Annotated in this window: 205 protein-coding genes and 2 pseudogenes (2 of these 207 only partly in view); 106 read left to right on the forward strand and 101 right to left on the reverse strand. The window is 70.6% G+C overall.

Going from position 1 to position 227424, the window contains the following annotated elements:
• Nucleotides 1-352: the 5' portion of a hypothetical protein gene (locus tag Ate02nite_RS25625; protein WP_203809876.1), read on the reverse strand. It extends 182 nt beyond the left edge of the window; only the first 352 of its 534 coding nucleotides appear in the window; it begins with the start codon at nt 350-352; its stop codon lies beyond the left edge, outside the window.
• Between the two features lie 69 nt (nt 353-421).
• The gene (locus tag Ate02nite_RS25630; protein WP_203809878.1) at nt 422-1159 is read right to left on the reverse strand and encodes an SDR family NAD(P)-dependent oxidoreductase; all 738 of its coding nucleotides are present in this window, start codon (nt 1157-1159) and stop codon (nt 422-424) included.
• Nucleotides 1160-1327: 168 nt separating this feature from the next.
• On the opposite strand from Ate02nite_RS25630, the gene Ate02nite_RS25635 reads away from it, so the two are divergent.
• Together Ate02nite_RS25635 and Ate02nite_RS25640 are read left to right on the forward strand one after the other, a co-directional pair.
• Nucleotides 1328-2857 (forward strand): alkaline phosphatase D family protein, encoded by a 1530-nt coding sequence (locus Ate02nite_RS25635; protein WP_203809880.1) that lies wholly within the window; start codon nt 1328-1330, stop codon nt 2855-2857.
• A gap of 12 nt (nt 2858-2869) precedes the next feature.
• Nucleotides 2870-4051 (forward strand): hypothetical protein, encoded by a 1182-nt coding sequence (locus Ate02nite_RS25640; RefSeq protein WP_203809882.1) that lies wholly within the window; start codon nt 2870-2872, stop codon nt 4049-4051.
• Between the two features lie 19 nt (nt 4052-4070).
• Here Ate02nite_RS25640 and Ate02nite_RS25645 read toward each other — a convergent pair whose 3' ends face one another.
• Nucleotides 4071-4673: a VOC family protein gene (locus Ate02nite_RS25645; RefSeq protein WP_203809884.1), complete on the reverse strand. Its 603-nt coding sequence runs from the start codon at nt 4671-4673 to the stop codon at nt 4071-4073.
• 72 nt (nt 4674-4745) lie between these two features.
• Entirely contained in the window at nt 4746-6110 is a 1365-nt protein-coding gene (locus tag Ate02nite_RS25650; RefSeq protein ID WP_203809886.1) for a dihydrolipoyl dehydrogenase family protein, read from the reverse strand.
• 50 nt (nt 6111-6160) lie between these two features.
• Here Ate02nite_RS25650 and Ate02nite_RS25655 point away from each other — a divergent pair, with 50 nt between their 5' ends.
• Together Ate02nite_RS25655 and Ate02nite_RS25660 are read left to right on the forward strand one after the other, a co-directional pair.
• Nucleotides 6161-7273 carry an AI-2E family transporter gene (locus Ate02nite_RS25655; protein WP_203809888.1) on the forward strand — a complete coding sequence of 371 codons (1113 nt, stop codon included), beginning with the start codon at nt 6161-6163 and terminating at the stop codon, nt 7271-7273.
• 59 nt (nt 7274-7332) lie between these two features.
• Nucleotides 7333-7812: a hypothetical protein gene (locus Ate02nite_RS25660; RefSeq protein ID WP_203809890.1), complete on the forward strand. Its 480-nt coding sequence runs from the start codon at nt 7333-7335 to the stop codon at nt 7810-7812.
• A gap of 174 nt (nt 7813-7986) precedes the next feature.
• Here the strand turns inward: Ate02nite_RS25660 and Ate02nite_RS25665 are convergent, their stop codons facing one another.
• Complete coding sequence (locus Ate02nite_RS25665; RefSeq protein ID WP_203809892.1) at nt 7987-9024, reverse strand: hypothetical protein; 1038 nt, start codon at nt 9022-9024, stop codon at nt 7987-7989.
• A 169-nt stretch (nt 9025-9193) separates the two neighbouring features.
• Here Ate02nite_RS25665 and Ate02nite_RS25670 point away from each other — a divergent pair, with 169 nt between their 5' ends.
• Complete coding sequence (locus Ate02nite_RS25670; RefSeq protein WP_203809895.1) at nt 9194-9505, forward strand: hypothetical protein; 312 nt, start codon at nt 9194-9196, stop codon at nt 9503-9505.
• Between the two features lie 348 nt (nt 9506-9853).
• Here Ate02nite_RS25670 and Ate02nite_RS25675 read toward each other — a convergent pair whose 3' ends face one another.
• The 3 genes from Ate02nite_RS25675 to Ate02nite_RS25685 all read right to left on the reverse strand — a co-directional run bounded on the left by Ate02nite_RS25675 (nt 9854) and on the right by Ate02nite_RS25685 (nt 14466).
• Nucleotides 9854-11500: a methyl-accepting chemotaxis protein gene (locus Ate02nite_RS25675; RefSeq protein WP_203809897.1), complete on the reverse strand. Its 1647-nt coding sequence runs from the start codon at nt 11498-11500 to the stop codon at nt 9854-9856.
• Between the two features lie 75 nt (nt 11501-11575).
• Nucleotides 11576-13567 (reverse strand): MDR family MFS transporter, encoded by a 1992-nt coding sequence (locus Ate02nite_RS25680; RefSeq protein WP_239147679.1) that lies wholly within the window; start codon nt 13565-13567, stop codon nt 11576-11578.
• Nucleotides 13564-14466, reverse strand: a complete 903-nt coding sequence (locus tag Ate02nite_RS25685; RefSeq protein WP_203809899.1) for a DMT family transporter — start codon at nt 14464-14466, stop codon at nt 13564-13566. The genes Ate02nite_RS25680 and Ate02nite_RS25685 overlap by 4 nt, the downstream gene beginning before the upstream one ends.
• Before the next feature lie 71 nt (nt 14467-14537).
• On the opposite strand from Ate02nite_RS25685, the gene Ate02nite_RS25690 reads away from it, so the two are divergent.
• The 3 genes from Ate02nite_RS25690 (at nt 14538) to Ate02nite_RS25700 (ending at nt 19466) form a co-directional block, all read left to right on the forward strand.
• Nucleotides 14538-15452 (forward strand): LysR family transcriptional regulator, encoded by a 915-nt coding sequence (locus tag Ate02nite_RS25690; RefSeq protein ID WP_203809901.1) that lies wholly within the window; start codon nt 14538-14540, stop codon nt 15450-15452.
• A gap of 94 nt (nt 15453-15546) precedes the next feature.
• Nucleotides 15547-17169 (forward strand): methyl-accepting chemotaxis protein, encoded by a 1623-nt coding sequence (locus tag Ate02nite_RS25695; protein ID WP_239147680.1) that lies wholly within the window; start codon nt 15547-15549, stop codon nt 17167-17169.
• A 41-nt stretch (nt 17170-17210) separates the two neighbouring features.
• Nucleotides 17211-19466: a putative bifunctional diguanylate cyclase/phosphodiesterase gene (locus Ate02nite_RS25700; RefSeq protein WP_239147681.1), complete on the forward strand. Its 2256-nt coding sequence runs from the start codon at nt 17211-17213 to the stop codon at nt 19464-19466.
• A 79-nt stretch (nt 19467-19545) separates the two neighbouring features.
• Here the strand turns inward: Ate02nite_RS25700 and Ate02nite_RS25705 are convergent, their stop codons facing one another.
• On the reverse strand, nt 19546-20055 hold the full coding sequence (locus Ate02nite_RS25705) for a hypothetical protein (RefSeq protein ID WP_203809903.1): 510 nt from the start codon (nt 20053-20055) through the stop codon (nt 19546-19548).
• A gap of 2 nt (nt 20056-20057) precedes the next feature.
• A complete protein-coding gene (locus Ate02nite_RS25710) occupies nt 20058-20714 on the reverse strand; it encodes a hypothetical protein (RefSeq protein ID WP_203809905.1) in 657 nt (218 codons plus the stop codon).
• A 141-nt stretch (nt 20715-20855) separates the two neighbouring features.
• Here Ate02nite_RS25710 and Ate02nite_RS25715 point away from each other — a divergent pair, with 141 nt between their 5' ends.
• The 5 genes from Ate02nite_RS25715 to Ate02nite_RS25735 all read left to right on the forward strand — a co-directional run bounded on the left by Ate02nite_RS25715 (nt 20856) and on the right by Ate02nite_RS25735 (nt 25146).
• Entirely contained in the window at nt 20856-21605 is a 750-nt protein-coding gene (locus tag Ate02nite_RS25715; RefSeq protein ID WP_203809907.1) for an SDR family NAD(P)-dependent oxidoreductase, read from the forward strand.
• Nucleotides 21606-21611: 6 nt separating this feature from the next.
• The gene (locus Ate02nite_RS25720; RefSeq protein ID WP_203809909.1) at nt 21612-22262 is read left to right on the forward strand and encodes a ThuA domain-containing protein; all 651 of its coding nucleotides are present in this window, start codon (nt 21612-21614) and stop codon (nt 22260-22262) included.
• A gap of 24 nt (nt 22263-22286) precedes the next feature.
• On the forward strand, nt 22287-23102 hold the full coding sequence (locus Ate02nite_RS25725; RefSeq protein WP_239147682.1) for a helix-turn-helix domain-containing protein: 816 nt from the start codon (nt 22287-22289) through the stop codon (nt 23100-23102).
• A gap of 43 nt (nt 23103-23145) precedes the next feature.
• Entirely contained in the window at nt 23146-23727 is a 582-nt protein-coding gene (locus tag Ate02nite_RS25730) for a dihydrofolate reductase family protein (RefSeq protein ID WP_203809913.1), read from the forward strand.
• An 87-nt stretch (nt 23728-23814) separates the two neighbouring features.
• Complete coding sequence (locus Ate02nite_RS25735) at nt 23815-25146, forward strand: PP2C family protein-serine/threonine phosphatase (RefSeq protein WP_203809915.1); 1332 nt, start codon at nt 23815-23817, stop codon at nt 25144-25146.
• An 8-nt stretch (nt 25147-25154) separates the two neighbouring features.
• On the opposite strand, the gene Ate02nite_RS25740 is transcribed toward Ate02nite_RS25735, so the two are convergent.
• On the reverse strand, nt 25155-25622 hold the full coding sequence (locus Ate02nite_RS25740) for a response regulator transcription factor (RefSeq protein ID WP_203809917.1): 468 nt from the start codon (nt 25620-25622) through the stop codon (nt 25155-25157).
• Nucleotides 25623-25719: 97 nt separating this feature from the next.
• On the opposite strand from Ate02nite_RS25740, the gene Ate02nite_RS25745 reads away from it, so the two are divergent.
• Nucleotides 25720-27897 (forward strand): ATP-binding protein, encoded by a 2178-nt coding sequence (locus Ate02nite_RS25745; protein ID WP_203809919.1) that lies wholly within the window; start codon nt 25720-25722, stop codon nt 27895-27897.
• Nucleotides 27898-29024: 1127 nt separating this feature from the next.
• Here the strand turns inward: Ate02nite_RS25745 and Ate02nite_RS25750 are convergent.
• On the reverse strand, nt 29025-29291 hold the full coding sequence (locus Ate02nite_RS25750; RefSeq protein WP_203809921.1) for a nuclear transport factor 2 family protein: 267 nt from the start codon (nt 29289-29291) through the stop codon (nt 29025-29027).
• A gap of 63 nt (nt 29292-29354) precedes the next feature.
• Complete coding sequence (locus Ate02nite_RS25755) at nt 29355-29777, reverse strand: hypothetical protein (protein WP_203809923.1); 423 nt, start codon at nt 29775-29777, stop codon at nt 29355-29357.
• A gap of 179 nt (nt 29778-29956) precedes the next feature.
• On the opposite strand from Ate02nite_RS25755, the gene Ate02nite_RS25760 reads away from it, so the two are divergent.
• Nucleotides 29957-30280, forward strand: coding sequence for a hypothetical protein (locus Ate02nite_RS25760; protein ID WP_203809925.1), 324 nt, complete (start codon nt 29957-29959; stop codon nt 30278-30280).
• On the opposite strand, the gene Ate02nite_RS25765 is transcribed toward Ate02nite_RS25760, so the two are convergent.
• Nucleotides 30191-30805: a DUF998 domain-containing protein gene (locus Ate02nite_RS25765; RefSeq protein ID WP_203809927.1), complete on the reverse strand. Its 615-nt coding sequence runs from the start codon at nt 30803-30805 to the stop codon at nt 30191-30193. The genes Ate02nite_RS25760 and Ate02nite_RS25765 overlap by 90 nt on opposite strands.
• A gap of 17 nt (nt 30806-30822) precedes the next feature.
• Between Ate02nite_RS25765 and Ate02nite_RS25770 the strand changes: the two genes are divergently transcribed.
• Entirely contained in the window at nt 30823-31659 is an 837-nt protein-coding gene (locus Ate02nite_RS25770; protein WP_239147683.1) for an SDR family NAD(P)-dependent oxidoreductase, read from the forward strand.
• Here the strand turns inward: Ate02nite_RS25770 and Ate02nite_RS25775 are convergent.
• Nucleotides 31656-32228: a TetR/AcrR family transcriptional regulator gene (locus tag Ate02nite_RS25775; protein ID WP_203809929.1), complete on the reverse strand. Its 573-nt coding sequence runs from the start codon at nt 32226-32228 to the stop codon at nt 31656-31658. The genes Ate02nite_RS25770 and Ate02nite_RS25775 overlap by 4 nt on opposite strands.
• A gap of 77 nt (nt 32229-32305) precedes the next feature.
• On the opposite strand from Ate02nite_RS25775, the gene Ate02nite_RS25780 reads away from it, so the two are divergent.
• Entirely contained in the window at nt 32306-32668 is a 363-nt protein-coding gene (locus Ate02nite_RS25780; RefSeq protein WP_203809931.1) for a DUF4267 domain-containing protein, read from the forward strand.
• Here Ate02nite_RS25780 and Ate02nite_RS25785 read toward each other — a convergent pair whose 3' ends face one another.
• The gene (locus tag Ate02nite_RS25785) at nt 32669-34405 is read right to left on the reverse strand and encodes a serine/threonine-protein kinase (RefSeq protein WP_203809933.1); all 1737 of its coding nucleotides are present in this window, start codon (nt 34403-34405) and stop codon (nt 32669-32671) included. It lies immediately after the preceding gene.
• A 96-nt stretch (nt 34406-34501) separates the two neighbouring features.
• A complete protein-coding gene (locus Ate02nite_RS25790; RefSeq protein WP_203809935.1) occupies nt 34502-34939 on the reverse strand; it encodes an SRPBCC family protein in 438 nt (145 codons plus the stop codon).
• A gap of 86 nt (nt 34940-35025) precedes the next feature.
• Here Ate02nite_RS25790 and mraY point away from each other — a divergent pair, with 86 nt between their 5' ends.
• From mraY to Ate02nite_RS25805, 3 genes are all read left to right on the forward strand, one after another.
• On the forward strand, nt 35026-36129 hold the full coding sequence (mraY, locus tag Ate02nite_RS25795; RefSeq protein WP_203809937.1) for a phospho-N-acetylmuramoyl-pentapeptide-transferase: 1104 nt from the start codon (nt 35026-35028) through the stop codon (nt 36127-36129).
• 154 nt (nt 36130-36283) lie between these two features.
• Nucleotides 36284-37279, forward strand: a complete 996-nt coding sequence (locus tag Ate02nite_RS25800; RefSeq protein ID WP_203809939.1) for a cellulase family glycosylhydrolase — start codon at nt 36284-36286, stop codon at nt 37277-37279.
• The gene (locus Ate02nite_RS25805; RefSeq protein ID WP_203809941.1) at nt 37276-38130 is read left to right on the forward strand and encodes a glycoside hydrolase family protein; all 855 of its coding nucleotides are present in this window, start codon (nt 37276-37278) and stop codon (nt 38128-38130) included. Before Ate02nite_RS25800 ends, Ate02nite_RS25805 begins: the two co-directional genes overlap by 4 nt.
• Here Ate02nite_RS25805 and Ate02nite_RS25810 read toward each other — a convergent pair whose 3' ends face one another.
• Nucleotides 38131-38718: a methyltransferase family protein gene (locus Ate02nite_RS25810; RefSeq protein WP_203809943.1), complete on the reverse strand. Its 588-nt coding sequence runs from the start codon at nt 38716-38718 to the stop codon at nt 38131-38133.
• A gap of 45 nt (nt 38719-38763) precedes the next feature.
• On the opposite strand from Ate02nite_RS25810, the gene Ate02nite_RS25815 reads away from it, so the two are divergent.
• The gene (locus Ate02nite_RS25815) at nt 38764-39372 is read left to right on the forward strand and encodes a hypothetical protein (RefSeq protein WP_203809945.1); all 609 of its coding nucleotides are present in this window, start codon (nt 38764-38766) and stop codon (nt 39370-39372) included.
• Here Ate02nite_RS25815 and Ate02nite_RS25820 read toward each other — a convergent pair.
• The gene (locus Ate02nite_RS25820; protein WP_203809947.1) at nt 39361-40236 is read right to left on the reverse strand and encodes an AraC family transcriptional regulator; all 876 of its coding nucleotides are present in this window, start codon (nt 40234-40236) and stop codon (nt 39361-39363) included. The genes Ate02nite_RS25815 and Ate02nite_RS25820 overlap by 12 nt on opposite strands.
• Before the next feature lie 373 nt (nt 40237-40609).
• Here Ate02nite_RS25820 and Ate02nite_RS25825 point away from each other — a divergent pair, with 373 nt between their 5' ends.
• Nucleotides 40610-43666 carry an NACHT domain-containing protein gene (locus Ate02nite_RS25825; protein ID WP_203809949.1) on the forward strand — a complete coding sequence of 1019 codons (3057 nt, stop codon included), beginning with the start codon at nt 40610-40612 and terminating at the stop codon, nt 43664-43666.
• A 118-nt stretch (nt 43667-43784) separates the two neighbouring features.
• Here the strand turns inward: Ate02nite_RS25825 and Ate02nite_RS25830 are convergent, their stop codons facing one another.
• On the reverse strand, nt 43785-44786 hold the full coding sequence (locus Ate02nite_RS25830) for an IS630 family transposase (protein WP_239147684.1): 1002 nt from the start codon (nt 44784-44786) through the stop codon (nt 43785-43787).
• A gap of 355 nt (nt 44787-45141) precedes the next feature.
• Between Ate02nite_RS25830 and Ate02nite_RS25835 the strand changes: the two genes are divergently transcribed.
• Nucleotides 45142-46110: an AraC-like ligand-binding domain-containing protein gene (locus tag Ate02nite_RS25835; RefSeq protein WP_203809951.1), complete on the forward strand. Its 969-nt coding sequence runs from the start codon at nt 45142-45144 to the stop codon at nt 46108-46110.
• Nucleotides 46079-46546, forward strand: coding sequence for a cupin domain-containing protein (locus tag Ate02nite_RS25840; RefSeq protein WP_203809953.1), 468 nt, complete (start codon nt 46079-46081; stop codon nt 46544-46546). The genes Ate02nite_RS25835 and Ate02nite_RS25840 overlap by 32 nt, the downstream gene beginning before the upstream one ends.
• On the opposite strand, the gene Ate02nite_RS25845 is transcribed toward Ate02nite_RS25840, so the two are convergent.
• The gene (locus tag Ate02nite_RS25845; protein ID WP_203809955.1) at nt 46543-47544 is read right to left on the reverse strand and encodes a hypothetical protein; all 1002 of its coding nucleotides are present in this window, start codon (nt 47542-47544) and stop codon (nt 46543-46545) included. The two genes, Ate02nite_RS25840 and Ate02nite_RS25845, sit on opposite strands and share 4 nt — an antisense overlap.
• Nucleotides 47545-47589: 45 nt before the next feature.
• Nucleotides 47590-48228 (reverse strand): DUF305 domain-containing protein, encoded by a 639-nt coding sequence (locus Ate02nite_RS25850; RefSeq protein WP_239147685.1) that lies wholly within the window; start codon nt 48226-48228, stop codon nt 47590-47592.
• A gap of 76 nt (nt 48229-48304) precedes the next feature.
• On the opposite strand from Ate02nite_RS25850, the gene Ate02nite_RS25855 reads away from it, so the two are divergent.
• Nucleotides 48305-49699 carry an LVIVD repeat-containing protein gene (locus Ate02nite_RS25855; RefSeq protein ID WP_438871250.1) on the forward strand — a complete coding sequence of 465 codons (1395 nt, stop codon included), beginning with the start codon at nt 48305-48307 and terminating at the stop codon, nt 49697-49699.
• A 49-nt stretch (nt 49700-49748) separates the two neighbouring features.
• Here Ate02nite_RS25855 and Ate02nite_RS25860 read toward each other — a convergent pair whose 3' ends face one another.
• On the reverse strand, nt 49749-50399 hold the full coding sequence (locus Ate02nite_RS25860) for a TetR/AcrR family transcriptional regulator (RefSeq protein WP_203809960.1): 651 nt from the start codon (nt 50397-50399) through the stop codon (nt 49749-49751).
• A gap of 72 nt (nt 50400-50471) precedes the next feature.
• On the opposite strand from Ate02nite_RS25860, the gene Ate02nite_RS25865 reads away from it, so the two are divergent.
• Nucleotides 50472-50930 (forward strand): SRPBCC family protein, encoded by a 459-nt coding sequence (locus tag Ate02nite_RS25865; protein WP_239147686.1) that lies wholly within the window; start codon nt 50472-50474, stop codon nt 50928-50930.
• Nucleotides 50931-51155: 225 nt separating this feature from the next.
• Complete coding sequence (locus Ate02nite_RS25870; protein ID WP_203809964.1) at nt 51156-52043, forward strand: phosphotransferase family protein; 888 nt, start codon at nt 51156-51158, stop codon at nt 52041-52043.
• Nucleotides 52044-52268: 225 nt separating this feature from the next.
• Here Ate02nite_RS25870 and Ate02nite_RS25880 read toward each other — a convergent pair whose 3' ends face one another.
• Together Ate02nite_RS25880 and Ate02nite_RS25885 are read right to left on the reverse strand one after the other, a co-directional pair.
• Complete coding sequence (locus tag Ate02nite_RS25880; protein ID WP_203809966.1) at nt 52269-52913, reverse strand: response regulator; 645 nt, start codon at nt 52911-52913, stop codon at nt 52269-52271.
• Nucleotides 52910-54226, reverse strand: coding sequence for a sensor histidine kinase (locus Ate02nite_RS25885; protein WP_203809968.1), 1317 nt, complete (start codon nt 54224-54226; stop codon nt 52910-52912). The genes Ate02nite_RS25880 and Ate02nite_RS25885 overlap by 4 nt, the downstream gene beginning before the upstream one ends.
• Before the next feature lie 143 nt (nt 54227-54369).
• Between Ate02nite_RS25885 and Ate02nite_RS25890 the strand changes: the two genes are divergently transcribed.
• The gene (locus Ate02nite_RS25890) at nt 54370-54957 is read left to right on the forward strand and encodes a hypothetical protein (RefSeq protein WP_203809970.1); all 588 of its coding nucleotides are present in this window, start codon (nt 54370-54372) and stop codon (nt 54955-54957) included.
• On the opposite strand, the gene ligA is transcribed toward Ate02nite_RS25890, so the two are convergent.
• On the reverse strand, nt 54948-56924 hold the full coding sequence (gene ligA / locus Ate02nite_RS25895) for an NAD-dependent DNA ligase LigA (protein WP_203809972.1): 1977 nt from the start codon (nt 56922-56924) through the stop codon (nt 54948-54950). The two genes, Ate02nite_RS25890 and ligA, sit on opposite strands and share 10 nt — an antisense overlap.
• A 67-nt stretch (nt 56925-56991) precedes the next feature.
• Here ligA and Ate02nite_RS25900 point away from each other — a divergent pair, with 67 nt between their 5' ends.
• The 5 genes from Ate02nite_RS25900 (at nt 56992) to Ate02nite_RS25920 (ending at nt 61861) form a co-directional block, all read left to right on the forward strand.
• Entirely contained in the window at nt 56992-57738 is a 747-nt protein-coding gene (locus tag Ate02nite_RS25900; RefSeq protein WP_239147687.1) for a DUF3152 domain-containing protein, read from the forward strand.
• Nucleotides 57739-57821: 83 nt separating this feature from the next.
• On the forward strand, nt 57822-59336 hold the full coding sequence (locus Ate02nite_RS25905) for a phenylacetate--CoA ligase family protein (protein ID WP_203809973.1): 1515 nt from the start codon (nt 57822-57824) through the stop codon (nt 59334-59336).
• Nucleotides 59333-59788, forward strand: a complete 456-nt coding sequence (locus Ate02nite_RS25910) for a DUF4188 domain-containing protein (protein ID WP_203809975.1) — start codon at nt 59333-59335, stop codon at nt 59786-59788. The genes Ate02nite_RS25905 and Ate02nite_RS25910 overlap by 4 nt, the downstream gene beginning before the upstream one ends.
• Nucleotides 59785-60888, forward strand: a complete 1104-nt coding sequence (locus Ate02nite_RS25915) for a GNAT family N-acetyltransferase (RefSeq protein ID WP_203809977.1) — start codon at nt 59785-59787, stop codon at nt 60886-60888. Before Ate02nite_RS25910 ends, Ate02nite_RS25915 begins: the two co-directional genes overlap by 4 nt.
• Entirely contained in the window at nt 60872-61861 is a 990-nt protein-coding gene (locus Ate02nite_RS25920; protein WP_239147688.1) for a nitroreductase family protein, read from the forward strand. Before Ate02nite_RS25915 ends, Ate02nite_RS25920 begins: the two co-directional genes overlap by 17 nt.
• On the opposite strand, the gene Ate02nite_RS25925 is transcribed toward Ate02nite_RS25920, so the two are convergent.
• A complete protein-coding gene (locus tag Ate02nite_RS25925) occupies nt 61771-62703 on the reverse strand; it encodes an SDR family NAD(P)-dependent oxidoreductase (protein ID WP_203809979.1) in 933 nt (310 codons plus the stop codon). The genes Ate02nite_RS25920 and Ate02nite_RS25925 overlap by 91 nt on opposite strands.
• Nucleotides 62704-62804: 101 nt before the next feature.
• Between Ate02nite_RS25925 and Ate02nite_RS25930 the strand changes: the two genes are divergently transcribed.
• The 3 genes from Ate02nite_RS25930 to Ate02nite_RS25940 all read left to right on the forward strand — a co-directional run bounded on the left by Ate02nite_RS25930 (nt 62805) and on the right by Ate02nite_RS25940 (nt 67690).
• The gene (locus Ate02nite_RS25930; protein WP_203809981.1) at nt 62805-63470 is read left to right on the forward strand and encodes a TetR/AcrR family transcriptional regulator; all 666 of its coding nucleotides are present in this window, start codon (nt 62805-62807) and stop codon (nt 63468-63470) included.
• A 64-nt stretch (nt 63471-63534) separates the two neighbouring features.
• Nucleotides 63535-65781: a putative bifunctional diguanylate cyclase/phosphodiesterase gene (locus tag Ate02nite_RS25935; RefSeq protein ID WP_203809983.1), complete on the forward strand. Its 2247-nt coding sequence runs from the start codon at nt 63535-63537 to the stop codon at nt 65779-65781.
• 52 nt (nt 65782-65833) lie between these two features.
• A complete protein-coding gene (locus Ate02nite_RS25940; protein WP_239147689.1) occupies nt 65834-67690 on the forward strand; it encodes a stealth family protein in 1857 nt (618 codons plus the stop codon).
• Here the strand turns inward: Ate02nite_RS25940 and Ate02nite_RS48945 are convergent.
• Nucleotides 67646-74416 (reverse strand): annotated as a pseudogene (locus Ate02nite_RS48945) (SDR family NAD(P)-dependent oxidoreductase); the annotation flags it as partial. The gene Ate02nite_RS25940 and the pseudogene Ate02nite_RS48945 sit on opposite strands and share 45 nt — an antisense overlap.
• A gap of 131 nt (nt 74417-74547) precedes the next feature.
• Between Ate02nite_RS48945 and Ate02nite_RS25975 the strand changes: the two are divergent.
• Entirely contained in the window at nt 74548-75453 is a 906-nt protein-coding gene (locus Ate02nite_RS25975) for a hypothetical protein (RefSeq protein ID WP_203809985.1), read from the forward strand.
• Between the two features lie 3 nt (nt 75454-75456).
• Here the strand turns inward: Ate02nite_RS25975 and Ate02nite_RS25980 are convergent, their stop codons facing one another.
• Entirely contained in the window at nt 75457-75714 is a 258-nt protein-coding gene (locus tag Ate02nite_RS25980; RefSeq protein ID WP_203809987.1) for a hypothetical protein, read from the reverse strand.
• 111 nt (nt 75715-75825) lie between these two features.
• Between Ate02nite_RS25980 and Ate02nite_RS25985 the strand changes: the two genes are divergently transcribed.
• A complete protein-coding gene (locus Ate02nite_RS25985) occupies nt 75826-76425 on the forward strand; it encodes a GNAT family N-acetyltransferase (RefSeq protein ID WP_203809989.1) in 600 nt (199 codons plus the stop codon).
• Here the strand turns inward: Ate02nite_RS25985 and Ate02nite_RS25990 are convergent.
• Nucleotides 76407-77237: a DUF1028 domain-containing protein gene (locus tag Ate02nite_RS25990; RefSeq protein ID WP_203809990.1), complete on the reverse strand. Its 831-nt coding sequence runs from the start codon at nt 77235-77237 to the stop codon at nt 76407-76409. The two genes, Ate02nite_RS25985 and Ate02nite_RS25990, sit on opposite strands and share 19 nt — an antisense overlap.
• A 37-nt stretch (nt 77238-77274) precedes the next feature.
• On the opposite strand from Ate02nite_RS25990, the gene Ate02nite_RS25995 reads away from it, so the two are divergent.
• Nucleotides 77275-78465 (forward strand): Rieske 2Fe-2S domain-containing protein, encoded by a 1191-nt coding sequence (locus Ate02nite_RS25995; protein WP_203809992.1) that lies wholly within the window; start codon nt 77275-77277, stop codon nt 78463-78465.
• Nucleotides 78466-78549: 84 nt separating this feature from the next.
• On the opposite strand, the gene Ate02nite_RS26000 is transcribed toward Ate02nite_RS25995, so the two are convergent.
• Complete coding sequence (locus tag Ate02nite_RS26000) at nt 78550-80343, reverse strand: nucleoside-diphosphate sugar epimerase/dehydratase (RefSeq protein ID WP_239147690.1); 1794 nt, start codon at nt 80341-80343, stop codon at nt 78550-78552.
• A gap of 149 nt (nt 80344-80492) precedes the next feature.
• Here Ate02nite_RS26000 and Ate02nite_RS26005 point away from each other — a divergent pair, with 149 nt between their 5' ends.
• From Ate02nite_RS26005 to Ate02nite_RS26025, 5 genes are read left to right on the forward strand one after another with little or no spacing between them, the layout of a single operon-like run.
• Nucleotides 80493-81902, forward strand: coding sequence for a tyrosine-protein kinase domain-containing protein (locus tag Ate02nite_RS26005; RefSeq protein ID WP_239147691.1), 1410 nt, complete (start codon nt 80493-80495; stop codon nt 81900-81902).
• Entirely contained in the window at nt 81899-82897 is a 999-nt protein-coding gene (locus Ate02nite_RS26010) for a glycosyltransferase family 2 protein (protein WP_203809994.1), read from the forward strand. The genes Ate02nite_RS26005 and Ate02nite_RS26010 overlap by 4 nt, the downstream gene beginning before the upstream one ends.
• Nucleotides 82894-83556, forward strand: coding sequence for a sugar transferase (locus tag Ate02nite_RS26015; RefSeq protein WP_203809995.1), 663 nt, complete (start codon nt 82894-82896; stop codon nt 83554-83556). The genes Ate02nite_RS26010 and Ate02nite_RS26015 overlap by 4 nt, the downstream gene beginning before the upstream one ends.
• 4 nt (nt 83557-83560) lie before the next feature.
• A complete protein-coding gene (locus Ate02nite_RS26020) occupies nt 83561-84865 on the forward strand; it encodes a polysaccharide biosynthesis protein (RefSeq protein WP_203809997.1) in 1305 nt (434 codons plus the stop codon).
• Nucleotides 84862-86106: an O-antigen ligase family protein gene (locus Ate02nite_RS26025; protein ID WP_203809999.1), complete on the forward strand. Its 1245-nt coding sequence runs from the start codon at nt 84862-84864 to the stop codon at nt 86104-86106. Before Ate02nite_RS26020 ends, Ate02nite_RS26025 begins: the two co-directional genes overlap by 4 nt.
• Here Ate02nite_RS26025 and Ate02nite_RS26030 read toward each other — a convergent pair.
• Nucleotides 86064-86705, reverse strand: coding sequence for a response regulator transcription factor (locus Ate02nite_RS26030; protein ID WP_203810001.1), 642 nt, complete (start codon nt 86703-86705; stop codon nt 86064-86066). The two genes, Ate02nite_RS26025 and Ate02nite_RS26030, sit on opposite strands and share 43 nt — an antisense overlap.
• A 147-nt stretch (nt 86706-86852) precedes the next feature.
• Here Ate02nite_RS26030 and Ate02nite_RS26035 point away from each other — a divergent pair, with 147 nt between their 5' ends.
• The 3 genes from Ate02nite_RS26035 to Ate02nite_RS26045 all read left to right on the forward strand — a co-directional run bounded on the left by Ate02nite_RS26035 (nt 86853) and on the right by Ate02nite_RS26045 (nt 88643).
• Complete coding sequence (locus tag Ate02nite_RS26035; protein ID WP_203810003.1) at nt 86853-87254, forward strand: PPOX class F420-dependent oxidoreductase; 402 nt, start codon at nt 86853-86855, stop codon at nt 87252-87254.
• Nucleotides 87255-87408: 154 nt separating this feature from the next.
• Nucleotides 87409-88263: an aldo/keto reductase gene (locus Ate02nite_RS26040; protein ID WP_203810005.1), complete on the forward strand. Its 855-nt coding sequence runs from the start codon at nt 87409-87411 to the stop codon at nt 88261-88263.
• A 23-nt stretch (nt 88264-88286) separates the two neighbouring features.
• Nucleotides 88287-88643 (forward strand): hypothetical protein, encoded by a 357-nt coding sequence (locus Ate02nite_RS26045; RefSeq protein ID WP_203810007.1) that lies wholly within the window; start codon nt 88287-88289, stop codon nt 88641-88643.
• A 162-nt stretch (nt 88644-88805) separates the two neighbouring features.
• Here the strand turns inward: Ate02nite_RS26045 and Ate02nite_RS26050 are convergent, their stop codons facing one another.
• The 4 genes from Ate02nite_RS26050 to Ate02nite_RS26065 form a co-directional block, all read right to left on the reverse strand.
• Nucleotides 88806-89324, reverse strand: a complete 519-nt coding sequence (locus Ate02nite_RS26050; protein ID WP_203810009.1) for a pyridoxamine 5'-phosphate oxidase family protein — start codon at nt 89322-89324, stop codon at nt 88806-88808.
• A 222-nt stretch (nt 89325-89546) separates the two neighbouring features.
• Nucleotides 89547-90431: an arginase family protein gene (locus Ate02nite_RS26055; RefSeq protein WP_203810011.1), complete on the reverse strand. Its 885-nt coding sequence runs from the start codon at nt 90429-90431 to the stop codon at nt 89547-89549.
• A 4-nt stretch (nt 90432-90435) separates the two neighbouring features.
• Nucleotides 90436-90663, reverse strand: coding sequence for a zinc-ribbon domain-containing protein (locus Ate02nite_RS26060; protein WP_203810013.1), 228 nt, complete (start codon nt 90661-90663; stop codon nt 90436-90438).
• Between the two features lie 221 nt (nt 90664-90884).
• Nucleotides 90885-93167 carry a catalase gene (locus tag Ate02nite_RS26065; protein WP_203810015.1) on the reverse strand — a complete coding sequence of 761 codons (2283 nt, stop codon included), beginning with the start codon at nt 93165-93167 and terminating at the stop codon, nt 90885-90887.
• Between the two features lie 210 nt (nt 93168-93377).
• On the opposite strand from Ate02nite_RS26065, the gene Ate02nite_RS26070 reads away from it, so the two are divergent.
• A complete protein-coding gene (locus Ate02nite_RS26070; protein WP_203810017.1) occupies nt 93378-93791 on the forward strand; it encodes a CBS domain-containing protein in 414 nt (137 codons plus the stop codon).
• 55 nt (nt 93792-93846) lie between these two features.
• Here Ate02nite_RS26070 and Ate02nite_RS26075 read toward each other — a convergent pair whose 3' ends face one another.
• Nucleotides 93847-95085, reverse strand: a complete 1239-nt coding sequence (locus Ate02nite_RS26075) for a sensor histidine kinase (RefSeq protein WP_203810018.1) — start codon at nt 95083-95085, stop codon at nt 93847-93849.
• A 10-nt stretch (nt 95086-95095) separates the two neighbouring features.
• Nucleotides 95096-95800: a DUF998 domain-containing protein gene (locus Ate02nite_RS26080; RefSeq protein WP_203810020.1), complete on the reverse strand. Its 705-nt coding sequence runs from the start codon at nt 95798-95800 to the stop codon at nt 95096-95098.
• A gap of 125 nt (nt 95801-95925) precedes the next feature.
• Between Ate02nite_RS26080 and Ate02nite_RS26085 the strand changes: the two genes are divergently transcribed.
• From Ate02nite_RS26085 to Ate02nite_RS26100, 4 genes are all read left to right on the forward strand, one after another.
• A complete protein-coding gene (locus tag Ate02nite_RS26085; protein WP_203810022.1) occupies nt 95926-99162 on the forward strand; it encodes an ATP-binding protein in 3237 nt (1078 codons plus the stop codon).
• 97 nt (nt 99163-99259) lie between these two features.
• On the forward strand, nt 99260-100012 hold the full coding sequence (locus Ate02nite_RS26090; RefSeq protein ID WP_203810024.1) for an ABC transporter ATP-binding protein: 753 nt from the start codon (nt 99260-99262) through the stop codon (nt 100010-100012).
• Complete coding sequence (locus Ate02nite_RS26095; protein WP_203810026.1) at nt 100009-102339, forward strand: ABC transporter permease; 2331 nt, start codon at nt 100009-100011, stop codon at nt 102337-102339. Before Ate02nite_RS26090 ends, Ate02nite_RS26095 begins: the two co-directional genes overlap by 4 nt.
• A gap of 101 nt (nt 102340-102440) precedes the next feature.
• A complete protein-coding gene (locus tag Ate02nite_RS26100; RefSeq protein WP_203810028.1) occupies nt 102441-102782 on the forward strand; it encodes a hypothetical protein in 342 nt (113 codons plus the stop codon).
• 42 nt (nt 102783-102824) lie between these two features.
• Here Ate02nite_RS26100 and Ate02nite_RS26105 read toward each other — a convergent pair whose 3' ends face one another.
• The 3 genes from Ate02nite_RS26105 to Ate02nite_RS26115 are packed head-to-tail and all read right to left on the reverse strand — an operon-like array spanning nt 102825 to nt 105771.
• Complete coding sequence (locus Ate02nite_RS26105) at nt 102825-104102, reverse strand: ABC transporter permease (RefSeq protein ID WP_203810030.1); 1278 nt, start codon at nt 104100-104102, stop codon at nt 102825-102827.
• Nucleotides 104099-104791, reverse strand: a complete 693-nt coding sequence (locus Ate02nite_RS26110) for an ABC transporter ATP-binding protein (RefSeq protein ID WP_203810032.1) — start codon at nt 104789-104791, stop codon at nt 104099-104101. The genes Ate02nite_RS26105 and Ate02nite_RS26110 overlap by 4 nt, the downstream gene beginning before the upstream one ends.
• The gene (locus Ate02nite_RS26115) at nt 104788-105771 is read right to left on the reverse strand and encodes an efflux RND transporter periplasmic adaptor subunit (protein WP_239147692.1); all 984 of its coding nucleotides are present in this window, start codon (nt 105769-105771) and stop codon (nt 104788-104790) included. The genes Ate02nite_RS26110 and Ate02nite_RS26115 overlap by 4 nt, the downstream gene beginning before the upstream one ends.
• Before the next feature lie 229 nt (nt 105772-106000).
• Between Ate02nite_RS26115 and Ate02nite_RS26120 the strand changes: the two genes are divergently transcribed.
• The 7 genes from Ate02nite_RS26120 (at nt 106001) to Ate02nite_RS26150 (ending at nt 115458) form a co-directional block, all read left to right on the forward strand.
• Entirely contained in the window at nt 106001-107548 is a 1548-nt protein-coding gene (locus Ate02nite_RS26120) for a long-chain-fatty-acid--CoA ligase (protein ID WP_203810425.1), read from the forward strand.
• Nucleotides 107549-107644: 96 nt separating this feature from the next.
• Nucleotides 107645-108934 (forward strand): GlnX family signal transduction membrane protein, encoded by a 1290-nt coding sequence (locus Ate02nite_RS26125; RefSeq protein ID WP_239147694.1) that lies wholly within the window; start codon nt 107645-107647, stop codon nt 108932-108934.
• Nucleotides 108934-109884 carry a glutamate ABC transporter substrate-binding protein gene (locus Ate02nite_RS26130; RefSeq protein WP_203810034.1) on the forward strand — a complete coding sequence of 317 codons (951 nt, stop codon included), beginning with the start codon at nt 108934-108936 and terminating at the stop codon, nt 109882-109884. Before Ate02nite_RS26125 ends, Ate02nite_RS26130 begins: the two co-directional genes overlap by 1 nt.
• Entirely contained in the window at nt 109881-111065 is a 1185-nt protein-coding gene (locus Ate02nite_RS26135; protein ID WP_203810036.1) for a hypothetical protein, read from the forward strand. The genes Ate02nite_RS26130 and Ate02nite_RS26135 overlap by 4 nt, the downstream gene beginning before the upstream one ends.
• Entirely contained in the window at nt 111062-113221 is a 2160-nt protein-coding gene (locus tag Ate02nite_RS26140; protein ID WP_239147695.1) for a serine/threonine-protein kinase, read from the forward strand. Before Ate02nite_RS26135 ends, Ate02nite_RS26140 begins: the two co-directional genes overlap by 4 nt.
• 15 nt (nt 113222-113236) lie before the next feature.
• A complete protein-coding gene (locus tag Ate02nite_RS26145) occupies nt 113237-114190 on the forward strand; it encodes a PP2C family protein-serine/threonine phosphatase (protein WP_203810038.1) in 954 nt (317 codons plus the stop codon).
• Between the two features lie 2 nt (nt 114191-114192).
• Complete coding sequence (locus tag Ate02nite_RS26150; protein ID WP_203810040.1) at nt 114193-115458, forward strand: vWA domain-containing protein; 1266 nt, start codon at nt 114193-114195, stop codon at nt 115456-115458.
• 4 nt (nt 115459-115462) lie between these two features.
• Here Ate02nite_RS26150 and Ate02nite_RS48950 read toward each other — a convergent pair whose 3' ends face one another.
• Nucleotides 115463-115678 (reverse strand): hypothetical protein, encoded by a 216-nt coding sequence (locus Ate02nite_RS48950; RefSeq protein ID WP_239147696.1) that lies wholly within the window; start codon nt 115676-115678, stop codon nt 115463-115465.
• 1 nt (nt 115679) lies between these two features.
• Between Ate02nite_RS48950 and Ate02nite_RS26155 the strand changes: the two genes are divergently transcribed.
• From Ate02nite_RS26155 to Ate02nite_RS26165, 3 genes are read left to right on the forward strand one after another with little or no spacing between them, the layout of a single operon-like run.
• Nucleotides 115680-116105 carry an FHA domain-containing protein gene (locus Ate02nite_RS26155; RefSeq protein WP_239147697.1) on the forward strand — a complete coding sequence of 142 codons (426 nt, stop codon included), beginning with the start codon at nt 115680-115682 and terminating at the stop codon, nt 116103-116105.
• A 58-nt stretch (nt 116106-116163) separates the two neighbouring features.
• On the forward strand, nt 116164-116451 hold the full coding sequence (locus tag Ate02nite_RS26160) for a hypothetical protein (protein ID WP_203810044.1): 288 nt from the start codon (nt 116164-116166) through the stop codon (nt 116449-116451).
• A 52-nt stretch (nt 116452-116503) separates the two neighbouring features.
• A complete protein-coding gene (locus Ate02nite_RS26165; RefSeq protein WP_203810046.1) occupies nt 116504-117355 on the forward strand; it encodes a TIR domain-containing protein in 852 nt (283 codons plus the stop codon).
• Between the two features lie 169 nt (nt 117356-117524).
• Here the strand turns inward: Ate02nite_RS26165 and Ate02nite_RS26170 are convergent, their stop codons facing one another.
• The 3 genes from Ate02nite_RS26170 to Ate02nite_RS26180 all read right to left on the reverse strand — a co-directional run bounded on the left by Ate02nite_RS26170 (nt 117525) and on the right by Ate02nite_RS26180 (nt 119493).
• Nucleotides 117525-118328 carry an inositol monophosphatase family protein gene (locus tag Ate02nite_RS26170; RefSeq protein ID WP_239147698.1) on the reverse strand — a complete coding sequence of 268 codons (804 nt, stop codon included), beginning with the start codon at nt 118326-118328 and terminating at the stop codon, nt 117525-117527.
• Nucleotides 118329-118403: 75 nt separating this feature from the next.
• A complete protein-coding gene (locus Ate02nite_RS26175; protein ID WP_239147699.1) occupies nt 118404-118673 on the reverse strand; it encodes a hypothetical protein in 270 nt (89 codons plus the stop codon).
• 88 nt (nt 118674-118761) lie between these two features.
• Nucleotides 118762-119493 carry an alpha/beta hydrolase family protein gene (locus Ate02nite_RS26180; protein WP_203810048.1) on the reverse strand — a complete coding sequence of 244 codons (732 nt, stop codon included), beginning with the start codon at nt 119491-119493 and terminating at the stop codon, nt 118762-118764.
• A gap of 52 nt (nt 119494-119545) precedes the next feature.
• Here Ate02nite_RS26180 and Ate02nite_RS26185 point away from each other — a divergent pair, with 52 nt between their 5' ends.
• Nucleotides 119546-120319, forward strand: coding sequence for an alpha/beta hydrolase (locus Ate02nite_RS26185; protein WP_203810049.1), 774 nt, complete (start codon nt 119546-119548; stop codon nt 120317-120319).
• Nucleotides 120320-120376: 57 nt separating this feature from the next.
• Nucleotides 120377-120742, forward strand: coding sequence for a hypothetical protein (locus Ate02nite_RS26190; RefSeq protein ID WP_203810051.1), 366 nt, complete (start codon nt 120377-120379; stop codon nt 120740-120742).
• Here the strand turns inward: Ate02nite_RS26190 and Ate02nite_RS26195 are convergent.
• Entirely contained in the window at nt 120672-121022 is a 351-nt protein-coding gene (locus Ate02nite_RS26195; protein ID WP_203810053.1) for a hypothetical protein, read from the reverse strand. The genes Ate02nite_RS26190 and Ate02nite_RS26195 overlap by 71 nt on opposite strands.
• A 134-nt stretch (nt 121023-121156) precedes the next feature.
• Between Ate02nite_RS26195 and Ate02nite_RS26200 the strand changes: the two genes are divergently transcribed.
• Complete coding sequence (locus Ate02nite_RS26200; protein ID WP_239147700.1) at nt 121157-122026, forward strand: alpha/beta fold hydrolase; 870 nt, start codon at nt 121157-121159, stop codon at nt 122024-122026.
• Here the strand turns inward: Ate02nite_RS26200 and Ate02nite_RS26205 are convergent.
• Entirely contained in the window at nt 122023-122640 is a 618-nt protein-coding gene (locus Ate02nite_RS26205) for an HAAS signaling domain-containing protein (RefSeq protein WP_203810057.1), read from the reverse strand. The two genes, Ate02nite_RS26200 and Ate02nite_RS26205, sit on opposite strands and share 4 nt — an antisense overlap.
• Nucleotides 122641-122852: 212 nt before the next feature.
• Between Ate02nite_RS26205 and Ate02nite_RS26210 the strand changes: the two genes are divergently transcribed.
• Entirely contained in the window at nt 122853-123737 is an 885-nt protein-coding gene (locus tag Ate02nite_RS26210) for an ABC transporter substrate-binding protein (protein ID WP_203810059.1), read from the forward strand.
• 744 nt (nt 123738-124481) lie between these two features.
• On the opposite strand, the gene Ate02nite_RS26215 is transcribed toward Ate02nite_RS26210, so the two are convergent.
• On the reverse strand, nt 124482-125249 hold the full coding sequence (locus tag Ate02nite_RS26215) for a CDP-alcohol phosphatidyltransferase family protein (protein WP_239147701.1): 768 nt from the start codon (nt 125247-125249) through the stop codon (nt 124482-124484).
• 111 nt (nt 125250-125360) lie between these two features.
• Between Ate02nite_RS26215 and Ate02nite_RS26220 the strand changes: the two genes are divergently transcribed.
• From Ate02nite_RS26220 to Ate02nite_RS26245, 5 genes are all read left to right on the forward strand, one after another.
• Nucleotides 125361-126335: a zinc-dependent alcohol dehydrogenase gene (locus tag Ate02nite_RS26220; RefSeq protein ID WP_203810061.1), complete on the forward strand. Its 975-nt coding sequence runs from the start codon at nt 125361-125363 to the stop codon at nt 126333-126335.
• A gap of 3 nt (nt 126336-126338) precedes the next feature.
• Nucleotides 126339-126737, forward strand: a complete 399-nt coding sequence (locus Ate02nite_RS26225) for a 6-pyruvoyl trahydropterin synthase family protein (RefSeq protein ID WP_203810063.1) — start codon at nt 126339-126341, stop codon at nt 126735-126737.
• Entirely contained in the window at nt 126734-128056 is a 1323-nt protein-coding gene (locus tag Ate02nite_RS26235) for a glycosyltransferase family 4 protein (RefSeq protein ID WP_239147702.1), read from the forward strand. Before Ate02nite_RS26225 ends, Ate02nite_RS26235 begins: the two co-directional genes overlap by 4 nt.
• 599 nt (nt 128057-128655) lie before the next feature.
• Nucleotides 128656-129423 carry a class I SAM-dependent methyltransferase gene (locus Ate02nite_RS26240; protein ID WP_203810065.1) on the forward strand — a complete coding sequence of 256 codons (768 nt, stop codon included), beginning with the start codon at nt 128656-128658 and terminating at the stop codon, nt 129421-129423.
• A 60-nt stretch (nt 129424-129483) separates the two neighbouring features.
• Nucleotides 129484-130518, forward strand: coding sequence for a lysylphosphatidylglycerol synthase transmembrane domain-containing protein (locus Ate02nite_RS26245; RefSeq protein WP_203810067.1), 1035 nt, complete (start codon nt 129484-129486; stop codon nt 130516-130518).
• 24 nt (nt 130519-130542) lie between these two features.
• Here the strand turns inward: Ate02nite_RS26245 and Ate02nite_RS26250 are convergent, their stop codons facing one another.
• Nucleotides 130543-131235: a RibD family protein gene (locus tag Ate02nite_RS26250; RefSeq protein ID WP_203810069.1), complete on the reverse strand. Its 693-nt coding sequence runs from the start codon at nt 131233-131235 to the stop codon at nt 130543-130545.
• Nucleotides 131236-131399: 164 nt separating this feature from the next.
• On the opposite strand from Ate02nite_RS26250, the gene Ate02nite_RS26255 reads away from it, so the two are divergent.
• Both Ate02nite_RS26255 and recQ read left to right on the forward strand, forming a co-directional pair.
• Complete coding sequence (locus Ate02nite_RS26255; protein ID WP_203810071.1) at nt 131400-132041, forward strand: GTP cyclohydrolase II; 642 nt, start codon at nt 131400-131402, stop codon at nt 132039-132041.
• Between the two features lie 146 nt (nt 132042-132187).
• A pseudogene (gene recQ / locus Ate02nite_RS26260) lies at nt 132188-133981 on the forward strand (DNA helicase RecQ); the annotation flags it as partial.
• A 668-nt stretch (nt 133982-134649) separates the two neighbouring features.
• Here the strand turns inward: recQ and Ate02nite_RS26265 are convergent.
• From Ate02nite_RS26265 to Ate02nite_RS26285, 5 genes are all read right to left on the reverse strand, one after another.
• Nucleotides 134650-134823, reverse strand: a complete 174-nt coding sequence (locus tag Ate02nite_RS26265) for a hypothetical protein (protein WP_203810073.1) — start codon at nt 134821-134823, stop codon at nt 134650-134652.
• A 116-nt stretch (nt 134824-134939) separates the two neighbouring features.
• On the reverse strand, nt 134940-135875 hold the full coding sequence (locus Ate02nite_RS26270) for a phosphotransferase (RefSeq protein ID WP_203810075.1): 936 nt from the start codon (nt 135873-135875) through the stop codon (nt 134940-134942).
• Nucleotides 135876-136340: 465 nt separating this feature from the next.
• Nucleotides 136341-138158, reverse strand: coding sequence for a HoxN/HupN/NixA family nickel/cobalt transporter (locus Ate02nite_RS26275; RefSeq protein ID WP_203810077.1), 1818 nt, complete (start codon nt 138156-138158; stop codon nt 136341-136343).
• Entirely contained in the window at nt 138155-139204 is a 1050-nt protein-coding gene (locus tag Ate02nite_RS26280; RefSeq protein ID WP_203810079.1) for a DUF3500 domain-containing protein, read from the reverse strand. The genes Ate02nite_RS26275 and Ate02nite_RS26280 overlap by 4 nt, the downstream gene beginning before the upstream one ends.
• A 382-nt stretch (nt 139205-139586) precedes the next feature.
• A complete protein-coding gene (locus tag Ate02nite_RS26285) occupies nt 139587-142451 on the reverse strand; it encodes an ATP-binding protein (protein WP_203810081.1) in 2865 nt (954 codons plus the stop codon).
• An 81-nt stretch (nt 142452-142532) separates the two neighbouring features.
• Between Ate02nite_RS26285 and Ate02nite_RS26290 the strand changes: the two genes are divergently transcribed.
• The 8 genes from Ate02nite_RS26290 to Ate02nite_RS26325 all read left to right on the forward strand — a co-directional run bounded on the left by Ate02nite_RS26290 (nt 142533) and on the right by Ate02nite_RS26325 (nt 150498).
• Nucleotides 142533-142775, forward strand: coding sequence for a hypothetical protein (locus Ate02nite_RS26290; RefSeq protein WP_203810083.1), 243 nt, complete (start codon nt 142533-142535; stop codon nt 142773-142775).
• On the forward strand, nt 142772-143950 hold the full coding sequence (locus Ate02nite_RS26295) for a Rossmann-fold NAD(P)-binding domain-containing protein (RefSeq protein WP_203810085.1): 1179 nt from the start codon (nt 142772-142774) through the stop codon (nt 143948-143950). The genes Ate02nite_RS26290 and Ate02nite_RS26295 overlap by 4 nt, the downstream gene beginning before the upstream one ends.
• A 39-nt stretch (nt 143951-143989) precedes the next feature.
• The gene (locus Ate02nite_RS26300) at nt 143990-145390 is read left to right on the forward strand and encodes an alkaline phosphatase PhoX (RefSeq protein WP_203810087.1); all 1401 of its coding nucleotides are present in this window, start codon (nt 143990-143992) and stop codon (nt 145388-145390) included.
• 181 nt (nt 145391-145571) lie between these two features.
• Nucleotides 145572-146351 carry an LLM class F420-dependent oxidoreductase gene (locus Ate02nite_RS26305; protein ID WP_203810089.1) on the forward strand — a complete coding sequence of 260 codons (780 nt, stop codon included), beginning with the start codon at nt 145572-145574 and terminating at the stop codon, nt 146349-146351.
• 52 nt (nt 146352-146403) lie between these two features.
• The gene (locus Ate02nite_RS26310) at nt 146404-147198 is read left to right on the forward strand and encodes an SAM-dependent methyltransferase (protein WP_239147703.1); all 795 of its coding nucleotides are present in this window, start codon (nt 146404-146406) and stop codon (nt 147196-147198) included.
• A gap of 116 nt (nt 147199-147314) precedes the next feature.
• Complete coding sequence (locus Ate02nite_RS26315; RefSeq protein WP_239147704.1) at nt 147315-148487, forward strand: S8 family peptidase; 1173 nt, start codon at nt 147315-147317, stop codon at nt 148485-148487.
• Between the two features lie 178 nt (nt 148488-148665).
• Nucleotides 148666-149262 carry a DUF6368 family protein gene (locus Ate02nite_RS26320; RefSeq protein ID WP_203810095.1) on the forward strand — a complete coding sequence of 199 codons (597 nt, stop codon included), beginning with the start codon at nt 148666-148668 and terminating at the stop codon, nt 149260-149262.
• Nucleotides 149263-149787: 525 nt separating this feature from the next.
• A complete protein-coding gene (locus Ate02nite_RS26325; RefSeq protein ID WP_203810097.1) occupies nt 149788-150498 on the forward strand; it encodes a hypothetical protein in 711 nt (236 codons plus the stop codon).
• Nucleotides 150499-150566: 68 nt separating this feature from the next.
• Here Ate02nite_RS26325 and Ate02nite_RS26330 read toward each other — a convergent pair whose 3' ends face one another.
• From Ate02nite_RS26330 to Ate02nite_RS26370, 9 genes are all read right to left on the reverse strand, one after another.
• Nucleotides 150567-151046: a hypothetical protein gene (locus tag Ate02nite_RS26330; RefSeq protein WP_203810099.1), complete on the reverse strand. Its 480-nt coding sequence runs from the start codon at nt 151044-151046 to the stop codon at nt 150567-150569.
• 203 nt (nt 151047-151249) lie between these two features.
• On the reverse strand, nt 151250-152065 hold the full coding sequence (locus Ate02nite_RS26335; RefSeq protein WP_203810101.1) for an SHOCT domain-containing protein: 816 nt from the start codon (nt 152063-152065) through the stop codon (nt 151250-151252).
• Nucleotides 152066-152619: 554 nt separating this feature from the next.
• Complete coding sequence (locus Ate02nite_RS26340) at nt 152620-153297, reverse strand: hypothetical protein (RefSeq protein ID WP_203810103.1); 678 nt, start codon at nt 153295-153297, stop codon at nt 152620-152622.
• A gap of 586 nt (nt 153298-153883) precedes the next feature.
• Nucleotides 153884-155149, reverse strand: a complete 1266-nt coding sequence (locus tag Ate02nite_RS26345; protein WP_203810105.1) for an NtaA/DmoA family FMN-dependent monooxygenase — start codon at nt 155147-155149, stop codon at nt 153884-153886.
• Entirely contained in the window at nt 155146-156381 is a 1236-nt protein-coding gene (locus tag Ate02nite_RS26350; protein WP_203810107.1) for an LLM class flavin-dependent oxidoreductase, read from the reverse strand. Before Ate02nite_RS26350 ends, Ate02nite_RS26345 begins: the two co-directional genes overlap by 4 nt.
• 10 nt (nt 156382-156391) lie before the next feature.
• The gene (locus tag Ate02nite_RS26355; protein WP_203810109.1) at nt 156392-157222 is read right to left on the reverse strand and encodes an LLM class flavin-dependent oxidoreductase; all 831 of its coding nucleotides are present in this window, start codon (nt 157220-157222) and stop codon (nt 156392-156394) included.
• Complete coding sequence (locus Ate02nite_RS26360; RefSeq protein ID WP_203810440.1) at nt 157219-158076, reverse strand: LLM class F420-dependent oxidoreductase; 858 nt, start codon at nt 158074-158076, stop codon at nt 157219-157221. The genes Ate02nite_RS26355 and Ate02nite_RS26360 overlap by 4 nt, the downstream gene beginning before the upstream one ends.
• Before the next feature lie 26 nt (nt 158077-158102).
• Entirely contained in the window at nt 158103-159080 is a 978-nt protein-coding gene (locus tag Ate02nite_RS26365; protein WP_203810110.1) for a Gfo/Idh/MocA family protein, read from the reverse strand.
• A 761-nt stretch (nt 159081-159841) separates the two neighbouring features.
• Nucleotides 159842-161317 carry an arabinofuranosidase catalytic domain-containing protein gene (locus tag Ate02nite_RS26370; protein WP_203810112.1) on the reverse strand — a complete coding sequence of 492 codons (1476 nt, stop codon included), beginning with the start codon at nt 161315-161317 and terminating at the stop codon, nt 159842-159844.
• 244 nt (nt 161318-161561) lie between these two features.
• Between Ate02nite_RS26370 and Ate02nite_RS26375 the strand changes: the two genes are divergently transcribed.
• Nucleotides 161562-162422, forward strand: a complete 861-nt coding sequence (locus Ate02nite_RS26375; protein ID WP_203810114.1) for a nitroreductase family protein — start codon at nt 161562-161564, stop codon at nt 162420-162422.
• A 92-nt stretch (nt 162423-162514) separates the two neighbouring features.
• Nucleotides 162515-163777, forward strand: a complete 1263-nt coding sequence (locus Ate02nite_RS26380) for an alkaline phosphatase (protein WP_203810116.1) — start codon at nt 162515-162517, stop codon at nt 163775-163777.
• Here the strand turns inward: Ate02nite_RS26380 and Ate02nite_RS26385 are convergent.
• From Ate02nite_RS26385 to Ate02nite_RS26395, 3 genes are all read right to left on the reverse strand, one after another.
• Complete coding sequence (locus tag Ate02nite_RS26385; RefSeq protein WP_203810118.1) at nt 163738-164664, reverse strand: universal stress protein; 927 nt, start codon at nt 164662-164664, stop codon at nt 163738-163740. The two genes, Ate02nite_RS26380 and Ate02nite_RS26385, sit on opposite strands and share 40 nt — an antisense overlap.
• 78 nt (nt 164665-164742) lie before the next feature.
• Entirely contained in the window at nt 164743-165033 is a 291-nt protein-coding gene (locus Ate02nite_RS26390; RefSeq protein ID WP_203810120.1) for a hypothetical protein, read from the reverse strand.
• Nucleotides 165034-165152: 119 nt separating this feature from the next.
• On the reverse strand, nt 165153-165749 hold the full coding sequence (locus Ate02nite_RS26395; RefSeq protein WP_203810122.1) for a CBS domain-containing protein: 597 nt from the start codon (nt 165747-165749) through the stop codon (nt 165153-165155).
• 133 nt (nt 165750-165882) lie between these two features.
• Between Ate02nite_RS26395 and Ate02nite_RS26400 the strand changes: the two genes are divergently transcribed.
• A complete protein-coding gene (locus Ate02nite_RS26400; protein ID WP_203810124.1) occupies nt 165883-166440 on the forward strand; it encodes a DoxX family membrane protein in 558 nt (185 codons plus the stop codon).
• 52 nt (nt 166441-166492) lie between these two features.
• Here the strand turns inward: Ate02nite_RS26400 and Ate02nite_RS26405 are convergent, their stop codons facing one another.
• The 6 genes from Ate02nite_RS26405 to Ate02nite_RS26430 all read right to left on the reverse strand — a co-directional run bounded on the left by Ate02nite_RS26405 (nt 166493) and on the right by Ate02nite_RS26430 (nt 172387).
• Nucleotides 166493-167461, reverse strand: a complete 969-nt coding sequence (locus Ate02nite_RS26405) for an Acg family FMN-binding oxidoreductase (RefSeq protein WP_203810126.1) — start codon at nt 167459-167461, stop codon at nt 166493-166495.
• Nucleotides 167462-167477: 16 nt separating this feature from the next.
• Nucleotides 167478-168083 (reverse strand): SRPBCC family protein, encoded by a 606-nt coding sequence (locus tag Ate02nite_RS26410; protein WP_203810129.1) that lies wholly within the window; start codon nt 168081-168083, stop codon nt 167478-167480.
• Nucleotides 168080-168565 carry a pyridoxamine 5'-phosphate oxidase family protein gene (locus Ate02nite_RS26415; protein WP_203810131.1) on the reverse strand — a complete coding sequence of 162 codons (486 nt, stop codon included), beginning with the start codon at nt 168563-168565 and terminating at the stop codon, nt 168080-168082. The genes Ate02nite_RS26410 and Ate02nite_RS26415 overlap by 4 nt, the downstream gene beginning before the upstream one ends.
• A 25-nt stretch (nt 168566-168590) precedes the next feature.
• A complete protein-coding gene (locus tag Ate02nite_RS26420) occupies nt 168591-169463 on the reverse strand; it encodes a universal stress protein (RefSeq protein WP_203810133.1) in 873 nt (290 codons plus the stop codon).
• A gap of 89 nt (nt 169464-169552) precedes the next feature.
• On the reverse strand, nt 169553-170935 hold the full coding sequence (locus Ate02nite_RS26425) for a polysaccharide deacetylase family protein (protein WP_203810135.1): 1383 nt from the start codon (nt 170933-170935) through the stop codon (nt 169553-169555).
• 39 nt (nt 170936-170974) lie between these two features.
• The gene (locus Ate02nite_RS26430; protein ID WP_203810137.1) at nt 170975-172387 is read right to left on the reverse strand and encodes a wax ester/triacylglycerol synthase domain-containing protein; all 1413 of its coding nucleotides are present in this window, start codon (nt 172385-172387) and stop codon (nt 170975-170977) included.
• Nucleotides 172388-172495: 108 nt separating this feature from the next.
• Between Ate02nite_RS26430 and Ate02nite_RS26435 the strand changes: the two genes are divergently transcribed.
• On the forward strand, nt 172496-172885 hold the full coding sequence (locus tag Ate02nite_RS26435; protein WP_203810139.1) for a YybH family protein: 390 nt from the start codon (nt 172496-172498) through the stop codon (nt 172883-172885).
• A 5-nt stretch (nt 172886-172890) separates the two neighbouring features.
• On the opposite strand, the gene Ate02nite_RS26440 is transcribed toward Ate02nite_RS26435, so the two are convergent.
• Both Ate02nite_RS26440 and ppdK read right to left on the reverse strand, forming a co-directional pair.
• Complete coding sequence (locus tag Ate02nite_RS26440; protein WP_203810141.1) at nt 172891-173298, reverse strand: VOC family protein; 408 nt, start codon at nt 173296-173298, stop codon at nt 172891-172893.
• Nucleotides 173299-173407: 109 nt separating this feature from the next.
• Nucleotides 173408-176089, reverse strand: coding sequence for a pyruvate, phosphate dikinase (gene ppdK, locus Ate02nite_RS26445; RefSeq protein ID WP_203810143.1), 2682 nt, complete (start codon nt 176087-176089; stop codon nt 173408-173410).
• Between the two features lie 189 nt (nt 176090-176278).
• Here ppdK and Ate02nite_RS26450 point away from each other — a divergent pair, with 189 nt between their 5' ends.
• Together Ate02nite_RS26450 and Ate02nite_RS26455 are read left to right on the forward strand one after the other, a co-directional pair.
• Entirely contained in the window at nt 176279-176755 is a 477-nt protein-coding gene (locus Ate02nite_RS26450) for a hypothetical protein (protein WP_239147706.1), read from the forward strand.
• Nucleotides 176752-177795 carry an MAB_1171c family putative transporter gene (locus tag Ate02nite_RS26455; protein ID WP_203810145.1) on the forward strand — a complete coding sequence of 348 codons (1044 nt, stop codon included), beginning with the start codon at nt 176752-176754 and terminating at the stop codon, nt 177793-177795. The genes Ate02nite_RS26450 and Ate02nite_RS26455 overlap by 4 nt, the downstream gene beginning before the upstream one ends.
• Here Ate02nite_RS26455 and Ate02nite_RS26460 read toward each other — a convergent pair.
• Nucleotides 177749-178150 (reverse strand): helix-turn-helix domain-containing protein, encoded by a 402-nt coding sequence (locus Ate02nite_RS26460; RefSeq protein WP_203810147.1) that lies wholly within the window; start codon nt 178148-178150, stop codon nt 177749-177751. The genes Ate02nite_RS26455 and Ate02nite_RS26460 overlap by 47 nt on opposite strands.
• Nucleotides 178151-178329: 179 nt before the next feature.
• On the opposite strand from Ate02nite_RS26460, the gene Ate02nite_RS26465 reads away from it, so the two are divergent.
• A complete protein-coding gene (locus Ate02nite_RS26465; RefSeq protein ID WP_203810149.1) occupies nt 178330-179517 on the forward strand; it encodes a cytochrome P450 in 1188 nt (395 codons plus the stop codon).
• Between the two features lie 214 nt (nt 179518-179731).
• On the opposite strand, the gene Ate02nite_RS26470 is transcribed toward Ate02nite_RS26465, so the two are convergent.
• Complete coding sequence (locus Ate02nite_RS26470) at nt 179732-180415, reverse strand: hypothetical protein (protein ID WP_203810151.1); 684 nt, start codon at nt 180413-180415, stop codon at nt 179732-179734.
• Nucleotides 180416-180534: 119 nt separating this feature from the next.
• Between Ate02nite_RS26470 and Ate02nite_RS26475 the strand changes: the two genes are divergently transcribed.
• From Ate02nite_RS26475 to Ate02nite_RS26485, 3 genes are read left to right on the forward strand one after another with little or no spacing between them, the layout of a single operon-like run.
• Nucleotides 180535-181986 (forward strand): FAD-linked oxidase C-terminal domain-containing protein, encoded by a 1452-nt coding sequence (locus Ate02nite_RS26475; protein WP_203810153.1) that lies wholly within the window; start codon nt 180535-180537, stop codon nt 181984-181986.
• Nucleotides 181986-183104 (forward strand): FAD-binding oxidoreductase, encoded by a 1119-nt coding sequence (locus tag Ate02nite_RS26480; RefSeq protein WP_203810155.1) that lies wholly within the window; start codon nt 181986-181988, stop codon nt 183102-183104. Before Ate02nite_RS26475 ends, Ate02nite_RS26480 begins: the two co-directional genes overlap by 1 nt.
• Entirely contained in the window at nt 183104-184462 is a 1359-nt protein-coding gene (locus Ate02nite_RS26485; protein ID WP_203810156.1) for a (Fe-S)-binding protein, read from the forward strand. Before Ate02nite_RS26480 ends, Ate02nite_RS26485 begins: the two co-directional genes overlap by 1 nt.
• Here the strand turns inward: Ate02nite_RS26485 and Ate02nite_RS26490 are convergent.
• A complete protein-coding gene (locus Ate02nite_RS26490) occupies nt 184456-186636 on the reverse strand; it encodes a rhamnogalacturonan lyase family protein (protein WP_203810158.1) in 2181 nt (726 codons plus the stop codon). The two genes, Ate02nite_RS26485 and Ate02nite_RS26490, sit on opposite strands and share 7 nt — an antisense overlap.
• 124 nt (nt 186637-186760) lie before the next feature.
• Here Ate02nite_RS26490 and Ate02nite_RS26495 point away from each other — a divergent pair, with 124 nt between their 5' ends.
• Nucleotides 186761-187864 carry a cellulose binding domain-containing protein gene (locus Ate02nite_RS26495; protein WP_203810161.1) on the forward strand — a complete coding sequence of 368 codons (1104 nt, stop codon included), beginning with the start codon at nt 186761-186763 and terminating at the stop codon, nt 187862-187864.
• Nucleotides 187865-187967: 103 nt separating this feature from the next.
• Nucleotides 187968-190241, forward strand: a complete 2274-nt coding sequence (locus tag Ate02nite_RS26500; protein WP_203810162.1) for a putative bifunctional diguanylate cyclase/phosphodiesterase — start codon at nt 187968-187970, stop codon at nt 190239-190241.
• Nucleotides 190242-190244: 3 nt separating this feature from the next.
• Here Ate02nite_RS26500 and lepB read toward each other — a convergent pair whose 3' ends face one another.
• The 3 genes from lepB to Ate02nite_RS26515 are packed head-to-tail and all read right to left on the reverse strand — an operon-like array spanning nt 190245 to nt 191890.
• Nucleotides 190245-190955 carry a signal peptidase I gene (lepB, locus tag Ate02nite_RS26505; RefSeq protein ID WP_203810164.1) on the reverse strand — a complete coding sequence of 237 codons (711 nt, stop codon included), beginning with the start codon at nt 190953-190955 and terminating at the stop codon, nt 190245-190247.
• Entirely contained in the window at nt 190952-191272 is a 321-nt protein-coding gene (locus Ate02nite_RS26510) for a PadR family transcriptional regulator (RefSeq protein ID WP_203810166.1), read from the reverse strand. The genes lepB and Ate02nite_RS26510 overlap by 4 nt, the downstream gene beginning before the upstream one ends.
• 45 nt (nt 191273-191317) lie before the next feature.
• Nucleotides 191318-191890 carry a TetR/AcrR family transcriptional regulator gene (locus tag Ate02nite_RS26515; RefSeq protein WP_203810168.1) on the reverse strand — a complete coding sequence of 191 codons (573 nt, stop codon included), beginning with the start codon at nt 191888-191890 and terminating at the stop codon, nt 191318-191320.
• 81 nt (nt 191891-191971) lie between these two features.
• On the opposite strand from Ate02nite_RS26515, the gene Ate02nite_RS26520 reads away from it, so the two are divergent.
• Nucleotides 191972-192904, forward strand: a complete 933-nt coding sequence (locus Ate02nite_RS26520; RefSeq protein ID WP_203810170.1) for a CE1 family esterase — start codon at nt 191972-191974, stop codon at nt 192902-192904.
• Here the strand turns inward: Ate02nite_RS26520 and Ate02nite_RS26525 are convergent.
• Nucleotides 192821-194482 carry an alpha/beta fold hydrolase gene (locus Ate02nite_RS26525; RefSeq protein ID WP_203810172.1) on the reverse strand — a complete coding sequence of 554 codons (1662 nt, stop codon included), beginning with the start codon at nt 194480-194482 and terminating at the stop codon, nt 192821-192823. The genes Ate02nite_RS26520 and Ate02nite_RS26525 overlap by 84 nt on opposite strands.
• 48 nt (nt 194483-194530) lie before the next feature.
• Complete coding sequence (locus Ate02nite_RS26530; RefSeq protein ID WP_203810173.1) at nt 194531-195331, reverse strand: IclR family transcriptional regulator; 801 nt, start codon at nt 195329-195331, stop codon at nt 194531-194533.
• A 69-nt stretch (nt 195332-195400) separates the two neighbouring features.
• Between Ate02nite_RS26530 and Ate02nite_RS26535 the strand changes: the two genes are divergently transcribed.
• On the forward strand, nt 195401-195730 hold the full coding sequence (locus Ate02nite_RS26535) for a putative quinol monooxygenase (protein ID WP_203810175.1): 330 nt from the start codon (nt 195401-195403) through the stop codon (nt 195728-195730).
• Here the strand turns inward: Ate02nite_RS26535 and Ate02nite_RS26540 are convergent.
• The 3 genes from Ate02nite_RS26540 to Ate02nite_RS26550 are packed head-to-tail and all read right to left on the reverse strand — an operon-like array spanning nt 195717 to nt 199865.
• Complete coding sequence (locus tag Ate02nite_RS26540; RefSeq protein WP_203810177.1) at nt 195717-196685, reverse strand: amidohydrolase family protein; 969 nt, start codon at nt 196683-196685, stop codon at nt 195717-195719. The genes Ate02nite_RS26535 and Ate02nite_RS26540 overlap by 14 nt on opposite strands.
• Nucleotides 196685-197692: an NAD(P)-dependent alcohol dehydrogenase gene (locus Ate02nite_RS26545; protein ID WP_203810179.1), complete on the reverse strand. Its 1008-nt coding sequence runs from the start codon at nt 197690-197692 to the stop codon at nt 196685-196687. Before Ate02nite_RS26545 ends, Ate02nite_RS26540 begins: the two co-directional genes overlap by 1 nt.
• A 55-nt stretch (nt 197693-197747) precedes the next feature.
• Nucleotides 197748-199865, reverse strand: a complete 2118-nt coding sequence (locus Ate02nite_RS26550; RefSeq protein ID WP_203810181.1) for an MMPL family transporter — start codon at nt 199863-199865, stop codon at nt 197748-197750.
• 163 nt (nt 199866-200028) lie between these two features.
• Between Ate02nite_RS26550 and Ate02nite_RS26555 the strand changes: the two genes are divergently transcribed.
• Genes Ate02nite_RS26555 through Ate02nite_RS26565 form a run of 3 tightly spaced genes read left to right on the forward strand, consistent with a single transcriptional unit; the run spans nt 200029 to nt 201820 of the window.
• On the forward strand, nt 200029-200292 hold the full coding sequence (locus Ate02nite_RS26555; RefSeq protein ID WP_203810183.1) for a hypothetical protein: 264 nt from the start codon (nt 200029-200031) through the stop codon (nt 200290-200292).
• A 10-nt stretch (nt 200293-200302) separates the two neighbouring features.
• The gene (gene smpB / locus Ate02nite_RS26560) at nt 200303-200782 is read left to right on the forward strand and encodes an SsrA-binding protein SmpB (protein WP_203810185.1); all 480 of its coding nucleotides are present in this window, start codon (nt 200303-200305) and stop codon (nt 200780-200782) included.
• A 9-nt stretch (nt 200783-200791) separates the two neighbouring features.
• Nucleotides 200792-201820, forward strand: a complete 1029-nt coding sequence (locus tag Ate02nite_RS26565; protein ID WP_203810187.1) for an LLM class flavin-dependent oxidoreductase — start codon at nt 200792-200794, stop codon at nt 201818-201820.
• Here Ate02nite_RS26565 and Ate02nite_RS26570 read toward each other — a convergent pair.
• A complete protein-coding gene (locus Ate02nite_RS26570) occupies nt 201803-203878 on the reverse strand; it encodes a glycoside hydrolase family 3 C-terminal domain-containing protein (RefSeq protein ID WP_203810190.1) in 2076 nt (691 codons plus the stop codon). The two genes, Ate02nite_RS26565 and Ate02nite_RS26570, sit on opposite strands and share 18 nt — an antisense overlap.
• A gap of 54 nt (nt 203879-203932) precedes the next feature.
• Between Ate02nite_RS26570 and Ate02nite_RS26575 the strand changes: the two genes are divergently transcribed.
• Nucleotides 203933-204475 (forward strand): TetR/AcrR family transcriptional regulator, encoded by a 543-nt coding sequence (locus Ate02nite_RS26575; protein ID WP_203810192.1) that lies wholly within the window; start codon nt 203933-203935, stop codon nt 204473-204475.
• On the forward strand, nt 204472-205194 hold the full coding sequence (locus Ate02nite_RS26580; RefSeq protein ID WP_203810194.1) for an alanyl-tRNA editing protein: 723 nt from the start codon (nt 204472-204474) through the stop codon (nt 205192-205194). Before Ate02nite_RS26575 ends, Ate02nite_RS26580 begins: the two co-directional genes overlap by 4 nt.
• 3 nt (nt 205195-205197) lie before the next feature.
• On the opposite strand, the gene Ate02nite_RS26585 is transcribed toward Ate02nite_RS26580, so the two are convergent.
• A complete protein-coding gene (locus tag Ate02nite_RS26585; protein WP_203810196.1) occupies nt 205198-205791 on the reverse strand; it encodes an LUD domain-containing protein in 594 nt (197 codons plus the stop codon).
• Between the two features lie 83 nt (nt 205792-205874).
• Here Ate02nite_RS26585 and sigJ point away from each other — a divergent pair, with 83 nt between their 5' ends.
• Nucleotides 205875-206726 carry an RNA polymerase sigma factor SigJ gene (gene sigJ, locus Ate02nite_RS26590; RefSeq protein WP_203810198.1) on the forward strand — a complete coding sequence of 284 codons (852 nt, stop codon included), beginning with the start codon at nt 205875-205877 and terminating at the stop codon, nt 206724-206726.
• A gap of 123 nt (nt 206727-206849) precedes the next feature.
• Here the strand turns inward: sigJ and Ate02nite_RS26595 are convergent, their stop codons facing one another.
• Nucleotides 206850-207746, reverse strand: coding sequence for a LacI family DNA-binding transcriptional regulator (locus Ate02nite_RS26595; RefSeq protein ID WP_239147707.1), 897 nt, complete (start codon nt 207744-207746; stop codon nt 206850-206852).
• 47 nt (nt 207747-207793) lie between these two features.
• Here Ate02nite_RS26595 and Ate02nite_RS26600 point away from each other — a divergent pair, with 47 nt between their 5' ends.
• Nucleotides 207794-208801: a zinc-dependent alcohol dehydrogenase gene (locus Ate02nite_RS26600; protein WP_203810200.1), complete on the forward strand. Its 1008-nt coding sequence runs from the start codon at nt 207794-207796 to the stop codon at nt 208799-208801.
• A gap of 48 nt (nt 208802-208849) precedes the next feature.
• Here the strand turns inward: Ate02nite_RS26600 and Ate02nite_RS26605 are convergent, their stop codons facing one another.
• The 5 genes from Ate02nite_RS26605 to Ate02nite_RS26625 form a co-directional block, all read right to left on the reverse strand.
• Nucleotides 208850-209998 (reverse strand): sugar ABC transporter substrate-binding protein, encoded by a 1149-nt coding sequence (locus tag Ate02nite_RS26605; protein ID WP_203810202.1) that lies wholly within the window; start codon nt 209996-209998, stop codon nt 208850-208852.
• Between the two features lie 167 nt (nt 209999-210165).
• Nucleotides 210166-211188: an ABC-2 membrane transporter-related protein gene (locus Ate02nite_RS26610; RefSeq protein WP_203810204.1), complete on the reverse strand. Its 1023-nt coding sequence runs from the start codon at nt 211186-211188 to the stop codon at nt 210166-210168.
• Nucleotides 211185-212063: an ABC transporter ATP-binding protein gene (locus Ate02nite_RS26615; RefSeq protein WP_203810446.1), complete on the reverse strand. Its 879-nt coding sequence runs from the start codon at nt 212061-212063 to the stop codon at nt 211185-211187. Before Ate02nite_RS26615 ends, Ate02nite_RS26610 begins: the two co-directional genes overlap by 4 nt.
• A 2-nt stretch (nt 212064-212065) precedes the next feature.
• The gene (locus Ate02nite_RS26620) at nt 212066-212470 is read right to left on the reverse strand and encodes a GntR family transcriptional regulator (protein ID WP_203810206.1); all 405 of its coding nucleotides are present in this window, start codon (nt 212468-212470) and stop codon (nt 212066-212068) included.
• Between the two features lie 86 nt (nt 212471-212556).
• Nucleotides 212557-213984 carry an NAD-dependent succinate-semialdehyde dehydrogenase gene (locus tag Ate02nite_RS26625; protein ID WP_203810208.1) on the reverse strand — a complete coding sequence of 476 codons (1428 nt, stop codon included), beginning with the start codon at nt 213982-213984 and terminating at the stop codon, nt 212557-212559.
• Between the two features lie 68 nt (nt 213985-214052).
• Here Ate02nite_RS26625 and Ate02nite_RS26630 point away from each other — a divergent pair, with 68 nt between their 5' ends.
• Entirely contained in the window at nt 214053-217058 is a 3006-nt protein-coding gene (locus tag Ate02nite_RS26630) for an NACHT domain-containing protein (RefSeq protein WP_203810210.1), read from the forward strand.
• Here Ate02nite_RS26630 and Ate02nite_RS26635 read toward each other — a convergent pair.
• Nucleotides 217036-217806, reverse strand: coding sequence for a thioesterase family protein (locus Ate02nite_RS26635; protein ID WP_203810212.1), 771 nt, complete (start codon nt 217804-217806; stop codon nt 217036-217038). The two genes, Ate02nite_RS26630 and Ate02nite_RS26635, sit on opposite strands and share 23 nt — an antisense overlap.
• A 106-nt stretch (nt 217807-217912) precedes the next feature.
• Between Ate02nite_RS26635 and Ate02nite_RS26640 the strand changes: the two genes are divergently transcribed.
• On the forward strand, nt 217913-218176 hold the full coding sequence (locus Ate02nite_RS26640; protein ID WP_203810214.1) for a GlsB/YeaQ/YmgE family stress response membrane protein: 264 nt from the start codon (nt 217913-217915) through the stop codon (nt 218174-218176).
• Here the strand turns inward: Ate02nite_RS26640 and Ate02nite_RS26645 are convergent.
• Nucleotides 218142-218744, reverse strand: a complete 603-nt coding sequence (locus Ate02nite_RS26645) for a DUF6518 family protein (protein WP_203810216.1) — start codon at nt 218742-218744, stop codon at nt 218142-218144. The two genes, Ate02nite_RS26640 and Ate02nite_RS26645, sit on opposite strands and share 35 nt — an antisense overlap.
• Before the next feature lie 114 nt (nt 218745-218858).
• On the opposite strand from Ate02nite_RS26645, the gene Ate02nite_RS26650 reads away from it, so the two are divergent.
• Complete coding sequence (locus Ate02nite_RS26650) at nt 218859-219758, forward strand: NAD(P)-dependent oxidoreductase (protein ID WP_203810218.1); 900 nt, start codon at nt 218859-218861, stop codon at nt 219756-219758.
• Here Ate02nite_RS26650 and Ate02nite_RS26655 read toward each other — a convergent pair.
• The gene (locus Ate02nite_RS26655; protein WP_203810220.1) at nt 219661-220554 is read right to left on the reverse strand and encodes a GlxA family transcriptional regulator; all 894 of its coding nucleotides are present in this window, start codon (nt 220552-220554) and stop codon (nt 219661-219663) included. The two genes, Ate02nite_RS26650 and Ate02nite_RS26655, sit on opposite strands and share 98 nt — an antisense overlap.
• 99 nt (nt 220555-220653) lie before the next feature.
• Here Ate02nite_RS26655 and Ate02nite_RS26660 point away from each other — a divergent pair, with 99 nt between their 5' ends.
• Nucleotides 220654-221274 (forward strand): L-threonylcarbamoyladenylate synthase, encoded by a 621-nt coding sequence (locus Ate02nite_RS26660; protein ID WP_203810222.1) that lies wholly within the window; start codon nt 220654-220656, stop codon nt 221272-221274.
• A gap of 29 nt (nt 221275-221303) precedes the next feature.
• Here Ate02nite_RS26660 and Ate02nite_RS26665 read toward each other — a convergent pair whose 3' ends face one another.
• The 5 genes in view from Ate02nite_RS26665 to Ate02nite_RS26685 are tightly spaced (at most 20 nt apart) and all read right to left on the reverse strand, a layout consistent with a single transcriptional unit that may run on beyond the window.
• Nucleotides 221304-222323: a hypothetical protein gene (locus Ate02nite_RS26665; RefSeq protein WP_203810224.1), complete on the reverse strand. Its 1020-nt coding sequence runs from the start codon at nt 222321-222323 to the stop codon at nt 221304-221306.
• Nucleotides 222324-222333: 10 nt separating this feature from the next.
• The gene (locus Ate02nite_RS26670) at nt 222334-223443 is read right to left on the reverse strand and encodes a trypsin-like peptidase domain-containing protein (RefSeq protein WP_203810226.1); all 1110 of its coding nucleotides are present in this window, start codon (nt 223441-223443) and stop codon (nt 222334-222336) included.
• Nucleotides 223443-226214 (reverse strand): ATP-binding protein, encoded by a 2772-nt coding sequence (locus Ate02nite_RS26675; RefSeq protein ID WP_203810228.1) that lies wholly within the window; start codon nt 226212-226214, stop codon nt 223443-223445. The genes Ate02nite_RS26670 and Ate02nite_RS26675 overlap by 1 nt, the downstream gene beginning before the upstream one ends.
• Complete coding sequence (locus Ate02nite_RS26680; protein ID WP_203810230.1) at nt 226211-227275, reverse strand: hypothetical protein; 1065 nt, start codon at nt 227273-227275, stop codon at nt 226211-226213. Before Ate02nite_RS26680 ends, Ate02nite_RS26675 begins: the two co-directional genes overlap by 4 nt.
• Before the next feature lie 20 nt (nt 227276-227295).
• Nucleotides 227296-227424, reverse strand: the 3' end of a protein-coding gene (locus Ate02nite_RS26685; RefSeq protein ID WP_203810232.1) for a trypsin-like serine peptidase. It continues 792 nt past the right edge of the window; only the last 129 of its 921 coding nucleotides appear in the window; the start codon falls outside the window, past its right edge; the stop codon is at nt 227296-227298.

The raw sequence follows: 227424 nt of genomic DNA on the forward strand, positions 1-227424 counted from the left end.
AGTCGTCGTCGCCGACCTGGTCGGGACCGGTGCCGTCGATCGCGGTCAGGCTCTTCTGCACGTACTCGTAGCGTCGCCTGGCCTTGGCCGACATCAGCATGCCGCCGTCGCCGTAGTACCAGGTTCGCAGCGTCGTCTGCAGGGTGCGGATGTTGTCGAGAGTCGGCTCCTGGCGGGGCCAGCGGGAGAACAGCGCCGACGCCTCCCAGACGCCCCGGTAGTGCTCGAGGCGCCGGCTCCACAGGTCCTCGTAGGCCTTCGCCCGCCGGTCCAGGGCGTATTTGAGCGCCGACCCGAGCACGCCGGCCGCCAGGCCGATCAGCGCGGCCCACACCTGCGGTGACCATCCCATCGCCGCAGTGTCGGGCAGCGGCCGGAAGTTGTCAGGCAGATCTTGGTCAGCCGAAGGTCAACGGAAAGGTCAGCGGAAGACCAGGCCGCCGCCGACCTCGATCACCTGGCCGGTCAGGGCACCGGCCCCGTCCGAGACGAGCAGCCGGACGGTGGCCACCAGGTCCTCGGGGACCAGCGACCGCGGGATGGCCTGGGTGGCGACCAGCGGGGCGTGCGCCTCGACATCGTGGCCGGCCGCCAGCTCGGCCTCGCCCTCGGTGCGGATCGCGCCCGGTGACAGGGCGTTGACCGTGATGCCGAGCGGGCCGAGGCTGCGGGCCAGCGACCGGGTCAGCCCGATCAGCGCGGCCTTGCTGGCCACGTAGGACGGGCCGGACGGGCCACCCATCCGCACCGTCGGCGAGACGACGTTGACGATCCGCCCCCAGCCGCGCGCGGCCATACCCGCACTCAGGTCCTGGGCCAGCAGCATCGGCGCGGTGACGTTGACCGCGAACGTCTCCGCCCACTCCCCCAGCGGCAGCGAGCCGAACGGCACGTTCGACGCCCGGGCCGCGTTGTTGATCAGCACGTCGACCTCGCCGGCCTGCGCGGCGAGATCGCTGACCGAGTTGGCGTCGGCCAGGTTGGCGTCCAGCAACTCGGCCTGGGCGCCCAGGTCACGGCACAGACCGGCGACCGTCTCGGCCTCGGCGGCGGCGTCCAGGTGGTGCAGCAGCAGCGTGTTGCCGGGGCGGGCCAGCCCGACGGCGATGGCCGCGCCGATTCCGCGCCGGGCACCGGTGATCAAGATCCGCTGGCTCATGGATTCACACTATGCCGGTCACCAGGCCGGGCAAGGTTCCGGCCACCCGGGTGTCGCCGCGCATCCCGACGGTCTTCATTCGTAGTCATCGATTGCTTGAGAATCCGGCCATCCCGACGTACCCCGCGAATCGCCCGGCCTTAACGCGGCGCCCGCAGCGTCATCGCCATGCCCATGCTGCATCGACGCACGTTTCTCCTCGGCGGCGCAGCCGCCGCCGGAGCCCTCGTCCTGCCCACCCGCATGGCCTCCGCCGCCGCTCCCTACCCGTTCCAGCTCGGCCTCGCGTCCGGCGAGCCGGACGCGAACAGCGTGGTCCTCTGGACCCGCCTCGCGCCGGCCCCGCTGAACGCCGACGGGCAGGGCGGCATGCCGTCAACCGACATCGCCGTCGACTGGCAGATCTCCGCCTCCGAGACGTTCAGTTCGGTGGTCACCGGCGGCACGGTGACCGCACGCTACGCCGACAGCCACGCCGTGCACGTGGTCGCCGGTGGCCTGAATCCGGACGCCGACTACTACTACCGGTTCCGGGCGCAGGGGCATCTCTCCCCGGTCGGCCGCACCCGCACCGCCCCGGCGACCGGCACCTTCGGCCGGGACCTGACCATGGCGTTCGCGTCCTGCGCGCACTACGAGTCGGGGTATTTCACCGCCTATCGGCGGATGGCCGAGGACCGGCCCGATCTGATCCTCCATCTCGGCGATTACATCTACGAGTACGGGGCGACGGCCGGCGCCGTGCGGCAGCACGCGGGAGCGTCCGAGATCGTGTCGCTGGCCGATTACCGCCGCCGGTACGCGCAGTACAAGGCTGACCCGGACCTGCAGGCCGCGCACGCGATCGCGCCCTGGCTGGTGGTGCCGGACGACCACGAGGTGGAGAACAACTACGCCACCGACACCCGGGCCGACAGCGTCCCGGCGCTGACCGCGGCGCAGTGGACGGCCCGGCGCAACGCCGCCTACCGGGCCTACTACGAGAACATGCCGTTGCGGCCCGAGCAGGCCCCGGCCGGGAACGGCATCCCGCTGTACCGGCGGGTCCGCTGGGGGAAGCTGGCCACCTTCCACATGCTCGACACCCGGCAGTTCCGCGACGACCAGGCCTGCGGCGACGGCATGCAGGTCTGCGCGGCGGCCGACACCGCGTCCCGCACGATCACCGGCGCGGCCCAGGAGGCGTGGCTGCTCGACGGGCTCGGCCAGCAGCTCGGCACCTGGGACATCCTCGGCCAGCAGGTGTTCTTCGCCAAGAACTACGACGCGAGCGGGCGGGCCAACATGGACGCCTGGGACGGTTACCGCGCCTCCCGGTCGCGCATCCAGCAGGGCTGGACCGACCGCGGCGTACGCAACCCGGTGGTGCTGACCGGCGACGTGCACACGGCCTGGGCCTGCGACCTCAAGGCCGACTACACGAGCTCGTCGTCGGCAACGATCGGCACCGAGCTGGTGTGCACGTCGATCGCGTCCGGCGGGGACGGCTCGGCGACCACCACGCTGCCCAACCCGGCCACCAACCCGCACATCAAGCTCTACTCCGAGCGCCGCGGCTACACCCGCACGGTGATCAGCCAGCAGCAGATGCGGGCCGATTTCCGGATCGTTCCGAAGATCACCGAGCACGGCGCCGCGGTCAGCACCCAGAAGTCCTTCGTCATCGCCGAGGGCCGCCCCGGCCTGCAGGCCCTCTAGGAGGTCGTCGTCATGCAGGCACTCGCACTTCTGCTGGCCGCCTCCTCGGTCACCTGGACCACCGCCAACAGCAACGCCACCGGCGACCAGTCCGGCTCGGCGGTGGCCGCGAACCGCTCGGGCGGTGTCGCCGTCGTCTGGGAGGACGCCCCCGCCGGGGACGGGCACTCCGACATCTGGCTTCGCTTTTATCAGAACAGCACTTCGGCGTACGAGGTGAAGCTGTCACCGGGCGGCTGGAAACACGTCACTCCCGATGTCGGCCTGGACGACCGGGGCAACGCGGTCGTGGTGTGGGCCGACGACCCGGACGGCAACGGGTCCTACAACGTGGCCTACCGGGTGGTGTCGCCGACCGGCACGGTAACCGCCTCCGGCTGGGCCAACGCGAGCGCCGACGGCAACCAGATCCGGCCCAAGGTGGCGGTCGACCCGGACGGCATCCCGAACACCGGGGCGGTCGGGTTCACCACGGTCTGGGAGGACATCCAGCCGACGACGGTGACCGTGCGGGCGGCGGGTTTCAACGGCGCCAAGGCGTACGAGAAGCAGGCGAGCCAGACCGCCGGCACCCACCATCACCCGGATGTGGCGGTCGGCGCGGCCGGCGACGCCACGATCGTCTGGGAGGAGGATGCCGACGCCAACGCGTACTACAACATCGGCCTCACCCGGCTGGCCCGCACCACCGGATCGGTGCTGCTCAGCCTGCGGATCGCCAACCTGAACGGCGGCGGGCAGCAGACCCGGCCGGCGATCGCGCCGAATGCCAACGGCGACTTCGCGGTGGCCTGGGAGTCCGACCACACCGGGACCAAGGGGGTGTGGGAGCGGTCGTTCGCGGCCGACGGCACCGCCCGGCACACCGAGGTCGAGGCGTCCACCGGCACCGGCGCCACGGTCCCCGGAATCGGCCTCGACGACCAGGGCCGGGTCACCGCCGGGTGGACCGTCTCGGCGGCGGACGTGCGGGTCCGGGGCTTCAACCCGGACGGTACGACCACCGGGCGGCTGCCCGACTCGCCGCTGGCCTGGACCGCGACCGGGAAGCAGGACCAGCTCGCGGTGGCGGTGTCGCCGTGGAACGAGGTCGCCGTCGCCTACACCGACGACAGTGACGGCAACGGCTCCGATCAGGTGCTGCTCGGGACCGGTGCGACGAACGACGACGGAGGGTGGGAGCCCCTGGGCTGAGCCCGGGACTCCCCCGCCGTCAGGCCTGGCGTTCCTTGGCCATGTAGTCGGCGTACCAGACCGGCCACTCCGCATCGGGCTGGCCGGTCTCCTCCTCGTGCTTGCCGTGCGCGGCGGCCGCGTCCCGCAGGGCGCTCTCCAGGTCGCGGGCGTTGCGGTAGACGACCTCCTCGACCCGGCCGGGCAGCCGGGTGGTGACCTCCTGCAGCACGTACTCGTTGCCGTCCGGGTCGGCGAAGGTCAGGAACGAGCCGTAGGACGGGCGGCCCGGGGCGAGGCCCGGCACCCGGTTCTTGGTGCCGGCGTGGTGGAAGACGCCACCGGCGTCGTGGAAGATCTCGCTCGGCTCGACCCCCTTGGCGATCAGCTCGGCCCGGGCCGCCTCGATGTCGTCGACCACGAACTGCAGGCCGCGCACCGAGCCCGGGGCCGCGTCGGTGACCTCGGAGTTACCGAGCAGGATCGACGCGGTCGAACCGGGCGGGGTGAAGTGCACGAGCCGGAAACCGTCCGCGCCGCTGTAGTCGATGTCCTCCCGGAATCCCAGGTTGAGGTAGAAGGCCTTGGCCCGGTCGAGGTCGCTGACCGGCACCACAATGACCTCGAGCTTGAAGTCCACCATCGTTCCTCCAGTTGTCTGCTGGAGAAACCTTCGCGCACCGGCCCCCGGCGTCGCCCCAGGGACAGTCCCTAGTCAGATCCCTAGCGAGTTGAACAGGTAGAGCCAGATCTCGCTGCGCGTCGGGAACGACGGGATGGCGTGCCTGAGCCTGCGCAGCGGCACCTCACCGACGATGGCGATCGTCGCGGCCTGCAGGAAGTCGGCCACCTCCGAACCGGTGAAGGTGGCGCCGACCAGCACACCCCGGGCCTCGTCGACCACGAACCGGCAGGTCCCGGCGCCGCCACCGGTGAACGAGCCACCCGCGTTGGCCTCGGTGCCGATGTCGACAATGCGTACCTTCAGACCGGCCTTCTCGGCGCCGGCGGCGGTGTAGCCGACCGCGGCGACCTGCGGCTCGGTGAAGATCACCCGTGGCGAGCCGGGTCCGTCGGCCAGGTGCTGCTCGACCATGTCCTGACCGAGGAGGTCGGCGGCGGCGATGGCGGCCTGGTACTTCGCCATGTGGGTGAACAGGGCGCGCCCGTTGAGGTCGCCGATCACGTACAGCCAGTCCTGGCCGGGCACCCGCATCCGGTCGTCCACCCGTACATAACCGTCGGTGTTGATTTTCAAAGATTCCAAACCCAGACCCGACGACTGCGGCGTACGCCCCGCGGCGACAAGCACCTGGTCGGCCGTGACCGTGGAACCGTCGGCCAGGACGACGCTGACCTGGTCGCCGTCGCGGCGCACCGACTTCGCGGTCTGGCCGGTGCGGATGTCCACGCCCTGCGCGGCCAGCGACTCGGTGACCTGCACGCAGGCGAACTCCTCCTCCCGGGACAGCAGCCGGTGCTCGCCCTCGACCAGGGTCACCCGGGTGCCGAACGAGGCGTACGCCTGGGTCATCTCGGCCCCCACCACACCGCCGCCGATCACGATCAGCGACGCCGGGATCTCCTTGGCCGTAGTGGCCTCCCGGTTGGTCCACGGATTGGCCGCGGCCAGCCCGTCGATGTCCGGGATCGTCGGCCGGGTGCCGCCGGCCAGGATCACGCCCTTGGTGGCCACCAGCACCTCGTCGCCGACCACCACCCGCTTCTCGCCGTCGAGCCGGCCCCAGCCGCGGAACAGCTTCACCCCACGCTCGATCAGCCACGGCACCTGGCCGCTGTCGTCCAGGTTGTTGATGATCTCGTCCCGGTGCCGCAGCACGGCCGCCACGTCGAGCGGGCCGGTGACCGCCTCGCGGACCCCCGGCACCCGGCGCGCCTCGGTGAGCAGGGCCCCCGGGCGCAGCAGCGACTTCGACGGCATGCACGCGTAGTAGGAGCACTCGCCGCCGACCAGGTCGGCCTCGACGATCGCCACCGACAGTCCCGCCTCGGCGAGCCGGCCCGCCGCGACCTCCCCGCCCGGGCCCGCCCCGACGACCACCACATCAAAAGTCTGCATCCCACGATGATCGCCGGTTCTGCCGCCCGGCGGGAACTTAGGGTGAGTTCATGCCCGTTTTGAGCACCGTGAGAACGCGCACCGCGGTGCGGACGGCGGCCCGCCTGTCGGCCGAGACGCTGCTGATCCTGCTGATGACCGCGGTGACGCTGTGGATCCTGGGCGAGATGTGGTCGGTGGTGTGGCCGCTCACGGTCGCCCTGCTGATCACCACCCTGACCTGGCCGCCGGTCCGCTTCCTGCGCCGGCACGGCTGGCCGCCCGCACTGGCCGCGGCCACCGTGATGGTGGCGTTCCTGCTGCTGGCCGGCGGCATCCTGGTCGGCATCGCGGTGCCGGTGGCGGCCCAGTCCGACGAACTCGCCGACGGCGTGGTGGACGGCATCCAGCAGCTGCGCGACTGGGCGGCCGGCCCGCCGCTGAACATCGGCGACGACCAGATCACCTCGGCCATCGACACCGCCGTCGCGAAACTGCAGAGCTCGATCGGCGACATCGCGAACGCCGCCGTCACCGGGGTCGGCACGATCGTGAACGCGGTGGTCGTGATCGTGCTGGCGCTGTTCCTGATGTTCTTCTTCCTCAAGGACGGCCCGAAGTTCCTGCCCTGGCTGACCGGCCAGGTGCCCGGCCGGCTGTCCCAGGACCTGCCCGAGCTGGCCGGGCGGGCCTGGAACACGCTCGGCGCGTTCGTCCGCTCGCAGGCGTTCGTCGGCCTGCTGGACGCGGTGTTCATCGGCCTGGGGCTGTGGATCGTCGGGGTGCCGCTGGTGCTGCCGCTGGCCGTGCTCACCTTCGTGACCGCGTTCGTCCCGATCGTCGGCGCCCTGTTCGCGGGCTTTGTAGCCGTACTCATCGCCCTGGTCTTCAAGGGTTTGACCTCGGCCTTGATCGTGCTGGGCATCATCGTGCTGGTCCAGCAGCTGGAGGGCAACGTCTTCCAGCCGATGGTGCAGAGCCGCGGCCTGGGCCTGCACGCGGCCGTGGTGCTGCTGGCCGTGACCCTGGGCGGCAGCCTGGCCGGCATCGTCGGCAGCCTGCTTGCCGTGCCGGTGGCCGCGGTGCTGGCCGCCTGCTGGAACTACATCCGCGAGCAGCTGAGCGACCCTGACCCTGCGCCCGAACCTGTGGAATCGCTGGCAAAGCCGAAACCCGCCACCTGACCCACCGATTCTCACCGTTGCGCGGGGCGATCGACGCCCCGCGGAACGGAGCAGAAGCGATGGCCACGATCAGCGCGGTGAACACCGCCGCGAGCACCTACCCCACCCGCCTCACCAAACCGGACCGCCAGGACCCGATCGCCAAGGTGGCGGCGGTGCTGGGCCTGGACGCCGACGAGCTGAAGGACCGCCTGAAGGACGGCGCCACCCTGAACGACGTGGCCGAGGACCAGGGCGTCACCAAGGACGAGTTGATCGCCGCGATCAAACGGGGCCTGCCCGCCGACGACGCCGAGAAGCCGGCCGGCGCGCCGCCACCGTCTCCCCCGCCCGGCGGCCCGAAGGGCGAGAACGCCGCCCTCCAGGACCCGGCCAAGCTGGGCCAGCTGTCCCAGCTGCTGCAGATGGACTCGTCCGAGGTGACCGGCCAGGCCACCAGCGCAGCCGGCCTGGTCTCCCTGCTGAAGAGCAAGGGCGTCGACCTGACCCAGCTGCGCTCCGTACTGAAGAGCGGCGACCTGTTCGACATAGCCGCCTGAAGCCCGCCCGATCCGGCAGCAGCCGGATCGGGCGCAGGAAGTATGTGGTCATGTTCAACCACGAGCCGGACGGCTACCGATGTCCCTTCTGCCGGCTTGTCGCCGGCGGCGAAGACGAACGACGAGTCAACACGCAGCACGACATCGTGCGGCGCGACGAGCTGGCTACCGCGTTCATCGCCCCGCTGACCAGACCCGGCGGACGACTAGCCCCAGCCCCACCAGGAGCAGCGCGGCCTCGAGGGCGGCCGACCCATTGGCCCGCGACACGGTTTCCGCGGGCAGGTACGAGGTGACTTTGAGGTCGAAGACCAAGGCGGAGTCCGAGTCGGCGAGCCACCTGTCCACGGCGAAGCGATCCGCGGTACTGAGCGCAATGGGCTCATCCACCATCCACCTGCTCACCGTCGGGACACGGTGGTCGCGGCATACCATGTCCATTTCGCCGAGAATCGCCAGTGCGCGGATTCTGATCAACGTGATCCCCGATTCGAGAAACCCGGTAACAGCCGCCCGCAGACGGTCGCAGCCCGCTCGCTGGGCAAACGAACGCATGTCGTCGAACAGTTTCACGCGGTTGGCCGTGGCCACGAACTGCCGCAAGCTGCCGTCCATCTCGGGCTCCGGATGTGCCGCAGTGGTGACGAGCAATGCTCCGGCGGGCACGGCGCACTGCGTACGCGTATGCGTCGAGACGCACACCAGGACGGGTGCGTCCGCGGTTCGCATCGGTACGCCGGCAGCCGCGCCGAGCAGACCGGCCGAGAGCGCGAACCCGGGCAGCAGAGCGACCCCGACCTGGCGCCGTCGTTGGCGGGACGTCAATGACGTACCGCTGGTGACCTTGATCGTGCCGATGACCGCGATCGGCAGCAGCACGGCCGCCAGCACCGCCGGCAGGATCGCCGCCGGGCCGGAGGCCGGGCCGAAGGCGGCCGGCCAGCCGTAGCCACCGTTACGCTGGTCAACCACAGCGGCAGCTGTCATGAGGGAGGCCAGGCCGCCCAGCCCGGCCAGCTGCGGCTCGGCCAAGCCCGGAAGCGGGCTCAGGGGCCGCCCGCCCCACGAAACGACGTGGCCGACCAACGCGGCGATGGCCAGCGTGCCGATGTACGGCACGACCTCACGGCGCTGCAGGAGTTGTGCGAACTGAACCAGCGTGGCCGCCAGGAACAGCCACAACCATCGAGAGACCGGCACCCACGCGGTCATCCCGGAAGTACGTCCACCGCCCGGCCAAGGCGCGAGCCGCCGTAGCCTTGCACCGTCATCGCCCAATTATCACCCGATCTGCCGTCGTATGGCCATTTTCGACCGAAGGCAGTGGTCCGCCGGCAAATGAGGGCGACGAGGGGTTCCGCGCCGACTACCGTCACCGGCGATGACGCATGAGGAACCAGCACTGGTAAGCGACCGATGGCCGCGACTGGCAGCGGAACTCGCCGACGCACTCCGCGAGGAAGGCGAGGACGACCTGGCGGAGCAGGCCGCGGGACTCCGGGTCCTCCAGCAATGCGACTGCGGCGACGACTTCTGCCAGAGTTTCTACACCCAGCCCCCACCGGACGGCGCCTACGGCCCCGGCCACCGAAACATCGGCCTGAGCCCGGAAAAGCCAGGCATGCTCGTCCTAGACGTGGTGGACACCCAGATCATGTACGTCGAGGTCATCGACCGACCACCCCTCCGCTGACAACCCCACTCACCGAGATTCGACCTTGCCGAGTTGCTGTCAGCTCCTGACAGCAACTCTCCTAGATCTGCGCGGATGGGCGGCGAACCGCCACGTCGTTGCGGCCAGCGCGCATTTTCAAGGATGTCGGGGCCTCCCCGCGATTTGAGTGCCCCACATCCTGGAAAGCGAGTTGATCAACGCGCAGCCGCGCACTCACGTCGGCCAATGCGGAGGGCATCGCCACGAAGGCGCGGCGGCGCCGCGCCGGGTACCCGGGTGGGTAACCGGCCGCGTCGGTCTGGGGCGTCAGCTGCCTCGAGTAACGGCCCGACCGGAGAATCCGGTCGGGCCGTCATAAATGGATGCTCAGAGGCGGAAGCGCCCGATGACCTGCTGCAGTTCCGAGCTGATCCCGGCCAGTTCCTTGACCGCCCCGTTGGCCTCGGCCAGGGTGGCCGTGGTGGTCTGGGTGGCGTTGGCGACCCCGGCGATGGTGCCGGCGATCTCGGTGCTGCCGGCGGCCGCGTCGCTGACGCTGCGGCTCATCTCCCCGGTGGTGGCGGTCTGCTCCTCCACCGCCGAGGCGATGGTGAGCTGGTAGTCGTTGATCCGGGCGATGATCCCGGAGATCTCGCCGATCGCGACCACCGCGTTGGCGGTGTCGGCCTGGATGGCCTCCACCCGGCGGGAGATGTCCTCGGTGGCCTTGGCCGTCTCCTGGGCGAGGTCCTTGACCTCGCTGGCGACCACCGCGAAGCCCTTGCCGGACTCGCCCGCCCGGGCCGCCTCGATGGTGGCGTTCAGGGCGAGCAGGTTGGTCTGCTCGGCGATCGCGGTGATCGCCTTGACCACGTTGCCGATCTCGGCGCTGGACGCGCCCAGCTTGGTGACCGTGGCGTTGGTGTGCTCGGCCACGCCGACCGCCTCGGAGGCGACCCGGGCCGCCTCGTTCGCGCTCTCGGCGATCTCCCGGATGGACAGGCCCATCTCGTCGCTGCCGGCCGCGACCGTGCTGACGTTGGTGGACACCGTGCCGGCCGCGACGGCGACCGCGTCGGCCTGGGTGGCGGCCTCCTGGGCGGAGATCCCGATCCGGTCGGTGGTGCCGGTGAGCCGCTCGGTGCTGCGGCCCAGGGCCTGCGAGCTGTCGGTGAGGTGGGTGACGACGTCGCGGAGGCCGTCGCGGGCCTCGTTGACGGCGACCGCCATCGCACCGAGCTCGTCGCGGGACTGCACCTCGGCGGCGACCGACAGGTCACCCTTGGCGACCGCGGCGAGCGACTCGGAGACGCTGGCCAGCTGGCGCAGGATGAGCCGGCAGACGAACACGGCCAGTCCCAGCGCCACCAGCAGGGCCACCACCATGATGATGATCAGCTGGTTGCGGGCGTCCTGGTAGGACTGCTCGGCGTCCGCGGTCATCGCGGCCGCCTCGGACTCCTCGGTCTGCTGCAGCGTGACGATCGCGGCTTTCAGATCGGTCTGCGTCTGGTTCCACACCGTGGCGATCTTGTCGCCGGTCGGGGTGTCGAAGCCGGTCGGTGCGGCCTCGTGGAAGACCAGCACGTTGCGCAGGTTCTCGTAGTAGTCGAACGTCTCGGCCAGCGAGGTCGCGGCGGCGGAGCTCTTCGCCGAACCGGCGGCCAGCGAACGGTACGCGGTCAGGGCCGCCTCGAACGCCTTGTCGGCGGTCTTGGTCCGGGTGACGTAGGTGTCCTTGCCGGTCGGGATCAGGGCGTAGAGCCACATGCCCTGGAAGCTGTCGGCGGACGCGCCACGCATCGTGCTGAGCTGCACCAGCGCGTCGACGTGCCGCGCCTTCATGCTCTTGATGTCGTCGTTGAGGCTGTTCATCCGGCTGATCCCGAACACCCCGATGCCGAGCGCCGCCACCGCGACGATCAGCACCGACACGTAGATCTTGGTGCCGACGCGGAAGTCGGCGAGCTTTCCGGCCAGCGGGTTCCGCTTGGCGGTTACCTGCACTGTCGGCGGTATTGCTTTCGCGCCCATCTAGAACCCTTCACTGACCACTCGGCTTGGTGCCGTAGTGATCGGCGATGGAAGGGCTCGGTTGAGATTTCAGGCTCAGTTGGTGGCGGCCGGGTTGCGGCCCAGATCCTCCTCGACGATTTTGCCGGCCGCCCGGGCCAGCGCCCGGTCGAGCAGCACCCGGTCGTCCGGCCCGGCCATCGCGATGCTGTCCAGGTTGGCGTCGAGCCACTCCCGGAACGCGTGCCGGACCCGGTCCACCTGCTCGTCGCCGGCCGGGGTGAGCGCCACCCGGGACCCGTCCCGGGTGGCGTAGCCATCGCGGACCAGGTCGTCGAAGACCGGCTCGAGCACCTCCGGGGGCACCCGATGTCGTTTGGCGATGGCGGTGAGCTCGGCGTGGCCGGTGACCGACGTGTGCAGGTGGGTCTGGCCGGCCGCCCACGCCTGGGCCGGGGCCAGGTCGGTGTGCGCGGCGGCCAGCAGCTCCGACCGGAACCCCGGGCCCTGCCGGCGCATGGTGTCGCTGATCTGCCGTTCCAGCTGGGCGACCCGGTCGTCGGCGGCGGGTGGTGAGAACCCCTCGCCGACCTCGGCGGCGGCCGTGCGGGCACTGCCCCGCAGCGGGACCTCCTTGAGGAACAACGCGACGAGGAAACCCAGCGCGGCGACCGGGACGACCCAGCGGAAGACGTAATCGATGCTCGTCCCGTACGCGTCAATGATCGGGATGGCCACCGCGGCCGGCAGTTGCTGGAGCAACTCGGGGTTTTCGGCCGCGGCGGCGGTCGACGCCGACGCGCCGGAGAGCGCGGCGGCCAGCTCGGGGGCGAGATGGTTGCCGTAGAGCGTGCCGAAGATGGCCGTGCCGAACGAGCTGCCCAGGGTGCGGAAGAAGGTGACGCCGCTGGTGGCGGTGCCCAGGTCGGCGTACGGAACGGTGTTCTGCACGGCGATCGTGAGCACCTGCATGGACAGGCCGATGCCGAGACCGAGGACGAACATGTAGAGCGACTCGAGCCAGGCGCTGGTGCCGCGGTGCATGGTCGACATCAGGAACAACCCGACCGCCATCACCGCGGCACCGACGATCGGGAAGATCCGGTAGCGGCCGGTCCGGCTGATGAACGTGCCGGAGGCGATCGAGGTCAGGAACAGCCCGGCCACCATCGGCAGGGTGCGCACGCCGGACGCGGTCGCCGACACGCCCTTGACGTACTGCAGGTAGGTCGGCAGGAAGGTCATCGCGCCGAGCATCGCGAAACCGACGATGAAGCTGAGCGTGGAGCAGACCGTGAAGACCGAGTTGCGGAACAGCCGCATCGGCAACATGGGTTCCGGGGACCGCATCTCCACCAGCACGAACGCGGTCAGCAGCACGACCGCGGCGGCGAACAGACCCAGGATCATCGGTGAGGACCAGTCGTACTGGTTGCCGCCCCAGGACAGCGCCAGGATCATGCTGGACGCGCCGGCCGCGATCAGCGCGATGCCCGGGTAGTCGACGACCGGCTTGCCGTCCGCCCGCACCGACGGCAGATTCCGGGCCGACATGATCAGCACCACCACGGCCACCGGCACGTTCACGTAGAACGCCCACCGCCAGCTCAGATGGTCGGTGAACAGCCCGCCCAGGGTCGGCCCGACCACGGTGGTGACGCCGAAGACCGCGCCGAGCGCGCCCTGGTAGCGGCCCCGGTCGCGCAGCGGGATCACGTCGGCGATCAGCGCCATCGCCGTCACCATCAGGCCGCCCGCGCCGATCCCCTGCAGGATCCGGGCCGCGATCAGGAACAGCATGTCGTTGGCCAGCCCGCACAGCGCCGACCCGCCGATGAACACCACCGTGCTCACCTGGAACACCAGTTTGCGCCCGAACAGGTCGCCGAACTTGCCGGCCAGCACGGTCGCCACCGTCTCGGCCAGCAGGTAGGCGGTGACGACCCAGGACATGTGCCCGGCGCCGCCCAGGTCGGCCACGATCGTCGGCAGCGCGGTCGACACGATCGTCTGGTCCAGGGCGGCCAGTAGCATGCCGAGCAGGATCGCGACGAAGACGGCGTTCATCTGCCGCCGGGTCAGGGTCACCCCGCCAGTCTTGCGGCCTCCCTCTCGCTCGGGGCGTCGTTTTGATAAGTCGCGGCCGGCCGGGTGGACAGCCAGCAACCCGCGACGACCAGGGCGAAACCGGCCACCGTGCTCCAGCGCAGCGGCTCGTTCAGGAACAGCACGCCGAGGAACACCGCCACCACCGGGTTGAGGTAGGTGACCAGGCCGGCCCGGTTGGAGCCGGCCAGCGCGATCAGCCGGTAGAACGCCAGCAGGGCCACCGCCGTGCACAACACGCCGAGCAGGGCGAGAGCGGTCCAGGCCGAGGCGTGCACCGGCTCAGACGGCCAGGTCAGGATCGCGAACGGGGCCAGCACGATCGCGGTGATCGCGGTGGTGCCACCGGCCAGGGCCTCCGGCGGCACGTCGGCCGCGCGCCGCTGGACCAGCATGGTCGCCACCGCGTAACTGATCGCGGCCAGCAGCACCATCCCGGCGCCCAGCAGCCCCAGCCGATCCCCCGACACATCCAGGCCGACCAGAACGGCAACCCCGGCAAAACCAAGGACCAGGCCGAGGGTACGCCCGCGGGTCAGCGGTTCGGTCCCGGACATCAGCAGCGCGATCACCACCGGCTCGACCGCGATCAGCAGCCCGGTCAGCGAGCTGGTGATGTGCACCTCGCCGTACGTGATCAGCAGGAACGGCCCGATGATGTGCACCGCCGCAAGCACCGACACCACTCCGATGCGCGCGCGCAGCGCGCCGAGCGTGCCCCGCACCGCCGCCACCGGCAGCAGCACCAGCGCCGCGATAAGGCCGCGCCCGGCCACCACGAACACCGGCGAGAGGTCCTCGATGGCCAGCTTGATCAGGAAGTACGGGATGCCCCAGAGCACGGCGACCAGCAGGAACAGAAACCAGGCACGTCGATTCACGGTTCCGAGCCTGCCGCCCTATGGTGGTAAGCGGTAGTGGTGACTTACTCACCCCGTGTTAAGGAGAGCTGATGATCGACGTGCGGCGGCTGGCCGTGCTGCGCGAGGTGGCCCGGCACGGCAGCTTCAACCGGGCCGCGGCCGCACTGCGGATCACCCCCTCGGCGGTGTCCCAGCAGATCAGCGCGCTCGAACGGGCCCTCGGCACGACCGTCGTGCGGCGCAGCACTCGCGGCGTCGAGCTCACCGAGGCAGGCCGGGTGCTGGCGTCGGCGAGTGACGCGATCACCGCCGAGCTGGCCAGCGCCGAGGAGGAGATCGCCCGGCTGGCCACCGCCCGCACCGAGCGGCTGACCGTGGCCACCTTCACCAGCGGCGGCCAGCGCCTGCTCCCGGCCGCCCTGCTGCGGTTCACCGCCGAGCATCCCGGCGTCGAGCTGACCGTCCTGGAGAACGAACCGGAGGACAGCCTGCCGCTGGTCCGCTCGGGCGCCGCCGACCTGGCCCTGGCCTACCACTTCGACGGCCCGCCCCCGGTCCGCCTGGGCGACCGGTCCGGCCTGACCTGGACCGTGCTGCTCGACGACCCGATGTGGATCGTGCTGCCGGCCGATCATCCGCAGGCCGGTCGCGAGTCGCTGGCCCTGGCTGACCTGGCCACCGAGCGCTGGGTGCACGGCTGCCTGGGCGTCGACACCCTGATGAACCACTACGCGGCCATGTCCGGCTTCGAGGTCCGCACCGCCTGCCGCGGCACCGACTACGTCTTCGCCCAGTCACTGGTGCGGGCGGGCGTCGGGATCAGCCTGATCCCCCAGGTGGCGCTGACCGCCGACCGGGGCGGCCTGGCCACCGTCCCGCTGCGCCCGCCCGGCCCGTCCCGGTTCATCGGCATCGTCACCGCCGCCCGCCGCCCGCGCCCGCTGGCCACCGCCCTGATGGCGGCCCTGCAGGACACCGTTACCGGCCTGCCCCAACCAGCCTGATTGCCACCCAGCGGCAACCCGGAGACCTCTGACCGATCGGGGCGCCGGCGCCGATCTCCCGTCCGCAGCGACGACGCGGTTCGAGGAGACACTGGTGAGCACTGAGACGGGTACGGCCGGGCGTGGCTTGCGGCGGCTGGTCGCCGATCGTCGGGTCGGGACGAAGATCGTGGCCGCGGTCGGGGTGGTGGCGTTGTTCGGCGTCGGCAACGGGCTGTTCGCCATCGCACGCCTGTCCGCCACGAACGAGCAGGTCAAGACCGGCTTCGTGATGAACCAGGAACTCAACACCGTCGGCAACCTGCGCGCCGCGGTCAACCGGACCTGGCTGGCCATGGACGACTACATGCTGGCCGCCACCGCCGCCGAGCGCACCACCGCGCAGACCGCGATCACCACCGCCGAGGGCCAGGTCACCGAGTACGCGAAGGCCTACCTGGCGTTCCCGATCGGAGCCGCCGGAACGGCCACCGTCACCTCGTTCCAGACCAGCTGGAAGCAGTACGAGACCCTGCTGGACAGCTCGCTGCTGCCGCTGGCCGCGAAGGGCGACCAGACCGCGCTGAAGGCGGTGCGCGCCGGCGACCTGGCGACCGTGATGAAGGCGGTCCGGGCCAACCTGACCAGCCTGGCCGACCAGACCGTGGCGGCCGGTGCCGCCGAGGCGGCCACCGCCGAGGCCCGCTACCAGACCACCCGGTGGTGGGTGATCGGCCTGCTGATCGCGGCCACCGTGATCGGCCTGGCCCTGGCCCTGGGCGTGGCCCGGCTGATCGTCCGGCCGCTCAGCCGCTGTGTGGCCGCCCTCGACCGGATCGCCGGCGGCGACCTGACCGCGCGGGTCGAGGTCGACAGCAACGACGAGGTCGGCCGGATGTCCGCGACCCTCAACGACACCGCCGCCGCGATGGCCGGGATGGTCGGCCGGATCAACACCAGCTCGACGATGCTGGCCTCGGCGTCCGAGGAGCTCTCCGCGGTGTCGCTGCAGCTGTCGGCCTCCGCCGAGGAGACCGCGGTCCAGGTCGGCGCCGTCTCGGAGGCCGCCGGGCAGGTTTCCCGCAGCGTCAGCACAGTCTCGGCCGGGGCCGACGAGATGGGCATCTCGATCCGGGAGATCTCCAACAACGCCAACGAGGCGGCCGGCGTGGCCGGCGACGCGGCCCGGGCCGCGGAGTCGACGAACGCCAGCGTGGCCCGGCTCGGTGAGGCCTCGGCCCAGATCGGCTCGGTGGTCGCGATGATCACCTCGATCGCCGAGCAGACCAACCTGCTCGCCCTGAACGCCACCATCGAGGCGGCCCGGGCCGGTGACGCCGGCAAGGGCTTCGCGGTGGTCGCGTCCGAGGTCAAGGACCTGGCCCAGGAGACCGCCCGGGCCACCCAGCAGATCACCGAGCAGGTCGCCGCGATCCAGGCCGAGAGCAGCACCGCGGTGATCGCCATCCAGCAGATCGGCGAGGTCATCGCGACGATCAACGACTACACCACGACGATCGCCGCCGCCGTCGAGGAGCAGACCGCCACCACCGGGGAGATCTCCCGCAGCGTCGCGCACGCGGCCGAGGGCTCGGTCAGCATCGCCGAGACGATCGCCGGGGTCGCCGAGGCGGCCAAGCACGTGACCGAGGGTGCCACCGAGACCCAGCAGACCGCCGCCGAACTGGCCGGCACCGCCGCCGAACTGCAGGCCACGGTGGCCACGTACCGCGTCTGACCCTCGCTCATCCGGATCGGCGGCATGCCGATCAGGATGGCGTGGGACAAATTCGGCTGGGTGCCCGGGTGCTGGTGGGCCTGGTGGTGCTGCTGCAGGTCATCGGGGTGGTCGTTCCCCACCTGCGGCCGGCACTGACGACGCTCTGCCTGCTGACCCTGCATCTGACCGGTGCGGTCTTCGCCCTCCGTGCGTCCCGGGGCGGAGACCGCATCGCGTGGCGGCTCGTCGCCGCGGGTGAGCTGCTGACCACCGCGGCCAACGCCGGCCTGGGCACGGCCCACGCGACCGGCCGGCCGGCGCTGTTCTGGGTCGGGTCGGCCTGCGGCATCGCGATGTACGTCTCGTTCGCGCTGGCCGCGTTCGCGTTCCCGGCCCAGCGGCTGCGCGGCTGGCAGCTCGCGGCGCTGGCCGGGGAGACCCTGGCGGTGCTGGGCTGCGGCTTCATGTACGTGTGGTTCCTCGTTCTGCAACCGCTGCTGAGCCGGGACACCGACTGGTCCCGGTGGCCGCTGCTTGTCGGTTTCCCGCTCGGTGACCTGCTGATGCTCACCGGGGTGGCGGCGGTGGTGCTGCGCGGCGGGCTGCACGCCCGTACCCTGCCGGTGGCCATGCTGGTCGCCGGCCTGGTCGCCTTCCTGCTCGGCGACGCGGCGTTCAACGCCGTCGGTTACGACGGCAACCACGCGGCCGGACCGCTGCCCGCCACCCTGTCGATGCTGGTGGCCTCGGCCTGCGTCACCCTGGCCGCGATGTGGCAGTGCGCCGTCGCCGGCCCGGCCGACGACTCCGGGCCGCAGCGCCCGTGGACCGCCACCTGGTTCTCCTACCTGCCGTACGGCGCGGTCGGGCTCAGCCTGGCCCTGATGGTCTTCGTGACCGTCCGGGACGGTCAGATCCGCACCTGGGGCGGCCTGGTCCTCGGCCTGACCGTGGTCACCGGCGGCGTCGCCATCCGGCAGGTCGTCTCGGTGCGGGACAGCCGCCAGCACGAGACGATGGACCCGCTGACCGGGCTGTCCAACCGGGTCGGCCTGGCCCGCCAGGCCACCCGCGCGCTGCGCCGGGCCGAACCGGTGGCCCTGCTGCTGATCGACCTCGACGGGTTCAAGGCGGTCAACGACACCCACGGTCACGGCGTCGGCGACCTGCTGCTGCTGGAGTTCGCCGCCACCCTGCGCCGCGACATCCGGGCCGGCGACGTAGCCTGCCGGATCGGCGGCGACGAGTTCGTGGTGCTGCAACGCGACGTCACCGGGGAGGCCGACGTGGTGGCGCTGGCCCGCCGCGTCCTGGCCACCGCCGCGAAGAGCCCGATCCACGTCGACGGCCGGGCCATCACCGCCCGGGCGAGCATCGGCGCCGCGCTGGCCGCCGACGGCGACACCGCCGACGACCTGCGCCACCGCGCCGACATCGCGATGTACCAGGCCAAGCGGGCCGGCACCCATGACGTGGTGGTCTACCAGCCCGGCATGCTCGACCGCCGGGCCGACGACGCCGCGCTCGGCGAGGACCTGGAGGAGGCGGTCAGCAGCGGCCAGCTGCGCGTCCTCTACCAGCCGATGGTCGACCTGAGCTCCGGCCGGCCGGTCGGCGCCGAGGCCCTGGTCCGCTGGCACCATCCGCTGCGCGGCATCGTCTCCCCGCTGGACTTCATCCCGATCGCCGAACGCACCGGCGCGATCACCGGCGTCGGCCTGTACGTACTCGAACAAGCCTGCCGGATGGTGCAGACCTGGGCCGGCCACCCGTACGTGAGCGTCAACCTCTCGGCCCGCCAGCTGCAGGACCCGACCTTGGTCGGCTCGGTCCGCACCGTCCTGGATCGAACAGCCCTGCCCCCGGACCGCCTGGTCCTGGAGATCACCGAGTCGGCGATCGTCGACGACCGGGTGGCCCTGCCCGCCCTGGAGGCGCTGCGCGCGCACGGCATCCGCATCGCCATCGACGACTTCGGCACCGGCTACTCGTCCCTGCAGTACCTGAGCCGCCTGCCGGTCGACATCCTCAAGATCGACCGCAGCTTCGTCGCCGAACTGGACAACACCGGCCGCGGCTCGGCCATCACCGAGGCGGTGATCAGCCTGGCCCGCATCCTGGACATGACGACGGTCGCCGAAGGCATCGAAACCCCCGCCCAGGCCGCCGAACTACAGCGCCTGGGCTGCCGCACCGGCCAGGGCTACCTGTACGCGAAACCCCTGGCCGCCGACGACGCCGAGCAGTACTTCACCCACCCTCAGCGGGTGCTCCTCCCACCCCCGATGACCAGCCCGTCGTCAAAGGCAAGATAGAAGCAAACCCTTTGCCGGTACGGGCAACACCGCCGACAACCGCAATTCCCCCCAGTCGCCGTCGGTCACGAGCGCGAGCCTAGTTGTGCTGCTCAGGGAGTTCTGCGATGCCGAGGGCCTCGGCAAAGGCGAAGATCCCGTCGCCGAACGGACCGGGGCACTCCTCGAGCGCGGCCGCAAGTTGCCCAGAGCCGGCGAAGAGGCCGGCCTTCCCGGCCCACACCAGCAGCCCGGCGAGGGCCTGACCGTTGAGCGGCTCGAAGCTGTCGCCGCCGTCGGTGACGAGGAGCCGGATCGTCTCCTCGCTGAGGTGGAAATCGACGGTGTCACCGGCGGGATCGGCCGCCGTGGCCCAGGCACAGTCGCTGTCGAAGACCAACAGCGCGATGGCGGGTGCCACCGTCTCCAGCGCGAGGTCGTTGGCCAGGTCTTCCGGCGAGGTGTCGTCGACCGGGCCGAGGAAGCCGATCCGCCAGCCGCCGGCCCGCACGTTGTCGGTCACGGCCACGAACAGGTCGTCGACACACGCCAGCTCGTCGAGCCGGGTGTCGCCGGTGCGCGCGATGATGACAAGACCGGAGTAGCCCACGATCACCCCTTCCGTTCGGCGGCACGCCGCTTGGCGAGTGCCACGATGTCGGCGTCCACGCTGTCGGGATCCACGCCGTCGGGATCGGAGTCGACAAAGTCCATGACTGCGTCCACGTCGCCGCGCTCGGCGTCCCGATAGGCGCGGATGAGGTCTGCGCTCCAATGCCCGTCCGGCCAGGCACCGGGCTGGTACCGCCCGGAGGCGAGCTGCTCGGCGCCGGCCCGGAGGGCGCGTTCGCGGTCCGCCTCGGCGGTGGCGAGCATCGTGTCGGTGTCACCCAGCCAGGTCTTCATGCGAGGCAGGTATTCCGCCAGCCAGGTCCGCACGATGGTGGCGGCGTGTTCCACGTCGGCCTCCGTGGACAGCGAGAACGTATGGTCGGAAAACCCCACCAGGCGATGGTTCCAAACGCCGTGGTGTGGCATGGCGTCCCGGAGTGGATCGTCGCAGCAGTACCGAACGTACGGGGCGAGCAGTACCCCGGCGTTGATGAAGAACTCGACCTCTCCACGCAGCGCGGTGGTGCGCTGAATGTAGAGGGCGATGCCGTTGCCTTCGGGGTCGAAATACCGGAAGACCGGCCCGCGGCGGACAAATCCCGCGACTGCCAGTTCGGCTTCGAGGGGCCCGACGAACTGCCGCAGCAAGGGATTCACGAGGCGGCATGGTACCGCCCCCCGGGCGAGGGCCTCATCTCCGGCGAGGGCCCACCGTCGTAGGAATGTATGGTCCGGGGCGTGCCGACACTTCTCATCTCCGGCGAGGGCCCACCGTCGTAGGAATGTATGGTCCGGGGCGTGCCGACACTTCTCATCTCCGGCGCCTCGTCCGGCATCGGCCGGGAGGTGGCGTTGCAGGCCGCCCGCCAGGGCACGACCGTGCTCGTGCTCGGCCGCCGGGCCGCCCTGCTCGACGAACTGGCCGCCGAGACCGGCGGCCGCTGCATCCCCATCCCGGTCGACGTGTCCGACACCGCTGCCGCGCAACGGGCGGTCGACCGGGCCGTCGAGGCCACCGGCCGGATCGACGCGGCGCTGCTCAACGTCGGCGCCGGCCCGTCGTTCAACCTGGCCGGCGGCACCGCCGCCGAGATCCTGCACACGATGGACGCCAATTACCGGGTGACGGTCAACATGCTCGTCCCGCTGATCGCGGTCATGAAACGGCAGCGGTCCGGCCTGATCGTGCACACCAATTCGCTGGCCGGCGTCAACGGCACGCCGATGCAGGGCCCGTACAGCGCGGCCAAGGCCGCTTGCCGCCTGCTGATCGACACGGCCAGAATCGAACTCAAGCCGTACGGCGTACGCCTGATGTCGGTTTATCCGGGTTTTGTGGCCACCGACCGGGTGAGCGACGACGGCCTGCCGAAGCCGTTCGAGATCAGCGCGGCAGATGCCGCCGCCCGGATCCTGCGCGCGATGCGCGGCCGCCGCCCCGATGTGCTGTTCCCCGCGCCGACCGCGACGCTGGTGCGTGCCCTGCGCATGCTGCCCAAGTCGGTGGCCGGCCGGATCATGCTGCGCTTCACCCCGCCGGAATACTGACCGTCCATGAAGGCACTCATCGTCCGCGGCGGCTGGGACGGCCACCAGCCGGTCGCCTGCACCGAGTTGTTCCGCGATTTCCTGAAAAACCACGGCTTCGCCGTCCAAACAGCCGAAACCCTAGATGTGTACGCCGATCAGAGCGTGCTCGCCGACACGGACCTGATTGTCCAGTGCTGGACCCGGGGCCGCCTGACTCCCGAGCAGGAGACCGGCCTGGTCGACCGGGTCCGAGCCGGTGCCGGTTTCGCCGGCTGGCACGGCGGCGTTCTGGCCGTCGGCTACGAGGCCGCGGACTACCAGTACATGGTGGGCGGCCGCTTCCTGAACCATCCCGGCGGCCTGATCGACTACCGGGTGGACATCACCGGCGACGACCCGATCACCGCCGGGCTGACCAGCTTCGACGTCCACACCGAGCAGTACTGGTGCCACCTCGACCCCACCCTGAACGTCCTGGCCACCACCACGTTCACCGGCGCGCACGGCGCCCCGGAGACGGCCGGCGCGGTGATGCCGGTCGCCTGGACCCGCCAGTTCGGCGCGGGCCGCGTCTTCGTCTCGACGCTGGGCCACTCCCCCGCCGACCTGGAACTGCCGCCGACCCGCACGCTGACCGAACGAGGCCTGCTCTGGGCGGCAACGGGCCGGTCATAATCGGGCATGGAGTACGTATCCAGAGTGCCGCGACCGCCGCTGGACGGGCTGATCGACGACCTTTACTACCTGGAAGGCACGCCGCCGTACGCCCGGCTGACGCTGCCGGCCAGCCCGGCCGCGTTGCTCATCGTCAACCTCGGGGCGCCGTTCCGCATCCGCACCGGCCTCGAGATGGCCGACTACGCCGACGGCTGCGTGATCACCACGCCCACCCGCGCGTGGGAGTTCAGCTATCCGGCCCGGACCCGGTCGGTCGGCGTGCACTTCAAGCCGTGGGGGCCGGCGCCGTTCCTGCCGATGCCCGCGGCCGAGCTGTGCGACCGCCCGGTGACGATCGAGCAGGTCTGGGGCCGGCCCGCCGTCGCCGAGCTGCGCGACCGGCTGGCCACGGCGCACCGCCCGCACGAGATGCTGACCCTGCTCGAGGAGGAGCTGATGCGACGGCTGGGCGAGACTCCCGGCCTGGGGCTGGTCCGGCACACGGGCGGCGTCATCGCGGCGACCGGCGGGGCGATGGCGATCGGCGACCTGCGGACGGCCGCCGGCGTCAGCAGCACGCATCTGGCCCAGCGGTTCCAACAGCTCATCGGCGTCACGCCGAAGCAGCTGGCCCGCAGCTACCGCTTCACCACCACCATGCTCGCGCTCGACCCCGCCGAACCGATCGACTGGGCCGCCCTCGCCAGTCGATCGGGCTACTACGACCAGGCCCATTTCGGCCACGAGTTCCGGGCGTTCACCGGCCTCACCCCGACCCGGTACGTCGAGGTCCGGCGGCAGTTCCTGCGCGAACACCCCGGCCACGTGATCGACGGCTGGCCGCTGCCGGCCGATTGATTTTCTACAAGAGCAGCAGCGCACGACACGCTAATTTGAGCCCATGAGCAAAGTGGTCTTGTACAGCTCGGTGTCGGTGGACGGCTTCATCGCGGATCCCAACGACCAGCCCGGCCCGCTGTTCGACTGGTTGACCAGTGGCGACGTCCCGCTGGACGACAGCGGCGTGCTGAAGGTCTCGCAGACGTCCTACGACTACGTCCGGCCGTACTGGGACGAGATCGGGGTGACGATCTGCGGCCGCCACGTCTTCGACCTGACCGACGGCTGGGAGGGAAAGCCCCCGAGCGGCATCGACCACGTGGTCGTCGTGACACACCGCCCGGCCCCCGACGGTTGGGACCCCGAGGCGCCGTTCCACTTCGTAGACGGCGTAGAGGCCGCCGTGGCCAGGGCCCAGGAGCTGGCGGGCGACCGCGTGGTCGAGGTAGCGGCCGGCGACGTCGGCGGCCAGGTGCTGGCCGCGGGCCTGGTGGACGAGGTGCGCATGGACGTCGTACCGGTGGTGTTCGGCGCCGGCAAGCGCTTCTTCGGCCCGGTCCACGCACAGCACCTGCTGGCCGACCCGGACGTGGCGATCCAGGGCAGTCGGGTCCTCCACCTGCGCTACCCGGTACGCCACTGACCGTCCGGCCGACCGGTCTGGTGTGCCGTTCAACAATCAGCCGGCCGGTGATTCCCGCAGAACCCGGGCTGTGGTCACATTGACCTCATGGCCGGAGGCGATCATGAGGGCGCGCTCGCGCGGATCCTCGATCCCGGCCGGCTGGCCGCGGTGCACCGGACGCGCCTGCTCGACACCGGCCCGGAAGAGGCCTTCGACCGGCTGACCCGGCTCGCCGCGACCCTGTTGGGCACGCCGTTCGCCTTCGTGACGATCGTCGACGACACCCGCTCGTTCTGGAAGAGCTCCGTCGGCATCGACAGCACCGACCCCGCCGACCGGCAGAACACCGTGCAGCAGTCGTTCTGCCAGTACGTCATCGGCTCCGGGGCCGAACTGATCGTGACCGACGCCCGGACCGATCCGCGTACGGCGGCCAACCCGTCGATCGATCTGATGGGCGTGGCCGCCTGGGCCGGTTTCCCCGTCCGTTCTCCCGAAGGTCACATCCTCGGGACATTCTGTGCCGTCGACACCAGCACCCGGCAGTGGACCGCGCACGACGTCGAGGTTCTGCACACTCTGTCGCAGGCCGCCGCCGGTGAGATCGCCCTGCGTGAGGCCGTGGACAACGCCGAAGCCGCCACCGCCAGAGCCGAAGCCGCCACCGCCGTCGCGGAGACCGCGACCGTCCGCGCCGAACAACTTGCCGACACGCTGCAGGAAAGCCTGCTCCCACCGCATCTGCCCGCGGTTCCCGGGGTCGACATAGCGGTGCGATACCGGCGGGCCGCAGGTGGCAAGGCTGACGTCTACGGCGACTTCTACGACGTGTTCCCGTCCGTCCGGGACGCCTGGGCCGTGGTCGTCGGCGATGTCGCGGGCAAGGGCCCGCAAGCAGCCAAGGTCACCGCCCTGGCTCGATACACCCTGCGAGCAGCCGCTGCCCGAGGCGCGAATCCCAGCGCCAACCTCGCCACCCTCAACGACGCGCTACTGGGCTGGTACACCGACGACCGGCGGTTCCTCACCGCCGTCTACGCCACCCTGCGACCCCACCGCGACGGCATCAGCGTGCGGGTCAGCTGCGGTGGCCACGACCCCGCGATCATCCGGCGCGCCGACGGCCGCATCCAGATGCTCGGCCGCCACGGCCTCATCCTCGGCTGGCGGCCCGCTCCGCACCTGTCCAACCAGCGGACGATCCTGCACCCCGGCGACAGCATGGTCCTGTTCACCGACGGCGTCACCGAAGGCCACCCCATCGGCCACCGGGAGCTGTTCGGGCCGGAGCGGCTGCAGAAAGTCGTCGCGGACGCCCCGGCCCACTCCGCGGATCAACTCGCCGCCGCCGTCGACGATGCCCTCGTCGCCTACACCGGCGGCCACGCCGCGGACGACACCGCCATCCTGACCCTGCACGTTCCCGCCCGTCCTTGAGCGGGGAGTCAGGTTTCGCAGGGGACGGGGCCTCCGCCGAGCACCAGGACGGGCTCGGGCGCCGCCTGCGCTGCCGGGAGGCTGTGCTCCCGGTGCCAGCGCTGTTGCCGTACCGGGCTCAGCAAGGCCTGGACCCGGCGGCTGAGGTCCTGCGGGTCGAAGGGTTTGACGACGTAGTCGTCGGCTCCGCAGTCGAAGCCGGAAGCCCGGTCGCCGAGCTGGCCACGAGCCGTCAGGATGACCACCGGAATGCCGGCGGTGCGGCGGTCGGCGCGCCAGGTCGCACACAGGTCGAGGCCGGATGGTCCGGGCATCCTGATGTCCAGGATGACGCAGTCCGGCAGGGTCGTGGAGACCGAGTCCAGCGCCTCGGCGCCGCTGGTCGCCGTGCGGCTGTCGATGCCGGCGACGGCCAGCGTCGCGGCGACCAAGCCGAGCAGAGCCTCGTCGTCATCCACGATCAGTACCGTCGCCATGACGCCTCCAGATTTCCCGCATAGCGTACTCTTCCCGGCATTTCGCGGTTAGGGTTTCCGGTATGGATCTTGCGGGCCGGTGCTGAACCCGAGCCGGATGAGGTCGGCCTTGATGCTGGCCGGTGTGGCCGCCGCGCTCGTCGGCCTGGCCAGCCTGGTGGTCGCCGGCGCCGCCGAAGCCACCCAGGGCCGGGTGGCCCGGCAGCAGATCGACAACCGGGCGGCCCTGATCAGTGCCGCCGCGGCGAGTCAGTTGAACCGCTACGTCGACGCCCTGACCCTGGTGACCGGTGGCCTCGCGGCCGCCGAGCCGTTGACCGCCGGCGCGTTCCAGCGGATCACGGCGCCACTGCGCTACCTGGGCCTCAGCGGTGTTCCCGCGGTCGCGTTCGTCGTGCCCGCGCGCGACGATCAGATCGCCGCCACCCAGGCGCTCTGGCGGTCACGCGGCTCCACCGGGCTGCGACTCGCACCGAACCGCCGCGTCGGCGAGCACCTGTTCGCGGTGATGAATCAGACGGTCGACGGGTCGAACCCGCCCCGGATCGGCCGGGACTCGACCCTCGCGCCGGCCGCCGCGACCGCGATGCGCCAGGCCCGGGCCTCCGGCCGGATCACCGTCTCGGACCCGTTTCCGCTGCTGCGTGACAACCTGCTGCCGCCGGGCCGCCGTCAGCTCTCCTTCGCCCTGGCCGCACCGGTCCAGAGCGGCGAGTACCGGTCGTTCCAGGGCTGGGTCGTGATCAGCCTGCGGGGCCAGGACTTCATCAGCGCCACCATGCAGAGGTTCTCGCAGGACCTGGTCGACGTGACGCTCCTGGTCCCGGTCGCCGACCGCCCGCTGGTGACGGTGGCCAGCCTGCGTGCCTCCGACACCACCCGGCGAGACCTGCATCGCGCCCTTGACCTGGCGGTGGCACAGGCGCACTGGACGATCCAGATCGACGCGGTCGCGGCCCGTCTTCCGGGTGTGCGCAGCGCAGTTCCGGTGACGGCGGGAATCGTCGGCGGGCTGACCGCCCTGCTGGCAGTGGTCCTGATCACCGGACGGGCCCGGGCCGACCAGCGGGTCCGTAGCGCCACCTCGGAGCTGGTCCGGGGCGCCGCCCACCTGCACACCGAACTCGACGCGCGGTATGCCGCCGAGGCGCTGCTGCGGACCGCACACGACGACCTCGCCTCCCAGCGGACCCGCCTGACCCAGGTGCTCGACGCCCTCGAGGTCGCCGTCAGCACCTGCGACACCACCGGCTCGATCACCCACCTGAACCGGGCCGCCCGTGATTGCCTGGGTGCCGAGGCGAGCCTGTCGACGATCACCGAACTCAGCACCCGCCTGAGCCTCAACGCCCTCGACGGCCGGGCCCTGCCGGAATCCGAGTTGCCGCTGCGGCGCTCGCTGGACGGGGAGGTCATCGACGGCCTGGAGGTGACCACCGCCGGGCCGGAAAGCCACCGGCGCGTCCTGCAGGTGCACAGCCGCCCGCTGTACGACCAGAACGGCGGCCTCGTCGGCGCGGTGGCCTCGTCGCACGACATCACCGCCCTGCGCGAGCACCAGGCCGAACTGACCGCCTTCGCCGGCGTCGTCGCCCACGACCTGAAAGGACCGCTGACGGCGGTCGCGGGCTTCACCCATCTCGCCGTGACGGCCCTCGCCGCCGGGGCACCACGGGATACGGCCTCCGCTCATCTGCGTCAGGTGCTCGACGCGGCTCATCGGATGGACCGGCTCATCGACGAACTGCTCCGCTACGCGGCCGCCCGCGATGCCCAGCTGGAACTGGCTGACGTCGACCTCCACGCGCTGGTGACCCAGACCGTCGCGGACCGGTTGACCGAACACGCCGCGCACCTGGACGCACCGGTCCCGCACGTCTTCATCGGCCCGCTACCGCAGATTCGAGCCGACGCGACGATGATGCGGCAACTGCTCGACAATCTGATCGGGAACGGCTTGAAATACACCCGGCCCGGCCAGGCCGCCGAACTCGACATCACCGCCGAGACGTCCCGGACCGGCGAGTTGCGTCTCATGATCGCCGACCGCGGCATCGGCATCCCGCCCGATCAGCACGGCGCGATCTTCGCCACCTTCTACCGGGCCGATCGAGGCGACCACTACGCCGGAACCGGCCTCGGCCTGTCCATCTGCCAGCGGATCGCCCAGCGCCACGGCGGCGTCATCACCGCCGCGGACAACCCCGGCGGCGGAACCCGGATAACTGTCACCCTGCCCGCCGCGCTGCTCGACCAGGCAGCACCGCCGCAGTGAGCCGGGCGGCGCGCACGACGTCGCTACCTGCCAGTCGGCCAAGAGCCGCGCCGGGCAAGGCGATCAAGATAATCGAGCAGCTTTACCTCACTACGGAGCAGCTTCTCGCGCTCAAGTGCTGGCAGACCAGCCAGCCGGTTCATGAGGTTTACGCCCCGCGCCACATACACCATCGTGCCCGAATACTCGCGACAGGCCGAGCACCACGTCAACCCGATGCAACGCGTGTAAGCCCTGTCGGTCGATGCGTAGATGCGGTAGCGGTAACTACGAAGGTCGCCATTACAGGGCACACGATCCTCGACCTGGGCGCCGTGAACAACACTGACCTTGGTCCATGTCCATCCTGCAGCCCGGCGCCCCACGGCCCCAACCTGCCTGGCGACGAACCCAGCAAGCCACCCCGGTTCTGCCGATGCCCTCCGCTCAATGCGCGCGAGTTTCGGCACCAGCGGGATGCCACCGTTGTGGATGTTCGGGAGTTTGGGCACCACCCCGCTTGAAGCCTCCCGCGTCCGCGCGCTCAAGCCAAGCCTCGCTCACGATCTATGATGGTGTCGCAGGTGGGACGCGCATTGTTCGCGGCAGATCCGGATGCCTGACGCCGTCGTCCACTCGCTGGATCACCGTCCCGCAAGATGTCAGACCCCTCCGCGAAGCGGTGGTAAGCCGGGCATTCCGTGCACTGTCACGTTGATCTTGCGAAGTTCCTGCTCGCTCAGAACAGGAACCCTCCACGATCCACACGCAGGCCGCGCAGCACCGACAAACCTGGCCGCATGGAGTGCCTACATGTCGGACAATTCGGCAGCTGTGGTGTCGACCTTGCGGAGTTACTGTCAGCTCCTAACAGCAACTCGGCTAGATCTACACGGATTCGGCGGCGAACCCGCAGCGTCGCCACCAGCCGGCGCTCTGAACCGCCTACCGGCGAGAAACCGGGACGCAGACCGGAATCCGCCCGTCCGAAAACTCAGCCACTCGCAAGGCGCGCTCATCGGCAGATCCGCGTATCCGCGCTCCGGGTCCGTTCATGATCGTTTTGCACCCAGAGTGACAGGCCGCTGGGCGTCCCGTTGTAGTCCTTGACGGAGACACGGTGACGGGGCACGAAGGCCGCCGCTTCGTCAGGAGATCTCGGCGTTGCCCTCGCGGTAGATCCTCGCCGACTCGATGCGGTCGCCCCGCAGTCGGTAGAAGCCCGCGATGGAGAACGTCTGCTCCTTGCCGGCTACGGTCAGCTGGCAGGCGGCTCGGTCGCCTGCGGCGAGCAGGTCCTGGATCATCAGGGTCGGCGGCAGGCCCGCCATCGCGGCGGCGAAGAACTCGGTCAGCTCACCTCGCCCGCGCACGACGCTGGTGACCCACCAGGCGTCCTCGGTGAAACCAGCCATCAGGGGCATCAAGGTCACGAGCGTTGAAGGCCCCCAGGTGCCCGCGCACCACTTCCTCTGAGCTCATGACGTCGGCACTGCGGCGTCGATGCAGGCGCGGTTGACCCGGCCCGCCGCGTCCAGGAGATCGTCCTGGGCGTTCGCCGATTCGTCGCCGATGTCCGCGCGGAGCCAGGCCGAGTACCGGTCCTGCACCTGCGCGCCGGCCTTTTCGATGCTCTCGACGCCAGACTTCCCGGCGTTCGCGATCAGGTCCTTGATCGCCGGCTCATCGATGTCTATCGCCTCGCCGGGCCGGGGCGCCGCGGCCGCGAGCTTGCAGGCGGCGACCGCCTCAGCCGCGGTGGGCGAGGCGGAACCAGCCGATGCCGCCACGGAGGCGACGGACGTCGCCGGCCGCGCCGCGGCGGGCTCAGAACCGGCCGCGCCACAGGCGGAAACGGAGATCACGCCGAGGACCGCCATGACGATCGATAGATGCCGCATGTGGGCACGGTAGAGACAAATCCCTCCGGCCGCTCTCGGCCGTCCGGCCGGAGCTGATGGAATGTCGTGATGGGAACGAGCCTTTCGAACCGGCCTTCGTTTGAAGCCTCTGGCTCACAGCGTCTCCCGTCCTGGAAATGGCATCGTAGTCGGGGAGGGCGCCTCGTTACGCTGCCGGCGTGACTGACGCGGAAGCGCGCGTGAAGCAGGTCCGGCTCCTGGCGGAGATGGCGCGGCAGATGGTTGCGGCCGGTGCCGGCGCGGACGAGATCGCGCGAGAACTCCTTCGGCATACCGATTCGCCGATCCAGGCGATCAAATCTCTTGCGGACGGCACCGGCATGGGGCTTGGGGACGCCAAGTGGGTCGTGCACCGCAACCTGGACGCGCGGGTGCGCGCCGCCGCGGAAGAACTATGGCAGGGCCTGGTGGACGGGTTCGCGCTCCTGACTGGTGCTGGTGAGCAGGGCTGTTCCGATCAGCCAGGTTGCGGCGACGCCTAGCAGGACTCGCTCCAGCAGGGCGCCGGCCGTGCCGCGGCCGGCCAGCAGCATGGTCAGGCCCAGGGCGGCGCCCAGCGGCAGGGTCAGCGTCAGGGCGGCGGCGGTCAGCCGCCTCAGCGCCGGGCCCGCCGCGGCCCTCCAGGTCTTGGCCATCGCGGCGGCCAGGACGGCCATGCCCAGGATGCTGACGGCGGTGTGGATGACGTCGGTGGGTGTCGTCGGTTCGTAGGGCGGTAACGGACACCCGGCGCTGCACGGCACGACGCCGGAGGTGCCGGCCAGGACGGCCGCCACCAGCAACAACAGCCCGGCGCGTCGCACGGCTCGGCTCAGCAGGGCCACGCCCAGGGCGAGCAGAACCAGACCAAGGCGATAGACCATGGCGTACGGCCTACCGGCCGCCCCGGCCTCGCTGACATAGCCCTGCCACCACGAGCCGGGCTCGGCCACCAGCGTGCACAGCATGACGCCCGCACCGGCGGTGACCGCGAGAGCGGCCAGTGCGGCGAGCCGGGAACGGGTCATACCGTCATCATGATCGTATGCGCCGGACTGTGGTGGTGACGGGCGCGAGCTCGGGGATCGGATTGGCGGCGGCCGTCGCCCTCGCCCGTGCCGGAGATGACGTCGTGCTGCTCGGCCGGAATCCGGGGCGGCTGGCGGACGCCGTGTCCCGGGTCCGGGAGGCCGGGGGCCGGACCCCGGCGTCGTACCGGGCCGACTTCGCGGTGCTGGACGAGGTCCGGGCGGTGGGTGCGGCGATCGCGGCCGCCTACGAGCGCGTCGACGTGCTGGCCAACAACGCCGGGCTGCTGACCTCGGTGCGCCGGCCCACCGCCGACGGGCACGACGCGACCATGCAGATCAACCACCTCGGCGGCTTCCTGCTCACCCATCTGCTGCTGGACCGGCTGCGGGCCGCCGGCCCGGCCCGGATCGTCACCACCTCCTCGCTGGCCGAGGCGTGGGGCACGCTCGACGTGGACCGGCCGGGGCGCCGCCAGGTCAGCCGCTGGCTCGCCTACGGGGCCAGCAAGCAGGCCAACATCCTGATGACGGTGGAGGCGGCCCGTCGCTGGGCCGGCCTCGGCATCGTGCCGACGTGCTTCTTCCCGGGTCTGGTGCGCAGCGGCTTCGGGCGGCAGAGCCCGGCCTTCAGCCTGGCCGGCCTCGCGCCGGGGCTGTTCCGCTCCAGCGAGCAGGGCGCCGAAACCCTGCTGTGGCTGGCCACCGCGCCGGACGCCCTGCTTCCGGGCGGATACTTCGCCGGCCGTACGCCGTTCGCCGCGACCAAGCGCTCGAAAGACCCGGCCCGGGCGCGGCGCCTGTGGCAGTCCAGCCTCGCGGCGGTCGGCCTGGCCGAACAGAGCGCGCCCTAGTCGCTGAAGCGGCGGAGCAGCACGGCCAGCCGCCGGTCGTGGTCCTCGCGGCGCAGGCGGCCGCCCCGGGTCAGCGTCACCAGGCCGTGCAGGCCGGCCCAGAGGACCTCGGTGCTCACCTCCAGGTCGTCGTCGCCGACCAGGGGGCGCACCGCTTCGCGGAGTTCGCCGAAGCCCGCCTGCAACTCGGGCCGCGTCTCCGGACTCGCGAACGTCAGGTCGACCGCCTTGGTGAACATCGCCTCGTACAGAATCGGACGGGTTTCGGCGAAATGCGCGTACGCGGCGGCTGTCTCGGCCAGCGAAGCTGGTGGGTTTGAGGTTTTTGTTCGGGCGGCGCGCAGTTCGGCGGCCAGCTCGGCGAAGCCCTCGACGGCCACCGCCGCCATGATCGCGTCCTTGCCCTTGAAATGGCTGTAGAGGACCGGCTGACTGTATTCGATCAGGTCGGCGAGCCGGCGCGTGGTGACGGCGTCCCAGCCCTCGGCCTCGGCGAGCTCGCGGGCGGCCGCGACGATCAACCGTTCGCGGTCCAGGCGTTCGCGCTCACGGCGTTCTCGGATTGCCATGACAGCGATTCTAGCGGCACTAGCGAAAGCCTGTTAGCTTTGCCAGGAGTTCTAGCAACGCTAGCGAAGGAGAAGTCGTGCTCAGCTTCATCGCCTACGGGCTCGCCATCGTGCTCAATCTCTTCATCATCTTCATCGGCGTCCGGTTCCTGCTGGTGCCGGCGGCGGCCGCGGCGGGGTACGGCGTGCCGGCCCAACCGAGCGCCTACCTCGCGGTCAAGGGGGTTCGCGACCTCACGTACGGCCTGGTCGGGCTGGCCCTTCTCGCCTTTGTGGGTGCGCCGGCGGAGGCGTGGTTCATGCTGGTCGTGGCGCTGGCGCCGCTGGGCGACACGGTGATCGTGCTGCGGCACGGCGGCACCAAGGCGGTCGCGTTCGGCATCCACTTCGCCACCGCGGTGACCGTGCTGATCAGCGCCGTCCTGTTGTTCGCCGTCTGATCAGGAGACCTCGACGGACGGTTCGGCGCTGGCCGATGTCGTGGTCGGGACCCCGTGCCGCGGCGGGGTGGGCGGCGGAGCCTTTATGACGGTTGTCGAGGAGACTGCCGTGCTCGGCTCGTCCGGCGCCTGGCTGGCTGTTTCCGTTCCCGTCTCGGTATCAGGCTCGGTGCTCACCGGCGACGACGGCGCGGTCGTGATCGTGATCGGATTGAGGTGCACCCCGCCGCTCGGGTCGACAGACACGCCCGGGACCGGGACAGCCCCGGAGGCCACCGGCACCAACTTGACCTTGCCGTTGGGCGAGCGCTGGACCAGCTTGATCGGCTCGCCCGGCTTTCCCGACACGTACGCCTCGCAGGGAATGTTGTTGAGCCGGAACGCCAGCGGCACCGCATTGCTGACGTGATAGCCGCCGGCGACCGGCATGGTCACCGACTTCATCGCCCCCAGCGGCCGGCTCGATCCCACCGTCACGGTGTTGCCGGCCTGGATGACATCGCCGTTCGTCAGCACCTGATCGCCGGGCAGGATGAACCACAGATTCCAGTCGCTGATCGGCACCGAGTCTCGGTTGGCCACTGTCATCCGCGCGGTGAACTGGCCGCCCTTGTCGGACTGGACGGCGTAGGCGACCACGCATTCCCCGCTCGACCGCACGGCTCCGGGTGCGTCGCGGTCGTGATCCCGGCTGGTCAGGCTCCACACGTAGGTTCCGGCACCGAGCAGGAGCACGGTAGCGGCGGCCACCAGCACCCGCCGAGGGCGCCGGGGTGCCCTGACCTGCGCTGTATCGCGAGATTCCGGCTGTTCGACGCGGATCACATTCGGGTACGAGCGCAGCGCCGGCAGGATCGTCGTGTCGGCGTCCCCCTCCGGCAGCGGCCCGGCCGGCACCCCGGCGGCGATCCCGGCCAGCACCCGCGCCAGCTCGGCGCTGGACGGCCGGTCCTGCGGCCGCTTCTCCAGGCAGCGGCCGATCAGCTCGGTGACCACCGTCGGCAGGCCGTCGATCGGCGGCAGCGGGTCCGGCTCGACGTACTGGTGGGCGCGCAGCAGCTGGGTGGTGGTGCCGACGTCCCACGGCAACTGGCCGACCAGGGCGCGGTAGATCAGCAGGCCCACCGCGTACACATCGGTGGCCGAACTGACCTGCCCGCCCTCCAGCCGCTCCGGCGCCAGATAGGCGGGGGTGCCCATCAGGCTGCCGTCCGGGCCGATGTCGTTCTCCCCGATCAGCGCGGAGATGCCGAAGTCGACCACCTTCGCCCCGCCGGTGGGAAGCATCACGTTCGACGGGGTGACGTCCCGGTGCACGATCCCCCGCGAGTGCGCGGCCGCCAGCCCGCCCGCGACCTCGGCCGCGATCCGCACCGCGTGCTGCCACGGCAGGAACCTGGTCCGGGCCAGGACCGCGGCCAGCGATTCGCCCTGCACGAGTTCCATCACCACGAACGGCACCGGTTCACCGTCTACCGTGGTCGCCTCGCCGTAGTCGTACACGTTGGTGATGTTGGGGTGGGTCAGGCGCGCAGCGGCCTGGGCCTCGGCCTGCAGCCGGCGCCGGAAGATCGGGTCCGCGCTGCTGGAGGGCGGAAGCACCTTGACCGCGACCTGACGGCCCAGCACCTCGTCGAATCCACGCCAGACCACCGACATCCCACCGGCGCCGAGCCGCTCCACCAGCCGGTACCGGCCGGCCATCAATCCCGACCCGAACGAATCCGTCGTGCTCATGCGCCCCCGTATGCCCGTCGAACCGCGGGGAGGGTAGCCCGGCATCAGGCTTGATCACGATCCGTCGATCGGGTGACCGCATTCGGGTGATCGTGGTCAGCGTTCCATCCGTCGGGTCAGTTCGGCGGCCCGGGATTGCTGCACGGCGGTCGCCTGGCCAAGAGCGAAACGACGCAACACCGCGGGCGTACGCAGCTCCACCGACTCGGTCACCAGGGTGCCGTCGCCGTCCGGGACCAGGTCGACGGTGGCGACCAGGCGGACCGCGCCGGGGCTGATCACCGAGCTGCGCAGCTGCCGGTCCGGCGTGACCGGGGTGAGCGTCACCCGCAGCCGGTTGTCCCACGTGAACGGCCCGAACCGGAAGCGTTCGACACCCAGATAGGTGATCTCGTCGCGGCCCGGCCGGACGTCGCGCACCGCCACCAGCAACGGCGAGAGCCCGATGTAGTTCCGCGGCTCGATCAGATGGGCGTAGATCTCCCCGGCCGGCGCCGCGACATGGAAGGAATGGCGGAAGTGATCCGTCGGCATCCGCTCACCTTAGAGATCCGGTGAATGTCCTCTTGCTGCCGGATGGCAAGCTCATGTCCCGTGATTGATCTCGTGGAGGTTCGCCCGTGAGGGCCGTCATCGTCGCGGCCGCTGTCGCGTTCCTCATCTCGCTGTTCGGCACCCCGGTCGCGATCAGGGTCTTCACCGCGCTCAAGGCCGGCCAGCCGATCCGGTCCATCGGGCTCGCCTCCAACGTGGGCAAGAAGGGCACCCCCACGATGGGTGGCGTCGCGTTCATCGTGGCGACCGTCTTCGCGTACGTGGCCGGGCACATTGCCCTGACCACCCTGCCGGAACGGCAGATCGCGCAGGAGGGGCCGACGATGACGGCCCTGGTCCTGCTGGGGTTGTTCGTGTTCTGCGGGGTGGTCGGCTTCATCGACGACTTCCTCAAGGTGCGCAAGCGCAACTCCGACGGCCTGTCGGCCAAGGGCAAGCTGCTCGGCCAGGCACTCGTCGGCGCCGGGTTCGGCATCGCCGCGCTCTACACGGCCAGCACCAACGGCGAGACAGTGGCCAGCGAGCACATCTCGTTCATCCGCGACATCAGCTGGCTGGACGTCGGCAAGGTCGGCTCGGTGATCGTCTTCGTCTTCGTGATCACCGCGATGTCCAACGGCGTGAACCTGACCGACGGCCTGGACGGCCTGGCCACCGGCGTGTCGGTCCTGGTCCTGGGCGCGTACGCGCTGATCGGGTACTGGCAGTACCGGCACTGGTGCGGCGACACCGCGTACGCCACCGCCAACGACTACTGCTACCAGGTGCGAGATCCGCTGGAGATCGCCATGATCGCGGCCGCGGCGGCCGCCGCCTGCGTGGGCTTCCTGTGGTGGAACACGTCCCCGGCCCGGATCTTCATGGGTGACGTGGGCGCACTCAGCCTGGGCGGCCTGATCGGCGGCCTGGCCGTGGCGACCCGCACCACGCTCCTGTCGATCATCATCGGCGGCCTCTTCGTGATCATCACGGTGACCTGGGTGATCCAGATCGTCTCGTTCCGCACCACCGGCCGGCGGGTCTTCCGGATGGTGCCGTTGCACCACCACTTCGAGCTGGCCGGCTGGAGCGAGGTCAACATCGTGGTCCGGTTCTGGATCGTGTCCGGCGTCTGCGTGGCGATCGGCCTGGGCCTGTTCTACTCGGACTTCCTGGCGGTCGTCGGCTGAATCGGGCTCCTTGACACGCACGTCATGTCGGCGCAATCATTCAGCAACTTGGATGCGTCGCGCCGGCGACGTGTGCCGCCAATCCCCCGAACGTGTGCATCAACTGCTCCCCCAGCTCGATGTTTACGTAAACATCCCCAGGTTGGAGTGCTCCATGAGACGTCGACGGCTACGCGCGCTACTCGGCGCAGCCCTCACCGCGGCAATCGCTGTCCCCCTGGTCGCCGTCGCCGGCGACGCCTCCGCGGCCACGAACAGCTTCCGCGGGGTGAACTGGGCCGACGCCCGCGACAACTACGTCAACGGGTGGGTCATCCCGTCCGGACTGACCGCCGCGGACAGCTACAGCACCGTCTACACCAAGGCGAACGGCATCATCGCCGGCTTCCAGAGCCTGCTCGGCGCCAACACGGTCCGCCTGCCGATCAACCCGCAGAGCGTCAATGACACCTGGTGGGCCAGTTACAAGGGCGCGTTCGACTCCGCCCTCGCGCACGGCATGAAGGTCATCGTCTCGTACTGGGAGGCGGACACCGCCAAGGACGGGTACGTCGACGACCCGGCCGCCTGGAACACCATGTGGGACCGGGTCACCACGGACTACGCCGGCAACGCCAACGTCTACTTCGAGCCGATGAACGAGCCGTTCGGCTACAGCCTGAGCGCCTGGGTGTCGCTCTGCTCGACCTGGCTGTCCCGGCACGCCAACATCCCCCGCGGCCGGGTCCTGATCAGTGGCACCGGCTACAACGACAACGTGACCGGGGTGGGCGCGGCCAGCGCGCTCAGCGGCACGCTGCTCTCGCTGCACTTCTACGGGTTCTGGGCGTCGGACACCACCCGGGCCGCGTGGACCACCAACCTGAGCAACCGGCTCGGGTCGTACTCGTCGCGCACCGTGATCGACGAGGCCGGCTCGCCGATGACCACCGGGCTCACCTACACCGGCGCCGCCAACCAGGACGGCAACGTCTTCACCTCGTACTTCGCCGCCACCACCGACCTGACCCGGGCCCGGCAGATGGGCATCGTCTACTGGCCCGGCCTGCGCACCGGGGACACCTACTCGATCACCCGGCAGAGCGGGTCCGGGCTGGCCGTCAACAACGCGTCCGGCGTTGCTCAGCTGCGCTGGGGGTGGGGACTGTGAGGAAGCTTCTGGCGACGCTGCTCGCCGTACTCGTCACGGTCCTGGCCGCGCCGCGGCCGGCCGTCGCGGCCACCACGCTGGTCTACGCCACCTTCAAGGGTGACGCGGCCGCCGACGAAGAGCTGTGGATCTACCAATCAACCAATGGCGGTACGACCTACAGCGTGCTGTCGGACACCAACTTCCACGGCCCGACCGGGGTGCTGCGTGACCCGAGCATCCTGAAGTACAACGGCGTCTATTACATCGCGTACACCGTGCAGTCCTGGACCACCAACTCCACCTACTTCAACATCGCGTCCAGCAGCAACCTCACCAGCTGGACGAACATCGCCAGCATCCCGTCCGGCATAGCCAGCACCAAATACACGTGGGCGCCGGAGTTCTACGTCGAGGGCAGCACGGTCCGCCTGATCACCAGCGTCGCGGCCACCACCTGCTCGGCCTGCTTCCGGCCGTACGTCTACACCGCCCAGAACACGGCGCTGACCTCGTGGAGCGGCCCGTCCCAGATGTGGGGCCTGGGCACCAACCACATCGACACGTACGTCGTGAAGTCCGGCAGCACCTGGCACGCCTTCACCAAGGACGAGACCGGCAAGTACATCGAGCACTGGACCACCACGGCCAGCCTCACCACCGGCTGGATCAACCGCGGCACCCTGTGGGCCTCCGGCTACGAGGGCCCGTCCCTGGTCAAACTGGACAACGGCAGCTGGCGCATCTACGTCGACCGGTACAGCACCGGCGGCGGCATCTACACCGCCACCAGCACCGACCTCAACACCTGGACCGCCCTCAGCGCGGTGACCTGCGCCGGTTGCCGGCACGGCACGGCCATCGCCAAGTAGCTACCACAGGTAAGGAATCAGCCGGGCCCTGGTCGCCGCGAACGCGCGGTAGGGGTCGCCCAGCGCGGCGATCAGGGCACGCTCCTCGATCCGCAGCCGGTAGATCAGCGCGGCCAGGATCAGCCCGACCGACCCGGCCGCGCCGACCCAGTTCCCCCACATCAGACCGGCCCCAGCGAAGGCGAGCAGCAGCCCGGTGTAGCTCGGATGCCGCAGCACCCGGTACGGCCCCCGATCCACCACGACCTGATCAGCGCTGGTCTTCACCACGACCGTGAAGTACCGGCCCAGGCTCGCGAACGACCACCACCGCAACAGCAACCCGGCCAGCCCGACCGCCGCGCCGAGCCCGAACACGAGCCCACCCCCGCCGATGACCGCCCCCGGGACGACCGCCCGGCTGAGCGGCAGCATCAGGATCCCGCCGAAGAACACCACCCGGAACAGGACCTCCGCCCAACGATCGACGGCCGCCGCCGCGAGCCGCAGCCGGAACGCCTGCGCGAGCTCACCCACCGCGAAGGCCCCGGCGCCGCCGAAGAACACCGTCCGCGCCGAATTCGACAGTTCCACGTACGGCACTGGCATGCTGGCAGTGTCACACGCGGCATACGGACAGAGGTCACTCCGAAAATGAGACGGCGGTCGGCCCTGATCCTGGGCGTAGTGCTACTCCTGGCCGCGGCCGGCGGCGTGACCGGCCGGCGCTGGTGGCACAACCGCCCGCCGTACGGCCCGGAGGCGTTGAACGCCCAAGCGACCCTGCAGCTGGTCGACCAGGCGACCGCGGACGCCGCGCTGAAACCGGTAAACGCCGAGGTCGCGACCGACGACAGCGACCAGATCTTCCTAGGGCATGTCAGCTGGACCCGCCCGCCGCACCCGCAGAGGAACGGCTCCCTGCGGATCGTCCTGCTGGACCAGCGCCGGCACCTGCTGCCCGGCTTCATCGCCGCCACGGCGGCGGACCCCGACCAGGTAGGCACCGGCTCAGACGGTTCCCTGGACCTGGCCGAAGAGCGTTACCCATGGCTGCGCAGCACCGACGAGGGTGCGGGCAGCACCATCGCGGTGTCCTCGCTGGACGTGTCGCCGGTGACGTTCCAGACCGTGCTGCACACGGAACGGCCGGGAACGCCACCCGTCGCCACCGCGCCCGCTTTGGTCGCGGACCTATTGGTAGCCCTGATCTGCGTAGGACCCGACGGTCAGGTCTACTGGGCCCAGCGCCTACTGAACTGACGGTTCGACCGGCAGCCAGAGCTCACAGGTCGCCGTGCTGAAGTCAGCGGCCCGCTCAAGCACCGCGACGATCTCCGGCCCGGGCCGAAGCCGCCACGGGTTGGACGGAAACCATTCGGTCGCGGTCGCGGCCCAAGCTGTCTGCAAGGCTTGCGGGTACGGACCTGAGGTCCGAAAAACCGCCCACCGCCCGGCCGCAACGTCGATGACGTCGAGATCCCCCGGAACGGCCGCGCCAGGCGACACGGCAACCCCGTGCAGATAGGTAAGTTCGGAGCCCTCAGCCCGATCCGGGTCAAGGTCGTCGCTGACCGCAAGCAGCCCCGCCGGCTCAGTGTCCCCAAGGTCCTTCAACCGCAGGTGCTCCTCCGGCGGCAGAGCGGTGACGTGCTGCTGGATGTGCGGGTTGACCCCTTCGTGAACAAGCGGAACGCGGGCAGCGTGCCCAACAAGCCGAAACGCGGGTTGGTCAGCGATGCGAGTGTCCATGGGTAGATTCCCTTCAACGGTCAGGCGGAACCTGAGCTGCGGTTGTGTCCGAAGGGGCCCACCATCCCGGCGCACGTCCCCAGGCCCAGCACCATGCACGGCCCGAAATGCCCGCCCAAAGGCTTCGGTAGACCCATACCCATGCCGAACAGCGACGCTGAGCAGGCCTTCCTCACCCCGAACGACCGCAGCCGCGGCGACAGTCATCCGCCGCCGCCGCACGTATTCCGACAGCGGCATCCCAGCAAGCGACGAAAACATCCGCCGCAGGTGGTATTCGGTCGTGCCGAGCTCCTTAGCCGCAGCCTTCACGTCAAAGTCCCCGCCAAGGCTCTCCTCGACAAGGTCGACGAGCCGGTTGAGTGCCGAGATCATGGTGCCCCCTTCCGCCCTCAACTCTGTCCGCCAGACCCCCGGCCCCGCCCGATAGCGCTGGCCCGATCAGATCATGCGCCGAGATAACCGACAGATGCTCATGGATCAGCTGAGCGAATCGGAGCGGGCCGTGCGCAACGCGTTCGGCCTCAGCGAAGCGGTCGATCTCATTGCGCGCCGTATAGGGTGGTGCCGGCTTTGGAGGGTGCGGTTCCTGTTGCTCTGTGGTGGGCCGGCTCCGGCGCCGGGCGAGCGGCCGACGCTGCGCCTGATCGGTGCCCGGGTCACCGGCCAGCTGGAGCTCGCATACGCCGAGGTGAGCGCCAAGTTAAGACCACGATCATCGTAGTCATGTCCAAGGAAGGACACATCAGTGAAGGCGTTCGGTGCGACGCTTAGGGTTCTAGCGAGGTCGGCAAACGAAAAGGGCGATGTGATGACACGCCTAGCGGCTGATTTGTTCTATGCCCTCGGATATGACGACCTCAAGTTTGACGTCGCAAAGAGCGGCCGCGAGGTCGATATCACGGGTGCCCACAGACTCGAAAATCGGGGCGTTCGGGCTGAGTGCAAGGCGCAGGAAGATCCCATTGGTGGGAGTGACATCAATAAGTTCTACGGTGTACTTGACGCCGAGCGTCGAACCTCCAACGTACCCATCGAAGGCTATTTTGTTTCGGTCTCGGGTTTTCGCTCCTCCGCGTTGGAGCAGGAACGCAGTTTTGGCCAACCCAGGATTACGCTCCTCGACGGCGGCGATGTCGTATCGCTACTTGAAGAACGAGGCGTGATCGTGTCGCGGGCCGTGGCCGCGGAAGCGGCCGGTCGCCTCGTCAGCCGGAACCACAGCTCGTTGGTGCCCGAGCCGGATATCGAGCTTCTCGCGAGCTCAAAGGGCTGGCTTTGGGCGATTTACTACCGAGCTGGCGACGCAAGACAGGCAGTATGCGTTGTTCATTCCGATGGCCAAGTACTCTCAGAAGCTTTCGCAGATTATCTTGGCGAGTTTGAACTCCCGAGAGTCATCACTGCGGATGACCCCGCAACGTTGCCTGACACATCGGACGCGAAGGCGGCATATCTTCGCTACATCCTCGCCGAGTGCGGGGTTTTGAGCCTCGAAGGGATGCCAGCAGATGAAGCCATTGTCTCCAAGCCCTTCAAGCTCGAATCTCTATACGTCGCAGCATTGCTCGAAGAAATCGACGACCCGAGGGATACCACTGCAACATCCGCGGGACACCCTGCGAAAGCTTCGCCTGTTAGCATGGAAGTCCGGCTCGGAGACGCGTTCTCGGAGTACTCAAAGTTAGCGATTCTCGGGCTACCAGGGGCAGGCAAGTCCACCCTCATTAAGCGCCTAGCGGTTGCCTATGCAGACCCAAGCCGCCTAAATGATTCCAACGATAATTTGCCGCCGCTACGACTGTTCCCTGTCCTTATACGCTGTCGCCGGCTCGGGAGCCTGGTTGAGCGACCAATTAGAACAGTGATAGATGATCAAATATTGCGCGCAGAGCGCCCCGATCTATCCGCGCCATTTTCGGCACTTATTGGAGAATTGCTGCGGGGCGGGGGGATGATGCTTCTGATAGACGGCCTCGACGAAATCTCGGACCCATCACAGAGAATCGCCTTCACCTCACAGCTACGAACCTTTGTCGCGACCTACCCAGACGTAAGAATTGTCCTTACCTCGCGTGAATTCGGATTTCGTCCTGTCGCCGGCGCTGTCGCTTCCGTGTGCAAGACCATGAGGGTCGCCGAGCTGGGGAATGACGGTATTGCGAACCTGGTGCTCTCATGGAACCGCGAAGTGGTTGGCAAAGACAAGGAAACTGAGCAAAAGGCCTATCAGCTCGTCGACGAGATTTTGGAAATAGATCGCGTCCGTACCCTGGCCACCAATCCTCTGCTTCTAACGACGCTGCTGCTCGTAAGAAGATGGGCTGGACAGCTTCCTCGTCAGCGTTCCGTTCTGTATAGAAAAGCTATTGAACTGCTACTAGCCACGTGGAACACAGAAGGACATGAGGCTATCGATCCGGATGAGGCCCTACCGCAGCTTGCGTATACGGCCTATTCAATGATGATCGCCGGATCTCAGCGAGTTTCCTCCGGAGAGCTTCGTCGTCTGTTCCGTGAATCTAGGCGCCAAATGCCCGATGTACTCGGTTTTGCGAAGGTTTCTGTTGGACGTCTTGTCGACCGAATAGAAGAGCGCAGTAGCCTTCTCAATCTTCATGGTTACGAGGTAATCGCCGGAAGTCTCGAATCTGTCTACGAGTTTAAGCATCTAACATTCCAAGAGTATCTTTGTGCTTTGTCGATCACGAATGAGTGGCTGCCTGAAGAACTAAACGAGACGCCGCTCCTGTTGAGACTAAGGCCGTACCTTGCCGACCCACGCTGGCAAGAGGTAGTCACGCTCTCCGCCGCACTTAGCGGCCGCAAAGGGAGCACCATAGTTGAAGAGTTAGTTCGTATGGCGCGCCTCCCGGAAGTCTCCGATGGGGACGTCCACACAAAAGAACAAATTGATACGGCTGTTGTTGCCGCGGAAAATCTAGTCGACTGCATGGCGGACGAAATCGCCATGTCTCCCGAAGTGGCTAGACTTGCGCTCGATGCCCTGTTTAGCAATCCAGGTTTCAGCGAGCTCGCGCTGGATCGGATAGTTGGCTCAAGGTACGACAAGGAACTGTACCGAACATGCCATGACTATTTGCTGCGCGACTCGCATGTTACCCAAGAAGTATTCCACATACTTGAGAACCTCGTTGGGCGACGGTTTGATTCTCTTGATGACAATGCGGTGCCTATTCAGGTGCACCAATTGTTAGGCTCGGAAAACCGGGCAGAGCGCGTTGATGGGTTAGCTTTGGCGCTGCATGCCATCTTGCAGTCCCCCTTCTCAGAGCTCAAGGAATACGTCGACCGCAATCCTGGAATTCGTCAAATTGCTTACAGCGTGGCTGAATTCGCGTCCCAAAGTATAGAATCGTACGAATTTGCCGGCGTGGCTTGGATACTCGGATGGAGCGGGGTTCTCATCGAGGAGCAACGGGTCGCAGGGAAATTGCAAGATGCCCTTCTCTCTAGGTGGCGGCTAGAAGTAGAACACGATGATTCCACTCCTCACATCTACCTATTGCCCTGGGCTATATGCAGTCTTCCGGCATCACGCCTAGAGTCGGCCGATATTCCCGACGGAGCATTGGAGTTTCTGCGAATGCAGTTCGGAATGGATCCTCGGCAATACGATTCTAGAGAACGGGAGAAGCTGGCGTGCCTGAAGCTGGGCTATCGACTTGGCGGACCATGGTCCGACGAAGAAATCCTAGGATACCTTCGACAGGAAGACCTTTTTGTTAATTTTCTTACTAAGCAGGCTGCCGATTTTGTCAAGGTCTTCACTTTCGGCCATTAGCTGATCACCTCATGCGGACGGCATCGAGTCCGTCCGAGGCAACGCCTACGGCTCGGTGGCCCTCTACCGCCTAATCGACCGGACTTTCCGGGTGGTCAGCGAAGCCGCCTAGTGCTCGTCATGCGGCCTTGAAGGGGTAATCCGGGTGGCGGATCTTGGAGTTGGTTGCGTATCCGGTCTTGGGACGGGCGCGTTGGTTGTGCCAGCGGATGTAGTCACCGATCGCCGTGTCTTGTTCGGTGTGTGATTGGTGGTCGGTGCCGTTGAACGCGAAGTAGCGTAGGGCGGCGAACTCGGCTTCGATCCAGTTCAGCCAGGAGCTGTAGGTCGGCAGGAATGCCAGTTCGACGTGGTTGGCCTGGCACCTGGCCCGCACTGTGGGGTGTTTGTGCGGGGAGAAGTTGTCGGGGATCAGATATAGGGTTTGTCCTGGCCATCGGCGGCGCAGGGATTTGAGGAAGTCGAGGAACTCGCTCGAGCGTTTCCGGTCCCGGATCCGGTAATGGATCTTCCCGGTGGTCAGGTCGAGGCTGGCGATCATGTGCCGGACACCGTGGTCGCGGTGGTAGGTGGCGCGGAGCCGGACGGGTTTGCCCTGCGGTTTCCAGGCCTTTCCGGGTCGTGGTTGCAGGTTCAGCGGTCCAAACTCATCGATGCAGATGACCCGGCCGCCGGTGGGTGGCTGGTCGTAGAGGTCCAGGATGCGGCGCATCTTCGACGTGAAGTCGGGGTCGTTGCTGGCCTTCCACGTTTTCGAGGTCTGCCAGGTGACGCCGCGTTCGTGCAGGATCCGCCGCCTGGTCTCGATACTGATCGACACCAGGCGGCCGACTTCGATCAGGTAGTCCCGCAGCTTCGACAGTGACCAGCCGGAGAACGGCAGGCCGAGGAATCGGGGGTCACACCGGGCGATGACGCAGATCCAGTCGCGGGTCTGCTCGTCAATCTTGTTCGGTGTGCCCCCGTTCCATTTTGGGTCCAGGGCGTCGAACCCCCTGTCGTTGAACGCGTGGATCACGTCACGGACATAGTCATCGGTGGCCTTCAACAGATGCGCGATATCCGGCGCCGGCTGTCCTTGGGCCGACATCAAGACGACGATCGACCGGCGCAGCTTCACCGGATCCTTGGCCGTGCGGGTGATTCTCTATAGTCGCTGGCCTTCGGCCGTCGACAGCACTCTGACGAACACTTCCGGGCGTCTGCCCACCCGGCACCACCGCCTTCCGCACCTGGAAGGCAAAGCGTGCCCGATTCACACCCGAAACCGGTGGATTACCCGGCCAACGTTCCAAGACGAGGCACTAGGCGGCGGAACTGAGAGGGCGGCCCGGCTTCCGCCGTACGGAAGCCGGGCCTTAAAAAGATCTCACCAGCGGTTGAAGACGTCCGGGCGGAAGTGCTTCGCTACCGCCGCCGCTGTGACCCCGGCCGAGCACCGAGCCCGCCGGAAGTGTCGTCGTTATCGTTGAGCGGTGAGCGGCGACCTTGAGGCGTTTCAGGATGAGCTGGCTGCCAGTGGGTTTCCGCCGCTGGTCAACAAGCTGGCCGGGGCCGGCTTCCGAGGGCGGATCGCCACCCGTGACCTCGGGCCGCTGCGGCTGGTCTCGCTCGACACGCCTGCGAGTGCCTGTATCGGGCGGGAGCGCGACGCCGCCGACGGCGAGAACCTGGCGGTCAAGGTGATGAGCCGGGGCCGGACGCGGATCGAGCAGGGGCGCGGCGACGCCGAACTCGGGCCGGCTGACCTGGTGCTGCTCGATCCCACGCGTGCGGTCCGGTTCGAGAGCACCGCCTCGGCGCACGTCACCATCCTGGTTCCGCGCCGGGAGCTTCGGATCCGGCCCGCGCAGATCGATCGGCTCGTCGGCAAGCGCATCGACGGCAGTCGCGGTCCGGGCGCTCTCGTCTCCGTCCTGGCTCGCGAATCGGCGCGGTCCGCGACCGCATTCCGTGAAGCGGAGGCGCTGCGGTCGGCGGCGGCCGTCATCGAGCTGATCGCGGTCGCGCTGGAGGCCCGGCTGGGCGACGAGCAACCGGCCCCGGACGAGTGGCTGCGGAACCGGATCGCCGGCTACATCGAGGCCCGGCTGGCCGATCCCGAGCTGTCCCCGCTGGGCATCGCCGCCGCCCACCACATCTCCGTGCGCCGGCTGCACAAGCTGTTCGAGGACCAGCCGCTCACCGTCGCGGCCCTGATCCGGCGCCGCCGCCTCGAGCGTTGCCGGGCCGAGCTGACCGGAGGCGGACGTACGGTCACCGCCGTGGCCGCCCGGTGGGGATTCTCCGATCCGACCCATTTCAGCAAGCTCTTCAAGACTACGTACGGCTACAACGCCCGCGCACTGGTAACCAGCAACCGTGCGCTTACGACCAAGACGCGCACGGCCGGCCCGGAACAGGATGGTGGCCATGAAGAAGGTGAACATCGTCCGCCCCGGTGAGGGCGAGATCCTCGGCAGCGGGGCGCAGCAGATCCGGATCCTGGAGAACGGCGAGCACACCGACCATCGGCTGGGGTTCGCCGAGGTCACCATCCCGCCGGGCACCCCGAGCCCGTTGCAGCACCGCCACGCCCAGCACGACGAGGGCTTCTACGTGCTGGCGGGGACGTTCCGGTTCACCGTCGGTGAGGACCAGTACGACGCCGGGCCGGGCACCTGGGTCATCGTGCCGACCGGGGCGCCGCACACGTTCGCCAACGTCGGCGACGTGAACGCGGTCATGTTGAACACGTTCACGCCGGACCTGTACGTGCAGTACTTCCGCGACTTCAAGGCCATGATCGATTCCGGGCAGCCGGTCAACGCCGAGACCATGAAACCGCTGTGGAAGAACTACGCCACCGAGATCTCCGACGAATACGCCTCGGGAAACTAGGGCCGCACGCTCGCGGCGGCCTGGGCGTACTGGAGCAGGGCGGTCCACCACGCGGCCTGGTCGGCGGCGTTGGTCACCTCGGCGTACCACTGGGTGCTCAGCGCCGGGCCCCGGGCGGCCAGTGGGGCCCACAGTGGGCTGGCCGACGCGGCCGCCGTCTGCACGGTTCGGCGCCAGTCGTCGGAGCGGGCCAGCGCGTACCTCTGGCGGGCGGTCCAACCCGTCGGCAGAGGGGCGAAGCGAGTCCGCACTGAGTACCACAGCTGGATCGCGGCGACCGGGTTGGTGGCGGCCACCGCCACCGCCGTCGCGGTCTGCTGCCTCGCCTCGGACCAGAGGGACCGCTCGTCGGCCACGTACTGGGCGCGGAACTCGTCGGTGGCGATGCCGGCCGCGCTCAGCCAGCCGTAGCGCAGGAACTCGGCCACCTCGGCGTCGGTGGTCACGCCGGCGGCCCGGTCGCGGACCACGAGGCTCGGGTCGGCGTCGGCCACGCCCGACACCAATTCACGGTCGTCCTCGGTCACCAGGGCCGCGCCATCGTCGTACGGAATCTGGGCATTGTCGTTCTTCAAGGCCGCGGCATATCCGGTGCTGGAGTAATCGGCCAGCTCCGTGTCGGTGCCGTTGGCGGCCCGCCGGGCCGTCGCGTTCACCCAGGGGTAGTACTGCGCCGGGTGGGTGTCGGCCATCCGGGTCGCGTAGTCGAGCTGGCGGGCCCGGGTCTCGGCGGCCCGGGTCGCGGCAGACGCGTAACCGGAGGCCAGGAACGCGGTGATCGCAGCGGCGCCGTCGCTGCTCAGCAGAGCCGTCCGGGCCACCGAGCGGACCGTCGCCCGCGGATCGTGGATGGACAGCCAGCGTACGAAATCGCGCTCCGCGGCGGGCGGGTCGGTCACCAAGGTCGGGGCCTCCGAAAAGGCCTGAGCCGGTGACGGCACGGCCAGGGCACCCAGTGCTACCCCGGCGGTGGACAGCAAGAATTTCCTGCGCTTCACAAAATCTCCCCGTGTGTGTTGCGGTCAGCCATTGAAGCACACGGATCAAGCGGCCAGGCCCAGCTGCTGGATGCGGTTGATCTCGCTGCCCTGCTCGACCGCCATCTCGCCGGCCACCTCGCGCAGGCGCTCGTCGGAGCCGCCGGCCAGGACCTCCTGGGCCATCCGGACCGCGCCACGGTGGTGGGCGGTCATCATGGTCGCGAACCGGCGGTCGAAGGACGATCCCGTCAGGCCGGTCAGGGCGGTCATGTCGGCGGGGCTCTGCATGCCCGGCATGTCGGCGTGGTCGTGAGCAGCGTCACTCTCCGGCAGGCCGCGGTCGCGCAACCAGCCGCGTAGCCACGCCACCTCGGGGGCCTGGGCCGCGCCGATCCGGCCGGCCAGCGCGCGCAGCTGATCGTCGGCGGCCCGGTCGGGGGCCAGGGCGGCCATCTCGATCGCCTGTCCGTGGTGGACGATCATCATTTGCACGAACGTGGTGTCGATTGTGTTGTAGGTCGACCCGTCCGGCGCTGTGACCTGGTCGGAGTCGGTCACCCGAGCCGACTCGCCGGGGCGGCCGGGGAGCACCACGCGTACCGCCGGACTCTTTTCCGCCCGCGGAGCTGACGCCGAACCGCCCGAGGTGGCGCGCGCCGCGGCCGCCAGGCCGCCGGCCGCCGCGAGGGAGATAACGACCAAGAGGATCGATGATCTTCTAATCACTCCGCTACTCTACCGACTTAGGTGAACACTGACCGTATTCGGAAGGAGCTGTATGAAGCACACCGCCTCACGAGGGTGGCTGCTCACCGCCGCGGCCATGCTCGTCGCGGCGCTGGTGGCGGCGCCCGCAAACGGAGCCACTCCGGCCATCCCCGGCGTTGACGAGATCGTCAGCAGCCCGAACCTGACCCAGGTCGCGCACCTCGACAAGACCGGGCCGTTCGCCAGTTCCACCAACTCGGACTGGGCCTTCCAAGGCCATTACGCGTACGGCGGTAACTACAACGGATTCGCCGTCTACGACATCCGTAACCCGAAGGCGCCGACCGTGGCGACCCAGGTGCTCTGCCCGGGCTCGCAGAACGACATCTCGATCAGCGGCAACCTGCTCTTCCTCGGCACCGACTCGCAGCGCAGCAACGACTCCTGCGACAACGTGGCCTCGACCACTGCCGCGCCCGGCGAGCGCTGGGAAGGCATCAAGATCTTCGACATCAGCGACCCGCGTACGCCGCAGTACCTCAAGTCCGTCAAGACGGACTGCGGCTCGCACACCCAGACGCTGGTGCCGGGCAAGCGCCACGACCCGAACCTGTACCTGTACATCTCCTCGTACAACCTGACGGGCGCCGACCAGCCGAACTGCGCGCTCCCGCATGACAAGATCTCGATCATCAAGGTCCCCAAGCGGAACCCGACCGCCGCCACCGTGGTGGCCGCGCCGGTGCTGTTCCCGGACGGCGGTTACGGCGGCGGCACCGGCCAGTCGCCCACGACCGGCTGCCACGACATCACGGTGTACGCCGAGAAGGACCTCGCCGCCGGCGCCTGCATGGGTGACGGCGTGCTCTTCGACATCTCGAAGCGCACCGCCCCGCGGGTCATCACCACGGTCCGGGACACCGTCAACTTCTCGTTCTGGCACTCCGCGACCTTCAACAACAGCGGCACGAAGGTCGTCTTCACCGACGAACTGGGTGGCGGCGGCGCCGCGACCTGCAACCCGACGATCGGTCCCGACCGCGGTGCCGACGCCGTCTACGACATCGTCCGCGGCAAGAAACTCGTCTTCGGCAGCTACTTCAAGATCCCGCGGACGAACGCCGACACCGAGAACTGCGTGGCCCACAACGGCTCGCTGATCCCGGTCCCGGGCCGCGACATCATGGTCCAGGCCTGGTACCAGGGCGGCATCTCGGTCTGGGACTTCACCAACTCGCGGCACCCGCGCGAGCTGGCCTACTGGGAGCGGGGCCCGATCTCGGCGACGCAGTTCATCGGCGGCGGTTCCTGGTCGGCGTACTGGTACAACGGCTTCATCTACTCCAACGACATCGCCAAGGGCGTCGACGTGCTGGAGCTCAAGGACCCGCGCACCGCGGTGGCCAAGCACTTCCGCACCGACGTCTTCAACGCCCAGACCCAGGACAATTTCCTGCGCTGGTGAAAATCTTTTAAAGGCCCGGCTTCCGTACGGCGGAAGCCGGGCCGCCCTCTTAACCCCGCGGCCAACTCGAGGCCAGGCCGTCCTCGATGAGCCGGGCCGCGCGATGGACGTCGACGGTGACCTCGCTGTGCAGTTTCGCCGGGTCCGCAGTGGTGGCCAGGTGACGGCGCAGGCTCTGGAACTGGACGCGCCAGAGGCCGACCAGGGCGATGGCGGCGATCTGCGGCTCGGGGTCGTCGGGGTGCAGCCCGGCCCGTGCGGCGAGCAGCTCCGCGGCCACGGCGACGCAGCGATCTATCGTGTCGCTCTGATAGGCCCGCAACGATGCGGTGGAGCCGATCAGCTCGCCGAATCGCCGGTAGCCGGCGATCGCCGAGCCCGGGTCGCCGCTCTCGGCCAGGCCTGCGGTCATGGCGGTGAGCTCGGTGTCGAGGATGCGCAGCACTGCCTGCACCGGGGGCGCCGAGGAGTCGGCAAGGCCGGTGCGCAGCGCGGACACGGTGTCCTCGAGCTGGTCCAGGACCAGTGATTCCTTGGTCGGGAAGTAGTTGAAGACGGTCTTCTCCGAGACGCCGCAGGCGTCGGCGACGTCGGACACCCGGAACGCGTCGAACCCGTGCTGCAGGAACAGCCGCGCCGCGGTATCGGACAGCTGACGGCGCATCTCGCGCTTCTTGCGCTCCCGGAGACCTTCGGTCATGGTGCCGAGCTTAGTACAGTCTCAGTAAAAGTTCTGCTACTGTAAATTTACTGCGACGGTAACTATGGAGGCATGGTGAGCGAGTTTCGTATCGTCTGTGACTATCCGTACTCGATGGAACAGGTCTGGCGGGTGATGACCGAGCCCGGACTCGTCGCGCAGTGGACCGTCACCGGGCAGGGCGGGCGTCCCGAAGGCTTCGAACCCGTTGCCGGCACGCACTTCCGGTTGATCGCGAAGCCGGTGATGGGCTGGCGCGGAATCGTCGACTGCGAGGTCCTCGAGGTCGACGCACCCCGGCTGCTGCGCTACACGTGGGTCGGAGACGAGGGCGAGGCGCCCAGCTTCGTGACGTACCGGATCGAGGAGCTACCGACCGGAACCCGGTTCACCTGGGAGCACACAGGTTTCACGGGGGTCGGCGGTTTCTTCATGGCGAAGCTCCTGCGGTCGGTGCGAACCAAGATGTTGACGGTCGCGGTGCCGGCCGTCCTGGAGCAGACCTACCCACGGCCGGCAATGAATCCGTGACGCTCCGCGTCGCCGACACCGTGCTCACCGCCGGTTCGTCGGCGAGCCCACTGTGGTCACCGCTGGCCGCCAAGGGCCCGGCGGTGCGCAGGGCCCGCCCATAGATCGATTCATTTCACTCCCCCGGTTTTCGGCGACGCGCGTGTTTGCATCGTCGGCTCCGGCCGGGAGACCGGACAGGCAAGCGACCGGCAAACTACCGGCAGAAGCGGTTACCTTGGCCGGATGGACCATCCCGATCAGGTGGCCGGTTACGTCGCGCGGAGCGTGCTGGGTGAGGCGCACCAGCCGGAGCCGTTGGCTGCCGGGGCCTGGTCCACGGCGTACGCGCTGGCGGTCGATGGCCGGGACGTGGTGCTGCGGGTCAGCCGGCATGGCGGGGACTTCGCGAAGGACGAGGCGGTCAGCACGGTGGTGGGTGGCACGCTGCCGGTGCCGGCGATCATCGCCCGCGGTGCGAGCCACGGCTGGGCGTACGCTGTGTCGGAGCGGCTGACCGGCGTCGCGCTCGACGACCTCGACGCGAGCGGCTTCGGCGCCGTCCTGCCCGACCTGTTCGACGTCATGGACGCCATCAGCCGGATCGAGATCGGCGGCCACGGCTACGGCATCTGGGATGAGTCTCGGACAGCGAGACACCGTTCCTGGCCCGACTATCTGCTCGCGACCGAGCACGAGACGCCGCGGGTGCCGGGCTGGCGGGCCGCCCTGGCCGCGTCCGACGTCGGCCTGGAACCGTTCGAACGAGGGCTGGCCACGCTGCGCCGGCTCGCGCCGGAGCTGCCGGACGAGCGCCGCATGGTTCACGACGACCTGCTGGCCCGGAACCTGCTGGTCACGGGCGACCGGATCTCGGGTGTTCTGGACTGGGGCAGTGCCTGCTTCGGCGATCCGCTCTACGACGCCGCCTGGCTGCTGTACTGCCAGGGCTGGTACCCGCAGTGGTCCCCGGTCGACCTCGAGGCGGCGATCGGCCGCCGCTGGAACCCGGATCCGGCCGCACTGCGCGCGTACCAGCTCCACATCGGCCTGGGCTCGATCGGCTACTGCGCCACCCGCGACCGCTGGGACGATGTGGCCCGCAACGCCGAGTGGCTGCTCGCGCTCGCCTGACCCCTCTCGGTCAGAACGTGGCGATCGGGTTGACCGGGCTGCCGGACGTGCCGGCGAAGCGCACCGGCCGTCCGTGCCGCACGGCCCGAGCCGCCGCCACCCGCACGCTGTCGGTGATGTGGTTCAGGGTGCCGAGCTCGTCGTCGTCCCCCCACCGCCCCAGTTCGACAGCGCACCGAAGTACCCGAGCACGTCGTCCTGGGTCGGCAAAGTCATCCCAGCAAGTTAGCGGACGAGGCCGATCTCGTACGCGAAGATGACGGCCTGCACCCGGTTTCGCAGGTTCAGTTTGGTCAGGATGCTGCCCACGTGGGTCTTGACCGTCGCGTCCGAGACCACCAGCTGGGCGGCGATCTCGGCGTTGGACAGGCCGGCTGCCACCGCCCGCAGCACCTCCTGCTCGCGCGGGGTGAGCTGGTCGAGAGCCGCTGTCGGCGGGCCGGGCAGGTGGGTGGCGTGGACGTCGAGGAGACGCCGGGTGATCCGGGGTGAGACGACAGCGTCGCCGCCGGCCACCGCGCGGATGGCTCGGGCCAGCTCGTCGACCGGCACGTCCTTGAGGACGAAACCGCTCGCGCCGGCCCGCAACGCCGCGAAGGCGTACTCGTCGAGGTCGAAGGTGGTCAGGATGAGCACCCGGGCGGCCGGGTCGCGGGCCATGATCCGGCGGGTGGCCTCGATGCCGTCGACCCCGGGCATCCGTACGTCCATGAGCGTCACGTCCGGGCTCAGCTCGGCGGCCAGCCGGACCGCCTCGGCGCCGTCCGGTGCCTCGCCGACGATGTCGATGTCGTCGGTCTCCTCGAGGATCATCCGGAACCCGGTCCGGATGAGGGCCTGATCGTCGACCAGCAGGAGGCGAATGCTCATCGCGCCACCGCGTCGATCGGCAGGGCCAGGCGGGCACGGACCCGCCATCCCCCACGGGGATCGGGCCCCGCGCTGACCTCGCCGCCGTAGACCGCGGCCCGCTCCCGCATCCCGGCCAGCCCGCGGCCAACCACCGGGCGGCCCACCCCGAAAGCCCCGTCACCGTCCAGGCCGTCGCCAATACCCGGGCGGCGGCCTGCCGCGAGAGGCCCGTCGTCGTGCACCTCGACAGTCACCGCGCCGGGGCCCCCGGTGATGGTGACGCTGACCCGGTGGGCGCCGGACGCGTGTTTGAGGGTGTTGGTCAGGGCCTCCTGGACGATGCGGTAGACCGTCAGTTCGGCCCCGGGCGGCAGGTCGGTGGGCAGGTCGGTGACGGCTGACGTGACGGTCAGGCCGGTGGACCGGACCTGGTCGAGCAGGTCGTCCAGCTGGGCCAGGCCCGGCTGTGGATGGCGGTCGTCCAGGGGCTGCTCGGTGTGCAGCACGCCGAGCAGGCGGCGCATCTCGGCGAGGGCCTGGCGGCCGGTGACCGCTACCTGGCGCATCGCCTCGCCGGCCCGCTGCGGTTCGGCGGCCTGCTTGCGGGCCGCCCCCTCGGACAGCGTCACCATGACCGACAGGCTGTGGGCGACGACGTCGTGCATCTCCCGGGCGATCCGGGTCCGTTCGGCGGCCGCGGCGATGATCGCCTGCTGGTCGCGCTCGCGTTCCAGCCGGGCCGCCCGCTCGGCGAGGGCGTCCAGGGCGCCTCGCCGATAACGCACGCTGACCCCCAGCAGCAGTACGGCAACCACCGGACCGGAGAGCAACACCAACGTCCCGGTCCACGACCCGGTCCCGGCCCACAACCCGATCTCCGGCCAGCGGACGGCGGTCAGCAGGGCACCCACCTCGACCACCCCGCCCGCGACGACCGCCACCCGCGTCGGGCAGCGGCTCGCCACCGTGTAGAGGTAGATCAACAGGGCCAGGTCGGCGGCCGGTCGCACCCCGGCCAGCCAATGCGCCAGCGCCACGGCCGCCGCGAAGGCGAAGGTCGTGACCGGAAATCGCCGACGCCAGCACAGCGGGACCACCAGCAGGGCGCTGAACAGCACCAACGCGCCGAACTGCCGCTCCGAGTGGGTGGCGTGATAGTAGAGCTGGGGCACCGTCCCGGCCGCCGCAACCACCGCCAGCAGCACATCGGCCGCCAAAGCGTGCCGGCCGACCGCCGCCGCGGCACGGCTTGCGGCCCGACTGGCCGCGGTGGGACGCGGGCTGTCCGACAACCAGGCGTGCCACCACGCCACCACGTGTCGAAGCGTCATGCCGGTCAGCCTAGGTAATCGGCCGCCGGAATCCGTCCGCCCTGGGTTGGAACTTGGTCTCCACCTTTGGTAGGAGACCCCGGGGAAGAAGACCATCACCGGGCCCGAGGCTTTCGGACCGCACTTTCCGTACGGTCGCATTCATGCCATTCGAAACGAGCCCAGCCTACGACCGAGTTCTGGCCGACGACCGGAATTATCACATCGTATTCCTCGTCGTCGGCGGCCTTTTCACCCTGCTCCTGGTGGTCTTTATGGTCTTTTCCCGGCTGCAATTCAAAAGGGCCGGAAGCAGGTTCGAGCGGCGAACATATCTCTCCTTCGGCGCGGCCGGCCTGACCCTTGTCCTATTCATGGCCCTGGCCCTGTGGGCCAACGTGACCAGCGTCGTCAACCCGCGCAAGACGCTGGCCGGAACGACCTTCTCCCCCGTCGGCGAAGCCTGGCTCAGCGATGGCCGCGCCCAGATCTCGCCACTGCTCCAGCAGGCGATCGACGACCGTCTCGCGTGGCAGCGACCGAAGGCCGTCATCTGCGCCATTCTGCTCGTGGCATGCGTGACGCTCACCGTGTTTCTCTGGCGACGGCTTCTTCGCCGGTCCACCGCCGGAAAGCTGGCAGTGACCGGCGGAGTCCTTTCTGCCGCCGCCTGCGTGTTGCTGATGTTCATGGTCATCGGCAACGCCGAAGGCGCATTGGCACCACTGACGCTGACCGTGATCTACGGCTGATCGGCGAGCAGTTCGGCGAACTCGGCCGGGTCGATGATCGGGATGCCGAGCTTGGCGGCCTTGGTGGCCTTGGCGGTGGTGGTCTCGGAGGTGACCAGGGCGGTGGTGGTGGCCGAGACGCTGCCGCTGGCCCGGCCGCCCAACTGCTCGATGCGTTCGCTGACCGTGGTGCGGGTGTAGCCGGGGACGCTGCCGCTCACCACGTAGGTCTTGCCCTCCAGGGGCTGCTCGCCGGTGGTCTCGGGGACGCTCATGGTGACGCCGGCGGCGGCCAGCCGGTCGATGACGGAGGCCATCGCGGTGAGGCCGTCGATGACGTGCTGGGCCTTGATCAGGCCCATCTTGTCGATCTCGGCGATCTCCTCGACCGTCGCGGCGCGTAGTGCCTCCATGGTCTTGAAGCGGGCGGCCAGCCAGCGGCCGACGCTGCGGCCGGTCATCCGGATGCCGAGGCCGGTGATGACCCGGTTGAACGGCTGGGTCTTGCTGTGTTCCAGCGAGGCGATGACCTTGGCGGCGTTGAGCTTGCCGAGCAGGACGACGCCGCCGGCCTTGGTGTTGCCGACCGGCAGCTCGGCCAGCTGCTCCTCGGTCAGCGAATAGAGGTCGGCCACGTCGTTGGCCAGGCCGGCGTTGACCAGGGCCACGCAGAGTGCCTCGCCGGCGCCCTCGACGTCCAGCGCCTCGCGACTGCACCAGTATTCGAGGGCGTTGGTGGCACTGCACGACGCGGTGTGGCAGCGCCAGAGCAGGCTCGACTTGTCCCACGGCTCGCCGCACTGGGGGCAGGTCTCGGGGGCGACCCACGGGGTGAGGCCGTGCGGCTGCTCGCCGATCGGCGCGGTGACCCGGGGGATGACGTCGCCGGCCCGCCACACCGCGACGGTCTGGCCGATGGCCAGGCCCTGGTCCTCGACGAACTTGGGGTTGTGCAGGGTCGCGTAGGTGATGGTGGTGCCGTCGACGAAGACCGGGTCGAGCACGGCGCGCAGCGTGATGCGGCCGGTGCGGCCGACCCGGACCTCGATGTCGCGCAGCACCGTGGAGCCGGTGTCGGCGGGGTATTTGAAGGCGGCGGCCCAGTGCGGCGTGCGGCTGCCGGAGCCGAGCCGGCGGCGGGTGGTCTCCAGGTCGGCGGTGAGGACCGCGCCGTCGATCGGGAACTCGAGGCCGCGGCGCACCTCGCCGATCCGGGCGACGGCGGCGAGCGCGGCCTCGGCGTCGGCGGTGACCTGGAAATCGCCGGTGGCCAGCCGCCCGGCCACCGGGAAGCCGAGCTCGACCGCGTGGCTCATGCGTTCCTGGTGGGCGGCGAATTCACCGGAGATGTCGTACGCCGCGAAGGTCATCGGCGTCTCGTAGGTGCGGTCGACGCTGCGGATCGACCCGGCGACCGCACCACGCGAGTTGATGAACGGCTTGGCGCCGGCGGCGACCCGGTTGGCGCTCGCGGCCTCGAAGTCGGCGACGGTCATGTATACCTCGCCGCGGACCTCGCCCGTCCACGCCGTGCCGAGCCGGGCGGGCAGGCCGGCCACACCCCGCAGGACCTGGGCGGTCACGTTTTCGCCGGTGCTGCCGTCGCCGCGCAGCGCGGCCAGGGCGAGCCGGCCGGACGCGTATTCCACCCGGATGGCGAGGCCGTCCAGCTTGACCTCGACCAGGACGGAGTCGCCACCGAGACTCGCGACGAACGCGCGCACCTCGTCCTGGTCGGTGACCTTGTCGAGCGACATCATCGGCACCGGGTGCCGCACATCGCCGCCGCCGGACACCCCGGCCGCGACCCGGGTGGTGACCCCACGGTCGTCCCAGTCGGGATGCGCCTTCTTCGCCTCGGCGATGCGGTCGAGCAGCGCGTCGTAGTCGGCGTCGGTCATCAGCACGTCGCCGGTGTCGTAATACGACTTCGCGGCGGCCTGCACCTGGTCAACGGCGGCAGCGAAGCCGGCTTCGGTGTCGGTCATGCCGATAATTTACGGGTCGGGTACGACAAAACCTGCAACCCGGACCGGCCCGCGCACGTCAGGGACCGTGAGATCAATCCTGGTGGCGACGATGGTGTTCCTCCTGGCCGGCTGCGGCACGGCGGTCCGCGCGGAGCCACCGAGCGCCCCACCCCCGACGACCGCGACAGCGGCGAGGCCGAAGCCGAAGCCGGCGGAAGTAGAGATCACCTACACGGCCAACGGCGGCCGGAAGTTCACGGTCGCCGAGGCGGAAGCCGGAAAAAAGGGCACCAAAGGCACCCTGCTGCGCTATCACGTCGCGGTGGAACGCGACATCCACGGCATCACCGCCGCCGACTTCGCCACTACGGTCACCGCCACCCTCCGTGACCCCCGCAGCTGGACCGGCACCGGCGAGTGGCGCCTGCAGCGGGTCGGCCCGGCCGACCAGGCGGACTTCACGATCAGCCTGGTCACCCCGAAGACCCGGGACGCCCTGTGCGACGGCGCCGCCGACGGTTACACCTCCTGCCGCAGCCACGACGACGTCGTGATCAACGTGGCCCGCTGGGTCAAGGGCGTGCCCGGCTACGGCGCGAGCCTCGACGTATACCGCCAGTACGTGATCAACCACGAGGTCGGCCACCGCCTCGGCCAGGCCCACGAACTCTGCCCGGCCAAGGGCGACCCCGCCCCGGTCATGCAGCAGCAGACCCTCGGCCTGCACGGCTGCCAGCCCAACCCGTGGCCGGTCCGCGACGGCGAGCGCTATCGAGGCCGCATCGGCGCGTACGACGACCCGGTCCCGCCCCGCGACCGTGGGCTCGCCTGACCAGACGAGTCGAGTACCGGTACTCATTCCCGCCGGAAGCCCAGCCGCAAGGGTGGAGGTCTATTGCGGAAGGCGGGACCCCCATGACGTACGTGCGGCAATGGCTTTTGCGGTTCGCCAGCACGGCATTGAGCTGGATCTACGGGCTGTACCGGGTGCACCCGGTGGCCTGGCGGGTGATGGCGAGGAACTACCGGCCCTGGATGGCCGGGTTCGGTCGCGTCCACGCCTGGATGACCTGCCAGTTCGCGGCGATCGACGTGCCCGCGTACGGCGATTTCCTCCGCCGCAACGACTGGCGGTTCCGCTGGTTCGACCTGTCCTGCTACCCGCCCACCGACAAGGTGTCCTACGTGGCCGCCTACCCGGAGGAACAGCGCTGCTGGGGTGGCCGCCTCGCGATCGCGGGCAGCGTCGTCGACGAGTCCTCCGGCTCGTCGGGCCGGCCGTACAACTGGGTGCGCAGCCGGCGCGAGCTGCGCACCGTGCACAAGAACCTGGCCGGCTACACCACCCTGGTCTTTCCGTCCCGGCGCCGGTTCGTCATCAACGCGTACTCGATGGGCGCGTGGGCCACCGGCACCAACACCGGGATCGCGATGGCCCGGGTGGCGATGGTCAAGAACACCGGGCCGGACCTGGACAAGATCATCGACACGTTGCGGCACTTCGGGCCGGGCTTCGACTACGTGATCACGGCGTACCCGCCGTTTCTGAAGCATCTTCTCGACCGGATGGACGCGGACGGCTTCCCGTGGGCCGGCTACCGGCTGTCGGCGCTGGTCGGCGGCGAGGGGATGACCGAGGCGCTGCGCGACTACCTGGAGCAGCGGTTCGACAAGGTGCGCTCCGGTTACGGCGCGAGCGACCTGACGATCGGAATGGCCGGGGAGACCGACTTCACCGTCTGGCTGCGGCGCCGGCTGCGGACCGACGCCGGGCTGCGGGCCGCGCTGCTCGGGCCGGACGAGCACCGGCTGCCGATGATCTTCCAGTACAACCCCCTGGAGACCTACCTGGAGACCACGCCGGACCAGGAGATTCTTTGCACCATCAACACCACCGCGGTGCTCAACCCGAAGGTCCGCTACAACATCGGCGACGAGGGCCGGCTGCTGCCGTTCGACGTCGTGATGCGGGCGGCCGGGCCGGAAGCCGAGGCGGCCTGGCGGGTCGACCGGATGCGCTTGCCGCTGCTGTTCCTGTTCGGGCGCAAGGACAGCACGGTGTCCTACATGGGCGCCAACATCTACCCGCAGGACGTCGAGTACGGCCTGTACACCGGCAACCCGATGGCGCACCTGATCGAGAGCTTCCGGCTGTGCCTGGAGGAGCGCGCCGACCTGGAGGCCCGGCCGACCGTCGACGTGCAGCTACGCGGCACGTCCACCCCGGACGAGCGGCGGGAACTCGCCGACCTCTGCCGGGCCGGGCTGCTGCGCTACCTCGCCGGGGTGAGCCGCGACTTCGCCGAGTCGCTGGCCGAGGACCCGTCCGCCGCCGACCTGCGGGTCCGCGTCCACGACCACGGCGACGGCCCGTTCCACGGCACCGACGGAAAGATCAAGAACGTTTACCTGACGAGGAGTACGGCATGAGGACCGACGACTTCTCCCAGGCGCCGCCGCTGGGTCAGGCCACCGCGATGTTCGTAGGAGCCACGCGCTATCGGAGCCCGTACGACATCGTGGTTTTGAGTTTGACCTGGTTTCGTCTCGTCCGGCAGATGCGGCGGATGCGGGGTTATCGCTGGCACCGGGTCTACTGGCAGTGGCCGTTCACGCTCGGCACGATCGCGTTCTTCGCCGACCGCGACGCGATGCTCAAATTCGCCCGCTCCAAGCACCACCGCGCCCTGATGTGCTGGGTCGCCGACCACGGCACCCGGCACGCCACCGGCGGATACATCCGGCTCTACACCGCCGACCGGGACGGTTACACCAACGGCGTCTGGCGGGCCGAGGACGAGCCGATGGCGCACATCGCGGACTTCTCCGCGCTGTCCACCGAGACGGCCGGCCCGCCCGTGCACCGGAAGGCCGCGCGATGAGGCTCGACCTGGTCACCGACCGGGCCGGGCTGCGGGAATTCCAGGCCTTGCCGATGCGGCTGCACCCGGCCGACCGATACGTGCCGATGGCCAACGCCGTGCTGGCCGGCTGGTGGCGCGGGAAGGCCGAGTTCTATCTCGTGCGCGATCGGAAAGGCGAGGTGGTGGGCCGCACCTGCCTGCACCGCGACCCGCGGCTCGACGCCAAGCTCGGCCGCGACCTGCAGTTGTTCGGCCTGACCGAGTTCGTCGACGACGACGCGGTGGCCGCCGCGCTCTTCCAGCTGATGGCGGAGCGGGGGCGGGACCTGTTCGGGCCGGTGGGCCTGCTGCCGAACCAGACCGGCGGCGTGATCACCTCCGGTTTCGACGAGCGGGGCTTCATCGACTCGACCTGGAACCCGGCCTACTACCCGGCCACCTACGAACGGCATGGCTTCACCCGCCGGTTCGAGTCCGACACCTGGCGCTGCGACCTGCCCGACGCCGACCCGGACGCGCTGTTCCGATTCGACGACGAGCGCCTGGCCGCGGAAAATCTGGTGCTGCGGCACGGTTCGCGCCGGCGGTTCGGCGAGCAGCTGCCGATCCTGCGGGAGATGCTCAATGCCAGCTTCGCCCGGCTGGGCTACTACACCGAGATCGACGCGGACGAGCTGGCGGCGCAGACCGACGGGCTGGCCTACCTGCTCGACGAGTCGCTGCTGATGTGGCTGGAGAAGGACGGCCGCCCGGTCGCCTTCGTGGTCACCGTGCCGGACGTCTCCCGGTTCCTGATGGCCCGGCGCGGCGACCTCGGCCTGGTCAACCAGCTGCGGTTGCTGGCCACCCGGGGCCGCTACCGCGACGAGGCGGTGCTGATCATCAAGGGGACCGTGCCCGGCGAGCAGGGCCGGGGCTATCTGACCCTGCTGTCCCGCGAGCTGTTCCGCAACCTGGTCGCCGGTGGCTACCGCACGCTGCGCAGCACGTTCGTGGAACGGGACAACCCGGCGTCGGCCGCGCAGTATCCGAGGATGGGCGGTCGCCCGCTGCACGGTTACACCTTCTACCAAAGGCCGCCCGAATATCAAAGGCAGGCCGATGAGCTGGGTCGATGAGCTGCGGCGCCGGGAGGACGCCTGCCGGCGGGCGCCGAGCGCCCACAACACCCAACCCTGGATCCTTCGGTACGCCGAGGAAGAGGTCACTGTTCATTGGGATCCGGATCGTGCGCTGCCGGATTCGGACCCGACCCGGCGGGACCTGTTCCTGTCGCTCGGCGCGTTCGTCGAGACGTGCCTGATCGTCGCCACCGGCGCCGGGCTGGCCGTGCGCGCGGAGATCGCGGTCGACGAGGACGAGCGGCGGGTGGCCCGGATAGTCGCGGCCGGCACAGCGTACGCCACGCCGTTCTCCGCCGCGGCGGTCGACCGTCGCCGCTGCGCCCGCGGCCCCTACCGGCCCGGCCATCTTCCGGAGCCGACGGCCGGTGTTCGCCGGCTTCCCTCCCGGCGGCTGGCCGGGATGTTGTCCGAATCCGATCGCCGGATGTTCGGCACCCCGGCCGTCGCCCGCGAGCTACGGCAGTGGCTGCGGCTGTCGCCCCGTCATCCGCGGTACGCGCTCGACGGCCTCACCGACCGCGCACTGGGACTGTCCCGGCTGGAGGCGGCCGGGCTCGCCGCCGCCCTCTCCCCCGTCGCCTACGCCGCCGGTCGCCGGCTCGGCCTGCCCGCGGTGCTCGCCGCGAGCCCCCGGAGCCTGCTGCGGTACGACGGTGACGTGCTGGTGCTCGTCGGCCGGGCGGACACCGCCGAGCACCTGGTGGAGCAGGGCCGGACGCTGATGCGGGTGTGGCTCGATCTGTCCGAGCGCGGACTCGCGGTGCATCCACTGAGCCAGATCCTGGACTGCGCGGCTACCGCCCGTACCCTCGAAGGCCTTTTGGGTCTGGAAGTTGGCTTTTCGGCCCTGGCCGTTTTCCGGGCCGGGCACCCGCTTCAGGAACCGGCCCGCTCGGCCCGGATCCCGGCGTCGAACGGGAAGGACACGCCGGTCAGTTCCTCGGAGACGGCCCACAGGCGACGCTGAACGGACGCGTCGTGCGAGGCCGGGCTGGAGGCGACCAGCCGGGGGTTGCCGCGGACCTCGCCGATGCCGTCGGGTCCGTAGTACTGCCCGCCCTGGACGGCCGGGTCGGTCGCGGCCCGCAGCGTGGGCAGCGCGCCCCTGGCCGGCTTCTGGGTGAGCACCGGCCCGAGCCAGGTCAGCGGCAGGCGCAGGAAGGCCGGGGTGTTGCGGGCCAGCTCGGTGTCGGACACACCGGGATGCGCGGCCACCGCGATGGTCGTGCCGTGCTCCGCGAGCCGCCGCTGCAGCTCGTAGGTGAACATCAGGTTGGCCAGCTTGGCCTGCCCGTAGGCGCCGACCCGGCTGTAGGAGTGCTCCCACTGCAGGTCGTCGAAGTGGATCGCGGCCCGGATGCGGTGCCCGACGCTGCTGACCGTCACCACCCGGGAGCCGGCCACCGGCAGGAGCCGGTCGAGCAGCAGCCCGGTGAGCGCGAAGTGGCCTAGGTGGTTGGTGCCGAACTGGGTCTCGAAGCCGTCCCGGGTGGTGCCCTTCGGGGTGTACATCACCCCGGCGTTGTTGATCAGCAGGTCGATCCGCGGGTGGGCGGCGCGCAGGTCGGCCGCCGCGGCCCGGACCGACGCGAGGGAGGTCAGGTCGAGTTCCTGCACGGTGACGTCGCCGGCCATCTGGGCGGCGGCCTGTTTGCCCTTGTCAACGTTGCGCACCGCCAGCACCACCGAGGCGCCACGCCCGGCCAGTGCCTTGGCCGTCGCGAAGCCCAGGCCGGTGTTGGCTCCGGTCACGATCGCCACCCGCCCGCGCTGGTCGGGGATGTCCTGCTCGGTCCAGTTCCTGCTCATCTCGTCCTCCTAAAGTACCGCCGGTCTCTTATGCCGACAACGTTAAGAGACCGGCGGTCTGATGTCAAGAGACCGGCGGTCTTTAAGATAAGGTGGAGGGCATGACGTTCCAACGGGCCCGCAGCGACGAACAGCGGGAAGCCCGCCGGCAGGCGATCCTGGACACCGCGGCGGCGATGCTCTGCGAGATGCCGGTGGCCGACGTGAGCCTCAACGAGCTGAGCCGGCGGGTCGGCCTGGCCAAGTCGAACGTGCTGCGCTATTTCGAGTCCCGCGAGGCGGTGCTGCTCGAACTGCTCGACTACTTCCTGCGGGCCTGGCTGCCCGAGGTGACCGCCGAGCTGGCGGCCGGCGTCGACCCGGACCGGCCCGCGACCGAGCGGGCCGGGCAGCTGGCCGACGTCCTCAGCCGGTCGCTCGCCGCCCGGGTGCAGCTGTGCGACCTGATCGGCGCGCAGGGTGGCGTGCTGGAGCACAACGTCTCGGTCGAGGTCATCCTGCGCCACAAGCGGGCCACCGTCGAGATCCTCGGGCAGGCGATCGACCTCATCCGGCACCACCTGCCGGAGGTGGGCGACGACGCCCAGACGGTCTGCCTGCAAGCCCTGATCATGGCGGGTGCCCTGTCGTCCTACTGCTCGCCGCCGGCCAGCGTGCTCGCCGCCTACCAGCACGAACCCGGTCTGGCCGCACTCCAGTTCGAGCTGGGCCCGTCGCTGCGGCTCGCGATCATCACCGCGATCCTGGGCACCCTCCCCCGGGATTGAGTTGCACCCGGCTCGCAACGGGTGACCGGCGCAACAACGCCCGCTCGCGGCCGAACTTGCCGGTATGGCACAAGGGCGAAACCGGCTGCTGACCGCATCGGTGTGGGGATCGTGCGCCCTGCTCGGCGCGGTCCTCGTTCAGTTCGTCACCGGATGGGGCAGCGGCTCCTCGGCCGGAGTGATCAACAACCTGGCCTACCTGCCCGCCGTCGTGCTGACCGCGGTCCTCGGGCTCCGGCTGATCCTGGCGGGCGGGCTGGACCAGCGCGAGCGCCGGGCCTGGATCCTGCTCGAGGTGTCGTTCGTCTGCCAGGTCGTGGCGCACGTGGCCTCGCTGATCCAGAAACCCGGGTACCCGGCCTTCTCCGACTACCTGTACGCGGGGGCGATCCCGTTCGTGGTGGCCGGGCTGTTGCTGCTGCCGGCCGCGCACCGCAACCGGGCCGAACGGGTCAAGCTGCTGATCGACTCGCTGATCATCGTGGCCGGGGCCTGCATGACGCTCTGGTACCTGGAGATCGGCCCGCTGCTGCAGACCCCGGGCGCCGACCCCGAGGTGATCATCTTCTCGACCGCCGTGCCGGTGCTCGACCTGCTGCTGCTCTTCGCGCTGATCACGTTGCTGCTGCGCCGCTCGGAGACCGGTGCCGCGGTGGCCCTGCTGGGCGGGTCGATGGCCTTCAAGGTGGTCGCCGACAGCACCTACACGATCGCGTACGTGCAGTTCGGGGTCTATTTCCGGCCCGGCGACTGGCCCTACCTGCTGTGGGCGGCCGGTGCCGTGCTGACCCTGCTCGCCGTGCACCGCCGCCTGCGCCAGAACGGCCCGGCCCCGGCCGAGCGCCCCGGTCGCGGCCGGCTCGGCTGGCTGCCGTACGGCGCGGTCGCCCTGGCCTCCGGCCTGCTGGCCTTCGTCGCCCGGGAGCAGTCGCTGTACCCGCTCGGCGGCATGATCATCGGCGCCATCGTGATCACCGCCCTGGTGATCGCCCGGCAGATGTACGCCCAGCGGGAGAACCGCCGGCTGGCCGTCACCGACCCGCTCACCGGGCTGTCCAACCGCGCCCTGATCGCCGAGCGCCTGGCCGAGGTGACCCGGCAGCCGCTGCGCGCCGACCGGCACAGCGCGGTCCTGCTGATCGACCTCGACCGCTTCAAGCCGATCAACGACGCGTACGGCCACGAGGCCGGCGACGCCGTGCTCAAGGCGGTCGCGGCCGCCCTGCGCGCGGTGATCCGCTCCGGCGACACGGCCGGCCGGCTCGGCGGCGACGAGTTCGCCGTCGTGCTGCCCGCCCTGCCGACCCGGGCCGCCGCCGAGGGCATCGCCCAGCGGCTGGTCGACGCGCTGCGCACGCCGGTGATCTTCGGGGACGCGCTGCTGTCCATCGAAGCGAGCATCGGCGTCGCGTTCCGGGACGAGACCACCCTCGACACCGAGCAGCTGCTCGCCCACGCCGACGCCGCCATGTACGCGGTGAAGCGCTCCGGCCGCGGCCACTTCCGGGTCTACACCCCGGAGCTGGACACCCGCGCCCGCGACGCCGAACTGCGCCGGGCGGTGGCCGGCGACGAACTGGTCGTGCACTTCCAGCCGGTGGTCTCGCTGACCGGCGGCGGGGGCATGTCGGTCGAGGCGCTGGTGCGCTGGAACCACCCGACCCGCGGCCTGCTGATGCCGGGCGCGTTCATCGACCTGGCCGAGGAGACCGGCGCGGTGATCCCGATCGGCGAGTGGGTGCTGCGCGACGCGTGCCGGCAGGTCGCCGGGTGGCGGGCGGCGAACCCGGCCGCCGAGTCGGTGTGGCTGAACGTCAACCTCTCGGCCCGGCAGGTCACCCAGCCGGCCCTGGTCGAGACCATCCGGGAGATCCTGGCCGAGACCGGCTTCCCCGCCGACCGCCTCGTCCTGGAGCTGACCGAGAGCGTGATCCTGCAGCCCGACGAGCAGACCGTGGCCCGGCTGAACACGCTGCGGGAGATGGGCATCGGCATCTCGGTCGACGACTTCGGCACCGGCTATGCCGCGCTGAGCTACCTGCGGTCACTGCCGGTCACCGTGCTGAAGATCGACCGCTCGTTCGTCACCGGCATCGACACCGATCCCGACACGTACGCCGTGGCCGAGGCCATCGTGCGGCTGGCCCAGGCCTACAAGCTGCACGTGGTGGCCGAGGGCATCGAGACCGCCGAGCAGGCCCGCTGCCTGGTCGAGATGGGCTGCGGCTACGGCCAGGGTTACCACTTCGCCCGCCCGATGCCCGGCCCGGCCTTGGCCGAGCTGCTGGAATCGCGCCGCGTCCTGAGCTGATCATGGCGTAACCACAGGTCAAACATAGAAGTGCTCATTACGTTCCGGCGCTGTGATCGCCGTCCGGATGTACCGCATCCTCCCCAAGCGCTATCGGCTGCGGCTGATCCAGCTGCTGCCGCCGCACCGGCAGCTGTGGCTGGTCCGGCAGCTCACCCGGCAACGGTCGCTGCCGCGCCCGGCCGCGGCGGGGGCGCTGATCCGCGTACGGGATGGGGGTCGTGCTGTTCTGGCCCTGGTGGTGACCGAGATGACCGCGGCCCGGGCCTGGCAGCAGAACCTCGACGCGGTGACCACCGTGCTCGACCGGGAGGGCGTCGACCACTTCTGTGTCCGCCCGGTCGACGACGCGCACAGCGTGGTGGCGGTGCACCGCCGGGACCGGGCCCGCACGCTGGACGCCCTCCGGTCGGCCGCCGAACTGGCCGGGGCGCGGATCCGCACCGGGCGGATCACCGACGCCGGGTTCCGGGCCGGCCGGGCCGCACGGACCGGCGTGCAGGTCTTCTTCCCGTTCACCGACCCGCGCGGCACCACCGTCCTGGGTAGCGGGTCGGCCTGCGAGATCGAGTTCTGGCAGGAGCTGCCGGGCGAGGACGGCGCCCCGGCGATGCTCGTCGGCCCGCGCCGCAACCGGGTCGCCGCCGCCCTGCCGGTGGACGGCCCGTCGGTCCGGGTCGGCGCCGCCACGATCAACCGGATGCTGCCCGCGACCGGCGACGAACCCCGTTACCGGACCCGGGCCGAGTTCGCCGACGCCGCCCCCGACGACGTCCGCTTCCCGATCGACGCGGTCTTCACCTGGGTCGACGGCGACGATCCGGACTGGCTCGACCGCAAGAACGCGACCCTGGCCGCGATCGGCGCGCAGCAGATCAACGCGATCGCGGCCAACCAGTCCCGGTTCACCAGCCGCGACGAACTCAAGTACGCGCTGCGCTCGATCGTCGCCTTCGCACCCTGGATCCGGCGGATCCACGTGGTCACCGACGACCAGATCCCGCCGTGGCTGGACGACTCGCACCCCGGGCTGACCGTGATCAGTCACCGGGACCTGTTCGCCGGCACCGGCTCGCTGCCGACGTTCAACTCGCACGCGATCGAGTCCCGGCTGCACCTGATCCCCGGGCTGGCCGAGCACTTCATCTACTTCAACGACGACATGTTCCTCGGCCGGCCGGTGCCGCCGACCGCGTTCTTCCACGCCAACGGGATCGCCAAATTCTTCCTCTCGTCGGCCCAATTGGAGGCCGGCCCGGCGACCGCCTTCGACGCGCCGGTCACCGCGGCCGGCAAGAACAACCGGCAGCATGTCCTGGACCGGTTCGGCCGGGGCATCACGCAGAAGATGCAGCACGTGCCGTACCCGTTGCAGCGCAGCGTCCTCGAAGAGATCGAACGGACCATCCCGGATGAGGTGCTGCACACCGCGCAGCACCCGTTCCGGCACCCCGAGGACCTGTCCATCCCGTCGTCACTGCAGCACTACTGGGCCTATCTGACCGGCCGGGCGGTACCCGGCAGCATCAAATACACGTACGCCGATCTCGCCCATCCCTCCACGCCGGCCCGGCTGGCGTTCCTGCTGGCCCGGCGGGCCACCGACGTCTTCTGCCTGAACGACACCGACTCGGCGGTGGTCGCTCAGGCCGAGCAGCTCGCCATCATGGCCGACTTCCTGCCCCGCTACTTCCCGTTCCGCTCACCCTTCGAGCTGCCCGACGACGTGACCGCCGAGCGGTCCGCGCTCAGCGCCACCCAGCTGGGCCTCGGCGCCCAGCCATGCCCGCACCGCGGCGGCGGTGGTCCGGGCGTGGACGTTGAGCATGCTGAAGTGGTCGCCGGGAACCTCGATCCGGGTGTGCGGCACCGATCGGGCCGCCCGCCATCCGGTGGGCAGGCCAGGTAGCAGGTCGGCCGCCGCCACCAGCAGGCTCGGCGTGGTCAGCGGCCGGGGCCGCCAGTCGAAGAGCAGCCGGATGTAGGTGCCGGCGGCCAGCATCAGGGTTCGCTCGGCCTCCGGGCTCAGCCGGGCCCGCATCCGGGTCAGGCCGGTCGCCACCAGGGTGGCCCGCAGGTTGTCGTGGCCGTCGTGGTCGTTCTCGTAGGTGTCGAGCAGCACAAGGGCCGCCGCCGGGTTTCCGGCGCCCTCCAGGTGCTCCGCGACCAGGTGCGCCAGATGGCCGCCGCTGGACCTTCCGACCAGGACGAACGGCCGCCCCTCGGCCGCCCGGAGGGCTCCCTCGGCCAGCGAGGCGGTGACCGACGCCAGCGAGGAAGGCCGAGAGACCAAAGATTCAAAACCCGGCAGCGGTACGACGGTGACAGCACCGCCGGCAGCCCGAGCGAACGCCTGGAACTCAAGATGCGGAAACGGCCCGTACGAGGGCAGGCACACGAGCACCGGTCCGTCGTCGGCCTCAGCCAGGCGCACCGGAGCGGGCACCCCGCCGTCGTCCTCCCCCAGCGGCGCGGCCGATGCGCTGATCAGCAGATTCACCGCCAGCTCAGGCCGCCCCGCCCCGAGAATCGCGTGGAACAGTGCCGGCACTCCCGCCGCCACATCGCCGGCCACCCCGGCAGTCGAGGCCGTCGCGGCTGGGGCGGGTGCCCGGTTGTGTTCTTCGGCGATCCAGCGGGCCAGGGCGGCCGGAGTGGGATGGTCGAAGACCACGGTGGCCGGCATGGCTATCCCGGTCGCGGCCACCAGGCGGGTGCGCAGCTGGATCGAGCCGACCGAGTCCAGGCCCTGGTCGGTGAAGGCGGCGCCGAGGTCCACCGGGGACGCGTCCGGATAGCCCAGCTCGCCGGCCACCTCGGTGCGGATAAGCGTCTCGGCCGCGGTCACCAGTTCAGCCCCGGTCAGGCCGGCCAGGACCTCGGGCTGCCCGGTCGCCACCGGCTCCGCGGTGGTGACCGGGCGCGAGCTGCCCGGCGGCAGCGGGGCGACCACCGGTTCGGCGGCCCGCAGCGCCGCGTCGAAGGCGGCCGTGATCTCGGCCGGGGTCAGCGGACGCAGCCGGGAGCGGTTGGTCACCGGCATGCCGCCGTCCAGGTCGAGCGGGCCCCAGGCCACCGACCGGCCCGGCTGACCGGCATCGTGGCGGCGCCGGGCCAGGTCGTCCAGGAAGGCGTTGCCGGCCGCATACGGGCCCTGGCCCGGGTTGCCGAGCAGCCCGGACGCCGAGGAGAACAGCACGAACGCGGCCAGGTCCCGGGTCAGCTCATGCAGATGCCAGGCGGCGTCGACCTTGGGCCGCAGCACGTCGTCGACCCGATCCCGGGTAAGTCCCTCGAGGGTGCCGTCGCTGAGCACCCCGGCGGTGTGCACCACCGCGCTGACCGGCGGATCGGCCTTGGCCAGCAGATCGGCAACGTCGGAGCGTTCCGAGACGTCGGCGGCGACGATGGTGACGGCGTCGCCGAGGTCAGCGCGCAGGCCCGCCGCCCGCGGCGCCCGGTCGCCCTGCCGGCTGACCAGCAGCAGGTGCCGCACCCCATAGGCGGCAACGAGATGCCGAGCGATCAGCCCAGCCAGCGCCCCGGTGCCACCGGTGATCAACACAGTCCCGGACCCGAACGAAATACCGTCCGCCTCGCCCGCACCCGGCCGAACGCCGGACCCCGCGCGGGGTTCCGCGATGGCAGCGCGGACGAGCCGGGGCACGCCGACCATGCCTCTGCGGAGGCCAGCCTCGGCTTCGGTGGCGGCGACCCGGATCGCGCCGGGCAGCGCGCGCAGCGACTCGGCGGTGCCGTCGTGGGCGACCAGGCCCACCCGGCCGGGATATTCGGCGGCAGCGACCCGCACCAGCCCGGCCACGGCCGCCGACCGGGTGGTGATGACCAGGCGGGCCGGGCCGGGCAGGCGCCCGCGCAGGGCGAGAACCGCGTTCCACACCTGGTCGCGCACGTCGGCCGGGCCGGCCGGGTCGATGGTGTCGAGGTCGAGCACAACCGGGGCCGGGCCGTCGGCTGGGATCGGGACCGGGACCAACGCCGGGGTGAGCAGGGCGCGGGGCACTGCACGCAGGGTCAGCGACTCGATCTCCAGCAGTGGGGTGCCGTCCTCGGTGGACAGCTGCACCGCGAGCCGGTCGCGGCGGGCCGGGTCGCGGGTGAGCCGGACGCGGGCCCGCGTGGCGTCGCCGGCCCAGCGGCGGACGCCGGTGAAGACGAACGGCAGGCGTGGTTCTCGCGCGGCCGCCTCGAACAGCCGCGCGGGATGCAGTGCGGCGTCGGTCAGCGCGGCGTGCAGGTCGGTGCCGGCGCCGGCCGCGGAGACCGGCAGGCGCAGTTCGGCGTACATGGTGTCGCCAGAACGCCAGGCGGCGGTGACCCCGCGGAAGGCGGGACCGTAGTCGCCGCCGGCGTACAGGTCGCCGAGGTCGGCCGGTTCCGCGTCCGGCGGCGGCCAGGTGCGCACCCACGGCCACGGCGACGGTGCGGCGGAATCCGGGCGGCAGGTGCCGGTGGCGTGCCGCGTCCAGGCGCCGGACCGTCCGGCCTGGATCTCCAGGCTGCGGGCGCCGTCGGCGGCCGGCTCGCCGAGCAGCACGCGCAGCTCGACCGCGTCGTCGTCGGGCAGTTCCAGGGGGCGCTCGGCGACGAGTTCCGCGACGACCGGCACCCCGGCCTGCTCGCCGGCGGTCACCGCCAGCTCGGCCAGCAGCGTGCCCGGCACCAGCGGGGTGCCGCCCAGCGCGTGATCGCGCAGCCAGGGATGGGTGCGCAGGGACAGCCGGCCGGTGTCCGAGGTCAGGATCCGGGGCGCGCGGACGGTGTCGGTGAGCCAGAACCGGCGGCGCTGGAACGGGTAGGTGGGCAGGGCGGCGGCCCGCCTCGGGTCGCCGTGGCCGAGCACCGCCGGCCGGTCCAGGTGGACGCCGGCCGCCCACAGCCGGGCGGCGGTGTCGTCGGACATCGGCACGGCGTGGCCGGGGACCAGGTGGGTCAGCGTGGGACGGGGGCCCAGCTCGACGGTGATCCCGGTCAGCGTGCCGGCCGCGGCGGCGAACCGCACCGGCTCGCGGACCTGCCGCACCCAGTAGCCGGCGTCGCGCAGGTCGTCGCCGGTGGCCGGGCGGCCGGTCAGGGTGGAGACGATCGGAATCGCCGGGGCCTGGTAGGTCAGCGAACGGGCGACCTCGGCGAACTCCGCGAGCATCGGCTCCATCCGTACCGAATGGAAAGCGTGACTGACTCGCAGCGCGGTGGTCCGGTAGCCGCGGTCGCGCAGCGTCGCGGCGATGGCCGCGACGGCGTCCTCGTCGCCGGAGAGGGTGATCGACCGGGGGCCGTTGACCGCGGCCAGGCCGGCCCGCGAACCCAGCAGCGGCCGCACCTCGTCCTCGGCGGCGTCTACGGCGACCATGGCGCCGCCCGGCGGCAGCGCGCCCATCAGCCGGGCCCGCGCGGCGACCAGGCGGACCGCGTCGGGCAGCGCGAGGATCCCGGCGACGTGCGCGGCGGCCAGCTCGCCGACCGAGTGTCCGACCAGGACGCCGGGGCGGACACCCCAGGACCGCAGCAGGCGGTACGCAGCCACGCCGAACGCGAACAGCACCGGCTGGGCGTTCTCGGTGCGGTCGAGATCGGCGCCGGCGGGTACCGCGAACTCGGCCAGCACCTCGTCGTAGGCCGACCGGAACAGCGGCGAGGTCAGCATCTCCCGCATACCCGGCCGTTGCGCGCCCTGACCGGGGAAGACGAAGGCGACCTGCCCGGCCGGGCGGCCGTCGCCGAGCACCAGGGCGGGGTGGGCCGCACCGGCGGCGAGCGCGGCCAGTCCGCCGTCGCCGAGGATCGCGGCCCGGCGACGCTGGGCGGCCCGGGTGCCCAGCGCGGCGGCGTCCAGCGGGCCGTGCGCCAGCAGTTGCCCCGCCAGGGCGCGCAGACCCGGCTCGTCTGCCGCGGACAACAGCAAGGGCCCCGCCTCCGAGGCCTCGAAAGCCGACAGATCCAACGGCGCCTGTTCGAGGATCACGTGGGCGTTCGTGCCGGAGATGCCGAACGAGGAGACCGCGGCCCGGCGCGGACGCCCGGTCTCCGGCCAGTCCCGGGCGGCGGTCAGCAGCGAGACGTCGCCGGCGGTCCAGTCGACCTTGTCGGTGGGCTGGTCGGCGTGCAGGGTGCGGGGCATCCGGCCGTGCCGCATCGCGGCCACCATCTTGATCACGCCGGCCACCCCGGCGGCGGCCTGGGTGTGACCGATATTGGACTTCACCGAGCCCAGCCACAGCGGCCGGCCGGCCGGCCGGTCCCGGCCGTACACGGCGAGAAGTGCCTGCGCCTCGATCGGGTCACCGAGCGGGGTGCCGGTGCCGTGCGCCTCGGCCAGGTCGACGTCGGCCGGGGTCAGCCGGGCGTCGGCCAGAGCGGCCCGCAGCACCCGCTGCTGGGCCGGGCCGTGCGGGGCGGCGAGCCCGTTGGAGGCGCCGTCCGAACCGACCGCCGAGCCGCGCAGCAGGCCGAGCACCGGGTGGCCGTGCCGGCGGGCGTCGGAGAGCCGTTCCAGCAGGAGCAGGCCGGCTCCCTCGGCCCAGCCGGTGCCGTCGGCGCCGGTCGCGAACGCCTTGACCCGGCCGTCCGGGGCGAGTCCGCGCAGCCGGCTGAAGCCGACGAACGGGCCCGGGGTGGACATCACCGTCGCGCCGCCCGCGATGGCCAGGGCGCACTCGCCGGACCGCAGCGCCTTGGCCGCCCAGTGCAGTGCGACAAGCGACGACGAGCAGGCGGTGTCGACCGTGACGGCCGGTCCGGTGAGCCCGAACGTGTAGGCGATCCGGCCGGACGCGACACTGCCGGCCGAGCCCAGCCCCAGGTGTCCCTCCAGCTCCGCCGTCGGGTCGAGGGCCGAGCCGGCGTAGTCGCGGTACATCAGGCCGACGTACGTGCCGGTGTCGCTGCCCCGGACGGTGGCCGGGTCGATGCCGGCCCGTTCCCACAGCTCCCAGGCGGTCTCCAGGAGAAGCCGCTGCTGCGGGTCCATGGCCAGGGCCTCGGCCGGTCCGATGCCGAACGGCGCCGGGTCGAACCCGGTCGCGTCGTGCAGGAAGCCACCGTCCCGGGTGTACGTGCGGCCGGCCCGGTCCGGGTCGGGGTCGTAGAGATCGGGATCCCAGCCACGGTCGTCCGGGAAGCCGGTGATCGCGTCGGTCTCCCGGACGACCAGGTCCCACAGGTCCTCCGGCGAGCGCACCCCGCCGGGATAACGGCAGGCCATCGCGACGATCGCGATCGGATCGTCGTCGGCCCGCGATGGCTCCTCGAGCGGCGGCGCGTGCCGTATCACCTTGCCGGTGTCGGTGCGCGGGATGGCGGTGACCAGGCGGATCTCGTCGGGGGCCCGGCCGGCCGACAGGCGGCTGCGGCAGGCGGCCAGCAGCGCCACCGGATCGGCTCCCCCGGCGGCCGGCACGACGTAGCCGACGGCCACCTGCCCGAGCCGGTGATGTGGCCGGCCGGCCACCATGGCGTCGGCCACCCCGGGCAGTGCCAGCAGCACCTTCTCGATCTCGGCCGGGTGCACGTTGGCGCCGCCGCGAATGATCAGGTCACCGGCCCGCCCGGTCAGCACCAGCAGGTCATCGTCGACCAGGCGGGCCAGGTCGCCGGTGTGGTACCAGCCGTCGGTGAGCACCTCGGCGGTGGCCTCGGGCTGGTTGTGGTAACCGCGCATGACGCCGGGCCCGCGCAGCCAGAGCTCGCCCTCGGCGCCCGGTGGCAGCGGTTCCCCGGTTCCCGGCCGGACGATCCGGGCCTCGAAGGCGGTGATCCGGCCGACCGAGCCGTCGACCGGGATCGGTCCCGGTGTCTCCAGTGCGATCGCGCCGCAGGTCTCGGTGCTGCCGTAGCTGTTCACCAGCGGAACCCCGAGCGCCCGCCGGACGCTGAGCCGCATCTCGGCCGGGCACGGGGCGCCGCCGGTGACGCACACCCGCAGCGACGGTACGGCCAGTCGCCGCTCGCCGAGTGTGGCCAGCAGCCGGTGGTAGGTGGTCGGCACTCCGGTCAGGACGGTCGGCGCGGTGCTCTCGACGGCGTCGATCAGCTCGGCGTCCGACGGATGGTCCAGGATCGTCGCGGTCGCCCCGGTGACCAGCACCCCCAGCAGGCAGCGGGCGTGGCCGAGCGCGTGGTGCAGCGGAAGCGGCCAGAGCAGGCGGTCGTCCTCCCCGACGCCGAGCACGGTCATCACCCGGACCACCGTGTCCAGCCAGCGGGCCTGGCTCGACACCACTCCCTTCGGCCGGCCGGTGCTGCCCGAGGTGTAGTGGATCCAGGCGTCCTCGTCCGGGCCGAGGTCGTCGCGCGCGGGCCCGTCACCGGCGGTGAGGACTGGGTCGATGTCGGTCACCACCAGCCGGGGCCGGCAGTCGTCCACGAAGGCGGCGAGCTCGGCGGTCGACGACCGCGGGTTGACCGGCACGCCGATCCCGGCCGCCCGCACCACCCCGAGCACCGCGACCACCGCGTCGAGCCCGGCCGGCAGGTTCACCAGGACCGGGTCGCCGCGCTCCACCCCGAGGGCGGCCAGGCCGGCCGCGAACCGCCGGGTCCGTTCCTCCAGCTCGGCGAAGGTGAGCTGCCGCCCACCGGCCACGAACGCGGGGTGGGCGGGCCGCTCGTCGGCGTGCCGGCGCAGAAGTTCGACAATGGACGTATGCACGGGGGACACGATGGCAGATCGACGCACGTGGCTCCGGGAACCGTTCCGCGCGGATGAGACGTCTCACCCCGACAAGACGACGCTGAGGAGTGCATATGTCCGCGCGGGGGATTGTTCTGCTGGTGGTGGCGTTGCTGGCCGGTGGTTGTGCCGGGCAAGCGGCGGACGGCGGCGAATCGCCGGTCGTGCAGCCGCGCTGGGAATCCTGTGCCGCGGTCACGCCCGAGGAGGGCACCGAGGGGCTGGCCCTGCCGAAGCTCGACGACAGCTTCGTGCCGGTCAGCGCGGTGATCTGCCGGACCGTGCCGGTGCGCCGGCCCTCGGGCGGCGAGGACATGGTCGCGGCGGAGGACAAGGCCGGCGACATCGCCGGCCTGCTGGCCACGCTGCGGCTGCCGGACGAAAAGCCCACAAACGGCGCGTGTACGGCGGACCTGGTGCTCGTGCCGTACCTGGTGCTGCTGGACGCCGACGGCCGGTGGATCCGTCCCGGGGTACCGGTGGACGCCTGCCGCAAGCCGCGCATCGAGTTCCGCGACGCCCTCGGCCAGCTGAAGACCGAACGGGTGTCCGGCCGGGTGGTCCTCGAGCTCGAGTCGGACGAGGCGGCCGCCAGCGGGTGCGGCCAGGCTTGGGCCGACATGGTGTGGGTGATCGGCGAGAACGGCGGTGGCAACGCCTCCCTGGCACCGCTCGCGCCCGAGAACGCCGAGGTTCGCCGCTGCGTCTACCGAGTGCCGGCCAAAGAACAGGGCGGCGCGAAACCGGCCGGCGAGTTCGAGACGGGCGGCAAGCTGCCGGCCGGGACGTGGGCCGCGGTGCGGCGTGAACTCACCAACGCCGCGCCAGCCGGCCGGTGCACGACGCCGGCCAGCCGGTTCGCCGTGCTGACCACCCCGGCCGGAGAGGTCTACGTGGAGGGCGACGGCTGCCGCCGCGCACTGCTCGGCGAGACCGCCCTGCGGACGGCCACGCCGGCCCTCGAAAAGCTGCTGTTCTGAGCCTCAGCGTCGGCGTCGGTAGTTGTCGACGGTCAACGCGACTGCCACCACCGCCACGATCGCGCAGGTCATCGCGACGCCCCGGGCGCCCCAGGCGACCATGGCCACCGACAGCAGGCCCCAGACAACGGCGCCGACCGCGGCAATCGTGATCAGCACGGGTCGGGGCAACTGCCTCGGCACCCGCCTCAGGGACGGATATTCGGTGGTCAGTCGCTCGACGATCTGTTCGAACTGGCGCTGCCTGTCCTCGGTAGCCATTTGCTCGCCCTTTCGGTCCGGGCACTGCTTCCCCGCGGATCGCAGGTTACCCCGGAAACCTGTGATGTTCACAGGATCCGGACGGTGGAGCCACGATGCGACAATCCGCCGATGCGGAAGACGCGAGATCTGATCACGCCGCCGACCATCTCGGCGGGCACGCTCGCCGCGAGCCCGCAACCGGTGCTGGCCGGTTCCGAGCTGGTCCTGCGGCCGTGGGCGGACGGGGACGTGGAAATATTCCTCGCCGCCTACCGGGACCCGGCGATCCAGCAGTGGCATCCGCGGCAACCGGGCACCGCCGAGAACGTCCGGGTCTGGTTCGCCCGGTACCGGCAGGACTGGGCCCTGGAACGGGGTGGCCACTGGGCGATCACCCGGGACGGGACGGTGCTCGGGCGGATCGCCATGCGCGGGTTCGACTTCGACGACGGGCTGGCCGGGTGTGCCTACTGGGTGCTGCCCGAGGCCCGCGGGGCCGGGGTGGCACCGGCCGCGCTGACCGTCCTGAGCGACTGGGGGCTCGGCGCGGCCGGCTTCCACCGGCTGCACCTGTCGCACTCCACCCGCAACCCCGCCTCCTGCCGGGTCGCCACCAAGGCCGGGTTCGTCCTGGAGGGCACCAGCCGCAGCGAGGCGGTGCACGCCGACGGCCGGCACGACATGCACCTGCACGCGCGGATCCGGGCCGATCAGGCGGCCCGCAGCTGATCGAGGACGATCGGGTCGATCGCGCCGGTGACGATCCGTTCCTCCAGGTTGGCGATGCCGGCCCAGTCGGCGAGCACGGCGTCCAGGTCGGGGCCGGAGTGGCCGGCCCGGGACAGCAGGTCGCGGACCTCCTCGGCGACCAGGCCGGTCAGCGGGATCAGCGTGTCCGGGTCGGGGCGCTCGAAGTACATCGAGTGCAGCTCCAGCAGGCGCTGCAGCTCGGCGACCGGGTCCGGGTGGTCGTCGACGCGCAGGTCGACCCAGACGTCACTGGATCCGCCGTACCCCATGCCCTTGGCCACGACCAGAAGGGCCGCGCTCTGCCGGCCCCGACGGTCTCCGCCGGCGAGATCGCCGGCGCGCAGCGCCGCGAGCAGCCGGTACCCGAGGCGGGCCTCGGCCGCCGAGGCCAGCCAGGCCACCTCCATGCCGTCGACCACCTGCGGGCCGGCCAGCATGTTCCCCTGGATCGCGTAGCCGTCGCCGGCTGTGCCGCCGGCCCACGGATGGCAGTCGTCGCCGGTGAACGTGCCGCCCGCGCCGTCCGGGCCGACCACCCCGACCTGCCGCTGCGGGACCGGGCCGGCGTCCCCGGCGACCAGGGCCTGGACCACGAACGGCGCGGTCACCCCGCTGGCCAGGAAGGTGAGCGCCTGCGGGCGGTAGGCGAGATTGGCGTAGGACTGGGTGGCCACCGCGCCCACGCCGGCTTGGGCGGCCGGGACGGCCGCGCCCGCCCCGAGGAACTTGCTGGCGACGGCGACCCCGTGGGCGGCACCGTCGGCGGAGCGGGCCACGATCGAAAATGTCATGGCGCATTTTGTAACACCGGAGGCGCAAACTGGCCGGATGGAGTGGTTGCCGATCGCGCGAGCCGTCGACGTGAGCACCCGGCCGCTGGCCGTGACGGCCGCGGGCGTACCCCTCGTGGTGTTGCGGCCGGAACCGGACGCCGAGCCGGTCGTGTTCGCCGACCGGTGCCCACACCGTCTTGTTCCGCTCTCCGCCGCGAAGGTGGAGAACGGCCGGCTGCGCTGCGCTTATCACGGGTGGGAGTTCGACGCCGCCGGTAAGTGTGTTGAGTTGCCGTCGCAGGACGGCGCTCCCCCGCCGCGGGCCGGCCTGTCGCCCGCGCCGCAGGTCCGGGTCCGCGACGGCATGGTGGAAATTTCCGATTTGCCGCCGACCGACCCCGGCGAGCTGTTCACCAACGAGGATCCATCGCTGCGGCGGGCCTGGCATCCGGTCGGCATAGTCGGAATAGACGACATGTCGGAAGTTGAGCTGCTCGGCCAGACATATCGCCCAGCCGAGGAGCGCACCCAGGAACGCTGGGGGCTGCTCTGGCTCGCGCCGGAAGAGCCGCTCACCGAGCTGTTCGACGACCCCGACCACGACGACCTCAACTATGTCGGCGCCTGGCTGCCGCCCGCCCGCAGCCCGGCCTCGGCCGGGATCGTCGCCGACAACTTCCTCGACACGGCCCACTTCCCGTTCGTGCACGCCAAAACCTTCGGCGCCGCCGAGGAGAAGAAAGTCGAGCGGTACGCGGTGACCGACGAACCGTGGGGCTGCCGCAGCGTGCAGGACCAGTGGTTCGACAACCCGGAGGATCCCGGGGTGGCCGCGGGCCTGCGCCCGGTGCGGCAACGGCGCCGGGCGACCTATGTCTACCGAGCGCCGTTCCAGCTTATGCTGCGCCTCGAGGAACTGGACGCCGGCGCGGTCAAGACGATCCTGTTCTTCAGCCAGCCCGAGTCGCTGACCAGCACCCGGATCTACACGAAGATGCTGTTCCACGGGATCGGCGGGGTGGCCGACCCCGGACCCGACGTGATCCGCTCCGAGGTCGCCTTCGAAGAAGCGGTCCTCGAGGAAGACCTCGATCTACAAAGGACGCTACGGTTGCCAGGGTTGCCGTTGCGCATGCGCGACGAGTTGCACGTGCGCGCCGATCTGCTGGGCGTCCACATGCGACGAATATTGAGCCAATTCGCACAGCCGTCGGCCGCCGCCCTAGGCCGGCCGGCTAAGGACTGAACGCTACGGCGCCCGGTCCAGGAAGTGCTGCGGGCGGGGAACGGTGGTTGCCGCGATCGTCCCCGCTCGCAGCACGACCTCGGGTCAGGCGGCCGGCCACAGGGCGCGCCGGGCACACAGCTCGGCCAGCGCGGCCGCGATCTCGACCGGGTCGGTCTCCACGTCCAGCTCACGCACCAGCGCCGGATCGAGCGGCGGCACCTCGACGTGCGAGATCAGCGGGTGGAACGGCCGCTGATCGGTCTCGCCCGCCCCGAAGAGCACCTCGGCCAGCTTCTCCCCCGGCCGCAGCCCGGTGTAACTGATCTCCACCGGGTGCGGCGCGAGCTGGATCATCTGCCGGGCCAGCTCGGCGATCCGCACCGGCTCGCCCATCTCCAGGACCAGGGCCTCGCCGTCCCGGCCGATCGCGGCGGCCTGGATGACCAGCTGCACCGCCTCCTGGATGGTCATCAGATAGCGGGTGACGTCGGGGTGGGTGACGGTGATCGGGCCGCCGTCGGCGATCTGGGTGGCGAACGTGGTGAGCACCGAACCGCGGCTGCCGAGCACGTTGCCGAACCGCACGCTCAGGAAGGTGCCGGCGCTGCGGCGCGCCTGGTAGGCGGTGAGGCGCTCGGTGATCCGCTTGGCGTAACCGAGCACGCTGACCGGGTCGGCGGCCTTGTCGGTGGAGATGTTCACGAACCGCTCCACCTGCCCGGCCGCCTCCAGCACGGCCAGGGTGCCCCAGATGTTGGTCTCCACCGCCTCGCCCGGGTATCGCTGCAGCAGTGACAGGTGCTTGAGCGCGGCCGCGTGGAACACCACCTCCGGCCGCCGGGACTGGAAGATGTGCCGCATCCGGGCCGGGTCGCGCACCGAGGCCAGCACCAGCCCCGGATCGGTGAGCTGGGCCCGCGGGTCGATCGAGAGCAGCACCGCGAGCAGCGCCGACTCGTCCCGGTCCAGCATGATCAGCTCGGCCGGGCGGAAGCGGTGGATCTGCCGGCACAGCTCCGAGCCGATCGACCCGCCCGCCCCGGTGACCAACACCCGCTTGCCGGTCAGGTAGCCGGCGATGGCGTCCAGGTCGGTGTCGATCTGGTGCCGGCCGAGCAGGTCGGTGATCTCCACCTCGCGCAGGTCCCGCACGCCGAGGTCGTGGTCGAGCAGCTCGGCGACCGACGGCACGACCAGGAACCGGGCCCCGGCGCCGGTGGTGATGTCGCGGATCGCGCGGACCATCTCGGCCTCGGCGTTGGCCACCGCGAAGACCACGGTGGTCGCGCCGGTGCGTTCCACGAGCGCCGGGATGTCCTCCCGCTTTCCCAGGACGGGTACGCCGTGCAGATGCAACCGTCGTTTGCCGGGATCGTCGTCGACCACGCCGATCGGCAGGTAGTGGCCCTTCGGGTCGGCCAGCATCGACTGCAGCAGGTGGCTGCCCGCCGCGCCGGCCCCGAACAGCAGCACCCGGGAGGCGAACCGCTCGTCCGGCCGGGACTTGGCCTGCTCGCGCAGCCGCCAGGCGAGCCGGGAACCGAGCATGAGCACGAGCGCGGCGATCCCGCCGACCACCGGCGCGCCGGCCGGGACGGCGGCGTCGCTGGCCCACAGGTCGGCCACCAGCAGCACCGCGACGGTGATCCCGGTGACCCGGATCAGCACCCGGACCTCTTCCAGGGAGGCGAACTCGTGCCGGCCGCGGTAGAGGCGCAACACCTGGCCGGCGACGATCTGCACGGCGATGGCGAGGACCACGATGGGGGCGAGCGCGGCCAGATGACGGTCCTCGACGTCGAACTCGTACCGCGCGAGAACGGCGACATAAAGGCCGGCGACCCAGGACAGGCAGTCCAGGACGGCAGGCAGCACGCGCCTTTTCACATCGGTCACGGCCGCACCTCCCGGTCCCCATAGGCCGTCGCTGGCGGTTTTTCAGCGTAATAGACCTGTTGTCCCCCGGCGGAAGTTCGGGATATCCCCGCACACTCCTGCCCGGAAGCTTAGTTTGATCGTGAGAACGCGGCCAACGGGAGGGAAGCGTGGAGATACGCGACTACCTCCGGGTAATCCGGCGGCAGTGGTGGGTGGTCGCCGCCGCGGTGCTGGTCGCGCTGGGCGTCACTCAGATCATCAACAAACGTACGACGCCGGAGTACGCCGCGTCGGCCGTCTTCTTCCTGTCGTCCGGGCGGGACGGGGGCTCGTCGGTGCTCGAGGGCTCGATGTTCGTGGCGGCCCGGCTGAAGACATATACGGAACTGCTCACCGGCGAGCAAATGGTCAAGGAAATCGCGGCGGCAACCAAGAATGGTCTGACCACCGATGACATCGAGGACCGCATTACGGTGACCACCGACAGCGGCAGCGTATTGCTGACGGTGACGATTACCGACAGCGTGCCGAGCCGGGCTTCGCTGATCGCGGGTGTGCTTGTCAGCCGGTTCCCGCCGCTGGTCGCGACCCTGGAGAAACGAACGCCGGCGGCCGGTCCCGGGATCGTCGCCGAGATCGTGCAGCCGGTCATGCTGGACCCCGACCCGGTGTCGCCGCGCCCGCTGCACAACGACGCCCTGGCCATCGCGGTCGGCCTGCTGGTCGGCGCGGCGATCGGGGTGATCCGGGAGATCAGCGACAGCTCGATCCGGAGTGCCGCGCCGCTCGCCGATCTCACCGGAATGCCGGTACTGGCCCTGATCCCGCTCGATCGGAAGGCTCCCCGCAAGGGCGGCCCGTTCGTCTCGGACAGCCGGTCGGTGCGGGCCGAGGCACTGCGTCAGCTGCGCACCAACATCCAGTTCGCCGATCGCGAGCACCCGGTGAAGATCCTGGCCGTGACCAGCGCGATGCCCGGCGAGGGCCGTTCGTCGACCGCGTGCGGGCTGGCCATCCTGTTCGCCGAGGCCGGTCAGCGGGTGCTGATCGTCGACGCCGAGCTGCGCCGCCCCCGGCTCGCCGCGTTCCTGGGCCGGGAGGGCTCGGCCGGGCTGACCACGGTGCTGGTCGGTGCCGCCTCGCTCGACCAGGTGCTGCAGCCGTGGGGCACCGGGCTGTGGCTGCTGGCCAGCGGGCACCGGCCGCCCAACCCGAGCGAGCTGCTCGGCTCGGCCAAGATGGAGGAGCTGATCGCCGAGCTGCGCGACCGCTTCGACAAGATCATTTTTGACTCGCCGCCGCTGCTGCCGGTCACCGACGGCGCGGTGGTGGCCGCCCGCGCCGATGGGGCGCTGCTGCTGGTGCGGGCCCGCAAGACCACCGGCGCGCAGGTCACCGCGGCCGTCCGCGCGCTGGCCGCGGTCGATGCCCGGCTGCTCGGCCCGGTATTCAACATGGTCTCCGCCCCGCGCCGCCGCCTCGGCCTGCCGACCAGCGCCGACACCGCCGGGCCGCCGCTCCCGCCGGCCCCCAGGCCGGGCGGCTGGCACGCCGTCGCCCTCAGCGGGGCGCTATGAACAGGCTGCCCTTCCTCAGCGTGGTGATCCCGTGCTGGAACGAGGCCGGGTTCGTGGCCGCGTTCCTCGACTCGGTGCTGGCCAACGACTACCCGGCGGACCGGTTCGAGATCCTGCTTGTCGACGGGATGAGCGACGACGGCACCCGGGAGATCGTGCGCAAGTTCATCGAGAACGAGCCCCGGCTCCGCATGATCGACAACCCCGGGCACAGCAAGCCGGTCGCGCTCAACCACGGCATCCTGGAATCCCGCGGCGACGTCGTCGTCCGGCTCGACGTGCACGCCTGCTACGAGAACGACTACCTGCGCCGGTGCGTGCAGGGGCTGATGGCGCACCCGGAGGCCGACAACGTCGGCGGGACCCGGCGGGCGCAACCGCGCGACGAGAAGCTGCTGAGCCGGGCCATCTCGCTGGCCAACACGCACCCGCTCGCGGCCGGCAACGCCAAGTACCGGATCGGCGCGTCCGGTCCGCGCTGGGTCGACACCGTCTTCGGCGGCTGCTACCGCAAGGAGGTGTTCGACCGGATCGGGCTGTTCGACGAGCGCCTCGACCGCACCCAGGACCTCGAGTTCAACCAGCGGCTGCGGGCCTCCGGCGGGAAGATCCTGCTGATCCCGGACATCGTCTGCACCTATTTCCCGCGCGGCGACGCCCGGGAGTTCGTCGAGTGGACCTACCGGTCGGCGTACTGGGCGTTCCGGGGCAGCCGCATCGTCGGCCGGTGGATCGGCTCGTGGCGCAACTGCGTACCGCTGGGCTTCGTGGCCGGCCTGGCCGGCGCGGCCGTGCTCGGACCGCACTCCCGGCTGGTGCGCCAGGTGGCCGGGACGGTCATCGGCACGTACGGCTGCATCGTGCTGGCCGCCTCGGCGCGCGTCGCGTCCCGGGAGCGCGACCCACGCCTGCTGGTCGCGATGCCGGTGGTCTTCTTCGCCACCCACGTCGCCTACGGCGTCGGCTCGGCCGTCGGCATCCTGGAACGGCCGTGACCGGCTATGAGGCGGCGAAGCGGGCCACCGACGTGGTGGTCAGCACGGCCGCGCTGATCGCCGCCGCGCCGCTGGGCGCGGCCGTCGCCTGGCGGATCCACCGCGACGACGGCGGCCCGGTGATCTTCCGGGGCGTCCGGGTCGGCCGCGGCGGCCACACCTTCCACATGCTCAAGTTCCGCACCATGGCGGTCGGCGCCGACCAGCTCGGCCTGTTCGTCACCCCCGGCGACGACCCGAGCCTGACCGACACCGGCCGGTTCCTGCGCCGGTGGAAGCTGGACGAACTCCCCCAGCTGGTCAACGTGCTGCGCGGGGAGATGAGCCTGGTCGGCCCGCGCCCGCCGACGGTGTGGGACGCCGATCACTACACCGACCAGGAACGGCACCTGCTCGACGTGCGGCCCGGCATCACCGACTGGTCCTCGATCCGCTACCGCACCCAGGACATCCTCATCGAGGGCCGGGCCGACCCGCACTCGGCGTACTTCGAACTGATCCGTCCCGGCAAGATGGACCTGGCCCTGGCCTACCTGCGGCACCGCAGTTACGTCGTCGACCTGGGCATCCTCGGGCTGACCGCGCTGGCCCTGCTGCGCTACCCCCGCACCGACGAGCTCCTGCAACGCATGGTGACGTCCGTCCGGGCCCGCGTCTGAGACCGTGCCCGCGATCCGCTTGCTGGCCCGCGTGCCGGCCAAGGTGCGGCGCGACTACCTGGCCACGTCCCTCGCCCACTGGCTGACCCTCGTCTCCGGACTGTTCCTGTTCCACCTGGTCGCCGGGCGCGCCGGGGTGGCCGGCTTCGCCTATTACCAGATCGCCCGCGGGGTGGTCTCCACTGTGCAGCCGCTCGCCCTGTTCGGCATGGTCCAGGCCCTGCACCGGTACCTGCCCCGGGCCGGGCGCAAGGTCCGGGTGCTGGCCCGGCAGGCGTTCATCCTGGAACTCGCGGCGCTCAACGTGATCGGCCTGCTCACCCTGGTGCTCGCCGACGACCTGGGCCGGCTGTTCCACATCGGCGGCGGCGCCGAGGTGCGCGCGGTGATGGTGCTGACCGCCGGGAACTGCCTGCTCACCATCGCGGTGGCGGCGCTGCGCGGCAGCGGCCGGGTGCGCCGGTCCAACCTGGCGTCGCTGTGCGGGTACGGCATCCTGCCGCTCATCGCGTTCGCGGTGACCACCCGGATCGACGTCTTCCTCATCCTGCAGGGCGCCTCGATGGCCGCCCTGGCCTGGTGGGGCATCGCCGAGGCGGGGCCGCGCGGCGCCGAGCAACTGCCGGCCGGGCCGCGCCCGGCGCCCCCCTTGCGCGTCCTGGTCCGGTACGGGCTGCGCCGCACCCCCGGCGACATCGCCCTGCCCGGCCTGTTCGCCTTTCCCACGTTCTACGTCGCCGGCATGTCGCACAGCGCGGCCGAGGCCGGCTACATCGGGTTCACCACCTCGGCGATCACCCTGATCTGCTCGATCTTCGGCATGCTCAGCCCGGTCCTGCTGCCCCGGCTCAGCGGCCACGCGCACGCCGCCGAAGCCACCGGCCGTGGCTTCGGCGCCGAACTGGCCCGCGGGCTGCGCCTGCTCCCGTTCGCGGCGGCCGGGGTGGCCGCCCTGATCAGCCTGGTGCTGGTGGTCACGGCGGCGCCGGTGCTGCACTGGTACCTCGGCGAGGAGTTCCGGGGTGGCGACGACGTGGTCCGCTTCGGCGTGCCGGTGGCCATCCCGCTCGCCATGTTCTACGCCGCCCGGCCGACCATCGACGCGCTGCGCTCGGCCCCGGTGACCACCTGGCTGCTGGTCGGCTGCCTGGCCGCCGAGGTGGTGATCACGGCCGGCACCGGCCTGGTGCTGCCACCGTGGCCGGCCGCGGTGGCCGGGTTCGGCGGGGCCGCCGTCATCCTCGCCGCCTGCTCGTACGTGGCGCTGCTGCACGCGATCCCGTCGCCGGCCCGGAAATCGACCTCGTGACGCCGGGCCTCGTGACCTCGGGCGGCCGGCCGAGTCCGGTCATCATCGTGGCCTGTTACGTGGCTACCCTGGCCGGCCACTTCACGCTCACCCGGATCGGTATCTCGGTTCCGGTGCTCAACGACGTACGCGTGCTGTTCTTCTCCGCGGTTTTGATGGCTTTTGCCTTGGAGATCCATCACGCCGGGGTGTTCCCGCTGCACACCGGCCCGGCCCGGCGAACCCTGCAGCCGGTCCTGATCCTGTTCGGCTACCAGATCCTGTCGGCGGCCTGGGCGCCCCGCAACGCGGTCATCAACGACGTGGTCAGCGATCTGGTCGCGATGGTGGTCCTGGTGATCGTCTACACCGCGCTCACCGAGTGGGACCAGGAGCGGGTGATCGTGGTGACCATGTACAGCCAGTACGTGGCCGCCTGGCTGTATTTCCTCTATTCGGCGTCCGGTCACGGTGCCACCGCGGCCGGGCGCTGGACCGCGTTCGGCGGCGGCCCCAACGTGTACGTCCGGGTCATGGTGCTCGGCATGGTGGCGGCCGCGTACTTCTACTTCCGCAGCGGCGGGAAGTTCCTCTGGCTGGCCGCCGCCCCGCTGTTCCTGGTCGGCGCGATCGCGTCCGGCTCCCGGGGCGGCCTGGTGGCGTTCGGCGGGATCGTCCTACTGGCCGGCCCGAGCCTGGTGCGTTTCATGCGGCGGCACGGCGCGGTCAAGCCCCTGGCGGCCATCCCGATGGTCGGCGGGGTGGTGTGGCTGCTGTTCGGCGACCAGATCATGTTCTTGATCAACAACCGCTTCCTGGCCGGCACGATCCAACAACGCAACACCTCGGACCGGGACGTGCTGTACGAGAAGGGCGCCGGCCTGTTCCTGGACAGTCCCGTGTTCGGGGTCGGGGTGCACGGCTTCTACGCCATCACCAACCTCGGCCCGGGCGAGAAATACGTGCACAACCTGCCCCTGGCGGTGGCCGCCGAGGGCGGGGCGGTGGGCCTGTTGCTGCTGCTGGTGGCGCTGTGGGCGCTGCGCCGCGAGTACGCCCGGATCCCGAAGAAGCAGCGCTCCCTGCCGAGCCGGGCGGCCGCGTACTCCGGCATCTTCATCCTGGGCGCGAGCTTCTTCTCCGGCGACTACTACGACCACCGCCTGATGTGGATCTTCTTCCTGCTGGCCGCGGTCGGCTCCCCCATCTCTTCTGGGATTCAGCCCCGCAGGAACGCCAGCACCGCCCTGACCCGGCGGTGATCGTCGGCGTCCGGCGGCAGGTCGAGCTTGGTGAGCACACTGCCGATGTGCTTGGCGACCGCCGCCTCGCTGACCACCAGGTGCCGGGCGATCGCCGTGTTCGACCGGCCCTCGGCCATCAGCCCGAGCACCTCCCGCTCCCGGGCGGTCAGCGTGCGCAGCGGGTCCTTGCGGCGCCCCAGCATCTGCCGGACCACCTCCGGGTCGACCACGGTCTGCCCACCGGCCACCGCCTCCAGCGCCTCGACGAACTCGGCCACGTCACCCACCCGGTCCTTGAGCAGGTAGCCGACCCCGGCCGACCGTCCCGAGTCGAGCAACTCGGCCGCGTAGGTAGGCGCCACGAACTGACTGAGAACCACCACCGGCAGTTCCGGGTCGGCGGCCCGCAGCGCGATAGCGGCCTGCAGCCCTTCATCACTGAACCCCGGCGGCATCCGCACGTCGGTGACCACGATGTCCGGCCGGTGCTCAACCACTGCGGCCACCAGCGCCGCCGCGTCCCCCACCGCCGCCACCACGTCGTGCCCGAAGCGCCGCAGCATGCCGGCAACGCCTTCCCGCACGATCAGCCCATCCTCGGCGATCACCACCCGCACCGCAGATCCTCTTTTCCATCGGCCCAGGCAGGGTATCCGCTAGTGCATGGCTGAAAAGAAGGCGTCGGCCTGCCGGAGATCGGACGAGCCGAACTCGCCATCGGCGTTCGCTCGTACGTGGCCGGCCCACCGACGTACGGTTGCCCCATGATGACCTTGCCCGAAGGCCTGCTCGCCCTCCTGCGCCGGCCGAGTCCGTGCTTCATCGCCACCGTCGACCCGGACGGTTCGCCGCAGCTGACGGAGACATGGGTCGACACGGACGGCGAGCACATCGTGATCAACACGGTGGAGGGCTTCCGAAAGGTCCGCAACGTCGAGCGGGACCCGCGCGTATCGGTAATCGTGACCGACCCCGACGACGTGACCGACTATTACTCGGTGAAGGGCCAGGTCATCGACGTGACTCCGAAGAACGGCGCCGAACACATCGACGAACTGGCCCACAAATACCTCGGCCGGCCCTACCCCTGGTTCGGCGGCCGCGACCAGGTGCGCCTGATCATGACCATCGCCGCCGACAAAATCGTCCACGCGCCACGCGGCTGACCAGCCCGGCCGGAACATTGGACCAGACCTCGCTGTGCACCCCGACCGGCGGCGGCGCGGGGTTGCCACCGCGCTGAGCGGGCCGAACCGGTGGATCGGCCCGCTCAGCGGGTATGACTCGGGTAGAGCACCCCGGCCGAGCACGAGGAGAACCATGAGTTCCACCATTCCGACCATCTCGCTCAACGACGGACGTACCATCCCGCAGCTGGGCTTCGGCGTCTTCCAGGTGCCGCCGGAGGAGACTCGCGCGGCGGTCGAGACGGCCATCGAGATCGGCTATCGGCACATCGACACCGCCCAGATGTACGGCAACGAGGCCGGCGTGGGCGAGGCCGTGAACAACTCCGGCCTGGACCGCAGCGAGTTCTTCATCACCAGCAAACTCAACAACGGCTTCCACGAGCCCGACGACGCCCGCAGCGCGTTCGACGACACCCTCAAGGCGCTCGGCACCGACTACGTCGACCTGTTCCTCATCCACTGGCCGATGCCGGCCAGCTACGGCGGTGACTTCGTGCAGACCTGGAACACTCTCGAGGAGTTCTACCGCGAGGGCCGGGCCCGCTCGATCGGCGTCTCGAACTTCACCCCGCACCACCTGGGCCGGCTGCGCGCCGAAACCCAGGTCCGCCCGGCGGTCAACCAGATCGAAGTGCACCCGTACCTGACCAACGACGCTCTGCGTGCGTACAACGCGGACAACGAGATCGCGACCGAGGCGTACTCCCCGATCGCCCAGGGCGAAGTTCTGACCGACCCGGTGATCACCGAGATCGCCCGCCAGACGGGCAAGACCCCGGCGCAGGTCGTCCTGCGCTGGCACATCCAGCGCGGCGACATCATCTTCCCGAAGTCGAAGACGGCCGAGCGGGTCCGCGAGAACTTCGAGATCTTCGACTTCGAGCTCGACGGCGGCGCGATGGGCAGCATCACCGCCCTCGACCGCGGCGACAAGGGACGCACGGGAGCAAACCCGGACACCATGAACTACGGCGCCAAGAGCTGACCACCGCTGGGTAAGGAAAGGTCATGGCCAAGTACGAAGTGAACGAGGCGGCGCTGCAACGGGCTCGACAGCTCATCGCCTCGAAACAGTACGTGCTGGACAGCGACTGGGGCGGTGTGCAGCCACGCGCCGACGCCGAGAACGCGTTCCTCGACAAACATTCCTGGGAGGAATACGCGTCCTGGCACCTCGGCCTGACCGACGGCGCCGCGGACGAGACCAAGGCCCGGTACGCCTTCGCCTACGGCGACCTGCGCCGCCTGCACCGCAGCGGCCTGATCGCCTGCGTCTACCGCGCCGCGGAATGGCGACACAAGGCCATCGAACTGGCCGCCCACAACCTACTCCAGGAACTGGACGCGGCAGCCGGCATCAAGTGATCCACCCAACGACCTGGCACGGAAACGGCTATCTGCTCCCGAGCGTCGCCTGCGGCAGAGTGTCAGCCCTTAGGCGCGAGCCAATAGGCTGACCTCGTGGAGCAGCCCGGCCCTGGATTTGTCGCCGCTTTCGTCACCGCCCTCGACCGACGGACGTAGGCCCTAGTCCCGGAAGCGCCACCGAGTCTGGCTGTACTGCTCGCCCTTGCCGAATCCGAAGATGGTCGTGGGTGCGACCCGGTACACCGGGATGTCGGCGTTGCGGATCGCGTCGCCCAGACCGAACCAGGTGCCCTCGGGTGCGGTGAAGTGCCTTCCGTACTTCACCTCGAAGGTGTCGGCGAGCCTTCGAAGCTCGGCCTCATCGTTCACCTCCGCGGCCGCGCCCTCCACCACGAGATCCAGTCCGTCCAGCGTGTTGTTCCCGGTCGTCAGAACGCACTGCCGGTTGTGGGCGAGGTTCTTGGCTTTGCGTTCCTCGGGGCCGGTGGAGAAGTACAGGGCGCCGTCCATCCAGGCCGCCAGCAACGGGGTGACGTGCGGTCGCCTGTCCGGGCGGACCGTCGACAACCAAAACACCTGCGCGTCCTGCAGGGCGGCCCGGGCCTGGTCCCACGGCGTCGCGACGGCATCGGCGCTGCTGAAGGCGCCCAGTTCGGCCACCGGTTGCTGCTCGGTCATGTCGACCTTTCCGTCGGCAGGTCTGGCTCGGGCATCGCACCGGCCTCGCCCTCACCCGTGCCGAGCTTGGTTCCCTGTCCCCAGCCCGATCGGGTGCGGCCCGTTCTCATCAGACCATTGCCGGGAAAGCCGAACCACCTGACAGGCAGAACGGCAGCAGCGAACTGCCACGCGCTGACGGCTCGTTCAGCCCGGAAAGCGCCGCCGTTCGGCATTCGGGCTTCACAGCGCCCGGTCGAGCAGCCTGATCAAGGCGGCGGCGAAGTGGCCTTCGGGGTCGAGATCCGGGCGGAAGTCGGCGATGCTTACGCCGAGCAGGTCGGGCGCTGTCGCGAGTGGGGTGAGCAGTGCCGCTAGCTGGTCGAGGTCGGGGCCGCCGGGTTGCGGGTAGGTCACCGCGGGCAGGCTCGACGGGTCCAGGACGTCCACGTCGAGGTGGAGCCACATCGGCATTCGCAGGCGCTCGGCCCAGGCCGTGGCCTGACTCCCGGCGGTGTGTGGGTCTCTGATCACCTCGGGCGCGCCGATCTCGAGCACCTCCCGCGGCAGGCCGGCCAGTTCCGCCGCGGACGCGGGGTCGAGGCCGCTGGTGCGATGGCCGATCAGGGCTACGTGGCTGGCCTCCACCATCGGCAATGCCTGCGCCAGGCCGGTCAGGGCGGCCGGCCCCGCGCCGGTGAGCACGGCTAGTTCGAGGTCGGCGGTCTCGCCGGTGTCCGAGGCGTGGGCATCGAGGTAGTCGGGGTGGCCGTCGACCAACCACAGTCCGACCTGGCCGATAGCTTGGCGGAGGTGGGCGAAGACGCCGAGGAGCAGGCTGCAGTCGCCGCCGATGACCAGCGGGCGGCGCTCGGGATGGGCGCGCGTGCCGGCACCCAGCGCCGCCGCCAGGGCCTGCGCCGCCGCCACGGTCCCGGGCAGTGCCCGGACCCCGGTCTGCTCGTCGCGGCGGGAGTCGGAGATGACGGTCGCGGCGTCGCCCAGATCGACGTCTACGCGCCGGCTCAGGCCGGCCGTCCGTAGTGCCGCCGGTGCGTCGGCCTCGCCCCGGCCGGTGCCCGAACAGTCCCACGGAGCGCCGAGCAGAAACCAGTTCCGGCCGTCCATGCGATCAGGCCGCGACCATCTCGTCGGCGGCGGCGTTCCGGACACGGCCGCAGTTGGTGCAGGTCACGAAGTAGCGCGCGGCCCGGACCGGGAACAGCGGCACGAAGAACAGACTGAACTTGGTCGTACGCCGCACGAGCGTCTGCGCGGCCGCGGCGCCGCAGACCTCGCACCGCCCGAGCCGCGACCCGATGATCCTGTCCTTACTGCGAAGTCCGAAGATGAGAAGCACCCCGCCAACGGTACGGCGGACCGGCACCCGGCGCCTCCGGGCGGCCTTGCCGACCGCCCCACGCGAAAGTGGCGCAACGGCCTCGGCCCCGTCCTGGGTCGCCGTGCGCCACGGAACCTTCGGCGCCCGTATTCTCCAAAAGCTCGGCCCCGGATTTCGCCGGCGCCGACCGGGCCGACCTCCGATCTTGCCGGGGCCGGCCCGCGTGCGGTGGAACCCGCCTAGCTGATCGTGGCCGGGAAGCGCTCCCAGACGCGGTGGGCCGGGAGGAGTCGCTGCAGTTCGGCGAGGGCGGCCTCGCCCGAGTCGGCGACGAGCACGCCGGGCGAGCCGACCATGCCGGTTGCCTCCAGGACGGCCGCGCCGGCTCCCCAGGCCACGACCGCCTTGGCATGCCGCCAGCTCTCCTCCACCAGCAGCAGAACTCGCGGGTCGATCGCCTTTCCTTTCGCCTTGCCGTTGGCTTTTCCGTTGGCTTTTCCGTTGGCCTTGGCGCCGGCCTTGGCATCGCGGGCCGGAATCGCGTCCGGGGCCGGGGCCGGGGCGCCGGTCAGGATGATCGCGTCGAACTCGACCGAGCGTGCCGTGGCGAACGTGCGCTGCACCGGCAGGTCGCCGACCGTGCCACCGTGCGCGGCGATCAGCAGCGGCACCATGCCGGCGGCGAACACCGCGGCCCGCACGTCGCCGAGGCCGGCGTCGGGGGCGTCGGTGTCCACCACGATGCCGATGGTGCGGCCGTCCGACGGCCACTCCCGGCCGATCTGGGACAGCACCGGGCTCGGCGTTTCCTCGGTCAACTCCTTGGTCGGCTTCGGAACCGGCAGGCCGAGGCCGGTCGCCACCTGCTCGCACAGCTCGGGGTCGACATTGGCCAGGCACTGCAGCTGACGCTCCTTGATCGTCTGCTCGTAGCACTTGGCCAGCTCGAACGTGTAGGCCCGGACGATGTGCTCCTTCTCGACCGGGCTCATGCTCCGCCAGAACAGCCGGACCTGGCTGAAGTGGTCGTCGAAGGACACCGGGTTGGCCCGGATCTTCGGCGCCTCGGCCACCGTCACCGGCACGTCGAGGAACGCCTGCTCGTCGTCGCCGGCCTCGAACGGGTTGCCGCCGTCCAGCGAGTTCGGGTGGTAGGGCGCGACCCCGCCGTGCACGGCCTGCTGGTGGAAGCCGTCCCGGAGCATGTCGTTGACCGGGACGTGCGGCCGGTTGATCGGGATCTGCGCGAAGTTCGGCCCGGCCAGGCGGGTGAGCTGGGTGTCGCCGTAGGAGAACAGCCGCCCCTGCAGCAGCGGGTCGTTGGTGACGTCGATGCCGGGCACCAGGTTGCCGAGGTGGAAGGCGACCTGCTCGGTCTCGGCGAAGAAGTTCGTCGGCGTCCGATCAAGAACAAGACGACCCACCAGTTGTACGGGCGCCAGCTCCTCCGGAACGAACTTGGTCGGATCGAGCAGGTCGATGTCGCCGAAGGTCTCGTCGGGCATGTCCGGGAACAGTTGCAGACCCAGCTCGTACTCGGGGAACGCACCGGACTCGATGGCGTCGTACAGGTCGCGGCGGTGGAAGTCGGGGTCCAGGCCGGCCAGCATCTGCGCCTCCTCCCAGTCCAGGGAGTGCACGCCCAGCTTCGGCTTCCAGTGGAACTTGACCAGGGTGGTGTCGCCGGCCGCGTTGACCAGGCGGAACGTGTGGACCCCGAAACCCTCCATGGTTCGGTAGGAACGCGGGATGCCGCGGTCGGACATGTTCCAGATGGTGTGATGCTGCGCCTCGGTGTGCAGCGAGACGAAGTCCCAGAACGTGTCGTGCGCGCTCTGCGCCTGCGGGATCTCCCGGTCCGGGTGCGGCTTGGCGGCGTGGATGATGTCCGGGAACTTGATCGCGTCCTGGATGAAGAACACCGGGATGTTGTTGCCGACCAGGTCGAAGGTGCCCTCGTCGGTGTAGAACTTGGTCGCGAAGCCGCGGGTGTCCCGCACGGTGTCGGCCGATCCCCGGGAACCGAGAACGGTGGAGAACCGCACAAAGACCGGCGTCTCCTTGCCCTTGGCCAGGAAACCGGCCCGGGTCACCCCGTCGGCCGTGCCGTACCCGGTGAACGTGCCGTGCGCGCCGGTGCCGCGAGCGTGCACCACCCGCTCCGGGATGCGCTCGTGGTCGAAGTGGGTGATCTTCTCGCGGAGGTGGTGGTCCTGCAGCAGGGTCGGTCCGCGCCGCCCCGCCTTCAGCGAGTGGTCGGTGTCCCGCAGCCGCGCACCGTTCGACGCGGTGAGGTAGTCGCCCTGCTGGCCGTTCGCGGTCGGCGGCAGGCCGGTCGACGCGCCGGTGGGCGTCATCGGCGCGGGGGTGCCCTGCTCGCCTTTCGGGGGCAGTGGGCTGCGCGGCGTGGTCGGCTCCGCCAAGGTCGGCGCCCCGCTTCCCGGGGAGCCCGGGACCGTGTCCTTCTTGGCGGCCGCGTCGGCGACGTCCTTGCGCACGCGCCTCGGCTTGGAGCTGGCCATCTGAACCGTCCCTCATCAGGTAACTCGTGGTAGCAGTGCGTCCCGCTTACCCTCGGGCCGACCGAAGTAACACAAGGTCACCGTGTTGTTTCGTCCTTTTCGCCGGAAGTTTGTGCCACTCTCGTGCGGCTTCGGCCACCGGCGGGTAGTTCCGTGCGCAAGCGGGTAGTTACCGAACGCATTCACCCCCATGGAATGGAGACCCGGTTCATGACGACCGCGCGCGAGATGATGACACCCGACGTCACCTGTGTCGGCGAGAACGAGAGCCTGGCCGACGCCGCCCGCAAGATGGCCGACCTGAACGTCGGTTCCCTCCCGATCTGGGGCGCCGACGACACCCTGAAGGGCATGGTCACCGACCGCGACATCGTCACGCAGGCGATCGCCAAGGGCCGCGACCCGAAGGAGGTCACCGCCGGCGAGCTGGCCCAGGGCAAGCTGGTCACCATCGGCGCCGACGACGACGCCGCCGAGGTGCTGCGCGCGATGGCCGACCATCGGGTCCGCCGCCTGCCGGTGATCGACGGCAATCGGCTGGTCGGCATCGTCGCCGTGGCCGACGTGGCCCGGGCCCTCCCCGACCGCCCGGTCGGCGACCTGATCGACGCCATCAGCGCCTAACGGCGCCGGCTCGGCCCGGCCCGGCCCCGGCTCGGCCCGGGGCCGCAAGGTCCTCTCACGGGGGCATGGGGATCTCCACGCGTAGGCGGGTGGGGCCGCCCGGTGGGCTGGACAGGGCCACCGCGCCGTCGACGGTGGCGACGCGGTCGGCCAGGCCGACCAGGCCGGAACCGCTCGACGGGTTCGCGCCGCCGCGGCCGTCGTCCCGCACCTCGAGGACCAGGCGGTCGCCGGTCACCTCGGCCGTCACCGCGGCGCGCTGGGCGGCGCTGTGCTTCGCGACGTTAGTGAGCGCCTCGACCACCACGAAGTAGGCGGTCACCTCGACCGTCGACGGCAGCCGCCCGGGCAGCCGGATGCGCACGTCGACCGGCATCGGCGCGGAGCTGGCCACCTCGCCGACGGCGGCCTCCAGGCCGCGGTCGGTCAGCACCTTCGGGTGCACGCCGCGGATCAGCTCGCGCACGTCGGTCAGGGCCTGTTTGGCCAGTTCGTGGGCGCGGGCCAGCTGGGCGTCGGCGGCCGAGCCGGCGGGCAGCTCGAGCCGGGCCATGCCCAGCTGGATGGTGAGGGCGACCAGGCGCTGCTGGGCGCCATCGTGCAGGTCGCGCTCGATGCGCCGCCGCTCCAGTTCGAACGCGTCCACCAGCCGCGCCCGGGACTGCGTCACCTCGACCAGCTTGGTGTCGGCGTCGTGGATGCGTGGCGCCAGGATCGCCCGGGCCATGGCCGCGCGGGCACCGGCCCACGCGGTCACCGGATAGGCGGCGACGACGGCGAGCGGGATGCCCGCCAACGCGATCGGCACTGACAAGTAGAGCGGTTCGTCGTCAAGGTAGAACGGGCCCAGCAGCAGCATCGACGGCAGATAGATCGCCAGGCCCACGACGAGAGCGTCCATCCAGCACAGCATCAGCGCGGACAGCATCGTGTAACCCAGCTCGCGCCACGTCGCCTGCTCACGCAGCCGCAGCGTCACCCAGGCCCGGATGCCGGCCCGGGGCGCCGGCCGGTGCGGGTCGGGCAGGGCGTTGTTGTCGACCAGCCGCATCCGCCACCGCTCGAGCCGCCCGACCGCCACCCCGGACAGGACCGTCGCGATGTAGCCCGCGATGCCGACCACCACGACCGACAGCACGATGCCGGCCAGCACCAGGCCCACGACCGCGAGAATCGTCGCGAACCCCAGCAACGCGCCACCGGCCAGATAGGCCAGCGACCGCCACGGCCAGGCCGAGCACAGGAAATGTGTCGGCCGCATCGTGAGCGCCTCGAGCGCGTTGCGAACCGGCATGGGGGCGACGCTACCGGGGCTGCGCATCCGTGTCGGTAGTGCTGGATATACCTTTCCGGGGAGCGTTCAGCGCGGCGCCCAGGACGATGAATCCGATCAGATACGGATAGATGACGCCGCGTTCGACGAGGCCGATGAGGACGCCGTCGCCCGTGGACAGGTCGGCCATGAACGCCACCAGCGAGACGACGCCGAGGATCCCGAGCCCCACCAGGGCTCTCCCCCGGGCGCGGGAAACCCCGAGGAGGCGGTGCCGCCGGCCGAGGAGGATCGCCAGCACGTTCCCGCCGACGAATGCCGCGAAAGCCCCAAGCCCGTGGAAGACGCCCGTACCGTCGTCGAACGCCTCCGCGGATCCGGGGAACAGTCCCACCAGCATGCTGCCGACCGCCAGCAGCACGGCGGTCACGACCGGCGCCCACCGCCGCCGGCCCGGCAGTCCCCGCAGCAGCAGGACACCGGCCAGCACGACCGGCCCGAACAGCACGAAGCCGGTGTTCATCACCCAGGCCAGCGGCGAGTACATGAACTGCCCGAACGCGGTCGAGGGGCCGTGCACCCCGAGGTTGCTGATCCAGTGATACGTGTAGCTGTAAGGCGGATCCGTCCACGCCGCCGCGGCGATGAACTCGGTCCCGAAGTAGATGCCCCCGCCGGCCATGAGGGCCAGCCCGGCCGCCCGGCTCCGGGGTGTTGCGGAATTGATGTCGCTCAACGTTTCCTCCGTCGTTCGTGATGGCCGTGCGAAGACTCCGGCGGGCCGCTGACACGCGGCAAACACCGGACTGACACGGCCGGCTGATTTGGGCCGGTGCCGGTGCGGGCGCAAAGATCAAAGGCATGAGGAGCGAGGTACGGGTACGCGTCACGCTGCTCGGCGCGTTCCAGGTGTCGGTCGGCGACGCCGTCCTGCCCGTCCCCGGGGCGCGGTTGCAGGGCCTGCTCGTCCGGCTGGCGCTCGCCGGTGGCCGCGCGGTCGAGCCCGCCGTGCTTGTCGACGCGATCTGGCCGGACCAGCCGCCGTCCGGGCCGGCCGCCGCCCTGCAGACCCTCGTCTCCCGGCTGCGCCGCGCCCTCGCCCCGGCCGGCACGGCCTCCGGCCTGCCAACCGGTGTGGTCGAGCAGGTCGCCGGCGGCTACCGGCTGGCCGTGGACCCGGCCGAGGTGGACGCGCTGCACTTCGAACAGCTCGCCGCGGCCGGCCGGGAACGGCTGCGGGCCGGCGCCGCACAGGCCGCCGGCGCCGCGCTCACCGAGGCGGTGGCACTGTGGGTGGACCGTCCCGGCGCCGAACCCGCGGTCGTCGCGGCGGTCGCACCCACGGTCGCGACCCGGCTGGCACAGCTGTCCGTCGAGGTGGTCGCTGACCTGGCCGCGGCCGAGCTGTCAGTGGGCCGGGTCGAGGCGGCCGCCGCCCGGCTGACCGGGTTGGTGGCCGAGCAGCCGGTCAACGAACGGGCCGCCGCCCTTCTGATGGACGCGCTCGCCGCCGCCGGGCGCCAAGCCGAGGCACTGGCCGTCTACGAGCAGATCCGCGAGTCCCTGGCCGACGTCCTCGGCGCCGACCCGGGCACCGCCCTGCGCGAACGCCACCTGCGGCTGTTGCGTCCCGGACCGGCTGAGGCCGTCCCGGCGGTGGAAACCCCGCGGATCCGGCCACCGGGTCTGCCCGCGCCGCTGACCAGCTTCGTCGGCCGCGACGACGACCTCACCCGGATCGGCACCCTGCTCGCCGCCGGGCGCCTGGTCACCGTCCTCGGCCCGGGTGGCGCCGGGAAGACCCGGCTCGCGCTGGAAGCGGCCCGCCGGCACCCCGGCGGAGCGTGGCTCGTCGACCTCGCGCCGGTCACCGAACCCGCGAAGGTCGCCGCGGCCGTGCTCGCCGGGATCGGGCTGCGCGGTGGCTCGATGCTGGACGCCCGCAGGTTCGCCGAGGGTGACGAGCTGGACGTTCTCGCCGGCGAGCTCGGCGGCCGGGAGAGCCTGCTGCTCGTCGACAACTGCGAGCACCTGATCGACGCGGTGGCCCACCTGGTCGCGGCGCTGCTGGCCCGCTGCCCCGGGCTGCGCGTGCTCGCCACCAGCCGCGAACCCCTCACGGTCGACGGTGAGACGCTGGTGCCACTCGGACCGCTGACGCTGCCCGAGGCGGGCGACGGCCTCGAGGAATCCCGGCGTACGGCATCGGTGCGTCTCTTCGTCGAGCGGGCGGCCGCCGTACGCCCCGGATTTGATCTTGATCGGTTGACTTTTTCGCAGGTCATCGACGTGGTCCGCGGCCTGGACGGCATGCCGCTGGCCCTCGAACTGGCCGCTGCCCGGTTGCGGACGTTGTCCCTGGCCGACCTGGCCGACGGGCTCTCCGACCGGTTCCGGCTGCTCACCACCGGCAGTCGCACCGCCCCGCCCCGGCACCGCACTCTGCGCGCGGTCATCGCCTGGAGCTGGGACCTGCTCGACGGGGCCGAGCGCACCGTCGCGGAACGGATCTCGGTCCTGCCCGGCGGCGTCACGCCGGCCTCGGCCGCCGCCGTCTGCGCCGGCACCACCGTGCCCGCCGCCGACATCCCGGACCTGCTCGCCATGCTCGTCGACCGCTCGCTGCTGCAGCTGGCGGCCGGCGCCGGCCGATACCGCATGCTGGAAACCATCCGCGAGTACGGCATCGACCGGCTCACCGGCACCGGCGACCTCGGCACCGCCCGGGACCTGGCCGGCGCCCACGTCACCGAGCTGATCGCCCGCCACGACCCGCGGTTGCGCGGTCCCGGCCAACTGGCGGCCATGGACGTCATCGGCGCCGAGTACGACAACGCGCTCGCCGCCCTGCGCCACCGGTGCGCCGGCCACGACCCGGCCGGCGCGATCGCCCTGGCCCTGGCCCTGACCTGGTACTGGCAGATGGCCGGCCGCCAGCCCGACGGCGCCTACTGGCTCGGCGAGGCCCTGGCCGTGCCCGGCGGCGCGGCCTCGCCCGAGCGGGACTGCGCGCGAGCCGTCTACCTGCTCAACCGGGCGGACATCCAGTCGGGGATCACCGCCGGCGAGGCCGCCGACGACCGGGTGGAGATGCGGGAGCTGGCCGCCCGTCTGGTCGACCGCCCGGAACTGCCGGGTCACTACCGGGTGTTCGGCCCGGTGCTGCTCTTCCTGCTGGAGCCGGCGGCCGCGCTCGCGATCTTCCAGAGCCTGGCCGACGGTGCCGACGGGTGGCTGTCCGGGCTGGCCAACATGTTCCTGGCCGAGATCGCCGAGAACGCCGGCGAGCCCACCCGGATGCGGGCATACGTGGAGGCGTCCCTGGCCGGATTCCGGCAGGCCGGCGACCGCTGGGGTCAGGCCGCGACCCTGCCGATGCGTGCCCAGCTGCGGCGGTACGACGACCTCGACGGCGCGCTGGCCGACCTGCGCGAGGCCCGGACGCTGACCGGGGAGTTCGGCGGGCTCGGCCTCGGCGACCAGCTCTACAGCGACCTGCGCTGGATCGACGTGCACCTTCGGCGCGACGACACCGGCCGGGCCTTGGCGATGATCGCCTCCGCGCGGGAGCGGGCGCTGCACGCGTCGGCCACGGAGATGCTGGTCCTGATCGACATCCGGGAGGCCGGCCTCCGGGTGCGGCTCGGCGATCTGGACCGGGCCGGGATGTTGCTCGACGACGCCGACCGGGGGCTGCGCGGCAGCACCGGCTTCGCCGTGGACCACGCCCGCGCACTGGCCGGCGGCGCACGGGCCGCGCTCGGCCTGGCCCGCGGCGATCTGCCCGGCGCGGACCAGGCGCTGCGCCAGGCGTACGCCGCCGCGCTGGCCACCGGGGAACTGCCGGTCCTGTCCGGGGTGGCGGTGCACGCCGCCGCTCGGGTGCGGCCGGACGAGTCGGCCACGCTGCTCGGCGCCGCCGCCCGGCTGCGGGGCACCCACGACCGCACCGATCCACAGGTGCGCGAACTCACCCGCCGGGGCGAGGCCGCCCTGGGTGCCGAGGAATTCGCCGCCGCGTACGCGCAAGGGTGGGAATGGGACCTTTCTGCGGCCTCCGGCCGCCTTCGGGAATGCCTGGAGGACCGGCCACAGTAGCCCGCCGCTGATGTCGCTGTCGGTAGTGCTGGATATACCCTCAAGACTCCATCCAGCACTACTGTGCCGCCGCTGCCGGCCCGGTTAGCTGGTCGCCATGACAAGGGCGAACACACCACCGGCTGTCGAGCTGCGTGGTGTCTCCAAGACTTACGGGTCCGGCGAGCGTGCGGTGACCGCGCTGAACGCGCTGGACGTGGTCTTCCCGGCCGGCACGTTCACCGCGGTGATGGGCCCGTCCGGGTCGGGCAAGTCGACGCTGCTGCACTGCGCGGCCGGCCTCGACCGGGCCACCGGCGGCGAGGTGATCATCGACGGCACGCCGGTGGGCGGGTTGTCCGAGCGGGCGCTGACCAGGTTGCGCCGGGCCCGGGTCGGCTTCGTGTTCCAGGCGTTCAACCTGATCGCGGCGCTGACCGCCGCGCAGAACGTGGCGCTCCCGCTGCGCCTGGCCGGCCGGAAACCGGAACCGGGTGAGGTCACCGCGATGCTGGGTGAGGTCGGCCTGGCCGACCGGGCCGGGCACCGGCCGGGCGAGCTGTCCGGCGGCCAGCAGCAGCGGGTGGCGATCGCCCGGGCCCTCGTCACCCGCCCGGCGGTGTTGTTCGCCGACGAGCCGACGGGTGCGCTCGACGCCGCGTCGGGCCGGGAGGTGCTGCGGCTTCTGCGGGCGGCGGTCGACCGGCACGACCAGACCGTCGTGATGGTCACGCACGACCCGTTCGCGGCCGCGCACGCCGACCGGGTTGTCTTCCTGGCCGACGGCCGCCTCGTCGATTCGCTCGACGGTCCGTCCGGGGCGCAGGAGATCGCGGTCCGCACGGCCCACCTGGAAGAGGTCATGTCGTGAGCCTCGCCTGGCACATGGTGCGGCACCGGTTCGGCGGTTTCGCCGGCACGTTCGTGGCGATCGCCCTGGGCGTGGCGCTGGTGGCCGGTTCCACCACGATCTACCTGTCCTCCCGGCCCGAGGCGCCGGAGCGATATTCGGCGTCGCCGGTGCTGGTCCGCTCCCCGTCGGTGGGCAAGAACAGTTACGGCGAGCCGGAATACCAGTCCTGGACGGCCGCCGAGGCCACCCGGTTGTCGGCCCGGCTGGCCGCCCTGCCCGGCGTGACGGCGGCCGCCGCCGACCCGGTCTTCTACGTGCAGCGCGTCGTCGCGGGGCGGCCGACCGGCGATCCCACCGATGCCCTGCTCGACGGGCACGCCTGGTCCTCGGCGCGGCTCGGCGGCTACCGGCTGTCCGCGGGCACGCCGCCGCGCCGTCCGGACGAGGTCGCGGTCGACGGCGCGGCGCCGGGCAGCCGCATCGAGGTGCTCACCGCCGCCGGCCCGGCCACCTGGACGGTGACCGGCACGGTCGACGGCCCCGGCTTCTACGTCGCCGACCCGGCCGCCCTGACCATGTCGTCCGGCGTCCGCGTCATCGGCCTCACGGTCGACGGCGACGCCGCTCAGGTGGCCACCGCCGCGCGCGACGTCGTCGGGGCGGCGGGCGAGGTGGTGGCCGGCCACGACCGCAACTCGCTGGAGCCGGCCGCCGTGACCCGGGTGCGCTGGCTCGGCGCGCAGCTGCTGATCGCGATGGTCGGCCTGGGCGGTTTCGTCGCGGTGTTCGTGGTGGCCTCGACGTGCGCGCTGAGTGCCGCCCAGCGCCGCCGCGAGATCGGCCTGCTGCGTGCGGTCGGCGCGACGCCCGGGCAGGTGCGCCGGTTGATGTATGCGGAGACGCTCGTAGTCGCGGTGCTGGCCGCCCTGGCCGGCCTTCCGCTCGGGGCACTCACGGCTCCGCTGCTGGCCGGCCCGCTCGTCGGCGTGGGCCTGGAGCCGGCCGGGTACACCGTGACCATGCAGCCGCTGGCCCTGGCCGGCTCGTTCGTCCTCGGCGTGCTGGTCGCCCTGGCCGGTGTCGGGGCCGCGGCCCGGCGGTCCAGCCGGGTGCCCGCACTCGACGCCCTGCGGGAGGCAGCCGTCGAACGGCGGGCGATGACCCCGCTGCGCTGGACAGCGGGTGGCGCGACGGCGGCGCTCGGCGCCTTCCTGCTGGCGAAGATGCCGTCGATGCCGGTAACCGACCGGTCAACGGCGGGTCTCGGCGCCGCGATGCTCCTGCTGACCGCGGCGGCGCTGCTGGCACCGGTGGTGATCGTGCCGCTGGTGCGCGTGGTGACGTGGCCGTGGCGGCGGGCCGCCATCGGCATGCTGGTCCGCGAGGGCACCCTGGTGGCCGTGCGGCGGGTGGCGTCCACGGCGGCGCCGGTGCTGCTGACGGTCGGCTTCACGGTGCTGCTGACCGGCACGGTCGCCACGATCGACGGCGTGCAGGGCGCGGCCGACGCCGACAAGATCCCGGCCGCCACGGTCCTCGCCCCCGACGGCACCCCCGGCCTGACCGAAGCGGCCGTCGCCGCCCAGACCGGCACGTCACAGCTCCCCACTCGCGTCCTGATAACGCACGGCGGCACCACGGCCGGGTATTACGCCGCCGGCCCGGCCAGCGGTAGCGGGATGGTGCTCGACAAGGCGACCGCGGCCGAATTGCGGGCCTCGGCCGGCGACGGCGTTGACCTCCGGTGGGCGGACGGGAGCACCTCACGCATGGTCGTTCGGGCGGTCCGGGCTGAGGCCGGGCCCGGCATGCTGGTGCCCCGCGAACTGGTTCGCCGGCACGATCCGGCCGCGTTGACCGAGGCCGTCCTGCTCAGCGGCTCGCCGGTCGCCGCGGTCGGGGCGCGGGCCATGACGGCCCGGGACTACGTGCAGGCCGACCTTGACGAGGAGGGTGAGCTGGTCGATCTGTTCCTCGCGGTGCTGATCGGCCTCACCGTGGGCTACACCGGTCTGGCCGTGGCCAACACGCTGCTGATGGCGACGGCCGCGCGCCGCCCCGAGTTCCGCACTCTGCGGCTGTCCGGAGCATCGGGCGGCCAGATCCTGCGGGTCACGTCGGCCGAGGCGCTGCTGGCCGTCGCCGTCGGCACCATGCTGGGCGGCGCCGTGGCCGTGGCCTCGCTCGGCGGCTTCCGCGCGGCCGTCGAGGCGGAGCTGAGCCGCCCGGTCCCGCTGGTCATCCCGTGGGGCACCGCCGCCACCGTGATCGCCACCTGCGCCGTGATCGCCCTGGCCGCCACCGCCCTGCCGGTCATGCGCGGCACCCGGGCAGCGACCGGATAATCGCGGAGACTTACCCGGTTCATCACGCGGGTATCGACTCTGTCCATCGTGGATGTTAGCGTCCAGGATTATCGGCAGAAACCGATAATGAGAGGCCGCTCATGCACGGCAAGAATGCCCTGCGCAGAATCCTCAGAAAAGCGTCCGTATTTCTGACCGTCGTCGTGTCGCTGGTGACGATTTCGGCCACGCCCGCCCATGCGGCCGGCTTCTATTATCGCAACTACTACTTTTTCGGATCCAGTCCGAACATATTGAACGAAGCCCTGGACACCGCCGGCAACACCGGCGCCGATGATTCGGTATTGCGACACAGCCTCACCAGCAACACGAACGCGCTCTGGATACGCCCGTACATCTGCGTCTATCTCTATTACACCGTCAATCCCACCGTGACCAAATGCGCGGGCGACGGCGCCTGGATGCAGTACAACGGCGGCTGAACCGGCCGCCCGGGCGGGCAGCCGGTCCGTCAGCCACAAAAGTCAGGCACGCATGACGGTGGCGATCGGGATGCCGGCTGCTCGCAGGGCGGGGACGAAACCGCCCAGGATGCCCGCCACGATGCCGGCGAGGATGCCGGCCACGCCGGCCTCCCACGGGAACTGGACGTTGTGCAGCAGCGGTTCGCTGTCGCCGATCAGCATCGACACGGCTTTCAGGCCGGCTACGCACACGCCGATCGCGGCCGCGGCCGTGAGCAGGCCGGTCAGCAACGTTTCGGCGAGAACAATGCCGGCCAGCAGCATTCGCGGGGTACCCACGGCGCGGCGCAGGGCGAACTCCTCGATCCGTTCGCCCACGGTGGCCAGGCCGACGTTGAGGATGCCGGCCACGCCGATCAGCAGCACCAGGCCCGCCATCGAGAAGAAGATCAGGCGCATCAGCGTCAGCTCCTTCTGGCGGTGCTTGCGGGATTCGACGGTGGACACGTAGGTCTCGACGCCGGCGCCGCGCAGCTTGGTGGTCAGGATCTGCTCGGTCGGGGTTTCCGGGGCCAGCAGCACCCGCATCTCGGCGCCGCCGTTGCCCAGATTCGCGGGCGACAGCCAGTTGGTGAGCTCGTCGAGGCGGACGTACGCGCGGGGTTGCTGGTCGCCGTCGTCGATGACGCCGATGAGCTGCGGGGTCAGGTTGGCGGAGGCGCCGGTGACCCGCATCTCGGCGGGGACCCGGTAGCGGTCGAAGCCCTTCGCGGCCTCCTGGTTCAGCACCAGGCGCGGGGCCATCGACGGCATCGTGCTGAAGTCGAGCCAGCGGCCGGACTGCTGGGTGAACGGGCGGAACATCCGCACGTCGCCGGTCAGCGCGGTCAGGCGCACCTCGATGGCGGCACCCTCGGGACCGTTGCTGGTGTCCGGCTCGCAGCGGCCGTCGCCGTAACAGACCATGCCACCGCCCCAGTCCTCGTCGATCGGGGATCCGCCCTCGTTGACCGGGCGGACGCCGGGCTCGCCGATGATCGCCGAGACGCCGAGAGTCGCCACGCCGTCGGTGCGGCCCTTGAGCGTGCTGATGACGATGTCGGCGGCCTTGGGCTCCGGGGGCATGTCGACGATGCGGGTGCCGTCGATGCCGTCGGTGAGTTGCAGGTCGGCGAGCAGGGCCTTCTCGGCGATGCTGGCGCCGGCCTGGACGACCACGACGGCGGACACGCCCAGGAAGAGGCTGACCATGGACAGCAGGGTGCGCAGTTTGCGGGCGCGGATGCCCTGCAGCCCGATGATCAGCGAGGAGCGGAAGCGACCGGAGAATCTCCTCATGCCGGCACCCGCTCGGTGAGCACGCCGGCGTCCAGGTCGAGGATGCGGCCCATCCGGGCGGCGTGGTCGCGGTCGTGGGTGACCAGAATCAGGCCGCAGCCGCGGGTGGTCGCGGCGAGCAGGGCGTCGATGACCAGGGCGCCGGTCTCGGTATCGAGGGCGCCGGTGGGTTCGTCGGCGAGCAGCACCCGGGGGTTGCGCACCAGGGCGCGGGCGATGGCGACCCGTTGTTGTTCGCCACCGGACATCCGGGCCGGGCGGTTCTTCGCGAGGTGGGCGATGCCGACCAGGTCGAGGGCTTCCAGCACCCGGGCCCGGCGTTCCCGGCGGGGCAGCCAGCCCTGGCCGTTGACCAGGGCCATCGCCACGTTCTGGGCGGCGGTGAGGTGCTTGAGCAGGAAGAAGCGCTGGAACACGAAGCCGAAATGCGAGCTGCGGAGCTTGGCGGCGCGGCGTTCGGGCACCCGGCTGATGTCCTGCCCGGCCAGCTCGTACTGGCCCGAGTCGGCCCGGTCGAACAGGCCGATCACGCTGAGCAGGGTGCTCTTGCCGGAACCGGACCGGCCGACGATGGCGACGCTCTCGCCGGCCGCCACGGTCAGGTCGACGCCGTCCAGGATGGTGCGGGGCTCCTGCTGGCCCTTGAGCACCTTGGTGATGCCGGTCAGCCGGATCAGCGGGTCGGTCATCCCACGGCTCCGGACGGGCCATTCTGGCCGGGAGCCGCCGTGGGCAGGTCGGGACCGGGCACCGCGATGGTCTCGTCGCCGCGCAGGCCCTTGCGGATCTCCACCACCTTGCCGTCGGTGAGGCCGAGGGTCACGTCGACGGTCTTGCGGGTGCGGTCCTCGCCGACCACGTCGACCTTGCCCTTGCCCTGGATGCCGGCGACCGCTTCCACCGGCAGGACCAGGACGTGCGAGGCCTTCGCGGTGACCACGTCGAGGGTGACCGACGCGCCGTTGATCAGCTTGATTTCCTCGGGGGCGGTGCAGACGAGGCGCAAACCGGTGGGTTCGGAGCCGGGAGCGGACTCCGAGTCGCCGACGACGGGCGGGGCGCTGGGGCCGGCAGAGGCCGGCGGCGAAACCACAGGCGGTTCCGGGATGGTCCCGGCCGGCAGGGCCGCAATCGTCCCCAGGGCGCTGCACTCGAACGGGCCCGGTCCGTTGGTGATCTGCCCGCGCACGGTCTTCACGGCACCGGCGATCCGGTAGGCCTGGGCGCTGTCGATGTCGGCGACGATGCCGTACCCGGCGTAGCGGGCCGAGATGACCGGCATCCCGGCGGTCACGTCGGAGCGGTCGTCCATCAGCCGGCCGGCCAGGATCGAGTCCTTCGGGATCTCGACCCGGCGGGGCACCCCGTCGTCCCAGATCGACGCCACCCAGATCGGCCGGGTCGACGCGGTCTTGGCCGGCTGGCGATCCACGTACCGCAGCTCGCCGTCGACCGGCGCGACGATGCCGAAGACCGGATTGATCTCGACCTTCCCGGCCAGGCTGATCTGGTTGGTGAGGTCCTGCCGGGTCGGCTTCACCGTGGTCACCACCGTGCCGCGCGCCTCCAGGCCGGGAGTCTGCGCCGCCTCACCGGTCGAGCTGCACGCGCAGAGCACGGCGCCCGCCGCCACCAGCACCCCCACCCGGGCAAGCCTGCCTCTGTCCACCGATCAATCCCTCCGGCCGAATCCCCCGCCGCCCGGCCGAAACCAGGAGAAGCCATGGATCATCGACGATCCGGCACGGCGGAGCAGAGGTTACAGCGATCACGCAACCCCGGAGCGCGACGGCGCGCTAACCCGAAACACCGGCGAAATGGGGGGTTCTGATGGCCAGGCCGGGCATGCTCGAATGAGACCCGGACCACACCCGAGAAACGTGAAGGGGAAAGACGGCATGCTCAACCTCTCCGTCCTGCTGGAGGACAGCGCTCGCAACTATCCGGAGCGGGTGGCGGTCGTCCTCGGGGAAACGCGGCTCACCTACGCCCAGCTCAACGCGGCGGCCAACCAGGTGGCCAACCTGCTCGCCGAGCGCGGCATCCGGCCCGGTGACAAGGTCGCGCTGTCCTGCCCCAACCTCCCGTACTTCCCGGTCGTCTACTACGGCATCCTCAAGTCCGGCGCGGTGGTCGTCCCGCTGAACGTGCTGCTCAAGGGCCGGGAGATCGCCTACCACCTGGCCGACTCGGACGCCAAGGCCTACCTCTGCTTCCAGGGCACCCCCGAGCTGCCGATGGGCGCCGAGGGCCACACCGGCTTCCAGCAGGCCGACGACTGCGAGCACTTCTTCCTGATCACCGCCGACCCGGCCGCGCCGAGCACGGTCGACGGGGCCGAGACGCTCGGCCAGGCCCTGAGCGGCAAGAGCCCGGTCTTCGAATCGGTGCTGCTGCCCGAGACCGACCCGGCCGTCATCCTCTACACCAGCGGCACCACCGGACAGGCCAAGGGCGCCGAGCTCAGCCACTCCAACCTGATCCTCAACGCGCTCACCTGCAACCGGCTGTTCCAGAGCAAGCCGGGCGTCGACACGCACCTGCTGGTGCTGCCGCTGTTCCACTCGTTCGGCTCGACGGTCAACATGAACGCCGGTTTCGCCACCGCCTCGACGCTGGTGCTGCTGCCCCGGTTCGACGCGGCGGCCGCGGTGAAGCTGCTCGATCAGGAAAGCGTCACGTTCTTCGCGGGCGTGCCGACGATGTGGTGGGGGCTGCTCAACGCGCTCACCGAGGATGTCGACGTCGAGCGGATCGCCGGCAACATGCGGGTCGCGGTGTCCGGCGGGTCCAGCCTGCCGGTCGAGATCATCAAGGCGGTCAAGGAACGCTTCGGGGTGACCATCCTCGAGGGGTACGGCCTGTCCGAGACCTCGCCGGTGGCCACCTTCAGCGACCCGAACAGCGATCCCCGCCCCGGTTCGATCGGCATCCCGATCTGGGGCGTCGAGGTGAAGCTGATCGACGAGCAGTGGAACACGATCGACGGGGTCGACGAGATCGGCGAGATCGCCATCCGCGGCCACAACATCATGCGCGGCTACTACGGCCGGCCGGAGGCGACCGCCGAGGTCATCAAGGACGGCTGGTTCCGCAGCGGTGACCTGGGCCGGCGCGACAAGGACGGCTTCTACTACATCGTCGACCGGGCCAAAGACATGATCATCCGGGGTGGCTTCAACGTCTACCCGCGGGAGATCGAGGAGGTCCTGATGACCCACGAGGCGGTCTCCCTCGCCGCGGTCATCGGGGTGCCGCACCAGAGCCACGGCGAAGAGGTCAAGGCGTTCGTGATCCTCAACTCGGGCGCCACGGTCACCGAGGACGAATTGGTCGCCTGGGGCAAGGAGCAGATGGCGGCCTACAAATACCCCCGGGTCGTCGCCATCGTCGAGTCGCTGCCGATGACCGCCACCGGAAAGTTGCTCAAGCGTGCCCTCACCTGAGGACAAAGGGGGGACTCCGCCGACCGCCGGCCGTCCGTAGACTCGGCGCCTTGCGCGAATACCGCACAGTAGGACTCGCGGTGGACGGAGGAAAGCTTGAGCACAGCGGTGGTGAACCGGCCCGCGCCGGCAGCACGGGCGACAACGACAACGGCGCGCCTCAAAGCCCTACGCCAGACGTCACCCGGCCGGCTCCAGCTGATGCTCGCCGCCCTGATCGCGCTGGGCCTGCTCACCGGTTTGCTGGCCGGGGTCACCGGTCAGCAGGCGGCGGCCGGCACCACCGATCTCGGCAACCGCGCCCAGCCGCTGCTGGCCGAGGCCGAGACGATCTACGCCAACCTGGCCGACGCCGACACCACGGCGGCGCAGGCGTTCCTGGCCGGCGGTCTCGAGCCGGCCGCGCTCACCGAGCGCTACAACGACGACCTGACCAGGGCCACCACCGCCCTGACCGAGGCGGCCCGGCTCACCCCGGAGGGCAGCGCGGCGGCCGGCTCGGTGCAGGCCATCTCGACCGGCCTGGCCCGTTACACCGCCCTGGTGGCCACCGCGCGGGCCGACAACCGCCAGGGCCTTCCGGTCGGATCGTCCTATCTGTCCTCCGCGTCGGAACTCAACCGCACCGCCCTGCTGCCCGAGGCCAAGAACCTGTTCGACCTCGCCCAGCGGGAGGTCCGCGACGGCTACACCGGCGCCGCCGGCGGCTGGTGGTCGGGCTTCTTCGCGCTGCTGCTCGTGGCCCTGCTCGGCGCGCTGTGGCTGGCCCAGCGCTACCTGAGCCGGCACACCCACCGCACGTTCAACGTCCCGCTGCTGGCGGCCACGGTGCTGACCCTGATCCTCGGCCTCGGCACCGCCACCGTCCTGCTGACCCAGAATCAGCATCTCGACCGGGCCGCCGACACCGGCTCCACCCCGGTCGTGCAGCTCGCCGAGGCCCGCATCCTGGCCCTGCAGGAGCGCGGGGACGAGGCGCTGACCCTGGCCATGCACGGCAGCAGCGACGAGCCCGAGAAGCGCTGGCAGGCCGCGAACCCGCAGTTGAAGGCGGCCCTGAACAACTCCTACCTGCCCAGCAGCACCCCGGGCAGCTACCAGGAGTACGCCGCCGCCCACGAGCAGATCCGCAAACTCGACGGGCAGGACGGCAACTACGACGGCGCGGTCGAGCTGGCCATCGGCACCGACACCACCGGCAAGTTCGAGCAGGTCACCGCCGACCTCACCAAGGCCCTCGACGAGCGGAAGATCGCGTTCACCGCCGAGATCGACAAGGCCGGGCGCGGCCTGACCGCCCTGGCGATCCTCGGGCCGCTGGCCGCGCTGGCGATCTGCGCGCTGGCCTTCGCCGGCATCCGCACCCGGCTGGAGGAGTACCGCTGATGCGCCGCAAGCTGATCGCGACCGTCGCCGCCGCCGCGCTGACCCTGGCGCTCGCCGCGTGTTCCGGCGACGCGTCCCCGCTGCCCGGGAGCACCGCCCAACCGGCACCGGAGACCAGCACCTCGGCCCCCGCCGCGGACACCTCGTGCAACGCGCGGGCCAGCCTCCGGCCGTCCGGTGCCCTGCCCGAGCCGGGCCGGATGCCGGCCGGCAGCTACATGGCCACGATCCAGAAACGCGGCCGGCTCATCCTCGGCACCAGCCAGGACACCCTGCTGTTCTCCTCCCGCAACCCGTTCAACGGCCAGGTCGAGGGCTTCGACGTGGACATGGGCCGGCAGCTCGCCCAGGCCATCTTCGGCGACCCGAACAAACTGCAGATCAAGGTCATCGGGTACGACAAGCGAGTGAGCTCAGTCCGCGACGGCGACATCGACGTGGTGGCCGACACGATGACCGCGAACTGCTCCCGGTGGAAGGACGTCAACTTCTCCACCATTTACTACGAGGCCGGCCAGAAGGTTCTCGTATCGAAGGACTCGAGCGCGAAGAAGATCGAGGACCTCGGCGGCAAGAAGGTGTGCTCGGCGGCCGGCTCCACGTCATACCTGAACATCCAGGCCGTGTCGACGAAGCCGATCGCGGTGGCCAAGCCGGCGTTCGGCGACTGCCTGGTGGCGTTCCAGCAGAACGAGGTCGACGCGATCTCCACCGACGACACCATCCTGGCCGGCATGGCCGCCCAGGACCCGTACGCCAAGGTTGTCGGAGAGAAATTCACCGAGGAGCCGTACGGGATGGCGCTGTCCCAGAATTATCCCGAGTTCACCCGGTTCGTGAACGCGGTGCTGGAGAAGAACCGGGCCAACGGCACCTGGACCGCCACCTACAACAAGTGGCTGGGCAGCTTCGGCACCGCCCCGAAGCCACCGGCGGCGCAGTACCGATGACCGACCTCGCACCGGCCGACGCCGAGCTGCTGCGCCTCGAGACCGCCCTGACCGCGATAGCCGCGAACCTGGTCGATCTGGACGACAACCCGGCCCGCAAGGACCTCGACAAGTCCGGGCTGACCGGTAAGACGGCCGCCGCCTGGGCCGACGCCACCGACGCGCTGACCCAGCTGTGGGACGGCTACCGGATGCTCACCGACCTCACCGGTCAGGCCCGGCAGAAGCGCAGCCGGCGCAAACTCAGCGACACCGAGCGCGCCGAGCTGAAACACCAGGTCCTCGGCCGGTCGATCACGCTGTCCACCACGACCGTCCCGCTCGCCCAGCGCGGCCTGCTCGGCACCAGCCAGGTGCACACCACCTGCTCCCCCGCCGAGCTGCTGTCGGCCATGGAGGCCGCCTTCCAGACCGCGGTCGACGTGGTCACCCGGGCCGGCGAGGTGTGGCAGCGGCTGCTCCCGGGCGCCGCCGACGCGACCGCCGCGGTCGACAACGTGCGGGTGCTGATCCGGCTGGCGGGCAGCGGCACGGCCACGATCGACGAGGCCGACCGCCGGCTCGGCGCCTTCACCAAGACCCTCGCCACCGACCCGCTCGGCGTCGATCCGGCCGAGCTGAACGCCGTACGCGCCCTGATCGCCCGGGCCGACGCCGAGCGCACCTCGGTCGCCGAGCTGCGCGATTCCCTCACCCAGCGGCTGGCCGACGCCCGCCGGCTGGCCACCGAGCTCACCCAGGCGGCGAACGCCGCCGACCAGGCGGCGGAGGCCGCCGCGGACCGCTTCCGGGATCAAGACATCCAGACGGTACGCGGACCCGACCTGCGCCCGGATCTGGCCGCCATCGACGCCCTGGCCGCCGCCGGGCACTGGCCGCTGATCGGCGCGAAGCTGGCCGACTGGAGCCGCCGGGCCCGCGAGCGGCTGACCGCTTTGCACCAGACCGCCGCGCACAACAGCGGCCTGCTGAGCACCCGCAACGAGCTGCGCGGACGCCTCGACGCCTACCAGGCCAAGGCGCTGCGCCGGGGGTTCGGTGAAAGTACCGAGCTCACTCCCCTGGCCGAGAAGGCCCGCACTGCGTTATACACGGCACCATGTGATCTTGAGGCGGCCCGCGCGGCCGTCAACGCCTACCAGGATGCGCTCACCGCCACGATCGCGAGGGAAGGCCGATGAAGTGCGAACGTGACTGTCCCGGAACCATCGAGGACGGCTACTGCGACACGTGTGGGATGGCCCCGGCGGCGGGGACAAAAACCGCAACGAGGGCTACCGCTCCTTCACAACGGACAGCCGCGCTCTCCACCCGTACCGGCGGAAGTGGCCGCACCGGCAGCTCCCGCACCGGATCGCGGCGCCGCCGTTTCGGCGGCGGCCTGGTCGACGTCGTCCCGATCGTGCAGGCCGACCCGGCCACCGCGGTGATGGCGAAGGCCGAGGTCCCCGAGGACAAGCGCTACTGCGCCAAGTGCGGCAACCCGGTCGGCCGGTCCCGCGGCGACCGCGACGGCCGCGCCTCCGGCTTCTGCCCGTCCTGCGGCGAGGGGTTCAACTTCACCCCGAAGCTGGTCAAGGGCGACCTGGTCGGCGGGCAGTACGAAGTGGTCGGCGCGCTCGCGCACGGCGGTCTCGGCTGGATCTACCTGGCCGTCGACAAGAACGTCTCGGACCGCTGGGTGGTGCTCAAGGGCCTGCTCAACTCCGGCGACGAGGACGCCCTGGCGGCCGCGGTGGCCGAGCGGCGGTTCCTGGCCGAGGTCGAACACCCGAACATCGTCAAGATCTACAACTTCGTCGAGCATGACGGCGCCGGCTACATCGTCATGGAATATGTCGGCGGGCAGTCGCTCAAGGACATGCTCAAGAAGCGCCGGCCCGAGCCGCTGCCGGTCGACCAGGCCCTCGCGTTTGTGCTGGAGATCATGCCGGCGTTCGGCTACCTGCACGACCGTGGCCTGATCTTCTGCGACTTCAAGCCGGACAACGTGATCCAGTCCGGCGACCAGATGAAGCTGATCGACCTCGGCGGCGTCGTGCACATCGACGACATGGACGCGGCGCTCTACGGCACGGTCGGCTACCAGGCGCCGGAGATGGCCACCGAGGGCCCGTCGATCGCCTCCGACCTGTTCACCATCGGCCGCACCCTGGCCGTGCTGACCACCGACTTCCGCGGTTACCAGACCACCTTCAAGGACAGCCTGCCGGACCGCGGCGAGTTCGAGGTCTACCAGCGCTACGAGTCGTTCTACCGGCTGCTGCTGCGGGCGACCATGCTCAACGCGGCCGACCGGTTCATCGACGCCGGCGAGATGACCGACCAGATGCTCGGCGTGCTGCGCCAGGTGCTCGCCGCCGCCGACGGCAAGCCGCGGCCGGCCACCTCCCGGCTGTTCACCGGCGAGCTGCGCACCGACCTGAAGGCCGACCTGCCGCGCTGGCAGGACCTGCCGACGCCGATGATCGACCTGACCGACCCGGCCGCCGCGTTCCTCGCGTCGGTGACGGTCACCGACCCGGCCGAGGTGCTCGCCCTGCTGGCCAACGCGCCGGAGGACACCGTCGAGGTCCGGCTGCGCGAGCTGCGCGCGCACATCGACCTGGGCGTACGCGACAACGACTTCCGCCCGGCCGCCGCCAAACGGGACGAGCTGCTCGCGTCGGACGACGCCGACTGGCGGGTGGCCTGGTACGACGGGCTGCTCGCACTCGCCACCGAGCGTTTCGACCAGGCCCGGCAGCGGTTCGACGCCGTCTACTCGGCGCTGCCCGGCGAACTCGCCCCGCAGCTCGCGCTCGGCCTCACCCTGGAACTCGCCGGCGACCCGGCCGCGGCCGGCTACTACGACGTGGTCAGCCGCACCGACCCGGCGTACACCACGGCGTCGGCCGGGCTGGCCCGGTGCCGGCTCGGCGCCGGCGACCGCAGTGGCGCCGTCGAGGCGTACAACCGGGTCCCCGGCACCTCGTCGGCCTACCGCAGCTCGCAGGTCGGCGCGGTCCGCGCCCTGGTGCGGTCGCACCCGTCGGCCGCCGCCGACGTCACCTCGCTGGCCGCCGCGGCGGCCCTGATCGAGCGCCTCGAGATCGAGGCGGCCCAGCTCGCCGCGCTCCGCGCCGAACTGCTCGAACAGGCCCTGAGCTCGGTGACCAGCGGGCGGGCCCTGCCGGCCGCCGTACTGGGCACGGCCCGCAGCGGTGAGGTACGCGAACGCGACGTCCGGTTCGCCCTGGAGACCGCCTACCGCGAGATGGCCCAGGCCGCGCACGGCCCCGAACGGATCCGCCTGGTGGATCTCGCGAACGCGTCCCGCCCCCGGACGCGCACGTAACTGGAACGAGGCACCATGACGATGACCGACTGCGCCTCGTGCGCCGACGAGCGAGCTGCCGGCGCGGCCTTCTGCGAGGCCTGCGGGCGTTCCCTCGCGGCCGCCTCCGCCCCGGTGGCCGAGCCCTGCCCGAACTGCGGCTATCCGGGCGGGGTGGGCGCCGACGGCTACTGCGAACGCTGCGGCATGCTGGCCGGCCGCCCCCGCGACCACCTCGAGTCCGACTGCGGTGACATCGCCGCCGCGGTCACCGACCGGGGCCGGCGGCACCACCGCAACGAGGACGCCATGTGGCTGGCCGTCCGCGGCACCGACGTCGACGTGGTGGTCAGCGACGGCGTCTCGGCGTCGTTCGACCCGGACGTGGCCTCCGAGGCCGCCGCCAACACGGCCGGTGCGCACCTGGGCGTGGAACCGGACGTCTCCAAGGCCATCCTGGCCGCCAAGGACGCCGTCGCCGAGCTGGTCAACGGCGGCGACCCGCGCCGGGCCGCGTCCAACCCGGCCTGCACGATCGTGGTGGCGACGGTACGCGGCACCGAGATCAACATCGGCTGGGTGGGCGACAGCCGGGCCTACTGGCTGCCCGCCGAGGGGCCGGCCGAGCAGCTCACCGAGGACGACTCGTGGGCCACCCACGCCATCGCGATGGGCACCGACCCGGAGGCCGCGATGCGCGACCCGAAGGCGCACGCGATCACCGCCTGGCTCGGTGCCGACGCCGGCCCGTCGATGCCGCGCACCGGCGCGTTCACCGTGATCGGGCCCGGTCACCTGATCCTGTGCAGCGACGGCCTGTGGAACTACCTCACCGACCCGGCCGACTTCGGCGCCGTGGTGCGGGAGAGGTTGCGCGAGGGCGGCACTCTGATCGATGCCGCCCGCGGTCTGATCGACTTCGCCAACGCCGCCGGCGGCGCCGACAACATCACCGTCGCTCTCGTGCCCGTCAGCAACATCAAGGAGTAGGAATGCCGTACACCGCCGAGGCCTTCCAGAACGAATTCCTCGCGCTGGGCGCGACCGAGGTCAACTCGATCATCACGGTCACCTCGTCCGGCGCCGAGGGCGGCCGCCGCACCTCGGGCGCCACCGAGATCATCATCGTCGACGCCTCCGGGTCGATGCAGGCCGAGGGCCGCATCCAGGCCGCCCGGCAGGCCGCCAAGACCGCCGTCGAGTGCATCGACGACGGCGTGAATTTCGCCATCATCGCCGGGGTCAGCACCGCCCAGCAGCTGTTCCCGGCCCCCGGCCGGCTCGCCGTCTCGTCCGCCGAGACCCGGGCCGACGCGATCCGCTCGATCGACCGGCTGCAGGCCAGCGGCGGCACCGCGATGGGCGCCTGGCTGCTGCTCGCCGCCCAGCTGTTCGCCCAGCGCCCCGGCGACATCGCGCACGCCATCCTGCTCACCGACGGCGACAACGGCGAGCGTGCCGGCTACCTGGAGCAGGTCCTCGCCTCGATCGCCGGCAAGTTCACCTGCGACAGCCGCGGCGTCGGCGTCAACTGGAAGGTCTCCGAGCTCCGCAAGATCGCCGACGCGCTGCTGGGCACCGTCGACATCGTCGCCAACCCGGCCGGGCTGGCCGCCGCGTTCGAGCAGATGATGACCAAGGCGATGGGCAAGACCAGCGCCGACGTGCAGCTCAAGGTGTGGACGCCGGTCAACTCGACGGTCCGGTTCGTCAAGCAGGTCGAACCCGAGGTGGCCGACCTGACCGGCAAGCGGGTCGACGACGGCCCCCGGGCCGGCCGGTACCCGCTCGGTTCCTGGGGCGCGGAGAGCCGCGACTACCACGTCTGCATCGACGTGCAGCCCGGCGCGGCCGGCGACGAGATGCTGGCCGCCCGGGTGTCGGTCGTCGAGGGCGACACCGTGCACGCGCAGTCGCTGGTCCGGGCGGTGTGGACCGAGGACACCGCGCTGTCCACCCGGATCAACCGGCAGGTCGCGCACTACACCGGCCAGGCCGAGCTGGCCGAGACGATCCAGGCCGGCATCGAGGCCCGCAAATCCGGCGACGACCGCACCGCGACGCTGAAGTTCGGCCGGGCCGCCCAGCTCGCCCACGCCAGCGGCAACAAGGCCACCGAGGAGCTGCTGGCCACCGTCGTCGACATCGAGGACGCCGCCACCGGCACGGTCCGGCTGCGGCGCAAGGTCGAGGCCGCCGACGAGATGGCCCTGGACACCCGCTCGACCAAGACGGTCCGGGTCGGACGGTCCCAGTGACCACCTACACCTGCCCGAAGGGCCACTCGTCGACGACGGACGACTTCTGCGACGAGTGCGGCGCCAAGATCGGCGGAACGGCGTCGATCCCGGCCGCCGCGCCGCCGGTCGCGCCGGCGGCCCCCGCGGCGGCTTCGCCACCATGCCCCCACTGTGGGGCACCCCGGGCGGGCGGCTCACGCTTCTGTGAGGATTGCGGGTACGACCACAGCACCGGCAAAGTGCCTACGCTGACCGCACCCCCGGCCGTGGCGACGCCGGCGACCGGCCAGTGGACCGCGACGATCGCCGCCGACCGCGCGTACTTCGAGGAGAACGCGATCGAGGGCGTCGAGTTCCCGGCCGAGGCGCAGGAACGCACCGTCACGTTGCCCGCCCCCCAGGTGCGCATCGGCCGGCGCAGCACGTCGAAGGGCACCAACCCGGAGATCGACCTGGCCGACACCGACCCCGGCGTCTCACACAGCCACGCCCTGCTGACGCTCAGCGTGGATGGCGTGTGGCTGGTCTCCGACCTGGGCTCGACCAACGGCACCTACCTGAACGGCGAACAGCAGCCGCTGGGCGCCGGCCATACCCGCCAGCTGAAGGGCGGCGACCAGGTACACGTAGGCGCCTGGACCACCATCACGCTGCACGCCCCGTAAGCCTGGTTTATCCCCGAACGCCAGCCCGGCCCCAGCCGGCCGGGCTACCTTCCCGTTCATGGTGAGAGATCACCGCGTACCCCCGCCGCCGCCGGATGCGACCCCGGCCTCCGGCCGGATCGCGCTGGTCCTGGGCATCGCCTCGGTCCCGATGTCGATCTGCGGCATCGGTTTCCTGCTGGGCCTGCTGGCCGTCCTGGCCAGCCGTGGCGGCGGCCCGCAACCAGGCGGTCCGAGGGTGACCCCGGCCTTGCTGGGCCGAATCTTCGGCCTCCTGGGCATAGCCCTGTCGATCATCGCGGTGATAGTCGTGCTGATCGCCCGCGGCCACCACACCAGCCCCTGACCCGGCCGATTGCCGACAGCAGTTCCTCCCGCCCTCTGCTAGGTTCCGCCGGATGACGCTACAAATCGCCGTGGTCGGCGATGCTGTCAAGTTGACGCGACTTTCGGACGCCCTGGCGTCCCATCCGAACGCGCATGTCCTCATCACGGCCGGATCCGCGGAATACAGCTACAGCCTGCTTCGGCAGAACAGTGCCGTCGATACCGTCCTCATCGACCCGCTGGCCGACCAATTCGATCCATACAAATCGTCCCAGTTCATTCTGGAGACCCGGGTCACGCATCCCGACATCGCCATCGTGCTCCTGGTCTCGGACGAGGAACTGAGGGCGGATCTCCACCGGTTCCCGCACGAGCTACGGCAGAGAATCGGCCACTACTTCCGGATCGACCCGTCGGCCGCCGGGCCGGACCTGGACGCCCAGGTGGATCAGGCGGTGCAGCAGTGCGTCAGGTGGCACGCCGAGGCGGGCCGGCACCCCCGGGATCGGCCCTACGTCTATGACATCGCGTTGTCTTTCGCCGGCGAGGATCGCGACTTCGCCCGGGATCTGGACGAGATCCTCACCGAACGCGGCGTCCGCGTCTTCTACGACGACGACAAGAAGGCATTGCTCTGGGGTAAGAACCTCTACACCACCCTGTACGACGTGTACGCGAATCAATCGCGTTTCTGCGTGCTACTCGTGAGTGCGGCCTACCGCGACAAGATGTGGACCAATCACGAACGAGCCGCCGCGCAGGCGCGAGCACTGGAAATGCGAGGACAGGAATACATCCTCCCGATCCGCATCGAGGACGTCACCATTCAAGGCGTGCCACCGACCATCGCCGCGCTACCGGCCTCCCTCGGTGCGGCTCGCATAGCCGACCTCGTAATCGAGAAGATCGCCGCGTCCGTCTGACCCCGGTCTCAGCGAGAGCACGGGTGCGTGCGCCGCGGCAGCCGGCATGAGGGGGCAGCCGGCCGGCGCCTGGGGCCGGGCCCGCCCGGCGCGGGCGCGCGGAGGGTGAGGCCCGCCTGGCGGGACTGTGGGCCACGGGACTGATCCGACGGCGTACTGAAAAATGGGGTCAGGCGCGGGAGGCGGCGTGCCGGGCGTCGGCCAGCAGTTCCAGGGTGGCCATCCGCAGCGCGTCGCTGCGGGCGTACAGCGACGCGCCCGGGCCTGGTGAGGTGCGGCCGCTCAGGCCGCTGAACGAGCCGCCCGCCTCGGTGAGGATCAGCGAGGTCGCGGCGAAGTCCCAGATCTGGCCGCCGGTCTGGATGGCCAGATCCAGGTCGCCGCGGGCGACCAGCAGGCCGGGATGCACCGGCCAGGGCAGCGGCGGGGTGACCTCGCCGATCGGGTCGACCAGGTTGGGCGCCCAGGTCTCCGGCACCGCGCCGAACCGCGCTCCCTCCAGTCCGTCCGGACCGTCCGACACCCGCAGCGGGGTCGCGGCGACCACCCGGCCGCCGACGATGCGGCCCTCGAAGGCGCCGCCGCCCCGCACCGCCCAGAAGACACTCCCCTGGGCCGGGTGGGCGGCCACGCCGACGACGATCTCGCCGTCCTCCTCGAGGGCGGTCAGGATCAGCCACCGGTCGTCGCCGGCCACGAACAGGGCGGTGCCGTCGATCGGGTCGATGATCCAGCGGCGGGAGGTGTCGGGGCCGGAGCTGGCGCCGTGTTCCTCGCCGAGGATGGCGTCGTGCGGGCGGGCCGCGGTCAGCACGTCCCGGATCGCGGTCTCGGTGGCGCGGTCGGCGGCGGTGACCACGCTGCCGTCCGCCTTGAGCTCGCGGGGCAGGTCGGCCAGGGCGCTGAAGTGCGGCAACGCCACCGCGGCGCCGGTCAGCACCGCGCGGTGGGCCAGCTGAAGGTCGGTCTCCACCAGGTCATCCTGCACGTCCCGGTCCGGTCGTGGCGTGTCTTGCCGCCAAGGAACGCGCGACCGGGCGACAAACAATCAGCAACCGGGGCCGGACGCCAACCCGTCGACGATCGAGTACGCGGTGATGTCGCCCTTCACATAACCGGCCAGGTCGGTGATCGACTCCGGCTGGGTGTCGTTGAGGGCGAGGTAGGCGACGATCGCCGTGTCGACGGTGCGGCACGACGCCTGGTCGGCGACGACCTGCGCCTTGGCCTCCAGCTCCGCCGGGTCTAACGCTGCGTAAGAAACTCCGGCAACACTCACTGTTACTGCGGCGGCCATAGCTACGTGGGTCAAGTGCACCGATGCAGCCTAGGCAAGATCACTCTAAGTACAGACCTGACCGAACGGGCGAGTCTTTCGTCTCGGAGTGCCACTCTGGGTGAAAGTGCTAAACCTGCTGCTGGAGGAAGGCGAGGATGCGGGCGGACACCATCGGGTAACCCGGGCGGCCCACTTTGAGGTAATCGCCGTGCCGACCGGCCGGGACGGTCACGAAGGTCTTCGGCCACGGCAGGGCCGCGTACGCATCACGGCCTGCTCTGAGCGGAACCGTCCCGTCGCGATCGCCGTGCACGAAGAGAACCGGCACCGACGGGCCGCCGAACGCCGAAGGCGGCCGGCGCCCGGCCACCGACACGGCCGCCACGATCCCCGGATCGTGCCCGGCCCGCAGCAGCCCCAGTGTCGTGGTGCCGCCGGCCGAGAACCCCACCGCGACCACCCTCGCGGCGTCCAGCCGCGGATCGGCCTTCTCGGCCGCGTGCAGCGCGAAGGCGGCGTCGGCCGGCTGGTTGCGCACGTCGGACCGGTCCACCCGGACCTTCGCGTTGGTGTGCGGATAGGTCGGCGCGACCACGATGAAGCCGGCCCGCGCCCAGGTCGCGGCCAGCGGGGCGAAGTGCGCGGGCAGCCCGCCGAGCCCGTGGCTGAACAACACGACCGGGTGCTTTCCGGTCAGCCCGTCGAGGGACCAGATCGTGGTCGGCAGCGGACGGTCCCGGCCTCGCGCCAGCAGCAGGATCCGGGTGGTCACCCCGGCGCGGGACTCGGCGTGCGCGACGCTGCCGCCGCAACCGGCAAGCAACGCCACCAACACGACGAATGCTCCCAGCCTGCGCATGCCGTGAGCGTAGAAACGTCACGCCAGCGGACGTATCACCGTTGTGGGGGCGATGAGACGACGAATATTGCTCGGCACCGGCGCAGCGGTGATCACGGCCGCCACGGTGGCCGGTTACCGCCGCCGTTTAGCCGAGGAAGACCTGGTCATCCCGGCTGCACCGGCCGGCCAGCAGCGGCTTCTGCGGCTGCCTTCGGCCGCCCGGGGCCGCACGGTCGACGTCTACACGGCCGTTCCGGCCGGGTACGGCGCCGGCGCCGGCCTCCCGGTCTGCCTGATCCTGCACGGCGGGAGCAAGAGACCGGCGGATTTCGCCGGCCTGGGTCTGGGACGGTTCCTGACCGATGCCGTACGCCGTGGCGCACCCCCGTTCGTGCTGGTCGGCGCGGACGGCGACCGCCTGGCCTGGCGCCCGTCCGGTGGGGACGACCCGCAGCGGATGGTCCACGAGGAGGTCCCGGCATGGTGCCGCAAGCTCGGCTACGACACCGACCGGATGGCGGCCTGGGGCTGGTCGATGGGCGGGTACGGCGCCCTGCTGCTGGCCGAGGCGTACCCCGGGTTCGTCCGCGCGGTGGCCGCCTTCTCCCCCGCCGTCCGTCCCGGCGACGACGTCTCGGTCGCCGCCTCGCTGCTGCGCGGCACCCCGGTCGGCCTGTGGTGCGGCAAGCAGGACAGCCTCTACTACAACGTGCGTGCGCTGGCCAAACGGCTGCCGGAGAAGCCGGCCGCGGGCGGGTACGCGGACGGCCGGCACAACTTCGGCTACTGGTCGCGATGTGTGCCGAATGCGTTCGACTTCGTCGCCGGGGCTTTACGGCCCTGATGCCCGTTCCGTACGGTGGTTACCCAGAGCAACGGTTGACTCACGCTGGAGGATCCCATGCGTCGTGCCGCTGTCTTCGTCGCCGCTCTTGTCGCGGCCCTCTGGATCGCATCCCCCGCCCAGGCGTTCGCCCACAACAACGTCCACAACACCTACCTGCACGCCGTTCTCGACGCGCTCACCCTGGTGGTGGTGTCCGCGCCGGTCTGGACGGCGCTGCTGTGGGCCGGCGGCCGCCGGTGGTGGCTGGCCGCGCTGATCGCGGTCGTGCAGATACCGGTCGCGGTGATCGGGTTCGTGCCGATCGCGAACCCCTACCTGCACCTGACACTCTTCGTGATCGCCATCGGCCTCACCGCGGTGTCCCTGCGGATCGTCCGCCAGCAGGCTCGGGCCGAGGTTCCCGCAGCCACTGTCCGTTAGGCGCCCGGACGGCCAGGCCGACGACCGCGGCCTGGCCGTCCCGGATCAGCTGCACGTCGGGGCAGCCGTCGGCGGCCGGGTGCCACCCGTCCCGCCCCCGCACGGCGTTGTGCCGGCAGTGCTCCTCATCGGCGTAACCCCAGGCCCGCAGGATCTCCCGGTCGCCGATGAAGTAACAGCCGACCGTCGCGGTGCGACCGTCCTCGTCGCGGTGAAAATACGAGGCGCGCAGCCCCGGCACCGGCACGCCCTCGAACGGCGCATCGTCCTGAGTGCGCACAAGCGAAAAATCTGAAATGTCGGGAATCACGCCCGTATCTAACCGGAACCGGTTAAGGAAATCTCAAGCATCCCGAACGTGGCGGTGATCGAGTTTTAACCTGGCTGTCAAGTGTGATGCCGGACAATGGACCGATGGTGGCGGAGACCTTCCCGGTGAACGGAATCGAACTCTGCGTCGAGACCTTCGGGGAGCCGCCCGATCCCGCCGTGCTGCTCATCGCGGGCGGGGCCAGCTCGATGGACTGGTGGGAGGACGAATTCTGCCGCCGCCTCGCCGCGGCCGGCCGGTTCGTGATCCGCTACGACCACCGGGACACCGGCCGCTCGACCTCGTTCCCACCGGGCGACCCGCCCTACTCCGGAGTGGACCTGGCCCACGACGCGCTCGGCGTGCTCGACGCCCTGGGCGTCCACAAGGCGCACGTGGTCGGCCTGTCGATGGGCGGAGCCCTGGCTCAGCGGATCGCCACCGAACGCCCGCACCGGGTGCTGTCACTGACCCTGATGTCCACCACGATCGGCGCCACCCCAGACGCCGACTCGGTCTCCGGCCCCGGTTCGCCGGTCGCCACCACCGACCGCGACATCGCCGAGATGCCCGACTGGACCGACCGCAAGTCGTCGGTCGAGCGCATGATCACCGCGACCAGGACGCTGGGCGGCCTGTTCACCGCCGACGACGCGCACCTGCGCCGGCTGGCCGAACGGGTCTTCGACCGCACCAACGACATGGCCGCCACCCAGCTCAACCACTGGTGCTGCCCGACCGGCCCGGCGCCCCGCCAGCCGCTGTGCGGGATCACCGCCCCCACCCTGATCATGCACGGCACCGCCGACCCGATGTTCCCGGCCGCGCACGCGCACGCCCTGGCCGCCGAAATCCCCGGCAGCCGCCTGGTGTGGCTGGAGGGCGTCGGCCACGAGTTCCCACCGGCCGCCGTCTGGCAGCAGGTGATCGACGAGATCACCGGCCACGCCGCCCGCGGCCGCCAGCCCGCTTAGCTCTGTCGCAGGCGCAGCCCGGCCACCAGGATGCCGCCGGCGAACAGCGAGCCCATGGTCATCGCCAGATAGATCAGCAGCAGGTCGAACGCACTGCCGAACGCCATCGTGGAGAGCAGCACGGTCAGCACGAACCCGGCCGCCACCGACCCGAGGGTGACCGTCCAGGCGGCCGCCTTCTGCGCCAGCGTCCAGTGCGGCGACGCGGTGGCCAGCAGCATCCCGGCGAACGGCGAGATCACCGGCAGCACGAACGCCCCCGCGGTCAGCATCGCGACCGCGGTGTACTCGGCCGGTCCGCCCCCGGTGCGCACCGGCGGCACGGGCGGCGGCGGGGGCGGCGGAAGGACCAGGGCCGGCAGCCGTACGTGCGGGGGAAGCGAACCTCTTCGCATCGCCGCGACCAGGTCCTCGGGCGGCCCTAACCGCCGCACGATGGCCTCGGCGTCCTCGAGCGGGGAAACCGCCGCGACCCGGCGGGCGGCGATGTAGTCGGCCACCGTGTTCATCAGTTCGTCGCGCTGGTCCGGCGAGAGATCCTCGCTCTGCGCCCACAGCGCGGCCAGATAGTCCAGGACGATCACGTCGGTGTGGGCGAGCGGTGCGGTGGTCATGTTCTTCCCCCATGCTGGTCCGGCGGGTAGGCACAGCATCGGCTCCGAGCGATCCGCACCGCATCCGCCCGGGGACCGAATCAGCGAACCCGTCTGCAACTTTCGGCCGATTCCACTCACGTTCGGCGAGGCCCGGGCGATGTGGTTCCGGCGTAGGGAAGGGGCGGCGATCGCGGTGGGGGCCGCGGTCGCCGTCAGGGCAAGATGGGCGCATGCGCCTGGTCTCCCTGCTGCCGTCCGCGACCGAGATCGTCTATGCGCTGGGCCTGGGCGACGACCTGGTCGGCGTGACCTTCGAGTGCGACGAGCCACCCGCGGCCCGCACCGAGAAGACGGTGGTGGTCGGCGGCCGCGACACCCGGGACATGTCCCCGGCGGCGATCGACGCCTACGTGAAACAGCAGATGGCCGCGGGTGCCGACCTCTACACCCTGCACGCGGGCGCGCTGGCCGCGCTGGCGCCCGACCTGATCCTGACCCAGGACCTCTGCCGAGTCTGCGCGCTGCCCTCCGACCACGTCGACGAGGCCCTGGACCACCTGGGTTGCCGAGCCGACGTGCTCTCCCTCGACCCCTATTCGCTGGATGAGGTCTTCGACACGTTCCTGCGGGTGGGTGCCGCGGCAGGCGTACCGGAAAGGGCTTCGTCCCTGGTCACGGCCCTGCGCCGGCGTCTGGCCGCGGTGGCGTCGGCCGTGGCCGGCCGTCCGCGGCCGAGAGTCGCGCTGGTGGAATGGGTAGATCCGCCGTTCACCGCCGGCCACTGGGTGCCCGACCTGGTGACGGCGGCAGGCGGCGATCCGGTCGCGGCCCGCGCCGGCGCCCGCTCGGTCCAGATCTCCTACGCCGATCTGGCCGCCGCCAACCCCGACATCGTGGTCGTCACCCCCTGCGGTTTCCACCTGTCCGGCGCCGCTTCGCAGGCCGCCACGGTGGTGCCGCACTTCCCGAACGCCCAGGTCTGGGCGATCGACGGCGACGCCTTGATCGTCCGCCCCGGCCCCCGCCTGGTAGCCGGCGTCGAGGCCTTGGCGGCCATCTTCCACCCCGACGCGGTGCCGGCTCCGCCGCCAACAGCAATAGCCCGAATCGCCTAACGCCAGGCCGTTCTCTCACGCATTTTTTCAGTACGCCGTCGGACCAGTCCCCTGCTCCACAGTTCCCGCTGAGCGACACTCACCCTCCGCGCGCCCGCTGCGGGCGGGCCCGCCCCCTCCGCTTACCCACCACCCGGTCACACCGCCCGCCACGCACGGTCACGTCCGCTGGCGCGTGGTCGCATCCGCTGGCCTGGGGGTCGCATCCGCCGGCGTGCGTCGCGGCCGCCGGCGTAAGTCGCGGCCGCGGCCGCCGGCGTGGTGCAAGAGGCGGCCCGCACCCGCCCCAACCGCGACCCGCCGGTCCTACTCACCGCCGGGCAGGCCACCAGCGGCACCAGACCTGGCCCGGCCGATAGACCGAGAGGCCCAGCGGGGCGTTTTGACAGTTTATGCGAAGCTTGCGGCCGGAGATCCATCCAGCAATTTTCAGATCTTGGAACGGTAGGGCACTCAGCGGGTATTGGAATCGACAACTTCGATGTGATCGACCTGCGCTTGCCGGACAAAAACGGCATATCGCGGCCTCGGGTTCATGATGTGGGAGCGTCGTCCACCAAGTGGGACGGAGATCCACGATGCGGCATGGCCCCTCCGGGTCGGAGGGCTGCCAGCATGCGAGAGACCGGTGCCGGGCCGTTCCTTCCAGATGGCACTGGTCGTGGCCGAGCCAGCAGACCGCCCACTGCCGCCCGGCCGACTCAGGCAACCGCGCGACTCCGGCAGCCAGGCGACCGAGGCGGCTCAGGCGGCCAGGACGGGCTGGCGGGCCGGGGCCGACCAGCGCTCGCGGGCCGCGGCCCGCACCCGGGAGGCCCGGTAGAGCCAGAGCGAGTCCCGGCCGAACGACCAGGTCAGCGTGCCGAGGGCGATCGCCAGGGCGGCCACCGCCAGCAGGTGCGGGAGCAGGTTGGCGGTGACCAGGGCGAGCACGATGCCCTGCAGCGCGGCGACGACCTTGCGGGAGAACCGGTACGGCAGGGCCGCGTTCAGCCAGGGCAGCGCCCACGAGGCGGCGACGAAAACGTACCGGTAAGCGCCGAGGGCGACCGTCCACCAGCCGAAGCGGTCACCGGCGTACACGCTCAGGACCAGGATCAGGAACGCGTCGATCTCCATGTCGAACCGGGCACCCAGCGCCGTGGTGTTGCCGGTGCGCCGGGCCACCTGCCCGTCCACCCCGTCCAGGGCGAGAGCCACGCCGGCCACCGCGACCAGCGCCGGCGTGCTGACCGGATGCGCGAACGACGTCACCACCAGGGCGGTCACCCCGCCGACCAGCAGCGCCCGGCTGAGCGTCACCACGTTGGCCGGGCCCATCCGGGTCATCCCGGCCCGCTGCAGGCCGACCGCGAGAAGAATGCAGAGCACGAGGCCGTACGCGGTGCCGGCGACCAGGCCGGCCGGGGTGAGCCCGAGCGTCACGGCCAGCGCGACCAGCAGGACGAGCTGGGCGGCCAGGCCGGTCATCGGGCCGCGTGCGGGCGCCGACGGGGTCGCTGCGAGTGTCACCGTGCCTCCAGTGCAAGATCGGCTGCGTAGTGTTGCCGCTGTCAGCGCTTAACACGAGCAGCGGCGGCGATCGGTTCACCAGGTTGATTCACCAGGTTGAGGAGACAGCCCATGTCGGGTGACGCACAGGCGTTCTGGCTGGCCTCGCCCGGGCAGGGCGAGATCCGTTCGTCCACGCTGCCGGTGCCCGGCCGCGACGACGTGGTGGTCCGCACTCTCCACACCGGGGTGAGTCGCGGCACCGAGACGCTGGTCTTCACCGGCGCCGTCCCGGAGACCCAATGGGCGTCGATGCGGGCTCCCTTCCAGGAGGGGGACTTCCCGTCCCCGGTCAAGTACGGCTACCTGAACGTCGGTGTCGTCGAACACGGTCCGGCTTCGCTGCTGGGCCGAACCGTTTTCTCCCTTTACCCACATCAGACGCGATATGTCGTGCCGGCCGCCGCGGTCACCGTCGTGCCCGACGGCGTACCCGCACATCGCGCCGTGCTGGCCGGCACGGTGGAGACCGCGGTCAACGCGCTCTGGGACGCCGCCCCGCTGATCGGCGACAAGATCGCGGTGGTCGGCGGCGGCATGGTCGGTTGCTCGGTCGCCGCGATCGCGGCGACGATTCCCGGCGTACGCGTGCAGTTGGTTGATGTTGATTCGTCCCGCGCGGCCGTCGCGGATGCACTCGGCGTTGCATTTGCGCACCCGGCCGACGCTTCGGGCGACTGCGACATCGTGATCCACGCCAGCGCCACCTCGGCCGGCCTGACCAGGTCGCTCGAGCTGCTGGCCCACGAGGGCACCGTCGTCGAGCTGAGCTGGTACGGCGACAAGCAGGTCAGCGTCCCGCTCGGCGAATTTTTCCACGCCCGCCGGTTGACGATTCGCAGCAGCCAGGTGGGGAACATCGTTCCCGGACGTCGCCGCACCTACGCCGACCGGCTGGCGCTGTCCCTGGATCTGCTCGCGAACCCCAAGTTCGAGGCTTTGATCACCGGAAGGACCGAGTTCGCCGATCTGCCCGACGTGATGCCGCGGATCGCGGACGGTAGCCTTCCCGCCCTCTGCCACGTGATCGACTACCCCGAGGAGTAGCACTTGTTCAGCGTCACCGTCCGCGACCACATCATGGTCGCCCACAGCTTCACCGGCGAGGTCTTCGGCCCGGCCCAGAAGCTGCACGGCGCCACGTTCGTGATCGACGCGACCTTCCGCCGCCCCGAGCTGGACGACGACAACATCGTGGTGGACATCGGCCGCGCGCTAGACGAGCTGCGCACCATCTGCAGCGCCCTGAGCTACCGCAACCTGGACGACGAGGACGCCTTCAAGGGCATCAACACGTCCACCGAGTTCCTGGCCAAGGTCATCGCCGACCGCCTGGCCGACAAGGTGGCCTCCGGCGACCTGGGCGCGGGTGCCGCCGGCCTGACCAGCATCTCGGTGACCTTGCACGAGTCCCACGTGGCCTGGGCAAGCTACGAGCGCACTCTGTGAGTAGCCCGCTCTGGGCGGTGCTGCCGGGCGGCATTGACGACCCGGCAGCCCCCAGCGGCGGAAACCGCTACGACCGAGAACTCCTAACCCGCCTAGCGGCCACCCCCACCACCCACAGCGACGCGAGCAGCGCGAGCAGCGCGAGCACCGCCCGCGATCTTGTGGAATTCCCGCCACCACCCAGCGCCACCTCCACAAGATCACAGGCCAGCGCGGACAGCGCGAGCACCGCCCGCGATCTTGTGGAGTTCGGGCCGCCACCCAGCGCTAACTCAGCAAGATCGCAGGCCGGCGAGAGCAATCGCGGTCACGCGCGAGATCTAGTGGACTTCCTGCCACCACCCGGCGCCAACTCCACAAGATCGCGAGGCGGCGAGGATCGCGCGGATGCGTCCGCGGTGCGGGATGTGCACGAGATCGCTATTGGCGGCTCCTGGCCGGTCCCGGCCGCGCCGGCGCGCGCCGCACTAGATCGCGCCCTCCGCGACATTCCGGACAAGTCCGATGTGCTCATTGACGGGCTGGTCGCCTGCGGGGTGCCGGAGCTTCTCGAGCCGCACCGGCACCGGCTTCGCCTGATCGTGCTGGTCCATCTGCCGCTGAGCGATGAAACCGGCCTCGATGCCGCCGAGGCCGCACGGCTGCGCGAGAAGGAACGCGCGACGCTGCACCTCGCCACCCGGGTGATCGCCACCAGCAACGCCGCCGCCCAGCGCATTTCCGACATGCACGACCTGACCGATGTCGCGGTCGCGGTGCCGGGCGTCGACCCCGCTCCCCTGGCTGCCCCCTCGGCGGACGGCGGCCGGCTGCTCTGCGTCGCCGCGGTCACCCCGCGCAAGGGCCAGGATCTGCTGGTCACGGCCCTGGAGCTGGATCTCGCCGAGCTGAGCTGGAGCTGCACGTTCGTCGGCGCGCTGATCCGCCCGGTCGCGCACACCAGCGCGAACATCCGCTTCACCGGCCCAAAGGCCGGCGTCGACCTGGACGCCGCCTACGCGAACGCGGACCTCTTCGTCCTCCCGTCGCGCGCCGAGACCTACGGCATGGTGGTCACCGAGGCCCTGGCCCGCGGCCTCCCGGTGCTCGCCACCGACGTCGGCGGCGTCGCCGAGGCCCTGGGCCACGCCCCGGACGGCACCCTCCCCGGCTTCCTGATCCCCCCGGACGACCCGACTGCGCTGGCCGCCGCGCTACACCGCTGGCTGACCGAGCCAGCGCTGCGCGCCGAGCTGCGCGCCTCCGCCGCCGCCCGCCGCGAAACACTCCCGACCTGGACCGACACCGCCCGCCACATCAGCGCAGCGCTGAACGCATGACACCCACCCCCGCCGCGGGCTTAGCCCGCCGCCCAAGCCGCCGCGGGCTCAGCCTGCCGCCCGAACCGCCGCGCGCTCAGCCCGCGGCCCGCACAAGCCACGCGCTCGGCCCGGCGCGGCCTCAACCCGCCACCCAAACGGCGCACGCTCAGCCCGCCGGCCAAACCCGCCGCTGGCTCAGGCCGCCACCCCCGCTGCCGCGGGCTCAGCCAGCCGCCCGAAACCGCTGCGGGCTCAGCCCGCGGCCCGCACAAGCCACGCGCTCGGCTCGCCGCGGCCTCAACCCGCCACCCAACGGCGCACGCTCAGCCCGCCGGCCAAACCCGCCGCTGGCTCAGGCCGCCACCCCCGCTGCCGCGGGCTCAGCCAGCCGCCCGAAACCGCCGCGGGCTCGGCCCACAGCCCGCACAAGCCGCGCGGTCGGCGTGACGCCGTGGCCGTTGTGCGCTTGGCGTCACACGCATCGCGGGCGGCTCGCTCAACGCGGGCGAGGACAGCAACGTGTTGACCGTCAACACGACATCAACACGTCAACACGTTTGCGTGGACGTCAATGTTGATTCAGTCAACATGAAACCGACGACCCTAGGAGAGACTGCATGACCGGAGAGTTCAGTGAGACCTGGCTGGGGCTGCGTGAGCCCGCTGACGCCGCTGCCCGCGCCGATGACCTCGTTGCCCTGGTGCCGGGGCCAGTCCGGACTATCCGGGACCTCGGCTGCGGCACCGGGTCGCTTGGGCGGTGGCTCGCGCCGCAGCTGAGCGGGCCGCAGCACTGGGTGATGGCCGACCGGGATCCCGTGCTGCTGGAGTACGCGGCGGCGAACATGCCGTTCGAGGGCGTGACCGTGGAGACCGCGCTGGGTGACGTGACTGAGCTCACCGCGGCCGACCTGGAAAACACCGACCTGGTCACCTGCTCGGCGCTGCTCGATCTACTCACCGAGGACGAGATTACCAACCTCGCCGCGGTCTGCGCGGCCTCGGCTACGCCGGCGCTGTTCACGCTGTCGGTGGCCGGAACTGTGACCCTGGAGCCCGCCGACCCGGCCGATGCCGACGTCGAGGCGGCGTTCAACGCGCACCAGCGCCGGACCGTCGGCGGGCGGCGGCTGCTCGGGCCGGACGCGCCGGCGGCGGCCGTGGCCGCGTTCGAGAAGGCAGGTGCGACGGTCGTCACTCGACCGAGTCCGTGGCGGCTGGGCGAAGAACTACCGGAACTGACCGCCGAATGGCTGCGCGGATGGGTGGGTGCGGCCGCCGAGCAGGGGCCTGACCTGGGACTCGACCGTTATCTGCAGGGGCGGCTCGATCAGCTTCCAAAAGTAACGGTCGGACATGTCGATCTTTTAGCGATCTTCGGCTGAACCCTTTCGGTCCGTCCCGGCGTACTAGGGGAGGACGGGCGAACAGAGGGGGACGGCGAAGTGACGCGATCGATCTGGCCATGGCTGCGGCTGCTCGGCGGAGCGGCGATCCTCGCAGTGCTGCTGTGGCGGCTCGGCACCGGCGCGTTCCTCGACGGGCTCCGGGTGATCGACGCTCCGGCGCTGGTCGCCGCGTTCACGATCGGTGTGGTCACCACCGTGTTCAGCGCGTGGCGATGGTGTCTCGTCGCTCGCGGGCTCGGCCTGCGGCTGTCGCTACGCGGTGCGATCGCCGATTACTACAAGGCGCTGTTCCTCAACGCGGCCCTGCCGGGCGGCGTGATCGGCGACGTCGACCGCGCGGTCAAGCACGGCCGGGACGAGGGTGACGTCGCGAAGAGCGTCCGGGCGGTGGTTCTGGAGCGTACGGCCGGGCAGATCGTCCTGATCGGTGTCGGCGTGACCGTTCTGGTGACCGTACCCTCGCCGGTTTTGACGCTTTTGGACAAGCACGGCGCGGTGGCCGCGACGATCGGCCTGGCCGTCGCCGCCGCCGGCGTTCTTGTTCTTGTCGCCTGCCGCCGGCTGCGGCAGGGCGGCTCCCGGGTGGCCTCGGCCGTGCGCACCACGCTCAGTGAGATCCGCACCGGGTTGCTCGCCCGCCGTAACTGGCCGGGCATCACGCTCGCCTCGACCGTCGTGCTGGCCGGGCACCTGGCCACCTTCGTGGTCGCGGCCCGCGCGGCCGGCTCGGAGGCCGCGCTGCTCAAGCTGGCCCCGCTGATGCTGCTCGCGCTGCTGGCGATGTCGCTGCCGCTGAACATCGGCGGCTGGGGTCCCCGCGAGGCGGTCACCGCGTGGGCGTTCGGCGCGGCCGGCCTCAGCGCCTCGCAGGGCCTCACCATCGCGGTCGTCTACGGCGTCTTCGCCTTCGTCGCGGCCCTTCCGGGCGCGATCGTGGTGCTGGCCCGGGCCGTCACGCGGGTCCGGGTGGTGGCCGCGACCCATGCCGTACGGGCGGCCGCCCCCGTTTCCCCGGCCGTCGGTTACGCCGTGCCGCAGGAGCGGCGCGAGCTCGTCCGCACCGGCGCGTGATCGCTGGTGTTGTTCACCCCACCGTTACTCGTCCTGGAACCGGTCGGAAAGGGCGTACCGCAGCAGCACCACGTCGCCGATCTGCCGCACCCCGGCCAGCCGGGCCCGGTGGCCGGGGCCCCAGGGGAAATCGCCGTCGCTGACGAACCGGGGCGCCCGGGAGTCACCGACGAAGAACGGGGCGACGACCAGCTGCAACTCGTCGGCGAGACCGGCGGTGAGGAACTGGGTGTGCATGCTTCCGCCGCCCTCGACCATGAGCCGGCGCACCCCGCGAGCGGCCAGGTCGGTCATGACGAAGGCCAGGTCGACCGGGTCGCCGCCGTCGACGATGGTGGCGACCTCGCCGAGCCGGTCGCGGGCCGAGCCGACCGCGGCGCTGGCGCAGTAGACGAGCTTCTCGACGTCACCGAGGGCGAAGAACCGGGCGGCCGGGTCGATCCCGCAGCTGCCGGTCACCGTGACCTTCAGTGGGTGTGGCGCCTCGCCACGCGTCACCCGCGCCTGCTGGCGCTCGGCCGAGCGGATCATCAGCCGCGGGTCGTCCTGGCGGATCGTGTTGGACCCGACCAGGATCGCGTCGCAACCGGCCCGCACCTCGTCGACCCGGTCGAAATCGGCGTCGTTGGACAGCATGAGCCGGTCCTGCGCGGCGTCGTCGAGGTAGCCGTCGATGGACATGCCGCAGCTCAAGAGCGTGTAAGGACGATCAACCACCGATGACGCCTCCAGTCGAGCGACGATCGTCACCCCGGTCGAACAGTTGCGTCCAACATAATCCGGGCCACGATTACAGACACATTCGCGGTCTGTTGCGTTGTGGTCACCTCGACAGCGGGCATAGCGGATCAGCGGGGAAACAACGAGGAGGACCGATAGCGATGATGAAGGCCACGGTGCGTCAGCAGGTTACTGTGCCGCTGCGCTTCACGGATGGATACACCACCCCGGCCCGGGTGATGACCTTCGACGGGCTGGTGGACGGCAAGGAGCACATCGCTCTCGGCCTGGGTGACTGGCAGCGGGCGCTGACCAAGTCGGCGGCCGGCGGCCGGGCGCCGCTGGTGCGGCCGCACAGCGAGTGCATGACCGGTGACGTTTTCGGGTCGCTGCGCTGCGACTGCGGGCCACAACTGCGCGAGGCGGTGGAGCGGATCGCCGAGCAGGGCGGCTTCCTGCTCTACCTGCGCCAGGAGGGCCGCGGCATCGGGCTGTACGCCAAGCTGGACGCGTACGCGCTGCAGGACTCGGGCCTGGACACCTACGAGGCGAACGTGGCGCTCGGGCACGGCGAGGACGAACGCGACTACTCGGCGGCGGCGCAGATGCTGTTCGCGGTGGGGGCCGACCGGGTGCGGCTGCTGTCCAACAACCCGGACAAAGCGCTCCAGCTGGAGAAGTGCGGCATCGACGTCACTCAGCAGATCCCGACCGGGGTGCACATGTCGGCGGCCAACGTGCGTTACCTGGCCACCAAGGCGACGCACACCTCGCACACGATCGAGCTGCCGCTCGCCGAGTAGGAGACCGGGGAGGCGTGACAGCACGCTTCCCCGGCGTACGCCCAATGGGTTGAAGTTTGGGGTTTGCTCGGGTTATCCACAGGCTCCGGCAAAGTGTCGGCCGTTCCCTCTAACATCGCGGGGTGACTTCGGCCCTCTCCCCCGCCATGGACGTCCTCAACCGCGTGTTCGGCTACCCCGACTTCCGGGGCAGCCAGCGCGACATCATCGAGCACGTGATCGGCGGCGGCGACGCCCTGGTGCTGATGCCCACCGGCGGCGGCAAGAGTCTGTGCTATCAGATCCCGGCCCTGGTCCGGCCGGGCACCGGGGTGGTCATCTCGCCGCTGATCGCGCTGATGCAGGACCAGGTCGACGCGCTGCGCACCCTCGGCGTGCGGGCCGGCTTCCTCAACTCCACGCAGGACCGGTCCGAGCGGCAGGTGGTCGAGGCCGAGTTCGTCAACGGCGAGCTCGACCTGCTGTACGTGGCACCCGAGGGCCTCGGCGTCGCCAACACCCAGCGGCTGCTCGACCGCGGCAAGATCTCGCTGTTCGCGATCGACGAGGCACACTGCGTGTCGCAGTGGGGACACGACTTCCGCCCCGACTACCTGGGCCTGTCGATGCTGCACGAGCGCTGGCCGGACGTGCCGCGGATCGCGCTGACCGCGACCGCGACCAGTGCCACCCGCACCGAGATCGCGACCCGGTTGCAGCTGACCGACGCCCGGCACTTCACTCAGAGCTTCGACCGCCCCAACATCCAGTACCGCATCGCCCCCAAGAACGAACCCCGCAAGCAGCTGCTCGACCTGCTGCGATCCGAGCACCCCGGCGACTCCGGCATCGTCTACTGCCTGTCCCGGGCGTCGGTCGACAAGACCGCCGAGTTCCTCGCGCAGAACGGCATTCCGGCGCTGCCCTACCACGCCGGTCTCGACTCGCGGGTGCGCGCCGCCAACCAGTCCCGCTTCCTCCGGGAAGATGGCCTGGTCATGGTCGCGACGATCGCCTTCGGCATGGGCATCGACAAGCCCGATGTCCGCTTCGTCGCCCACCTCGACCTGCCCAAGTCGGTCGAGGGCTACTACCAGGAGACCGGCCGGGCCGGCCGCGACGGCCAGCCGTCCACGGCCTGGCTGGCCTACGGCCTGCAGGACGTCGTCCAGCAACGCAAGATGATCGAGAGCTCGGACGGCGACGCCGCCCACCGCCGTAACGCCTCCCAGCACCTGGACGCGATGCTCGCCCTCTGCGAGACGGTCACCTGCCGGCGAGCCCAGCTCCTGGCCTACTTCGGCCAGCGCGACGAGGCCGGCAGCTGCGGCAACTGCGACACCTGCCTGGCCCCGCCGGAGTCCTGGGACGGCACCGTCCCCGCGCAGAAATTGCTGTCCACGGTCCTGCGGTTGCAGCGTGAGCGGGGCCAGAAGTTCGGCGCCGGCCAGTCCATCGACATTCTGTTGGGCAAGCAGACCGACAAGGTGCAGCAGTTCCGGCACGACGAGCTGAAGGTCTTCGGCATCGGCGCCGACCTGCGCGACCAGGAGTGGCGCGGGGTGGTCCGGCAGCTGCTGGCCGCGGGTTATCTGGCGGTCGAGGGCGAATACGGCACTCTGGTGCTGACCGAGACCAGCGCCGAAGTGCTGCGTGGCGGCGTCAAGGTGATGATGCGGCGCGAGGCCCCCCAGCAGCGGGTCCGCACCCCACGCACCCGGGCCGGCGCGTCGCCCGCGGCCGCTGCCCCCGACTTCCCGGCCGAGGCGGCCCCCGACTTCGAACGGCTGCGCGCCTGGCGGGCGGCGACGGCCAAGGAGCAGGGCGTCCCCGCCTACGTCATCTTCCACGACGCCACGTTGCGGGCGATCGCCGCGCTGCGGCCGACGACGCTGGCCCAGCTGGGCACGGTGAGCGGCGTGGGCCAGAGCAAGCTGACCAAGTTCGGCCAGCCGGTCCTGGACCTGTTCCAGGGCGTTCCGCCGACCGCCCCGGCCGGCTCGCCCGTCGCCGGACCTCCCGCGGCCGCGCCTGCGGTGTCCGGTTCCACTGCGGCCGCGCCCACCGCGGCCGGCTCCACCGCGGCCGCGGTCACCGTGCCCGGATCCGGTGCAGCTGCGCCTACCCCGGCCGGAACCAATGGGGCCGCGCCAAGCCCGGCCAGGTCCGGGGCGGCCTTGGCCGGATCCAACGCGGCCCGGTCTGGTGTGGCTGCTCTCGCTGCGGCTGAATCCGGCGCACGCAGGTCCGGGGCTACGGCTGGGCCCGGCGATGCCAGGCCCGCCTCTTCTCATTCCGGGGCGCCGCAACAGCGGATTGCGGACGAGCCGTTGTTCTTCGGCGACGAGGAGGAGCCGCCGGAGGATGAACCGCCGTACGACCCCTACTACGACGGCTGAGCCCGGCGACTACGTTGCCGCTGGTCGCTTCGCGGCCAGCGGGCCCAACTGCTGGCCAGCAGGCCGGCGGCGAAAACGGCACGGCTGGATCTTGAGGACTTCCCGCGCGGGCCGAACGCCATTTCGACAAGGTCGTGATGGGGTGGGCGAGCGCCGACGGGATATAGGCGTCATATCGCCTTTGTCGGCTGCGGCTGGTGCGGGGTGGGCCTTCCGGAATCGGCGAGCGATCAGATGAGCGTCGCCGGCTGGCAGAGGACCTCGCCGCTCTCCCGGTCGCGGCACAGGTACTCGCCGCCGTCGTGCACCCAGCCCCACAGTTCGTCGAGGACGAGCTGTTCGGAGCAATGCAGACATCGCGGCGTCGCCTGGTTGCCGGTTGATGCGTCCGCCAGATCCTGCACTTTGAGTGCCTCCCCGTGTTTCGTGCGGCGCACCGTCCATGGTCCACTCGCAACGTCAGGCGCTTAGAGATACCGGTGGTGTCCAGGTCCCGCCAACCGCTGAATGAACAATTTTTTCAAACCACCGCACCGTCCATGTCGGTGATCAGCCGGGTCACCAGCGGGCGCAAGGCCGCTGACCTGGCCCGACGCCAGGTGGAGATGCTCGGCATGACGGTGTCCGGCACGGTCGCGGCCCGGATGCACCACATCCCCGCCAGCCCCACGACGAAGCGCGACGCCTCGGGCGGGAGCGTCCGCAACAACCGGTACGCGCGATCCGTCGCGGCTTCCGGACCGAGGACGTGCCCGGTGGCAACCACGTCCGCCGCCAGCTGGGCGAGATCGATCCACGAAGCACCAGCCGCCGCGTACGCCCAGTCGACCAGCACCGCGGTCCCGTCTCGCCCGTCGACTGTGGTGTTGTCGAGGCGGATGTCCCGGTGGACCAGGGCGTCGCCAGTTGTCCAGCGTTCCCACCCGGCCACCACCTCGGCGGCCGGTCCCGCGTGGGCCGCCTCCCAGTCGTCCGCCGCGCCGAGGTCGAGCAGGCGGGTCCAGCCGTCGAAGTCGAAGATGCGCTGGGCCACCGGAGGCAGGGCCGTCGGGGCCCGGTGCCCGCTCGCAGTCCGGCATGCCTGCGCGACGGCCGCGATGGAGGCGTCGGTCCAGGTCGGCGCGGTCGCCCCGCCGGCCCAGGTGGTGGCCAGGGCGATCCACGGCCCATGTTCGACGGTGGCGAGACGCCGGGGCGCCGGCACCGACTCCGGAAGGACGTCCAGGATCCCGGACTCCTGCCGGATCATCCGGTGGTTGTGCGCCCGGACCTGCGCGGACACGGCTTTGACGAAAACCTGCCGCCCGTCGCCCAGCCGCAGGCCCGCAGCCGGCCCCGGCGACATGCCACCGTGCAGATCCACATGATCAGCGATCTCCGAACCGAGCGCCTCGGCGACGGCAATCCGCACCGGCTCCGGCGTGTCAGCCCAAGCGGCCCGAGGCGTAAATGTCACGAACCGGATCGTATGCCGACCACGCACGCCCCACCGCCCGCGCACGCCCACCGCCGGCACGCACGCTCCATCCCCGATCGCGAGCAGCACCCAGGTTGCCGTCGCGCTACGGACTACCGCGGCCCTGACCAGCTACGACAGCCACCGCCCCGGTGCCCAACGCACACCGCCTGGTGCTCACAGCCCGCCGCCCGGCACCCGAGGCCCGGCACCCGAGGCCCGCCATCCGGTGCCCGAGGCCCGACCGAGGCCCGGGGCCTGCCATCCGGGGCCCGAGGCCCGCCACCCGGCACCAGATCTAGCTGAGTTGCTGTTCGGACCGGACAGAAGGTCCACAAGATCGCGGCGCTGGTGCACCGCCGCAGAGCGATGCGGACGCTTTGGGCGTTTAGCCGGATGACTTGTCCAGATGGGGGCCGCCGTGCAGGCATCGATCTTGGATCTGACACCGACGAGCTTCCCGCGTCACCGGGTGCGGAATATCAGGCCGGCGCCGAGAGCGACGACGACCACCGCGCTGATCAGAGGCAGGTAGCGGGCCCATCGGGCCGGGGCGCCGGTCTGGAAGCGTCCGGACAGCGCTGCAAACGTCCGGGCTCGGACCAGCAGGACGCCGATGCTGATCAGGACGGCGGCGAGGCCGACGCTGAACGACAGGATCAGCAGCATCCCGACGGCGATGTGACCGAGTCCGACCGCCAGGATCATCACGCCGAGCGCCTCCGGGCACGGCACCAGCCCACCGGCGACGCCGAGCGCCACCACCGACCCGAGCCCGACTCGCCGCCCAGCCGGGCCAGGTCCGCGGGCATCTCCCCGATCGTCCCCGTGCTCGTGGCAGCGCTCTGGTTCCTCGTCATGGCTGTGCGCGGGCTCCAGTTCGGAGCTGTGGCCGTCCGCCTGCTCCAGGCCGTGACCGTCGCGGAGCGCAGTCTTCAGGGCGTGACCGTCGCTGTGCGTAAGCACCACGCCCTGGCCAGGTCCGACCGCTGACTTCAGCCCATGGTCATGGCCGTCCGCTGACTCCGTCCCGCGTCCGTCGCCGTGCGCGAGCTTCGAGCCCCGGCCACGGCTGTGCGCAGGACCCAGGTCATGACCGTGGGTGTGGTCGTGTCCGTGGCTGTGAGTGTGACCGTGGCCGTGAGTGGGGTCGGGGTGCGAGGACCAGGGCAGAGCGGAGCGGCGCTGCCAGAGCAGGCGCAGGCCCAAGCCCAGCACCAACAGACCCGAGGTCAGTTCCAGGGCGGGGACCAGGAGGTCTGGCACCGCGAAGTGGCTTGCCAGCAATGCCACCGCGCCGATTGCCAGCACCGATGACGTGTGGGTCACGGTTACCGAAACGCCTAGGGCGAGAGCATCACGGACTCGGCCGCCGCTGCCTACCAAGTAGGCCGCCATCATGGTCTTGCCATGGCCCGGCGTCAGCGCGTGGAACGCTCCCAGCACCATGGCCAGGCCCAGGGCGGCCGGCGTCAGCCAGATCGAGCGGGACGGGTCCTGCAACATCGACAGCAAGCGCTCGACGCCCCAGCCGCTGCCGGCCGGCGCGGTGGCCGTCGGCTGTCGCCCGCCGCGCGCCGCCAGGCCCGCCGCCGCAGGTGCCGGAGCCAGGCCCGTCGCCGCAGGCCCCGCCAGGCCCGTCGCCGCGGGCCCCACCGGGTCTGTCGCTGCAGCGGCCGGCGGGTCAGTCGCCGCGGGTGCCGGGGATTCGCCGACTGTGAAGACCGTGCGCACCTCGCGCTGGGCCTCGTCGTGATTCTGAGTGCCTACCGTGATGGGGGCGTTCTTCGGGGCCAGGACCACCGCCTCGTACTGCGGCTTCGGTGGGATGAAGTCGTTGCGGTAGAACAGCGCGTGGTCACCCACGGCCGGTGACAAGGGGGACGTGGCCGTGACGTGCAGAACTCCGTACCCGGCCTTGGTCTGGGGGTAAGTCGGCAGCTCGACCGACGCCAGCGTGAGCGACATCGGGGTCTCATCGATGCGCAGGGTCAGTTTTGCCAGCAGGTGAGCGGCGTAATCGCGGCCCTCGGCCGACGAGAACTCGCCGTCGCCGTCGGCGTCCAGGGCGGCGATGAAGTCGGGCGCCACCAGCACGCCGGCGGCCAGCATTACCTCGACGGTGACGGAGGAGGAAGAAACCGTCACATACGACGTCTGGCGGGAGATGTCCAGCGGGTGTGCCCACGCGGCGGACGCTGGCAGCAGGATCAGGGCGATCGCCGCGAAGGACGCCAGGAGCGGCGCCCTCCACGGCCGACGGCCCGGGGCCGTTTTCGTCATCCGGTGATCGCTGCGCCGTAGTCGTTCTGCGGGTCGCGGTAGATGCCGTGGATGTGGTTCGCGGCGGTACCGCCCATCGCCTGCGGGGAGTACTCGATGATCACTCGCGGGCCGGTGACCCGGAAGTAGGAGTTGCCCGCGCTGGTCTGCGGGCCGTACCAGGCGAAGTAGGTCTGGTCCAAGGTCGCCTGGATCTCGGCCAGGCGGCCGGCCGCGTCCTCGGTGTTGACCAGATTTGCATAACCGCTGATCAGGGTTAACAGCTGGGTCTTCTGCGCGGCGGTGAGCGCCGAGCCGGCGATGCCCTCGTAGGACGGTGCCCGGCTGTCCTGGCCGGGACCATAGAGCAGATCGATGTAGGTGCTCCCCCGCACCGCCTGCGCCTTCTGCGCCGTCGTGAGCGAGCTGAGCAGGGCGTACGCCGAGGTCCAGATGTCGCCGAGCGGCTTCACGGTGGCGCCGCTGCTGGTGTAACTGGCCGGCTGGGCGCCGATGAAGCTCGGATAGAGGGCCACCTCGGTGCCGGAGATCGTGGCGTTGACGGTCACGTGGTGGCCGCCCCACTGCCACTGCCACGGGGTGGTCGCGGACGGGGTGCCGATCAGCGCGATCCAGTAGTACTGCTGGCCGTACTGCAGGCCACCACCACTGGCGAGCTGGTCGTCGGCGGCCCATTCTTGCCGGACCCGGGTGTAACCGGCCGGGCTGAGGGTGACCTGCATGACCGCCAGCCAGGCGTTCTTCTGGGCGGTGGTGAGGTTGCCCCACATCAGACCGGACCGGGTGTAGAGACCCTGCGGCAGGTTGGACCACTTCTTCTTCTGGGTGGTGTTGGTCCAGGCGAACTGCACCGCGGTCTTCTGCGCGGCGGTGAGGGTGGCGAGGAACGCGTTGGTGGCGGCGACGATCGCCGGGGTGGTGTCGGCCACCGCCGCGGCCGTCACCGCCTCGGAGGCCGGAGTGGACGCGAAGGCGCTGGTGGTGGCGCCTCCGGTGACCAGCGCGAGGGTCACGCCGGTGGCGATGAGAGCGGATCTTCTTCGCACGTGGGATGGCCCTTCGGACGAGGAAACGCATTCATGATGGTGAATGCAGGTCCGACAATATTCCGTTTCGGCGGCCACGCAAGTGCCGATTTCCATAGCGGTCACTACATACTTCCTGTGCGCAGGCTGTGCGCCTGACCAGCGTAAATGCAAAGGCAAACATCAAATAAAACGGCCTTGAGGCGTACGCCTAAAAGCGGCACCCAAGCCCTCGTGAATGCGCAGGTAACCAATTCTCGGACGCTATTAAAACGAGCGGCGACGCCGCCACTGACCTGCACACATGCTTTTCTGCACGGACAGAGCGCGGGCGGAGCGCAGCCGGGACCGAGCGGCGGCCACAATGGACGACAAGATTGTCGATAATCCTGTCGGCGGAGTCCTAGATAATGCGGTCCAGGCGGTCGGCCGGCGTCACCTGATGGCCGACCGCGGGCAGCAGTGCGTCGGCCGCCGCGGCGAGGACGCCGGCCGCGAGGTGGTCGCCGGCGGCGGCGTGCCGGCGGGCGAGGGCGTCCAGGGTGAGCAACTCGACCTCGTGGTCACCGGCCGCCCGGGCCGCGGCGAGCACCCGCTCGAGTGCGGGCCGGTCGTCGTCGAGGGCCGCGATCATCTGCGCGGAGAGCAGGTCCCCGTCGCCGCCGCCGGCCGTCTCGTACCAGCCCCGGGCGGTACCCAGCTCGGCCCGGCACTCGTCGAGGCGGCCCAGCGCGCGCAGCACCCGGGCCCGGCGGGTGCGGGCGAAGGCGGCGCCCCGCAGCTCCCCCACCGATTCGGCGGTCGCGGCCGCCCGGTCCAGGGTCTCCAGGGCTTCCGGCAGCATGCCGTTCTGCTGCTGCGCCCGCCCGAGGTTAGCCAGGTGCAGCGCCTCGGCGGCGGCAAACCCCAGCCGGTGGGCACCGGAAGCGGCCCGGGCCAGGTGATCGACCGCTGCGGGGTACGCGTGTCCAGCCTGAGCCAGCCCGCCGAGCAGGGCCTCAGCGTGACTGAGCACCCAGGCGTCGCCGAGCGGGGTCAGCAGCCGCAGCGCGTCCTCGCAGGCGGCCGCCGCCTGGGCAACCTCCCCGAGTGCGGTCCGCGCCCAGGCCTCCAGCAGCCAGGCAGCGCCGAGTTCCCAGCCGGCGGCGAACGGCCGGAACTCACCCAGCGCCACCAGCGCCTCGGCGGGCCGGCCTTGCTGGCTGTGCAGAAACGCCTGAAACAGCAGCGTCCGGGGCAGCGGCGAGATCGCCCGAGCGGCGGCCACATCGGCAAAGGCCCGCTCAAGGTCACCGCCGGACGCCTCGAACCAGCTGGCGAACAGCAGCGCATCCACTCGGTCCTCGGCCGCAGAGCCCGGCGCGGAGGCTGCCAGACCCGGCGCGGAGTCCGCGGCGGCGAGCATCGAACGGCTGCGGGCCGCGGCGGCCGCGCCGGCTCCCAGGAAGATCCAGGCCCAGCCGAATCCGTTGACGATCCGGAGGCCGAGCGCCGGGTCGTGGTCAAGGGTCCAGGTCACGGCCGCGTCGAGGTTCGCGCGTTCGCGGCGGGCGAAGTCCAGATGCGACGCCTGCTCCGGACCGCGGAGGCCCGCCGCCGCTCGCCCGGCGGCGGACGCGTACCAGGCGGCATGCGCGGACGCTGCGACCGAGGTCAGCCCGGCGTCCGTCAACCGCTCCGCGCCGAAGGCCCGCACGCTGTCGAGGAGCCGATAGCGCACCGACCCATCCCCGATGTCCGCGAACGCCAGCGACCGGTCGACCAGCCGGTCCAGCACGTCCAAGGCCGCCGCCCGGGGCACCGACAGTTCCCCGAGCACCTGTTCGACGGCAGGGAGCGGTGCACCTCCGGCGAACACCGACAGCGCCCACAACCCGCGTTGATCGTCGGGAAAGAGCAGGTCGTAGCTCCACCCGATGGCCGCATGCAGGGTGCGCTGCCGAGCCGGCCGCCGCCCATGAGGGTCGCGCAGCACGGCGAACCGGTCGTCGAGCCGCCGCGCGATCTCCGGCACCGGCAGCGCCTTGGTGCGCGCCGCGGCAAGCTCGATGGCGAGCGGCAACCCGTCCAGTCGCCGGATCACCCCGCCGACGTCCTCGTCGGCCGCGATCCGGCGGTGCCGCCCGGCCCGCTCCCGGAACAGCGTGGCGGCAGCGTCCGGCGGCAACGGTTCCAGCGTGTACGTGATCTCGCCGTCCAGCCCGAGCGGTACCTGGCTGGTGGCGAGCAGCGTGACCCCCGGTGCCGCCCCGAGAATGCTCTCCACCACGGGAGCAAGAGCCAAGACCAGGTGTTCGCAGTTGTCCAGCAGCACCAGGCCCTGCAGCCCGCGCAGCCGGTCGAGCACCATCGCCGGGGTGGCTTCGGCAATCGCGAACGCCTCCCCGACGGCCGCCCAGACCGACCCGGCCGTGTCGAGCCGCACCAGCCACCCACCCGAGCCGCGAGCCACCTCGACGGCGAGCCGGGTCTTGCCGACCCCGGCCGGCCCGACGACGGTGACCAGCCGCGACCCGGCCAGGAGCCCGGCCACCGCGGTCAGGTCGCCCTCCCGCCCGATCAGCGACGACGACAGCGCCGGCAGGTTGCCGGGCGCCAGCGCCGCGTCCTGCACCAGGATCTGCCGTTCCAGAGCCCGCAGCAGAGGCCCCGGATCGACGCCGAGTTCGTCGGCCAGCACGGTCCGCGCCCGCCGGAACGTGGCCAAAGCGTCCCCCTGCCGGCCGTCCCGGTAGAGCGCGGTGATCAGCAGCCGCCACAGCTCCTCGCGCAGCGGATGGGCGGCGACCAGGGCTTCGAGCTCGCCGACCACGGCACCGTCGAGCCGAACCGCGAACGACAGCTCGGCCAGCCGCAGGCGCGCGTCGGCGAGCCGGGCCCGCCACGGCTGCACCCAGGCCCCCTCCCCCGCGTCCGGCAGGATCTCGTCACCGGCGAACAGCGCCAGCCCGGCGACCGCGTCCGGGTCGGCCAGCACCCGCAGGGCATCCACCTCACCGGGCGCCACGTGCAGGGTGTAACCGAGCGCGTCCCCGCTGACCAGGCCCGGATCGCCGAGGACCCGGCGCAGCTTGGACACCTTGGCCTGCAGCGCGTTGGGGCTGGCCGCGCCGTCCCACAGGTCCTCGATCAGTGCCGCGGCCCGGACCGGCCGGCCGGCCTCGAGGGCGAGCCGGATCAGCACCTCGGTCGTCTTCCCGCTCGGCACCGCCACGGGCACGCCGTCACGGCGTACCGAAAGAGGCCCCAGGACCGCGACCGTCAGCACTGACGCAGCCTAAATCGGCGGCGTCAGCCGCGCGTCAGCCGCGCGTCAGCCGCGCGTCAGCCGAAGCGGCGAGAGTGCCCCATGACCGAACCGGATGACCCCGCCGCCCTGGTCGAGACCGCGTTGCGGCTGCTCGCCCGGGCGAAGGCAGCGGCAACGACGCCGCGGGACCGGCAGACGGTGGCGATCGCGACGGCGTACCTGGCGGGTGACCTCGACCGGGTCGACGTGCTCGCCCGGGACCACCTCGCCGACCACCCCGGCAACGAACTGGTCGCCCGCATCGCGGGCATTGCCCGTACCCCTGGAAAGGAATTCTCATGAACCGCAAGCTGACCGCCGTGCTGTTGATCGTCGCGGCCGTGCTCACCAACCTTGCCTTCACCGCCCTGGGCAGCGTCTTCAACTACCCGGACATCCTCAAGGAGCCGACCGACGTCATCCTCACGGCCTTCGTCGCGAATGAGACAAAAGTCGTCGGCTGGTTCGTGGTGCTCACGCTCTCGGCGGCGCTGTTCGCGCCGATCGCCATCGGCGTCGGCCGGTTGGCCGCCGGCCGGGCGATGCGCCTCGCGGTGCCGGTCGGCATCGGCGCGGCGGTGGTCCAGGTGGTGGGTCTGTCGCGGTGGTTCGTCCTGGTTCCGGGGTACGCCGCGGACGGTGACCGGGACTCGTTCGAGACCGCCCACCACGTGCTCGGCACCCTGATCGGCGAGACCCTCGGTTACGCGCTGACCGCCGCCTGGACGCTGCTGGTGCTGGCCGCGCTGGGCCGCAGGTTCGTGGTTCCCGGTCCTGGGCGGGGTCTCGGCGGTGCTGATCGCCACCGGGGTGGTGTCGCCGCTGGGTGTGCCGGGGGTCGACTTCCTCAACTTCATCGGGTACGTGCTGTGGAGCGTCTGGCTGGTCGCCTTCGCGGTGCGCCTGGTGTGGACGCGCAAGCCGGTCGGGGTGCCGGCATGAGCCATGTCATCTTCGGCACGGGCGCGGTCGGGCTGGCCACCATGGAAGCTCTGCGGCGGCGGGGCGAACAGGTCACCATGGTCAACCGGTCGGGTGCGGCGCCCGTACCCGCCGGGGTCAAGATTGTCGGCGGAAACGCCGCCGACCAGGCCTTCACCGCGCGGGTCGCCCGCGGCGCAGCCGTGGTCCATCAGACCCTCAACCCGCCCTACGACCGCTGGGTGCAGGAATTCCCGGCCTTGCAGGCCGGCGTCCTGGCCGCGGCCGTCGCCAACGACGCCCGGCTGGTCAGCATGGAAAACGTCTACATGTACGGGCGGGCGAACGGCCTTCCGTTGACCGAGGACCGGGCCTACGACGCACACACCCGCAAGGGCAGGTTGCGCGGCGAGATGTCCCGGGCGTTGCTGGCCGAGATGAAGTACCTGTTCGAAGAGCCGTTCGTGGTGAAAAGCGACAAGATCCACGAAAAGCTGGGGGTACGGGCGACGCCGGCCGAGGAGGCCCTGACCGCGACGCTCGCCGGTCACCGGTGAAGGGTTGACTGTTCACCTGACGGGTCGAGCCTGACAGTCATGACTTTGAAACGACGTGACGTTCTCGCCGCCGCCGGAGGCCTCGGCCTGCTCGGCGGCGGAGTTCTGGCCCTCCCCGGCGGTGCGGCGGCGGCCTCCGCTTCTGCTTCTGCCCCGTCGCCGCTGGTGGACGGCTACGGCCCGCTCAAGGCGGCCGGTAAGGAACTCGCGCTGCCCGCCCGGTTCAGCTACCGGACGTTCGGCGCGGCCGGCAGCCGGATGAGCGACGGCCTGCCGACACCCGGCTGTCACGACGGGCAGGCCGTCTTCCCGGTCGGCCACGGGCGGGTTCGGATCATTCGCAACCACGAGGTCGACAGCGACACCCCCGGCATCCAGCTGTCCGCCCTCGGCAAGACCAACGCGTACGACCGGGCCGGGCCGGCCGGGGTCACCTCGTCGCTCTACGACCTCGGGTCCGGGCGGCTGCTGGAGAGCTTCCTGGTCCTCAACGGCACCCTCAGCAACTGCAGCGGCGCACCCACCCCCTGGGGGTCGTGGCTGTCCTGCGAGGAAACCACCGAGGGCGCCGGCGCCGGCTTCGAGAAACCGCACGGGTACGTCTTCGAGGTCCCGTCGGCCGCCCGGGGTCCCGTGCAGCCGGTGCCACTGAAGGCGATGGGCCGCTTCGAGCACGAGACCGCCCCGGTCGACCCCCGCACCGGCATCGTCTACATGACCGAGGACAACGGCGACCCAGGTGACGGCTTCTACCGGTTCGTCCCGCGCCGGCCCGGCCGGCTCGCGGCCGGCGGCACCCTGCAGATGCTCGCGATCAACGGCGACAAGGAGTACGACACGTCGACCGGCCAGCGCGTCGGCGAGGTCCTCGACACCCACTGGGTCACCGTCGACGAACCCGACCCGAGCGACGCCGAGGACAACCCGGGCGCGGTCTACAGCCAGGGCCGGGCCAAGGGCGGCTGCCGGTTCCTCGGCCTGGAGGGTTCGGCCTGGTCCGATGGTGGGGTCACGTTCGTCGCCAGCGAGGCCGGCGACGGCGAGAACGGGCAGGTCTGGCGGTTTGTGCCGACCAGCCACTCCGGCGGCAAGCTGCAGTTGCTCTTCGAGTCGCCCAACGCCAAGACGCTGAACCAGCCGGACACGGTGGCGGTCTCCCCCAGCGGCACGATCCTGCTGGCGGAGGACGGCGACGGCGAGGATGAGGACGGCGGCGACAACTGGCTGCGCATCCTCACCCCGCGGGGGACGATTGCCAACCTGGCCAAGGTGATCGCCCCACTCGACCTGCACTTCTGGAGTCCGGAGGACTTCCCTTCCCCGGGCCCGACCGGCGCGAGCGAGATGTCCGGCGCCACCTTCACCCCGGACGGCCAGCACCTGTTCATCAACGTGCAGTACCCGGGGGTTACCTGCGTGATCACCGGGCCCTGGGGCTAGTCACGCTTTCGTCGTTGGGGTTTGTTGCGGTAGACGGTTGGGGACACGTGACGGCCGGGACTTTGGTTCCTCGCTGCTCGCTGCCGGGTGCGGTCGGTTGGTGGGTGCGCTTCCGGCTTGCCGGTTACGTCCTCAGGGCAGTTGCCTGTCGTTGTCTGTTGCGCGCACTAGGCTTTGGATCATGACTTCGAGGCCTGTCCGGATCGGTGTGCAGATTCAGCCCCAGCACGCCGACTACAAGACCATCCGCCGTGCCGCCGCCGAGGCGGAGGACATCGGCGCGGACATCCTGTTCAACTGGGACCACTTCTACCCGCTCTACGGCGAGCCGGACGGCCTGCACTTCGAGTGCTGGACGATGCTCGCCGCGTGGGCCGAGCAGACCTCCCGGGCCGAGATCGGTGCCCTGGTGACCTGCAACAGCTACCGCAACCCGGAGCTGCTGGCCGACATGGCCCGCACGGTCGACCACATCGGTGACGGGCGGCTGATCCTGGGCATCGGTTCGGGCTGGTTCGAGAAGGACTACGACGAGTACGGCTACGAGTTCGGCACCGCCGGTGGGCGCCTCGACAAGCTGGCTGAGGATCTGCCGCGGATCGAATCGCGGCTGGCCAAGCTGAACCCGGCGCCGACCCGCAAGATCCCGGTGCTGATCGGTGGCGGCGGCGAGAAGAAGACGCTGAAGCTGGTCGCCAAGCACGCCGACATCTGGCACAGCTTCGGCGACGCCGAGACCGTCGAGCGCAAGACCGGCATCCTGCGCGAGCACTGCGCGGCGGTGGGCCGCGACCCGGCCGAGATCGAGATCTCGGCCGGCGTCGGCGGCAAGCCGGCCGAGAAGGGACAAGCGCTGCTCGACCTGGGCGTCACCACCTTCACGGTCGGCACCGGCGGCCCCGACTACGACTTCACCGAGCTCCGCGACTGGGTCGCCTGGCGCGACTCCGTCAACGGGTAGAACGCCCGTCCCGGCGGCGGGGAATCGAGACGTGGAAGACTATGATCGTCTCGTGGACGAACTCGACACGACGGTGGCGCACCCGGCCCGGCGATACAACTACTGGCTCGGCGGCAAGGACCACTTCGCCGCCGACCGGGAGTCCGGTGACCAGCTACAGGCGCTGTTCCCGAAGGTGCGCCTCGGCGCCCTCGCCAACCGGGCACTGTTGCAGCGGGCCACCCGATTCCTCGCCGCCGAGGCCGGCATCCGCCAGTTCCTCGACATCGGCACCGGCCTTCCCACGGCCGACAACACCCACGAGGTCGCCCAGTCGGTCGCACCTGACAGCCGCATCGTCTACGTCGACAACGACCCGATGGTGATGGTGCACGCTCGCGCCCTGTTGACCAGCAGCCCGCAGGGCCGCACCGCGTACATCGAGGCCGACCTCAACGACCCGGCCAAGATCCTGGCCGACCCGGTCGTGCGGTCCACCCTCGACTTCGCCCAGCCGATCGCGCTGATGCTGATCGCGGTGCTGCACTTCGTGCACGGCGACGGCGCGGCCAAGCCGATCGTGCGGGAACTGCTCGACGCGCTGCCGCCGGGCAGCTACCTGGTCGCCACCCACGCCACCTCCGACTTCGGCACGCCGGAGCAGCAGGCCCTCTACCGCCAGCTGATCGAGGAGGGCAAATCGGACGTGTGGACCCGCCCCAAGGACGAGTTCACCGACCTCTTCGAGGGCCTCGACCTGGTCGAGCCGGGCGTGGTGCCGGCCAGCGAGTGGCGCCCGGAGCCGGGCGTGACCACGCCGGCGCGGTCCGATATCAACCTGTGGACCGCGACGGGCCGCAAAGGCTGAGCTGTATCAAGACCATGACAGGTCCCTAACGTATCGTTGACCGTCAATAAAAACCCGCTCCCTAAGTTGATTGGCAGACGTCGATGGCGACGTTCTGTCACCCCCTTGGAGGAGCCATGCGTTCCACTCTCGCCGCCGCGGTTGCCGCCGGTGCGGCCCTCGCGATCACCGTCTCGGCCCCGGCCTTCGCGGCCGCGCCGACGTCCACCGTCCTGAACGCCGGCAGTCCCGACGCGGTCGCCGGCAGCTACCTGGTCACCCTGAAGGACGGCGCGGTCTCCGACGCCGGCCGGCTCAGCAGCCGGTACGGCGGCAACGTCACCCGGGTCTTCGGCCACGCCGTCGACGGTTACGCGGCCAAGCTGACGTCCCGGCAGGCGGCCCGGCTGGCCGCCGACCCGTCGGTGGCGTCGGTCGAGGCCGACCAGGTAGTCCGGATCGCCGACACCCAGAGCTCGGCACCGTGGGGCCTGGACCGCTCCGACCAGCGGGCACTGCCGCTGAGCACCACCTACACGTACGGCCCGAGCAGCGGCGTCACCGTCTACGTGGTGGACACCGGCATCACCGTGACCCACACCGACTTCGGCGGCCGGGCCAGCTACGGTTACGACGCGGTGGACGGCGACAACGTGGCCCAGGACGGCAACGGCCACGGAACGTTCGTGGCCGGCGTCGCGGTAGGCACGACGTACGGCATCGCCAAGAGCGCCAGCGTGGTCGGCGTGCGGGTGCTGGACAACAACGGCTCCGGCACCACCGCCGGAGTTATCGCCGGCATCGACTGGGTCACCGCCAACGCCCGCGCCGGCTATTCGGTGGCCAACCTGAGCCTGGGCGGCGGCACCAGCTCCACCCTGGACGCCGCGGTCCGGCGTTCGATCACGGCCGGCATCCCGTACGCCATCGCCGCCGGCAACTCGGGCGTCAACGCCAGCAACAGCTCCCCCGCCCGGGTGACGGAGGCCCTGACGGTCGGCGCGACCAGCAACACCGACGCCAAGGCTTCCTGGTCGAACTACGGTTCGGTGCTCGACCTGTTCGCCCCCGGCGTCTCGATCACCTCAGACTGGCGAACCAGCAACACCGCCACGTACACCGGCAGCGGCACGTCGTTCTCGTCCCCGCACGTGGCCGGCGCGGCGGCGCTGTATCTGGCCGCCCACCCGGGAGCGTCGGTGACCACGGTAAACGCGGCCATCGTCAACGCCGCCACCACCGGCGTGGTGACCAGCCCCGGCTCGGGCTCCCCGAACCGCCTGCTCTACACGGCCACCCTCTCCAGCTGACCGGGATCCTCGCGGTCCGAGGCTCTCGCGGACCGCGCCCCACCTGAAAGATGCCCGGCCCTCACCCCGAGGGCCGGGCATCGGCGTCACCATCGGACAAGGCCGAGGTCCAGCAGGCGGCATCAGCGGCAGATCTGGATGCCGGGGTAGCCGTCGCCGCGGCCAATACGATCGCACCATGGCCGGTCCTACTGCTGCAGTTCTGACACCGGGCATCTTCGCTACGGCCTGCCTCGACGAGTTCCGAGGCTGGCTCGCGGAGTCGCTCACTCCGGACATTGATGGCGACTGGTGGTTGCTCCGGGAGCCTCACCGCCTCGATATGGAAAGCCCGCTACGGACCGGGTCAATGCTCGTCGAGCCGACTGCCTACGAAGGCGACGACGCCGATGAGGCGGCAAGCCTGGAGCGTGCCCTCGGTTTCCGGCCAGGCATCGAGGTGGTCTTGGCCGCAGCTGTGAACGGAAAGGACGACCATCGTTTCCTTGCACACCTCGCGGTAGCGATAGCCCGACGGTACGGCGGTCTCATCGACCTCGGCGGGCTGCTCCCGGTGCCTCCGCCGCCAGGCGTCTCGGTCCGGTCAGCGCTGGAGTCAGGCCTCGGCCTCCAAGAGTGGGACGACCTCTCGAGGGCAACGATCGCAACTCTCTCCGGCCGCTCGCACGAGATTCCGTACCGCACGGCGGACGACGAAGTCGCGGTGTCCCACGTCGTTGATGCCGATCTACTCGCCGCATGGCTGCGGCATCCACTCTTCCGCATGGTGAAGTGAAGCGACCACGCCCACGGCCGTCCACGATGTGAGCGCACGCCAGAGGCCCGGCGTCCACGACGTCGCGCACTATGTTATGCGCGGCCTGGATCAAGAGAGCAGGGTGGTGGCGGCCGTTCGGAGCCGCTCGCAAGGGGTCAGGCCAGCGCGGTGGTGAGAATGGCCGCGGTGCGGTTACCCGGTCGTTTCACGAGGTTCTCCGAATCTTTCGAACATTGGCTGCTCGCCAGCTTCGCGACCGGGTCGGCCGGGCGGTAGGAGGGGACGTTCCAGGTCCGGACCGGGGACGTTCCACGCCCCCGAACTTCAGTTGCGGTCCAGGAGGTGTCGATGGCGCTCGCTCTTCGTCTGCGGTGGCTAAGGACCAGCCCCGGCACACGGAACTGATCTGCTGCGGGCCGACGCATTCTGGCCGTCCTCGCCTATCTGCCCACCACCTGAATCCGCCGGTAGGCGATTGCCACCGACGGGCGAGGGCGGCCACAATCGGACTGCACCGCATTCGCCGACAGGGATACTTCCGACATGACGCTTGCCGGGCAGGAACCGACACCCGACCCCGGCCCGCCGCCCACAGGCCAGACCATTACACCGACGTGGCCGGTCATCGATAAGCCGTCCCGGGGATTCCGCGCGCCGGCGGCGATCAGTAGCGGCCTCGCCGTGCTCGCGGTGGTCTTCGCCACCGCCTTCCTCCGTGGCGGTTCCTCGGGCCCGGCTCCGTTCCCGGGAGCCTCGGAGTCCGTCACCCCGACAACGGCGTCGCCGTCCAGTACCGAGCCGATGCGAGAGGTCGCCCTGAACAGCCCGCCACCCGGCGTGGTGTCCTCCGACGTCTTCCGTAGCGAGGGCTTCCTAGTCTCCGCCGATCCCGGTGCCACCACGATCAAGGGCTGCGCCAACGCGCGCAGCGCCGCTGTGGTCGACGGTCCCGCCGGGAAGTTTCTGACCTCGAGCCTTCCCGACGATCCCACCCAGTGCCACACCGTGCCGTTGCTGATCGACTTCCTTGCGGACAGCCCAGCCGGCGCACTCCAAGTCACTGCGCTGACACCTAACACCCTCACGATGGATGTCATCTACAAGGACCTGACCAGCGACGTCACCATGACCCTCACGGTGACGGACGACAAGGTCCAGGCCCACGGAGGCATCGACATGGTGCTCATCCGGCCCGCCACGGACAGCGGCGCGCCAGTCGCGGTCACGAGACTGCGGTTCGCCCCGCTGAAGTGAGGGCTAGTCCCTGTTCCCTCTGTCGTGGAGCCCGTTCCGGGCTGAAAATGGTGGTTGTCCGCTCACGATCAGTGGACCGTGACGGCGAGTTGGAACGCCCACGCGGCGACCTCCAGGCCGAGCATCAGCAGGCCCGCGGTGAACCACCACTGCAGTATGCCGATCTTCCGCTCGTTGTCGTCCAGCCAGCGCTCGAAATCCTTGGCGAGATGACGGCGAAGCGAGTCGAGGTCGTGCCCCTCGTCGACGGCCAGCAGCAGCTGGCCAGCGCTCGATCGGAACTTCCAATGCCACCAAGGCGCGCAGATCACCAGCGTGCACATCAGCACTCCGACGAGCGCCACCGCCGCGACCCCGGCGGACACCCCGATCTCAGCCCGCCGCACGCTGGAAACCACCGGAAACGATATGACCAGGGCAGCCGCGGTGGTCAGCAGAGTCGCCCGTGACCGCAGATTGTCCAGCAGCGACTGCTGATGCGACAACGCACGCAGCGCTTCCGACAACACAATCTCCAGCCGCTTGTCCGGCTCCGGAGTGGATGACACGCCCTTACCGTACGGGACGGATCACCATGTGCGGGACTCGATGTCGGGTGTCGGCGGCCCAGAGAGGTTGGTGATCGCGGCTTGTACCCGTCGGGAGCCCCACGCCAGCCCATGCCCCGGGCCGCCGGCGGCGGCCCACAAAAGAACCATGACGTACCGGCCGAGCTGAGCTGTGCTCGCAGGAGGTAGCCCCTCGCCTGCCGTCAGCCAGTGGGATCGAGCAGCTTCGCCTTCTGCCGCTCGAACTCCGCCTCGGTCAGCGCGCCGGCCAGACGCAGTTCGTTGAGCTTGCCGAGCCGCTCCAGAAGGTCGGACCCGGGCGTGGCCTCCGGGCGCACCCGCTCGTACACCTCGCGCAGATGTGCGGGGGTGTGATCAGTAACCGCGAGAATCAGGACGAACGAGTCGGGCGATCCGGGGTCGTAGCCGGCCGCGAACCGCTCGCCGACGCGCGGAATGTTCAGCCGGGACACGAGTGCGTTCTTCTCGCCCTCCACCGGGGTGCCGCCGTCCGTCGGGGTCATCCGGACCCGCAGGCCGACGACCGGGTTGTCGTTGACGGTCGTGCCGGTCTCCCGCACCGCCAGCACCTCGGCGACGGCGGCCCGGCCGGTCGTCTGCAGGGTGTCGGGCGTGACGGCCGGCAGGCTGTCGCGGATCGCGGCCCGCATGCCGGCCATGGCCTTGCGGGTTGCGCGGCCGACCAGCACCGTGGCGAGGCTGCTGAGCACCAGCGTCGCGCCGATGATGTAGCCGACCCATTGGCCGTTCGGGTCGGTGAGCGGGCCGAGCACCGCGCCGATGCCGAGGCCGGCGAGCAGCGTCGCGATGAGGAGCAGGGTGTCGCCGACCATGGCGGAGATGACCGCGAACAGCAGCGCGACGACGAAGACCCAGATGCTCGTGTCGCAGCCGTCGCCGGTGCATGAGCCGATGAGCATCAGCCGGTACATGCCGTAGCCGGCGACCGTTGATGCGCCGACGCCGATCGTGGTCGCGATGATGCGGGACGTGGACACCGGCGCACAGTACGTCATACCCGCGATCGGCTGTTCCACCTGCCCGGATGATCGGATCACGGTTGCCGACGCAGGGACTCCGGGCCGCCGTGGCCGACGGCTCACCGACACGTCCGCACTCGTCAGCAGCACTCAGCGGAGGCACTCCCGACCGGCGGCCCGACCGTCCGGCCCCACACCGCCGCACTGCGCGATGCGATCGAGCGGCCCGATACGACGACCGCGCTCCGCGCAACCGCCGCGCTCGCCGGGTTGAGCGACACCCGAGCGCTACCCGCTCGGACGCGGCGCTGACGGTCTCCTGCTCGTCGACACCGCCACCGACGCCCCGCCGTGGCCCCGCCCGGCGGCCAGCCCCTGACGTCGGTCGCCTGAGGTCGGGCTGGACGGCCGGCCAGCGGCTATGACGGCAAGATACGCATCTGGGAATGGGGATCTGGTAGTTCGACATGATGTCGCCGCGCCAGTTGCGGCAGATCCGGACGCCGCAGCCCTTGACGAGTCGTCGTCATACGCACTTTCCAGAGCACGGCGGAACCACTTCGCAAACGACTTCAACGTCGATATCTCGACAAGGCAATGTAGTGACCCTTGGGCCAAAGGTGCTCGCGATATAAGTCGCTGATATCGCGTACCGCGGGTTGCGCCGGGTGGACTCGTCGCAGCCTCCTCAAAGATGTGTTTGCGTCATCATTCCCGAGCTGGAGGCTAATGCGGTCTATTTCGTGAGAAATATCCCAGTAAGCCCTTCTGTTCGCGGCGTAGACATCGAGGTTCCACCTAAAGTCCTCTGCCGTCAGCTCGGGGCACTCGTCTTTCAATTTTGATAGGTACTGATTTATCGCACCCGGGTGCTCGTTGAAGAAGCAGTTGATTCGAAGCGCAAACATTGTATGAGCGCGATGCGCCGCGGCAACCAGATCCGCGCTACCAAGGCGCGGCACAAGGGTGTGCGCATCAGAGAACGCTAGCCATGCCGCCGAGAGTCTCAGCTGTGCTGCATCCCATTGAGTTGAGTCGAGCGATCCCCTCAGACTCGCCTCGACATACTCGGCAGCCGTCACCTGCCCCATTGCGTGAACTTGCTGAACCAGTCTTTCGCGAAGCCCGGTACGTGCGGTCACTATTGCTGTCCGCTCTTTACGCCAGTCTTGGGCGACCCCAAGCAGATGCTGACCGGCCAGAGTCAGGCTGCCTCCAATCACGCCAGCAAATACAGTTCCAACATCCACGAGACCTCCCGTTTCGACAGAGATCCGGCCGCTCCCGGAATTTGCTTACCTTTAGTATCTCAAACGGGCTCAATATCTGAGGTATTCGCATATGCCTGCAAACTCAAGGCGGCACAAATTCGGCATGATCGAGCGCACTCATCTCAGATGTGTGCACTGGTCTCATACGACTTGACTGCGCCGACTGGGCGGCAGACTGGTATCCGCCCGTCCGGGAAGTCAGGCACTCGGATGGGGGCGCTCATCGGCAGATCAGCACGGCGGATCTCGATCGGGGCCGGCCCGGCGGGCAGACAGCGGCGCGCGTTTTCAAAGATAAGGATGTTGGGCTCTTCCAGCGCTTCGCGAGAGCCCCACCTCCTTGAGAGCGAGTCGATCAGAGGGCGCCGCGCACCTCACGCGGGCGTGCAAGTTCATCTGCGGCGATAACGCCGAGCCGATGTGGTGCGGACCCGGAGGAGTGCCGCCACCTCGCCGAATCGGTGTGGTTGGAATCCCACCGACGCGGATCTTGCGGATTCGGCCCGCACCGACCGGCCACCTTGCTCGGCTTACGGAGCGAGAACCGGACGCCGTCTGGCCGGCGTTACTTCAGGTTGAGGTTTTCGCGGAGGGTTGTGCCTTGGTAGTCGGGCTTTACGATGCCTCGTTTTCGCAGCTCCGGGAGCAGGCCGTTCACGATGAAGTCGTGTTGGCGGTCGTCGGCCAAGCCCTGCAGGGAGAGGACGTCCAGGACTCCTGCCTCGAAACGCTCCTGGACCGCATCCGCCAGCTGGGACGGGGTGCCGGCCACTGACCAGTGGCCGGTGTCCTGGGCGGACACGATCAGCTCCCGCAGGGTGCGGCCCTCGCGGATCAGGCGGCTGAAGATCTCGGCTCGGCCCCGCCGCCGGTTCAGGGTGCCGATCTCGGGCAGCAAGCTCTCCGGCAGCGGCTTGTCGAGGGCGGCCGTAGAGAGATCGACGCCGCCGAGCATGTCCGAGACCAGGGCCCGGTCGCGCTCGTAATCGATCGCCTCCACCCGCTCCCGGACCAGATGGCGGGCCTCTTCCGCAGTTGCGCCGAAGGTGGCGTGGAACGAACTGAAAATGAGCGGCAGGCCCGGATTCCGCCCGTGGGCGGCCGCCTGACGACGAATCCGGTCCGCAAATAGAGAGGCGTCGGCGAGGGTCGGCAGGGCGGTGAAGACAATCTCCGCGTACCGGGCTCCTAGCGCTATGCCGGCAGCCGACTGACCGGCCTGGATCAGCACCGGCCGGCCCTGCGGCAGCGGCGGGATGTTGAGCGGGCCCTCCACGTCGAAGAACGAACCGGAATGGTGGATCGGCTTGATCAGCGAGGGGTCGAGGACCGCGCGCCCGTCCGGCCCCAGCGAAAGCGCACCCGGCTGCCAACTGTCCCAGAGCGCGTTCACGACCTCCAGGGTCTCCGCCGCCCGGGCATACCGCTGCTCGGGCGACGGCAGCTCCCCTGCGCCGAAATTCCGTTCGCCGATCGACGACGTCACCAGGTTCCAGGCCGCCCGGCCATTGCTGACGTGGTCGAGCGTGCCGAACAGCCGGGCCAGGTTGAACGGGTGATGGAACGTGGTCGACACGGTCGCGATCAGGCCGGCGTGCGTGGTGACCTGGCTCAGCGCGGCCACGAAGATCAGCGGCTCCTGCGCGCCGATCGTGCCCTGCGCGCCGAAGACCAGCAGGTCGGGGACGAACAGGGCGTCGATCCGGGCGGCCTCGGCGCGGCGCGCCACCAGCTTCGCGGTTTCCAAGGTCGAGGTCAAAGGATCAAGGGCCAGCTCGTACGGGCCGGGAAAGCCGCCAGCCCCGGTAACCGTGCCCAGATACCGTTTCACGGCAGGCCCAGATGCGAGCGGAGCGTGGTGCCTTCGTAGGACGTACGGTAAATGCCTCGTTCTTGAAGTTCCGGCACCAGCTTGTCGACCACGTCCTCGATGGTGCCGGGCAGCAGCTGCGGCAGCAGGTTGAAGCCGTCCACCGCCCCGGCCTCGTCGTAGCGGGCCCACTCGTCGGCGATCTGGCCGGGCGTGCCGACGAACGCGTTGTGCCGCGGGCTGACGTGGATGACCAGGTCGCGGATGGACAGGCCGAGCTTGCGCCAGCCGGCGATGCGTTCCAGCTTGCCGGTGCGGTGCTCGATCGAGATCGTGCCGCGGGACGGGTCGAGCTCGCCCTCGGCCGGTTCGATGTCGGGCAGCGGGCCATCCGGGTCGTACCCGGAGAGGTCCTTGTTCCAATATTGCTCGAGGAACGCGATCGCCCGCGGCCCGTTGATCTGCTCGCGCTGGATCCAGACCGCCTTCTCGGCCGCCTCGGCCGGGGTGTCGCCGAGGACGACCGAGGCGCCGGGCAGGATGCGCACCGCGTCCGGCCGGCGGCCGTAGGCAACCAGCCGGGACCGCAGGTCAGCGGCGTAGGCGAGGGCCTTGTCGAAGTCGGTGTTGGCCGAGAAGACCGCGTCGGCGTGCCGGGCGGCCAGGTCGCGGCCGCCGGGCGAGTCGCCGGCCTGGAAGATCACCGGGCGGGCCGGCACGGTCGGCGGCGCTTTAACCGCAAGAAGATCAGTGTGCCGGTCAACAGCATGGCCGGCCCACAGTTCCTTGGCCGCGGCGACGAATTCCCCGGCCCGCTCGTACCGGCGATCGTGCGGCAGCCATCCGCCGTACCGGAAATTCTCGCCGGTCCAGGCATTGTCGGTGGTCACTACGTTCCAGCCGGCCCGGCCGCCGGAGATCGCGTCGAGCGAAGCGAGTCGCCGGGCCAGGTCGGCCGGGAAGTTGTAGGTGGTGTTCTGGGTGGCGACCAGCCCGATGTGAGTGGTTTCGGCGGCCAGCGCGGCGAGTTCGGTAATGGCGTCGGGCCGCCCGGCCACGTCGAGGTCGTAGACGCGGCCGCGGTTCTCCCGCACCCGCAGGCCCTCGCCGAGGAAGAACGCGTCGAACAGGCCGCGTTCCAGGGTCTTGACGGTCTTGACGAACGTGTCGATGTGGGTGTGCGAGGCGAAATCGTCGGCGGTCCATACCAATTGCGAGCCGACGCCGGTGAAGAACAGACCGAGATGAAGCATGATGCCTCCGCTATCGTGCGCCGGCGAATTGGTTGGCGGGCCGCGGCAGGCCGAGAGCCTCGCGCAGGGTGGATCCGCCCGGCGGCGGCTGGGTGGTGGGTCCGGCCGCATTCAGGCGTACGCCGTCGACGACCCCGTCGAGCCGATCGCGCCACGATTCAAAAACGGCAAAGTCAAGGTCAGCGAACACCAGGGGTACGCCGTGAGCACGCGCCCGTGCGGTCCGCTCGACGAGCTCGTCCAGGTCGGTCGCGGCGATCAGGGCGATGTCCAGCAGCTCGGTGACGCCGAGGGTGTCGGCGCCGAGCACGACCGGGTGGCCCTGCGGCGGCCGGGGCGTGATCAGCGGCCCGGTCACGGTGAACCGGGCTCCGGTGAAGTTGACGTGGTGCACCCGGTCGGCGTCGAGGAACCGGCCGGTGGCCACCTCGCGGATGACCGCGTCGTCCTCCCAGGAGTCCCAGAGCTGCCGGGCCACCGTGATCACATCGGCGATCTCCCGGCGCAGCTCGTCGTCGCTCAGCGGCACGCCACCGACGGTGGCCAGGGCGGCGGGCGTGTTGTCGGCGCCGACCACCCAGGCGGCCCGGCCCAGCGACGCGTGGTCGAGCGAGGCGAGCTGGGTGGCCAGGTGGAACGGCTCGGTGGTGGTGACGTGCAGGGTGGGCGCGAGCCCGATCCGGCTGGTGCGGCGGGCCAGGTGCGCCGCGCGTACGCCCGCCTCTATGCCTGGACCGCCCGGCGAATCACCCAGGGTGACCAGCGCGAACCCGGCCGCCTCGGCGGCCCTGGCGGTTTCCTCGTCGGCGTCGCCGAGTTCCAGCGCGAGCAGCAGCGTCATCGGAGCACCTCGGCGGCCTCGGTGAGGGCCTTGAGGTGCGCGTCCACGCCGGCCCGGCCGATCTGCGAGGTGTTGATCGCGAGGTGCGTGGCGCCGGTCTCCCGCCAGGCCTGCACGCCGGTGGCGAATTCGTCGGGCGAGCCGGTCCAGGCGAGACCACCTTCGATGCCGATGCCGGCCGAATCCCGGCCGGCCTCCAGGGCGGCCCGGTCGACGATCCGCCGGGCCGCCTCGAGGTCGGGCCCGGGCTGCACCATCGGGAACCAGCCGTCGCCGAGCCGGCCGGCCCGCCGGTAGGCCGGGGCGGACTGGGCGCCGAACCACAGCGGGATCGGCCGCTGGACCGGTCGCGGCGCGATGCCGGCCCCGGTCACCGTCTCGAACTCACCACGGTGGGTGAACGACCGCTCGGTCCAGTAGCGGCGCAGCAGGGTGATCTGCTCGTCGTAGCGTTTGCCACGGTCGTCGAAGGACTGGCCGAGGGCCTCGAACTCGACCGCGTTCCAGCCGACCCCGATGCCGAGCCGGAACTTCCCACCGGTCAGCAGGTCGACCTCGGCGGCCTGCTTGGCGACCAGCGCGGTCTGCCGCTGCGGCAGGATGATCACGCTGGTCACCAGCTCGACGCCGGTGATCGCGGCGAGGAAGCCGAAGAGCACGAACGGCTCCCGGATCTCGGTGTCGACGTCGTAGGGGCGGGTCCAGCCCGGGTGGGCGTCCCGGTCGGCGCCGAGCACGTGGTCGGCGATCCGGATGTGCCGGTAGCCGAGTTCCTCGACGGCCTGGCCGTAGGCGCGCACCTCGCCCGGGTCGGCGCCCAGGCTGTTCTGTGGAAAGACCACTCCGATCCGCAAGCTCATGACCGGAGCCTATCCCCACATCACCCATAGGAGAAGGCGGCGGCTTTCCGAACTGCCTCGAGGGTGGCGGCCTGTTCGATCGCGTCGGCCCGGCCGAACGGCGGTTCCACCTCGCCGGCGATCGCCCGGGAGACGGCCTCGAACTCGATCCGGTAGGCGACGTCCTCCCCCGCCGGCCCGGCCAGGAGCCGCTCGGCGTGCCCGTCCCGCTCCAGCACGACGTGGCCCTGCCGGCAGATCCACGGATCCGGGAGGATGATCTTCCCGGCCGTGCCGACGAGTTCGAGCTCGTCGCGGCGCGGGAGGTCGAGGGCCACGTCGAACTGGGCGAGCACGTCCCCGGGCAGCGCGAGGGTGGCGGCCAGCCGCAGGTCGCAGCCGCCGGCGCCGGGCGCGGTGTCGACGACCTGCTCGGCACTCACCCGCAGCGGCGCCCCGCCGAACAGCCGGATCGCACTGACGCAGTAACAGCCCAGATCAAGGACGGCCCCGCCGCCGAGGGCGCCGGTGCGCCGGATGTCGCCGGGCGGGACATCAACCGTCAGAGCAGCCCGGATGTACGCGAGCCGGCCGATCGCACCGTCGGCGAGGAGCCGCTGAGCGAGGACGGTCTGCGGGTGATGCCGCCACATCAGCCCCTCGACGCACAGCCGCCCGGCCTTCTCAGCGGCATCGAAGCAGGCCTCGGCCTCGGCCGCGGCCGGCACGAACGGCTTCTCGCACAGCACGTGCTTGCCGGCCTGCAACGCCCTGATCGTCCATTCCGCATGCATCGCGATCGGCAGCGGAATGTAGACGGCGTCGATGGCGTCGTCGGCGAGCAGTTCGTCATAGGACCCGTAACTGCGCGGCACGCCGAGCTCAGCGGCGTAGGCGGCGGCGCGGTTCGCGTCCCGCCCGGCGACGGCGACGAACGAGGCCTCGGCGGAGTCGCGAATCGCCCCGGCCACGACCCGCCCGATGGCGGCGGTGGACAACATTCCCCATTGAACGGTCACGCACATCATCATGCGGCGAACGACCCGCCACCGCAGCGCCCCGATCGGCCACCCACTGCCCACGCCGGCGATTCAGAAGATCAATCCCTTTTCCGTACGCGCCACCTCAGTCCCGTGGCACTCGGCCCGCCAGGCGCAACTCACCCTCCGCGCGCCCGCCCCGGGCGGTCCCGGCCCAAGACCTCAACCCACCCCAACCGCGCCCGACTCACCCCCGCCGACCAGGACAAACGCCAGCCTGTTCGACAGTTTGCTTTGCGCACCTATACGCCCTGCTCTGCTTACCTCGGGTAAGCGCCGGGCACGCCGCTCTAGGCGTGAGGGCGTTCTACAGGCTTTCGCACCTTCCGTGCGGGCCGATTCCGCGCCCCGGCCCTCCCGCCCACTCCGACACGCAGACCTTGAAGACCGTTTTGGTGGGAGGGCCCCCGCCCGGTCGCCGGCCTCGGCGCATCCGATCACCGTGCCGTAAAAAGTTGACAAATCGTCTGGATGTCTACGAAACACCCTCTTTAGGCGAGCAGGGCAAAGCGGAGGTCGGGGGGTGTAGGTGGTTCGTTGCGCGAGAGACGCTGCACGCGCCGGTGTTGCACCCCGGTCGCGGGGTGCGGGCGGTCGGGTGCGGTTGCGGTTGTGGAGGTCGCCGCCCGTACGGGGAGGAGGTATTGATCGCGACTCTGACCCGGAAAGCTGTTTGGTTCTCGGATCGCGTCCGCTGCTTACCGGCACGCGGGTGGGCGTGCCGGTGAGCAGGGCGGGTGTTACGAGGTGATGGACCAGAGTTGGCAGGTGTTGTTCAGCCACATCCAGAGGCGGGCCGAGGTGCCGTTGGCGGTGCCGCAGTCCTGGTTGTCGAGGACCATGCCGCTGTTCTCGACAATCAGTTCGTAGCGGCCGTTGCCGGCCGGGATGACCGCCCACTGCTGGCAGGTGTTGCCCAGCGAACTCCACAGGTTGACCGCGGTGCCCAGGGCCAGGCCGCAGTTGACCGCGTCGAGCACCTTGTTGGCGTTGACGTTGGTGATCGTCCACTTGTTGGCGCCCACATTGGTGAACTTCCACTGCTGGCAGGTGTTGCCGAGGGCCTGCCACTGGTCGATCGCGGTGCCGTTGGCGGTGCCGCAGTTGACCGCGTCGAGCAGCTTGCCGCTCTGCAGGTTGGTCAGCTTGTAGGTGGCGCCGTTGACCGGGAACGTGACGCTCTTGGTGTAACCGACCGCGACGATGTTCGACTGCACCGAGTTCTCGGTGGCGTCCGACGGGTAACCGCTGGTCATCACGCCCTCGAAGAACGAGCCGACCGAGCCGTTGCTGTTGTCGCCGCCGATGCCCAGGATGATCGCGCCCTGCTTGGTCATCGGGTTGTAGCCGGACTGGGTCGGCAGGGCCCCGTTGTACCGGGTGGCCAGGCTGCCGGACTGGGCGTTGCCGTCCTTGATGGCGTACGTCGAGGTGCCGTTGTTCTTCAGCACCGCGGTGACGAACGCGCTGTTCCGGCCGGTGTTGGCGGTGTTGGAGCCGTTGCCGCCGGCGAACAGGCCGTTCTCCAGGTCAGCCGCGACCCGGGGACCGGTGGCGCACGGCGAGAACCAGCACAGGTTGCCGAAGTAGATGGCGTCCATGTCGCCGTTGCCGGTGTCCAGGTTGTTGGTCTCGGCGTTGCCGTAGTCGAAGCAGCACCGGTCGTTGACGTGGGTGCCCTCGGTGACCATGTACATGCCCTCGGCGGCGCTACCGGTGGCGACGCCGTTCGTCGCGTTGTTGCGGTAGCCGTTACCGGCCGAGATGTACACGCCGTACACCTTGTGCCCGCCCGCCGTCACCGGCAGTGCGGCCGCGTTCGAACCCTGGTCGGCGGTGGGGTTGGCGCCGCCGCCCGGGGCGATGGTCAGGTCGTTGTGCCGCGTCGTCTGGTCGTAGATCCGGACGATCGTGCAGTACGTGCCGGAGCAGAACGAGTCCTGGGTGGCGGCGTTGGCATAGCCGCCGGCGCTGAGCACGCCGATGTTCGAGGTGGCCCCGTCCGACCAGCGCCGCACCTGGTAGAGCGAGCCGGAGTAGGCGCCGAACAGGGCGCGGGTGGTGCTGTGCGCGGCGACGCAGGGGGTGCCGCCGGAGGCGTAGATGTCGCAGGGGCCGGTGCCGGCGGCGCTGGCGTTGCCACCGATCACGACGAGGGAAACGGCGGTGAGGACGGCCGTGGCGAGCGCCGCCAGCCAGGGGGAACGGAGACGCATGGGGTGCCTTTCGCGGGCAGGCGAAACAGTGCCAGATCGGCTGGACACTGCTGGGGAGTCACCCGAATGTGAACGTTAACAAGACGTTGCCCGATTATTTCAAGGTTGTCAATGGAGCTGGTGACCAACGGCCCTGACACTCCCGGCCCGGCGCGCCGAAGCTTCACCCATGCGCGCTGCCGAAGTCACCGGCTCCCCGGCCCGATGCTCCCAGGCCCGGCGCGAATCGTCTGGAGGCCGTGCCATGCGCAGTCCGAACACGACCCCGATCGGTGCTGGTTATGGCGAAGCAGCGCTGGTTCGGGCGGCCGAGGCCGGCATCCGGGCGCCGTCGATGCACAACGCTCAGCCGTGGCTGTTCGGGCTGCGCGACGGTGCCATCGAGATCCGGGTCGACCCCGGCCGGGGCGGTTGGGCGGCCCGCATGGCCTGCGGTGCCGCCGCCTGCAACGCCCGGCTCGCGCTCGCCGTGGCCGGGCAGCGCGCCCTCGTCGCGCTGCATCCCGACCCGGCCGACCGCGACCTGGTGGCCCGGCTCATGCCGGGCCGGCCCCGGCCGGCGACCAGCGCCGAGACCGCACTCCACGCCGCGATCGCCCGCCGGTACAGCAATCGCGATCCGTTCCGGCCGGCGCCGGTGCCGGCCGGGATGCGGGCCGCCCTCAAGGAAGCCGCCCGCAGCGAGGGCGCCTGGCTCGACCTGCTGGTCGGCACGACCGCGATCGCCGCCTTCAGCGAGATTGCCCGGAGCGCCGGCCGGGTCCTGCAGCGGGACGCCCCACTACCCGGTACGCCGGAGGAGTTGCCCGGGCGGTTGTTCGTCAGCCACGAGCCGGAGCCGCTGCTCGGCGTGCTCGGGGTCAGCGGGGACCGGGCCGTCGACCAGATCGCGGCCGGGTTGGCCATGCAGAAGGTGCTGCTCACGGCGACCGCGGCCGGGCTGGACACCTCGATGATCAGCCAGCCGATCGAGGTGCCGGCCGCCGGTGCGCTGCTGCGCCGCGCGCTCGGCCGCAGTGGTCACCCGCAGATGGTGCTGCGCTTCGGATACGGCACCCCGGGGCGGCCGGGCCCGCGCCGGGACGTCACCGACGTGCTCATCTGAGGGGTGAACTTCGGGAGGTTCCGGCATTTCGGCGCCGAATCTCCTGCACGGTGTCCACCGGGCGTTTACTCGGTGGAGCCGAGGAGGAGAACATGAGGGTGCGTACTGTGCGGTGGCTGGCGCCCGTACTGGTCATGGCCGTTGCGGGGTTTGGGGTGGTCGTGGCCCGGTCCGCGGGCCGGACCGACGCCGCGGCCAAGGGCCGGGTCACCGCGCGCAATGTCATCTTCATCAACGGCGACGGCATGGGCGCCGCGCACCGCGAAGCCGCCCGCCTGTTCTACGCCGGCCTCGGCGGGCGGCTGACGATGGACTCGCTGCCGGTGTCCGGGCAGCTCACCACCAGCCCGCGCGACCCGGCGACCGCGGTCACCGACTCGGCCGCCGGAGCCAGCGCCTGGGCCACCGGGCAGCGCACCTACAACGGCGCGATCAGCGTCGACGTCCACCGCAACCCGCTGCCCACGCTCGGTGCGCAGGCCAAGGCGGCCGGCAAGGCCACCGGCCTGGTCACCACCGCCCAGGTCACCGACGCCAGCCCGGCCGCGTTCTTCGCCAACAGCGTCGACCGGGCCGCGCAGGACGACATCGCCCGGCAATATCTGGAGGTCAGCAAGCCGGACGTGATCCTGGGCGGCGGCGAGGACTGGTGGTTGCCGGCCGGGCAGCCCGGGGCGTACCCGGACAAGCCCGCCGCCGACCCGGAGGAGGGCAGCCGCGGCACCAAGGGCGACCTGATCGCCCGGGCCCGCGCCGACGGCTACCACTATGTCTCCACCGCCGCGCAGCTGACCGCCGCCCGCCGGGGAAAGCTGCTGGGACTGTTCGCCAACGAAGAACTTTTCCAGCAAAAACCGGAAGGCCAGGGCGACGTGTACGACCCACCGGTCAGCCTGGCCACCATGACCCGCACCGCCCTGGGCACGCTCTCCGCCGAGCGCAACGGCTTCTTCCTGTTCGTCGAGGAGGAGGCGGTCGACGAGTTCGCGCACAACAACAACGGCCGCCGCACCCTGCAGGCGATGGGCGAGCTGGAGAAGGCGGTCACGGTGGCCCGCGACTACGCGGCCTCGCACCCCGACACCCTGGTGATCGTCACCGGCGACCACGAGACGGGCGGCCTGGCCGTCGAGGACACCGCCACCACCGACGAGTCCGGCACCGGCCTCTCGGCCGAGGACGGCCCGTTCCCGATCAAGGGCAGCCCGCTGAAGTTCAACCTGGACTGGACCACCGGTTCACACACCGCCCAGAGCGTGCCCATCACGGCACTCGGCCCGCTGGCCGACCGGTTCACCGGCCAGCACCCGAACACCTACGTCCACGAGGTGCTGGCCCCGGTGCTGACCCGCTGACCGATCGGCCAGCCGGCCGGGACCAGCAGGGCCGGGGAGGTCGGGGAGCGCAGGCCGACCGGGGCCGGGCCGACGCCGCCGTACAGCAGTTCGGAGAAACGGCCGGTCTGGCCGATGCCGGCCACCAGCAGGCGGCTGCGGACCGAGGCGCGCTCGATGGTGTACGGCAGGTCGAGGTCGGACACCAGCAGCTGTTCCACCTCGACGTCGGGGAACTGGCCGGACCACGGTTCCAGGGCCGCCCGCAGCCGCTCCCCCGCCTCGGCCCGCTCACCGGCGAAGCCACCGGCCCGGATCACCGGTACGGCGCCGTCGACGCCGCCGGGGCGGGCCCACATGTGCACCGCCACCAGGCGGGCGCCGCGCAGGGCGGCCTCGGCGAACGCGTAGCCGAGCGTCGCGGAACCGGAACGCCGGGCCGACGACGCGACGACCACCGGGCCGTCGTGGGCGATGCCGCGGTTGACCATCAGCGGCGAGGCGCTGTGGTGTGCCAGGTAGGCGGCGGTGGAACCCCAGCTGGGGCGGGTGAACGGGTTGTCGCGGTGCCCGACGACCAGCAGTTCCGCCTCCTGCGAGCACTGGGCCAGCACGTTCGCGGCGCCGCCGGTGCGCAGTTCGGTGGTGACCGGCAGGTCGGGCGCGGCCAGCTCGGCTCGTCGCGCGGTCACCTCGAGCAGCCGTTTCGCGTCGGCCGGGGTCGGCACCGCGGTGCGGCCCCGGAAGACACCGGTGTAGCGGCCGGGCCACACGTGCACTATCCGCAACGGCACCCCGTGCCGTATCGCCTCGGTGACCGCCAGGTCGATCGTGGCGGTGGTGCTGCGGGAACCGTCGACGCCGACAACGACGGGCCGGATCCGCGGTGAGATTGCTTCACTGCCCATACCCGAACGCTAGGCCGGTCGGGTGTTCCCCGGCACCGCCTATGGACCGGTCGGACCGGGCCATAGGTCCCGCCGCGGTCAGGCGTCGGCGGTGCCGTTCTCCGGTGGTACGGCCATCGGGTGGCGGTCCTCGTCGCGGGCGGCCAGGCCCTCCACCGCCCGCCGGTACTGCGCGGTGCTGATCTCGCCGGCCATCAGCTGGGTGACGAGCACACCCTCCAGACTCTGCCGGGGCGCCGAAGCTTCGGGCTCGGGCTTCGGATCGGCCGAGGGCTCGGCCTCCTGCGCGAGTGCCGGCCACGTCCAGGCACTGACCGCCAGAATCGTGATGATCATCGCGCTGACCACGATCAGGTAGAACATCTCCATCGCCTCCCACCGGTCATGCTTGTCACCTGCCGCTCCGCGGGGCAGGGACTTCCGTCCCGGCCGGGCGGGACCTGCTGCCCTGACTCACGGACCAGCGGCGTCCCGGGATCAAATGCCGATCAGCCGATCTTGACGGCGGCCACCCCGGGCACGGTGCGGGCCAGAACCAGCACTATGCCCTGCTCGGTGTCGTCCTGGAAGGTGCCGCCGACATGCGCGACGCCGTTCTCGACCGTCGCGGTCCAGCGCTTTCCCCCGCCGTACGCGTCAAGTCGTTGTTGAATTTCGGCGGTCAGCACGTCGTCGCCGCGCACCATGGCCCGCAGGATGTCGCGGCGGCTGACGATGCCGACCACGGCGCCGCCGGCCACCACCGGCATGCTGCGCACGTCGCAGGCCAGCATCGTCTCGGCCACGTCGGCGACGTCGGCGTCCGGCCGGGTGGTGACCGGGCTGGGCGACATCACCTCGACGACCATGGCCGGCCGGTCGGCCGGGTCGGTGTCGGGCAGCCGCCGGATGTGCGCGGTCGGGTCGGCCGGCACCCGGTGCCGCAGCAGATCGCCCTCGCTGACCATGCCGACCAGCCGGCCGGCCGCGTCCAGCACCGGCAGGGCCGTCACCGACCTCGCCGTGATCAGTTGGACGGCGGCCTCGACCGAGTCGGTCTGGGTGACGGTGTGCACCGGGCTGCTCATGATGTCCTTCGCGCGCATGACTACACCATTTCGCTGTGGCCGTCCGCTGGGGAGGGTCGAAGGTCCCGGCCGGAACGGGCGCTTGGACCCGGGTGCCCACGCTCGCCTGAGAGGAGCCTGATAGCTAAGAACTTCGATGGAGGAGGACACCATGACCACCGCCGGCCGGGACGTTACCGACCTCGAGAAGGCCGAGGCTCCCGGCGCCATGATCACCACTACCGCCGCGAAGGCACTCGCGGTACTCCGGGTTGCCACCGGATTCATCTTCCTGTGGGCGTTCCTCGACAAGACCTTCGGCTTCGGCTACGCCACTCCCAGCGCCAAGGCCTGGATCAACGGCGGCTCCCCCACCAAGGGCTTCCTGTCCAGCGTGGAGGCCGGGCCGCTCAAGGGCTTCTTCCACGACATCGCCGGCACCGGCTGGGCGAACTGGCTGTTCATGCTGGGCCTGCTCGGCATCGGCGTCGCCCTGATCCTGGGCATCGGCCTGCGGGCCGGCGCGGTCGCCGCGACGGTCATGATGGCGTTCATGTGGCTCGCCGAATGGCCGCTCGCCAAGGGTTCGAGCAACCCGATCGTCGATTACCACGTGATCTACGCCCTCTCCGCCATCACCCTGGCGCTCACCTTCGCGGGCCACACCTGGGGGCTGGGCCGCCGGTGGGCCGCCCTGCCGATCGTGCGCAAATACCCCTGGCTTATCTGAGCGCCGTCCCCCGCACCGCCCGGCCCCCGCGGCCGGGCGGTGCTTTCGCTGGTCAGGCCGGGTCGAGGACGTCGGCGAGGGTGCGGCGCGGTGAGGAGGCGGCCACCTGGCGGCCGTAGCCGACCCGCAGCACCAGCTGGGCGAACCGGCCCGCGTCCGGCGCCGCGAGGGCCTCCCGGACGGCCGGCACCTCGACCGGCTGGCTGATCGGCGTGGTGGCCAGGTTGAGCCAGGTCGCGGTGAGCAGGGCCCGCTGCAGCGCCTGCCCGGCCCGCAGCCAGTCGGCCGGCTCGTCGCCGTGGGTGGCCAGCACCAGCAGCGTCGGGTACGGCTCGAACGTCTCGCTGCGCCGGGGCAACCCGGACAGCTCGGCGAAGTCGCGGACCGGCATCGACTCGAGGGCGTCCCACGGCCCGGCCGCCCGGGCCGGCACACCGTCACGCTGGGTGCCGGCCGTCCAGCGGGCCAGCTCCTCCCGGTAACCGGGGAGCTCGTGCAACCGGCGGTCGGCCTCCTGGGCCAGCCCGAGGATCGCGTCCCGGGCCGTCGCCCCCGCCACGGTCAGCGTCGCGCCCTCCCGGCGGGCGGCGTCGGCGAGGTGCTCGAGCGCGTCGGCCGGGACGGCAGACTGGGCGAACGGCCACCGGTTGGTGTGCCGGTGCGGGATCGCCGCGTAGAGCGCCTCGACCGCCGGGTTGGAACTGGCCGGCTGGGCCGCGGTCACCCGGGCCGCCAGGTCGGGCTCGCCCTCGTCGGGGAACAGCTCCAGCTCGGAGCGGTAGCGGGCCTGCCGGAGCGCCAGCCGCAGGGTGAACACCGCGGCGCCGACGCTGATCAGCTGCTCCCGGCCGAGCGGGTCGATCACCCGCAGGCGGCGCGCCGGATCGGCGTACACCTCGGTGGCTGGCTCTTCGATCCGGAAACGCCACGGCTGGCTGTTGTGCAGCGAGGGCGCGGCGGTCGCCGCCCGGACGCACTCGGCGAGAACCTTCCGGGTCGGTCCTACGATCATCCTGTTCATCGCTGCTCCTCACCCGTCACATGGTCATGCGAGGCGCGTTCCATTCGGCTCGTTCCTTGACGCCGAGCAGCATCCGCCGTTCCATGACGAGGCTGCCCGGCTCCAGGACGGCGCGGTTCGCGGTGCGCCACAGCCAGCCGCCGGGCGGGGCCGCGACGCGGTTCCGGCTGATCAGCCGGGTGCCCAGCCACAGGCTGGACAGATGCAGGCTCCAGACCCAGTCGCCGGCGACGGAGCGCAGCACGAGGGTCTGTTCCGCCTCGCAGCGCTCGACCCGCATGCCCGCCACCGCCTGCCCTACGGGCAGGACGTCACCGACGGCGAGCTGCTGAAACTCCGGCAGGATGGCGTCGGCACTGCGGGTGCCGACAATCCAGTCGTACGAGTACGAACCGCCCCGCCCGCCGCCCATCTGCACCAGCCACGGCCAGACCGAGGACGGCGCCGCCGTGATCGTCACGGCACGCGTGGTGATCAGGGCGGCGTGCGGCAGCAGCTCGTCGCCGGGCAACTCCCGGCTGGCCTCCGCGGCGGTAGCGCCATAGGTCAGGCCGCGCCTCCGGGCCTGCACCGCGGCCGCCAGGGCGGCCCCTCCGACGGCCGTCCAGGTCGCCGTTCTCACGGTTGGCCGGCCTTTCCGGGTATGGGAAGACGCGCCCGCGAGGCCTCCTGGTCCCGCATACGCAGCAGCGGAACGCCCACGCCGTAGGTCACGAAGTGCCCCGCCGGGGTGATCTCCACGACCGAGCAGTCGGCCCGGCGCTCGGGCGGCAGCAACCGGCCGAGCCCCGGCAGGCCGGCCAGGATCGTCCCCGGGTGCACCACCGCGGTCGCGGCGAAACTGACCGTGGCCGGCGGGATCGGCACCAGCAGCGACATCACCCCGCCCCGCCGGATCGGCACGGTGACCGCCACCGATCCGCGGGCCGCGATATGCCTGGCCTTCCAGCTGTCCTTGGCGACCGCCACATACATCCGGCCGCCGGACATCACGTAGACGACCCCGCTGGACCGGGGCTCACCGTCGGGGGTGCCGTGGCTGAGGACCGCGAACGAGGTGTGCGAGAGGGCCCGCCACACCTCGTCGACGGTCAGCCGCCGCACGACGCCCCTCCCCGCCGGGTGCATGTCAGCCGACCGGTGGGCGGACGATGTAGACCGGGCAGGCGGCGTGGTGCAGCAGCTGCAGGCCGGTCGAGCCGAGCAGGGTCCCGGTGATCACACCGTGCCCGCGGCTGCCGACGACCACCAGCTGCGCCTTGGCCGACGCCGCGACCAGCACCGACGCCACGTTGTCGTGGGTGAACACGGTCTTGACCGGCACGTCCGGGTATTTGTCGCGCCACGGCGCGAGCTGCGCGGCGAGCCGGGTCTGTTCCTCGTCGTCGGAGTCGGGCGCCGGCACCTCGATCCCCGCCATGCCACTGACCCACAGCGGCACGGCCGGCTGGTAGGAGTGCACGACCCAGAGCGTGCTGCGGCGGCCCGCGGCGGCCTCGAACGCCGTCCCCAGGACGGTGTCCGCGACCGGCGAGTCGTCGACCCCGACGACAACCGGCCCCTCGGTCACGTCGCCGCGCCCGCGGATGACCACCACCGAGCACTTGGCGTGGGTGGCCACCCGCTGGCTCACCGAGCCGAGCAGCAGGCTGCCGAAGCCGCCGCGCCCGCGACTGCCCAGCACCAGAAGCTGGGCGGTCTCGCTGTCGGTGAGCAGCCGCGGCGCCGGGTTGCCGACCACCGGATCACCCTCGATGGTGAGCTCCGGGGCCACCACCCGGGCCTCGTAGACGGCGTTGGAGGTGATCCCCTCGGCCATCCGGCGGGCCTGGTCGAGGTAGTCGTGGTTCATGTCGTACCGGGCCTCGCGCCATTCCCAGTCGAAAGCGTGGGTGACCCGCAGCGGCACGCCGAGCCGCTGCGCCTCGCGGGCGGCCCACCGCACCGCCGCCTTGCTGCAGTCGGTGCCGTCAGCGCCGACGATGACCGGATTGACTCTCATGGTCCGCTCCTTTGCGTCTCCCTTCAGGCTTCTCCGAAGCGGTCCCGGGCGGCAGTGCGTGAGGTCCCATCAGGACGGACCGGAGGTCCCTAGTTCTGGATCACCGTCGCTGTTCCGGTCGCCGAGGACCAGACGATCGCGCCGTGCAGGAAGTCGTTGCGGTAGCCGCCCGCCACGACGTACTCATCGCTTGTGGGCGCGCCGAGCGCGCTGCTCATCGCCCCAAGCGAGAGATATTTGGTCAGGATCCCGCCGTGCACCTCGTGCGCGCCGGTGCCGCTCGTCCAGTAGATGTTGCCGCCCTGGAACTGCGAGCCGTAACCGCCGGTCAGTTTGGTCTCGTCGGAGCGCGGATAACCCAAGAAGCCGGCTTCGCCGTTCAAGGACCACCATTTGGTACGGATACCGCCCTGCACCGAGTGCGCGCCGGTCGCCGCCACCCAGTAGATCGAGCCGCCCTGGAAGTGGTTGAACCAGCCGCCACCGGCTCCCGCCGTCTCGTCGGACGTCGGGAAGGCCAGCACCGAGGTGACAGTGCCCAGCGCCCGGTACTTGGTCAGGATCGCGCCCCGGACGAACCGGGTGCCGCCGGCCGGCGAGTAGTAGATCCGGCCACCCTGGAACCACTGCACCGCGGTGGCGGCGGTGGTCGCGTCGAGCTCACCGGTGGTGGCCGCGCCGAACACCGACGACGCCCCGCCGGCGGCCAGGTATTTGCCCCGGATCAGGCCGCGGGTGACCGCCTGCCAGGGGCTGACGAAGCCGTACCCCATGCCCTTCAGCTTGTCGATGATCTGCTGAAGGTGGCCCGGATCGCTGGACGGCGTCGACACGTGCATCACGATGATCGTGCCCGGAACCGTGAAGCGATCGATCCGGTCGCTCACCGTCGGCCAATCCGCCGCCTGGTAACCGGTCGTGTCGAAGGTCCAGTCCAGGTTGACGTAGAAGCCCCGGGCGGCCAGGTCCCGGTTGAGCCCCGCGTCCAGGTAACCGGACCGGTACGGCGCCCGGAACCAGCCGGCCGAGCTGACGCCCGCGGCCCGGAAGGCCGCCTCGGACCGATCCAGCTGATCCCAGCGCTGCGCCTGGGTCAGGGTCATGAAGTCCGGGTGGCTGTAACTGTGGTTGATGATCTTGTGGCCGGCCGCGACCACCCGTCGCGCGTCGGCCGGGTTCTGCTCGGCGAACCGTCCGGTCATCCCGAACCCACCGGTGATGCCGTTGGCCGCGAGCACCTGCAGCACGGTCTCGAAGTTGGCCCTGCTGACCGCCTGCTCGGCGGCGGTGCCGGTGCGCCAGTCCAGGTCGAAGGTCAGGCTGGCCACGTTGGTGGTGTCGTAGCCACGGGTGAACACCTGTGCCTGAACGGGCGTGGTGTCCGAGGCGACGGCCGGCGCCGCCGCGGTGACGGCAACGGCAACCACCAGGGCCGGCACGGTCACGAGTCTGCGTAATCGTCGCACTTCCACGGATCTCACCTCCGTGCGCGGGCGTCGGTCGCCCGCGCCTCACCCTTCACCATGAGGGGTGCTCGCAATGGAGCTGAACTCGCCCGACAGCAGCTCACCGAGCCGGTCAAGGTCCGGGCAGCGATCCGGGTCGGCGACCACGGTGACCACCAGTTCGTCGAGGTAGGACAACGCCACGAAACTCACGGTCAGGTTGCCGCCCCCACCCACGACAACCGGAATCATCGCGCGCACCCGCACCCCGCCGAGACACACCGCGCGATCCGGCCCCCGGAGGTGGCTGACCAGGGTGTGCAGCCGCCGCTGCCGCCTCATGTACCAGCGATATCCCCCCATCCGCGCAAACAGCCGAAACCATCCGCCCAGGACGGTGACCGGCGAAGGCCCGGCGGCCTCAGCCCGGCGCCCTCGAACCTCAGCCGCAACAAGCGCGAGCCGCCCGGCGCGCGCACCGCCGGCCGGAACAGCGACCACCAGCGGACTACTCGCGTTCCCAGCAGACACCTCAGCCGGCCGCAGTGTCTTGGCCGATCCCAGCGCCCCAGCCAGGTGCGACGAGCTAGCCGAGCCGGGCGTTCCGGCCGGGTGAGGCATGCCGACCGGCACCGCTATGGCGACGGTGTCGAGGGTTTCGCCTCGCTCCTCGACCAGGTGGCGCAGGGCGTCGGCCACCGCTACCAGCAGGGCGGCGTTCACTCCGGCGTCGTTCCGGTGGGCGGCCTCCCGCAGGCCGGCGAGAGAGGCCCGGACCACGACGGCCCGGCGGCGGGCAGTGGTGGGTCGCAGCAGAGAGCTGGGCGGGAGGCGCCCGGGGTTGAGACCGCCACCGGCGGCCAGAGCGATCCGCAGCCGCCGCAGCCGGGCCGGTTGCGCCCGCAGCGCGGCGGCCCGATCTCGCCAGGCGCCGGCCGCAAGATGCCATGCCGCCGGCCGGGAAGAAGGCGGCCGGCGAAGGGACAGAGCCGGCAGAAGCAGGGAGGAGGGCGAGGACGGCACCGGTTCGGCCGGGTCGAGGAGCCGGCCGAGCACGGCAAGCCCGCCGAGGCCGTCGCTGAGGGCATGGTGGACGACCAGCAGAAGAACGCACCCGCCGCCGGTGAGCACGGCCCGCCACAGCGGCCGGTCGCGCGGCAACGGCCGCACCACCCACGGCATCAGCGAGTCGATCACGGCCGGCACCGCGCCCGCAGGTGGGCCGTCTACCGCATGGAAGTGGCGCTCGATGGCGAAATTCTCATCGTTGGACCAGATCGGTGGGCCGCAGGCCGGTGGGGTGCGGAGCAGCCGCTGGCGCAGCCGGGGCACCGCCGTCACCCGCTCGGCCAGCAGCCGGGCACAGGTGGTCGCCGACAGCGGCCGGTCAAGGATCAGCGCGACGGCCAGCTGCTCCGGGACCGGGCCGCGGTCGATGGCGAGGAAGGCGAGGTCGGCATCGCTCGCGCGCTCGATCACAATTCCTCACGGTAGGGCGGCACCGGCCCGCGCCGGCAGGGCCGGAAGACCCGGCACCGCCGGTAATTGCAGTGCGGGACGGGGGCAGAGGTGCGAAGCTGCCCGATCATGACGGGGAATCAAGAAACATTCGGCGCGGCGGTTGAGCGGCATCTGGCCGCGGTGACCGGGCGCGACCTGGACGGCTATCTCGCTACCGTGCACGAGGACGTCTCGCTGGTGCAGCTCAACGGGCGGATCATCGCCGGGCGGGCGGCGGTTGGCGAGTTTCATAAGGACTGGTTCGAGGATCCGGACTGGAGCTGGCGGCTCACACCGCTGCACAGCAATGCCACCGGCGAGACCGGGGTCGCGCTGTTCGCCGTTGACTACCACGACCTTGATCAGGACGGTAAGCCCTACAGCCTGCGTTACCTGCTCGGGCTTACCTTTGCCCGCCTCGACGCCGGGTGGCTGCTGGTGCACGACCAGAACACGCCGGCGCCGAGCACGGACTGAGCGGGTCAGGAACCGAGGACGTCGACCATCCACTGGATGCCGAACTTGTCCTTGACCTGGCCGAAAATGTCGCCCCACATCTGCTTCTCGAACGGCACGTGCACCTCGCCGCCCTCGGCCAACTTGTCCCAGATGGCTTCCAGGCCCTCGCCCGGGTCGCCGCTGAGGCTGACCGTGATGTTGTTGCCGGGGTTGAGGGTCATGCCGGGGGCGGTGTCGGAGGCCATCAGGTGATAGCCCTGGGGCGACAGCAGGTTGGCGTGCATCACGAGGTCGGCCACGGCGGGGTCGGGGTTGCCGAACTCGCCGAACGTGCTGACCTTCAGCTCGCCGCCGAGGACGGACTGGTAGAACTCCATGGCTTGGCGGGCGTTGCCGTCGAAGGTCAGGTACGGGTTGAGCTGAGACGCCATCGCAGGCTCCCTTGGCTGTGACTTGTCCTGTCACGGCCGAACTTAGACCCACCCACCGACAAAAACGCCCGGGAGAGCGACAAGCTCCCCCGGGCGTGCATAACAAATCTCAGCGGTGATCGGAGCCGGCGGACGTGATCGCGGCCCGGCCGGCCTCCAGCCGCGCCACCGGCACCCGGAACGGCGAGCACGACACGTAATCGAGCCCGACCTCGTGGAAGAAGTGCACCGACTCCGGGTCGCCGCCGTGCTCGCCACACACGCCCAGCTTCAGGCCGGGACGGGCCGCGCGGCCCTCGGCGGCAGCGATCCGCACCAGCCGGCCCACGCCGTCGCGGTCGAGCGACTCGAACGGGCTGATCCCGAAGATGCCCAGCTCCAGGTAGCGCCAGAAGAACGCGCCCTCCACGTCGTCGCGGGAGAAGCCCCACGCCATCTGGGTCAGGTCGTTGGTGCCGAACGAGAAGAACTCGGCGGCCTCGGCGATCTGGCCGGCGGTCAGCGCCGCCCGCGGTACCTCGATCATCGTGCCGATCAGCACCTTGACCCCGGAATCCCCGACCACCTCGGCGATGATCTTCTCGGCTTCCGCCCGTACCGTCTCCAGCTCCTGGACCGCACCCACCAGCGGGACCATGATCTCCGGCCGAGGGCGGCCGCCCTCGGCGGCCAGCGCGACGGCGGCCTCGGCGATGGCCCGCACCTGCATGGCAAAAAGACCGGGAATGACCAGACCGAGGCGTACACCGCGCAGGCCCAGCATCGGGTTGGACTCGTGCATCCGGCGGACGGCGGCCAGCATCCGCTCGTCGCGTTCGGACTCCTCGCCGCGGGCCTTGGCCACCGCCACCTGCACGGCCAGTTCCTCCAGCGAGGGCAGGAACTCGTGCAGCGGCGGGTCGATCAGCCGGACGGTGACCGGCAGCCCGTTCATCTCCCGGAAGATGTCCAGGAAGTCGGCCCGCTGCAGCGGTTGCAGCGCGCCCAGAGCGTCGTTGCGCTCGGTGTCGGTGCGCGCCAGGATCAGCCGTTCGACAAGCTCGCGCCGGTCGCCGAGGAACATGTGCTCGGTGCGGCAGAGACCGATTCCCTGCGCCCCGAAACGCCGCGCACGCGCGGCGTCGGGGCCGGTGTCGGCGTTGGTGCGCACCTTCAGCGCGGCGGCCCCATCGGCATGCGTCATCAGCAGGTGTACGGCGGCCACCAGCGGCTCATTGGCCAGCGCGGGGTCGAGATCGCCCTCGAAGTACTGCACCACCTCGGACGGCCGCACCGGAACCGAGCCGAGGTAGACCCGGCCGGTGGTCCCGTCGATCGAGATCACGTCGCCCTCGCGAACCACCTGGCCACCGACGCTGAACTGATCGCGTCCGATTTCGATCTCATCGGCACCGCACACGCAGGTCTTGCCCATGCCGCGGGCGACGACGGCCGCGTGCGAGGTCTTGCCGCCGCGGGAGGTGAGGATGCCCTGCGCCGCGATCATGCCGGACAGGTCGTCGGGGTTGGTCTCCCGGCGCACCAGGATGACCTGCCGCCCCTCGGCCGCCGCCGCCACCGCGTCGGCCGCCGAGAAGACCACCTCGCCGAAGGCGGCACCGGGTGAGGCGCCGACGCCGCGGGTCAGCGACGCCGGGTCGCCGGCCAGGTCGAAGCGCGGGAACATCAGCTGGGCGAGCTGTGCGCCGCTGACCCGGGTGAGCGCCTCGTCGAGGTCGATCATGCCCTCGTCGATCAGCTGGGCGGCGATGGTGAAGGCGGCCGCGGCGGTGCGCTTGCCGACCCGGGTCTGCAGCATCCACAGCTTGCCGCGCTCGATGGTGAACTCGATGTCGCACAGGTCGTGGTAGTGCGCCTCGAGGGTCGACATGATGCCGAGCAGCTCGTCGTACGACTTCTTGTCGATCTTCTCGAGGTCGGCCAGGGCGAGGGTGTTCCGGATGCCGGCCACCACGTCCTCGCCCTGCGCGTTCTGCAGGTAGTCGCCGTAGACGCCGCGCTCGCCGGTGGCCGGGTCGCGGGTGAAGGCGACGCCGGTGCCGGAGTCGGGGCCGAGGTTGCCGAAGACCATGGCGACCACGTTGACGGCGGTGCCCAGGTCGGCGGGGATGCGCTCCTGGCGGCGGTAGAGGACGGCCCGGTCGGCGTTCCAGGACCGGAAGACCGCCTCGATGGCCAGGTCGAGCTGTTCGCGCGGCTCCTGCGGGAAGTCGTGGCCGGTGTGCTTGGCGAAGACCTTCTTGTACGCGGTGACCAGCGCCCGCAGGTCGTCGGCGTCGAGCTGGACGTCGTCCTTGACGCCCTTGTCGACCTTCGCCTTGTGCAGCGCTTCCTCGAATTCCTCGCCGGGTACGTCGCAGACGGTCTTGCCGAACATCTGAATGAGCCGGCGGTAGGAGTCCCAGGCGAAGCGGTCGTTGCCGCCGGCCTGCCGGGACAGCCCGTCCACCGATTCGTCGTTGAGCCCGACGTTGAGGACGGTCTCCATCATGCCGGGCATGGAGAACTTGGCCCCGGAGCGGACCGAGACGAGCAGCGGATCGGCCGGGTCGCCGAGGGTGCGGCCCATGGTGGTCTCGAGCGCGGCCAGGTGGCCGTCGATCTCGGCGGCCAGTCCGTCGGCGTGGTGGCCCTCGGCGAGGTAGCGCTGGCACGCGTCGGTGGTGATGGTGAAGCCGCCGGGCACGGGCAGCCCGAGGTTGGTCATCTCGGCGAGATTCGCACCCTTGCCACCGAGCAGGTCCTTCATGTCCCTGTTGCCCTCGGCGAAGTCGTAGACGAATTTGCTCATGCCAGCCACCTCCGGTTTTGAATCCGCGGCCGAACTGGTTTCTGCCCCGCGATTCGTAAGGCTATGCAGACCTGGACCGAATAGTTAACCGGTAGGTGGGGTTTTCCACAGGCCTACGCCGTCTCGTGTTCGGGAAGCGCTCTCTCCGCGCAGTTCCGCGCAAACCGGCGGGCGAGTAGCCTGACGGCGATGATGGGACTTCGGCATCGGAGCGAGCAGCGCCTGCGCGGCATCCGAGTCCCTGCGCCCTTCGACCTCGATGCATTCTGCGGCGAGGTGGCCGCCCGCCGCGGGCGCCCGCTGATCCGCCGCCCGATCCCGGGGCTGAGCGCCGAGGCGCCGTGCGGCATGTGGATCGCCACCGACTCGGCCGACCACGTCTTCTACGACCCGGGCACGTCGCCGCTGCACGCCGAGCACATCGTGCTGCACGAGCTCGCGCACATCCTGAGCGGGCACGCCGGCGCCGACGGCACCCTGGCCCGGCTCTTCCCCGACCTCGACCCGGCCACCGTCCGCCGGGTGCTGGGCCGGGTCAGCTACACCACCGCCCAGGAACGGGAGGCCGAGATGATGGCCTCGCTGATCCGGGGCCGCTCCGCCCCGGCGCCGCGCACCACCCTCGGCCGGGTCGCCGACGCGTTCGGCTTCGTCGAACCACGATGATCCTGTCGGTCACGCTGCTCGTCCTGCTCTGGGGCGTGGTGGTGGCCCGGCTGCCGACGCTGTGGCGCGATGCCCGGCAGCGGGCGTTCTGGGCGACGGTCTTCACGCTCACGTTGATCAAGACGATCGTGCTGCTGTGGCCGGCCACGCCACTGCTGGTGCCCAACCTTCTGGGCGTGCTCACGGCGTACTTCCTGCTCTGCTTCCTGTCTTTGCTCTCGGGTCGTGGTCTGCGGAAATGGCACCTCGCGCTGACGGTCGCGGTGCTGGCGATCCTGGTCGCGCTGGCCGGCGATATCGAGCTTGACGGCGACCTGTCCGCAAGAACCATTGCCTACTGGGTCGTCCTTGAAGGGTTCCTGGGAACGGTGCTGGTCACGACCACCGTGCTGTTCTGGTCGGTGGCCAAGGAGGCACCGCCCGGACTCCCCCGCCTCGGGCTGCGGGCGATCTCGGCCGGCACCGCGATGGTCGCGCTCTACGCGGCGATCAAGACCGGGCTGATCCTGGGAGCGCCGCGCACCGACTTCGACCGGTTCGAGAAGTGGGCGCTCTACCTGCAGGGTGGTGGCACGCTGATCGCGGTGGCGGGCGCGTGCGTGCCGGCCGCCCGCCGGTCCCGGGCGATCCTCGGCGCGTACTGGTCGCTGCTGGTCCTGCGGCCACTGTGGAAGGCCATGCGGGACGCGTTCCCGGAGGTCATCCTGTTCACCCCGCGCCGGGCGGTGTTCGAGCTGGCCGGCGTCGACGACGTGCACCTGCGCCTGTACCGGCGGGTGATCGAGATCCGGGACGGGATGCTGGCGCTGCGCCCTTACCTGGCGGCCGGCCCGACAGCGGAGGGCGACCCGGCCCGGGCGGAGGCCGCCGCGATAGCCGAGGCACTCCGGCGCCACACAAAAGGGACAAAAGCCAAGCAGGGCGGTACGTTTGCCGAGGTCGGTCCCGAGATGAGCGACGAGGTCGCGTGGCTGAGCCGGGTGAGCCGGGCCTTTACGGGCGCTGCTCGGACTCCCACACCTTCCGGATCAGCTCGGTGATGGTCTCCCGGCCGCGTGGCGACACGTCGGCCGCGCGCAGCGCGATCTCGGTGACCCCGGCGTCGCGGATGGTCTGCAGCAGCTCAAGTTGAGCGTCGACCCGGCGGGTCTGCTCGTCGTCGAGGAAATAGGCGACCGGCACGCCGAAGTAGGTGGCCAGCGCGGTCAGGTGCGCGACGGTCGGGTTGTCGCGGCGGCCGGTGCGCAGCTGCCAGATGTAGGTGTGCGAGATCTGCACGCCCTGATCCCGGCGAATCGCCTCGGCGACCGCCATGTAGCTCGGTTCCGCCTGGCCCGCGGCGCGGACCCGGCGGAACAACCCGTCGAGCTTGCCGGTGATGGAGAAGGCGCCCACCACGCCCTCCTCCCCGTGTGAAGGTGCTTCATTCTGACGCCCATGAGCAAGAACGCGCGACCCCGCGTTCGTGCACATCCCCCGATGTAGGGCGTCATAAACTGTGGTTGATGAGACCGAGCTGAGCCTAGGCCACACGTTCCCGCCGCTCAACCCCCTGACCGGGTAGCGTCGGCCGGGTGGTGGACATTGTGGAGGGACCCGAGGTTTCGGCACTGCTCGACGAATTGACAACGTTAACTGGCCGCGACAATCCGTACCCGCGCTACCAGCGCCTTCGCGAGATCTCCCCGGTGGTGCGGGCCGACGACAACGCCCTGGTGGTGACCCGGCACGCGGACTGCGCGGCGGTCACCCGCGACCCGAAACTGGGGCACATGCCGGCCCACATGCTGGCCTTCGCCGGCCTGCCCGACTGGGATGACCATCCGGCCCTGCATCAACTCTTCACCAGCATGCTGGCGCTCAACCCGCCCGATCACACCCGGCTGCGGCGGCTCGTCAGCTCAGCTTTCACCGCCCGCCGGGTGCAGGCGCTGCGGCCGGCGATCGAGCGGATGGTCGACGACCTGCTGGCTGAGCTGAGCGGCCCGGCCGACTTCATCGCGGCGTTCGCGTTCCCGCTGCCGGTCAACGTGATCGGCGAACTGCTCGGCGTCCCCGAGCCGGACCGAGCCCAGTTCCAGACCCTGGTAAGAGACTGGTCGGGGCTGCTCGACGTGATTACTCCGGAGGTGATCGCCAAGGCCGACCCGGCCGCCGTGACCATGCGCGCCTACCTGGCCGAACTGGCCGCCAAGCGACGAAAAGACCCGAAGGACGACCTGCTCAGCGCGCTGGTGGACACCGACCTCACCGAGGACGAGCTGCTCACGATGGCCCTGCTGCTGTTCGCGGCCGGTTTCGAAACCACCACCAACCTCCTCGCGAACGGCCTGGTGGCCCTGCTGGACCGCCCCGACCAGATCCCCGCGCTGCTCGCCGACCCGGCCACCGCAACCGAGGAGTTGCTGCGCTTCGACTCGCCGGTCCAGCTGGTAGCCCGGGTGGCCTGGGAGGAGACCACCATCGGCGGAGTCTCGATCGAGCCGGGCGACCGGGTGGTCGCCTACCTGGGCGCCGGCAACCGCGACCCGGAGCGCTTCAACCACCCGGACCAGCTGGATCTGTCCAGATCAGACAACGCCCCACTGTCCTTCGGCGGCGGAATTCACTACTGCCTAGGCGCGCCCCTGGCGCGCCTGGAGGCCCAGGTGGCCTTCCCCGCGCTCCTGTCCCGCTTCCCAGGTGTACGCCGTGACGGCGCCCCCGACCGCAGAAACAGCCTGACGATCCGCGGCTTCACGTCCCTGCCAGTCATCTTCTAGCAACCAGCAGCCGAGGCGCAGCCAACGCGCGAAGCGCAACCACCGCACCGTGGGGTTTCAGGGGGCTCGGCCCCCTGAGTAGATATGCGAAGCGCCCCCGGTCCGCGCTTTTTGCGGACAGGGGGCGCTTCAAGCTAGCGCGCCGCTGCGAATTCCACGGGGGAAGAACTCGCAACGGCGCATGCCGAACATTAGACGAGAGCGACGCGGCTGTCTATCCCACTCGCTGCACAACCGTGCCAACGAGTTTCTGCCAGTCCGCGTCGAACTGCGATCCGGTGCTGGCGTTGTTCAGCTGATAGATCGCGTACGCATCGACGAGCACCACATTCGTCCGCTGGATGACGGTCACCGCGGTGTCGGCCGAGCCCGGGTGCGACGCCTCGTACTTCTTGTGCCGGATCACCGTGAACCCGGCCCAGTTGTCCTGCTTCAGCGGCTGCTGCTGCACCGTCTCGGTGTAGGCCGGCTCGTTGCGCTCGTCGTTCTCGACCGCGGCCACCGACAGGTTGCCCTGGCACTGGTCGGCGATCGCCTTGAGCCCGGTCATCGCCGCGTCGGCGCTCGCCTTGTCGGCATAGACCAGGGCGATCTGCTCGAGCGTCTGCGCGCCCTTGTCCCCCTCGTCGACAAGTGGCGACGCGACGACCTGCCCGCCCGGCGGCACCTCGGGCGCGGCGGTGGTGCCGCCGCAGATGCTGACCAGCTGGTCGGGGTCGGCGCTCTCCTCGGGTGCCCGCCAGGTCGGCCCGACGTCGGCCGCCTGCAGCAGGGCACCGCGCATGGTGGTGATGGAGATGTTCGACGTGTCCGGCTTCTCGCCGTCGTCGGAGCTGCAGCCGGCGGCCAGCCCGAGGGCGCAGAGGGCGGTGACGGCGACTCTCCCGGTCCTGAACATCGGGCCATCCTTGCAGAAGATCCTCGGGGCGCCGACTGAAGTACGCACGGTGACCTGGTGACCGGCGGACCGTGGTCGATTAGGTTGGCGGGAAAGGACCGACCGGCGAGGAGGCCGCGGTGATCGCAGGGCTGGCCGAACGGTTGCGGCGTGAGCTGGGCCCGGGCCGGGTGATCACCGACCGGCAGGAGCTGCGGACCTACGAGTGCGACGGCCTCGCCCACCACAAGGTGGTCCCGGCGCTGGCCGTGCTCGCCCAGAGCACCGCGCAGGTCGCGGCCACCGTCCGGGCCTGCGCCGAGGCCGGCGTGCCGTTCGTGGCCCGCGGCTCGGGCACCGGCCTGTCCGGCGGGGCGCTGCCGCACGCCGACGGGGTGCTGATCGTGACCGCCCAGATGCGCGACATCCTGGACATCTCGCCGGCCGACGAGCGGGCCGTGGTCCAGCCCGGCGTGATCAACCTGCAGCTGACCCGGGCCACCACCCCGGCCGGTTACTACTACGCCCCCGACCCGTCCAGCCAGCAGATCTGCTCGATCGGCGGCAACGTCGCGGAGAACTCCGGCGGCGCCCACTGCCTGAAGTACGGCTTCACCGTCAACCACGTGACCGGCCTCGAGGTGGTCACCCCGGACGGTTCGGTGACGCGACTGGGCGGCCGGGCCCTCGACCCGCCCGGGTACGACCTGATCGGGGCGTTCGTCGGCTCGGAGGGCACGCTCGGCGTCGCCACCGAGGTGACCGTGAAACTCACCCGGCTGCCCGAGACGGTCCGCACGCTGCTCGCCGCCTTCCACGGCGTCGACCAGGCCGGCGCCGCCACCAGCGCGATCATCGCGGCCGGGGTGGTGCCGGCCGCGATCGAGATGATGGACGCGCTCGCCATCGAGGCGGCCGAGGCCGCGGTCGCCTGCGGCTACCCGCCGGGCGCCGGCGCCGTGCTGATCGTCGAGCTGGACGGACCGGCCGCCGAGGTGGCCGCCCAGTTCGACGAGGTCGTCGCGCTCTGCGAGGGCAGCGGCGCCTTCGAGATCCAGATCGCCGCGGACGACAGCCAGCGGGCACTGTTCTGGAAGGGCCGCAAATCGGCGTTCGCGGCGGTGGGCCGGATCAGCCCCGACTACATCGTGCAGGACGGGGTGATCCCGCGAACCGCCCTGCCCGAGGTGCTGCGCCGGATCGACGAGCTGGCGACGTCCAACGGCGTCCGGGTGGCGAACGTCTTCCACGCCGGCGACGGCAACCTGCACCCGCTGGTCCTGTTCGACGACGCGGTTCCGGGCGAGGCCGAGCGGGCCGAGACGACCTCCGGCGCGATCATCGACCTCTGCATCGAGTACGGCGGATCGATCACCGGCGAGCACGGGGTCGGCGCGGACAAGGCCAAATACATGCCGCGGATGTTCGGCGACGACGACCTCGACACCATGCAGCTGCTGCGCTGCGCGTTCGACCCGGCCGGGCTGGCCAACCCTGGCAAGATCTACCCGACGCCCCGGCTCTGCGGCGAACGCCCCGGCCGGCACACGGCCGGCGACACCGCGAACCGCGACGGCGCGGAGGTCTTCTGATGACCGCGCTCGACGAGCTGACCCGCCCGGCCGGCGACGACGACGTGGTCGGCGGCGTGCCGGCCCGCCTGGTCGCGGCGCCCCGCGACACGGCCGAGGCGTCCGCGCTACTGGCGGCGACGCAGGATCTGACCGTGGTCATCCGGGGCGCCGGCACCAAACTCGACTGGGGTCCTCCCCCTCGCGCCCTCGACCTGATCATCGACACCCGGCACCTGGCCGGCGTCGTCGAGCACGCGGCCGGCGACCTGATCACCATCGTCCGGGCCGGGACACCCCTGGGATCACTCGACCTGGGCGAACAACTGCTCGCCCTGGACGGCCCGGCCGGGGCCACGGTCGGCGGCACGGTCGCTACCGCGACCAGCGGCCCGCGCCGCCTGCACTACGGCGGCGTCCGCGATCTGCTGATCGGCATCACGGTGGTCCGGGCCGACGGCAAGGTCGCCAAGGCGGGCGGCAAGGTCGTCAAAAACGTCGCCGGGTACGACCTGGGAAAGCTCTACACCGGCTCGTACGGCACCCTCGGCCTGATCACCGAGTGCGCGTTCCGGCTGCACCCACGCCCGCAGCACGCGCTGTTCGTCCGCGCGGTCGCACCGCCCGCCGAGGCGGCCAGGATCCGGGCCGCGGCGATCGCCCCGACGGCCGTCGAGATCGACTCGGCCACCGGCGAGTTGGCAGTCCTCATCGAAGGCACCCCGGACGGCGTCCGGGAGCGGGCCGATCTCCTCGCGAAGCTCCTCAATGCCGATATTTCCGATAAGTCGCCCGAGTGGTGGGGCGCGGACCCCTGGGCGCCGGGTGGGATCGGGGTCAAGCTCAGCGTGCCGCTGTCGGCCGTGCCGACCCTCGCGGCCGGACCCGATGCCGTACGCGGCTCGGCCGGCACCGGAGTTCTCTACGCGGCGGCCGCCGGCATCACCGAGGTGGAGCGGTTGCGGGCCGCCTGCGTGCGGCTCGGCGGCCACGCGGTGGTGCTCACCGCCCCACCCGACGTCCGCGACATTCTGGACATGTGGGGGCCGACGCCGGGCCTCCCGCTGATGCGACGGATCAAGGACCAGTTCGACCCGGGCCACCGCTTCGCGCCCGGCCGATTCGTGGGAGGCATCTGATGGTCGACGCCACCTGGGGCACCGGCGAGGCGCCGCGCGACGTGCTCGGGCCGGTTTCCGGCGGGCCGGCCTTCGACGACGACCATCCGCCCACCAAGGACCTGATCGCGGACTGCGTGCACTGCGGGTTCTGCCTGCCGACCTGCCCGACCTATGTGCTCTGGGGCGCCGAGGCGGACTCACCGCGCGGGCGGATCTATCTCATGAACCAGGGCGTCAACGGGGAACCCCTCAGCGACTCCATGGTGGAGCACTTCGACAACTGCCTCGGCTGCATGTCGTGCGTGACCGCGTGCCCGTCCGGGGTGAAATACGACCGGCTGATCGAGGACACCCGCGCCCAGGTCGAACGCCGCCACCCCCGCACACCCCGGGAGAAAGCACTGCGGGCGGCGATCTTCGCGCTCTTCCCGTACCCCCGCCGGCTCCGGCTGCTGCGCGGACCGCTCCGCGCGTACCAAAGCTCTGGCCTGCAAAAACTCGTAGCCCGCAGCGGCCTCCTGCCGCGACTGGCACCCACCCTGGCGACCTTGGAATCGCTCGCGCCGAAGCTGCGCGGCGCGCCGAAGCCGCCGCGCCGCGTCGCGGCGCGCGGCCAAAGGCGGGCCGTCGTGGGCATGCTCACCGGTTGCGTGCAGAGTGCGTTCTTCCCGGACGTCAATTCCGCGACCGTACGGGTACTCGCGGCCGAAGGATGCGACGTCCTGATTCCGCCGTCGCAGGGCTGTTGCGGGGCGCTGAGCGTGCACAACGGCCGCCGCGAGGAGGCGCAGCGGTTCGCCCGGAAGTTGATCGACACGTTCGAGACCTCCGGCATGGACTACTTCGTGGTGAACGCGGCCGGCTGCGGATCGTCCCTGAAGGAGTACGACGAGCTGCTGGCCGACGACCCGGCCTACGCGGCGAAAGCGGCGGCGTTCACCGCCAAAGTCCGGGATCTGGCCGAGCTGCTGCACGAGCTCGGTCCCGTCGCACAGCGGCATCCACTGGAGTTGACGGTCGCCTATCACGACGCCTGCCATCTCGGGCACGCGCAGGGTATCCGTACCCAGCCTCGGTCTTTGTTGTCGGATATTCCGGGTTTGAAGTTGCATGAGATCGCCGATCCGGAGATCTGCTGCGGTTCGGCGGGGATCTGGAATGTGCTGAACCCCGCGCCGGCCGCGTCGCTCGGCGACATGAAGGCCCGCAACGTCCTCGCCACCGGCGCGTCGCTGCTGGTAACGGCCAACCCGGGCTGTCTGATGCAGATCGCGGCGGCCGCGCAACGCCAGGGTGGTCGAATCGCCCTGGCGCACACCGCCCAGGTCCTGGACGCTTCCATCCGGAACCTGGGCGGTGACGCCCTGCTTCACTGAATCGCGAAGCTCGGGTGTGGTGGCTGGTTGTAAGCCGTGTTCTGCCAGGCGATGGCCTCGCGGTACTGGACGTCGTGCAGGAGGGTGACGATCCGGCGGTCGGTTGGCGTCGGCGTGCTGTAGATGCGTAGCGCGTTGTTCGCGGTGGTCGGCCAGATCACCTCCTCGCGCCAGTCGCCGAGCAGGTCGCCGGAGAGCGACGGGGTCGACTTGGTGCTGTTGTTGGAATGCACGTCGGCGGCGGTCAGCAACCGGGTGTCGGCGGACGTGCCGTACTTGTCGATGTGGGTGCCGTCGAGCAGTTCGCGGGTGGCGTCGCCGTCCCACCAGACCACGAAGTTCGTCGAGGACGGCTTGCGGCTGGAGACCACCGCGCCGGACGGGCTGCGCACCCCGTCGGCGGCCGACGACCAGGACTCGGCACCGGGGCTGCCGGCCCAGATGTCGGCCGAGACGCCGCGGCCGTTGTCGCCGTTGGCCGGGGTCGACCAGATGATCTGGCCGGTCTTCGCGTCCGCGAAATAGGACGACGGCTTGCTGCCGTCCTCGTCGACCTTGAACTCCTCGAGACCCGGACGGGACGGGTCGAGGTCACCGACGTGCATCGCGTCGCCGTGGCCGTAACCCGTGTTCCAGAGCTTGGCGCCGTTGTCGTCGATGGCCATCGCGCCGTACACGATCTCGTCCCGGCCGTCCTGATCGACATCGGCGATGGACAGCTGGTGGTTGCCCTGGCCGGCGTAGGCGGTGTTGCCGCTGGTGTTGGAGTCGAAGGTCCAGCGCCGGGTCAGCGTGCCGTTGCGGAAGTCCCAGGCCACCAGCACGCTGCGGGTGTAGTAACCGCGGGCCATGATCAGGCTGGGCCGGCTGCCGTCCAGGTAGGCCGTGCCGGCCAGGAAACGATCAACCCGATTGCCGTACGAATCACCCCAGCTCGACACCGTGCCCCGGGCCGGCTCGTAGTTCACCGTCGACGCGGCGGCCCCGGTGCGGCCGTCGAACATCGTCAGGTACTCCGGGCCGGACAGGATGTAACCGGACGAGTTGCGGTAGTCGGCGTTCGCGTCGCCGATCACCCGGCCGGTGCCGTCCACGGTCGCGTCGGCGGTCTTCATCGCCACCTCGGCGTCGCCGTCACCGTCGTAGTCGTACACCTGGAACTGGGTGTAATGCGCGCCGGCCCGGATGTTGCGGCCGAGGTTGATCCGCCAGAGGCGGGTCCCGTCCAGCTTGTAGCCGTCGACGTAGACCGGATCGGTGACGCCGGACTGCGAGTTGTCCTTGGCGTTGGTCGGGTCCCACTTCAGGACGATGTCCAGCTTGCCGTCGCCGTCCAGGTCGCCGGTGCTGGCGTCGTTGGCGACGTAGAGCGCGCTGTTCGGGTTCTGGATCGGCACGTCCAGGTAGCCGTTGGCGAAGTTCAGGGCCGGGCCCTCGGCGGCCTGCTCGGTCCCGCCGACGACGGCCTTCACGGTGTACGTCTGACCGGCCGCCGCGCCGGAGTCCAGGTAGTTCGTCGACGCCGTGAGTGGGCTGGCGGTGAGCTTGGTGGTGCCGCGGTAGACGTTGAACGCGACGCCATTCGGGTCGGTGCCGAGCAGCCGCCAGCTGACCAGGTTTCCGCTGCCGGAGTGGACGCTGATCACGCCGCGGTCGAGTTTTTCGACCTGCTTGCCGTTGACGGTCGAGGTGCCGCCGCTGGGTGGCGGGGTGGTTGTCGGCTGCGTCGTGGTGGGCGTGCTGGTCGTCGGCGTGGTGGTGGGACTCGTGGGCGTAGTACCACCGGTGCACGCGGTGCCGTTGAGGCTGAACGACGCCGGGGTGGCCGCCGTGCCGGTCGCGTTGAAGCCGAAGCTTGTCGTCGCGTTGGTGGCGAGCGCGGCGTTGTAGCCGGCGTCCTTCACCGAGACGTTCGCGCCGGACTGGGTCACCACCCCGTTCCACAGCTGGGAGATGGTCTGGTCGCCCGGGAAGGCGTACGTCAGGGTCCAGCCGTTGATCGGATCGCCGAGGTTGGTGATGTCCGCGGAGGCGCCGAACCCGCCCGGCCAGGTGTTGGTGACGGTGTATTTGACCTGGCAACCGGCGGCCGCGTCGGCTCGCGTCGCGACCAGGAGTCCCGCACCGGCGGTGGCAACGGCGAGGGCGGCGGCGATCTGTTTCCTTCTGGCCACGCAAGGCCCCTTAGATTTACAGTCATGGATTGGGAGCGCTCCCAGACTGAGGCGTGCCACCGCGTTCGTCAAGCTCCCGTAACCGTTCCCCACCCACGTCCCGCATCCTCCGGGAGGAACCCCCATGCATCGACGATTGGCGTTATTGGCCGTCGCCACCGCTCTCGCCTCCACCGCGGTGATCACCGCGGGCCGGGCCGACGCCGCGGCCGGCTGTCAGGTGAAGTACACGATCTCCAGCCAGTGGCCGGGCGGCTTCGGGGCCGCGGTCGACGTCACCAATCTCGGCGACGCGATCAACGGCTGGTCCCTGGTGTTCAACTTCGGCGCCGGGCAGACGGTGACCCAGCTGTGGAACGGCTCGGTGACCCAGTCCGGCGCGGCCGTCACGGTCCGCAACGCCGCCTGGAACGCCTCCCTCGGTGCCGGGGGAACCGCGTCGTTCGGCTTCAACGGCTCGTGGACCGGGAGCAACCCGGTGCCGTCGTCGTTCACCCTGAACGGCGTGGGGTGCACCGGGGCGGTCACCACCACCGCGCCGACCACCGCGCCGACCACCGCACCCACGACCAGTTCCCCCACAACTACCCCGACAACCACGCCCACCACTCCCCCGGCCGGGTCGCCCGTCAAGATCATGGCGCTCGGTGACTCGATCACCGGATCGCCCGGCTGCTGGCGGGCGCTGCTGTGGCAGAAGCTGCCGGCCGCCCAGGTCGACTTCGTCGGCACCCTGCCCGGCCAGGGTTGCGGCTTCACCTACGACGGCGAGAACGAGGGCCACGGCGGTTACCTGGCCATCAACGTCGCCAACCAGGACCTGCTGGTCGGCTGGCTCGCCGCCACCGACCCGGACGTGGTGCTGATGCACTTCGGCACCAACGACGTCTGGTCGAACCTGCCCACCACGCAGATCCTCACCGCGTTCACCCGGCTGGTCACCCAGATGCGCGCGTCGAACCCGAACATGAAGATCGGCGTCGCCCAGATCATCCCGATGAACCCGAGCAGCTGCACCGAGTGCGGTGCCCGGGCGGTGGCGCTGAACGCCGCCATCCCGGCCTGGGCGGCCGGCCTCACCACGGCGGCCTCCCCGATCACCGTGGTCGACCAGTGGACCGGCTTCGACACGGCCACCGACACCTACGACGGCGTGCACCCCAACGACGCCGGCAACGTCAAGATTGCCAACCGCTGGTACCCGTACGTCTCGGGCGCCATCTCCTGAGAAAGTCCGGCGGCCCGAACCGTCAGGTCCGGGCCGCCGGCGCCGATCTCCACCAAGTCCCGAGCTATCCGGTTCAGCCGCCGGGTCGGACTGGAGATCCCTAATGCCCGCAACATCAGGTGCCCTCAGCACCGCGCCACGGCCCAGCCGGGCGTGGCTGTGGTTCCTGCTCGCCGGCTCGGTCGTCGCGGCGGCGTACATCGTGCTGCCGACGAACCAGTTCACCAACTGGCTCTTCCCGGCGGTCAACTCGAGCGGCGCGGTGGCCGCCATCATCGGCGTGCGCCGGAACCGGCCCCGCAACCGGTCGGCCTGGTGGATGCTGGCCGTCGCGCTGTCCCTGTCGGCCGCGGGCGACATCATCTTCGCCGGCTACGACCTGTTCAACGCGGAAGCACCGTTCCCGTCGGTCGCCGACATCCTGTACATCGGCGCGCACCTGCTGGCCGCCGCCGCGGTGGTGCGGCTGAGTCATCACGCCGGCCGGGACAGCATGCTCGAGGCCGGCGTCCTGACCGTGCCGCTGGCCCTGCAGTACTGGATCCACATCATCAGCCCCACCCTCCGCGACCAGAACGGCAGCAACGCGCTCGCCGTCCTGGTCGCCGTCGTCACCCCGGTCGGCACGCTGATCGTGCTGTTCGGCGCGCTGCGGGCCGGGCTGTCGATGGAGATGCGCAAGTGGCCGGCCCGGCTGCTGGTGGCCGGCATGGTGGCCTGGTTCATCCCGGACGCCTACTACGCGACCGCCAGCCTGAACGGCACCTACAACGCCGGTGGCTGGATGGACCTCGGCTGGATGCTGATGCCGCTGCTGCTCGGCGCGGCCGCCCTGCACCCGCAGATGCCCCAGCTCAACGTGCCGCTGCACGTCTCCACCAACATCCTCAGCGTGCGCCGCTACCTGATGGTCATCGCGGGTGTGCTGGCCCTGGACGCGTACGCCGCCTTCACCACGCACGGCCCGCACCGGCTGGTCTCGTTCGCCGTACTCGCCTCGGGTTTCCTGGCCGCGGCGCGGATCCGCCGCCCGCTGAGCGACATGGGCCGGCGGGCCACCCGGGACGGCCTGACCGGCCTGCCCAACCGCACCGAGCTGGTTCGCCGGCTCACCTTCGCGCTGGCCGAGCTGCCGGCCGACGGGAGCAGCAAGGTCGCCCTGCTCTTCTGCGACCTGGACCGGTTCAAGGACGTCAACGACAGTCTCGGCCACGCGGCCGGCGACCGGATGCTGATCACCATCGCCGAGCGGATCGTCGCCTCGGTCCGCGACGACCGGGACGTGGTGGCCCGGCTCGGCGGCGACGAGTTCGTCATCCTGATGCCGGACGCCACCGACGAGGCCACCGACCTGGTCGCCCAGCGCCTGGTCACCACGTTCACCGACCCGATCATGATCGACGGCACCGAGGTGTTCCCGTCGGTCTCGGTCGGCGTGCGCACCACCGACGACTACCGGGCCGACCCGTCCGTCCTGCTGAACGAGGCGGACGCGGCGATGTACCGGGCGAAGAGCGGCGGCCGCGGCCGCGCCGAAAGATTCGATGACCGGTACGCGGCGGAGGCGAGCGCCCGGCTACGGCTGGACGCCGAGCTGCGGCACGCCCTCGCCAACGACGAGCTGACCTGCGTCTTCCACCCGGAGATCGACCTCACCAGCGGTTCGCTGTACGCCCTGGAGGCCCTGGTCCGCTGGCAGCACCCGACCCGCGGCCTGCTGTCCCCCGACGAGTTCGTGCCGCACGCCGAGGCGGTCGGCCTGGTCGGCATCCTGTTCGAGCAGGTCCTGGACCAGGTGCTGACCGCGCAGGACGGCTGGCTGATCGAGTTCGGCTGGCGCCCGACGGTCGCGGTCAACGTCTCCCCCCGGCAGCTGACCAACAGCCGCCTGGTGCAGGTGGTGCTGGCCGCCCTGGAGGCGCACGGCGCCCCGCCGTCGGCCCTGATCCTGGAGGTCACCGAGACCGCCCTGGTCGACGACACGGTGATGACCGGAACCCTGGCCGAGCTGCGCCGGCACGGCGTGGCGGTGGCCGTCGACGACTTCGGCACCGGGTACTCCTCGGTGTCCCGCCTGGCCGACCGGCACTGGGATGCCCTGAAGATCGACCGCAGCTTCGTAGCCGGCATCACCGGCGACCCGGCCCGCGAGGGCGTGGTCCGCGCGATGATCGCCCTGGCCCACGCCCTGCGCCTGCGCGCGATCGCCGAGGGCGTCGAGGACGAGCCGACCCTGCAGATGCTCCGCGACCTGGGTTGCGACGCCGCCCAGGGCTACCTGTTCACCGTCCCGGTAGACGCCGCCGAGATCAGCCGCATGATCCTCAAGTCCCCCGAGTGGAACGCGGTCGGCACTCCCCTCCCCTCGGTCGCCTGACGGCTACAGCCGGAGCAGGACCCGGCCGTGCAGGGCGCCCTCGTCCACCGGGCCGTACTTCCGGGAGTCCTCGGAGACGATGCGGTGGTCACCGAGCAGGTAGAGCTGGTGCGGTGGCACGGTTGTGGCGGTGCAGTCCTCCATACGCGTGTATTCCGGATCGGGCGAGAGGTACGGCTCGTCGAGCGGCGCACCATTCAGCCACACCCCGCCGCCGCGGCACTCGACGGTGTCTCCGGGCAGGCCGATGACCCGCTTGATGAGCAGCCGGTCGGTGCCCGGCCGGTTGAGCTCGACGACGTCCCCCCGTCGGACGCCGGTGAGCCGGAAGGCCACGAGATCGACCACGTAGCGGTCGCCGATCAGGTACGTCGTCTCCATGCTGCCGTTGTCGACATACCCGACGGTCAGCACGAAGCGGTTGACGACCAGCCCCACCGCAAGGCCGATCAGCACGATGAGCACGACCCGGCGCCGGATCCGGACGATCCGCGGCAGCTCCCGCCGGCGGGCCCGGCGCTCGTGCCACATCACCCGAAGACCGCCGGCGGCCCAGCGGACGGCCTCCCGGTCCCCCGTCGTCTCGGCGAACTCGGCCAGGATCGCCTCACCCCAGTCACCGCCACGCTCCCGGCGGCCACGGACGGCGAGGACAAGCACCGCGTACGCGAGGCGGCGCACCGCGCTCTCCCGTACTGCTTGGTCGGCGCTCACGCGGTGCGCGCCTGGATCGCGGGACCGATGGTCCGGGGTTTGGCGGCCTTGGCCGCGAGACGCTGCCCGGCGAGCGCGGCCCCGTCGGCGGTCAGCCGGTACAGATGGCGCGGCGGCCGGCCCGGCTCCTCCGACGGTTCCCACGAGGTCTCGAGCAGTTTCTGCTCGCTCAGCCGCATCAGGATCGGATAGAGCGTGCCCGAGGCGAGCGACGTCTCCTTACTCAGGTCATAGCCGTAACGCCAGCGCGCCGGCTCGTCCAGCAGCACGCTGAACAGCAACAACGTCTGCGGCGACGTATGCGGTATCCGTGGCATGCGCGAAACTCTACATAACTCGACTATCCGCCGGCAACACCCTCCTCAGCGGGTGCGCAGGCCGTCCAGCAGGACGGTCAGGTAGCGGCGGGCGGTCGCCACCCGGTCCGGGGCGCTCGGGGCCGGATGGACGGTCGCCGCGAACATCACCCCGCACATCAGCGGCACCAGGTCGGCCGTGGTCACCGCTGGGTCGGCGACGCCGGCCGCGTGCGCGCGCTCCAGCAATTGCCCGAACATGCCGACCAGCCGCTCCTTCAGCTCCGCGGTGCGCGGCAGGGCGCTCTCGGCGGAGGCGAAGACCGGCGGCAGCGACGGGTCGGTGATCTGCGCCTCGACCGCCGCGTACAGAAAATCACGCAGCGAGACCCACGGGTCGTCGCCGGCCAGCGCCTCCTCGGCCCGGGCGACCTGCGCCTCGAGGCCCGGCACCGCGATCGCCTCGACCAGCGCCTCCGGGGTCGGGAAGTGCCGGTAGACGGTGGCCACCCCGACCTCGGCGGCGCGCGCGACGTCGTTGAGCTGGATCGGCGTGCCCTCTTCGACGAGCCGGCGGCCCACCTCGACGATGCGGTGCCAGTTGCGGGCGGCGTCCTTGCGCAGCGGGGCGGCGGTCATGCTCACCACAATAACCGGATAGCTCATCCGCTTGTGTTACGTTGAAGCGGATAAGTAATCCGCTTCTGGGGAGTGACGGTCATGAGCGACAGCGTGATGGTGGACGGCAGGACGCGTACCTTCGCGGTGGCCGGCCCGGCCGACGGCGAGCCCGGCCGGGCCCTGGTCCTGGTCTTCCACGGCTCGAAGCAGAACGCGGCGAAGCACCGGGCCTTCACCGGCGGCATGTTCGACGCCCTCGGCGGCGTGGTCGCCTACCTCGACGGCTACCGGGGCAACTGGAACGACGCCCGGCGGACCAGCGCATTCCCGGCCCGCCGGGACGACATCGACGACGTCGGCTTCACCCGGGCGGTCATCGACCGCTTGACGTGGACCCACCACATCGACCCGGCCCGGGTCTTCGTGGTCGGCTACTCCAACGGCGGCCAGATGGCGATGCGCCTGGCCCACGAGGTGCCCGAGCTGATCGCGGGCGTCACGGTCATCGCCGCGACGATGCCGGCCCCGGACAACTTCCTGCTGGCCGGCGCGCCGCCGGCCCCGATGCCGGTGCTGCTTCTGCACGGTACGAAGGACCCGATCGTGAACTACGAAGGCGGCGAGATGAGCTGGTGGGCACGGAAGGCGTTCAAGGTCGGCGGCCGCAGCCTCTCCGCCCCCGAGACCGCGGCCTACTTCGCCACCGGCAACGGCATCACCGCCGCCCCGGTCACCACGGCGCTGCCCGGCGGCGCCGGCGGCACGTCGGTCGAGCTGACCGAATACCGCCGGCCCGACCGGCCGCCGGTGGCCCTCTACACCGTGCACGGCGGCGGCCACACCATCCCCGGCCCCCGCAAGGCTCCCGCGATCCTCGGCCGGACCAGTACGGACGTGAACACCGCCGACCTGGTCAACGAGTTCTTCGGCCTGGCCGGCACCCCCGCTTCAGTGCTTGCGCCAGCTCCAGCGGTTGCCGGAGGGCGCCCAACCGGTGCTGACCGGCACCGCATCAACAGCGACGGCGACTGAGGCGGGCGGCGTCACGCCGTCGCAGCCACCGTGATCGGGGCGGCCGGTCAGGAAGTACGCCTCGAGGTGCTCGGTGCACTCCGGCACCCGGGCGACCGAACCGTGGATGTCGTCCTCGACCGTGAACACGGTGCCGCCGATCTTCGCCTGCACCTGGGCGATCCACGGGTACGGAGTCGGGCTCTCCCACCGGTGCCCGGACAGCTGCAGCGAACCGTTCGACCTGCGCAGCTGGAACGGCTCCGTCGCCGGGATCGGCCAGCCGGCACACATCTGACTGAACGGCGCCAGCCCCGCGGTGATCGGGAACTCCCGCTGCCAGCTGCGGTACGTCTTCCAGAAGGCAGGGAAGTCGTGCGGGCTGGTGTCGTCGTTGCACAGGATCGCCCGGCCGGCGGCGTCGTTGAACTGCTCGGGAAGGTCGGCCGGCGGCTCGGTGGGCTCCTGCGGCCCGTCGCCGATGAGGATCGGCCGGAGCGCGTCCGGCACCGGGTCACCGGTCCTCGCCGCGGCCAGCGCCGCCAGGGCGGGCGTGGCTTCCGCCCACAGCGGACTGGGCGCCACGGCCAGGAAGGCGGCCAGGTTGCCGTCGAGCGGCTGGTCGAAGTCGCTGAACAGGATCGGCGCCGCGTCCAGCTTCGCCTTCAGCTGCTTGAGGTGGGCGATCACCTCCGGGACGGTGTCGCCGAGGTGGTACGTCGCGTCCCGGGCCGCGGCCCAGGCCGCCCAGCGTGGAATCTTGCCCTCGTCGGCGGCGGTCACGTCGTGGAAGCGCGAGTCGAGCCGGTTCGCGGTCGGGCCGACCACGCTGTCCAGCCACATCCGGCCCACCGACTGCGGGTAGAGGCTGCGGTAGACCTGGCCGAGCAGCGTGCCCCAAGAGACGCCGAAGTAGCTGAGTTTCGCCGAGCCGAGCGCCTTGCGCACCTGCTCGAGGTCACGGGCCACGTTGGCGGTGGTGAGCTGCCCCAGGAAGGTGGGGTCGCTCTGCCAGCAGGCCTGGTTCTGCAGAACCTGGAAGTCGTAGATCTTCTTGCCGGTCTCCTCGGTGAGCGGCCCGGCCGGGATCTCCGGCGACCGGACGTCGTCGCCCGGGCGCGCGCAGGCGGCCCAGGTGCTGTAACCGACACCGCGCGGGTCGAAGCCGATCAGGTCGTACTTCTCGGTGAGCGCCTCGAACTGCGGACTGGTCAGCACCAGCTGGTGCGGCATCAGATAGCCGCTGCCGCCCGGCCCGCCCGGGTTCACCGCGATGCTTCCGAGCTTGTGCCGCTGGTCGGTGGCCCGGAGCCGGCTGATCGCGACCGTGATCTTCGTGCCGTTCGGACGGTGGTAGTCGAGCGGCACCTGGACGGTGCCGCAGTCGGTCCGGGCGAGCAGTGCCCGGATCCGGGGTAGCTCCTCCGGCGGGATGCCCATCGCTTCGAGGGTCTCGTCCGAGTAGGCCACGCAGTCGTTCCACGTCACGGCTGGTGGCGCCGCGCTCGCCGCGGCCGGCGGGGCGAGGACGATAAGCCCGGCCCCGGCCGCCATGACGAGCACCCCGATTCCGGCGACAATTCCTGTGCGTCGTGTCATGCGGAGATTGATACTGGCCGACGCGTCACGCCGGCGTAACCAAACGGGCTATCCGGCGGCGCGGCCGGTGCGGACGGCCGTGCTCAGCGACACCGCCCGGGTGGCCCGCACCGCGCCGAGGCGGACCGCCCGCTCCGCGGTCCAGCGGTCGGCGCGCAACCGGGCGGTGGGCATGGAGATGGCGACGGCGCCCACGAACCGGCCGGCCGCGTCGGTCACCGGGGCGGCCATGCAGCTCAGGCCGGCCTGGAACTCGTCCACCTCGACCGCCAGGCCGGTGCCGCGCACCTGGCTCAGCTGGCGGCCCAGCAGCATCCGGTCGGTCACCGTCGCAGCGGTGACCAGCGGGGTGCCGGTGTGGTCGAGCAGGGTTTCCCGGTCGTCGGCCGGCAGCCGGGCCAGCATCAGCTTGCCGAAGGCGGTGGCATGCGGGGCCTGGTGGAAGCCCACGTCGAGGGGGCGGATGCGAGGGTGCTCGGGGCATTCGGCGACGTGCGCCACGATCATCTCGGCGTCCCGGAAGGCCGCGTAGTAGGCCGCGGCCTGGGCCTGCTGGTGCACCACCGACGCGACCCGGCGCACCTCGGGCGGAACCGCGATCTGCCGGTGCAGGCCACGCGCCAGGTCGTCGACGCGGTGGCCCAGCGCGTACGCCTTCTCCTCGGAAAGATGAACCAGATATCCGCCAGTGACCAACGTGGTCAGAAGGTGGTAAGTGGTAGGGAGGGTGAGCCCGAGCGACCGGGCAACGTCCCGGGCCGCGACCGGGCCGGGCGAGGCGGCGATATGGTCGAGCACGCGCATCGCCCGCTCGACCGACTGCAACAGACCAGCGCCCTTGCCGCTCATGACCCCAGCCTCCGTCCGGGCCGGGCGCCTGGGAAGGGCGATGACTGATCGCGCGAAAGGTGGCCAGTAATGATCTTCATTACCGCGAAGTTCCTGATCAAGCCCGAACACGCCGAGGCCTGGCCGGAAATCTCCGGGCCGTTCACCCGCGCTACGCGCGGTGAGCAAGGTTGCCTCTGGTTCGATTGGTCGCGCAGTCTCGACAACCCCCAGGAGTACGTGCTGGTAGAGGCATTCCGCGACGGGGAGGCGGGCGGCGCCCACGTCGGGTCGGCGCACTTCAAGCAGGCCCAGCTCGACCTCCCGCCATACCTGGTCGCGACGCCGAAGATCATCAGCCAGTCGATCGACCAGGACGACTGGTCCGAGCTGGGCGAACTCGCGGTCAAGGCGCCTTGAGGTCGTACAGCCGGGCGGCGTTGAGCCCGAGGATCTTCCGCTTGATCGTCGGGCTCAGCACGCCGTACTCGCCCTGCATGTCTTGGGGAATTTGGAATTCGACGAATTTCTCGATCAGCCATTTCGGCTGCCAGACCGCGTAATCGCTGCCGAACAGCAGGCGATCCTCGTCGAGCCAGTAGAGCAGTTCGCCGATGATCTGCGCGAAATAGCGGGGCCGGGAATGGAGGAACGGCAGGGCCACGCCGAGTCCGCCATACACGTTGGGCTCCTGGGTGGCGATCCAGCAGAAGTCCTCCAGCCGGGGCAGCCCGACGTGCTCGACGATGAAATTCAGCCCGGGAAACGCGGTGGCCGCGTCGTCGACGTCGGCCACGTCGAAGGCGTCCCGGTTCATCGGATAGATGGTCGGGCCCTTGTGCACGTGGATGTTCCGGATGCCCAGCGCCAGGCATTTCTCCAGATACCGGTACGCCCACGGATCGCTGAGTTTCCAGCCCTTGCTGTCCCCTTTCCATTCGGCCGTGTAGAGCTTCACCCCACGCAGTTGCCACCGCTCGTGCAACCGTTCCAGGGCCTCCAGCCCGGCCTCGCCGTCGCGCGGGTCGAATCGCCCGTTCACGATGAACCGGCCGGGGTGCCGCTCGGCCACCTCCCCGTTCTGCTGGGTCGGGTTGAAGCCGTTGGCGAACCAGTCGGTCAGGTACGCCGACTGGAGAATCGCGACGTCGACGTACCCGGCCTCGAACAGATCGTGGATCATCCGCTCTTCCGAACACCGCTCGAATTCCGGCAGCGTCCATCGGTACTCGTCCGGCGACAGGTTCGCGTGGTAGTCGTGCAGGCACTTGACGAAGCCCTCGCCGTACCGGTTGAGCTGGTTGGCCGGGCTCCCGTCCCAGAAGTGCGTGTGCCCGTCGACGACGAAGTAGCTCTCCCCGTCCCGGCTGTACATCAGGTCGTGGACGGAACGAGGATGCCGCGCCCCTGCAGGCGGCCAAGTTCGAGGTCGTCCATCGCCTCGTTGACGGCAGACAGCGGATAGGTGCGGGTGTGCAGGGTGACCCGACCTTGCGCGGCGAGGGTCATCAGCTCGTCGAGGTCGTTGTAGGAGCCGACCAGGTTGCCGACGATGTTCCGCTCGGTGGAGATCAGGTCGATGGTGGGGATGTCGACCTTCCCGCCGTACCCGATCACGTAGTAGCTGCCGGCCCGCCGGGTCATCGCGAGGCCCTCGGCCTCGGCGCCCTGCTCCCCCACGAAGTCGAGCACCACGTGGGCGGAGTCGCGCAGGTCGTCGGTGCGGTCGGTGACGTGGTGCGCGCCGAGTTGCCGGGCCAGGTCGCGGGCCGCCTCGCTGGGGTCGACCACGACCACGTGGGCGGCGGTCATCGCGAGCAGGCACTGGATGCCGATGTGGCCGAGCCCGCCGGCCCCGATGACCACGCAGGTGGTGCCCGGGTACAGCAGCGGCACCGCCTTGCGCACCGCGTGGTAGGCGGTCAGCCCGGCGTCGGCCAGGGCCGCCACCGCCGCCGGCTCGAGGCCTTCGGCCAGCTTCACCACCGAGCGGGCGCTGGTCAGCAGGTATTCGGCCATGCCGCCGGCGCAGTCGATGCCCGGGAAGCGCGAGTTCTCGCAGTGCACGTCGTCGCCGGACCGGCAGGCCCGGCACAGGCCGCAGGTCACCAGGGGATGCAGGATCACCGCGTCGCCTACGGCGACATTGGTGACGGCACTGCCGATCTCGCGCACCCAGCCGGCGTTCTCATGCCCGATGACGTACGGGAGTTTCACGCCCGATTTCTCGGCCCACTGGCCCTCGATGATGTGCAGGTCGGTGCGACAGAGTCCGGCCGCGCCGACCTGCACGAGCACGTCGAACGGCCCGCTCACGGTGGGTTCGGGCACGTCGTCGACGGTGGGTCGTTTGCCGTAGGAATGAACCCGCACTGCCTTCATCTCGGCCTCGCCTCCTTGCAGGGTCGCGTACCGCCGACCCTGCAAGGCGAGGCCCTCAGTGCGTAAGTTCGGGTTCAGATGCTGACAACGGGGTTTCCTTCTCCGCCGGCTCGTCCGGGACCTGACCGAGCTTGCTGGGCCACCACATGTGCCGGCCGATGTCCAGGTTGAGCGCGGTGACCAGCACCGACCGGACGATCAGCGTGTCGAGCAGCACGCCGAACGCGACCGCGAACCCGATCTCGGCGAACGCGACGAGCGGCAGGCTGCCGAGGGCCGCGAACGTGCCGGCCAGCACGATGCCGGCCGAGGTGATCACGCCGCCGGTGGCGCCGAGCCCGATCAGGGCGCCGCGCCGGGTGCCGTGCGTGCGGGCCTCTTCGCGCACCCGGGTCATCAGGAAGATGTTGTAGTCGATCCCGAGCGCGACCAGGAACACGAAGACGAACAGCGGGAACGCGGTGTCCTCGCCCTCCCAGCCGAAGATGTGCCGGAAGACCAGCGCGCTGACCCCGAGGGCGGCCGCGAAGGACAGCACCACGGTGCCCATCAGGATCAGCGGGGCCACGATCGCCCGCAGCAGCAGGCCGAGGATGACCAGCACCACCAGCAGCACGAGCGGGATGATCAGCCGGTTGTCGTGCCGGTTGGCCGCGTTGATGTCGACGATCATCGCGGTCTGCCCGCCGACCTTGGCGTCCGCGCCCGGCACCGCGTGCACGGCGTCGCGCACCCGGGCCACGGTCTCCTGCGCGGCAGTCGAGTCGGGTGCGTCGGTGAGCGTGCCGTCCAGCTGGACCAGGCCGTCCTTGGCGACCGGGTCGGCCACCGCGCTGATCCCCTTGACCCCGGCGAACGCCGTCCGCACCTGGTCGGCCTGACCGGCACTGGCGATGACGGTGACCGGCTGGCCGCCGCCGGCCGGGAAGTGCCGGGCCAGGGCCTGCTCGCCGGCCACCGACGGCTGCTCGGTGGTGAAGCTGTCGGCCGTGGACAGCCCGTCGGCCCGCAGCTGGAACAGCCCGAGCGCCATCACGCCGAGCGCCAGGGCGGTGCCGATCCAGACGGTGCGCGGCCGCTTGGCGATCCGGCCGCCGAGCCGCGCCCACAGGCCGGTGGCGGTCGGCTCGGCGGTGCCGAACTTCGGCTTGGCCGGCCAGAACAGCCACCGCCCGCAGATCACCAGCATCGCCGGCAGCAGGGTGACCATGGCGGCCAGCCCGACCACGATGCCGAGCGCCGCGACCGGCCCGAGGCCGCTTGTCGAGTTGAGGTCGGCGAGGGTGAGGCAGGACATGCCGACCGCCACGGTCGCGGCACTGGCGATGATCGCCGGGCCGGCCCGGTGCAGGGCGAGCTGCATCGCCTCGTGCCGATCCTCGTGTTTGCGCAGCTCTTCCCGGTAGCGGGCGACAAGCAGCAGGGCGTAGTCGGTGCCGGCGCCGAACACCAGCACGGTGAGGATGCCGGCGCTCTGCGCGTTGACCACCAGCCCGCCGTGCTTGGCCAGCAGGTAGATGACGGCCTGCGCGCCGATCAGGGCGACACCGGCCGAGACGATCGGGAACAACCACAGCACCGGGCTGCGGTAGGTGATCAGCAGGATGATCGCCACCACGATCAGCGTGGTGTAGAGCAGCGTGCCGTCGATGCCCTCGAACGCCGACGCCGAGTCGGCCGCGTTCCCGGCCGGTCCGGTCAGGTAGACCGCGAGCCCGTTGTCCCCCGGCCCGGCGATCGCCTTGAGGTTGTCGACGATGGTGGCGATCTGCTCCCAGCCGGCCGCGTCGACCTTCACCGGGACGATGGTGGACAGCGCCGCCTTGTCCTCGGCCGGGATCGGCCCGGTCACCTGGCCGGTGACACCGGCCACCGAGGCGAACGCCTTGGCGTCGGCGGTGGCCTTGGCCGTGTCGGCCGCGGTGATTCCGCCGGTGCGCTCGTAGACGATCAGGGCCGGCGCGATGTCGTCCGGACTGAACTGTTTCTGCAGATCGGCGACCTGCGTCGCCTCCGCGCCGGACGGTAGCCAGGCGGAGTTGTCGTTCTTCTCGACGTCGGACAGTTTCCCCGCGAGGGGTGCCGCCAGCGCCACCACGACGACCCAGAGGGCGAGGACGATCCACTTGGACCACCGCCCGCACACCAGTCGCGCTATCCCACCCGTAGCCATATGCCGTCTCCCCCCGAAGACCTGAGCCTTGACGGGCGAAGGGTATGCCGCTCACGTTACGTAGCCCAACCCTGATATCCGACAGCTCAGGGTTTTCTCAGGGTCCACAGTGCTGACCGAGTCCGGACAGCACACACCCGGGTGTGACGGCATAATCGAAAGGGTGACCAATTGGGAATTTGCGCGGCTGGAGTACCGCGCGGCCGGCACGCTCGGTGCCGACCGGTTCATGGACTGGACGGCCACCTTCCACCACCCCGGCGGGGTGCTGCGCTGGGGCACCGATGAGCGTTTCGACGATCTTCGGCACCTCAACCGGGCGGGCGCGGCCGGCTGGCAGGCGTACGACCGGGCCGCCATCCACGTGCACAACGAGCCGCACCGGCTGTCCAGCGTCACGTACTCGATGCGGAGGCCCGTCCCGTAACCTCGGAACCGTGGCGAAAGAGACCGGCCGGAAGCTGATCGCGTCGAACAAGAAGGCGCGGCACGACTACGAGATCCTCAAGACCTACGAAGCGGGTCTCGTGCTGGCCGGCACCGAGGTGAAGTCCCTCCGGGAGGGGCGTGCGTCGCTGGTTGACGCCTTCGCACAGGAGCATGAGGGCGAGATCATGCTGTACGGCCTGCACATCGCCGAGTACGGCTACGGCAGCTGGACCAACCATGTCCCGCGCCGCACCCGCAAGCTGCTGCTGCACCGGGTCGAAATCGCCAAGATCCTGAGCCAGCTGCGCGACGGCAACGGGCTGACCCTGGTGCCGCTGTCGATGTACTTCAACAACGGCTGGGCCAAGGTCGAGATCGGCATGGCCCGGGGCCTCAAATCGTACGATAAGCGGCAGGTCCTGGCCGCTCGCGACGCCCAGAAGGAGATCCAGCGGGAGATGGGCAGGCGCCTCAAAGGGCGCCGGTAGCCTGATCTTGTGAAATTCGGTCTGGATACGTTCGGCGACGTCACCGCCGGCAGCGACGGCAAGCCCCTCCCCTACGCACAGGTGATCCGCAACCTGGTCGACCAGGCGGTGCTCGCCGAGAAGGTCGGCCTGGACGCGTTCAGCGTCGGCGAGCACCACCGCGACGACTTCGCGGTCTCGGCTCCCGAGATCGTGCTGGCCGCGATCGCGGCTCGCACCGAGAAAATCACCCTCGGCACCGCGGTCACCGTGCTCAGCTCGGACGACCCGGTCCGGGTTTACGAGCGCTTCGCCACCCTGGACGCGGTGTCGAACGGCCGCGCCGAGATCACCCTCGGCCGGGGCTCGTTCACCGAGTCGTTCCCGCTGTTCGGCTTCGACCTGGCCGATTACGACAAGCTGTTCGAGGAGAAGGCCGAGCTGATGGCCGCCCTCCTCGACGAGGGCCCGGTGACGTGGGAGGGCACGGTTCGCCCCGGCCTGAAGAACCAGCAGGTCTACCCCAAGACGGAGAACGGCCGCATTCCCACCTGGATCGGCGTGGGCGGCAGCCCCGAGTCGGTGGTCCGCGCCGCCTCCTACGGATTCCCGCTGGTCCTGGCCATCATCGGCGGCGCCCCGGCCCGCTTCGGCCCCTACGTCGACCTGTACCGCCGCGCGCTCAAGGAGCTCGGCAAGCCGGAGGACCTGCCGGTGGCCGTGCACTGCCCCGGTTTCGTCGCCGACACCGACCAGGAGGCGGCCGACCTGCTCTGGCCGCACGTGCGGGTGATGATGAACCGGATCGGCCGCGAGCGCGGCTGGCCGCCGCTGGCCCGCGACCGCTTCCAGTCCGACATCGACGAGGGCGCCTGGCACGCCGGCTCCCCCGAGACGGTCGCCCAGAAGGTCGCCAAGACGATCAAGGAACTGGGCATCCAGCGCTTCGACATGAAGTACTCGGCCGGCACGCTCCCGCACGAGGCGATGATGAAGGCCATCGAGCTGTACGGCACGGTGGTCATCCCCCGGGTGCGCGAGCTACTGGCCAAGGACTAGCGGCGCGGTCGCGGCCTCGGGATCGCCCGAGAACGCGGCGGCCTCGACGACGACCTCGGAGGTGGCGGCGGGCACGAACCCGCCCGCCGTCCACCGTTGCAGCGGCCGGGTCGAGCCGATGACCGTGACCTCGGCCTTCTCTCCCGCGGCCAGCTCGACCGGGGCGAACCCGAGCAGCACCCGGCGCGGGAAGTCGTCGGCCTCGACCACGCCGTAGAGCTGCACGACGTGCCGCCCGGCCCGGTCGCCGGTGTTGGTGACGGCGGTAGTGGCCGTGAAGTGCTCGCCGTCGACCGCCGAGACCGACAGCCCGTCGATGCCGAAGCTGGTGTACGACAGGCCGAAGCCGAGCGGGAACGCCGCCGCCACCCCGTCCCGGTCGAGCAGCCGCTGCCCGAACCAGCGGTCGTAGGTGATGCTCGTCGCGTCCCGGTCGAAGAACGGCAGGTGTTCCTCGCTGACCGGGATCGAGTAGGGCAGCCGACCGGCCGCGTCGACCGCGCCGAGCAGCACGTCGGCCAGCGCGTGGCCGCCCTCGGCCCCGCCGTACCACCCGATCAGCACGGCCGGCACCTGGTCGCGCCACTCCTCGGTGATGACCGCGCCGGCGGTCACGATGACCACCACGGTGCGCGGGTTGACGGCGGCGGTGGCCCGGATCAGCTCGACGTCGGCCGGCAGCAGGCGCAGGCTCGCCCGGTCCCCGCCCTCGGCGGTGCCCATGCCCCCGGGCGACCGCGGGGCGACACCCTCTGGCAGCGGCGGGAACAGCGCCAGCAGCTCGGGACTGGACATCGCCTCGGCCCCCAGATACTCACCCTCGTCGGCGGCGGTGTAGCCGACCACCACCACGGCGACGTCGGCGCCTTGCGGGTCATCCGTCACCCGTACGCCCGGAAGTGCGGCCGTCAGCCCCGCCAGAGCCGTCACCACCTCCGGTGAGCGCACGTCCGACGAACCCTGGTCGCCGGTGTTGGCGGTCGCTGCGAGGCGGCCGAGCACCGCGACGCTCGTGAGCGACGACGCGTCGAGCGGCAGCACGCCGTCGTTCTTGAGCAGCACCATCGACCGCTGGGCCACCTCGCGGGCCAGCGCCCGGTGCTCGGCACTGAAGACCACGTCGGGCGAGGGCGCGGGCTCGAGATCGCGGGCGTGATAGGCCAGCTGGGTGCGCAGGATGCGGCGGGCGGCCCGGTCGACGAACTCCTCCTCCACGGCTTCGGGCAGATGCTGCGCCCGCTGCTGGCGGAACGGCTCCTCGACGTCGAGGCCGGCCCGCAGTGAGCCGGCCGCGTCGCGCAGGCCGAAGACGAAGTCGGAGACGGTCACCCCGCTGAAGCCCCAGCGGCCGCGCAGGATGCCCTCCATCAGCTCGGCGTTCTGCCCGGCCCACTCGCCGTTGACCGAGTTGTAGGCGGTCATGATGCCGTCGACGCCCTCCTCGACGACCCGGCGGAAGTGCGGCAGGAACACCTCGTGCAGGGTGGGCTCGTCGGCGGTGACGTCGACCTTGAAGCGGGCGTTTTCCATGCTGTTGAGCGCGTAGTGCTTGGCCACCGCCATCGCGTTGCGCTGCACTCCCCGGACCAGGGCGGCACCGAACTCGCCGAGAAGCAGCGGGTCCTCGCCGTACGTCTCCTGGATCCGGCCCCAGGCCGGGTGTCGCGGCAGGTTGATGCAGACGCCGCCGAAGAAGTTCGCGCCCTGGGCGCGCATCTCCCGGCCGATCACGAGGCCGACCCGCTCCTCCAAGCGAGGATCCCAGGTGGCGCCGCGGGCCATCGAGACCGGGAACGCGGTCGAGGCGCCCATCACCACACCGCGCGGGCCGTCGCTGAACCGCAGGCCAGGCAGCCCGATCCGGTCAATCGCACCCATCACGATCGGCCGCAGGTTGTAGCCGGCCGACATCTCGGCCAGGCCCGGCCAGAACTCGTCGTCCCCGTCCAGCAGCCACAGCTTCTCGTCGAGGGTGAGCTCGGCGAGAAGCGCCTCGGTCTCGGCCGCCAGGTCACTGCCGGCACGCAGGCGGGCCACGGATTCCTCGAAGACGGTCATCGCCGAACTCCTTACTGACACCGGTGTAGGTAGCGGCAAGTTTACGATGGTCCGGTGACGAACGGCAAGCGTGTCCGCCTGACCGCCGAGGTGCGCCGCCGCCAGCTCGTCGACGAGGCCACCACGCTGATCGCCCGGATCGGCTACCACCGCTTCTCGATCAAGGCCCTGGCCGAGGCGACCGGCCTGACCAGGGCCGGCGTCCTGCACCACGTGGGCTCGAAGGAGCAGCTGCTGCTCGACGTGCTGGCCCTGCGCGACGAGCGCGACAACCAGTCCCTGGACCCGGCCCTGAACGCCCGGCACGTCCTGGACAGCATCGTGCGCCGCAACCTGGGCCAGCCCGAGATAGTCCGGCTCTACACGGTGCTGGCCGCCGAAGCCCTCGACCCGGCGCATCCGGCCCACCGCTACTTCGCCGACCGCCTGCGCACCGGCACGACTCTGCTGGGCAACATGCTGGGCGACCACGAGCTGGCCGTAGAGATCTACTCCTTCATGGACGGCATCCAGCTCAACTGGCTCCGCGACCCGACGATCGACATGTGGCAGCAGTGGCAACGCTTCGCCGACGCCCTGTTTAGAGTGCGCACATGAGCGAACGCCTCGACTGGAGCGACCCGACTCTGCGGGAATGGGACTGCACGGTGCTGTGGTCCGACGCGAGCGACCCGGAGGCCGGCATCGTGCTCGACCGGTCCGCCTTCTATCCCGGCGGCGGGGGCCAGCCGCCCGACCACGGCGTGCTGCTCTGGCAGGGCGTGCAGACCCGTATCGTGGACACCCGCAAGGGCGACGACTTCCACCTCATCCCCGCGCCGGGCGACCCGGTCCCGCCGGTGGGCACGTCGGTGCGCGGCGCGATCGACGACGAGCGCCGCAGCTCGCTCATGCGCACCCACTCCGGCCTGCACATCCTCTGCGGCACGGTGTTCCGCGACTTCGGCGCCCTGGTCACCGGCGGCAACATGCAGCCCGGTGAGGCCCGGATGGACTTCAACCTGCCCGAGGTGCCGCCCGGCTTCAAACAGGCCCTCGAGGACGCGGTGAACGCCGAGATCGCCGCCGACCGCAAGATCGTGGCCCGGGTCCTCCCCCGCGAGGAGGCCCTGCAGATCCCGACGCTGGTGCGCACCCAGGACGCCCTGCCGCCGCTGGAGCAGCCGGAGATCCGGGTGATCGACATCGTCGGCCTGGACGTCCAGGCCGACGGCGGCACCCACGTGGCCTCCACCGGCCAGGTCGGCCGCGTCGAGGTGGTCAAGGTGGAGAGCAAGGGCCGGCAGAACCGCCGGGTCCGCATCCGCCTGACTTAAGACCTAGAACCCGATCGTCTCCCGCAGCAGCAGGACCGTGCCGCGCCCCGGCCGGGGTTCCGCGTTGAGGACGAGCAGGCGGTTGATGGCGCTGGGCATCCCGTACACCGCCTGGGCCCGGGCGTTCTCCAGCGGGAGCGCGTGCTCCTCGACCCGGCGCAGCGCCGCGGTCAGGTCCGGCACCACCTTCTGGGCGCCGATGATCCAGACCGCGTGGGCGGCGCCACCGGCGTTGGCCGGCAACTGGCTGCCGCTGCCCGAGGCCAGCACGAGCGAGCCGGTCTCGGTGACCGCGGCGACGCTGTTGACGACGAAGTCGGGCCCGGCGACCAGCCGGCGGATCTCGTCGGCGCCGGTGGCCCGGTCGATGGCCAGGATGCGCGGCCGGATGGCGTCGTACCGGCCGCCGGCGTTGATGTCCTCGTCGATGCCGGACAGCCGGAGGGTCTCGCTCGCCCCGGTGAGCACGCTGGCGCCCGCCGGGATCAAATCCTTGATACGGGTACGGGCGGTCGCGGCGTCGTCGAGGATCTCGGCCGCGAATCCGTTGCCCCGCAGCGCGGCGGCGACCCGTTCCAGCCGGTTCGAAAGTTCCATGCCGGTACGACAACGCAGCCCGCCGGAATGTGAGGCCTCACAATCTGATGCGCTGTGTTGTCGTATCGGAGGGAGGCAAGACCATGACCGCCAGCGAGCGACGCCAGCTGATCAACTTCACCTACCGGCTCCTCGGATCGCTCACCGACGCCGAGGACGTCGTGCAGGAGACCTACGCCCGCTGGTACGCCCTGTCGGCCGCCGACCAGCAGGCCATCGAGCGGCCCGGCGCCTGGCTGACGACGGTCGCCGGTCGTCTCTGCCTCAATCTGCTCGGTTCGGCCCGGGCCCGCCGCGAGACGTACGTCGGCGAGTGGATCCCGGAACCGCTACCCGCGGAGTCGAGCACCGATCCGGCCGATCGGATCACCCTGGACGAGTCGGTGACGATGGCCTTCCTTGTCGTTCTCGACACGATGACCCCGGCCGAACGCGTCGCGTTCGTCCTGCACGACGTCTTCCGCTATCCCTTCGGCGAGGTCGCCGCGATCGTCGGCCGCACCCCGGCGGCCTGCCGCCAGCTGGCGTCGTCGGCCCGCCGCCGCATCCGCGCCACACAGGCGCCGGCCGCTCCGACCATCGAGCAGGCCGCCATCGTCCGCCGCTTCAAGTCGGCCTGGCAAGCTAGGGACATCGAAGCCCTGATCGGCCTGCTGGACCCGGACGCCACCGCGACCGCCGACGGCGGCGGACAGGCCATCACCCACCTGCATCCGATCATCGGCGGCGAGCAGATCGCTCGCTCCTACGCCGAGATCGCGCGGGTCTCCGGCACCCGCACGACCTTCCGGGAATGCACGGTGAACGGCCGCCCCGGCCTGGTGGCCGAGCAGGACGGCACGGTCGCGACGGTGTTCGCGTTCGACATCGCCGGCGACCGCATCCGGCACATCTGGGCAGTGCGAAACCCCGAAAAACTCCGGCTCTGGCGCTAGCCTCCGCTCATTTTTCAGTACGCCGTAGGACCGGTCCCCTGGTCCACAGTTTCGCTGAGCGGGACTCACCCTCCGCGCGCCCGCTCCGGGCGGGCCCGGCCCCCAAAACCGGCCCGCGCACGCCTAGGCCGACTCCCGGACGATCACCCGGGAGGCCTGCACCGGGGCGTCGCCGGCGTCGTGGCCGAGGGCGCGCCGAGCGGCGCGGCGGCCGTAGCCAGCGGCGTCGATGCGGACCGTGGTCAGCGACGGTTTCCAGAGGGCGCCGTGCGGCGTCTCGTCGAAGCCGATCACCGCCAGGTCCGTCCGATTTGTCCCGGACAGGACGCGCAGGGCGGTGTCGTCGTCGAAGGCGGCCACCGCGGTGACTCCCGGGTGGGAGTCCAGCGCGTCCCGGTGGGCCGCGCGGTCGTCGCCCACCCGGATCACGACCGACTCGGCCAGGCCCAGTGCCTCGGCTATCTGCCGGGTATGGGCCTCGCGCAGTGACGCCAGCCGGGCCAGCCGCGGGTCGTCGGGCAGAGCCAGTGCCAGCCGATGGTGGCCGCGCGAGGCCAGGTGGCCGATCTGCGTCGCGGTGTGCGCGGCCAGGCCGTCGATCCAGCCGCCGTCGTCCACGTCGGTCCCCGTACCCGCATAAAGGCCGGCCAGGTCGATCACCGCGCGCGGGGCGGCCGCCTCGACCACCCGCCGCAGCGAGCCGGACCGGCCGGTGCCGTGCCGCACCAGCAGGGCGTGGCCGTGCTGGTCGAGTTCGTCCTCGAGGCCCTCGATGAAGCTGCGCAGGCTGCCGCCCGGGGGCAGGCCGGCGGTGTTGAGCAGCACCAGCCGGGACGTGCCCTCGCGCAGCGCCCGGGCCATGCCGTGCGGCACGTAACCCAGCTCGGCCGCGGCCCGGCGCACCCGGTCGCGGGTGGCCGCCGGGATGGTCTGGCCGGCCGCGTCGTTCAGCACGAAGCTCACAGTGGCGATCGAGACGCCGCTGGCGGTCGCCACGTCCTTGAGGGTTACCCGAGCCACGAACCGATGCTAGCTTAAGCGTTTTAGTGCAGCTGAGGGAGGGCGTCATGAAGACCGTTACGGTGACCGGGCCGGGCACCACGGCCGTGGTCGAGGCGGACAAGCCGCAGGCCGGGCCGCGCGATGTGCTGGTGCGGATGCGGGCGTGCGGCATCTGCGGGTCCGACGCGCTCTACATCCACGTCGGCGGCATCCCGCCGCGGCAGGGCGCCACCCCGCTCGGGCACGAACCGGCCGGCGAGGTCGCCGAGGTGGGCGCCGAGGTCGACGGTCTGGCGGTCGGCGACCACGTGGTCATCAACCCGATGGCGGCCGGCGACGGCATCATCGGCAGCGGCGGCGCCCAGGGCGGCCTGTCGGAGTTCGTAGTGATTCGCGACGCCGTCGTCGGCACCCACCTGATCACCGTCCCGAAGCACATCCCGTTCGAGGTGGTGGCGCTCAACGAGCCGATGGCGGTGGCCACCCACGGGGTCAACCGGGCCGCCCCGCAGCCCGGCGACAAGGCGGTGGTCTTCGGCGCGGGGCCGATCGGGCTCGGCGCGGCGATCGCCCTCAAGCTGCGCGGCGTGGCCCACGTGGTGGTGGTCGACATCGTGCCGGACCGGCTGGCGAAGGCGCTGCGGGTCGGTGCCGACGCGGTGATCAACTCGGCCGAGGAGGACGTCGCGGCCCGGCTGACCGAGCTGCACGGCGAGGCTCCCAAGGGCGTCGGGGTGCGCGGGATCAAGCCGGCCACCGACATCTACCTGGACGCGGCGGGCGCACCCGTGGTGATCGAGACGGTGCTGGCGGCGGCCAAGCACGGCGCCCGGCTGAGCATCGTCGCCGTGCACAAGAAGCCGGTCGAGGTCGACTTCGGGGCGATCCTCACCACCGAGCTGACCATCACGATGGCGATGGGCTACCCGACCGAGATCTTCGAGGTGACCCCGGGCCTGGTGGCGAACTGGGAGAAGTACGCCGAGATCGTCAGCGATGTCATCCCGTACGCCGAAGTGCAGCGCGCCCTCACCCTGGCGACCGCGGGAAAGGTCGTCGTCAGCATCCCGTGACACGAAAAAGGGCCGGCGAAAGCCGGCCCTTTTTTCACAGGAAGAGTTCTACTTGTCGGCGTCCGCGTCGGAGCTCGGCTTGGCCGTCACGCCCACGCCGTACTCAGTGCAGAGCGCGGCGTACTTGCCGGCGCAGAGGTCCTTCTTGGTGACGAAGCCGTCGGTCACCACGTCCTTGACCTTGGTCACGTCGATCTGCAGCGGCTCCAGGCTCACGAACGGCACGTACGCGCCCGACTCCGGGTCCTTGATCTGGCCGGTCACCGACGGCTTCTCGCCCTTGAACAGCTTGATGGCGAGGCCGGCCGCGGCGTCTGCCTCCGGCTTGATGCGCTTGTAGATGGTCACGCACTGCTCGCCGGTCAGCAGGTTCTGCAGGCCCTGCAGGGTGGCGTCCTGGCCGGTGACCGGGACCTTGCCGGCCAGGCCCTTCTTGCGCAGCACCTCGATGACCGCGTTGCCGAGACCGTCGTTGGCGGCGAGCACGCCGTCGATCTTCGGCTGCTGCTGGATCATCTGGGTGAAGATCTTGCCGCCCTCCTCGTTGTCCCAGTCGGGGACGAACTGGTCGGGGCCCTTGGTGTACTCGGCGGTGTCGTACTTGGGCTGCAGCTGACCGTCGTAGCCGGCCTTGAACAGGGTCGCGTTGTTGTCGGTCGGCGAGCCGTTGAGCTCGGCGACGACCGGGTTCTTCACGCCCTTGGCCTCGAGGCAGTTGATCAGGCCGTACGCCTGGTACTTGCCGACCTTCTCGTTGTCGAAGCTGACGTAGTAGTCGGCGCCGCCGTTGAGGGTCAGCCGGTCGTAGTCGATGACCGGGATCTTCTTCTCTTTGGCCTTGTCGATGACCGCTTTGCCGGAATCGGAGTCGAGGTTCGCGATGATCAGCACCTTGACACCGCTGTTGATCATGTCGTCGCCGATTTTCTGGAAGTTCGCGCGGTCGCCCTCGGCGTTCTGGATCTCGACCGGCACCCCGGCGGCGTCGAACGCGGCCTTGAGGAACTTCGGGTCGTCGGTCTTCCACCGCTGCGAGCTCTTGGTGTCCGGCATGATCACGCCGACCCGCGCCTTGCCCGAGCCGCTGCCACCGCTGTCGCTACTGGCATCACTCGAGCTATCCGAGTCGTCACACGCTGTCATGGTGGCCGTCGCCAGCAGCCCAACCGCCGCGAGCGCCAGCAGCTTCTTGCGCATTTCCGAGAATTCCTCTCAGGTGGATCCCGACCTGGGTGGTCCGGCCGAACGTCGCCCCAGTATCGAGTAGTCCGCACGACGCTCGACTAGGGGTACGGCGCCCGGGAGAAAAATAGTTCATCTCCCGAGCGTCAACATCAGCCGGTTACCCACGGTGCCATCGGAGGCTACGCCACCCGGCGCCGGATCCACCAGAAGCAGAAGATCGCCAGGAGCGACGAAGCTACCAGCAGTACGCCGGTTTCTCGCCACTGCAAGGCCCAGAACTTGTCGTTCCCGATGTATGTGACCTTTTGGTGCAGATTCTGGGCGGTCAGCCAGTCCCGGCAGCCGCGGGGACCGTCGCCGCCCTTGGTGGCCTTCGGTCCGCAGTAGTCAGGGTCGTACGGACCGCGATAAACAGCGCCGGTCGAGGTGATGACTTTGTTGTCGAGGACCCAGGTGGCGATGGCCGGCGGTTCCACCTCGAGCCGGATCTCGTGGTTCGGGTCGTCCGGGCTGAGACTGATGCCGCCGTCCCAGTCGCCGGCCAGCGGCGCCTGATAGGTGCTGTGCGCGACGAGTTGCTCACGGAGGAAGAGGCCGCCGACCATGGCGCCGACGATGACCAGGAGGGTCAGCGCCATCGCCATCACCGTCCGGCGCAGCAGCATGCCGAGGGTCACGCCGGCGACGAAGGCGAGGACCGCGTAGCCGATCGGCACGATGCCCCGGGCCGCGTAGGTCAGCGGGGTCACCCAGCCGTCGACCTTGTCGAGCGGGCTGGCCCAGGCGGTGATCGCCCAGCTGGCCAGGCCGGCCACCGCGGCGGTGGCCAGGCCGATGCCGCCCAGCTTCACGCCCAGCCAGCGGTTGCGGCTGATCGACTGGTTCCAGACCAGGCGATGGGTGCCGGCCTCGAGCTCGCGGGCCACCAGCGGCGCGCCCCAGAACAGCCCGACCACGGCCGGGAACAGCAACAGGACCAGGGCCGCGATCTGATAGAGCTTGCCGAGGTAGCCGCTGCGGGCGGTCTTGACGAACTGGCTCGCGAGCTGCTCGCAGTCGGCGGTGCAGGCGGTGTAGCCGGTGTCCCGGGCGATGTCGAGCAGGGTCGATCGGGTCGCCAGGTAGACCGCGGCCACCGCGACCACCAGGGCCAGGCCGAACACGGCCTGGGTGCGGAACTGACGCCAGGTGAGCCAGATCATCGCTGCTTCTCCAGTACGCGATCACGGCCGTTCGCGGCCTCGGACATGTACGCCAGGACGAGGTCCTCCAGGTCGATCCCGGCCACGCTGAACGCCGGATCGTCGATCGGCGCGGTGCTGCGCACGACCAGGCTGGACTGCACATCGGTGTGCCGGGCCTGGATCACGGTGCGACCGGGACCGAGCTTCTCCGGGTCCACGCGCGCCCCCGTGACGTGGTGGTGAGTGGCGAGGAGTTCCTCGACCTCCCCGGTGACTCGGACCTTGGACTTGACCAGCACGATCAGGTAGTCGCAGACGCGTTCCAGGTCGGCCACCAGGTGCGAGGACATCACCACGCTGGTGCCGGACTCCGCCACGTACTCCATGAGGCCCTGCAGGAACTCGCGGCGGGCGAGCGGGTCGAGGGCGGCCACCGGCTCGTCGAGCAGCAGCAGCTCGGGCCGCTTGGCGATGGCCAGGGTCAGCGCGACCTGGGCGCGCTGGCCGCCGGACAGCTTGCCGGCTTTCTGCTTCGGGTCCAGGTCGAGCCGCTCGATCCGCTCCCGCGCCAGATCGTCGTCCCAGGACGGGTTGAGGTGCTTGCCGAAACGCAGATGGTCGTCGATGGACAGGCTGCCGTAGACCGGAGTGTCCTGGGCGACGAACCCGATCCGCGGCGAGCCGGTGACCGGCGGCCCGCCCAGCACGGTGAGGCCGCCCGCGGTCGGGTTGAGCTGGCCACAGACGAGCTGGAGCAGGGTGGACTTGCCGGCGCCGTTGGGGCCGACGAGTCCGACCACGTGGCCGGCCGGGATGTCCAGCGAGCAGTCGGACAGGGCGGTCTTCCGCCCGTACTTCTTGGTCAGGTGCTCAGTTATTACCGCGCTGGTCATCGTCATCCCCTCCGTCCCGCTCGCTCCGCCGAAAAGCGGCGAAATGTGCTGATGAACAGGGCCTCGATGCTTTCGTCATCGAGACCGGCGTCGCGGGCCTTGGCCAGCCAGCCCTCCAGGTCGCGGCGCAGCGGCTCGTGGGCGGCGAGGTCCTCGTCGCTGCCGAGCGTGCGGGTGACGAAGGTGCCGAGGCCGGGCCGGGGCTGGACGAGCCCCTCGTATTCCAGTTCGCGGTAGGCCTTCAGCACCGTGTTCGGGTTGATCGCGACCCGGGCCACCACGTCCTTGACGGTGGGCAGCTTGTCGCCTTCCTTGAGCAGTCCGAGCCGCAGCGCGTGCCGGACCTGCTGGATGAGCTGCATGTAGGGCGAGACGCCCGACCGGGAGTCCAGATGGAACTCGATCATCCGTAACCACCATTCCACTAGGTTCCTAGCACAATAGCAGTATGAAATAGGCCGAGGGCAATGCCCTCGGCCCGACTTTCAGCGAGTTACCAGTTGACCGCGATGTACTTCGACTCCAGGTATTCGAGCAGGCCCTCGTGCCCGCCCTCGCGCCCGATGCCCGACTGCTTGACCCCGCCGAACGGCGCGGCGGGGTCGCTGACCAGGCCACGGTTGAGGCCGACCATGCCGGCCTCGATCGCCTCGCTCACCCGCAGACCGCGGGCGAGGTCCTGGGTGAAGACGTACGCGACGAGCCCGAACTCGGTGTCGTTGGCATAGCGGACCGCCTCGTCCTCGCTGGTGAAGGTGACGATCGGGGCGACCGGCCCGAAGATCTCCTCCTTCAGGATCGGCGCGTTCCCCGCGACGCCGGTCAGCACGGTCGGCGGGTAGTAGAAGCCCGGCCCGCCCGGCCGCTCGCCGCCGGTCACCGCGGTCGCCCCCGCTTCCAGGGCCCCGCGGACGAGCTCGTCCACCTTGGCCACGGTGTCCTCGTTGACCAGCGGCCCGACCTGCGTCTTCTCGTCGGTACCCGGCCCCACCACCAGGCCGGCCATCCGCTCGGCCAGCCGCCGGGAGAACTCGTCGGCGACCGACGCCTCGACGTAGAACCGGTTGGCCGCCGTGCACGCCTCGCCGCCGTTACGCATCTTGGCGATCATCGCGCCGTCCAGCGCGGCGTCCAGGTCGGCGTCCGCGAACACCAGGAACGGCGCGTTGCCACCCAGCTCCATCGACGTGTTGATCACGTTTTCCGCGGCCTGGGCCAGCAGGATGCGCCCCACCTCGGTCGACCCGGTGAACGACACCTTGCGCACCCGCGGGTCGGCCAGCATCTTCGACACGACCTTGCCGGAGCTGCGCGAGGGCAGCACGTTGACCACGCCGGCCGGCACCCCGGCCTCGGCCAGGATGCCGGCCATGGCCAGGGCGGTCAGCGGGGTGTCGCTGGCCGGCTTCAGAATCACGGTGCAACCGGCGGCGAGCGCCGGCCCGATCTTCCGGGTGGCCATCGCGGCCGGAAAGTTCCAGGGCGTGACGAGTACGCACACGCCCACCGGCTGCCGCACCACCAGGATCCGGTTGGCGCCGCTCGGCGCGGTGCTGACGATGCCCTCGCCCCGCACGGCTTCCTCGGCGAACCAGCGGAAGAACTCGGCCGCGTACGTCACCTCGCCCTTCGCGTCGACCAGGGCCTTGCCGTTCTCCAGCGAGATCAGCTTGGCGATTTCGTCGGCGCGGGCCGACATCAACTCGAATGCCCGGCGCAGGTGTTCACCGCGTACTCGCGGGGGTGTCGCCGCCCAAGCCTTGGCCGCCTCGGCCGCCGCATCCACCGCGGCGGCCGCGTCCGCCTCTCCGCCGTCGGCGACCGAGGCGATCACATCGCCGGTCGCCGGGTCGAGCACATCGAAACGATTCCCCGAGGACGCGGGGACCCACTTGCCACCGATGAAGAGTTCAGTTTCCACAACCCCAGCATGGTCCTGGTCCGGCCCGCCCGCCACGCTTCTTGGCGGAGTGCGTTACCGTCCGCCGCATGAGGTCCCGGGGGCTGTCCTTCGCCGATGCGGTCCGGCTGCTCGACGGCGACTCCGACCTGGTGGACCGGCTGGGTTCGCTGGCCGGCCTGGCGGCCGGCGCGGTCACGGTGGCCAGCGTCGGCACGGTGGATTTCTTCGCCCTGCGCGACCAGGCGGTGCGCTGGGGCCATCAGGCGGTGCGCGCCTGGCGAGGCAGGACCGAAAACCTCAACCGCTTCGACCGTACGGATCGACTGATCGCCGCGCACAGCGTGCTCGTGCTGGTCGCGTTCTACGAGGCGCTCGACGAGTGGCTGACCGCGCGCGGGCTCGACCTGGACCGGGCCGAGCTGACCCGGGACGAGATGACGTCGCTGGCCACCGGCTCGCATGCGGCCCTGGTCAGCGGGGTGCTGGACGGACGGCCGCCGTTCCCGGAACCGGCCGTCCCGGTCGAGGCGGTCGAGCGGGAACTGCACGACTACTACTGGCAGGTCGCCGGCCGGGTCATCACGTTCCTCAGCGGTCTGGCCGCCTTCGGCTCCCGCCTGGACAACCACGACACCGGTGCGCTCGGCCAGGCCGCGATCGACCGGTACCGGGCGTCCTTCCGCCGGTTGGCCGCCGAGATTCCGGAGTTCCGGCTCTGGACCGCGATGACCGACGCGCAGGCCATCCGGGAGCTCATCCGCACCACCGCCCGCACGCCGGCCGACGAGGTGCCGGCCGGCCTGGTCCGCCGATACGCGGCGTGGCTGGAGAAACCGATCCTGAGCAGCGCCGACGCGCCCGGCGACCTGGTCCTGCCGACGCTGCGCGAGGCCTACCGGGAACCGGCCGGGCTGATCGCCCGGGCCGGCCCGTCGGCGCTGCCGGCCACCGAGTCGTGGTGGACCACGCGCGGCCGGCCGGTCGCCGACGTGCAGGACTTCCTGTTCGCCGCGCTGACCGCCCCCGGCGCCACCGGCCAGCCGATCGTCGTGCTGGGCCACCCCGGTTCCGGCAAGTCGGTCCTGACCCGGGTGCTCGCGGCCCGGTTGTCCGGCGCCGGCTTTCTTCCGGTACGGGTGGAACTGCGCAACGTGCGAGCCGACTCCCCCGTGCAGCGCCAGATAGAAGAAGGTCTCTACCTATTACTTGGTGAGAGTGTCCGCTGGCCCGATCTGGTGCGCCGGGCCGAGGGCGCGCTGCCGGCGGTCATCATGGACGGCTTCGACGAGCTGTTGCAGGCCACCGGCCAGAACTGGGCCGACTACCTGGAACAGCTGCAGGAGTTCCAGGAGCGCGAGGCCGAGCTGGGCCGCCCGCTCACCGTGGTGGTGACCAGCCGGACCGTGGTGGCCGACCGGGCCCGCTTCCCCGAGGACACGCCGGTGGTGCGGTTGTCGCCGTTCAGCGACGATCACGTCCGAGCCTGGCTCGACGTTTGGAACGCGGCCAACGCCCCCGGGCTGGCGGCCCGCGGCCTCGAGCCCTTGCCGCCCGAGGTGGCGCTCACCCACCGCGAACTGGCCAGCCAGCCGTTGCTGCTGCTCATGCTGGCCCTGTACGACGGCCGCGAGAACCAGCTGCAGCGGCAGAGCGGCCGGTTGGATCGGGTCGAGCTCTACGAGCGGTTGTTCGGCGACTTCTTCGAACGCGAGGTCGACAAGCGCGAGAGCAGCCTCAGCCCCGACCAGTGGGACGCCGAGGTGGCGGCCGAGTGGCGGCGCCTGTCCGCGGTGGCGGTGGCCATGCACAACCGAGGCCGCGACGTCCTGCTCGACGAGGAACTCGAAGCCGACATGCGGCACCTGCTCAGCGCCGAGGACCGCACTCCCCGCCGGGACTCGTCCCGCCCGCTGACGGTCGCCCAGCTACTGGTAGGCCGCTTCTTCTTCGTGCACGAGTCCAAGGCCAGCCAGGACACCGGAAGCGCCCGGCGCAGCTTCGAGTTCCTGCACGCCACCTTCGGCGAGTTCCTCTCCGCGCGGATGATCGTCGCGGCCCTGCTGGACCTGGCCGAGGACCGAGCCCAGCTGCGCCGCCGCCCGGGCGCCACCCTGGACGCGGGTTTCTTCTACGCCCTGACGTCCTTCACCACCCTGACCCGCCGAGCCCCGCTGTGGGAGTTCTGCCAGGGCATGCTCGCCGCCCTCGACGCCCCGACGCGGCAGCGATGCCGCGACCTGGTCCTGGAACTGCTGCCGGAGGCCGGCTATCCGCACCCACGCTGGACCCTCGCCGAATACGAGCCGGAACGGCGTACGGTGGCCCAGCGACAAGCGGCCTTCTCTGCCAACCTGACCAGCTTCGCCGTGCTGCTCAGCGAGGGGCCGGTGGACGTGGCGGAACTGGCCGGCGAGCCGATGGTGATCAACTGGCGGCAGTCCGCGCTGCTCTGGATGAGTCAGCTCGAACCGGAGGACGCCCGGCGGCTCTGGCAGGCGTTCCGGGTGGAGTGGGATCTCGCCGCCGACCCGACCCGCTTGTGGATCCGCATCGAGGACCGCACCGATATCTCTGTCCGCCGGTCATTGCCCTGGCCCCCGGACGACCGGCCACGCACGGTGGGTGACCGACAGGTACCGGCGGATCTGGCCCTACCGCCCGAATCGGACCGCGGCCGTCAGATGCGCAAGGCGGCTTTCGTTCAGACCGGCATCGACAACCGCGAGTTCGTGTATGTCTTGATCCCGTTCTGGCGCGAGTTCGGGGACCTCGACGGACCGCTGGAATCGGACGCCGCGCTGATGTTCGAACTTGCCGTCGGGGCCTACGGGAGCACGCCCACCGACTATCGGACCGGCACCTACGTGGAGGCCCTGAGCCAGCGGCCGCCCTTTCTGCAACGAGCGGCCGCGGACCGGTTCATCCAGGAGTGCCGCACCATGCCGGCCAGGACGCTCGAGGACCTGTTGGCCCGGGGAGACGTGCAGATAATCCTGGACATCGCCATCGACGACGATCTCCGGCACGAAGTCGGCGCGGTGACCGAACTCCGCACCGGCCGACCGCTGTTCAGGTCAGGGGACGAATCGTGAGGATCTGCTGGGCCGTTCCCACTGGGCCGTTGACGTCGTGCAGGACGGTGCTGGTCAGGCCCTGACCCGTCGGGCCGAAGGTCACCGTGGTGTCCAGGCCGGTCCAGTGGCCCTCGGGCTGGCGGTGCACGTGGATGGTCAGGTCGACGTTGGGGAACATCCACTCGGTGGGGTCCTGGCGGACCGCGATGCCGTTCGCCGTGTCGACAAGTGCCACGAACGACGCGAGTGGGCTGCTCGGCTCCCCCGCGACCAGCTCCACCCCGGTGGTCAGCCAGGCGGTGCTGCGTCCGGGCTCTGCTCCCGGCGTACGCCTGACCTCTATCGACGCGATGTAACCGCCGGTCCAAAGCTCAGCGATCGGCCAGGCCTCGGCCTTTTCCGGCGGCGTCAGCCGCCCGATCGACGTGCCCGCCACCGCGCCGGTGTCCTGCGCGCCGAGCAGCCAGGCGCGGGCCCGCACCACGGCCCGCCCGCCGATGGTCACCACCGCTTCGAGCAGCTCGATGGTCCGCCCCGGCCGGACCCGCTCCACGGTGATCTCGCACTCGTCGAGGTCGATCTTCCCGAGGATGTCGTAGCTGATCCGGGCCACCACCAGGCCGTCCGGGACATGCCGGTCGAGCACGTGCACGATCAGCCCGCCGAGCGGACTGAAGTGCTGCTCGTCGGTCCGCCACGCCCCGCCGACGTGTGCCGTCGGCTTGAAGCTCGACTCACCGACCCGCTCGAAATAACTCTCCGCCATGTCTTCAGACCCTAATCACCGGTCCCGCAGCGAAATCCGGGGTTCCCCCGATGTGACGCACAGCCGCCCGAGGCAGATTTGACGAAGGGACTTTCAAGGAGCTGCCGTGCACATCACCGGGATCATCACCGCGATCATCATTGGCCTGATCATCGGCGCCCTGGGGCGCCTTTTCGCCCCCGGTAAGCAGGACATCCCGATCTGGCTGACCATCCTGATCGGCATCGGCGCCGCCATCGTCGGCACGTTCATCGCCGCCCTGATCGGGGTCGCCGACACCCCCGGCATCGACTGGATCGAGTTGACCATCCAGGTCGTGCTGGCCGCCGTGGGTGTCAGCGCGATCGCGGGGGCGCGCGGTCGCCGCTGACCGTCGGCACGATGACCGCAAGGGCCAGGAGCATGGCGCCGACCACGGCTTCGACCAGGTAGGGGCCGGGCGACAGGGTCCAGTGGATGACGTGCCGCCAGCCCGGCACGACCCGGGCCGCGACGATAACGACCGGTTCGAGGAACAGCAGCGCCCCGGTGACCAGGGTGGCGGCCACCGGGACGTTCGACGCCCGGCGCCGCACCCAGGCCCCGAACGCGCCGAGCACCGGCCCGCTCACCAGCCCCGAGAGCAGCCAGCGGAGGTTCACTCGCAGCACGTGCACCAGGTGTTCGCCCAGGGGCAGCTGGTCGTCGGTGATGACCGCCACGACCAGGTAGAAGCCGAGCAGCGCCGCCCCCGTGGCCGCCAGCCCGGCGACCGCGCCGCGCGGCAGCGACCGGGTGTGCAGCCCCGCCGCGAACGCGACGAGCAGCCAGGGTGTGCTGAGGTTGCCGATGGTGTCACGCAGGCCGTAGTGGTGGCCCTTGATCAGCGCGGCCAGCGCACCGAAGACCAGCGCCGCCCCGAGGAGGCTCACCGCCCGGCGCAGGGTAACCGTGGGCATACGCGGGCTGTTCCTCCATCGGGGTAGCTGAGAACGCCCAAGATCATGGCATGTGGCGGGATCACGACGCACGATTGCGACGGCTGGGCCGCCGCCAGGTCCTACCGTTAGGCAATGGTGCTGGGGTTTGTCGGGCTCGGGGTGATGGGGCGGCCGATGGCCACCAACCTGGTCAAGGCCGGTCACGATCTGGTCGTGTGGACCCGGTCGGGTGCCGAGTTGGCGGGAGCGCGCAACGCGGGCCGGGCCGGCGAGGTGTTCGAGCAGGCCGAGGTCGTGTTTCTGATGCTGGCCAACGCCGAGGCCATCGACACGGTGATCGGCCCCGAGGTCAGCGGCCGCATCGTGGTGCACATGGGCACGACCGCGCCCGAGTACTCCGCCGGGCTCGGCGAGCGGATCCGGGCGCTGGGCGGGCGCTACGTCGAGGCTCCGGTCTCCGGGTCGCGTGGGCCGGCCGAGGCCGGGCAACTGGTGGCGATGCTGGCCGGCTCGGACGACGACCGGGCGACCGTGAAACCGCTGCTCGCGCCCATGTGCCGGGAGGTCTTCGAGTGCGGGCCGGTGCCGCAGGGGCTGCTCCTGAAGCTGGCCGTCAACACCTTCCTGATCAGCATGGTCACCGGGCTGGCCGAGGCGTTCCACTTCGCGCAGGGGGTGGGGCTCGACCCGGCGCTGCTGCGGGACGTGCTCGATGCCGGGCCGATGGCGTCCTTCGTTTCCCGGGGCAAGGCCGGCAAGCTGGTCGACCGGGACTTCGCGGTGCAGGCCTCGATCCGGGACGTGCACTACAACAACCGGCTCATCGTCGAGGCCGCGCGGGCGCACGGGCTGGCGGCGCCGCTGCTGGAGGTCTGCGCCCAGCTATACGCCGAGACCGAGGAGCTGGGCCACGGCGGCCAGGACATGGCCGGCGTCATCCACGCGGTGACGGCGCGAAGCGCGACCGGTACTGCGACGGCGAGCAGCCGAAACGCCGCTGGAAATGCTGCCGCAGCAGAGCCGCGGAGCTGAAACCGGCGCGGCCGGCGGCCTCCTCAACCCCCAGCGAGGGCTGGGTTTCCAACAACCGCTGGGCGAGACTCACCCGCTGTTCCAGAATCCAGGCGTACGGCGTGACGCCGGTAGCCGCCCGGAACCGCCGCGCGAGGGAGCGCGTCGACAGTAGCGCCCGCCGGGCCAGCACCTCGATGGACAGGTCTTCGTGCAGGTTGTCGGCGGCCCAGTCGAGCAGCGCTGCGATGTCGTCGTCGGCGCGGCGGACGGGCGTCATGAACCGCAGGCCCTGGGCGACCGCGCCGGCCGCGACGGCTCCGTGATCCTTGCGGACCAGGTGCAGGCACAGGTCGATCCCGGCCGCCGCGGTGAGAACAGGGTCGTCATCGACGTACCCCACGGACGGGTCGACGCGCACCCGGGGAAACCAGTCGGCCAGTTGAGGTGCGTAGATCCAGGGCGCGGCCACCGTACGGCCATCAAGCAGCCCGGCCGCCGCCAAGGTGAAGGTCGCGGACCCGAGCGCAACCACCCGCGCACCTCGCGCGATCGCGGCGTGCAACGCCGTGGCAACGGCCGGATCCACCGCCCGGACCGGCGCGACCGGCGGCGCCACCGCGACCAGGTCGGCCTCGGAAAGCCGGTCCAGCCCGGCGGCAGGCGTGACGGTAAGCCCACCGAAGACCGGCACCGGCACGCCCGGCGCCGCCGACGCGATGGCAAAATCGAAGACGGGCGCCCCCGCAGCCGTCCGGTCAGTGCCGAAGACCTCGCAGTAGACGGCCAACTCGAACGGCCGGACGGTGTCCGACATAAGAACAGCTACGTTCCGCACACTCGGAAAGCCTGCCAGCGGCGACCCGCCCGGGGGATGGCCAGTTGGAAGACGGTGGCTTGGCCTAGGCTGGCGGGAGTGGCGAAGTATTTCGACGTGCACCCGGACAATCCGCAGCCGCGTTCCATCCGGCAGATAGTGGACATAGTCCGGGCAGATGGCCTGATCGCCTACCCCACGGACTCATGCTTCGCGCTGGGTTGCCGCATGGGCAACAAGGAAGGCCTGGACCGCATCCGCGAGATCCGCCACCTGGACGACCGCCACCATTTCACCCTGATGTGCCACGATTTCGCCCAGGTAGGCCAGTTCGTACAGCTGAACAACGCCTCCTTCCGCCTGGTCAAGGCGTCCACGCCGGGCCCGTACACCTTCATCCTGCCGGCCACGAAGGAGGTCCCCCGGCGGCTGCTGCACCCCAAGAAGAAGACCGTGGGGGTACGCATCCCGGAGCACCCGGTGGTGCAGGCGCTGCTGGCCGAGCTGGGCGAGCCACTGGTCTCAAGCACGCTGTTGCTCCCTGGCCAGGACGAGCCGATGACGATGGGCTGGGAGATCAAGGAAACCCTGGACCACCAGGTAGAGGCAGTGGTCGACTCCGGCGAGTGCGGCGTGGAGCCAACCACGGTGATCGACCTGTCGGAAGGCGAGCCGGAGATCCTTCGGGTGGGCGCCGGAGATCCGTCCCGCTTCGAGTAGCGATCCACTCCCGGCCGGCTCGAACCAGGTCAGAGATTCCAGGTCAGGGACGTGCCGATGGTGCCGGTCAGGGTCGCCGTTCCCACCTCTGTGCCGGCCGCCTGAAGGGTGTCTCCGGGCGGGCGGGTCAGCAGAAACGACACGGCGACTGTGGTGACGACGCTGACCCTGTCCCGGAATAGGAACGGGCGATCGTTGACCAGCTGGGTGCTGGCGCCGCCCTGCGACTTCACCAGCAGGACCGGTCCGTTGTGCCACAGCAGGGCGGTGGTCAAAAGCGAACGCTTGGCCCCGGGCGGGACGGTGGACAGCGAGGCGAAGAACTGGTCGATCTCGGCGACCAGCGCATCCGCCGCCGGAGCGCGCTTCGTGGCCAACTCGCGGCGGCGGTCATGCAGGACGCCGAGCCGGGTGAAGAGCGGGTCGTCCGGCGGCACCATGCGGAAGTCGTCGTGCCGGACCGTTTTCTTCGCGGCGATGAGCTCTCCGGCTATCGCCGCGACGGCGGATAGGTCGTCGACCGAAACCGGGATGGTGGTCAACGAGCGCTTGGCCGTGAACAGGCCCAGTACCGACGGAACGGCCGCAGCCAACGCCGCCACCACAGCGGACTCGGCGGCGTCCGGCGGCGCCGGGAGCAAGCGTCCGGCTGCGGTGAGCAGATTGGTCAAGGTCGCTTCCATCTGGACGGCGGCCGCCGACGCGGTCACCAGGTCGGGATCGCTGGTGAGCAGAACCGGCTCGCTGAGCAGCGGACCGACCGTCGTGGCCACCTGGGATGCCGCCAGGGCCAAGGCCTGATGTGCGCCGATCGGGATGACGCCGGTGACCGTCAGCTCGCCCTTGTCCAGCGTCGACAGGTCCGGGACCAGTGTGGCTGTCTGCTTCTGCAATGACTCGGCGGCCCGGAGGCGGCGGGCCGGCTCACTGTCCCATTCGGCGTTCTCACGTTCCTTGCGCTCCGCGTCGAGTTGGGCGCCGCGCGCCTCCCAGCGCAGCTTCTCCGTCTCGGCCGCGGTCTTTGCGGTGGCCGGCTCCGGTTCGCTCACGACTCCTCCTCTAGGCCGACAGTTCGGGGACCTGCGCCGCGTACCGCTGCCGGATGTCGGCCAGGATCGCCGGCAGCGGGGTGCCCACGTTCACGTACGCCACATTGCGCCCTTGGAAACGCATGCCGCTGGCGAACGTCGATCCGCGGTGCAGCCCGACCACCCTCCACCGGTCGTCCAGGACCGGCGAGCCGGACGAGCCGCCCATCGTGTCCGACAGGTACTGCAACTCGGCCGGCGCCGCCTTGATCAGCAGGTTGTTACGGATGGCGAACAGCTGTGGCCGCCCGTCCGGGTGCTGGATGACGTTGACCGCGGTGGCGTCGTCCGGGCGTACCGGCGCCAGCGGACCCGCGGCCGGAGTGAGCGGTGGCCGGCCGGACCCCGGCGCGAGCCGCAACAGGGCGTAGTCGAGCGTCGCGTCCCAGCCGACCAGCTCGGACACCGGTACCGTGACCCCCTCGACGTCCTCGTGGACGTAGTCGAAACGCACCACCGCCGCGCCGGCTTGCAACCGCAGGTCCGCCTCGCCCGCCGCTGGCTCCCCTTCGGAGCGCGCGTTGATCACATGGTGGTTGGTCATCAGCAGGTCGGGCGCGACCACCCAACCTGTACCCAGGAAACGCACCGGCTGCCCGGACCGCAGCACCTGCTGCCCGTCCTGGTGCCGAGGGATCTGCAGCTTCGCCACCCCGCCGGCCGCGGTGAGCGCACCGTCGAAGAACCCGCGAGGCAGCATGTCGTCCCGCAGCACGATGGCTTCCTGGATCTCCGGCAGGTCCGCCACCGGAATGCGTGGTGCACCGGACGCGCTGGTCTCCACCTCCGCGAGCGCCAGCCGAAGCACGTCGGCCTCGGCCATCGTGCCGGCCAGGTTCACCGCGTTCGTCAGGAACAACTTGAGCGGCACCGTGCCGTCGGTGAGGCGGTCGATCCCGTTGAGCTGGTCGAGATCGAGGGTGAGTCCGATCAACGGCGCCGCGGTGCCGCCGGGCAGCAGGCCACGCAGCGACGGCGGCAGCCCGGTGAGCAACGCCGCGCGGGTGGCCGGGTCATAACCGAGCACGGTCAGGATCGCTGTGCGGACGTCGGCGAACTCGGGCGGTGCGAGGTAGGACATCAGCCGGACACCTCCCGGGTTACCTCGAGCTCCCACGCCTCGCGGTAGTCGTCGATTCCGGCCAGCGCCGCGCCGGACAGCGACGCGTGCTCCGCGCGCAGCAGCCTCAGCACCGCCTGAACCAGCGCGCCGGTGTCCGCTCCGGTCCGGTCTCGCAGCTGCCGCACGATGATCTCCACCACCGTGACCGGGTCGGCCTGACCGTCGGGCAGGGCCAGTTCCGGGAGTTCGGCGATCACCTCGGCGATCGCCGTACGCAGGTCGATGACTCCACGGGAGGCCAGGAAGGCCAGGTCGTACACGACGACCGGGAACAGTTCGGCGAGCAGGTCGGGGTAATGGGGGCCGAGCCGGCAGAGCGCCAGCCGGATCAGCGAACGTTCGCGGTCGACGTCTGCGAAGCGGAGCACGTCCAGGGCGCCCGCGAGCCGGTCGCGCAGCGGACCTACCGCCGGGTCGCTCGGGTCGTCCTCGTTCTCCGGGTTCCGGACACCCAGGATCTCGGTCAACGTCTGGGCGTACGCCAACCGGGTCCGCATGCGGTCGGTGACCTCCGCGAGCCGCTGGAGAAACTCCAGGCAGCCGGCCACGTCACCGAGTTCCTCGGCGGCCTGCCCGCGCAGCCAGAGCAGCTCGGCGAGTCGCCCCTGGTTGCCCACCAGCGGGTACCCGGCGAGCGCCCGGTCGAGCAGGCCGGCGCCGTCGACGTGCCGGCCGAGGTCGAACAACGCCCGCGCCTCGATGGTGAACAGCGGGCTGTCCGGTGTCCGCTCGGTGCGTGCGCCCAGCAACTGCAGCACCGACTCGGGGCCGCCGTGCCGTACGTGTTCGCTGGTCTTGCGCGCGGTGAGCCGTTCCCATTCGTCCAGGTCGGCGATCCGCAGCACCTCGGCCGGCAGCCGGATGCTCATGTGTCCGGCCAGCCAGCGGCGCTGCCCGGGCGGCAGCTCGTCCACCGCCGAGCGCAGGTACGGCTCGGCCGACCGGGTCCAGCGCCCGTCCAAGGCGGCGGCCGGTTCGTCGAGCATCATCCGGTGGTAGAGCTCCTCGGCCCGATCGGCCGGTTCGTCCCGCGTCGAGTAGTACCGGACCGCGTACGTGTGAATTGCCCGCACCTGGGCGGGCTGGTCCCGGACCAGCAGGTCGAGCACCGGCCGCCGGACCTCTTCGCGGTAATGCAGCGAGCCGTCGCTCTCGATGCTGACCAGCGTCTGTTCCCGGCGCAGCCCGTCGAGCAACTGGGCGGCCCGGTTCGGGGAGATCTGGCCGAGCTCGCAGGCCGGGGCGAGCACGCGCCGGATCACCGCGGCATCCACCCGGCGCAGCACCATGCCGGGGTGGGCCAGGGTGCGGACGTCCGTGTCGTGGATGTGTTCGAGCAGTCGCTGGTACAGCTGACCGCGGATCAGCTCGGCGCCGATGGCCCAGGTGGACAGGCCGTCCAGCCCGGTCTTTCCGGGACCGGCCTCGCCCGCCACCCGAGCGGCCAGCCGCAGCGACAGCGGGTTGCCGCCGATCTGCCCGGTGATTCGTTCGGCGACCGCGTTGTCGGTCACCCCGAGCCGGCGCAGCAGCGTCACCGCCTCGTGCCCAGGCAGTTCACCGAGGAGCAGCTCGTAGACCGGGATCGGGCTGAGGTTCAGGTCGGGATGTCCGCGGCCGGCGATCAGGATGCGGAGCCGGGGCAGCCGGCGGTGCAGATGGTCCAGCATCGCCCAGAAGCCCAGGAAGTCCTCCTCGGACCGGTAGACGACCTCCTCGAAGGTGTCGAATACCAGCACGAACGGAACGCCGGTGGGCACCAGGCGGGCGAACGCGTCGTACAGGGACTCGTCGGCCTTGGACAGGTCGGAAAGGCGCGAGACGCGTTCGCTGTACTCACTGGCCCGGCGTTGCAACGAGCCGCGGCGGTCCCGGTAGAGCTCAACCTCGGCGTTGAACGCGCGCGACTCAGGGCTCGCATCGTCGCCTGCCACCGTCTGTGTGTCCAGCTGCGCGGCTGCCGAGACAAGCACGGTGAACGGCTCTACCAGGTCCAGCGTCTCGGAATCGAACGGCAGGTAGGCGAACGGGAGGTGGCCGGCGTCGAGGTGGTCCATGAGGAACCGGCCGATCAGCGCGGTCTTGCCGCTGCCACCCGGACCCCAGATCGCCAGCATCGACCCGGTCGCCGGGTCGGGTGCGTGCACGAAGAGGTCGATCGCCGCGCGCTCGGCGGCCCGGCCGGTGAAATGATCGTCGACGAGGTGTTCGAAGAGAGCCACCGCGGACCGGCGCCGCCGGGCGGCCTCGACCAGCGACCGCGGCGGAAGACCCGGCCGGCCCTCCAGCCCCCACTCGTACAGCTGGCGCAGGTTCTCCAGCTCCACGTAGGTCTTGTCGTCCAGAACGATCGGCTTCCCGTCCAGCCAGCGTTCGAACATCAGCTGCATGTCGGTGCGTTCCCGATCAGGGTTGACCTTGAGCGCGGCCCGCATCCGGCCGGTGGTGCCGAGGCGGCGCAGGGCGTTCCGGCGATGCTCGGTGCGCAGGCAGCGGAGGCCGGCGTGCCGCCATCCCACGGCCGGCACCGAGTACTCGTTCAGCACGGTGGAGGGTTCGGAGGTGTCCCCGTACGGCCGGATCCGCACCGGGTCGAACACGTGCAACACCGCCGCCGCGTCAAGGTAGGGCGTGACCCCGCGGGGCAGTGGCACGGCCGTCCGGCGGGCGGCGAACCGTGCTTCCAGCGCGGTGCGTAGCGACTCGGAGGTCAGTGGGGGGTCCGTCATGACGTCGTGCTCCCGGTCAGGGTCCGATGGTCGGTCACCTCAGCGAGGTCACTCAGCCGCAAGGCGAGTTCGGCCAGGTCGGTGACCGGGTCGGCGAACCCCTGCAGCACCTCGGCCTCGGCGACGACGGCCCGTTGATCGTCAGGCGCGATCCCGGCGTGGCCGAGGACCACAGCTATCGCGGCGCGCACCGAGTCGAACGGGATCGGCCGCGTCTCCTCGGCGGCGATCATGCCCGGCCGAATGGTCAGAGCGCTGCGGTCGAAGTCGGTCAGGATAAGCCGGTGCCGGTCCCGGGACACGCCGGTGGTCATCAGGAACGCCAGCTTGGTGATCAGGGTCTGAGTCTCCCGGCGCACCTCCTGCCCGTTGAATCCGTCCAGCAGGAACCACCAGTCGAAGCCGGAGTTGTTGGCCACGCTCAGCACCCAGTTGGCCAGGTCCTTCGCCCATCGGTCGCCGTTGGTGGTCTTCGGCGGTTGTTGCGCCGGATCGCCGCCGAGGATGGTGACCAGGTCCCGGGCCAATTCCTCGGCGCCGGTGGACGGCCCCTGCCCCTCCTCCAGCGGAATCCGGCAATGCTGGATTCCGCGCCTGGCCGACAGCACGTGGTCCACGAAGTCGCCGGTGTAGGTCTTACCGAACCCGCTCGGGCCGGTCACCACCATGACCGGCCGGGTCGGCCGGATCTCCAGGAAGTCGCGCAGCGCAGCGCGGGTCGACTGCCGATCCAGGAACGGCAGTTTGCTGATCATTATCAATGCCTCGAACGGGTCCGGCGCCGGCGGTGGCGGGGTGCGCAGGCGGGCGACGGTCGTTGCGACCTGCAACGGCAGCAGCAGTTCGAGCAGGACGACCACGGCCGGCGGGTCGTCGTGGTAGGCGTCTTCTGTGCATAGGGCGAGAACACGCTCCACCAGGATCCGCGGCTCGCCGTCGGGTAGCCGCTCGGCGAGCCGGCCGGGGATGGCCGCAGCCAGCGTCTGGCGCGGCGAAGCGACGGTTGCCACCACCCGCAGCAGCCGGGTCTTGATATCGTCGTACTCGGCGGCGGTCAGCATGCGGTCCGCTCCATCGCGGTTCAGGCCTTCCAATCGGACAGATTCTTGAAGACCGGCGGCGAGATCCGGGTGCCGGAATTGGTGGTCGGCCCGCCGTAGGCGTGCACTCCCACCCCGATCCGGCGGCCGTCCTCGTCGATCACGTAGAC

This window comes from Paractinoplanes tereljensis (assembly GCF_016862435.1).
Classification (GTDB): Bacteria; Actinomycetota; Actinomycetes; order Mycobacteriales; family Micromonosporaceae; genus Actinoplanes; species Actinoplanes tereljensis.

Excerpts from the sequence above, each read along its gene's own strand:
- Ate02nite_RS25785 (WP_203809933.1), bottom strand. The coding sequence starts at position 34,405 with ATGAGCACGACGGATTCGTTCGGGTCGGGATTGATGGCCGGCCGGTAC.
- Ate02nite_RS25820 (WP_203809947.1), bottom strand. The coding sequence starts at position 40,236 with ATGATCTCGGCACTCAACCGGCTCGTCGACCTTGTCGAGGAGAGCCTT.
- Ate02nite_RS25690 (WP_203809901.1), top strand. The coding sequence starts at position 14,538 with ATGATCGACGTGCGGCGGCTGGCCGTGCTGCGCGAGGTGGCCCGGCAC.
- Ate02nite_RS26050 (WP_203810009.1), bottom strand. The coding sequence starts at position 89,324 with ATGACCGAGCAGCAACCGGTGGCCGAACTGGGCGCCTTCAGCAGCGCC.
- Ate02nite_RS25880 (WP_203809966.1), bottom strand. The coding sequence starts at position 52,913 with ATGAGCATTCGCCTCCTGCTGGTCGACGATCAGGCCCTCATCCGGACC.
- Ate02nite_RS26240 (WP_203810065.1), top strand. The coding sequence starts at position 128,656 with ATGACCGGAGAGTTCAGTGAGACCTGGCTGGGGCTGCGTGAGCCCGCT.
- Ate02nite_RS26680 (WP_203810230.1), bottom strand. The coding sequence starts at position 227,275 with ATGCTGACCGCCGCCGAGTACGACGATATCAAGACCCGGCTGCTGCGG.
- Ate02nite_RS26160 (WP_203810044.1), top strand. The coding sequence starts at position 116,164 with ATGGTGAGAGATCACCGCGTACCCCCGCCGCCGCCGGATGCGACCCCG.
- Ate02nite_RS26525 (WP_203810172.1), bottom strand. The coding sequence starts at position 194,482 with ATGACACGACGCACAGGAATTGTCGCCGGAATCGGGGTGCTCGTCATG.
- Ate02nite_RS26325 (WP_203810097.1), top strand. The coding sequence starts at position 149,788 with ATGACGCTTGCCGGGCAGGAACCGACACCCGACCCCGGCCCGCCGCCC.
- Ate02nite_RS25865 (WP_239147686.1), top strand. The coding sequence starts at position 50,472 with ATGGTGAGCGAGTTTCGTATCGTCTGTGACTATCCGTACTCGATGGAA.
- Ate02nite_RS25765 (WP_203809927.1), bottom strand. The coding sequence starts at position 30,805 with ATGACCCGTTCCCGGCTCGCCGCACTGGCCGCTCTCGCGGTCACCGCC.
- Ate02nite_RS26515 (WP_203810168.1), bottom strand. The coding sequence starts at position 191,890 with ATGACCGCCGCCCCGCTGCGCAAGGACGCCGCCCGCAACTGGCACCGC.
- Ate02nite_RS26655 (WP_203810220.1), bottom strand. The coding sequence starts at position 220,554 with ATGTCGGACACCGTCCGGCCGTTCGAGTTGGCCGTCTACTGCGAGGTC.
- Ate02nite_RS25740 (WP_203809917.1), bottom strand. The coding sequence starts at position 25,622 with ATGGCGACGGTACTGATCGTGGATGACGACGAGGCTCTGCTCGGCTTG.
- Ate02nite_RS25925 (WP_203809979.1), bottom strand. The coding sequence starts at position 62,703 with ATGAGCAGGAACTGGACCGAGCAGGACATCCCCGACCAGCGCGGGCGG.
- Ate02nite_RS26400 (WP_203810124.1), top strand. The coding sequence starts at position 165,883 with ATGACCACCGCCGGCCGGGACGTTACCGACCTCGAGAAGGCCGAGGCT.
- Ate02nite_RS26390 (WP_203810120.1), bottom strand. The coding sequence starts at position 165,033 with ATGGAGATGTTCTACCTGATCGTGGTCAGCGCGATGATCATCACGATT.
- Ate02nite_RS25990 (WP_203809990.1), bottom strand. The coding sequence starts at position 77,237 with ATGACATTTTCGATCGTGGCCCGCTCCGCCGACGGTGCCGCCCACGGG.
- Ate02nite_RS26350 (WP_203810107.1), bottom strand. The coding sequence starts at position 156,381 with ATGCTTCATCTCGGTCTGTTCTTCACCGGCGTCGGCTCGCAATTGGTA.
- Ate02nite_RS26650 (WP_203810218.1), top strand. The coding sequence starts at position 218,859 with ATGGTGCTGGGGTTTGTCGGGCTCGGGGTGATGGGGCGGCCGATGGCC.
- Ate02nite_RS26075 (WP_203810018.1), bottom strand. The coding sequence starts at position 95,085 with ATGCCGGTTCGCAACGCGCTCGAGGCGCTCACGATGCGGCCGACACAT.
- Ate02nite_RS26110 (WP_203810032.1), bottom strand. The coding sequence starts at position 104,791 with ATGACCGACCCGCTGATCCGGCTGACCGGCATCACCAAGGTGCTCAAG.
- Ate02nite_RS26385 (WP_203810118.1), bottom strand. The coding sequence starts at position 164,664 with ATGGGCAGTGAAGCAATCTCACCGCGGATCCGGCCCGTCGTTGTCGGC.
- Ate02nite_RS26205 (WP_203810057.1), bottom strand. The coding sequence starts at position 122,640 with ATGACCACCGCACCGCTCGCCCACACCGACGTGATCGTCCTGGACTAT.
- Ate02nite_RS26420 (WP_203810133.1), bottom strand. The coding sequence starts at position 169,463 with ATGAGAGTCAATCCGGTCATCGTCGGCGCTGACGGCACCGACTGCAGC.
- Ate02nite_RS26480 (WP_203810155.1), top strand. The coding sequence starts at position 181,986 with ATGACCGCGCTCGACGAGCTGACCCGCCCGGCCGGCGACGACGACGTG.
- Ate02nite_RS26180 (WP_203810048.1), bottom strand. The coding sequence starts at position 119,493 with ATGCGCAGGCTGGGAGCATTCGTCGTGTTGGTGGCGTTGCTTGCCGGT.
- Ate02nite_RS25675 (WP_203809897.1), bottom strand. The coding sequence starts at position 11,500 with ATGGGCGCGAAAGCAATACCGCCGACAGTGCAGGTAACCGCCAAGCGG.
- Ate02nite_RS26580 (WP_203810194.1), top strand. The coding sequence starts at position 204,472 with ATGAGCGAACGCCTCGACTGGAGCGACCCGACTCTGCGGGAATGGGAC.
- Ate02nite_RS26375 (WP_203810114.1), top strand. The coding sequence starts at position 161,562 with ATGCGCAGTCCGAACACGACCCCGATCGGTGCTGGTTATGGCGAAGCA.
- Ate02nite_RS25975 (WP_203809985.1), top strand. The coding sequence starts at position 74,548 with ATGTCCGCGCGGGGGATTGTTCTGCTGGTGGTGGCGTTGCTGGCCGGT.
- Ate02nite_RS26645 (WP_203810216.1), bottom strand. The coding sequence starts at position 218,744 with ATGCCCACGGTTACCCTGCGCCGGGCGGTGAGCCTCCTCGGGGCGGCG.
- Ate02nite_RS26485 (WP_203810156.1), top strand. The coding sequence starts at position 183,104 with ATGGTCGACGCCACCTGGGGCACCGGCGAGGCGCCGCGCGACGTGCTC.
- Ate02nite_RS26380 (WP_203810116.1), top strand. The coding sequence starts at position 162,515 with ATGAGGGTGCGTACTGTGCGGTGGCTGGCGCCCGTACTGGTCATGGCC.
- Ate02nite_RS26535 (WP_203810175.1), top strand. The coding sequence starts at position 195,401 with ATGATCTTCATTACCGCGAAGTTCCTGATCAAGCCCGAACACGCCGAG.
- Ate02nite_RS26545 (WP_203810179.1), bottom strand. The coding sequence starts at position 197,692 with ATGAAGGCAGTGCGGGTTCATTCCTACGGCAAACGACCCACCGTCGAC.
- Ate02nite_RS26610 (WP_203810204.1), bottom strand. The coding sequence starts at position 211,188 with ATGATCTGGCTCACCTGGCGTCAGTTCCGCACCCAGGCCGTGTTCGGC.
- Ate02nite_RS26085 (WP_203810022.1), top strand. The coding sequence starts at position 95,926 with ATGAGGAGCGAGGTACGGGTACGCGTCACGCTGCTCGGCGCGTTCCAG.
- Ate02nite_RS26190 (WP_203810051.1), top strand. The coding sequence starts at position 120,377 with ATGCGTCGTGCCGCTGTCTTCGTCGCCGCTCTTGTCGCGGCCCTCTGG.
- Ate02nite_RS26470 (WP_203810151.1), bottom strand. The coding sequence starts at position 180,415 with ATGTTCAGGACCGGGAGAGTCGCCGTCACCGCCCTCTGCGCCCTCGGG.
- Ate02nite_RS25645 (WP_203809884.1), bottom strand. The coding sequence starts at position 4,673 with ATGGTGGACTTCAAGCTCGAGGTCATTGTGGTGCCGGTCAGCGACCTC.
- Ate02nite_RS26395 (WP_203810122.1), bottom strand. The coding sequence starts at position 165,749 with ATGCGCGCGAAGGACATCATGAGCAGCCCGGTGCACACCGTCACCCAG.
- Ate02nite_RS26600 (WP_203810200.1), top strand. The coding sequence starts at position 207,794 with ATGAAGACCGTTACGGTGACCGGGCCGGGCACCACGGCCGTGGTCGAG.
- Ate02nite_RS26010 (WP_203809994.1), top strand. The coding sequence starts at position 81,899 with ATGAACAGGCTGCCCTTCCTCAGCGTGGTGATCCCGTGCTGGAACGAG.
- Ate02nite_RS26150 (WP_203810040.1), top strand. The coding sequence starts at position 114,193 with ATGCCGTACACCGCCGAGGCCTTCCAGAACGAATTCCTCGCGCTGGGC.
- Ate02nite_RS26040 (WP_203810005.1), top strand. The coding sequence starts at position 87,409 with ATGAGTTCCACCATTCCGACCATCTCGCTCAACGACGGACGTACCATC.
- Ate02nite_RS26520 (WP_203810170.1), top strand. The coding sequence starts at position 191,972 with ATGAGCGACAGCGTGATGGTGGACGGCAGGACGCGTACCTTCGCGGTG.
- Ate02nite_RS25905 (WP_203809973.1), top strand. The coding sequence starts at position 57,822 with ATGACGTACGTGCGGCAATGGCTTTTGCGGTTCGCCAGCACGGCATTG.
- Ate02nite_RS25755 (WP_203809923.1), bottom strand. The coding sequence starts at position 29,777 with ATGCGGCATCTATCGATCGTCATGGCGGTCCTCGGCGTGATCTCCGTT.
- Ate02nite_RS26220 (WP_203810061.1), top strand. The coding sequence starts at position 125,361 with ATGTCGGGTGACGCACAGGCGTTCTGGCTGGCCTCGCCCGGGCAGGGC.
- Ate02nite_RS26105 (WP_203810030.1), bottom strand. The coding sequence starts at position 104,102 with ATGAGGAGATTCTCCGGTCGCTTCCGCTCCTCGCTGATCATCGGGCTG.
- Ate02nite_RS26065 (WP_203810015.1), bottom strand. The coding sequence starts at position 93,167 with ATGGCCAGCTCCAAGCCGAGGCGCGTGCGCAAGGACGTCGCCGACGCG.
- Ate02nite_RS26495 (WP_203810161.1), top strand. The coding sequence starts at position 186,761 with ATGCATCGACGATTGGCGTTATTGGCCGTCGCCACCGCTCTCGCCTCC.
- Ate02nite_RS25670 (WP_203809895.1), top strand. The coding sequence starts at position 9,194 with ATGACGCATGAGGAACCAGCACTGGTAAGCGACCGATGGCCGCGACTG.
- Ate02nite_RS25660 (WP_203809890.1), top strand. The coding sequence starts at position 7,333 with ATGGCCACGATCAGCGCGGTGAACACCGCCGCGAGCACCTACCCCACC.
- ppdK (WP_203810143.1), bottom strand. The coding sequence starts at position 176,089 with ATGAGCAAATTCGTCTACGACTTCGCCGAGGGCAACAGGGACATGAAG.
- Ate02nite_RS26530 (WP_203810173.1), bottom strand. The coding sequence starts at position 195,331 with ATGAGCGGCAAGGGCGCTGGTCTGTTGCAGTCGGTCGAGCGGGCGATG.
- Ate02nite_RS26090 (WP_203810024.1), top strand. The coding sequence starts at position 99,260 with ATGACAAGGGCGAACACACCACCGGCTGTCGAGCTGCGTGGTGTCTCC.
- Ate02nite_RS26045 (WP_203810007.1), top strand. The coding sequence starts at position 88,287 with ATGGCCAAGTACGAAGTGAACGAGGCGGCGCTGCAACGGGCTCGACAG.
- Ate02nite_RS26435 (WP_203810139.1), top strand. The coding sequence starts at position 172,496 with ATGACGGGGAATCAAGAAACATTCGGCGCGGCGGTTGAGCGGCATCTG.
- Ate02nite_RS25655 (WP_203809888.1), top strand. The coding sequence starts at position 6,161 with ATGCCCGTTTTGAGCACCGTGAGAACGCGCACCGCGGTGCGGACGGCG.
- Ate02nite_RS25665 (WP_203809892.1), bottom strand. The coding sequence starts at position 9,024 with ATGACCGCGTGGGTGCCGGTCTCTCGATGGTTGTGGCTGTTCCTGGCG.
- Ate02nite_RS26605 (WP_203810202.1), bottom strand. The coding sequence starts at position 209,998 with ATGCGCAAGAAGCTGCTGGCGCTCGCGGCGGTTGGGCTGCTGGCGACG.
- Ate02nite_RS25860 (WP_203809960.1), bottom strand. The coding sequence starts at position 50,399 with ATGACCGAAGGTCTCCGGGAGCGCAAGAAGCGCGAGATGCGCCGTCAG.
- Ate02nite_RS25810 (WP_203809943.1), bottom strand. The coding sequence starts at position 38,718 with ATGCCAGTGCCGTACGTGGAACTGTCGAATTCGGCGCGGACGGTGTTC.
- Ate02nite_RS26100 (WP_203810028.1), top strand. The coding sequence starts at position 102,441 with ATGCACGGCAAGAATGCCCTGCGCAGAATCCTCAGAAAAGCGTCCGTA.
- Ate02nite_RS26300 (WP_203810087.1), top strand. The coding sequence starts at position 143,990 with ATGACTTTGAAACGACGTGACGTTCTCGCCGCCGCCGGAGGCCTCGGC.
- Ate02nite_RS26670 (WP_203810226.1), bottom strand. The coding sequence starts at position 223,443 with ATGTCCTACCTCGCACCGCCCGAGTTCGCCGACGTCCGCACAGCGATC.
- Ate02nite_RS25815 (WP_203809945.1), top strand. The coding sequence starts at position 38,764 with ATGAGACGGCGGTCGGCCCTGATCCTGGGCGTAGTGCTACTCCTGGCC.
- Ate02nite_RS26540 (WP_203810177.1), bottom strand. The coding sequence starts at position 196,685 with ATGTACAGCCGGGACGGGGAGAGCTACTTCGTCGTCGACGGGCACACG.
- Ate02nite_RS25870 (WP_203809964.1), top strand. The coding sequence starts at position 51,156 with ATGGACCATCCCGATCAGGTGGCCGGTTACGTCGCGCGGAGCGTGCTG.
- Ate02nite_RS26165 (WP_203810046.1), top strand. The coding sequence starts at position 116,504 with ATGACGCTACAAATCGCCGTGGTCGGCGATGCTGTCAAGTTGACGCGA.
- sigJ (WP_203810198.1), top strand. The coding sequence starts at position 205,875 with ATGACCGCCAGCGAGCGACGCCAGCTGATCAACTTCACCTACCGGCTC.
- Ate02nite_RS25800 (WP_203809939.1), top strand. The coding sequence starts at position 36,284 with ATGAGACGTCGACGGCTACGCGCGCTACTCGGCGCAGCCCTCACCGCG.
- Ate02nite_RS26200 (WP_239147700.1), top strand. The coding sequence starts at position 121,157 with ATGGTGGCGGAGACCTTCCCGGTGAACGGAATCGAACTCTGCGTCGAG.
- Ate02nite_RS25775 (WP_203809929.1), bottom strand. The coding sequence starts at position 32,228 with ATGGCAATCCGAGAACGCCGTGAGCGCGAACGCCTGGACCGCGAACGG.
- Ate02nite_RS26615 (WP_203810446.1), bottom strand. The coding sequence starts at position 212,063 with ATGACCAGCGCGGTAATAACTGAGCACCTGACCAAGAAGTACGGGCGG.
- Ate02nite_RS26550 (WP_203810181.1), bottom strand. The coding sequence starts at position 199,865 with ATGGCTACGGGTGGGATAGCGCGACTGGTGTGCGGGCGGTGGTCCAAG.
- Ate02nite_RS25745 (WP_203809919.1), top strand. The coding sequence starts at position 25,720 with ATGAGGTCGGCCTTGATGCTGGCCGGTGTGGCCGCCGCGCTCGTCGGC.
- Ate02nite_RS26370 (WP_203810112.1), bottom strand. The coding sequence starts at position 161,317 with ATGCGTCTCCGTTCCCCCTGGCTGGCGGCGCTCGCCACGGCCGTCCTC.
- Ate02nite_RS25840 (WP_203809953.1), top strand. The coding sequence starts at position 46,079 with ATGAAGAAGGTGAACATCGTCCGCCCCGGTGAGGGCGAGATCCTCGGC.
- Ate02nite_RS25910 (WP_203809975.1), top strand. The coding sequence starts at position 59,333 with ATGAGGACCGACGACTTCTCCCAGGCGCCGCCGCTGGGTCAGGCCACC.
- Ate02nite_RS26035 (WP_203810003.1), top strand. The coding sequence starts at position 86,853 with ATGATGACCTTGCCCGAAGGCCTGCTCGCCCTCCTGCGCCGGCCGAGT.
- Ate02nite_RS25650 (WP_203809886.1), bottom strand. The coding sequence starts at position 6,110 with ATGCAGACTTTTGATGTGGTGGTCGTCGGGGCGGGCCCGGGCGGGGAG.
- Ate02nite_RS26455 (WP_203810145.1), top strand. The coding sequence starts at position 176,752 with ATGATCCTGTCGGTCACGCTGCTCGTCCTGCTCTGGGGCGTGGTGGTG.
- Ate02nite_RS25915 (WP_203809977.1), top strand. The coding sequence starts at position 59,785 with ATGAGGCTCGACCTGGTCACCGACCGGGCCGGGCTGCGGGAATTCCAG.
- Ate02nite_RS26055 (WP_203810011.1), bottom strand. The coding sequence starts at position 90,431 with ATGGACGGCCGGAACTGGTTTCTGCTCGGCGCTCCGTGGGACTGTTCG.
- Ate02nite_RS26315 (WP_239147704.1), top strand. The coding sequence starts at position 147,315 with ATGCGTTCCACTCTCGCCGCCGCGGTTGCCGCCGGTGCGGCCCTCGCG.
- Ate02nite_RS26675 (WP_203810228.1), bottom strand. The coding sequence starts at position 226,214 with ATGACGGACCCCCCACTGACCTCCGAGTCGCTACGCACCGCGCTGGAA.
- Ate02nite_RS26570 (WP_203810190.1), bottom strand. The coding sequence starts at position 203,878 with ATGACCGTCTTCGAGGAATCCGTGGCCCGCCTGCGTGCCGGCAGTGAC.
- Ate02nite_RS26500 (WP_203810162.1), top strand. The coding sequence starts at position 187,968 with ATGCCCGCAACATCAGGTGCCCTCAGCACCGCGCCACGGCCCAGCCGG.
- Ate02nite_RS25730 (WP_203809913.1), top strand. The coding sequence starts at position 23,146 with ATGAGCAAAGTGGTCTTGTACAGCTCGGTGTCGGTGGACGGCTTCATC.
- Ate02nite_RS25935 (WP_203809983.1), top strand. The coding sequence starts at position 63,535 with ATGGCACAAGGGCGAAACCGGCTGCTGACCGCATCGGTGTGGGGATCG.
- Ate02nite_RS26275 (WP_203810077.1), bottom strand. The coding sequence starts at position 138,158 with ATGACGAAAACGGCCCCGGGCCGTCGGCCGTGGAGGGCGCCGCTCCTG.
- Ate02nite_RS25720 (WP_203809909.1), top strand. The coding sequence starts at position 21,612 with ATGAAGGCACTCATCGTCCGCGGCGGCTGGGACGGCCACCAGCCGGTC.
- Ate02nite_RS25930 (WP_203809981.1), top strand. The coding sequence starts at position 62,805 with ATGACGTTCCAACGGGCCCGCAGCGACGAACAGCGGGAAGCCCGCCGG.
- Ate02nite_RS25980 (WP_203809987.1), bottom strand. The coding sequence starts at position 75,714 with ATGGCTACCGAGGACAGGCAGCGCCAGTTCGAACAGATCGTCGAGCGA.
- Ate02nite_RS26305 (WP_203810089.1), top strand. The coding sequence starts at position 145,572 with ATGACTTCGAGGCCTGTCCGGATCGGTGTGCAGATTCAGCCCCAGCAC.
- Ate02nite_RS26140 (WP_239147695.1), top strand. The coding sequence starts at position 111,062 with ATGAAGTGCGAACGTGACTGTCCCGGAACCATCGAGGACGGCTACTGC.
- Ate02nite_RS26635 (WP_203810212.1), bottom strand. The coding sequence starts at position 217,806 with ATGGCGGAGAGTTATTTCGAGCGGGTCGGTGAGTCGAGCTTCAAGCCG.
- Ate02nite_RS26290 (WP_203810083.1), top strand. The coding sequence starts at position 142,533 with ATGACCGAACCGGATGACCCCGCCGCCCTGGTCGAGACCGCGTTGCGG.
- Ate02nite_RS26510 (WP_203810166.1), bottom strand. The coding sequence starts at position 191,272 with ATGCCACGGATACCGCATACGTCGCCGCAGACGTTGTTGCTGTTCAGC.
- Ate02nite_RS26130 (WP_203810034.1), top strand. The coding sequence starts at position 108,934 with ATGCGCCGCAAGCTGATCGCGACCGTCGCCGCCGCCGCGCTGACCCTG.
- Ate02nite_RS25890 (WP_203809970.1), top strand. The coding sequence starts at position 54,370 with ATGCCATTCGAAACGAGCCCAGCCTACGACCGAGTTCTGGCCGACGAC.
- Ate02nite_RS25750 (WP_203809921.1), bottom strand. The coding sequence starts at position 29,291 with ATGGCTGGTTTCACCGAGGACGCCTGGTGGGTCACCAGCGTCGTGCGC.
- Ate02nite_RS25855 (WP_438871250.1), top strand. The coding sequence starts at position 48,305 with ATGAAGCACACCGCCTCACGAGGGTGGCTGCTCACCGCCGCGGCCATG.
- Ate02nite_RS25735 (WP_203809915.1), top strand. The coding sequence starts at position 23,815 with ATGGCCGGAGGCGATCATGAGGGCGCGCTCGCGCGGATCCTCGATCCC.
- Ate02nite_RS25790 (WP_203809935.1), bottom strand. The coding sequence starts at position 34,939 with ATGCCGACGGATCACTTCCGCCATTCCTTCCATGTCGCGGCGCCGGCC.
- Ate02nite_RS26320 (WP_203810095.1), top strand. The coding sequence starts at position 148,666 with ATGGCCGGTCCTACTGCTGCAGTTCTGACACCGGGCATCTTCGCTACG.
- Ate02nite_RS25985 (WP_203809989.1), top strand. The coding sequence starts at position 75,826 with ATGCGGAAGACGCGAGATCTGATCACGCCGCCGACCATCTCGGCGGGC.
- Ate02nite_RS26630 (WP_203810210.1), top strand. The coding sequence starts at position 214,053 with ATGAGGTCCCGGGGGCTGTCCTTCGCCGATGCGGTCCGGCTGCTCGAC.
- Ate02nite_RS26450 (WP_239147706.1), top strand. The coding sequence starts at position 176,279 with ATGATGGGACTTCGGCATCGGAGCGAGCAGCGCCTGCGCGGCATCCGA.
- Ate02nite_RS26120 (WP_203810425.1), top strand. The coding sequence starts at position 106,001 with ATGCTCAACCTCTCCGTCCTGCTGGAGGACAGCGCTCGCAACTATCCG.
- Ate02nite_RS26620 (WP_203810206.1), bottom strand. The coding sequence starts at position 212,470 with ATGATCGAGTTCCATCTGGACTCCCGGTCGGGCGTCTCGCCCTACATG.
- Ate02nite_RS25770 (WP_239147683.1), top strand. The coding sequence starts at position 30,823 with ATGCGCCGGACTGTGGTGGTGACGGGCGCGAGCTCGGGGATCGGATTG.
- Ate02nite_RS26585 (WP_203810196.1), bottom strand. The coding sequence starts at position 205,791 with ATGGAACTTTCGAACCGGCTGGAACGGGTCGCCGCCGCGCTGCGGGGC.
- Ate02nite_RS25885 (WP_203809968.1), bottom strand. The coding sequence starts at position 54,226 with ATGACGCTTCGACACGTGGTGGCGTGGTGGCACGCCTGGTTGTCGGAC.
- Ate02nite_RS25640 (WP_203809882.1), top strand. The coding sequence starts at position 2,870 with ATGCAGGCACTCGCACTTCTGCTGGCCGCCTCCTCGGTCACCTGGACC.
- Ate02nite_RS26255 (WP_203810071.1), top strand. The coding sequence starts at position 131,400 with ATGATGAAGGCCACGGTGCGTCAGCAGGTTACTGTGCCGCTGCGCTTC.
- Ate02nite_RS25635 (WP_203809880.1), top strand. The coding sequence starts at position 1,328 with ATGCCCATGCTGCATCGACGCACGTTTCTCCTCGGCGGCGCAGCCGCC.
- Ate02nite_RS26185 (WP_203810049.1), top strand. The coding sequence starts at position 119,546 with ATGAGACGACGAATATTGCTCGGCACCGGCGCAGCGGTGATCACGGCC.
- Ate02nite_RS26295 (WP_203810085.1), top strand. The coding sequence starts at position 142,772 with ATGAACCGCAAGCTGACCGCCGTGCTGTTGATCGTCGCGGCCGTGCTC.
- Ate02nite_RS25920 (WP_239147688.1), top strand. The coding sequence starts at position 60,872 with ATGAGCTGGGTCGATGAGCTGCGGCGCCGGGAGGACGCCTGCCGGCGG.
- Ate02nite_RS25995 (WP_203809992.1), top strand. The coding sequence starts at position 77,275 with ATGGAGTGGTTGCCGATCGCGCGAGCCGTCGACGTGAGCACCCGGCCG.
- ligA (WP_203809972.1), bottom strand. The coding sequence starts at position 56,924 with ATGACCGACACCGAAGCCGGCTTCGCTGCCGCCGTTGACCAGGTGCAG.
- Ate02nite_RS26210 (WP_203810059.1), top strand. The coding sequence starts at position 122,853 with ATGCGCCTGGTCTCCCTGCTGCCGTCCGCGACCGAGATCGTCTATGCG.
- Ate02nite_RS26145 (WP_203810038.1), top strand. The coding sequence starts at position 113,237 with ATGACGATGACCGACTGCGCCTCGTGCGCCGACGAGCGAGCTGCCGGC.
- Ate02nite_RS26440 (WP_203810141.1), bottom strand. The coding sequence starts at position 173,298 with ATGGCGTCTCAGCTCAACCCGTACCTGACCTTCGACGGCAACGCCCGC.
- Ate02nite_RS26355 (WP_203810109.1), bottom strand. The coding sequence starts at position 157,222 with ATGACGCTGCTGCTCGCGCTGGAACTCGGCGACGCCGACGAGGAAACC.
- Ate02nite_RS25630 (WP_203809878.1), bottom strand. The coding sequence starts at position 1,159 with ATGAGCCAGCGGATCTTGATCACCGGTGCCCGGCGCGGAATCGGCGCG.
- Ate02nite_RS26405 (WP_203810126.1), bottom strand. The coding sequence starts at position 167,461 with ATGAACAGGATGATCGTAGGACCGACCCGGAAGGTTCTCGCCGAGTGC.
- Ate02nite_RS26070 (WP_203810017.1), top strand. The coding sequence starts at position 93,378 with ATGACGACCGCGCGCGAGATGATGACACCCGACGTCACCTGTGTCGGC.
- Ate02nite_RS26135 (WP_203810036.1), top strand. The coding sequence starts at position 109,881 with ATGACCGACCTCGCACCGGCCGACGCCGAGCTGCTGCGCCTCGAGACC.